Source organism: Pseudomonas sp. SIMBA_068 (assembly GCF_046534705.1).
GTDB classification, from domain to species: Bacteria; Pseudomonadota; Gammaproteobacteria; order Pseudomonadales; family Pseudomonadaceae; genus Aquipseudomonas; species Aquipseudomonas putida.
In genome coordinates this window covers 115,344-341,027 of record NZ_JAWRYI010000002.1, presented here as the reverse complement: position 1 = coordinate 341,027, position 225,684 = coordinate 115,344, and the positions used below count along the sequence as shown (strand labels likewise).

Genomic DNA, 225,684 nt, shown 5'->3' with positions numbered 1-225,684 from the left:
ACTGGGCCCGGTCGGTGTAGTTCCGGTAAAGGTAGGCATTGCCGGCGCTGTCCAGCTTCTCGGCCTCGGTCATGCCGCTAGGCTTGGGCAGGTTACACGGACTGCGCTTGATGGCGCCCTCGCCCTCCAAGGCGTCGTCCATCATCCGCCACTCTTCGATGTGAGCGTCATAGTCTGGGTTGGTGGATTGAACAGGCATTACGCCAAACCTCCGATGCGGCGAGTGCCGGCGGACTGAGTCTTGATCGGGAACCGCTTGGCGATGAAGTAGCCGGCGGCGTCGTTCATGTGGTCGTGCCCCTTCTTGGGGTCTTTGTCCGGTTCGCCCTTGTCCGTGTACGTCTGCCTTTCCAAGCACTGGGTGAGCTGCGGGCACTGGTCGATGTTGACCATCATGCGCCGCTCCCCGTAGGTGTTGAGAAACATGGCGTTGACCGCATTGATACGGTCCTTCACGCCGGGGTTCTGTGAGTCGACCACGACGGTGAAACCCGCCTTCTTGAGCAGCGACAGGTCCGACTCGCTGGCGTTCTTGCTGCTGGTGTTCTGTCCGCTGGCGTCCGGGTACACGGACACGCTGTGACCAGAGAATCGAACCTTGATCTTCTCGATCATCTCCGGCGTGTCGCGCACCGAGTGGAACTCGTCCAGCGCCAGAGGTAACCCTTCACGGACCACGTACACAACAGCGGCCATCTTCATGACGTTGAAGTCCATGCCGATGTGGATGGCCTCGCCTGGCTTGATGCGCTCGCTGGTGCGGCACTCGGCCCGGTCGAAGGTGTAGTAAACGACCCCGGCATAGTTCTCGAACCCGGCCTCGTATTCCTGCCGGAAGGTTCGCGGGTCCATCTTTCGGCGCGCGGCATCCAGCTCCTCGGCCGGAACGTTGCCGCCCTGCAGGGACGTGTATTGCCAGCTCTTGTGGTCTGGCTCCCCGCCCGGCTGCCCGTCGCGGTATGTGTCGTAGCAGTGATTGAAACCCTTCGGAGTGCCGATTCGCAGCGCATGCCCGCCTTTGCGCGACTCTCCGGTCTGGGGAATCGTGTACTGGCAGGTCGAGAGCATCGGCCTGAGCACTTCTTCCCAGGCCGCCCACGGGCAGTCTGCCCACTCGTCCACCAGGACGAAGAACAAACCTGAGCCACGCAGGTTGTCGTAGTTGTCCAGGCCGACAACACGCATGATGTGACCGGACTTGAGGGTGATTGAGCACTCGGTCTCGTTCGGCCGGGCTGCGCGCCATGCCTCAGGGATGGCCTGCTTCAGCCTGCGCCAGAATACCCGCTTGGCCTGTTTGAACGTCGGTGCGCCGTACCAGATCTCATCCTCGACGCTCACGCCCCACTCCGCAGCCAGCCTGGCCGCGCGGCGCATCTCAGCCTTGCCGAGGAAGGTCTTGCCGAATCGACGCCCGCACACCGCATCACGGAAGCGCGCCTGCGGCTGGAAGCCCCAAACGTAGATGTTCGCCTGCTTTGGCGTCAGTTTCACCGGCGGGTCATAGGTACGGGGTAGCGGGGACATTCTCGTCTGGCTCCAGCTTGTACTCAGCAATGGCGTGCTGCTGGTCCGCCTGGGAACCCAGGGGCTTGTCAGGTTCGAGCTTGCGGTTGACGTACATGTCGCCACATTCCTTGGCGGCCTGCTCGTAAAGCTGGGCAGTCAAAGCGAGGTTGCGCATGCCCTCGGCTTTCTCGGCCATCCTGCTCAGACCGCGCAACCTGTATGCCCGGTTGGCGATCGGGATGTCGCTGGTTTCCTCTCTGAACCGTGTCCTGCACTCGTGAAAGTAGTCTTTCCACTTCTGCGCCAGGTCGCGCCCGGAATACTTCGTCGGGTCGTACCGCTCACACAGCTGGCGAGATACCTCCACCCCGTATTGATCCTTGACGGCCTGCGACACCTGACTCGGTGTATCGAAGCAGGCCAAAGCCTGAACGATGAAGGCCTTCACCTCATTTTTCAGGGCTGCCATAGATTTGGGTTCCGTCAAGGGCTGTCAAGGATCACGCCGACTTGAGCAGACAGGTTCCGCAGGCCCTCGAAATGTTGATCCTGGCCACCTCAGGCGGCCGGCTTGCAGCGTCGATCAGCTGCTGTACGTTGTGGCTTGGCCCATACCGGCGAACTACTCCGACGAACTCTTCGACGTCGTGACCACGCAGGTAGAGCTTAGGCAGTCCCTCCTGGGTGAACTTGGGAGCGCCGTACTCATCGGTCGCCTGGGCGATGTGGTAGAGCTCGTGCTCAACCAGGGCGCAGAACTCAGCGTCGGTGCATTGAGCGCAGTAGTCGGCGGCCAGGGTTATGAGATACGTCGGCTCCTCGCCGAACCATTCCCGCATCTGCTGCTCCTGGCGAGCCCTCTGCCAGCCGCCAGCGCGAAACATCAGCTGCTCGGCCTGGCCGAGAATCATCCGCCCTTGCTTTGCGAACCCAGTAGATGCCCACAGTACGCCGATGTTGGCGTCGATGAGGTGGGCATGCTCGGGGTTATGAATGCTGCCAGTTGTAGCCAGGATCTCTTCGCCTATCCATGCCCATACCGCAGGTGCTGGGCACAATGTGAGCCACGGTGAGTCTTGCATGCTTGACGGAGGTGTTGGCCTTTGCATATTCGCTCCTTGAAAAAACGGCAAAGCGCCATCAAATAGCCACCCCACTCGATCCTAAACCGAAGAGCCCGCCCTGCACATGAGCGCCCAACCTGCCACCCCAAGCTCCTTCCTGGGAGCAATTAAGAAATGGACCGTTGCTGTTCCGTTGGCCCTAGCCGCTGGCGCAGCCTTATCAACAGTGGTGCAGATGAGCATGGATTACGGCCAATTGCGAAGCTCATTGGCTGATGGACAAAAGCGAATCACCACCCTAGAGGGGCAGCTTAATGACTTCCGTGATGCGAACAGAAAGTGGAGTGAGGGATACAACAAGCTATCCCTAGAGCTTTCAGAGGCCAATCAAAAGGTAGCCGACATGAGGAGCGACCAATGCGAAGCGATACGCATTGTAGGCAACAAGCTACAGAGCTCAATTGAGAATGCTGATTTGTATCAATTCAGCGAAAGAAAAAGAGACGACCTTCGGGACATGTTTAGGCAGCAACAGGTGACGCTACAGGCTTGCTTGTCCGCACGAAAGTAGCGTATTCGCAGCGGCACCAACCCTTTGGTAATCCTCCGGATCGCGGGCCCCACTCACCTTTTTACCGTCAGCAATGGTGCGGATGGAAAGCGCCCCGGCCCGGAAGGCTCGTTCGATCACCTCCCCGTTGGGTTGCTTCGTTGTCATTTTAGGTCACTGCTCCAGCTTTGCTCAGAGACCACGGGCGTGGGCCATGCGGTCGATAAAAATCCATCACTTATGATTGATATTAATCACAAGTGATGTATTATTGGGTCGCAGTGTCGCTGCTCTGTAGCCTTCTGGGTTAGCAGCTTGTCGAAGCCCGACCAAAACGGGCATGGGCCCAACATTTAAACGATAGGTGCAGCAATGTACGATTACCCCGTCATCATTCATGAAGAAGCAGGCAAATTTGTTTCCTCGTGCCCCGATATCCCTGAGGCCGTCAGCACGTTTGAAGAAAAAAACGAGGTCGAGGAGAAATCCTTGCAGGCCATTATCAAAGCTCTGAGCCTCTACGTAGAGCAGTACCGCCGCATCCCGGAAGCGTCTATCCCAGCTGAACGGCAAGTTGTCGTCAAAATGCCTATTCAGGTGGTCGCTAAAATTGCCTTGTGGAACGCAATACAGTCTGACGGCATTCGGGTAGCCGGCCTTGCGCGGATGTTGAATTTGTCTCATACAGTGGCATCACGACTGGTGGACTTCGAGCACAACTCCAAAATCGAGCAGTTGGAGGCAGTATTCAAAACGCTCAATACTGACATCAAAAACGTTACCCGCTCGCGCTCCTGGATCGTACTACCGCATGGTGGCCCTGAAGCAGGCTTCTACGTTGAGCGGCTGATAGACGAACTCCACCTTCGGCAGACCGATAATATGGTGATTGGCGCTGTGCCATTGGCGCTCTCGAAGGTTAAACCTCACTCTCTCGACTACTGGCTGCGCAGTCGTTATGCGCGTACCCCGAATACTAAGCAAGCCACTGCTGCGGTGATCAACCAGTTGATGGGCACTGGGTACTTTGACCGCTGCGAATCGGTTGATCCTGAAACCGGGCGTAACGTCGATTCGATCGTTTTGATCAAACCCGTGCAGTGATTTAATCACTCGAGGGGGCGACCCGATTGAGGGCCTCATCAGCCTTGTCAGCGGCTTGGTTAGCGGTGGTCGCCGCCTTCGACGCTTTGGTTGCGGCGCTTTCGGCCTTCCGAGTCAGCTCATCGAGGCGCTGATCCCGCTCGGCCATGGCCGCATCGTAGGCTTCGCGGATCTGGGAAACCTGGCTGGCCTGGGTACTGGCCATGGCCCAGTAGGCAGACTGCCAGCCCAGCACCGCCCCGCCAGCAACCAGCAGAGCAGCAATGATCCAGACCTCTGCCCGTCGCCACCAGCGGCGAGCAATGAACTCCAGTGCGCATCTGTCCATTACGATGTACCTCCGAGCTTGGTGCGCAGGCGGGCGATCTCATCGCTCTGCAGCGCCACACGCTCTGTCAGGCTGGCTACCTGGCTGGTCAGGGCCTCGATCTTCCCCTCCATGCGGCCAACAGTGGCCGCGAGGTCGTTCCGCTCCTTGGCGAACTGGTCGGCGCGGGCCTCGGCTTCTTTCCGGGCCTCGCGCTCAATGTCCAGCAGCTCATTCAGGCGGCGGACGACGCCGATGTCGGCGGTGTCCATTGCCCTGTCGGTCGCATCCCGTGACAGCCACTTGCGCAGCCAGAGAAAGCCACCCAGCAATACAGTACCCGTTCCGCCCAGCCAGGTGGCTGTGCCTGGGCCGAGGTCGGTCGGGTCCATGTTGACTCCATGCCAAGGCCGATTTAGGGCCTCAAAAAACGAAAAACCCGGCAGTAGCCGGGCTGTTAAACAGTCAATGCGTTAGGGAATTGACTCAACGTTGGTGGAGTTGAATACGTAGTAGCCAACTGGCGTAGGCTGCTCTCCGACCATAATCTTCACGTATTGCAATGGTGCGGCATCTGTAGGAGAGCCGCAGAACTCATCCCAGTACTCCCCGAACAGGCGCCAATCAGCAACGGTGACCTTCTGCTTGTCGAAAATTGCCAGCATCTCCCACCGGTCAATTCGGACTACGCCCTCAGACCACAGCTGATCCAGCTTGAGGTGTAGTAGGTGCTTGTGGCGCTGCTGCATTCGAAATACCCCGGTTTTGTGGATTGCCTTGTCGGGGTGCATTAGGCTCTCTAAAGATAAGAATTTCAAGACATTTTGAGATTGTTATCCAGATTAAAATTCTAACAGCGGAAAGTGATTATTTTTTGTACAAAAAAACCCAGCACAATGGCCGGGCTTTTGTGATCACTCCTCAACACGCGCAGGAATGACAGGATGAAAGAATTTTGTTGCGCCGTTGCAGACTTGTCAAGCGGCAGTTGCCATCAAAACGCCTTCGTCCTCCAGAATCTTGCTGGAGGCAGCCAGAGCTTCGATCACCATCTCATCGAGCACCTTCTCGATGCCCTTCTTCCAGCGCCAATACGTGGTCCGGTTCAGGCCCTGGCCATCCCAGGTGTTGATGTTGTAGAACTCGGCCGGCAGCACGATCATGTCGGTGGAGCGCTTCACGTACTGCTCGCGCCGCGCCTGGCCGGCGTCCTCGGGCATCTCGCCGCCCTCCAGGTGCTTGACCACGCCTGCATGCAGCGAGTCGAACTCTGCTCGCTCACGGGCCGCACGGCTGGCCACCTCATGCCCCGACTGCGTCTGCACGCCCTTGACGGGTGGGATGGCCCAGGCAGTGACCGCCTTGTACCTGAACAGGTTCGGCGCCTGGGTGGCGATTAGCGGCACCAACTTGCCAATGGCCTCGACCTTCTTGGCTTTGTGGGTCGAGAACCTGGCCGTCAGCGCATTCCAGTGGCGTGGGATCAGCTTACTGTGCAGGCGGGCGTGCACCCAGCAGTCCACCAGCATCGCCGCATCCTTCCCGGTGATCTCGCCCTTCAGCTTCGAAGCCTGGACCTTCGGCTCGAAGTCGCCACCGCTAACGCCGCTCATGGTCTCCGTCGCAAGGGCGCGAACCACTGCTGCCAACACGCTCTGGTACTTCATGGTTTACCCCCTGCCCGCTTGGCCTTTCTCAAAATGAATTCTTCGTAGTACCGCTTGCGGCGCACCGCGCCCGCCCAGGACAGCGACACACCACCCACCACCATGAGGGTGGCCAAAATCAGGAATCCCCATGCTGGTGTCATGCTGCAGCCCTCCTCAGGTCTTTGAGCTTCTGCCTGTAGAGCGCCTTGATGGCCTGCAGGCCTTCGATGGTCAGGCGCTGGGGCTTATGAGGCCCTTCGAGCCACTCAACCTGGTCAGCGCCGATGCGCTTCAACAGCCGGATGCGATACTCGACCGCGTTACCCGACAGGTTCCGGTTGCATTTCACGCACTGGCGGTGGACGTTGAGCGGCTCGAAGCGCAGCTCCGGGCAAGCGCCCACCGACCGGTAATGTCCGGCATCCCAGCGGCTGCCGGTGATGAGGTCGTGGTCGCTCGGGTTCGCGTCGCAGCTGATGCACGGCAGGCCGGCGTCGCGCTCGCGGATGTAGGCATTGAACGCGGTCTGCGCCTCGGCCATGTGCTCGCGGCGAGTCTTCAGCTTCTCCCTGCGCTCCTTTAGGTCTTCCCGGGCCTGCTTGGTGATGGCCTTGGCCGCAACCTTCTGCAGCTTCGGGTCTTTGGCCATGGCCTTGGCACAGGCGATGCTGCACACCTTCTGCGTGGACATGGATGGCTTGAAGCGCTGGCCGCAACCGGGCGCCTTGCACTTTTTCGGCTTGATCTCCTTGGCGAGCACGCTCATGCCGCAGCCTCCCCGAGCAGGTCAGCGAAGTGCACGCCCCGCGGCGTGAACTCCTCGACGATCCGGTCCGTGTACTGGCAGCCCTGGGCCCGGTCGAACAGCCGGGTGACCGGGAACCCATCCGGTCCGAACATGGCGCACGGACCCATCAGGCGCAGCTTCACTTCGTAATCCAGGTGGATGAACGACTCAGCCCAGCCGGTGCGGAACTCGGCGCAGCCCGCGCGCATGATCGGCACGCCCAGGTGCAGCTTGCAGTAACGACGCACGTCCTCGATGTCGCCCATCTCGGTGCTCTTGGCGATCCGCTCGTACATGGCGAACCACAGAGCGTTCTGGTCCAGGGTCCGGTCCTTGCCCGAGCGCATGCTGACCACGACGAACTTCTTGTCGCGGAACAGGCGGGTGAGCATGGTGATGGCCTCGGACAGCTTGGCCTGGCTGTTGACGCTCATCTTCTCGGTCATGGCCTGGCTCTCCCGATGGTGCAGTTGTAAGTGGTGTTGCCGATGTAGAAGCCGCCGATACGATCGCAGTCGTTCTTGATGCTCTCGTGGGCGCCAACCCATCCGCCGAGAGCGCACAGCGCGAAGACGAAAGCCAGCCACAGGGAATTCATCACACCCCCTCCCCGGCCGGCTGCCCGGCGCGCTTGATGTTCAACTTGGTCAGCAGGTGAGCACGGCACGCGGCGGCGCTTGATGGGATCTGCTGGAGGCCAAGCAGGCGGTCCTGGCGTTGACTGGCGTACTCGTCTGCCAGATCGCTCAGGCTCTTCTGGCTGTCGTGGCCGATGCCGGTGGCGATCTTGCCGTCCAGGGGCTGACCTTCCTTGGCGCGGCGCAGCACGATGTCGTAGGCCCGGTCGAATCGCGCCTGCAGGCCCTTGTCGTTCTGCTGTGCGGCGCGCAGGTCGAACAGGCCGGTGGCCACCGCGGCGATCTTCACGCCCTCGTGGCTGTACACACCCAGCAGGGCCTCGACCCAGGCAGCGGCCGGCGCCGGCATGCCGAAGTCCTCGGGCGTCGGCTGGCACATGGCGATGAACTCGCCCACGCTCGGCGCAAACGGCTTCTTGAGCTTGCGGCACTTCTCGATGCCGAACTCGATCTGCTCGAGCGTGCGGATGCCCTCGGAGGCGAATTCTTTGATCCACTCCTCCTTGGCGGCGGCCAGGGCCTCGGTGGACGGCCAAGCCTGACGCCAGGCCGGGAAGATCCCGCGCAGACGGCGGAACAGGTCGTTGACCACCTCAGCGGTTTCCAGCGACACGACCACGGGGCCGCCGTGCAGCTCGGGCGGACGGTTGGCCATAGCGGCCATCAGTTGGTTGGCTGATTTCATGGGCGCACCACCAGGTTCTCGGCCCATGCAGTGCTGTCGAAGTCAGGCTCGCTGTTCTGTCGTTTCACAGGGAACGGCCTAACGTTGCTTGCAGTTGCCACGTCGCGCTTCACCCACTTGACCAGCAGGCTCACCCAAGCGGCCTGCGTCTCGAAGCGGCCAGAGGCCGAGTAGTGGCAGACGAACGCTGCGGTGGCTTCATCGGTAAACAAGTCAACAGGGATCCCCATGCGTTTGGCGTAAGCCTTCAGCAGCTTGTCGTCAGGCTTCCACTCAAGGTCCATCTCGGTCGGCAGCTTTGGGTCAACGCCGAATTCCTCGCCCGCGCGTTGTGTGTTGTGTTCTTCCCTTCCATTCCCTTCCCTTCCGGGGTCAACGGGTCGACGACCAGTCGGCGACTCCTCGGCGAATTGTCGGCGACCGCTCTCGGACTCATCGTCGATTTCTGCCGGCGGAGCTGGGTACTTGAAGTTCTTTTTCTCGATCTTCTGGTGCTTCCAGCCACAGATGTGCAGATAGTTTTTGCCTGCTGCCCAGTAGCTGCGGATCAGCTCTGCGCCTTCCAGTTCGCACAGGAGAGCACTCACTTCCTCCGTGGTGATGTCGTCACCGGGGAAGACCAGGGCTTTGATCGTGCGGGCGGCCAGCGGGTGGTTGCCACCGTCATCACAGAAGTTCCACAGGCCGATGAACAGCAGACGTGCAAGTGGGCGGCAGGACATCACCTGCTCGCTCGACCAGAATTCCGGCTTGATAGTGCGGATGCGGGCCATCATTGGGCCTCCAGGTTGTACTGTGCCCACAGGCCAGCCACCCAAGTGACGCCCTTGGCGGTGAATTTGGCTTGATTGAAGGCATGGCCGCTGTCACTGGTTCCGGTCTTCACGGAGAACCGGCCAGCGTGGATGTGCTGTTGGTAGGCCTGCCACTCGCCGCCCATGCGATACATGATCTTCTTGTCGAGCAGGAACTCACGGAAGCGGGCCTCATTAGCCCTCAGCAGCTTTGCGGTTTGGCGGAAGCCCTTGAGGCCGGTCGACTGGACGTACTTGTCGACGAACTCGACTTTCGGCGCGGCGATGGCTAGGGCCTGCTGGGCGATCTGCTTCTGCTCCATCTCGTCAGCCCAAGCGCGTGCGGCGGCAACAGGGTTGGAGAAGTCAGGCAGAGTCGCGATGACGCGAGGCGCTTCGAGCGACTTGAGCTTATCGAGAACACTGCGGCGAACCGACTTTGATTCGCGCATCCCGACCAGCATGCACTGGTCCAGCGTTAGGTCGTAAGTGGCTACCTGGTTGCCGTACACGGGGGTGTAGTATTTTTGCACCCCCTCAAGCTCGTCTCCCAGCTCGTCCTCAACCCGAGAAAGGAACTGGTCATTGCGCACCTGGGGTTCGCCAGCAGACTTCCTAGAGGCGTTGATCAGATCTCGCAGCTCAAGGCTGCTCATCTTGCGCGCCACGAAATCGCGGTTCGCATTTTGTGGCGCGAGGGCCACGGTATTGCTTTGGATGGTCTGGTGCATATATGATGACCTCACACAAGCGTTACGAATGCAGTACAAGAAGCCACCCTGCCCGGTGGTTTTTTTGTGCCTGCCATTTGAGGGTCTCTTCAGTCTCTATGTGAGGGCCTCACCTATCCGGTAGAGGGCCTCTTCAGTCCCACCAGCTCCAGAACCGGTGCCTTTCGCCTTCCCAGGAATACCGTTGCGCCGGACGTGATTGCTTCGAGCAAGACCTCGTTAACGGCCTCCTCAAACGTCCAGCCCCTGGCTTCCATCAGGCGATGAATCTTGGCTCTGGTCTCTGGCGGCACGTTCTCTTCACAAAATTCCATCGTGCCCTCCTGAGGGCCTCTAGCCCGCGATATCCTTAAGGTCGTCAGGCATGAGGGCTTCGATGCCGCCATTCACAGCGGCCCACTCGAGCATCTCGAACAGGTAGGTCGCGTACTCGCGGCGAGCCTTGTGGGCAGCGCGCTGCAGTTGCCGATCAAGCAGTGGATAAAGCCGGACCTTCCTCGCCAGGTCTCGACGTTGTGTCAGGGGGTCTTTGAATCCCATAGGGGTACTGCTCCTTGCGGTTGAAATTGGTTAGGCGGCGGACTTTTTAAGGTGGTGCTGTTGGCACGGGAAAGGCCTGACCTCTTCCGCGGAATAGGTGCCGTCAGAGTTCTTAGTCACATAAACATCGCGACCCACCCGGATGGCTTTGCTCAGGGCGCCCTGCGTCATGCCCAGGAGCGATGCCGCTTCGGTCTGCCCGTGATCAGCAGCAAATTTGGTGATGTGAGTACGGCTCATGGCCTCTCCTCCAGTGATTCATGTCGTGATTATTGCCTAGGGAATTTTTTAAATCAATTCCCCCGGCATTTGTTTGTCATTACCTCCGGAAATACACTCGCCCGCCATGAGCAAAGACAAGCGACCACTCGAAGACTGGGAATTGGCTGAATGCGCAGCCCTGAAGGCCTTGATCAAAGAGGAGAACGCCTCTCGCCCTAAGGAAAAGCGGATTACCCAGGAGGCTGCTGGAGCGGCGCTCGGGATGAACCAGGGATCGTTCAGCAACTACCTGAACGGAAGGTTGAGGCTCAACAAGGATGTGGCTGTCGGGATCTTTAAGCTTTTTGGCATACCTGCTGAGAGGTACAGCAAGCGCCTTGCTGATGAGATCGCTGACGTTGCGCAGGCTTACGGTGATGGCGACTACCACCGAGATAGTCGCTATGCGCAGGTAAGCCCGACCCACAAAATGGCTGTAGACGAGATGGCGGACAGGATGCTCGGCATGACGGAAGAGCAAGCTATCAAGCTAAAGCAGGCAATGGATCTTTTGATGCCTCGGAATGAATCAGGAAAAGATTGATTACCCCCCGCTCCTTCCGGGCGGTCTGCATCCCCACACTCTTGAATCCTTGAGAGAACTGACCGTCGACGCCTTCCCGGAATCCACCAGGAGGAGGGCTCTGTTCTCGGCGCTTGGCGTATACTTGGATATGCTGGGTGCCACAGGCTTCAAAGGCACCGCCTGGATCGACGGATCCTTCATGTGCGCCAAGGACGAGCCAGACGACATCGATATCGTTCTGGTCTTCAAGTCTTCCGTCCTTGATGAGATCTCAGAGTCGGCACGACCTGTGCTCATGAACCTCTTTGATAGCACCATGGTCATGAACCGATTCAGGCTTCATGTGTTCCAAGTAGCAGAGGAAAATTCCCGCGGCGTCGCCTACTGGCAACAGCAATTTGGCACGCAGCGCGACGAGGTGACCCCCAAAGGTCTGGCATCCATCGGAGTTAACATATGACGGAGCAGGCAAATCGCATTGATTGGCTTGAGCGCCAGTTAGCTCAGGTGGCGAGCCTCATCACAGAAGACGAGAAACGCCTTGCTGCTGAGCCGAACAGGTTCTCGCTGCAAGTCTCGCTTCGCTCTTGGCAAGCTCATCAAGAAGATCTTCGCCAAGAGCTTCGCCAGGCAAAAGCTGCACTTCAAAACGAGGTTATCCAGCTGCGCCTTTCAGGCCGCCGTATGGACGGGAGCATCCCGCTTAAGCTCCTATCCAAGGTTTCCTATGGGATCAATCGCGCCCTCTCGTATGCTGCTTATCACTTAAGGCACGGTAGGGACCCAGGGAGAGGAATTCCCGAGACGCTAGCCCAAGAGCTCGATTTGAGACTGTCTGGCCTTGCCCTGGGATCGACTCGTTTGGTGTTTGCTGGAAATGTGGCTCCCGATATAGCTGGAGACTCGATTCTAGAGGGAGCCCTAGAGCAGATTTTCGAGGTCCTGAAAGAGCCATCCGAGGACAGGATTCGGGACCTTGTTGAGACTATAGGCATCTCTGCCACGAAGGCACTGAGCGATATGCTTGGCGAATTGGAGGCCCAGGAGTTGAGCGCAGAGCTCCTATGGCCTGCGCCAAATGCCAAGGTCTACCACTGGGGTGGAAGTCTCGAGGCGGTCAGGCTTGCCCATAAAAAGCTCTCTAAGCATGAGATACGAGAGCCTGAGCCGGTATCGCTCTTTGGGGAGGTTACCGATCTGAAGGAGAACGGAGCCCTTTACATTCGATCGGGCAATTCGAAGCTTAAAATTAGCTACAACCGACAGCAGTATCATCACATCCAGAAGTATACGCTTGGCATGCCTGTGTCCTTGAAGGTGCTCAAGCACGTTAGATTTGAACCCCTTTCTGACCGTGAAATTGTCACCTACAAGCTGGTGACAGAGGACTAATAAGGCCCTCCCATCGCATCTCGAGCCCGCCGCAATGGCGGGCTTTTTCATGCCCGAAGAATTTTTTAATTCCGGAGGCATTGACAGAGAATAATTCCCTAGGCAATATTTTATCCATCGAGGCGCTACACAGCCCCTCGGGAGGCCCTCAAGCCTCGCCGCTCTTTAACAGCCAGCGCAACAACCAACAGACCGCATTGCCTCTACCGGCGACCGGCGATCAGACAGCCCCGAAAGGCTGCCCACGACAGGGACAACCCTGTACGGCTGACGAAGGTGAAACGCCTAAACCGAGAGAACGACCCGGGCATGCAATGCGCCCCGCGAATCCCAGCGGTAGAAGGGAGAGAAAACTGAACAGAATTAGCGCCCCGAGCTTCGGCATTGAGGGGCGCCGGACCTCATGCACCCTGCCCCATTAAGCCGGGCAACAGAGCTGCAGCGTGCATGTTGTAAGGACCTGCGATCCATGGCGAACAGGCGCTGATTGCCGCCATGAGGAGGAAGCTCGAAGCCCACACCGACGACGAAGCCTGACCTGCAATCAGAGGCGGGGAAATGGCCATGACATCGCTGACGCAATACCCCGGCCTGTCGCCAGTAGCGAGGCCGGGATTTCACCAGGTGCCATTCCATGAGTGGCATCTGGGAAATCAACCGGGTGACGCAGACCTATCTACAATCTCGAAAAGGGTTTTCTCACCTGAACGGCAGGAACGTCACCATGCGAGCACCTCTCTTGATTTTGCTAGTTATGACGTCTAGCGCTTACGCTGAGCAATGTGATTGTCAGAAGATTGTTGGGCAGTGCACTGGGGCTATCGACTTCATCAAGAGCTATGGATCAAAACCGAGCTTTGGGGCTGAAATCGAGGTCCATAGCTCGGAAAAGGTATGCTCGAAAGTCGAGTACTACGTTGCCGGCACACCTCATCAAACAATACTGGTGAACAAGAGCAAAGAGGCCGAGAGCCTCTTCGGCACCAGCCCTATCACTCAACAATCCGTTACTTACCGCTCGTGTTCAATTTGTGCAAATGCTGACCAGGTCAAAGACTCAGGCAAGAATGAGGCGGGTCAGAATAGCTCAGACTCAGATGTTTTCGCGGGCACCTGGACGGGCTCCGGTCGAAATAGCCTTGGCTTCTCCCAGACCTACACGGTAGAAATTACCGCCATGGGAACAGGTAAGTATCGGATTGAACAGGTTCAAGAGGCTTTTATGTCTACCACCAACAGCTCTGGAACCGGGACCGCATCAGGAAAGACTTTGCCTTATCAGATACACGATGGTGCAGTTGATTGCACCATGACCTTGAGAAGCCCCACATCCGCTTCGCGGACTTGTAGCGGCTACGGTACATCCAACGAAGCAATCCTCACCAAACGCTAATTTGCGCTAACCAATCATAGCTGCTGCTTGCTTAGCGGCAGCTGTAACGACCGAATTCGACCCGAATACAGTTTTCCTGACAGATCTCCCCCCTCTCGTATCCCACTTCCTTTACATCGACCGCATTGGCAGGCGCCAGGCCACCTTTCACGGTGGGTTTGGTCACCCGCGCCTGGCTCCTGACCAATGCGGTCCAGAGGACAATCCATGTACCAGCCACCAGAACCATTTGGCGTAGGCCGGTGCCTGCGCTGCGCAAGCTGCATCGAAGAGTCGGAGCAAGTCGGCGGTATCTGCTACGACTGCCAGCCTGCAGCGCAAGGCGAGCAGCCCGCATTTCCCGTACAGGCAAGCGAATACGGTGGGCACGGCACCTGCATTGGACTGACAACCCGCGATTACTTCGCGGTCAAGGCCATGAGCGGCTACCTCGCCAATGCTTGGCAGGCGAAGGAGCTCGACGACACTGGCGACAGTTCGGGCGAGCAGATGCGCATCGTCGCTGAAATCTCCTATGCCATGGCGGATGCAATGCTCTCCGCCCGGGTGACGCCATGAGCGAATTCGGTTACTGCGAAGGCGAAACCTGCGCTCGCGACGGTTGCGAGGGCTCCATCGAGATCGAGCCAGTAAAGGATTGCAGCTGCCACATCGCTGCACCCTGCTGGAATCACGAGAACGCCGACATGCACTGCCCTGATTGCGGTTGGCGTGCGGCCGATGACCCTCTCTGCGTCCGTGAGATCGAATCCATCAGCTTGGGCGCCCCTCTTCCCTACATCCAGACAAAACCGCGCGTGCTTGATCCGACCAAGATCGACTGGGTGGCCGAGCTTCACACAGCCAGTTCGATGATCAAGGAAGGCGTCTTCCCTGTTGGCACCACCGCCAAGGAAGTCGAGGAAAAGGTGCGCGGCACCTTCGGCGGACGCTTCGAGCGATTCGACGCGGAAAAAGGCCTCTTCAAGTACATCGCATACACCGACTGAACCCACCACCTGGAGGCGACCATGGGCGCACTTCGAGCAGCACAGTTTGAGTACGACAACCGGATGCCGCCGGCGGTGAGCGAAGTAGCCGACGCGGAATCCACTTGGATCGACGATGGCATCGCTGAGCTGATGGCGCGCCGCGACGTAGTGTTTCAGCGCCGGATGCGCCCGAAGCAGGGTGTCACCTATGAGCGCTTCGCCCAGGCGGTGGATGAGTTCGTTATGGGCCAGCTGGGCCTGAACGGCATCAGCAACTCGGTGCTGGGCCGCCTGGTTCTGGCTGCGCGCTGCAAAGTGACCAGCGACGCAGCAGCGGCAGCTGACGAGATCATAAGCGTGGCCAACCCTGAGTCGGCGCTGGAAGAGATCGCCCGCCAGCTGCTCACCCCCTTCGCCAAAGAAGGAGTGCTGGCCCAGGCCGAGGAGGCGCAATGAGCCCTCACAGCTTGGCAGTCAGCGCCATCGAGGCCGCAATCGAAACGATGCTTCTGCCGGGCTCTGGCCCGGTGGAGGACGCCAAGGCCGAAACCCTGGTGGTCGCCTACTTCTCCCTCTCGGCCATCGAGTCCAACGAGTTCAAACACTACTGCGAGCGCATCCGGCGTATTGCCGAACGGCGCAAGGAGGCAGCATGACCACGCCATTAATCACCACGCTCATCGACGAGCAGATCGCGGAACTGCCCGAGACTCAGGCGATGCCAGCCGACCGGGTGCTGATGCTGTTCAAGGGCCCGACGTTCGCCGCAGCGGTGAATGAGGCGGCGCTGGCCAGCATCGAGAACCCAGAGGCTTGGAAGTGCCGGGCCTGCATCTGCGGCGAGTGGACGGTCGGGTATGAGGTGCGGGCGTGACCCCCTACCAACGGGCCCGCCGCATCGCGGCTTGGCGCGGCTCCTTCTCCATGCTCTTCGCCTGCACCTTCTTCATGCTCGCCAGCGCACTGGCCGGCAACATCACTTCCTGAATTCACACCCGGCGCACGGCGGGCCTTCGGGATAACCGTACCCCTTCGGGAGCGTAAGCGGCGAGAGCGCGCAACCATCCACCGCAGCCAGGGCCTGGAGCGTACCTCCGTGCCTGGGTGACCTGGCATTTCCCTATTTCAACTGACGGCGCCGGCCTGGCGCGAGGTTTTCTAATGTCCACTACCAACATGCGCATCTGGGAGAAGGTCCAGACGACCAACACCCAATTCACCAAAGAAGCCAAGGTCGGCGGCCAGCAGATCACCAGCCTGAACGGCACCGCGATGATCATGAAGGCCACCGAGGTATTCGGCCCGGCCGGCATCGGCTTTGGCTGGAACGTGGTTGAAGAGCGCTTCGACAGGGGCGCTGAGATGTTCAGTGGCGAAGGTGACAAACGCGTCAGCCTGGGCTTTGAGCTCAACCACACAATCAAGATCACCTTCTGGTTTGTGCTCGACGGCCAGCGCGGCGAGATCGAGCAGTACGGGTGCACCCAGTACCTCTACAAGTCGAAGTACGGCACTACCACCGACGGCGAGGCGCCGAAGAAGTCGCTGACCGACGCCATCAAGAAGGCCCTGTCGATGCTTGGCTTCAGCGCCGACGTGTTCCTGGGCATGTTCGACGACGTGAACTATGTCCAGCAGCTTCAGGCCGAGCAAGCGATCGAGCAAGCTGAAGACCGCCAGGCCGAGATCGAACGCCAACAGCAGGAGCGCCTGGACTTCATCAAGGACACGATCGAGACCATGCAGAAGGCGGTGACGCCGCATGAGCGCAAGAAAATCCACGACCACGCAGTTCGCAAGCTCATCGGCCGCAAGGATGAGAAAGGCGCAGCGCGGATCTCGCTTGAACTGAAGAACCTCGATACCGGCAAGCCACAGGAGGCTGCAGCATGACACAGCTCTACGCACTCACCGGCCAGATGGCCGAACTGGCCGCCATGTGTGACACCGACGACGAAGGCCTGAAGCAGGCCATTCAGGACACCATGGCCGGCATTCAGGGCGAGTTTGAGGTGAAGGCCGACAACATCGTCATGCTGCGTCGGAACATTGAGGGCGACATCGGCGCCATCGAAGCCGAGATTGAACGCCTCAGCGAGCTCAAACGCATCAAGGCCAACAGCGTGACCGCGATCACCGACTACCTGCGGCGCAACATGGACGCAGCCAACATTAAGTCGATCAAGCGCCCGCTGTTCACCATCAGCCTGGTCGCCGGTAAGGAAAAGGTGATCGTCGACAACGAGCAGGCGGTGCCGGACGACCTGACATCAGTGCAGACCAAGATCGCGCCGGACAAGAACGCCATCGCCGCAAAGCTCAAGGCCGATCGCGAGCACAACGAAGCCGTCCGCAAGCGCATGGCCGCCGGTGAAGACTGCGAACACGAACTGATACCTGAGCCAGCCTGGGCGCATCTGGAGCGCGGCGAGAGCTCAATCCGCATCAAGTGAGGTCAGCATGAACCCATCAATCGACCTGGAGGCCGCCAAAGCGGCCTTCTTCTCGTCTGGCGGCCGGATCATTGTGCTAAAGGGGTTCCAGTACGTGCCCTTCCGCCAGCGCCATCACCCTGAGCCGAAGCCGGAGCGGGTCAAGCCAGCCAAGCAGGAGCGCGGCGGCGAACGTAAAAGCCGCGCCAAGGCACGCACAGCTCAGGTAGAAGAGCTCGCTAAGACCATGACCTGTGGTGAGGTCGCAAAGCTCCTGGGCGAAACCAAGACCGCTCTCTGGGGCGTAGCGGCGCGGGGAGGATTCAGGTTCTTCAGCCCGCCGAAGCCGGCCAGACCGGAGAAGGTAAAGGCCGAACTGAGCCAGGAAGATAGTGACCTCGCCGACAAGATCATCGCCCTGCGTGATGCTGGCATGTCCCGGTGGGGCGTGACTTTGGAGCTGGGCATCGGTAACTGCAGGTTCGCGCGCATCCTTGCCGAGTTCGTCATTGACTTCCCGCTCCAGCGGAATCGGGGGTAGCCCATGATCGCAACCATGTCTCAGCCTGTGCCCGCCGTGAAGTACGCGGCGGCCATGGCCAGATCCACTGGTCAGCCTTGGGGCGTATACCGAGGAAACAAGCGTCTACTGGTGGTCATGCCGTCTGGCTCGACGAAGAAAACGCCCATTGAGGTGTGCCACCCATGAGACGCATCCAGAAGCTCACGCAGCAGCGTCGCCGCCAGCTGCACATACACATCCCGCCCAGCGGAATCATGGAGGTGCCGTATGGCGATGTCACCCAAGGAGCGCGACGAGAAATGCCGCGCCAAAGCCGCAAGGCTGCAGGAAGAAGACCTGCGCTTGAAGGTTCGACCAGGGACTAAACAGGCTCTGCTTGAGCTGATGGAGTGGGCCGGGATCGAGGAACAGGGCGAGGCGATGACGCTGATGATTCATCACATCGAAGCGCTCGGGCATCACGCACTGTTCAGGATTGCGCGCCACGAAATCGAAGCTCACCGTGATGTGGCGCGGACTGAGCCGCTGCGGTTGTCAGCCAGGAAGCGAACCGGCCAGCACTTGCGCGCCATTTGCGGCTGGGCAGACGCCACCTACAGCCAGATGATCGAAGCGCTGATCCACGGCATCCACGCCCTGGGCCGGCTGCACGCGGCGAAGTTTCTCGCCCCGCCACGACACGAGATCAGTATCTCGCCGCGCCTGGCCCTGGAATTCGACCGGAAGAGCATGCTGATGATTCAGCAGGATCAGGGGGATGAGGTCCTGCTGCCTGGCTAGAGGTCGAGGTACGCAAGCTCTTTATCTATTATCTGCTCAGCGCGCTTCAGCGCCATGTCGGCATATCGGAAGTTGATCTGCAAATCATCGTAGCAAAGCCCGCCATGCTTCTTGTCTTGAATTTCGCGACACCGAAGCAGCGCTACCTCAATGAGTCCGTGATCCATAACATTGTTTGCAACCTCTTCACCTTCGGCCTGGCTGATCTTGCGCCCAAGCTCGACGACCTCTTTCAACTTTTGGTCCGCTGCATTTCGGCCTTGAGTATCCAAGTCCTGGATTTTGTTCCAGAGATGATCTCGAATCGACTTCTTCATTTTCCTTCCTTGTGCCCGGCCCCATGCCGGTCACCCGTAATACCCCATCCCAAACCAAATTGCCACCATGCCGCCACCAGCACGGAGGGCGGCGCATGCATGGAGAAAGCCATGACCCAGTTCTACCTACAGGACAGCCGCAGCAATACCGGTGACGGCCTCATGTTCTGGGCCTTGGGCGGCGGCTACACCACCAACCTCGACAAGGCCGAGCTGTTCACACAAGAGCAGGCCTGTGGCCACCGGGAAACAGACATCCCATGGCCAAAAGATTACGTAGATGCCCGCGCACATCTCGGCGTCGACCACCAATACATCAGCCTGGACGAAGCCCGCGACCAGCTGAACCCGGGATGCACCGTTGTCCTGCAGATCCCTGGGCATTGGAACGGGAACGACATTGCATTCGCCAGATGGCCAATAGGCCACACCTTCCGATTCGAGAAGGCACACCACCTAACCCTTGAGGCTGCCGAAGCGATCGGCAACACCCCAGAGGAAGCGGTGATCTGGCCATTGTCTTACCTTGAGGCCAAGGCCAGGCACCTGGTGCACAAGCAGGACGTGAACATCAAAGAGGCCCTGCGCGGAACGGGTATCAAGCTGGTGAGACCACGGAAGCAGCGCAAGCCATGGGAGCGCCCTCTTAATTGCCACGGCTGCGGACGCTTCATCAGCTGGGACGGCCGATTCCTGAACGACTGCCAGAACTGCGGCGCGAACAACTGCCCATGAGACGTCGACACCGCAAGCCTCTTAGAGCCTATGCCTTAAAGGAGTCCTCTATTTCGGAATGGATTCCGTTCCCCATTACAACGTTTCCGGCGTGAAGGGAGCCACTACCGTCGTCGATTGCGAAAGCCACGGCGTATTTCAACAAGATTTCGCGAAGTTCGGCTAACTCAAAGGGATCTGAGGGTTGCTTGACTAAAATCGTGCCAGCTCCAGCAACTTCGACTGATTTCGGGCTGCTTCGAATGAGCACCTCATAGCCGCCTAATTTAGCCATGAGGCTCTCGTAACCACCAATGACAGCACCGTTTCGAGCCAGTCGCGCATGCACAGTCCATACGGCTGCGTAGTTAGCGATAACAGCATCAGGAGAGGATTTCTCCTGCCACTGATCCCCTGGGCGGCTTTCGATCCAAAATGGGCCTTCCCCAAAGAAATCAGAATGCTTATCTGCGATGTGCGCTACCTCATAAGCAGACTTTATCGTCGAGCCTATTTCAAACACAGGGGTTGCGATTGAGACCACGAACAGTGAAGCGGCGGCCAGCTTTCTCAAGTAATCCAACAGGTCCTTTTTCTCAACCCCCTCTCTCATCCCTACCTCCATTTTTGTCGAACTATATTCTCGAGTTATTTCAATGACTACAACAAATTAGCTATTCGCCGGCCCCTGCAAATGGAGGACTTTTACTTAGGCCAAGCCGAAAGAATCCCTATTGCGATGCCACCCAGGCCTGTCAGGGCGGTCAATCGAAACGTCCACGCGTCTCGACGATGCTTCTGCTCCTCTCTAATTGCTGTACGTACGGTCTGGATTCCCTTCTCAGTAAGATACTTCGGCTGCCTCGGATCATCGTCCCAATCAACCTGCGCGTACATAGCGCGGTCGTCGAGAGGCGGCATGGGAACGATCAAGTCATCCGCTACAGAACGCAGATAGCTTGTGAGGATGATCATGCGCCACTCATAAAGGCGGTCAGACTGCCTGTAAAACTCTTCCAGCTGACCGCTTTCATGAGCCGCTTCAGTGTTTGATGGTCGATTCAGCTCGTGCTTTAGCGCCGCTCTAGCCTGTCTGTGCAAATCGATTCGGTACTGAATGAAGTTCAGCATCAAGACTCCCTCCTTTGAATTCCGCGAACTATAGCCGCGAGGTATCTCCGACATGCACGCATCATTTCAGTCCTGCTATCTGCTTAGCAGCTGTTTTAACGAGGGCCTTCCATAAAATTGCCTCGCCCTGACTCAACCAGGTTGCGAGGTACTCTTTACGCTGCGCCTCTCTCATGCCCGCCTCGAGCGCCCGGAGCGCATCGCGAAGGTTGCACATCGGCTCGAGCATGTTTTCAGCTGGCAAATTCAAGAGATCGATTTTCTCCAATGTCGTGTATAAACCGGCGATCAAGTTCAAATGACCATTGAGCGTCATTGAACTAACCGAATCGTTCGAGACGGCTCTATCGGCCCTTGCGGCAACTGTTTTTATTAGATCAAGGACCAGCTTTGACTTGGCTCTATCAGCCCTGGCCTCGGCCCGCCGCTGAGAAGACGCAATCCAGATAGCTATTCCTATGGCTCCGATTGAGCCGATGGCCTGAACCCACGATGCGAGTCCTGGATGATGCTCAATCCAGTAAGAAAAGCATTCCCAATTCATTCCCCACTCCAAAGGCCGGCCCACTCATAGCCGCGCACTAATACCCGAAATCAAACACTCACGCCACCCCGGCGAGGACCGCCCATGTCTGCATTTCAGAAAAAGAACCCGCTCGACTTCAAAACCCAGTACGGCCTTGGCTTCGACCCGCAAGACGACGAGATCGTGGTGGACTTCTTCTGCGGTGGCGGCGGCGCCGGTACCGGCTTGGAGATAGGCCTGGGCCGGCCGGTGACCGTGGCCAAGAACCACAGCCCAGCGGCGATCAGCATGCACACTGCCAATCACCCTGCGGCGCGCCACTTCACCACCGATGTTTTCGAAGGCGACCCCGACGATGAATGCCGGGGCCGGCCGGTGGGCTGGTTCCACATGAGCCCCGACTGTACTCACCACAGTCAGGCCGCCGGCGGTCAGCCTCGCAAGCGCGAGATCCGCAACCTGTCGTGGATCGGCCTCAAGTGGGGCGGCAAGAAGAAGCCTCGAGTGATCAGCCTGGAGAATGTGAAGCAGATTTTGCAGTGGGGCCCGCTGATCGCCAAACGCGACAAGGCCACGGGCCGGGTGATTAAACTGGACGGTACTGTGGCCGCCGTCGGTGAGCGCGTACCAGTGCAACAGCAGTTCCTGGTGCCCGACCCGAAGCGACGCGGCATCACCTGGGGCCGGTTCGTGCATCTGCTCGAAGGCATGGGCTACCAAGTGGAATGGCAGATCATCAAGGCCTGCGACTTCGGCGCGCCAACCAGCCGCGAGCGGCTGTTCATGATCGCCCGCTGCGACGGCCAGCCCATCGTGTGGCCTGAGCCTACCCACGCCAAGCACCCAGCCAAGGGCCAGCAGAAGTGGCGCACCGCCGCCGACTGCATCGATTGGAGCGTGCCGAGCAAGAGCATTTTCGGCCGCAAGAAGGACTTGGCCGCAGCCACCCTGCGCCGGGTCGCCAAGGGCATGAAGAAGTTCGTGCTGGACAACCCGCAGCCCTTCATCGTGCCGATTGCGAACTGGTCGGGCGAATTGGCTCAGTCAGCACACGAACCGCTCCGCACCGTCACCTCCTGGCCGCGCGGGGGCAGTTTCGCCATGGCCAGCCCTACCCTGGTGCAAACCGGATACGGTGAGCGTGTGGGGCAGCAGCCGCGAGTTCCTGGCCTGGACCAGCCGCTGGGCACGGTCGTAGCCGGCGGCGTGAAGCACGCGCTGTCCAGCGCCGTGATCTTACCCGCCACCCATCTGGGCGCCGACCGGGTGAATGACCCTAGCGAGCCGCTGCCCACGGTCACAGCTGCCAACCGCGGCGAGCTGATGATGGCCCGCCCAGTGATGGTAGGGGCCGGCGGCCCGGTGTATGCCGGTAACCCGGTATCAGCTGACCAGCCAATGGGCACGCTGATGACCCGCAGCCATCGGGCGTTGGTGACAGCATTTATCGAGCAAGCCAACGGCGGATTCAACACAACCCCGGCCCGAAGCATGGAAGATCCCATTAGCACGGTCACCAACACAGGAAGCCAGCAGCGCCTGGTGACTGCCAGCCTGGCCACGTTACGCCGCAACTGCGTAGGCCGTGCCGTGAATGACCTGGTGCCGACAATGACCGCCGGTGCCGAGCACCACGCGCTGGTCGAATATAAGTTGTCCCCAGAGCACGAGGCCGGTGCGCTGCGCGTGGCTGCGTTCCTGATCAGCTACTACGGAACTGAAAACACCAGCGCGGCAGACGCGCCAGCGCCAACAGTCACCACCAAGGACCGCCTGGGCCTGGTCACCGTGTTCGTGAAAGGCACGCCTTACGTGATCGTCGACATCTGCCTACGCATGCTGCAGCCGCATGAGCTGTACCGCGCCCAAGGATTCCCGGCCAGCTACATCATCGACAAGGGTGCCGACGGCAAGCCGTTCACCAAGACCGAGCAGGTGCACATGTGCGGCAACAGCGTCAGCCCGCCGCCGATGGCCGCTCTAGCGCGGGCAAACGATCCGTGGAAAATAAAGAGCGCACAATCCCAAGCAGCATAATCAGCTTAATTGGCTATGCCGATGGTTAAACAAAAGCCTCCCTGTACTCATCATAGCGAAGCACAGTGATTCCTCTTCCCACCCTCGAACAATCTGCGCGGCTAGAAACAATCAGCATAGGCATCACGATCGGGTTACTTATCCCTTTATCTTTCAGATAAGACTCATAGATTCTGGCTACTTCACGCGCCCTCATTTCCCCTGACTTCACCAACTGAGGAGAAACTCCATATTTAATTTCGGCAACGTAATACATCGCCCCAGCCTGGACGATCAAATCAATTTGATAGTCTCTTTCAGGGGTTTTCAAAATAAAACCGCTGGACGCAACACCTTCAGATAACGGGCCTCCGGGGGCCACTAGTGCCTCCGCAACCTTAGCTTCAAAAGCAAGTATTCGGCCAGTCATTGCTCGTTTAAGCTGGTAATGAGTGGTGGCATTAACGAACTTCGGATTTTGGAGTATCACTGTATTGGTTGAGTCAGGCTGCATGTCTGGAGCTTTCTGCCCAACTGTGGATTCCCGACCGCTCGGCGTGCTCCCTCCGCTCTGTTCATTTGTGGGTGCTGTAGTCGTATCAAAAGCTTCTTGATCTTCAGACAAAATCGCAGCAGCTTCTTTAGCGGCTTTATCCTCAGCATCTGCGATCGTCTGTTTCTGAAGCTGATATTCCCAATACTTATCACGATTCCAAAACAGCGCAGCAAGCTTCTCTAGAAAATCGAGATCTGTAACTAGCGTAGCAACTATAAAAATAGCAAGCCCATATGTAAAAGCATTATTAGCAGCAAATGCCAAAGCGAGAACTAAGGCACTTCCAATCAATTTAACAACAGAAGCTCTATTCTGTTCTTGATGCGAAAACAAGAGCATCCATATCAGACCCGTTATACATAAAATCTGAGCCAGCGCGGCGGACGCAGCCTCCATATTTGTAAGCAATTTCAGCCCTCAGACTAGATAAAACCGAGAAAATTCGACATTAAAGCACAAGTATAATTTTTTATCACCAAACCAAACAGCATTAAGCAACACCAACTGAACAGAGTACATTTGTACTCAAACCCGCTGCCCCTCCTCTATTCACTGCCCCGATATGGCGGCCAAGGAATCATCGTGCCCGAAGAAAAGAACCTGGATCACGAACTGCTGAAGCTGGCCGCCAAGGGTGGTGGCTTGGATATCGAGCCCTGCACCTGCCGAGACCCGAAATGGCCATTCCGCCTGAAAGGCCAGTCCGGCGTGCGCGCTCACTGGAACCCACTCATCAATGACGGTGACGCGCTGAAACTGGCGGTTGAGCTACGCCTGAACATCGAAATCAACGCCGGTGGCGTCGATGTATACAGCGGTGACCTGGATGAGGGTCTGTATGTGCCTGTCTGCGGCGATCTTCGAGAATGCACGCGCCGAGCCATTGTTCACGCTGCTGCGAAAGTCGGTGACTTGCCATGACCCGCCTCGCCCTCTGCCTCCTGCTGCTGGCCACCGGCGCCAGCGCAACCGAGAACGTCATCGACGTGCAGCACGACAGCCAGCGCGGCGTCACCTGCTACATCCTCAACGGCGTCGGCATCAGCTGCATCCCCGACAGCCAGCTGCAGGCCGGCAACCAGCGCCAGCTCTCCCCGCACGAAACACAACCCGAACCTACACCCGCACTGGCGCCTGGGCGCTGGATTGATGAGAGGTATCAGCTGTGAGCGCAGTGACTGATCAAGACGTAGAGTTCGCGCGAGCGGTAGTCGCCCTCGCGCGCCAGCACGGCATGACTGGAATTTCGATGGAGTTCCGGCAGAACTTCGACCTGGCCCAAGTGACCGGCTGCTACTGCGGCAAGCGGATCACCTGGTCGGCAGGCCGCCATGGTGACTCGGCCGACATCAAGTTCCGCACCGAAGCCGAAGCGTCGTTCCCTGAGCGGCCCGAGGTGAAGCCATGACCGACCTGATCGAAGTGAAGACGGCCGACTTGGCCGGCGAGGCGTTGGGGTGGGCCGTCGGCAAGGCCGAAGGGCTGGACGTGTACTTGGAGCCGCCCGGATACAACGGCGTGCCATGGCGGGTGTTCTCCCGGTACCAGGGCAAGGCCATCGAGCACACCAAACGCTACAACCCGTGGGAAGAGTGGGCGCTGGGCGGGAAGCTGATCGAGAAGTACCAGGTCTCGCTGTCGCCGCCGGCCAGCGCCGTACACCGCAACTTCGGCTACATGGACAATCGAAACGGCTACTACGAGTCGGGCCTGTGGAGCAGCACGATCTTCGGCAAAGAGCGAAAGCACCGGCGTACCGCGTTCCACCACCCCCACAACCCACTGATTGTCGCCATGCAAGCGATCGCTCAGTTTGAGCTCGGCGATATCGTCCAGGTGCCGAAGGAGCTGATGCCATGCCCAGCATGATCAAAGTTCCAACCTGCGACCTGGCCGGCAAGGCGTTGCTCTGGGCCGTCGAAATGGTCGACGGTCCGATCCCGCAAGCCGCCGGCCAACTGCAACTGCCGCTCGGTGGTCAGGCCATCGACGACGCAACCGGCGAGCACCTGATCCAGAAGCATGGCATGTGGATCGAGCGCGGGTACAGCTGGCCTTGGCTGGCCTGCGTGTCGGGTCACCCTCTCGACCGCCAGCCCGGCGATACACGGGCAGAAGCTGCAGCCCGTGCAGTTGTTCACCACGCCCGTGGCGAAACGATCACAGTCCCGAAGGAGCTCTGCCCATGAACCTGATCGACTGCTACGTCACGAAGATCCTCGGCGAGCCGTACCGCAAGTTCGGCGCCTGGTGGGTCGACGTCGAATACAACAGCTGGGGCAGCACCAGCACAACACGGCTCATGTTCCGCACCGAGGAAGCCGCCCGGGCGGCGCAGGTCGGGCACCACTTCTTGGCCTGAGGAGGCCCATCATGGTCCGATACAAGACCGTGGAACAGTTCTCTCGCGAATCTGGGTACACACCAGACGCCATAAGGACCAAAATCCGCGACGGCAAATGGCCAAAACACATGGTTTGGCGCAAGGCGCCAGACGGAAGAATCCTAATTGACGTTGAGGGGTATTACTCATGGGTAGAGATGGGGGAGGCGTCAGGCCCGCGTCTTCAAGTAGTATCGAAATCACATTCCAATACCAGGGCGTCCGGTGCCGGGAGCGGGTCCAGCTCAAGCCCACCGCCGCTAACCTGAAAAAGGCGGAGCAGCACAAGTCGGCAATCGAGTACGCCATATCAAATGGAACATTCGATTACGCCGCCACATTCCCGCGATCAAAGCGCGCCGCCCAGTTTGCCAGAGCCAGCTCAAACCAGAATATCGGCGTCTACCTGGACGAATGGCTGGAGCGGAAAACGAAGACCTTCAAATCGAGCACCACGGCCCTATACCGGTCAATCATCAGATCGATACTCAAGCCAATGTTTGGGGATCTGTCGCTCGGAGAGCTCAACAAGAAGGTAATCAAGGATCAGTTGTCCGATTACCAGGTTTCGAACAGTAGGCTGACCACAGTTCAGACCTGCTTTCGGTCGGCGCTCAATGACGCAGTAGAGGACGAAATCATTGAGAGCAACCCGCTTTCGGGATGGGCATACAAGAATCGGGAGGAGATCAAGGAGGAGGATGACGTAGACCCGTTCACCCGGGAGGAGCAGGAGGCGCTGCTCAGGGCGGCGCGGGGGGAGACGTGGGCTCAGCTGCAGTTCGCGTTCTGGACGGGCCTTCGTCCTAGTGAGCTAATCGCGCTGGAGTGGGGGGATATTGATTGGATCGCTGGGGAAATCCGAATAGTTCGGGCCAAGACCAGGGCGGCCAAGGTTCCCGAGTCGACCAAAACCGCATCTAGCAGGAGAACGGTTAAGCTGCTTGGCCCTGCAAGAGAGGCACTGCTCAAGCAAAAGGAACTGACCTTTCTGGCCGGAAAGCATGTGTTCCTGAACACCATCACTGGCGAACCATGGCGACATGCCGGCTACATCTACCGAGTGATTTGGGTTCCCGCAATGAAAAAAGCGGGCGTACGGTGGCGGCGCCCTTACCAGAGCCGACACACATACGCCTCGATGATGCTCAGCGCTGGCGAAAATCCGATGTGGGTTGCTCAGCAAATGGGTCACAAAGACTGGACCATGATCGCCAAGGTTTATGGTCGCTGGATGCCCTCTGCCGACGTGGGAGCCGGAGGGCGCGCAGAGGCTCTTTTTGCAAGTAATGCCAGCGTTATGACAACATCACCTCTAGACCCCGCGTTGTAAGCCGAAAAGATCAAGCTGCAAAAGCTGGAATGGGTCAGGTCCGGCGACATCGGCAGCAGGCCTCAGGCAGGTGAAAAGGCAGGGTTATTGCGCCCGCAGGTAGCGCAGCAAGGTATCCAGGGCAACCGAGTTGGGCCGCGAGCGCAGGGTCAGCACGCCCAGGTTGGCCATGGTCAGCGGCAGCTCTACCGGCAGGATGGCAACCATGCCATAGCGGGCATAATGCTCGGCCACGTCATTGGGTACCACCGCAATCATTTCGGAGGCTTCGAGCATGGCGGTGGTGGCCAGGATCGAGGCGGTTTCAACGATGTCCAGTGACTGCACCATGCCCCCGGCCTGCAACGCACTTTCGACGCGGCGGCGCATCGGGCTGCCGATGGGGTGCAAGATCCAGGTCAGGGCCACCAGGTCACTCAATTGCAACCCGACAGCCGCCGCCAGAGGGTGCCCGGCGCGGGCAATCACGCGCATCTGCTCACCGCCTTCAAACAGCTCGATGTTCAGGTCCTGGCTGTCGCTCTGGTCTGGCAGGCGGCCCACGACCATGTCGAAATCGCCGCGCAGCAACGCGGGCAGCAAGGTATCGCTGGTACCCACTTCCAGCGAGATACGCACCTTGGGGTGGTCGCGCTTGTAGGCCAGTACCGCCTTGGTCAGCACGCCCGGTACGGGGCCCATGACGCTGCCCACCCGCACCAGGCCCAAGGCCCCGCGCGCCAGTTCGGCGATTTGCGCCTGGGCATGCTCGAACTCATGCAGCGCGCTTTGTGCATAGCGGATCATCACCTCACCGTAGAGCGTTGCTTGCATGCCGCGCGGCAAGCGCTCGAACAAACGCACGCCAAGGCGTTCCTCAAGCTGCTGCAGCAACAGGCTGGCCGCCGGTTGCGTGGTGTGCATCGCCGCAGCGGCGCGGCGCAGGTTGCCGAACTCGCCCAGCGCATTGAGCAGCGTGATCTGGCGGCTGGAGATTCTCAATGCACCAAGGCTGGCAGGCGCCTGGGTTGGGTCGATTGGCAAGCGAGACATATCGAATCCGGTATCGCTGATTAAGAATTGGCGATTATGCCTGTATCGCTCGACAACCTACAGTCAGGTCTCCCAGCGCTTGAGCAGAACAAGAGTCGACCATGAGCATACGTATTACCCACCTGAGCGTTCGCGACATTCGTTTTCCTACTTCGCTGTCGCTGGATGGCTCCGACGCCATGAACAGCGCCCCCGACTATTCGGCAGCCTACGTGGTGCTGCACACCGACGCCGAGGGCCTTGAAGGCCACGGCCTGACGTTCACCATTGGCCGCGGCAACGAGATCTGCGCGGCAGCGGTGCAGTCACTGGCCCCCCTGATCGTCGGCCTCAGCCTCGAGGAGATTACCGCCGACATGGGCGGTTTCTGGCACCGTTTTACCGTCAGCGACAGCCAACTGCGCTGGCTGGGCCCGGAGAAAGGCGTGATCCACCTGGCCACTGCGGCCATCATCAACGCGGTGTGGGACCTGTGGGCCAAGCGCGAAGGCAAGCCGGTGTGGAAACTGCTGGCCGACATGACGCCCGAGCAACTGGTGCGCTGCCTGGACTTCAGCTACGTCACAGACGTGCTCACCCCCGAGGAAGCCATTGCCCTGCTCCGCCGCCAGGCCCCAGGCAAGGCCCAGCGTGAGGCGCAGATGCTGCGCGAAGGCTACCCCGGCTATACCACCGCGCCAGGCTGGTTGGGTTACAGCGAAGAGAAGATGCGTAAACTGGCCCGCGAGGCCGTGGAAGATGGCTGGACCCACATCAAGCAGAAGATCGGCGCCGACCTGGAAGAAGACATCCGCCGCGCCAGCATCCTGCGCGACGAAATCGGCTGGGAACGTACCCTGATGATGGATGCCAACCAGGTGTGGGGCGTGGAGGAGTCGGTTGCCAACATGCGCCGCCTGGCCGCCTTCGAACCGCTGTGGATCGAAGAGCCGACCAGCCCGGACGACATCCTCGGCCACGCCACCATTCGCCAACGCATCGCGCCGATTGGTGTCGCCACCGGTGAACACTGCCACAACCGGGTCATGTTCAAGCAGATGTTCCAGGCCGGTGCGCTGGATTTCTGCCAGCTGGATGCCGCCCGCCTGGGTGGCCTGAACGAGGTGCTGATCGTGCTGCTGATGGCGGCCAAGTACGACGTGCCGGTGTGCCCGCACGGCGGCGGCGTCGGGCTGTGCGAATATGTGCAGAACATCGCCCTGTTCGACTACATCGCCGTGTCTGCCTCGCTGCACAACCGGGTACTGGAGTACGTCGACCACCTGCATGAGCACTTCATCGACCCGGTGGTGATCCGCCGTGGGCGTTACATGCCGCCGCAACGCCCAGGCTACAGCATCGAAATGCATGCCGAGACCCTGGAACGCTACCAGTACCCCAACGGCGCGGTGTGGCTCGATATCAACCGTTCCTGAACAACAGGCCTGGGTGTGCCCCCAACTGGTGGCACACCACCAGCACTTTTCACGGGGAAAAAAACAATGACAACCCTCACCAGCGCAGCGGCTTCGGCCCCTGCCGCCACCACCGAGCAGCGCCTGAACGGCCTGCTGCTGCGCAAATTGATGCCACTGCTCATCGTCGTCTACGTGATGAGCTTTCTTGACCGCACCAACATCGCCCTGGCGAAAGCCAGCATGGGCATCGACCTAGGCCTGTCGGCAGCGGCCTATGGCCTGGGGGCCGGCCTGTTCTTCCTGACCTATGCGCTGGCCGAAGTGCCCAGCAACCTGATCATGCACCGGGTGGGCGCGCGCTTCTGGATCACCCGCATCATGATCACCTGGGGCCTGCTCTCGGCGGGCATGGCCTTCGTCCAGGGCGAAACGTCGTTCTACATCATGCGCCTGCTGCTGGGGGTGGCCGAAGCGGGCCTGTTCCCCGGGGTGATGCTGTACCTCACCTACTGGTTCGACCGCGAACAGCGCGCCCGCGCCACGGGTTACTTCCTGCTGGGCGTGTGCCTGGCCAACATCCTCAGCGGCCCGCTGGGCGGTGCGCTGCTGGAAATGGACGGCGTACTGGGCTGGCATGGCTGGCAGTGGCTGTTCGTGCTCGAAGGCTTGCCTGCCGTGGCCTTGGCCTATGTGGTGTGGAAGAAGCTGCCCGATGGCCCGGCTTCGGCGCCCTGGCTGTCGGCCGCCGACGCCCAGGACATCGAACGCCGCCTGGCCGCCGAGCGGGCTGCCGCGCCACAGCAGAGCAAACTGGGGCAGATGTTCCGCGACCGGCAGATCTGGCTGGCAATCGCGGTGTACTTCGTGCACCAGATCACCATCTACACGGTGATTTTCTTCCTACCGGGTATCATCGGCACTTACGCTGCGCTATCACCCTTCCAGATAGGCCTGCTGACTGCCGTGCCGTGGATTGCGGCTGCCATCGGTGCTGCCACCTTCCCGCGCCTGGCCACCTCGCCACGCCGTTGCCGCACCCTGCTGTTCTGCGGTTTGCTGACCATGGCGACCGGGTTGCTGCTGGCGTCGCTGGCCAACACGTTCATCGGCCTGATCGGGTTCTCACTGACCGCCCTGATGCTGTTCGTGGTGCAGTCGATCCTGTTTGTCTTCCCGTCCAGCCGACTGAGTGGCAACGCCCTGGCGGCGGGCCTTGCATTTGTCACCACCTGCGGCCTGTTGGGTGGGTTCGTCGGGCCGTCGGTGATGGGCCTGATCGAGCAGGCCACCGGCAGTACGCGCAACGGCTTGTGGATCATTGCCGCATTGCTGGTGCTGGCAGCGGTGCTCAGCACCCGCTTGCGCCAGGGGCAAGAGCAGGCATAGTCAGCGTGAAACGCTGGCAGGTCGCCCGCAGCGCGGCTCCAGTGCCTGCGCCAGGCGCTCCACCGCCTGTTGCAGGTCATCTGGCTGGTCGCCCAGCCAGACCAGTGCCATGCACTGCTGGTAACGCCCCTGCAGGCTGAACTGCCTGCCCGGCAGTGCATGCAAGGCGGAACCTGCCAGCGCCGCAACGATGCAATCCCACCGCAACGGTTGGCGAAAACGCACCCACAGCATTCGCCCCCCCTGGGGCGTCTGCATCGCCACCTGCTGGCCGAACTGCAACGCCAGCGCGCGTACCAGATATTGCATGCGCCTTTCCAGCTCGGTACGCAGCTCTACCAGGTGTATCTCGATCTGCCTCTTACCCAGCATCAGGGCAAGCGCTTGCAGGCGCAGCGGCGCAAGCCGAAAGGCCCGTTCGGCAAATGCCTTGGCCAGTGCCGCGTCATGGCTTAGCACATAGGCGTAAGGTGCCTCGGCCCCCACTGCGGTCTCGAATGCCCCCATTACCAACAGCGAGCGAGGGTCGACCCAGTCGCGCAAGCGCGTGCGTGGCGGCCCGCTGTAACAGTGTTCACTGTCCAGGTCGTTTTCCAGCAACCATACAGGGTGCTGGCCCAGTAGCTGACCAAGCTGCTGCTGGTAGTGCGGCGACACCAGCCGCCCTTGCGGCATGCCCAGGCAAGACGGCATGACCAGCATGCACACCGGCTCGGCGCCAAGCAACCGGGCCAAGGCCCGCAGGTTCGGGTTGCCGCGGCTATCTGCAGGTACTTCCAGCACCCGCATGCCGGCACGTGCCAAAGCGTGCAGCACCTGCCAGCAACAGGGCGACTGCACCAGCACCGTTCCGCCCTGCAAGGCAAGCCCCACGAGCACTGTATCCAGCAACGCTTGCACATCAGGGGCCAGTTGAACATCCTCGGCACGCCAGTACAGGCTGGAGGAACGGGTATAAGACTCAGCCACGGCATTACGCAGACGGGTGTCGCCGAGTGTTTCCCTCGGTGCAACACCGCTGGCGCGCTGACGGGCCAAGCGCCGCTCGTGCCCTAGCAGCATACGCTCCAGCAATGGTTGCACTGGCAAAGGTGACAGCAGGTGCATGGGCGCTGCCGCTGCCTTGGCAGCGACCTGAGCGTAATAGCCGGACCTTGGCAGACACTGGACGCGGCCCTCTTCCTCTAGCAGGTTGTAGGCACTCTGCACGGTAGCCAATGAAACCCGCAGCCGCCGGGACATTGCACGCAGCGACGGCAACTTGCAGGGGCCACCGCCTGAGGCCTGCTCGATCAACGCTTCCAGGTAGCGATACACCTTGCGATAGGCGAACTCGCCAGGGACCGCTTGCCCCATCAAGGCGCCGCCACTGGGCCACGGCGGCGCCCCGACGACGGCCTTGGCAGCAGCTTGAGGTGCACGTCGCGGCGGGCCAGGTGGCTCTGCAAGCGCCAGGCCGTCAGCGGCGTGCGCCCTTCATAGATCGCCCGCAACTGCCCCAGCGGCAGGCCACTGGTATTCACCAGCCAGTCCCTCACCGCATCGGGGCAGGGTTTGCCTTGCAAGGCCCGGTGCAGGTACGGCAGCGCTACCAGCATGTCGGCATGCCGGCACTGCAGAAAACGCTCCAGCTTCTTCCCCTGCCGGGCGAACGGGCTGAACAGCAGGCACACCAGTTGGGTCTGGTTGATACCGTAGGCTTTACCCAGGGGTAGCGTTTGTACATCGCGAGGCTTGCTGTCGGCCGAATGGTCTGCCAGCCGCAACGCCGGGCGAGCAGCCGGCAGCTCAAGGCTGCGTGCACGCAGCTCGCGCAATTGTGCCGGCGCGTACGGGTCGACGAATGCCGACAATGCCCAGGCATCCTCGATCGTTTCGAGTCCACCACCCAGCATCGCGTCAAGTTGCTGCCCTTCAAGCAGCTGCGGCAGCAGGTCATCCATGGCAATCACCCGCAACGGATCCTCCTCCGTGACAGCGCCCTGTGTCGGCTTCGCCAGGCTGCCCGGAGAGACTTCGATAACACCCTGCAACCGGCTCAGCCCGTGGGCCAGCGTCGCCAGGCACTGATGCAACACATGCGGGCCGCGCTCCCCTGCCAGGCGCAGGCTACGCCGGGCCCAGGCCAGGTATCGGCGCCGCTGGCGCACGGGAATGGCGGTGATCAAGACGTCGGCCGATGTCGGTGCCTGCAGTGCACAACACACGGCATCCGCCAGCTCTAGATGCAGGCGGCTACCCAGCAGGGCTTCGGGCCTGGCATCGACCATGTGACCGAACATCAGCATGGCGTTCCTCGCCAGCAGCCCACGTTCGGGCGCAGCCGAAGGCCGACGGCTGAAGGGCACCACGTCGCGCCCTTCGACCATCTGCAACTGAACCCGCGGGTCATCCTGCATGAACAGGGCACTGAAACTGCGCTCGTGGCCTTCGAGCGTATCGCTGGCGGCCACCGGCAGGCTGACCACTAGCACCCGCAACTGAAAGGTTACCGGCGCACGCAGGGCGATGCTCAGTTGCGCCGCACGCAGCATGGCCAGCAGCCGGACACTGCGGCAATCGCCGCCCTGCAGCACCAGCACGCGGAACGTACCGATGCACTCGAGCCCACCTGCCGCCACCAGCAATCGCTGTATCAGCAATTGCAAGGATGCCCGCTGCGCCTGCGACATTTGGCTCAACAAGCGCTCGAGCACTTGCTGGTAGATATAGTGCATTGCCTGATCGTGAATAGCCGTCACGAAATCACCTCATCAACTTCATGCAGCCAACGCGTGCTGAATCTTGTGTTCAAGTTTCAATACGTCCTGTGCTTACCCCGAAGAAATTTCCTACGATCAAATTGAAGTAATGACGTAACGCATCACTGTCGCCAGACCATCGAAAAAACATCAATGCCGCCACGGCCCGTCGCTACCACACATAGCTGATCCTCAGGCATAGCCATGCTCATTCCACGCTCCTTGCGCAAACTATCATGGGGCTATTATCGGGGGATGCAGAGCGAATATAAGATACAGATCGAGGTAAAAAAACCATTCAGCAAGATTGCAGAGACACACTGAACCTCTAGCGGGAAGCGTTCAAGTCTGAATAGTTGGCGGAATATTTCCACACAATCACAGGCCATTGCCTTATATGTAGTCCACGTCTGACTTCGATGTAGGAATGGTCTTTTTATTAGGGCTGAAATGATTCTGCTCGCCCACAAAAAACCCGGGACTCTGCCCGGGTTTGTCGGCATTGCGAACCGCTGTCAGTGTTGCGCCATGTCCAGCACCACTCGCCCACCGCACGGGCATTGGTCCATGTAACGATGTGCCTCCACCACCTGCTCGAACGGGTACACCTTGATGATCTGCGGTGTCAGCAGCTGGTCAGCAGTGAACTGGTTGATGTCGCGCAAGGCACGCTGCAGCGCCACCTGGTCCTGGCTGATGCCAAGTTCCGGTTTGCCGGTGAAGTTACCGATGCAATGCACGTAGAACTGGATATTCTTCTGGAAGGCTGCACAGGCCGGGAAAGGCGTCTGGTTACCGCCCTGCAGGCCATACAGCACCAGGCTGCCACGCGGCGCCAGCACATCGCCCAGCAGCGACATCTGCGGCCCGCCCATGCCGTCGAGGACCATGTCAACGCCGCGGCCATCGGTGTACTTGCCTACCTGCAGTAACAGGTCCTGCTCCTCGGTGACAATCACCTTGTCGGCACCCAGGCCCAGCAGGTACTCACGCTGCTCAGCCTCTTTGGTAGCTGCGAACACTTTCAGCCCCAAGGCCTTGCCCAATTGCACGAAGGCGGGGCCGGCACAATGGCTGGCATCGGTCACCAGCGCGGTCTGCCCGGCCTTGGCACGGGCCAGGTCAACATAGGCAAAATAGGCGATCAGCAAGGGCGTGTAGTGCACACTGGCCTCGATCGGGGTAAGCACATCCGGGTAGCGGGTAATGGCGGTGCGCGGCAGCACGATGACATCACCGTACACCGGGTGGTCATTGGCACTGGTGGCCGGGAAGCTGGCGACCCGGTCGCCCACCGCAATGTCCTCGACCCCTTCACCGACCGCAGTCACCACCCCGGCCATTTCGTGGCCGATGCCCGCCGGCAGGCGTGCCTGGGACGGCGCCAGGTTCTGGCGCCAAAGCACGTCATACCAACTGACGCCAATCGCCTCGACGCGGATCTGTACCTCGTCGGCAGCGGGTGACGGTTCGGCCTGCTCCTCGCAACGGAGCACATCGGCAGCGCCGAACTTGTGGAAACGGATCATGCGGGACATCGCATACCTCGCCTTTGTGAACCTCTAATTACCACTGACTTTATCCGGGCTTTGACGGTTAGACCATCAGTGGTCATTAATAGTCGACATGCTTGTCATCGATTGGGCACCTGACTTTCCCTGCAATTGGTCCCCCTAAACCCGTGCAGGGTAACAGCCTTTGGCCGTAAGATTCACCCCTGCCCCACTTTAGGCGAAGCGCACCGATGAATCGAAACGACCTGCGTCGTGTAGACCTCAACCTGCTGATCGTGTTTGAAACGCTGATGCATGAGCGCAGTGTGACCCGCGCCGCGGAAAAACTGTTCCTCGGCCAGCCGGCCATCAGCGCGGCCCTGTCGCGCCTGCGCAACCTGTTCGACGACCCGCTGTTCGTTCGCACCGGCCGCAGCATGGAGCCGTCCGCACGGGCCCACGAGATCTTCGCCCTGCTGTCGCCAGCACTGGATTCGATTTCCACTGCGGTCAGCCGCGCCGCCGAGTTCGACCCCGCCACCAGCAATGCGGTGTTCCGCATCGGCCTGTCGGACGACGCCGAGTTCGCCCTGCTGCCCCAGTTGCTCAAGCGCATTCGCGCCGAAGCGCCGGGCATTGTGCTGGTGGTGCGGCGGGTCAACTACCTGCTGATGCCAACCCTGCTGGCCTCGGGGGAAATTTCGGTGGGGGTCAGCTACACCAGCGACCTGCCGGCCAACGCCAAGCGCAAGGTGCTGCGCCGCAGCATGCCGAAGCTACTGCGCGCCGACAGCGTGCCCGGCGGTATCACCCTGGACGACTTCTGCGCGCGGCCGCATGCGCTGGTGTCGTTTGCCGGCGACCTGTCCGGCTTCATCGACGAAGCCCTGGAAGAACTCGGCCGCAAGCGCCACGTGGTGCTGGCGGTGCCGCAGTTCAACGGGCTGGGGAGCTTGCTGGCGGGGACGGATATCGTGGCCACTGTGCCGGACTACACCGCCGATGTGCTGACTGCTGCGGGCGGGTTGCGGGCCGAAGACCTGCCGATACCCGTGCGCAGTTTCGAACTGCACATGGCCTGGCGCGGGGCGCAGGACAACGACCCGGCGGAGCGGTGGTTGCGGTCGCGGATACAGATGTTTTTTGGCGACCCTGACAGTCTCTAACCCACTTTCGACGGTCGCTCTTCGACGGTTTGCCGGGCGCCAGCCGAGCGCTGCTGGACTGTTTGTCTCTACCACTAACCGGCAAGGCTTGACTCTACCGTAAGGGGCAGACTTTACCCTTGGCACTTCATTACCTGGAGTTTGTCATGAAGCGCAAACGCATGCTCGTAATCCTCGGCCACCCTTCGAACGACAGCTTTTGCGGCGCTGTGTCCGAACGTTATGTCGAGGCCGCCACGCAAGCAGGCCATGAGGTGCGCCTTCTGCGCCTGGACACCCTGGATTTCGATCCGGTCTTGCACGATGGCTATAACCAGATCCAGTTGCTTGAGCCCGATTTGATCAACGCACAGAACGACATTACCTGGGCCGAACACCTGACATTGGTGTACCCGATCTGGTGGGGCGGCATTCCGGCGTTGCTCAAGGGGTTCTTCGACCGCGTGTTTCTGCCCGGCTTTGCCTTCAAGTACCGCAAGGGCTCGCCCTTCCCGGATAAGCTGCTCAAGGGCCGCACGGCTCACCTTTTGGTGACCATGGACACGCCGCCGTGGTACTACCGGTGGGTGTATCGCATGCCGGGCCTGCACCAAATGCGCAAGACCACCCTGGAGTTCTGCGGCATAAAACCCCTGAAAACCCTGACCTTCGGTCCGGTATTGGGCTCCAAGCCGGAACAGCGTGAAGCCTGGCTCAAGCAAGTCCAGGCAGTCGCCAGCCGTTGATCGGCCCCGGTCGGGCCGTGCCCCTGCGCTGCCCAGCCGGGCCTCCCTGCTGTGACACCTTGTCCAACTTGGCTTCCCACACCCTGACGCTTGTGCAAAGATGTCGCGCGCCTGTACGAGCACGCGACATCTTTTCGCTTCTGATGCGTCATAAAAAGGGATTTTCATGTACATCGGCAAAGCTGCCCAGCTGTCGGGCACCACCGTCAAAAGCATTCGACATTACGAAGAAATCGGCCTGTTGCCCCCCCCGCAACGCGAAGGCAAGTACCGCATCTACAGCCAGCAAAGCGTAGAGCTGCTGACCTTCATCAAATGCGCTCAGCAACTCGGTTTCAAGCTCAAGGAAATGCAGGCCATTCTGCAGGATCATCGCGGCCAGGAGTTGCCCTGGGATCTGGCCATGCAGGCCATCGATAACAAAAAGCAGGAATTGATGGGGCAAATCCAGGCCTTGCAGCAAGTGCATGACGGCTTGGTTGAGTTTGAGCTGAGCCTCAAAGATGCTCAGATGCAATGCCAGTTCGAACACCTGGAAAAAGCCCGCTGAATCCGCTCCTCCGCCCCTGAACGGCCATGGCGCCCCGTGCCGTTTTCAGCACGCAGGCGCCCCGGCGATTTAGCCTGGCACAGCCCCACCCCGCGGCTGCTCGCCCTCTTGCACTGCTGGCTGCGGCACAATCGAGGCAAAGAACCACGGCGAAATCAGCGTGACCAACAAAATGGTCATGAAGCCGCTGGATGACAGCGCCAGTATCACCAATACACCCAAGTCGATGACGGGTTTGTAGGCGGAGAACAGCAGCGCGACAAAGCCCATCGAGAAGATCACGACGTTGACCACCGTCGAGCGCCCGACGCCCTGCATGGCCACCAGGATGGCCTCGTCGATCTCGATGCCCTTCTGCACCAGCATCTTGATCCGTGACAGCAGGTGAACGGCGTAATCCACGACGCCCACCACCAGGAACGTCACCAGTGTGGTACCGATGTTCAACTCGATATCCAACAGGTACATGCTGCCGTACACCGTCACCGACGTGGTCAGCAACGTCAGCATGCCGAGGATGCCCAGGCGTACTGACTTGAGCCAGAACATCATCATCAAGGTCACGGCCAGCAACGCCAGCGAGAAGCTCAGCACCTGACCCTGGGTGATTTCCTGCAACACCCCGGTCCATATGTACGGCGTACCTGCATGGGTAACCTGCAGGTTGGCCGGTTTGTTGATGGCCAGCCAGGCGTCCAGTTTATCGAGCATCGCCTGGTAATCGCCCGCCACAGAGGAGGTCATGGTGAACAGCGTCACCGCCTTCGAGTAATCGGCATTGAGCACGTTCTGCAAATCAGTGCCGCCACCGTTCTCGAACATCATGATGTGTTGTTCGATGAGCGAGTTGCCATCGACATCGAAGGTCTCCGGTTTGCCGTCATCATCGACCACCGTCACCTGCTCCACCGCCTGCGGCACCCGCAGGAAAGCAGGGTTCATGTCGTTGAGCACAAGGTTCATGCGCTTGATGTAGGTCGCCACCGAATAGGTGTAACTCACGTTCGGCTGGGCCTTGATGAACTGGTCCAGACGTTCGAGGAACTGCACGGTTTCAGTGGTCAGCGCGCCACGCGGAGTCTTGGTGTCGAAAGCGATCCAGCCCGGCGATGTACCGGCGACTCCAGCCCGGTTGATGAACTCGTCGGATATCCGCACCGGGCTGTCCTTCTTGAAGTAGGCAATGCCCGAGTCTTCGATATCCACCTTGAACGTGAACACCGTCATCATCGCCAACAACGGTAGGGTCACCAGCAATACCGGCTTGCGCCAGCGAATCAGCCAGGCACAGAACACCACCAGATAGTGGGAGATCAGCGACGCTTTCAGTTGCACTTTGCGCGGGACGGCATCTTTGCCCCAGATCGAAATCCACGCCGGAATCAGTAGCAACGAGATGATCAGCGCCGCCGTCAGGCCGATCGACATGAACACGCCAAAGTTGCGGATGCTGACAATGTTGTTGGTGGTGGAAATCAGGAACGTGGCAATAGTCGTGACCGTTGTCAAAACTACCGGCGTGACCATCAGGCGCTGGGTTTCACGGTTGGCTTCGCGGAAAGACTTACCCGAATTGAGCTGTTCGTAATACTCGGCCATGACGTGGATCGCGTCGGCACAACAGATGGTGAACAGGAACACCGGCAAGACACTGGTGAGCAAGTCCATCGGCACACGCAGCAGCGCCATCAGGCCAAGGGTCCAGATGGTGCAGAACAGGATATTGAACAGCGGCAGCACCACGCCCAGTGGTTTGCGAAAGAAGAAAACCAGCAGAGAGGTCACCAACAGGAACACGATCGGGAACAGCATCGCCAGGTCGTGATCGATGATTTCCTGCTGGGCCGCAATGAAGATCGGCATGCCGGCGATGAACACCTCATCGGTGAACTCCGGGTGGGCGGCCTGGTACTTCGCGATGATCTCGCGGACCTGGTGATAGGCACGCAGCTGGGCCTGAGCGTCGTCCTGTTTGGTGCCCAGTTCGGCGACGACCATGGCGACTTTCTTGTCCGCCGAGACGACGCCACCGACCATCTGCTCGTTGCCCATGATCTGCGCTTCGACCTTGATCGGGTCCATATCCAGGGCGTGCAGGGTCTTGTGAATCCATAACTCGCCATCGGCACTCAAGCTGATGTTTTCCAGGTCAGCCATCGAGGCCATTTCCTGGATCGGGTTAAGCCGCTCGGCAAGAAAGCTCAGGAACTGCAGGTCATGGCTGTCCCAGTGCCGGGCAATCCCGAGGTCGCGCAGCGCTTTGGCGGCAGCGTAATCGTTCTGCGAAAAACCCTCGGCGAGGATCTGCACCAGCAAGGCCTGAGCATCAGGGTCGCCACTGTGCAGGCCGACGATGCGCTGCAGTTCGACACGGTCCTCATCGTTCGCCAGCATCAACTGGCGTATGGCCTGGGACAGTTCGAACTGGGCGTTCAGCGACGTGGTGTTGAAGACACTCTCGGGGTTGTTCAGCGCCACCATGACCGAGTCATACGTGCCGGTGAACTCGCGCTGCAAATCAATGATCGTCTTGCGCGCCGGGTGAGTGTCCTTGAGCAGATACGGATTGGTGTCCGACATCAGCGCGCCGAGGGTGTAGGTGAAGTAGGCGGTGATCGCCACCAGCACGAACACAATTGCCCGCGCATAGCGCTCGACGAAATTCAGGTATCTTTCCATGAATGAGGGTTCCAGATGAATCGGTAGCGGCGCTTAGCGGGCAGACACGGCGTATTCCGGCAAGTCGCCGGCTTTCAGCCCGCGCTTGATCGCGGTCTGCGTGAACAGGCGGTCGTCCAGCGCGACGTTGTACTGCAACTGGTTGAAGCGCAGCTGAGAGCGCGTACCGGCGATGAAGTCCTCGGTTTCGCTGAGGGTAATGCTGTCGATCTGGTCGATGGTTTCAGTCTTCAGGGTGCGCATCTGCTTGAACATCACACCTTTTACATCGAAGAAGTCCTGGCGCAGCACCAGTGAGTTCTTCTTGTCAACCCAGACCTTGAGCTTGTTGTAGCCGGTCTTGGCCAGCACGGCAGGCGTCGCCGGCTCACGCTCGATCACGTAGCAATCGCGGCCCTGCAACTGCTCTTCGCCAACCAGCGTTTGGCGATAGTCTTCGGCGCGAATCTTGTCGAGGTCGGCATAGGAGTAGTCGCTCCCCATGAACGCCCCGCGTTTGTCGGTGGTGGAAATCCTTCGGGTCTGTCGGCTGACCGGCAAATACATCCATTGGCTGTCTTCGAGGCCCAGGGCCTCGCGCGGGTTTTCGATGTGGAAGGCGACGTCACGCACATCACTCGGCGCGGAGAAATACATGGTGAATTTGTCGCTGTCCGGGTAATCCTTTTGCAGGTAGCTGAACTCGCGAATGCGGCTGTTACCTTGCTTGTCGATCAGGATCAGGGACACCTGGGACATGAAGCTCTTGCCGTCGTCGCGGTCCCGGGCCTGGCGAATGATGTCGTCGGCCGTGCGTGTTTCAGCTGCCATGGCGGCAGCGGCGCTCAGCAGCAGTGCGCTTACAGTCAGGGTCTTGAAGATGGGCAACATGGCGATTTCCTTTTCATTGTTTGAGTGGTTCGCACACCGCACCGGTGTGGTCAGAACAGATAACCGGCGGACAAGCGCACCTGGTCGCGGTTGTCGTACGCACCGAACTGGCGGTCGGGCTTGCCGAAGAACACATCGACTTCGAGCCCCAACTTGAGCCAGTCCACCGGTTTGTAGGTGAAGATCCCCTGAACGAAACTGTCGTCCTGCGCTGGCGGCGACATGCCGAAAACCAGACGGGTCTTGAGGCGATCCTGGAACTGCGAGCCTTCGGCAGACACGGTGAACAGGTCGTCGCGTTTGTCCTGGACCATGCCGGGCTGCCAGTCGAGCAGCCGCTGATGTTGCCACTGCGTCGAGATCAGCCAGTCCCGCAAGAGGTAATCGACGCCCAGCAGCGACTTGGTCATCGCCGTCTGGTCGCTGCCGTAAGCGCGGTAAGGATTGGTGACGCGCCAATTGTCGAAGTAGGCGACTTCACTGCGCACCACGATGCTGTGGCCGGCATCGATGGCCACACCGGCGCCGCCCATGGAATAGCGCGGGAATTGCCGTTCGAGGCGAATCAGGCCCTCTTCGGTCTGGCCTTCGACGGCGTAAACCGGGTCCTGTTGGCGGGCGTTGAGGGCAACGAAGCTGACATCCACCGTGCCGACCCGGCCGTTGGCACTGGCGCCGTAACCGAAGCCACTGTGACCGTCATACCCGGGCCGCGAATCGACCACAAACATCTGCGGATCGGGTGTGGCAAAGATCGGTGCATCGAACTCGCTGCCGACGGCCGGCGCCTGGTTTTTCACGAAATCAGTGATCACCAGCGCTTCCAGCTCCCACTCGGCGACCGGCTGCACCAGGCGAATCATCGGCACGGCGATGCGGCTGTCTTCCAACAGACCGATCACACCCTCGCGATAATCCAGCGGGTTGATCTGATCGAGTACCCGTAATTCATCTGCTCGCCCCCACACCACCTGCTGCCAGCCCACCGTCAGCTCGCCGTCACCGACGTAGAGCCCCCAGTAAAGGTGCCGCCAATCGGCAGTGGCCCGATAATCGTCCCGGGCTTGCGCGCTGTATGGGTTGTTGCCGTCATAACGAGAGTCGTAACGTGCTCGACCCTTGGCCTTGTAGTAGCCGCTGTCCCAGGCATCCTCCAGGCTGAACTTGAGGTACACGGCCTTTTGCGTGACCTGGTCGTCACCGTGCAGACGCACGGCCGTGGCAACGCCGATCTCCGCTTCATGATGCTCCGGCCACCACTCGGCGATCGCCGCTGGCGAGCCGAGGCTGACCAGCGCGGCCAAAAGGCCGCGGTTCAATCCCAGTCGAGCCATGGCTACATTCCCAACCCGGCACCGCCGTCGATCATCAGGCTTTGCGCCGTGACACCACTCGCCTGCGGGCTCGCCAGATAACGAACCATGGCCGCCACTTCGTCGCCCTGAATGAAGCGCCGCAGCGGCAACTTCTTCTTGGCATTGCGCAGGATTTGCTCGTGGGTGATCCCGGCGATGCGCGCTTGAGCCGCCAATTCGCCTTGCAGCATCGGTGTGTCGATCCAGGCGGGCAGGATGGCATTGACGGTGATTCGCCGTGGCGCCAGGTCCAGCGCCAAGGCTTTGGTCATGCCGATGATGCCGTGCTTGGAGGCGCAGTAAGCGGTGTTGCGGACCTTGCCCGCTCGGCCGAGGATCGACGACATGTTGACGATCCGCCCACCCTCCGCCATCAGTGGCAGGCACAACGAGGTGACGTAAAAGGTGCCGTTGAGGTTGATCGAAATGACCTTGTGCCAGTTGTCGAGGTCTTCGGGTTCGTTCTCGTCGCAGACCCCGGCGCTGTTGACCAGCACATCGACAAAGCCGACCCGGTTGGCCAGGCCCTTGAACAGAAGTTGCAGGCTGGCGAGATCGGCGATGTTCGCTTGATGGGTTTCGATGCGAGCGGCAAATTCGCCCTCGGTGACCCACCTCCGCAAGGTTGCCAGATCCCGATCGAGCAAGATCAAAAGGTGCTCGGCCTGGGCTGCAAAGTTTTCCGCGACGGCGCGGCCAATACCATTGGCCGCGCCAGTAATCACAATCGTGCGTGCCTGGCTCATAGCATTTTCAATCCGCCGTTGACGGACAAGACTTCGCCCGTGACGTACAGGCCGCGCTCGGCCAGATAAAGCACCGCGTCGGCAATTTCTTCAGGCCGGGCGAACCGTTTGATCAACAGCCGCGACTGGATTTCCTGCTCATGGGCGCCGACCAGGGCTTGGCTCATGTCGGTGCTGACGATGCCGGGCGCCACCGCGTTGACCCGGATGTTGCGCGGCGCCAACTCCACCGCCAGTGCGCGTGTCAATGCTTCTACACCGCCTTTGGCGGCGGCGTAGTTGCTCTGGCCCTTGCCGGGCTTTTGCGCGGCCACCGAACTGAGGTTGACGATGCAGCCGCTGCGTTGACGCATCATGCAGGGCAGCACCTGCTGACAGCACAACAGCGTGCCGACCAGGTTGGTCTGGATGACCTCGGTGATGTCACTCAACGATTGCGTGGCGAGCAAACCGTCACGGGTAACACCGGCGTTGTTGACCAACAAGTCGATACGCTCGAAACGTTGCTCGACCCGTTCAAAAAACGCCTGAATGCTCTGCGCATCCTTGACATCACACCGCACGGCGAGGCACTCCCGGCCGAGCCCTTCGACCTGGGCCTGCAAGGCAGCGGCTGACGCCTCGTCACGGACATAACTGAAGGCAACCTGATAGCCCGCGCCGGCCAGGGCCAGCACGATGGACTTGCCAATGCCGCGACTGCCGCCGGTCACGACAGCTATTTTCTGAGTCATGACCGCTCCTTAAAGTGAGTTATGAGTTTTGAATTGCGCGAGGGTGAAACCGTGGGTCGCGGCCAGTGCGCGGACCTGCTGAACTTGCTCACGGCTGATATCGCCGTAGGAGCCGTGCTGGCTCATGCCAGACAAGCCCATCAACACCGACTCGGCCATGCACGCATACAGCTGACCTTTTTTCAGATAGGCCCGCACGTTGGGCGCCAGGCCGTCGTCGAACGGCGTCTGGACGATGCCGCCGTGCATGTAGAGCACGTCTTCGCGTTGGCTCGGCAGGTCTTGATGGACGTTCAGCGGCACGGCGATATCGCAAATCACGCTGCGCTCGGCGAAATGTTCGGCACCGAGGAACGGCTGAGGCGCACTGGCAGCGCACAGGACAATCCGTGCGCCCTTGATGGCGTCGAGATCGTTGGTGACCGTGATGAAGGCGTTCGCGCCAAGGCGCTCATCCACCAGACGGGCGATGTGCAAACCGAGGTCGGCTTTTTGGCCATGTGAGTGCAACAAGTCACAAAAACCATCAAGGGTCAGCAGTCGCTGCGCCAACCGGTCGTGTTCGGCTGTGCCTTTGAGGATCGAACGGGCCGCGTCGGCGTAAATCTGTTGCGCGGTTTTCTCCAGGCGCCGAACCGAGCCGTCACGACCGCTGCCAATCAGAATCAGGTGATCGACGGTGGCGGACAGCACCGACGCATAGGTCGAAGCAACGTTACCGGCGGCACCGACAACGGCAGCGGTTTGCTCGCGCAGTGCCAGACCTTGCTGTACACAGCCTTGCTCGATGGCTTCGAGGCCCATGCCGATGGTTAGGGCATTGCCGGACGTCAGCGCCATGTCGGCAATCTTCAGCGCCTGACAATTGTTGGTGACGATCGAGGTGTACATCCCGAGGCCGGCGATGTTGCAGCCATCGGCGCGGGCATCGGTGACACGCCTGCCGACTTCTTCGCGGATGCTGTCCAGGTCACCGCTGAGGATGTACTCGGCCATGGCATCCGAGTCCATGCACAGCGGGTACAACGTGAACTCTACCGCCATGCCGAGGCGCGACCGAATGATCACCGGGCCGACTGGCACAGCGCGGCGTTCAGGCTTGGTGCGATTGATGAACGTGCGTTTTTGTTCCGGGCTCAGGGCTGCCAGCGAGGGATCGACGTCACCGAGGATATCGGCATCGATCAGGTGGTTGATGAACGCTACCCGAGCGACGATTTCGACCTTGGCATCGATGTTTTCAACGGGCTCGGCCACCCGAAAATCGTCCTGACGGGCTGGCACGGTGGGCATCGAGTCCGCGCAGATACCCGCCGCCAACGGCAACGCATCGCCACGGCGCAGCATGTCGCAGACCCGTTGCAGGGCAGCGATCAGCCCGTCGATTTCGCCCAGGGTGATACAGGCTGGCGGCTCCAGGCGAATCACGTTGGAGTTGCTGCCCGACGGTGCTACCCGCAACGCTTCGAATTGCAACAGGTAACCGGCGATCAAGTAACCCAAGGCATCGTTGTACTGGGCCGACGCCTGTACCAGCGAGCTGCTGACACTCAAGTCGTGCAATTCCAGACCCACCAGCAAGCCACGCCCGCGCACATCGGCGATCACATCCGGATAGGCCATCTTCAGTTCATTGAGCGAGGCTTTGAGGTAGGCGCCCTTGGTGCGTATGTCTTTGAGCATCCCGTCGTCATTGGCGAACAACCGGCGCAATGCCGACAGCGCGATATGGCAGGACGGGTCGTCCTCGGCGAAGGTCGAGCTGTGGATGTAGCTGAACTCGCCTTCGTAGTGGCTGCTGCGGATCACCGTCGCGGCGATTTTCATCAAGCCGCCGCCGAGGGCCTTGGACAGGCAGTAATAGTCGCCTTGCAGGTTGAACTGGCTGCTGGCAAGAAACGTCCCGGCGCGCCCAAAACCCGACTGTACTTCATCGACTACCAGCGGGCATTGTTGCTCGTTACACAGCTTGCGCAGCCCCAGATAGAACTCGGCCGCGAACTCGTTGATACCGCCTTCGCCCTGAATCGGCTCCATCAACACGGCGGTAATCGCACTGAACGGCAGTTGCAGTACGTTCAGGTGTTCGCCGTCCCATTGCAGGCTCAACCAGTGGTGCGTGTGCCGGGCCGGCAATTCCTGCAACTGATGGGGCTGCTGTGGGTCGATGAACTCGACGTTCAGACCAAAACGGGCAAACGGCGCGCGGTACTGACGGCCATAGGTCAGTTGCACGGTATTGACCAATTTGCCGTGGAAGCTGCCGCGCAGGGCGACGAATACCGGCTCGATGTGCAACTGCGCCAGGTTGTGTTGGCGAACGGCTTCAACCACCTGACGCAAGGTCACGCTGTTCAGGGTGGCTGGCAGGACACCTGCAGGCAGGTCGAGGTCGCCCACATCCAGCTCGCGGTAAGCGTGTTCGCTGGCGGTCAGGCTGGCCAGGGTGAAATCGATGTCGTCGAACTGCTTCTGCAGGCTCTTCTGGCGACGGAACTCCGCGTGCTTGACGGCAATTTCCACCGCCTCCGCGCCACTGTTGGAGAAAGTCGAAATATAACGTTCGGTGTTCTTCAGTTCGCGATTGAAGGCGTCACTGAGCGCTCGCCCCAATTGCCCGGCCGCACCGCGGATCGACATTTGTGCGTTGAACGGCACGTCGCTGCGCAGCAGCGCACATAGCTGATCGACAAACTGTGGGTCGTTGTGGCCGAACAGTGCCGCACCGTAACCGCCGAGAAAGTCGGTGACCGTGACCATATCGCCCTTGGGGTTGCGGTAGAACAACTGGCTACCGAGGGCGCGCTCAAATTGACACTCCAGGCCCAATGCCTGGAGCAGGCCGACGAATTTGGGCCGAACGAAATCGCGATAATCCATGACAGTCATATCCCTTGAAAGTAAAAAAGAGGCGGTAGTCAGCGGCAGTCCTGAGTGGCCTTTGCGCTGTAGAGCACTTGATAGGCGGCGCTGAATCCGTTGTCGTCGCGGTTCAGCACCAGGCAATGCGCAAGGCTCGCAGCGTGGGGCGCGCCCTGAATGAACGGCAGGTTCGCCACTGGCTGCCGCAAACCGGCAATCGGCGGTACGCTTTGGGCCTGCAATGCGCAACGCGCAAGCATCAGATCCACCAGGCTCGGTGCCGCGCTGAGAATGCCGTTGATCGCCAACCCGCTGGTGATGTGCGAGGCGCGCGCAAGGGCCAGCGTCTGGCACAACACGCGGTCTTTGTGCGCATCGCCGGTGCCGCTGCACACCAACACATCGGTTGGGCTGTCGGGCAGGCTCAAGCGACCGAGGGTGGCATGGGCCGTCATGTCGGCGAGGCACGCCTGAGGACCGGCCGGCAGGTCTTCGCGCCGGCGCAGCACCAACGCTGCCGCGCCCTCCCCGGCAATGCCGCCGGTGCCCCGAAGGTCAAACGGCAGCAGCGTGTTCGAGCCGTTGGCGCTGATGACACCCGCCTGGACCAACCCGGACAGCGCCAAGGCATCCAGCTCGCTGCCCGCACCGACAACGATTGCCGCGTCAATTCGGCCATCCTGCAAAGCGGCCGTAGCCTCACGCAAGGCTGCCAGGTTGCCGGCGACACCTTGCATATAGGCGTTGCACTCGCCCACCAGTTTCAGCGCCAGGCTGGTGACACCCAGCAAGCAGTTGCTCAAGCCTTTAAGCACCAGAAAAGGGTCCTGGGCACGGTCTTGCAGGATCCGTTTGGCGAACGCCGCCATGTCGGCGACGCCGTCCTGCCGACAGCCGAGCAACAACTCGGCATAGGATTCCAGAGACGGATGGGTGTAGCCGCCCTGACAGCAATACAAACCAAAACGGACATCCGGTTGCTCACCGGCCAGGCCGGCTTCTTCCAGCGCCTGACGTACCGCGCTGACACCCCAGATCACTGCCGGCGTGCAGTAACGCTGGAGGTTTTGCGCAAGGTCTTGTCGGCTGCGTTGGTGGTCCTGATCCTGAATTTGCCCGAACGCCACTACGCGTTCGCTGCTGAACCATCGGGCGTTCAGCGCCGTAATTGCACTGCGCCCTTCGGTTGCGGCCGCCCAGAAAGGCTCGACACCCCAACCGCTGGGCAACACGCAACCCGCACCGGCAATCGCGACCGCCTGTTTCATCGCGGCGCCTCCCGGTACTTGCCCAGCGCCAGTGAAGTGTTGAGGCCGCCGAAACCGAAGGAGTTGCTCAGGGCAACGTCGACCTTGCGCTTGACCGCTTGAAGGGCGCAGTAGTCGAGGTCGCATTGTTCGTCGGCATCCTGCAGGTTCAGGGTCGGCGTAACCCGATCATCCCGGCAGGCCAGGGCCGTGAGCATGAACTCCGGTGCTCCGGCGGCCGCAATCAGGTGGCCGAACTGGGATTTGTTGGCCGTCACCAGCAACCGCCGATAATGTTCGCGCTCGGCGAACAGGGTCTTGATCGCCAGGGTTTCGGCGGCATCGTTGAGGGGTGTCGAGGTACCGTGGGCATTGATCAGGTCGACCTGTTGCGGCGCCAGCCCGGCATCCGTCAGGGCCGCCTGCATCGCCAGCACCGCGCCCCGGCCCTGCGGGTCGGGTGCGGTGATTTTGTAGGCATCCAGGCTGCTGCCGAAACCCAGCACTTCGGCGTACGGCGTTGCCCCTCGGGCGAGCGCCCGTTCGAGGGTTTCGAGCACTACAAAACCACCACCTTCACCCGCAATCAAGCCACTGCGATGGCGGTCGAACGGCCGACATAGGTCGGTGCCCCAACGCTGTTCACTGCTGGCGGCGCCGAGCAGATACAGCGCGGTCATGGTGTCCAGGCTCAGCACCGAATCGGCGCCCCCGGCAATGGCCAGCTCGACCTCGCCGCGACGGATCATCTGGAATGCATTGCCGATGGCCTGGGACGCTCCCGCGCAGGCGCTGCTGATATTGATCACCGGGCCTTCACTGCCGATGCCATCGGCAATCACCCGCGCAAGGCGGTCGTTGCTCTGACACAGTGAACTGTCAGGATCGACCTGCGCCTGTCGCGCCATCAATTGAGCCCAGGACGGCGCCTGCGCCGGGTTATCCGCCAGGCTGAGCAGCATGTCCTGCAAACGATGAGCAGGTGCGCCGGACGCTGACAATACCGCCGCGCCACGCAACTGTTCGGGGCTCAGACCACTATCGGCAATGGCTTGGGTGGCCGCGACCCAACCAAAGCGGGTGCGTTTCTCCAGCGACAACCCCCAAGCCGGATGGTCTTTCAAGTGTGCCGGCATCAAGCCCATATCCACGGGCGCTGCGTAACGCACGGGGAACGCACCCGCCTCGACGCCTTCCGGTTGCCATGGCCGAATGCAATGCTCGCCGGCCAACATTCTTCGCCACATGGACTGCCACTCGAAACCGAAGCCGGTAACGGCGCCCATGCCCGTGATCACGATCCGTGTGGGGCTCATGGGTAACTCTCCATTGTCTCTGTGTCCGACGACGTTCTGGCCAGCAGCACCGCGCCCCAATGTCCGCCTCGGCTGTGTTCGAGCAACAGCGTGTAACGGCTGCAATCCAGTGCCCAGGTCACAGCGATTTCACTGAGCAAGGCGCTGGCGCCCAAGTCACCTAGCAACGCCTTGGAGTGTTCGAGGGTATGCCCCGATGGGGTAAACAACGCGGCAATCTGCGGATCCTGTGCATCGGCGACGACTTGCCCGACATCGCTGAGGCACAGTTTTTCGTTGCTCAAAGCGCGCTCGATGACGTCGCGACCAACCGCCAGTCCACGCTCGGGTTGCGCGCTGTAACCACGGGCAAACCCGGCAATACGCAACGCAGATCGAGCACCGCTGCCTGGGTTGGTCGTCAGCAACAGTGCCGCAGCACCTTCGCCGAAAACCCACGGGCCGGGGTTCACAGGTGGGTGAGTAGCGTCGCGCAGGTACAACGCCGGGGTGATGTTCGGACTGCTACTGACGACCACGGCAGCATCGGCACGGCCTTCGCTCAGATGGGCAGCGGCCTCCATCAAAGCATCCAGCCCCGCATTGCCCTGGGAGCAAAAACCGCCCATGGGCCCCTTGCAACGCAAGGCCTCAGCCGCGTGGGCCATGACGCTGCTATTGAGCATCATCAGCGCGTGCAGCGGCGGTGTGTGGGCAAAGAATTGCCCCAACAGATCTGCCGGTTGTGCGCCAATGGCCTGCACTGCATCCCAGCACGAGCTGGGGCCATCCACTTCCGGAATGGCAGCGGTCAATGCGATCCGCTCGTCGGGCAGTTCCAGCCCACGCAAGGTCTCGGCGAGACGGCCGGCGCAATACAGCAGGCGCGCGCCCTGAGGCTCAAGGCTACGGGACAGTCTGCGGTCGTACACACCCGCCGGCAAGGCGGGCGCTGCAACACAATGGGCCAGACGTGCCGGGTCGAAATCCAGCGGTTTCGCGGCCAGAGGTTGACTGTCACGAGGCGTACATTCAGTACCGGCGGCGTTGAGTACCGACGCCGCAGTGATATAAACAGCGGTTGAATTGGATCTGGTCATGTCATGCCCTGCCCAGCACCAACGAACTGTTCACGCCACCAAACCCGAAGGAATTGGAGAGCACGACATTGATCGGTTGCTGCAACGGTTCGCAAAGGAATTTCAACGCCGGAAATTCGGATTTTTCCGGCTGAAAGTTGAGGGTCGGCAAGGCCACGCCCAACTGAATGCTCATCAACGACAGCACCGCCTCAATGGCACCACTGCCGGCCAACGAATGCCCTACGGCAGATTTGTTGGCGGTGAACGTCATCTGCTCCAGGGTTTCGCCGAAGACCTGCGCCAGGCCCAGGGCCTCGCAACGGTCATTGGCCTGTGTCGACGTACCGTGAACATTCACATGGTCCACAGCCGCACTGGTCAGTTCGGCATCGGCCAGGGCCGCCGTCATGCAGGCAGCATACTTGCTGCCGTCGCGGCTGCTGGAGGTGATTTTCTCTGCCTCGCACAGATTCGCGTAACCCAGCACCCGGCCCAGCGGACAGGCCTGACGACGCTCGGCATGCGCGCGGGATTCCAGCACCAACAGCGCCGCCCCTTCACTCAGCACAAAACCGCAGCGGTCCGGCATGAACGGCCGGCTCTGTTCTTGTGGGGAAAAGTCCACGCGCTGGCAGAGTGCGCCCAGCCCATCAAAGCTGTAGTAGGACAATTCATGGGCCATCAACTCCACCGCGCCACACAATGCCAGGTCGATCTCGCCACGGGCGATCGCTCGATAGGCGCTGCCGATGGCCATGGTGCCGGCGGCACAGGCATCGGAATGCGTGGAGATATGGTCACGGACACCCAGCCATTCGGCGAGATGGCGGGTTTGCTGATCAACCCGCCGGGCAAACGCCCCACCGCTGAGGGTGTGGTTATCCAGGTACTGGTCGAGATCGACCCGCCCCTGATCGTCCATGTAACGGCTGGCGTCCCGCAAATCACCGCTCACGCAATGTTTGTTGGCCCCGACGAAAATACCGCTGGCGACTCGGGCAAATGCGCCGTCGGCCAACCCGGCATGGGCCAGCGCCTGACGGGCCACGTAATGCGCCAGCCATTCCTGGCGGGAGGTGGTCTGCAGGTCGCCCGGAAAGGCCGCCGCGATGACCTGCCATTGTTGCTCATCGATAAATCCGGCCGCCGGGTTCGCAAACCCCAGTTCGACAAACGCCGGGTGCTGGCCAATGCAGGAACGGTTTTCGCTGATCATCGTGAACAGCGAGGCCGCATCCAGTGTCGTGGGAGCCACCAGGCCATAGCCGGTGACCAGAACCTCTCGGGCCTGCATCAAGGCACCCTCTACGCCGAAGCCTTCAACTGGGCGGCCGCGTACTGCTCAACCAACAGACGCGAGATCGAGTCACCGTCCAGAGGGGTCAGGCGAGCACTGCAACCGCCACACACCACTTGTTGGCGCTCATTGAGTTGGGCATGAACCGCGCCACACTCAGGGCAAGTCTCGGGGAGGTAGTTGAAAACGTTATGGCATTGCTGCGCCCAGTTACGCACGGTGGTGGCCGAGAAGACATCGCCCGGCTGCATGCCCACGTGCAACTGGCCCGGCGCATAAGCGCTGAGGCTCTGCTCCAGCAAGGCCACGCCGTCCTGCGTGATTCGGCCTTTTTCGACAAACCGGGTGGCATCGCCGAACACCGCTACCGCGTGATCCAGCACGCTGGTTTTCGGCAAAGTGCAACCGTACTGACGGCCCAGCTGGAAGCTCAGGTCGACGATGTCCAGCGAGTCGGCGCTGAGGTCGTCAACGATACTGCTGTGCTCTGTCACGTCGCCCCTATCCAACACCAGCAACTGCGCAAGAATCTCCTGTGTACTGCTGATAACGCTGTCCAATTCCAACGGATTATTCATTGATTGTTTCCCTACAAAAGCCGCATTGAATGAATAAAGTCATCGGGCCCAAAAAGCTGTTTCAGGCCAGATCTATCGGGGGCCGGGAGTCTAAAGTCTCCCCCTAAGGGGAGAGTCAACGTGCCATCAGTGCTTTTTGTGGGAAATCCCGACGCACCCTGAAACCTTTGATTTATGCAGCTCAATGGGGCTTGGAGAGGGATCGTAAAATGACAAAATCGGTTGCTCGAAACAGCACGATAGTTCCAGAAACGGGATATCACCGTACCCGCAAGCGGCGCCCTGAGTGCTTCAAACCATGAAGGACAAGGCGCCCGTCAGCAGTGCCAGCGCAGTGATCACCAGAGAAGTGAGCACGGCCCACTTGAAGGTGGCTTTCTGGAAATCACCGATATCCCTGTCGACCATGCCCACCAGCAACAAGGTGGAAGCCACCAGCGGGCTCATCAGGTGCACAGGCTGCCCCAGCACCGAGGCGCGGGCGATTTCCACCGGGTCGATGCCGTACGCGGCCGCGGCATTGGCCAGAATCGGCACAACGCCAAAGTAGTACGCGTCGTTGGACAGCACGAAGGTCAGCGGCATGCTGGTCAGCGCCACCACCAGCGGGAACCAGTGGCTCCACGCTTCCGGAATCCAGTCCACCAGCGTCTGGGCCAATGCATCGACCATCTTGGTACCCGAGAAAATACCGGCAAAGATGCCTGCGGCGAACACCAGCAGCACCACCGTCATGGCGTTGCCCGAATGGGCGAGGATGCGCTCTTTCTGCAGGTCCAGCTGCGGGTAGTTGATCATCAGCGCGGCGACGAAACCGATCATGAACAGGATGGCCGCGTGCATCAGCCCCAGCACCAGCGCGGTCATCACGGCGATCACCAGCACCAGGTTCACATAGGCAAGGCGCGGGCGCTTGTGCGGGCTGTCGCCGAGGATTTCCTTGATGTAGCAGTTGCCGCCACCGGACTCCAGGGCAATATTGCCGATACGCCGGCGCTCGGCACGGCCCAGCAGGTAGGCGGTGAACACGACCCACGCCGCCCCACCGATGACGGTGGGCAACATCGGAATGAAGTACTCGGTCGCATCCAGGCCGAGCGCGGCAATGGCGCGGGTGGCGGGACCACCCCACGGGCTCATGCCGCTCATGATGCTCAATGACAGCATCGATACGGTCGCCAGGATCATCGGGTTCATGCCGATGCGCTTGTACAGCGGCAGCATGGCAGCGCAGGTAATCATGTAAGTCGTGGTGCCATCACCGTCCAGCGCCACCAGCAGCGACAGCAGGGCGGTGCCGATCGCGATCTTGATCGGGTCGCCATTCACCCGCTTGAGAATCTTGCGGATCAGCGGGTCGAACAGGCCGGCGTCGATCATCAGGCCGAAGAACAGGATGGCGAACAGCAGCAGCGCGGCAGACGGTGCGACCATTTTCAGCCCATCGAGCATCATCTTGCCCAGGTCTGGCGCGAATCCGCCAATAAGGGCGAAAACAATCGGCACGATGGTCAGCGCAACGATCGGGGACAGGCGTTTACTCATGATCAGGTAGGTGAAGGTCACCACCATGATCAGGCCCAGAAGTGCGAGCATGGTTTGTTCTCTTGTTTTTATTGTCTATGTGGCCGCCCGACGGGTAGACGGCCCCCTTCCCCACCCGGCATCGCTTGATGCCAGGTAGGCGTTTGTGTCATTCGGTCGGCCGTGGCGATGAGGTTCGGCGGACCCTTCAGGCGGCGCAGCAGGGTTTCGCGTTCTCAGGCACCCTGGGACAGCGAGATCAGCACGATGGCCACTGCGTTGCTCGCCAGGCTGAACACACGGTGTCGCATCGCATTCCGTGCAGGGTTCAGTCCCCGCCCAAGCTATGAGGGTCGGGCCGGCGCTTTTCGATCGCAAACTTCAGCAGCGCGGCACTGCGGAACAGGCCATGGGCGAACTTGCCATAGGGCAAGGTCACGAACAGTGCCATGACGGTGCCCAGGTGCACGGCCAGCAGGATCGCCATCACCTCGGTGTCACGCAGGGCCAGCAACGCCATACCGGTCGTGCTGACCAACAGCAGAAGCAGGATGAACGCACGGTCCATGGGGCGCTGCGCGGCATCGCCATGCTCTGGCGGGCGGCGCAGGTTCAACGCCAGCAGGCCCGCTGGCCCGACGATCAGGCCGATACCCCCGAGGGTGCCGAGGACCACCGGCAGGCTCAGCAGCGGGTATGGTGCATGCAGGCCCAGCAGGTAGTGATAACCGGTAGCGACCACGGTGGCGGCAAAGCACAGCATGAAGCCGTAGAAGGTCAAATGATGGTAGCGTCGACGCCACAGCGTGTAGCGATCGTCGGCGTTGTTGCAGCCTTGGCCATGGCCGCCATCCAGATACTTGAGCGTCAGCACTGCGCTCGCCGCCTCCGGCAGCGCACCGTTGGCCGGTTGCCGCGCTTGGGCGGGCGACACCGTGCGCCAGAAGCGCCTCAACGCCACGGCCAGCGCCACCCCGGCAGCGCTGAACACGCCACCGAACAAGAGCGCCAAGGTGTTGTGCGGGAACACAGCGTAGAAATCTCCGGCCAGCCGCCCAGGCAGCAAAGTGCCGTTGACCTGCAAGGCCAGCAGCAAGAACAGCGACAGCGCTAGCGCCAACGCCACGGCGACGAAGGTGCCATTACGCCGGTAGAGCTGCCCGAACCGGGCCGGCCAAGCGTACTCAGCGTAGGTCTGCCCGCGCACCTTGGCCATGGCCTGCGGCACGTTCACCGCAAACGCATGCGGTGCGGCGTACTGACAAGCGTGCAAGCAGGCGCCACAGTTGTGGCAGAGGTTGGCCAGGTAGTGGATGTCGGCCTTGCCGAAGTCGAGTCGACGGGTCATCGCCGGGAACACGGCACAGAACCCCTCGCAATAACGGCAGGCGTTGCAGATGCGCATCTGCCGGTCCACCTCCTGCTCGTCCAGGTTCAGCAGCGGGATCAGCTCGGCCTGTGGCGGGGCGGGGTCGAACACGCGGGGATCAGGCATTTGCACAGTCATGCTGGGCCTCCAGGGGGTAAATACAATGGCCGGCGGCGGCCGCCGCCTGAGTGCCGGCGATGCGGCCAAACGCGGTACCGATGGACATGCCGACACCGGCGGTGTAGCCCTTGCCCAGCACGTTGCCGGCCATCATCTCGCCGGCGACGAACAGGTTGGGACTGGGCCGCCCGCCGAAATGCACGGCGGCCGTGGCATCGGTGCGCAGGCCGAGGTAAGTGAACGTCACCCCCGGACGCAGCGGGTAACCGAAGAACGGCGGCTTATCGATCGGCAAGGCCCAATGGCTCTTGACCGGTTGCACGCCGTCGGTGCGGCAATCGTCCAGCCGGGTGTGGTCGAACGTGCCGGGGCGGCATGCCTGGTTGTAGGCGCGCAGGGTCTCGAGAAACGCAGGCACCGGCAGCTCAAGGGCTACGGCCAAGGCCTCGAGACTGTCGGCGCGGGTGCCAGGGAACACCGGCGGCATGAAACGGCCCAGGGCCTTCTGGTCGATGATCGAGAACCCCACCTGACCAGGCTGCTGGGCCACCAGGCGCCCCCAGATGGCATAGCGCTTGGGCCAGAAATCCTCGCCTTCGTCGTAGAAACGCTGGCCGTCGCGGTTCACCACCACGCCAAGCGACACGCAGTCGATGCGCGTGCAGATACCGCCGTCGTACAGCGGTGCGCGGGCATCGATGGCGACCATGTGGGCCTGGGTCGGGTCGCCGATGGTGTCGGCACCCAGGTCGATCATGCGCCGCAGCAGCGCGCCATCGTTGAAGCGCGTGCCCCGCACCAGGAAGTTGTCCGCCGGCCACTCGCCGCGATCATTCTGCCCCCAGGCCTCGCGCAGCCATTGTCGATTAGACTCGAAGCCGCCGGCCGCCAGCACGCAACTGCGCGCCTCGATGCGCTCGGCGGGCAGGCGCCGCCCGTTGACGTCGCGGGCCGCCAGGTGGGCAGCGATGAAACGTCCATCGCGCAACTCCAGATCGCACACCGGGCTGTCGTAGCGCACCTGCACACCTAGCCGCTCGGCGCTGCGGTAATAAGCATTGACCAGGGCTTTGCCCCCGCCCATGAAGAAAGCGTTGGTCCGCGCAGTGTGCAGCGCACCCGACAACGAGGGCTGGAAGTGCACGCCGTGGCGGCGCATCCAGCCGCGGCAGTCGGACGAGGCACGAATCACCAGACGCGCCAGGGCCTCGTTGGTCTGGCCATCAGTAACCTTCAGCAGATCCTGCCAGAACTCTTCTTCGGGGTAAGCCTCCACCAGCACGTCCTGCGGGGCATCGTGCATGCACCGAAGGTTACGGGTGTGTTGGGAGTTGCCGCCTCGCCAGGCGCGGGGCGCGGCTTCCACCAGCATCACGCTGGCGCCGGCCTCGCGCGCCATCAGCGCGGCGCAGAGGGCAGCATTGCCGCCGCCAATGACAAGTACATCGATCATGTCGCCTCCAGGGAGCGAGAAGCCAGGGTTGGGCAGCTCCTCGCGGACCCCGGACTCTAGGGGTTCGCATACCTTGGGCGAAACACGATTGCAGGGGGGAGGTCTTCAGTTTTTCTAAAGGGGCGGTCGTTCGCAGGCGCTCACAGCAAACGCGCCCCTGGCCAGCGATCCTGCTGCACCAATTCGCGGGACACTTCATGCAGCACGATTCGCGTGGCAAGTGCAGCAGGCGAGAGTTCATCATCGACCAGGCTCACCACCAAGTTGCGACGCTGAGCTTGCGGATCGTCGATCGAAAACACCCGCAAGCCTGCCTGCATGGCCCGCGCCACAGTGGCGCCGGGTTGAATCGTCGCGGCGTGACCTGCGCTGACGCAATCCATGAGAAGCGACAGGCCATCAACCTCCATGACGATATTCGCGTCCAATCCGACGCGCTCAAGGATGACGCGTAACGTGGCGCGAAGACCGTGCTGGGCACTGGGCATGACCAAGGGCAGCGAGGCGATCTGCTGCAACGTCAGCGACGTCCCCCAGTCAGCCTTGACCAAGGCTACCGGAACCAATGCGAACAGCCGCTCCTCCAGCAGCGGCCGCGCATCCAGCCGAATGCCAGCCTCCAGCTGAAACAACACCGCCAAATCCAGGTGCCGAGTATTGAGCTGGTTCACCAGGTAACCCGACAGCATTTCCACCAAATGAAGACGGATATCAGGGTAGCGCTCGCGCATCCTGGCGATCAGCGCCAGCCCCAACACCGAAGCCGTGGTGGGTGCCATACCGACGCTGGCGTACCCGCTCATACGCCCACTGCGTGCAGCCAACATGGCGTAATCGGCCTGGCGCAGCGTCAGGCGCGCATGGTATTCGAATGCCAAGCCTGCCGCAGTGGGCGTGACGCCAACGCTAGAGCGTGTCAGCAGGCGGGTACTCAACTCACTTTCGAGCTTCGTGAGTTGCTGGCTCAACGCAGATACCCCAACGCCCGTTTCGAGCGCGGCTCTGCCGAGGCTGCCACACTCCAGCACACTCAGAAAGTAACGAAGCTGGCGTAACTCCATCAAAGGCATCTCCTATTCAGCAATGTCGGCGGCTCATATACATTCAGTCATCCGCGTCTGATGGGAATGGTGTTGATGCAGGTATTTGCCACGCTGGCTTCTTGTCATCCTGACTGTCGAAAATACGCCGCGCCTTGCGGAAGTCCTCAACGTTCTCGACAACCCAAGTCCAGACAGGTGACATGCGGATCAACAGCCCCATACCCAGTGGCGTGAGCTCATACTCGACACGTGGCGGAATCTCTCCGAACTCCCGCCGAAGCACCAGGCCATCCCGCTCCATGGAGCGCAGCGTCTTGGTTAAAATTCGCTGAGTCACCCCAGTCATCTGCCTTTTTATTTCGGCATGGCGCATCGTGCCGTACACCCCAGAGCATGCAGAATACCTAACGACCAGCGACTGCCTGCGTGAGCGAGCACTTCTCGCCTGACGCCATCATCGTCTTCTCTAAGCGTTCGGCAAATTGTCTCTGCCTGGCTTAGCGCCTCCTGATCAGTCATTGCTTTCTCAAGTATCACAGGTGTGCCTTCTTACGAACGTTGCCTAATCGTGCAAGCATTTGTTCATCTTACAGGCAGCAGGTCTCAGGCGAAATCATGACCGAAGTGAGCCAGTTCCCCCCCAATCCATTCTCGTGCTAGGCGCCGGTGAGCTTGGGCTGCCGGTTCTACGCAATCTTGCGCGTTTAGCAAAACGCACGCCCGGTTCCACAATCAGCGTCCTGCTCAGAGATTCGACCATTAATACTCAAGTGCCCGAGAAAAAGGTCAAAATCGATGAGCTTCGGCGCTGCGGCATCCAGATGGTGGCCGCTGACCTCGTGACTGACTCAATCGATCAGCTGGCTGAAGTATTCGCACGTTTCGATACCGTAATAGGCTGTGCAGGCATGGTCGCAGGCCGGGAAACCCCGGAGCCGCTTATCTGCAAAGCCTGGGGGCGACAACCACCATCGATCGCGCCGAACTTTCAGGCCCCGGGCGTCCGTTGGCAAAAGAAAAATGGGCGGGAGTGATCGACTCGGTCGGCAGCCATACGCTGGCCAATGCGTGCGCAAGCACAATGTCTGAAGGCTTAGTAGCTGCATGTGGATTGGCCCAGGGAATGGATTTCCCGGCAACCGTTGCACCTTTCATCCTTCGAGGGGTAAGCCTGCTCGGCATCAACAGCGTCACTCAGCCCTTCGAGCGACGCGTCGAGGCTTGGCAAAGGCTCTGCGATCAGTTGAACCTCGACACACCATCGCTGATGGCCCGAGACGTTGGCCTGGAGGGCGCGCTTGCAGCCGCCTCCGAGATGATTGACGGGAAGATCAGTGGCCGGGTGATTGTGGACGTGTGGGATGCTTGAACCACGCCCACTACCCTCAGGCTCATCTGCAGGAACCAAGAACGCTCTTTCCGTGACGGCGTTAGGGTTTGATCGTGCAGCGGTCCAGCGTTTGATTGGGTGCCATTGGCCCAACTCAAACCAGCGACCGCCAGCCTCTTGCGCCAAAGCTAGCAAGAACGTTACCGGCGTGGGCGGAGATCCGCTCTTTTTGCTGCTCCAGATGCGGATAGTTATTCAATTAAAGGAAGCACTGGAAACCGCTAACGTTTCACCCCACCTTATTGTCTAGCCCGATGTTGGCCACCGTTTCATCTGCCACCACGACAGCGCGATCACTCATGAAATCAATCTAAAAGCCCTAAACACCACAATTCAATTTTTCGACCCTCGCGCCTTCAAGTCCAACCTGGCATGACCGAGTTTAAAGGCTGATAATACGGAGCTTGGTCTCTAACTTGAGGGCGCCGGACTTACCCCCTACTCCGCCGCAACAACGAATGCGGCGCCTCTCCAAAAGCCTTCCGAAACGCATGGCTGAAATGCGAGAAATCGGAGAACCCGAATTCCAGCGCGGCCTGGGAAACACTTCTTACCTGGCCGCGTTCGATCGCTGCGCGGCTGGCGTTGAGCCGTTCCTTCCAGATTTCGGCGACCGGGGATTTCTGATGCCGGGCAAACGCCCGGGTCACCGTGCGCTTCGATACGTGATGGGCCACGGCAATCGATTCGATCGACAGCTCCGGCTCGGCCAAGTGCCGCTGAATGTAGTTCATGATCCGCCCGTAAAGATCAAGTTCTTGGTGGGTAGTCTTCAGGTCCTGCAGCTCCAGGCTGAGCACCAGGAGGTCGATGATGGTGCTGGAGTAGCGCCGGGCGATGCCTTCGTTTTGCAGCAACGCAGCGGAACTTACTGCTTGGCCGATCATCTGCCGCAGCGGGATCAACCCGGGGCGGGATTCGTCCAGCACCAGCGCGGTGAGGTCGGTGATACGCGGCAGACGGTGCGCGAGCAGCGGTCGCGGGACGCGGATCAGGTGGTTTTCGGTACCACCCAGGCTGAAGCGGAACGGTTGGGTTGCGTCGTAAAGAAACACACTGCCGGTCGTCAGGCTGGCCTTGCGGGTGTGTTGTTCGATTTCGCCATAACCGTCGAGGGTGTAACCCAGCCAGATATCTTCGGCGGGGTCGCCGCGCAGGTGATGCTCGGAACGCATCCAGTGATGCAGTGGCGAAGACAGGGTGGTGATGTCCAAGGGGCCAATTCCGTTGACCTGTAGCGCACCCTCGAAATTGCTCTGCAACGAGGATTTGCTGTCTGCCGACAGGCAATGTCGGCAGACCACTTCCCGCCAGTAGTCGAAGCGACGGGCCGGCGAAACGGTAAGGGTGGAATAGTGATTGGTCTCAGCCATGATGGCGCTCACCTTGATGCAACTAATTGAGTAAACGAAACACTGTTACCGAGGTTCCGACAGGCAATATCCACGCCAGCGTGAAGCATTGGCGCGGACCTTGGCCAACACGGCCTGCGGCTTGAGTTCAGCGGCGGCGTCCGTCCAAAAGGCACCCATCACTCCTGCCCATTTCGGGGCAAAACCCCTCTTTGTCCCTATACAACGCACCACCGCGGTTCGTGTCCGGGCGGGTGTTTCAGCGCTGTCTTTACCAACCAAACGGTTGTCCTGACGAACAAAGCGACGCTGTTGTGGCGTGCCTAACTTTGACCTCACGGCATTTCCAGCGACCTGCGCCGATGAGGTAAGCCCATGCGAGTTCAACAACAGCGAATGGCCGACGAGTTCAGGTGGCTGCATATGCGCGATCTGGCGCCCGAAGAGTTTATGTCGTGGCTGATCGAGTGGGCAGCGTGCGCTTGGCGTGCCCGTGGTAAAGCCGAGCGTGTGTCCGAAGCCAAAATAACAAGGAGCCTGTGATGGAGTCCGCAATCGACAAACACCTCAAGTGCCCGCGCACCTTATCGCGCCGGGTGCCTGACGATTACCAGCCGCCGTTCCCGATGTGGGTCGGTCGCGCTGACGAGCAGTTGACCCAGGTGGTGATGGCCTACCTGGGTGTGCAGTACCACGGCGATGGCCAGCGCGAGCGGGCCTTGCAGGCGTTGCGCGAGATCGTCGCCAGCTTCAGCCTGGCCGACGGCCCGCTGACCCACGACCTGACGCATCATGTCGATAGTAGCGGCTACGACAACATGATGGTGGTGGGCTACTGGAAAGACGCCAGGGCGTATTGCCGCTGGATGCACTCGGCCGAGGTGGATGGCTGGTGGAGTTCGCCGCAACGCTTGAACGATGGCCTGGGTTACTACCGCGAGATCAGTGCGCCGCGGGCCGAGCAGTTCGAGACGTTGTATGCATTCCAGAGCGATCTGCCCGGGGTCGGGGCGGTCATGGACGGCATCAGCGGCGAGATCGAGGAGCACGGTTACTGGGGCTCGATGCGCGACCGCTTCCCGGTGTCGCAAACCGACTGGATGAACCCGGACGGCGAGCTGCGGGTGGTGTCCGGCGATCCGGCCAAGGGCGGGCGGGTGGTGGTGGTCGGCCACGACAATATCGCCTTGATTCGCTCGGGCCAGGACTGGGCCGCGGCTGAACAGGCCGAGCGCTCGCTGTACCTGGACGAGATCCTGCCGACCTTGCAGGACGGCATGGATTTCTTGCGCGATAACGGCCAGCCGCTGGGCTGCTACAGCAACCGCTTCGTGCGCAATATAGATGCCGACGGCAACCTGCTCGACAAGAGCTACAACATCGGCCACTGGCGTTCGGTGGAAAAGCTCGAACGCTGGGCGGAATCCCACCCGACCCATCTGCGTATCTTCGTCACTTTCTTCCGGGTGGCTGCGGGGCTGCAGAAGTTGCGGCTTTACCACGAAGTGTCGGTGTCGGATGCGAGCAGCCAGGTGTTCGAATACATCAACTGCCACCCGCACACCGGCATGTTGCGCGACGCCCAAGTAAGCGCCAACTAACCAACGAACTCCACGTTTAGCCCTGCACCTGTCGTTGTTACGGCAGCGGGGCTCTTTTTGCCCGCGTTTTGCCACCAAGAAGGACTTGGTCCATGAAACAACTCCGTTACCTGATGGTTGCAGCGGCCGCGCCGTGCCTGTCTGCGCAGGCAGTTGAAGTTTCGCCGGGGGATTATGAAGTGCTGCCGGCGGGCAAAACCATCGGTGTGGTCTATTACCAGCACTCCACTACCGACAGTGCCTACGCCCAGGGCCACAAGGTCAGCTCCGACTTCAACCTGACCTCCAATATCGGCATCCTGCGTTTGCTGCATGTCTATAAATTGACCGATCGGCTGACCGTCGAGCCGCAGTTTCTGCTGCCGTTCGGCCATGTTTCCAGCGGCGGTGACGCCTCGGCCCTGGGCAGCGCCAGCGGCATCGGCGACCTCATTCTCACCGCGCCGCTCAAGTACCGCCTCAACGAGGCCAACGACACGCTCGGCGCCACGGTCTACCTGGTGGCACCGACCGGCAACTACGACCGCAAGGACGCGCTGAACCTAGGCGAGAACCGCTGGAAGGTGGATCTTCAGGCCGCGTACATCAAGCACTTCGGCGAGAAGTGGGCTCTCGACCTGGTCGGCGATACGATCTGGTACGGCGACAACGACGACTTCGGCGCCAACTCGTTACGCCGCGAACAGGAGACGTCCTACGCCGCGCAACTGATGGGGCGCTACATCATCGACCCGGGTACGTCCCTGGCAGTCGGTTTTGGCCACACCTGGGGTGGGGAAAGCCGGGTAGACGGCACCTCCCAGGATGACCGCGGCAAAACCACCAACTTCCGCCTCACCGCCACCAAGTTCTTTACCGCCCAGGACCAGTTGCAGATGCAACTGGGGCGTGACCTCGCGGTAGAAAACGGGCCGAAGGAAAACTTCCGACTGAACCTCAGGTACGTCCGGGTCTTTTAACCGCCTGCACATTCCCAGCTGAAACGGAGCATTCGAACATGACTGAGCAAAACGCTTCCACCGAGCAACAACCTTCGCTGTATACCCGCCTGGGTGGCTACGACGCCATTTATCAGTTCGCCGGCGCGGTATTGCGCAAGACCATGGCCCACCCGGCAATCGGGCATATCTGGGCGCATATGTCCGAGTCGACCTTCCAGAAGGAACACATCAACTTCGTCGATTTCCTCGCGCAACACTGGGGTGGCAGCGCCAAGTACCGCGGCAGGGACATGGTCACGGCACACCGCGGCATGGGGCTGACCGAGGTGCACTGGCAAGCCACGCTGGATTGCCTGGAGGAGTGCTACGACGACTACAACCTGGCGCCGGAGCTGCGCAAGGAGGTCAACGAGTTCCTGGTCAAGTTCAAGCCCGCCGTGATCGGCAGCCCGTCCTACCGCGACGTGGTGCTGGCCAACCCGACGATGGACCCGGCCAAGGGCATGAAGAGCGTCGGCGTGGTCTGGCCCGCACGCGGCGATGCGGCCGGGCAGGCCGGGGTGCCCAAGCTGGAGCAGTAAGCCTGCGACCTGGCCCAACGCAGTCCTGCTCAACACAGCGACTGTCCTGCTCAACCAAGTAGGCTCCCCGCGCTGGCGCTAGGTTAGTACCAGGCCCAACCGCGGCGAGCCTCACGAACAGCTAATTGCCAGCCCCTTGGTCCGGCACCGGAAAGGAAAAAGGACACCCCATGGCCATCACCCGCCCAACGCTCGAACAACTGCAGGCGCTCGCCAGCCGCCTGCACATGCAACTGACGCCCGAGCAAGCCAGCGAGTACCTGGCGCTCATGCAGGGCAGCCTCGACGCCTACGACCTGGTCGACGAACTACCGGACTTCACGCCGCTGGTGCGCTACGAGCGCACGGCGGGTTATCGCCCCTCCAGCGCTGAGAACCCGCTGAACGCCTGGTACTACCGCACCGAGGTGATGGGCGCCAGCACCGGTAAACTGCTCGGCAGGACGGTCGCGCTCAAGGACAACATCTCGCTGGCAGGTGTGCCGATGATGAACGGCGCCTCGCCACTGGCCGGTTTCGTGCCGTCGTTCGATGCCACCGTGGTGACGCGTTTGCTCGACGCTGGAGTAACCATCCTTGGCAAGGCCACCTGCGAACACTATTGCCTGTCCGGCGCCAGCCACACCTCCGACCCGGCGCCCGTGCACAATCCGATGCGTCCTGGCTTCAGTACCGGCGGCTCGTCGTCGGGCAGCGCGGCGCTGGTCGCGGCGGGCGAAGTTGACCTGGCGGTGGGTGGCGACCAGGGCGGGTCGGTGCGTATTCCCGCGGCCTGGTGTGGCATCTACGGTATGAAGCCGACCTTCGGGCTGGTGCCCTATACCGGGGTGATGGCCATCGAGGCCACCTTCGACCATGTCGGCCCGATGACCTGCAGTGTGCGCGACAACGCGCTGATGCTCGAAGTCATGGCCGGTACCGACGGGCTTGACCCGCGCCAAGGTGCGCCGGAGGTCGATAGCTACAGCAACTACGTTGGGCGCGGTGTCAGCGGGCTGCGCATCGGCATCCTCCAGGAAGGTTTCCAGCTCGCCAACCTTGATCCGCGGGTTGCCGAAACGGTACGCAGCGCCATCGCCCGGCTCGAGGCGTTGGGCGCGGTGGTCGAGGAGGTGTCGGTGCCCGAACACACGCTGGCGGGCTCGTTGTGGAACCCGATCGGCTGCGAAGGGCTGACCATGCAGATGATGCACGGCAACGGCGCGGGCTTTAACTGGAAAGGCCTGTACGACGTCGGCCTGCTCGACAAGCAGGCCGGCTGGCGGACCCAGGCCGACGCCCTGTCTCCTTCGCTCAAGCTGTGCATGCTGGTTGGCCAGTTCGGCCTTGAGCACTACCACGGCCGTTACTACGCCAAGGCCCAGAACCTCGCGCGCTTTGCCCGTGCCGGCTACGACAAGGCACTGCAGCGCTACGACCTGCTGGTGATGCCGACCGTGCCCATTGTCGCCCAGCCGCTGCCGGCGCCGGATTGCTCGATCACCGAGAACGTCTCGCGCGCACTGGAGATGCTCGGCAACACCGCCGCACAGGACATCACTGGCCACCCGGCCATGTCCATCCCTTGTGGCCTGGTCGACGGCCTGCCGGTCGGGCTGATGCTGGTCGGCAAGCATTACGCCGAAGGCACGATTTACCAGGCCGCGGCAGCCTTCGAAAACGCAGTGGACTGGCGCACGCTGTAGGCGCTGCGCCTCTGCAAAAAACAACCAGAACAGCAATACCATCAACAACCGCGTCGAACGAGAGGAGTAATCCCATGACGGCAACCTCAACCCCTGGCGAGCGGGCGCGGGCACTGTTTGCAGTGCTCAAGAACAAGGACCTTATCCCCGAGGGCTACATCGAACAGCTCACCGAACTCATGGAACATGGCTGGAGCCCGGAAAACGGCGCGCGCATCGTCGCCAGGGCCTGGGTCGACCCGCAGTTCCGCGAACTGCTGCTCAAGGACGGTACCGCCGCCTGCGCCCAGTTCGGTTTCACCGGCCCGCAGGGCGAATACATCATCGCCCTGGAAGACACCCCGCAGGTGAAGAACGTGATCGTCTGCAGCCTGTGTTCCTGCACCAACTGGCCGGTGCTGGGCCTGCCGCCGGAGTGGTACAAGGGCTTCGAGTTCCGTGCGCGGCTGGTCCGGGAGGGGCGTACGGTACTGCGCGAGCTGGGCACCGAGTTGCCCGACGACGTGGTGGTGAAGGTTTGGGACACCAGCGCCGAAAGCCGTTACCTGGTGCTCCCGCAACGGCCCGCCGGCTCGGAGGACATGAGCGAAGAGCAGTTGCGGCAACTGGTCACCAAGGACGTGCTCATCGGTGTCGCCGTGCCCCGGGTCGGTTGAGTCGGTCCATCCACTTCATTCACCTTCCGGAGTATTCAATATGGATGGCTTCCACGATCTCGGCGGTTTCCAGGGCTTTGGCAAAGTGCCCCATCGCATCAACACCCTGAGCTACAAGCAGGTATTCAAGCAGGACTGGGAACACCTGGCCTACAGCCTGATGTTCATCGGCGCCGATCACTTGAAGAAGTTCAGCGTCGACGAAATACGTCACGCCGTCGAACGCATCGATGTGCGCCAGCATGTCGGCACCGAGTACTACGAGCGTTATGTGATCGCCACCGCCACGCTGCTGGTCGAAACCGGCGTCATCACCCAGGCCGAACTGGACGAAGCACTGGGTTCGCATTTCAAGCTGGCCAACCCCGCCCATGCGAAAGGGCGTGCGGCAATCACCGGGCGAGCGCCTTTCGAAGTGGGCGACCGGGTCATCGTGCGCGATGAATACGTGGCCGGGCATGTGCGCATGCCGGGTTATGTGCGCGGCAAGCAAGGCGTTGTGCTGCACCGGACCACCGAACAGTGGCCGTTCCCGGATGCGATCGGGCATGGCGACCAGAGCGCTGCGCACCAACCGACCTACCATGTCGAGTTTCGCGTGCGAGACCTGTGGGGCGATGCCGCAGACGATGGGCTGGTGGTGGTAGACCTGTTCGAAAGCTACCTGGACAAGATCGAAGGTTCGGGAGCGGCGCGCCCATGAGCAATAGCGCCCAGGCGGGCCGACTGCCGGTGACGGTCCTTTCGGGCTTCCTCGGCGCAGGCAAGACGACCTTGCTCAATCATATCCTGCGCAACCGCCAGGGTCTGAAGGTGGCGGTTATCGTCAATGACATGAGCGAGGTCAACATCGATGCCTCCGAGGTGCAGCGCGAGGTTGCGCTGCACCGTGGCGAGGATGAATTGATCGAGATGAGCAACGGCTGTATCTGCTGCACCCTGCGTGCCGACCTGCTCGAGCAGATCAGCGCGTTGGCGCGCCAGCAGCGCTTCGATTACCTGTTGATCGAGTCCACCGGGATTTCCGAGCCGATGCCGGTCGCCGAGACCTTTGCCTTTCTCGACACCAACGGCTTCAGCCTTAGCGAACTGGCGCGCCTGGATACCCTGGTGACGGTGGTCGATGCCAGCCAGTTCATGGCCTTGCTCGATTCACCCGAAACCGTCGCCCGTGCCGATGCCACCAGCGATACCCCAAGGCGTCCGCTGGCCGACCTGCTGATCGAGCAGGTCGAGTACGCCAACGTGATCCTGGTCAACAAGCGCGACCTGGTCGATGAGGCCGGCTACCAGGCGCTGCGGTCGATTCTGGCCGGACTTAATCCGGGGGCGCAGATCCTGCCGATGGTCGCCGGCAACGTAGCGCTGTCGAGCATCCTTGGCACCGGGCTGTTCGATCTGCCCAGCCTTGCCGCAGCGCCCGGCTGGATGAAGCGGATAGACGCGCACGACACACCGGCTGCCGAGTCGGACACCTATGGCGTGGTGTCGTGGGTGTATCGCGAGCGCGCCCCGTTCCATCCGCAACGCTTGCTCGAATTTCTTGCCCGTCCCTGGCGCAACGGTCGGTTGCTGCGCAGCAAAGGCTATTTCTGGCTTGCGAGTCGCCACCGCGAAACCGCGCTGCTGGTGCACAGCGGCAAGCAATTCCAGTGGGACTACGTAGGGTATTGGTGGCGCTTCATCGACCCCTCGCAATGGCCGCAAGACAAATATCGCCTGCAGGGCATCACGGCCAAGTGGGACAGCATCGTCGGCGATTGCCGCCAGGAACTGGTGTTCATCGGCCAGGACCTGGACACCCAGGCACTGCAACGCGAGCTCGACCACTGTCTGTTGAGCCCGCAGGAAATCGCCAGCGGCCCGTCGGCCTGGCCAGCGTTGCCGGGGGCGGCCGACTTCGACAGCCAGACCGTGTCAGTCCGGCAGGCGCAGTCATCGTCGGCTGATGCCGCCATGCAACCGGAGGTGTCGCATGCTGTTGTTTAATCGTACCAGCCGCTGGGTTTTGGCCCCGCTGGCCGACCGCCTGGAGCAGCCCGACCAGCCGAGCGCGCCATTGTCTTCGGCCAATCCGCTGTTGCGGCGCATCCTGGCAGGCGTGGAGCGCGTGCTGCAGGAGCGGCGCGAGTTCAACGAGCAGGCTCGTGTGCTTGCTTTGCAGGTCAGCCAGCTGGAGCAGCGCCTGGCTGAGCGCGAGGCACTCGCGCAGCAACTGGAGGCGCGCTGGACGCTGGTCACCCAGGGCGCGGATGAGCTGTTCTGGCAACTGCATCCAACGACCGCCGCCACCCCAGCGCCGGACTGTGCGATGCAGTGGACAGGCTCGGCCTCGCTACAGGCGCCGCGCCTGACCCGGTTGGGGCAGTGGAGCGAGCAACTGCACCCTGCCGACCGACAACCCCACATGCAGGCACTGGCCCGGCACTTGGCCGATCGCAGCGGGCGCACGCCGTTTGCGCTGGACGTGCGGATGAAACCAGCGGCCGGCGGTGACTATCGCTGGTGCCGGATCAGCGGCAGTTCGCAGCGCGACGCCCACGGTGTCTCGGTGGCCACGGCCGGCACCCTGCGCGACATCCACGAGCAGTACCTGCGTATCCAGGAATTGGAGCTGGCCGCCGAACGTTTCGATATTTCCCGCGAGATGCTTCACGACGGCCTGTGGGATATCGAAGTGGTGGCGGGCGATCCGGCTAACCCGGGCAACACCATCTGGTGGTCATCGCAGATGCGCAGGCTGCTGGGCTGCAGCACCGTCGAGGAGTTTCCCAACACCTTGGAAAGCTGGACCTCGCGCCTGCATCCCGACGACAGCGAGCGCGCCATCGCGGCATTCGTCGCTCATGTGGAGGACCACAGCGGCAATACCCCGTTTGATGTGGAGTACCGGCTCAGGCACCAGAGCGGCGCCTACCGCTGGTTCCGCGGCCGCGGGCAAACCCGCCGGGGTCAGGATGGGGCCCCGCTGCGGGTAGTCGGGGCTATCACCGATATCCATGCCCGCCATGAGGAAAGCACCATTCGCGAGGCCCAGGCGCAACAGCACCAGGTGATGCAGGAGACCCTCGGCAAGCTTACCCATATCGTCGCCACCATCCAGGGTATCGCCAGCCAGACCAACCTGCTGGCCTTGAATGCCGCCATCGAGGCAGCGCGGGCAGGTGAGGCCGGACGCGGGTTCGCCGTGGTCGCCGACGAGGTGCGCAAGCTGGCCACGCGCACCAGCCAGGCCACTCAGCAAGCGGCGCAGATGATCGACAACTGACCGAGCGCGATGGACCAGTAACGGTCCTTCGTGATCGGCTGTAGCCTGCCAATAGCAGACAACCCGAAAGCCCTTGTTTCTTCACCCGCCCGGAGTTTAGATGGAGCGGTTTGCATTGAGCAGTTGGCCGTCAGCACCTGCGTCTAACGACCAACCTCGAACTACACAGTGTCCTAGGCCACCTGCTTCGCTTCTGGCCGTTGATCTGTAGCCAGACGCCTGGCTCTACCAACACCCCAGGCCAGAGCTCGAGTCATGGATTCGCCTGGGCGAGAATCGAATGTTTCTTCATGCAATGCCATTCCACATCCAGCGTACACACCGATGAACATTTGCGTCTGACCGGTGCGCGAGAGCCTGACCTGGACATCAATCGTGGTGCCGTCATCAAGCTCTTCGTCATGGATACGATGATGAAGCACTGGATCCGCCCAATCCCAAAACACATCACCTCGAATACGCATGCCGCCCTCCTACGACTTTAGTCTTATATGGAACCCTCACCATAGCAATGCAATGAGGCAGTTCAATCACTTAGGCGGTAGAAACATGAGTATCAGACGACCGGCCCCAATTCCGATACAAGAAAATTTTCTTGTACAACTTTCTGGTCAAGTGGACAGAGCAGGCGTCCGCGTTGCCAAGAGGTGCATAAGCGGTTCGAAGCGGCTCCCCGTTAGCTGCCGACTCAACTGGCGACACGGCTTTGCTTTCACAGTCAGCTCCGGTACCTACTACACAATGGTTAGAACTGCAGCTTCCAAGCATTTCGGCTTCCGCGATACCTTCCTGGTCGTCACACTTCGTTCGCTCCTGCAGCGGAAAACAGTCTGCCCCCCTCAAGCATTACCACTGAATCTGTTGTTTTGAACTTTGCATGGCCTGCAAGCTTCCCCTGCATACCCCCACGATTTTGTGATGCAGGAGCGAGGAGTATGCGAGCACTGACTTACCACAGAGCAAACGATGTAAGGGTCGATAACGTTCCTGATCCCGTCATCGTTCAAGAAGACGGCATCATCCTCAAGGTGACTTCCACGGCCATTTGCGGCTCCGACTTGCACCTCTATCGAGGCAAAATTCCAGAAACCGAAGCAGGCGATATCTTTGGCCATGAGTTCATGGGCATCGTCGAAGACACCGGGCGTGCAGTCAACAATCTCCAGATCGGCGACCGCGTGGTGATTCCCTACCGCTTGGCCTACGCCCACTACGTGTAGAGGAGGCAAAGTCATGAACGGGGTCGCCAGCTACTTCTGGATTGCCGTAACGGCAATTCTTCTACTCATCGACCTGTGGGCCATCGTCAGCGTGTTCCGAAGCGACAAGACCGATACGGTCAAAGCGGCCTGGGCCCTGCTGATCGTCGCGCTACCGCTGGTTGGACTGGGTATCTGGGGCGTTGCTGGCCCGCGTGGTATCAAGCGAGGTACCGGGCCCACTTCCGACGAGCACAGCAAAGGCTGACATTTCCGAGCTCCACTTACAGGGGTTTCAACATGATCGATCAAGCAACAGGCATGAAATCAAGCGAACGCTATCGCGTGGAAAACGTGGAGCGCGCTCATCAGTTTCCAGGCTTCTTTCAAGACGGGAAGTATTATCTCGGCCCTGAACTTCTCACCGCCGTGGGCTGGCTTGAGGGTACACGCTTCATCTACGATAGCCTGGATGCCGCAGGTGAACCCGTTTTTCCAAACCGAGAGGCAGGCACGGTCGAAGGGCTGACGTTGACCCTGGTCGATGGCACCGCGCTTGAACTCTCGCGGATCGAGGCCAGCGAAACCGTTGCCCCCCTTGACCACAGTGCCTCGGGTACAGAACGAGAAGCGCCTAACAGTGGCGCTTCGGTCAAAGGGCCTCTGCGCGGTAAGGTCGTGGTGGTCACTGGCGCTTCCAGCGGTATTGGCCGAGCCGCGGCGCATGCGTTTGCGTGCAAAGGTGCTCGCTTGGTGCTCGCCGCACGCGACGAAGAGGCGTTGTTCGATGTCCTGGATGAATGCACCGATTGTGGAACCGATGCCATAGCGATCACGACCGATGTCACCCGCAACGACCAGGTTCAAGCGCTGGCGGCGCAGGCCGCAGAGTTTGGCCATGGGCGAATCGATGTCTGGGTCAACAACGCCGGGGTTGGTGCGGTCGGCCACTTCGAGGACACCCCATTGGAGGCACACGAACAGGTCATCCAGACCGACCTGCTCGGTTACCTGCGAGGTGCCTACGTCGCCCTTCCCTTCTTCAAGGCGCAGGGCAGCGGCATTCTGATCAACACGCTGTCGCTGGGCAGCTGGGTGGCCCAGCCCTATGCCGCCGCTTACTCGGCGAGCAAGTTCGGCTTGCGTGGACTGACCGAGGCATTGCGGGGCGAATTGACGGCGTTTCCCGACATCCATGTCTGCGATATCTATCCTGCAGTTATGGACACACCGGGCTTCCGGGATGGGGGCAACTACACCGGGCATGCGTTGACACCACCAGGCCCCATATACGATCCCGAAATGGTGGCAAACGCCATGGTGGCCTGCGCAATCTCGCCTCGGGCTCACACCACGGTTGGCGCTGCGGCGCGCCTCGCGCATCTGGCCAGCTACCTGATACCCGGGCTGCCTCGGTTGTCAGGGAGGCTGACGCGCTGGGGGATAAATCGCAGCCCCATAGCCGAAGCATCATCTGGCAACCTCTTTGAGCCTCCAAGTGGCAGGAGGGGTATCGACGGAGGCTGGAGGAAGCCAAAAGACAAAACGCCGCTGCTGATAGGCGCAGCGGCGCTGGGAATCCTTGTGGGTCTTACACTCACACATTCACGACGCAGGTAACCAAGAGCAGTCTGCGCACTGAGCAATGAGCGTGGTCTCATTGCGAGATCACGTGCGCTTTCCCAATCAGCGTAGCCGACGCTGATCACTGAAGATGAATGCGATGAGGGGAAGTGCGTGAAACTTTGCCGATGGGTGCCCAGACGCCTATCCTGCCCACACGCTCCAGGGAACAGCCGCCCTGCCAGCTAGCGTTGCTGGCGGCGCGAGCCCAACTGGATCCAGACCGGCGCATGATCACTGGCCTTGGCTTCGTTGCGCACCCAGGCATCCACGCCCGCCTGCTTCAGATAAGGGCTGAGACTGAGGTTGAGCAGCAGGTGATCAATACGGAGCCCGGCATTACGCGCCCAATGATTGCGAAAATAATCCCAGAACGTGTAGATGCGCTGCTCGGGATACAGGTGGCGAACAGCATCGACCCAGCCCTGCGCCAGTAACTGTTGGAAATACGCCCGCGATTCAGGTTGCAGCAGCGCGTCCTTGAGCCATGAGCGCGGGTTGTAGATGTCCAGATCGGTCGGCACAACATTGAAATCGCCGGCCAACACCGCAGGATGGCCGCTGCCATGCAGTGTTTGGGCATGCTTGATCAGGCACTCGAACCAACGGAGTTTGTAATCGAACTTCGGGCCGGGTTGCGGGTTGCCATTGGGCAAGTACAAACAGCCGACCAGCACGCCGTGCACCGCAGCTTCCAGATAGCGGCTTTGCTGATCGTCCTGCATGCCAGGCAGCCCGCGACGTACCTCCAGCGGCTCGCTATCACGCGCCAGGATAGCCACGCCGTTCCATGAGGGTTGCCCTTGGTAAAGGCAACCATAACCTGCCGCTTCGATGGCCTGGCGAGGAAACTGCTGGTCGGCCGCCTTTAGTTCCTGCAAGCAGGCAATGTCCGGCTGCTCCCGTTCCAGCCAGGCCAACAGCGTGGGCAGGCGGCTGCGGATGCCATTGATATTGAAGGTGGCGATCTTCAGCGCTTTCATGCGTGAGGGTCACTCACATGAGCCTGCACGGCATCTTCCAGTGCCCGGATATGTGCCTCATCGGCCAGTGCCTTCAGCGCCAACCAGTCATCCCAGTCAATCGCACCATCGTCCCGCAGCGCCTCGGCGGTGCGTACCAGTTCATGGTGATAGGCATCCGGCGATTCGCGCCGGTAGCTGATGTCGTCGTACTGCGCGTACCAGGCTTCAAGTTCAGGAATGCTGCGGTCGATACTCATGACGGCTGCCTCGTTCTATCCCTGCTAGTCAGAGCCCAAGAGCCGCGCAACGTTCAACCGCAACAGTCAGTTGGGCAAAACTGGGTGGCAAGCGCGTAGCCTTTCTGGTCACCGATGGCTTCGAACAAGTGGAGTTGACGGGACCTCGTGAAGCCTTGCAGAAAAACGGGGCAGTGGTCGACATTCTAAGTGATAACGAAGGCAGCAGGTGGCCACTGGGAAACGATTGCAGCACCGGTAACGTTCCTTTTTCCATGCCAGCCACTCGTCAATCCTGTTGAATCCTCTTGTCCTGCTGCCTGTCGCTACTGTTAAGTACAGGACCGCAGGGGACTATGGTGAGCGAGATCCGCATTGGAATTTCCGGTTGGCGCTATGGCCCATGGCGCAAGGACTTCTACCCCGAGGGACTGCGCCAGAACGACGAGCTGGCGTTTGCCTCGCGGGCAGTCAACAGTATCGAAATCAACGGTTCGTTCTACGCACTGCAAACCCCCGAACGCTATGGCAAGTGGCGTGACGAGACACCGCAGGGGTTCGTGTTCTCGGTCAAGGCGCCGCGCTACATCACCCACGTACGCAGGCTCCGCGAAATCGACGAGGCGCTTGCCAACTTCTTCGCATCGGGCCCCTTGCTGCTGGGTGACAAACTCGGCCCCTTCCTGTGGCAGTTTCCCCCAAACCTGAAATTCGACGCGCAGCGCTTCAGCGACTTCCTGGCCAAGCTGCCACGCGACCGCAAAGCCGCCCGCAGCCTTGCGCGCCACGCCGCTGAACGCCTGCAAGGCAACGGCGGCACTGCCGTGCCGGGTAATGCGCGCCTGCGCCACGCCGTGGAAATCCGCCACCCCAGCTTCCTCTGTGACACCTTCATCAACCTGCTACGCAAGCACAAGGTTGCCTTGGTGGTCGCCGACAGCGCCGGCAAATGGCCCTATGTCGAAGAGGTCACGGCCGATTTCGTGTACTTGCGCCTGCATGGTGATGTCGAGCTGTACAGTAGTGGCTACACGGCCAAGGCGTTGCGGCGCTGGCGCCTGCGCATACAAGCCTGGGCTGCAGGCAGCCAGCCTGAGGATGCTCAGCGTGTGATGCGCCGCGCCCCGGCAAAACGCACCTCCCGCGACGTGTACTGCTACTTCGACAACGACCAGAAAGTCCATGCCCCTTACGATGCCCGCCGCCTGCTGGACAAGCTAGGGCTTGACGGCGAGCTGGTGACCGAACCAGGCGTCGAGCCGCAGGAGCCGCTATGAACCTGAGAGCCTGCCACCGGACGAGCCGGTCATCGTCGCCGGCGACATCAACGACTGGCGCCTGAAAGCAAATGCGCGGTTATCGGGCTACTTGGTGGAAGCTGTCGGCAAGCCGACACGCAGCTTTTCCGCGCACCTGCCGATGCTGCGCCTGGACCGTATCTACCTGCGCAATGCCCACGACAAGATCGGTCAACCCTTGCGCCACGCCCTGATCGATGCTGCGGGGCGCGGGGTGCGGGTCGAGGTGACGCTAATCCTCCAGGGGCAACCGGACATGCGCTGGGTACGCGCGCTCTCGCGACGGCTCTACAACTACCTGTTGCGCGACCACGTGCGCATCCATGAGTACTGCCAACGGCCGCTCCATGGCAAGGTTGCGTTGGCGGATAACGACTGGTCCACCGTTGGTCTCACATCTGGCAGCAACTGGCATCATGGCGAAATCGGATCACTCGCCGGAAATGTTTCATCCAGTGCATTATCGACATTGGACTCTTTCGTGTGAGACAACTCACCACACTTGCAGTCGCTCATTCGACAGGGTTCGCCATTGCGATGGCCATTCGCACAGGCCTCGCAGCAATAGGCCTTGCCATCCTGGATCACAGCGTTGGCATCCACGGTGCAAGAACAATGGGTGCAGGAACAACGTTGTTCATTCATCACGGCTCTCTCCCTTCGTCATCGGGCACCACGTCATCGGTCCACGGCTCGCCGTCCAGCGGCGCGGAGCGGGCCAGTTCGGCCTCGTCCAGGCCGAAACCGCCACCGATCTCGTGGGCATCTACCTGGCGCAAGGCCTTGTCCGCCGGGCCGCCGCTGCCAGGCTCATCCGGATCGCGGGCACCGGTCTCATCGAGCAGCGTATCGGGGCTCAGGTCATCGAGGGTGACGTTGTCCTCGTGCAGGCTGTCGCTCAACGCCTCGCCGCCGGTCATGCCGCTTTCAGCAACACGCCGGGGCGGGTAATCCTCGGCGATCTCCCGCGCCGGACGCTCGTCGCCGACACGTCCCTGGCGCTCATCGCGGCGTTCGCTGAAATCCAGCTCGTGGACGCTGCCCATGCGGTCCTCGGTGTCGTCGATCTCAATGGGCGGTCTTGGGTCATGAGGTGTGGACATGAACGCTCTCCATCTGTGGGCTTCACCCGGTCGACCCTCCCCGGCGGCAAATGATTCAGAGTTTCTGCCAGCCCCCACCCCTCGCATTTTTGAACTCCTCACGCCACCGCGCCTTCCGTCGCTCAGCAGGCACCCTCCCGCGAGCGGCTGGCCAAACAGTAGGTGAACAACCCTGAAAGGAGTTTCACCATGACACCCACAAAACCCTCTGCGTTTGTGCTTACCCTGTGCCTGGGCTTCGCTGCACCACTTGCCCTGGCTGCCACAGACCTGAACGATCAGCGCGCCCCGGGCGTGCAACCGCACGACAATGGTCAAATGAACGGCCAAGGCGGTGCCACGGGCTCAGGAACACCAGGCGATGGCATGGGTACGGGTAATGGCGGTACTGATGACAATGGGACGGACAACACGGGCGGTGACGGTACCAACAGTGGTTCGGGCACCGGGGGTAATGGCTCTGGTGGCAGCGGTACAGGCTCGGGCAGTGGTGGCGGAGGCTCATCGGGTAGTGGATCCGGCGCAGGTTCCGGCAGTTAGGTGAAATGGCCGAAGGCAATGGACCACTCGGCCTGACTGCAGCGCACTCAGCGCCAATGCGTCATCAACGCACCCCGAATGCCGCCGACCGGGTCTTGCTGAGGTAGCGGTACTTTGGCGATGCGCGCAACGGCACGCTGGTGCGCTGCCCTGTCGGGACGCTGGATGTCGTAGTTTTCCTGCCCGTAGGGATAGGCGCCGACCACCAGAAACTTATCGCTGCACTCGATGCAGCGATGGCCCGTACCAGCTGGCAGCACCAGCACATCGCCCCGCTCCACGCTAACGCTCTGCCCTGATTCCCCGCCAAGCGTCAATCGCGCCTGCCCCCAGGCAATGCCCAGCGCCTCATGAGCGTTAGGGTGAAAGTGGTGATAATCGAAGATTCCGTCGCGCCACAGCGGGGTCCATTGGTGAGCCGTAAACAGCGCTTCGAATGCGCTGGCATTGTCCCCCGACGGATCGAGCTTCAACCGGTAGAACAGCACGGGAAAACGGCTGTTCGGCGTGGCGCCGTCGTCTTCGAAATACAAGGCCTGCACGCTGGCATCTTCTGTATTCATGAGCGTCATGATGCGCACCCTGGCGGTCATCGGTTCACCTTCGAACCCGTCGGCTGTTGCGAGGTTCCAGCCGGCAGACGGGTGAACATACCGTTGAAACTTTCCCGACACGTGCCAAGTCCAGACACCTATCGATGACAGAACGGGAGCAGGCAATGACCGGCACGGTAGGCGACTTTCTGGTGGAACGTTTGTATCAATGGGGAGTACGGCGCATCTTCGGTTACCCCGGCGACGGCATCAATGGGGTGTTCGGCGCGCTGAGCCGGGCCAAGGGCAAGATTGAATTCATCCAGGCCCGCCATGAGGAAATGGCCGCCTTCATGGCCAGCGCACATGCCAAGTTCACCGGCGAACTCGGTGTTTGCATGGCCACCTCCGGCCCAGGCGCCTCGCACCTGCTCACCGGCCTGTACGACGCACGCATGGACCACCAGCCGGTGCTGGCCATTGTCGGTCAACAGGCCCGTGCGGCACTGGGCGGGCACTACCAGCAGGAGCTGGACCTGCTGTCGATGTTCAAGGACGTGGCCGGTGCGTTCGTCCAGCAGGCATCGACACCGGAGCAGGTGCGCCACCTGCTCGACCGTGCGGTGCGCACGGCCGTCGGCGAGCGCCGCGTTACCGCCATCATCCTGCCCAATGATCTGCAGGACCTGCCCTACAACGAACCGCCGAGGGCTCACGGTACGGTGCATTCCGGCATCGGCTACAGCAAGCCCAGGGTGTTGCCGTTCGACGAAGACCTGCAGCGCGCCGCCGATGTACTCAACGCCGGGCACAAGGTGGCGATACTGGTAGGTGCCGGCGCACTGCAGGCAACAGAGCAGGTGATTGCAATTGCCGAAATACTCGGCGCCGGGGTGGCCAAAGCGCTGCTGGGCAAGGCTGTGTTGCCGGACGACCTCCCGTGGGTCACCGGGTCGATCGGCCTGCTTGGCACCGAACCCAGTTATCAGCTGATGACCGAGTGCGACACCTTGCTGATGATTGGCTCCGGCTTTCCCTATTCCGAGTTTCTGCCCAAGGAAGGCCAGGCGCGCGGCGTGCAGATAGACCTGCAACCCGACATGCTCAGCCTGCGCTACCCGATGGAGGTCAACCTGGTCGGCGACGCCAGCGAAACACTGCGCACATTGTTGCCGTTGCTTGAGCACAAGACCGACCGGCGCTGGCGCGACAAGGTGGAGACCTGGCGTGCGCAGTGGGACAAGACCGTGGCCAAGCGCGCGCTGGCCAAGGCTGACCCGATTAACCCGCAACGCGTGGTCCATGAGCTGTCCCCTCGCCTGCCCGACCACGCCATCATCACCAGCGATTCCGGCTCCTGTGCCAACTGGTTTGCCCGCGACCTGCAGATTCGCCAGGGTATGCAGTGTTCGCTGTCCGGCGGCCTGGCTTGCATGGGCGCAGCCGTGCCCTATGCCATTGCAGCCAAATTCGCCCACCCGCAACGGGCAGTGGTTGCTTTGGTGGGCGATGGCGCGATGCAGATGAACAACCTCGCCGAACTGATCACCGTGGCCAAGTACTGGCAGCAGTGGGACAACCCACAATGGATCTGTGCCGTGTTCAACAATGAAGACCTCAACCAGGTGACTTGGGAGCAACGGGTGATGGAGGGCGACCCCAAGTTCGAAGCTTCGCAGTCGATCCCTGACGTGCCCTACCATTTGTTCGCCATTTCCATTGGCCTGCAAGGTATCTACGTAGATCGCGAAGAGGACGTTGCCGCTGCGTGGGAGCGCGCGCTGGCTGCTGATCGGCCAGTACTGATCGAGTTCAAGACCGACCCGAACGTGCCGCCCCTGCCACCCCACATCAAGCTGGAGCAGGCGAAGAAGTTCGCCACTACCTTGCTCAAGGGCGACCCAGACCAGGCGGGCATCATCGTGCAGACAGCCAAGCAGGTGCTCAGCTCGGTGCTGCCTGGCAAGAAGTGATAGCCACCTCTGCTGTTCGCCTGCAACGGGCTCCTGCCCGATCTGCCCCTGGTCATTGAGCGAAGCGTGAAGGAGCTACGCGTTGCCTTCCCGCAGGCAAAAGTGATTCACAAGCAGGAAGGCGCAGGTATGGGGGGGCACAGCCATATCCGAATCTTCGGTAGGTAACCTCTTTGAGCCAATGACCAGAGTGAGCAAGCTGGACACTGACCTGAGAAGCTTAGGTCTTGACCTTTTCATTGTTCGGGAAATAGCCAGGGCCCATGACGGCGATGTGGCAGTGAGTTCCACGAACGAAACGGGTACATCATTCTGTGTGAGTTTCACCCGTACCGGTACCGTGAGGTGACAGCGCTGGCGGCGCCCGAGCTCAATTGCTGCCAGCGGCAACCCGGTCCTGCACCTGCTTGGCGGTGAGGGCCATCCTCCTAAGGGACGGCCCCCCATGGAGCTGCCTGTGAACATCCATCAGGCTCAAGGCGTGAAGCCAAGCCCGTCAGAAAGGTCAGTGCCTTCCGGTTTGCCCCCTGCTCGCGCCGATGCGTTGCCACCCGCCTGATCCATCGATTCTTCGACCGACGTCTTCAACTCGCTACCTTTGGCCTTGAGCGCGTCGGTCAACCGGTCACTACTGGCGCCCATCAGTTCATCTTCCTTGCGGGTACTGGGCAACGCCGCCCCCAATGCCGCGCCCAGCGCTATCCCCAAGGCGGCCAATACCATCGGTTGCTCGTGGAGCATCTGATCGAACTGCCCTTTCAGCGCCGTGGTCTGGTCTGCGACCTTGTGCGCTGAGTGACGCAGGTTATCTGCAGAAGCACCCATCGAGTCCCGCGCACTGCTGCCAAGTTCACCTGCCCGGTCACGCACGTCATGGGCTTTCATGCGCACCGCCTGGCTGGCATCGTGCACCGCCTCCCCTGCATGGGCAAAGGCATCCTTCACCGTGTCCACTGCGTCTGCGATCTTCTCACCCAACCCAGGCCCCTGATGCGCGGGCCCGGGGTTGAAGGGGCGGTTCTGGTTCAAGCCCAGCCAGGCCAGGCCCAGTACGGTGAGGGTAGCGGGTACGGGGTTGTTCTTGAGCGTGGTGCCAAGGTTCTGGAAGAACTCACCGCCATTGCCCTTTGCATAGGCCAATAGCCGATCGACCATCTGGCCAGGGCTCAGGCGCTGTTCGAGGGCATCCACCAGATCGCTGATGTGCTCGCGCCTGGCGTTGATTTCCTGCTCGAGCAGGTCCGGGTCTTTGTGCGCGTCATGTTCGAAGGAAGTGGTCATGGCAGTTTCCTCTTCAACGTATCCTTGTCCTGTTGCATGGCATGCAAGGTGCGATCAGGTGCCAGATGCGCGGGCTCGAACTGCTTCTTGCCCGACTGCAGCATGATGAAACCGATCACCACGGTAATTGCGCCGACGATCAACGCAGCCAACCAGGGCTCGACCACCATTGCCAGGGCATAGACTGCCGCCAGCAACAGGATGATGAAACCCGCCAGAATCACCACAGCCCCCGCTGCAACGGCCGCCGTCCCGGCTTTCAGGGTAGCCAGGTTGTGCTGAAGCTCGGCCTTTGCCAACGCCAGTTCCTTGGTGAACAGCTCCGGTACTTCCCGCATCAGCTGACGCAGCAGGCCACCGACACCGACCGCGTCTTCGTCCGCCGAGCGTAATCCCGGGGTGGTTTGCAAGGGGTCCTTGTTCATCATTCACCTCCTTTGAGTGGATCACGCTCGAACGGGCTACCACTGACCGGCGTACCGGCGCCTGGCCCGATCGGGTCGATGGGGGTGTAAGGTTTGCGGGTGGATACGTCGCTACCGCGATCCGGCGTCACAGGCTGCGCAGGCCGGGGGTGGCGCCATTCGTCCGATGACGCGGCGGTAGCCTGACCATGAGTGGCGCTGGCCCGCATGAACCGCGACACGGCAAAGCCAAGTGCGACGCTACCTGCCAAAAACAGCGCCGGGTTGCTCCGTGCCAACTGGGCACCGCGCTGCAGCAGGCTCTCGGCGTTTTCATGACGCAGCTGCGCGGCCAAGTCGCCCACGCACCCAGCTGCCTGGCTCAGGTACTGCGATAACCCGAAGGTGTCGTTTTCTTGCAGTGCTTGCGCGGCTGAGCGTGCGCCTTGCTCCAGCGAATCAAGCTGATCGGCTGCGGTATCGCGGTAGTGCTCGAATTGCTCGCTGCCTTTCTGCCTGGCTTCACCTAGCAGCGCACCGGCCTCTTCGGTGATGGCCTGCGCGTGATCCTGAGTGCTGCCAGGTGAAGACGTCGAGCCTTGATCGGTCTTGTCCATCGTTACGCCCTCGTAACTGAGTAATGAGCGAATGCCCTCATTACTGGGCATTCATTCGGAGGACGCAGGCGGGACGGCGGTAGTTCAGCGTGTGTGATCTATGACGCTTACCTGGCGATCAAAATGAAACGGCACGATCAACCCCAGCCACTGAACCCGGGGCCGAGGCTTGGGCCGCAATGGTAATCAGCGCGAGAGAGGGTGCTGCCCTGCAGCCTGGCAAGTCGGCTGAACGTTTTTCCGGCCCGGCCGGTCGCACGACAGAGACACAGCCAACTGTGCGAACCCTGACCGTGAGGACCTTCCATGAGCGCAACCGCCCCCGTGGGTGCCGAAGAGCACCGCATTGGCCTGACCATCAATGGTCAGCCCCGATCACTGCTGGTCCTTCCCTGGACAACATTGCTCGACCTGCTGCGTGAGCAGTTGGACCTGATAGGCACCAAGAAAGGCTGCGACCACGGCCAGTGTGGGGCCTGCACGGTATTGCGTGATGGCAAGCGCATCAATGCATGCCTCACCCTCGCCGTCATGTGCGAAGGCGCCCACCTGGTGACTATCGAAGGGCTGGCTAGCGGCGGCGAACTGCACCCCCTGCAACGCGCCTTCATCCGCCATGATGCCTTCCAGTGCGGCTACTGCACCCCGGGCCAGATCTGCTCCGCAGTGGGCCTGGCAAACGAAGGCCATGCCAACACCCCACAGGCCATTCGCGAACAGATGAGCGGCAACCTGTGCCGCTGCGGTGCCTACAGCAACATCGTCGCTGCAGTGGAGGAAGCCCTGCCGTCAATGAACGACCGGCCCCAAGCCACACAGGGAGGGACGAACCCATGACGCCTTTCAGCTACCACAAGCCTGCATCGGTCAGCGAGGCAATCAGCCTGGCAGACCCCAGCTCGCGCTTCATTGCCGGTGGTACCAACCTCGTCGACCTGATGAAGGAAAACGTGGTTCGGCCCGAACGGCTGATCGACATCTCAGGCATTGGGCTGAACGGTATCCACGCCACCGCCAACGCTGGCGTGCTGATCGGCGCATTGGTAAGCAACGCCGACCTGGCCTGGCATCCGATGATCCAGCAGCTCTATCCACTGCTGTCAGAAGCCATCCTGGCAGGGGCATCCCCGCAGTTGAGAAACATGGCAAGCACCGGTGGCAACCTGCTGCAACGTACCCGGTGCTACTACTTCTATGACACCGGCACCCCCTGCAACAAACGTGAACCCGGCAGCGGATGCCCCGCGCGTGATGGCCTGAACCGTATCCATGCCATTCTTGGCGCCAGCGCTGCCTGCGTCGCGACCCACCCCTCGGACATGTGCGTGGCATTGGCAGCGCTCGAAGCCGTGGTGCATGTACAAGGGCCGTCCGGTGAACGCCAGATACCCTTCGCAGATTTCCATCGCCTGTCCGAGGACACCCCCGAGCGCGACAATCAACTGGCAGTCGATGAACTGGTGACAGGCATCGAGCTGCCGCCCCCGCTATTTGAGCACCACTACCGATACCTGAAAATTCGGGACCGGGCATCCTATGCGTTCGCGCTGGTGTCGGTTGCCGCTGCCCTGCGTTTCGATGGCGAGGTGATACAGCAGGCTCGCCTGGCCCTGGGCGGTGTTGCCCACAAGCCCTGGCGAGTTCCGGATGTGGAGCGCATGCTGATCGGCCAGGTGCCTTGCGAAGCGCTTTTCACCCAGGCCGCGCAAATGCTGCTGCAAGGTGCACAGCCCCTGAGCCACAACGGTTTCAAGGTAACGCTCGCGCAGCGGGCTAGCGTGCGGGCATTGAACGAGGCGGCACAGGGCGCTGCAGGCAGGGGGGCACGACCATGAACAGAACCACACCGTTGGTCGGCACGCCCTTGGACCGCGTGGACGGCGTGGCCAAGGTCACCGGGCAGGCACGCTATGCGGGTGAGTACACCGAGGCCGGGCTGCTTCATGGCAGTGTCGTGTCCAGTACCATCGCCCGAGGCCGGGTACTCAAGATCGACAGTGCCCTGGCAACCCGCGTGCCCGGGGTGATCGCCGTGCTCGACCATCGCCACCGGCCGCACATTTCCGGTTACGACGACGACTACAGTGACGCCGACTCGGCCGAGGGGTCGCCGTTTCGGCCGCTGTTCAACGACCGCGTGCTTTACAGCGGGCAACCGTTGGCCCTGGTGGTGGCTGACACCTTGCAACTGGCGCGGTATGCAGGGTCGCTGATCAATATCGAGTATGAAGAAGAGGCCCACCAGACAGACCTGGGTGCCAGCCCGCAATCGCATGAAGCACCGGCCGAGACACCGGCACCGCGTGGCGACTTTGTCGCGCAATTCCCCGGTGCACCGCTGCAGGTAGATGCCACTTACCTGACCGCTAATGAGCATCACAACCCGATGGAGCCACATGCGTCGACCGTGCTCTACAAAATGGACGGCACCCTGGAAATCCACGACAAGACCCAGGGTACGCAAAACTGCCAGGACTATCTGCACAAGGTGTTCGGCCTGCCAAAGGCCGACATCAGGGTGCGTGCGGCATTTGTCGGTGGTGCCTTCGGCTCGGGCTTGCGCCCGCAGTACCAGCTGCCGTTGGCAGTGATGGCGGCATTGCACCTGCAACGCTCGGTGCGCGTCACGCTGACGCGCCAGCAGATGTTCACCTTCGGCTACCGGCCCCGCACCGAACAGCGGCTGCGCCTGGGCGCAGACGCGCACGGCCGGCTGCTGGCAATTGCCCACGATGCACTTGGCCAGACATCCCGCTTCGAGGACTTCACCGAGCATCTGGTGGAATGGAGCGGCATGCTCTACCAGTGTGACAACGTTGCGCTCAGCTATCGCTTGGCCCCACTGGATGTGTACACCCCGCTGGACATGCGCGCACCCGGCGCTGCCTCCGGGATGATAGCGCTGGAATGCGCCATGGATGAACTCGCCTGCGCAGCGCAGATCGACCCGCTCGACTTGCGCCGGCGCAACTTCGCCGCCAACAATGCCAACGAGGGCAAGCCCTATTCCAGCAAGGAGTTGCTGGCGTGTTACCAGCAAGGCGCCGACCGTTTCGGCTGGGTAAACCGCAACCCGCAGCCTCGCAGCATGCGCAATGGCCATCAGTTGGTGGGTTGGGGCATGGCTGGCGGCGTCTGGGAAGCGATGCAGATGAAAGCCAGCGCCAAGGCCCGCATCGATGCACAGGGCCAGCTGACTGTCAGCAGCGCCACCACCGACATTGGAACCGGCACCTACACCGTCATGACTCAGATCGCCGCCGACGCTGCCGGGGTCAGGGTGCAGGATATCACCTTCGTGCTGGGCGACTCCTCGCTGCCCACTGCGCCACTTCAGGGCGGATCGTTCACCGTGTCGTCAGTGGGTTCGGCCGTGCGTCAAGCCTGCCTTGTGCTACGCAGCAAAGTGCTGGAACACGCGCGCAACACATACCCAGAGCTCGCCAATACACCCACGGAGCAGATCGTTTTCGCTGATGGCTACCTGTACGCCGGCAGCCTTCGCCTGGCCTTGGGAGACATCGTCGCCAGCGCCGCGGATGCTGGTTTCGAAGTGCAGATCGATGCCGAGCCAGGCGCCAGGCGCCAACTGTTCTCCACCGCCACTCATTCGGCGGTGTTCGTGGAAGTCCACGTTGACGAGGACCTCGGCACCATCAAGGTGACCCGGGTGGTCAGCGCCGTGGCGGCAGGACGGGTGGTCAACCCAAAGACTGCAACCAGCCAGATCCTGGGAGGCGTGGTGTGGGGTGTGGGCATGGCCCTTCACGAAGAGGCGTTAACCGACCATCGGCTGGGCCGCATCGTCAACCACGACCTGGCGGAATACCACATCCCGGTCAACGCAGACATTGGGGATATCGAGGTGATCTTCGTTGAAGAGAACGATGACATCGTTAATGAACTGGGCTCCAAGGGCGTGGGTGAAATCGGCGTTGTCGGGGTGGCTGCCGCGGTGGCCAACGCTGTCTACCATGCTACGGGCAAGCGTGTAAGGGCGTTACCGATCACACTCGACAAAGTGCTGTGATCCGGCGGGGGCTCGGAACCAGGCGTCCTGGTGGCCAGTATCGAACTCAACCCCCTCAGCTTTCATACCGTCGGACTTGTTGGTGTGAACTTTGATGCCCCACATGGCTTCCCTTGCATACCCGCCCAGAAACCTTACGGCTGCAGGAGCTGACGTCCATGAGAGCGTTGACCTACCACGGAGCAAACGACGTCAGGGTCGATAACGTCCCTGATCCCATTATCAAGGAAGCAGACGACATCATCCTCAGGGTCACCGCCACGGCGATCTGCGGTTCTGACCTACATCTGTATCGAGGAAAGATTCCAGAAACCGAGGCCGGGGATATCTTCGGCCATGAGTTCATGGGAATCGTCGAGGACACCGGAAGTGCAGTTACAAATCTGCAGATTGGCGATCGGGTAGTAATTCCCTTTGTCATCGCCTGCGGCAGTTGTTTCTTCTGTCAGCACGATCTGTTTGCCGCCTGCGAAACCACCAACACCGGGCGCGGCTCAATCGTCAACAAGAAGGGCATTCCTCCGGGCGCGGCACTGTTTGGATACAGTCATTTATATGGCGGCATCCCTGGCGGTCAAGCTGACTACGTCCGGGTACCCAAAGGTAACGTCGGCCCTTTCAAGGTCCCCACCGACCTGGCCGATGACAAGGTCCTTTTCCTGTCCGATATTCTGCCGACCGCGTGGCAGGCGGTCATCAATGCCGAGATTGGCCAGGGTTCATCGGTTGCCATCTACGGCGCCGGGCCAGTGGGGTTGCTGAGTGCCGCCTGTGCACGAATGCTCGGTGCCCAGACCATCTTCATGGTCGATGACAACGATTACCGCCTGGCGTATGCCCAGAAAGCTTACGGTGTTGTCCCCATCAACTTTGAGCAGGACGACGATCCCGCTGACAGCATCATCCGTCACACGTCAGGCATGCGTGGCGTTGATGCGGTAATCGATGCGGTTGGCTTTGAAGCCAAAGGCAGCACTGCCGAAACAGTAATGACGGCACTGAAGATCGAAGGTAGCAGCGGCAAGGCGCTGCGCCAGAGCATTGCTGCAGTGCGTCGCGGCGGCGTTGTCAGCGTCCCAGGTGTTTACGCCGGCTTCATCCATGCCTTCATGTTCGGCGACGCCTTCGACAAAGGTCTGACTTTCAAGATGGGCCAGACCCATGTCCAGAAATACCTACCGGAGCTGCTGGAGCACATCCAGGCAGGACGCCTGCAACCGGAACTGATCGTCACCCACCGCCTGGCACTCGAAGAAGCGGCCATGGGCTACAAGATGTTCGATCAGAAGCAGGACGACTGCCGCAAGGTCATCCTCGTACCAGGCGCTGCGGCGGGCACCCTGGGCCCTGACCACATATGAAGGGGACATGGCCTCGAAGTTTTTTCATCACCCGCTCGCAACGCATGCACCGCTGATGTGAGCCGCTGAGCACCGCGCTGGAACTTTACCTCGCCGTGCCGGCCCCTATCTGAGGTCTATAGGTAAAAGGAGCTAAACGATGAGTGCACAACTGAACGGCAAACGCGTGGCGTTTCTGGTCACTGATGGCTTCGAGCAGGTGGAACTGACCGGCCCGCGCGAGGCACTGGAAAACAACGGTGCGGTGGTTGATATTCTGGGCGAAAAAGAAGGTACGGTCATGGGCTGGAACCATGACAAGCCCGCCGACGCCTTCACCGTAGATGCGACGTTCGAGGGCGCCGACCTCGACCTCTACGACGCCTTGGTGCTGCCTGGCGGCGTGCAGAACTCCGACACCATCCGCATCATTTCTGCCGCGCAGAATCTGGTAAAAAGCCATGACGCGGCTGGCAAGCCGCTGGCCGTCATCTGCCACGGTGCCTGGTTGCTGGTGTCCAGTGGCTTGGCCAAAGGCAAGCGCATGACCAGCTACAAGACACTGCAGGACGACATCCGCAACGCGGGTGGCACGTGGGTAGATGAACAGGTGGTGGTGGACGGCAACCTGATCACCAGCCGCCAGCCAGATGATATCCCCGCCTTCAATGAGCAATTGATCAAGGCACTGGCAAGCTGAGTGTGCTTCTTTCCAGCGCCCCCTGGTCGCATTTGACGCCGACCAGAAGGCGCTGGTCATGCCAGCTGGATATAAACCGAATAGCTGCCCAGCAAAATCCAGAAGCACAGGAAGATCCAGGGCGTGCGCAGGGAAAACAGCAGTGATTTGCGGTGCCCCGCCTGAGAGGTTTCTGCCTCGCAGAACAACGGCGACTCGTCATAGGCCAGGCCCATCATCGGCTCGCTGCGCAGCAAGTGGCTCTGTTTCATCTGCCAGTGCTCGATGATCCGGAAGGCGGCACGGATGCCTGGCCAGGCATTCAACGTACTTAGCACGCCAAGCAGTGCGAGAAAAGCCGGCACCATCAAGGTGAACATTTCGCCCCAGCTCTGGTTCAGGTTGCTCATCGATGATACGAACGCGATCACCAGGAACGACTGGGCAGCGAGATAAGCGTCAGTGCGGTTGGCCAGAATGGTGGTTTCATACTGGATTTCGCGCCGATAGAAATCCAGCCGCTCTTTCGGCGTACCGAACAGCTTCGCATTCCTTTGGTCGATTTCGTGTTCCGGCGTGGTGGGCGTGATGATTCGAGGCACGTGGATACTCCTGGATATCGTATGCCTCGCCCATTACAGCGCAAGACCCGTCAGGGATAGAGTACTCTGCTGACCGAAAATTCATTGGGAATGCGCTTGCCAACCGCTCGTCGCGTAGACCGATGACCCACCTAAACGCTGGCTTCGCGCACGCTTCGAACGGTAATGACCGTTCCCAACTGCAGGAGCATCTTCCATGATCGACTACCCTACCCCTCCATTCCCGTCCCAACCACAAAGCGTGCCGGGCTCACAACGCAAAATGGAACCGTATCCGGATTGTGGTGAGCAAACCTACACCGGCCACAACCGCCTGGAAGGCAAAATCGCCTTGATCACCGGCGCCGACAGCGGGATCGGGCGTGCAGTAGCGATTGCCTACGCTCGCGAAGGTGCTGACGTTGCCATTGCCTATCTGAATGAGCACGAAGATGCGCAGGAGACGGCGCGCTGGGTCGAAGCCGCTGGCCGCCAATGCCTGCTGCTGCCAGGCGACCTTGCGCAGAAACAGCACTGCTACGACATCGTCGACAAGACCGTGGCGCAGTTCGGTCGTATCGATATTCTGGTCAACAACGCCGCGTTCCAGATGGCTCATGAGGGCTTGGACGAGATTGACGATGATGATTGGGTGAAGACCTTCGATACCAACATCACCGCCATTTTCCGCATCTGCCAGCGGGCGTTGCCCTCGATGCCAAGAGGCGGTTCGATCATCAACACCAGCTCGGTCAACTCTGACGATCCGTCACCCAGCCTGCTGGCGTATGCCGCCACCAAAGGCGCCATTGCCAACTTCACCGCAGGCCTTGCCCAACTGTTGGGCAAGAAAGGCATTCGGGTCAACAGCGTAGCACCCGGCCCGATCTGGACGCCGCTGATTCCTGCCACCATGCCCGATGAAGCCGTCAGAAACTTCGGTTCGAGCTACCCGATGGGGCGGCCTGGGCAACCGGTGGAAGTAGCCCCGATCTACGTCTTGTTGGGCTCTGATGAAGCGAGTTACATCTCGGGCTCACGGTACGGAGTAACCGGCGGGAAACCCATCCTCTGATGACAATACCGAGGCCAGCTGTGGCTGGCCTCGAAACAGATCGGCCCTACGCCAATCATCATCCTTGTTGAACCCTGCCGCTGTCGGCCACTCAACTCCTGGGAAGCCAGTATTTATCCGCCCGTGACGAGGTACCTCCATGAATGCCATCGATCTGCTGATTCAAGATCATAAAGTGGTCAAGAAACTGCTGGAAGAACTCTCATCGACCACTGAACGTGCTGTAAAAAAACGCGCTGACTTGCTGCACCGCATTGAGCAGGAACTGCAAGTCCACACCGCGTTGGAAGAGGACATTCTCTATCCAGCGATCAAGCAAGCCGGTGGTAAAGAGGAGGCCAAGATGTATTACGAGGCCAAAGAAGAACACCGGACAGTTGACGCACTGGTACTCCCTGACCTGCTTCAAACCCAGACCGGCACGCTCGAATTCGCAGGTCGAGTGAAGGTGATGAAAGAGCTGCTTGAGCATCACATCGAGGAAGAGGAAGGCGAGCTCTTCCCCACCGCGAAGAAGCTGCTCGGTAAAGATCAATTAGAGGCGCTGGGGCGCGCCATGGAGACCCAGAAAAAAGTGCTCAAGAGCGAGCGGCCCGCCGCTTGAATCAAACACGCCTAGCCGGATCAGCGATCTGGCTAGGCGAGCGCGGGCAACCCTTCACCACCAGGCGATCAGTTATCCAGTTCATCCTTGATGATCTTGCCGTCGTGCGGATCAACCTGGAATTCGTACTGCTTGCCGTCAGCCTTCATGCCTTCACCTTCCCAGTGGCCGTCGTCGGCTTCGATCTTGGTAATTTGCGTGTAGCCGGCGCCTTTCAACGTGGCTTCAGCCTGATCCTTGCTGACCTTCCAGTCAGCACCGGGCGTATCAGCCCACGCGCAAGAAGCACCCATGGCACCTACCAATGCCAAGCCAGTGAACAGTCGAGTCATCGCTTTCATCGCCAACTTCCTTTTGCTGTGAATGTGAACATGCGACCCGGCCGACACGATGCAGGTTCAGTCGGAGCGCTATTCCCAGGCAGTTCTGTTCCAGCGCTAGTCGATAATTACGGGGCCACTGAACCTTACTGTCAGTACAACACTCTGTTCTTGTCAGGTACCGCTTGAATCCAGGGAGCGACTTTCATGACTGATCCGATCATGCAACTGGACGCAGAGCTCGAATGGCTCGGCGAGATCGCCGATGAGCTCGAACGCCAGGTGGCGCCCTGCCCCCTTACCCGGGTATTGCTGGTCGCCTGGTTGACGGAGTGGGTACCCACCGCTCAAGGGCGGACAGCGATGAAGCGGGAACTGCCTCACCTCCCACAAGCATTGAAGTCGGCATATGCAGTGTGGATTAACGCCGGTGGCGCTCGCTGATATTACTGCCAGCGCCGACCCGGCACTGTCCATGTCCTCATGACGCCCGCTTCTTCCATGCTTCGTATCGGGCAAGCAGCGGCTGAACGCTCAACCCGTGCAGCAGGATGCTCAACGCCACCACTGACAACACCAGGTTGGTGCTCAGTACCGCATAGCCTGGGAGCAGCCCATGGTTAAGGGCATGGAAAAGGTAGTAGAAACTGCCGATACCGCGGATGCCAAACCATCCAAGCAGCCCACGTTGCCGAATATCCACCAGCCCCCGAATGGGGAACAGGGCAATGCTGAAGGGACGAATCAGCAGGAACAACGCACCGGCGACCAGTAACGCTCGCCAGTCCCAATGCTCTATAAGCACCACCCCGAGCAAGGTCACGAGGAACACCTCCATTGCTCGCTCGATCAGGCTTCCGAAGGCCAGCATGTCCCCCAGCATGATCCCCGCTGCAACCTGAGAATCGTCCAGCCCTTTCACATCACCTGTCACGGCCAACTCCGGCGCTACATGCTGATGGCCTACCACCGGCTGCACAAGGTGTTCGGCGGCCGGCTGTTGTGGGCTGCTGGACGTGTGAACCTCCGCCTGGCGCAAGCCCAGCCCCGCAGCAAACACCGCGAGAAACCCATAGGCCTGAATCGATTCGGCGAGCACATAGGCCAGCGCGATCAATGCCAAGGCCAGGTAATCATTGGGCGATACGGTACTGTCGTCGTTGCGCAGCCGCAGGAACAGCGTAAGTTTGCCCAGCCCACGCCCCATCCAGTAGCCAAGAAGCAAACCAGCAGTTACTGCCCATAGCATGTCCTTCATCAACCAGTCAGCGAGCCAGGCCTGCCCGGTGTTCTGTTGCAGGAACAACCCAAGGATGACAAAGGGAAAGGCCACTCCATCGTTCAGGCCCGCCTCCCCGGACAAGCTGAAACGCACAGGATCTTCGTCCTGGGCATCGGCCACCTGCACCAGTGTCGCAAGCACTGGGTCTGTGGGTGCGAGGATCGCCCCGATCAGCACCGAAACACCCCATTCCAGGTGCAGGCCGTAGTGCAACACCAGCGTTACGCCACCGATGCACATCATCATCACAGGCCCTGCCAGGTAAAACGCGGCCAACCATCGGCGGTCATGCAAGGGCAGGCGCAGCTTCAAACCGCTGAAGAACAGCGAAAAAAGCACCGCGACCTCGGTCAGGTGCTCCATCCATTCACTGGACTTGCTGACATCCAGATGAAGAAAGCCCAGCCCGGACGATCCGAGCCCGACGCCCAGGGCAAGGCACACCACAGAGGATGTCACCGGCATCCAGCGTAGATAGGAGGATGAAAGCGCGAGTAGCAGCAAGACCATGCCCAGCATGGCGAACCAGACGATGAAGGTCATCTGCGCAGGTAGCCTGGTAGAGTTGTCGATCAGCTTTTGACTTTCCGTTACGACGCGTCGTTCCACTGCGATAACCCGACTCGGGCTGGCCGGTATTCGCGGCTTGAGCCCACACAGTCGAAGCAACGCCGAAACAATCAGCCATGCCCTTCATGTCGCCTGATCAAGTGCCCGGCGTACCTTGGCGAGCAGTTCGCTGATCTGGAACGGCTTGATCAGCATGTCCATTCCACTGCCCAGAAACGCCTGGCGGTCCAGGGCCGTCTCCGCATAGCCGGTCATGAACAGCACCGGTAACCTTGGGCGATAGGCCCGCGCCATATCGGCAAGCTCGCGCCCACTGATCCCAGGCAGGCCGACATCGGTGAGCAGCAACTGAATGCCGGCCTCTTCACGCAGATGGTCAAGTGCCTGCTCGATGGTTTCGGCCAAGGTGCACCGGTACCCGGCATCGGCCAGCACTTCTGCCACTGACAGGCGTACCGAGGCCATGTCCTCCACCACCAGCACATGTTCACCGGCCCCTTGCTGATCGGCTTGCGGTATGCGCTGCTCGCAGGATTCCTGCTGGTTGCTGGCGGGCAGCATGAGGATGACTTCAGTGCCCCGCCCCGGCACGCTGTGGATCGCCACGTGTCCGCCCGACTGGCGAGCAAAACCGTAGATGGTCGACAGCCCAAGCCCGGTACCCTGCCCTAACGGCTTGGTGGTGAAAAACGGGTCGAATACCTTTTCCAGCAGCTCTGGCGCGATGCCACAGCCATCATCGCGTACCGTCACCGCAACATAAGGGCCGTCCTGCAGGTTGGGGTCGCCGAGTGAGAAGCTCGCCGCCGTATTCACCCAGATATGCCCGCCCTTGGCCAAGGCATCGCGGGCATTGATCACCAGGTTGAGCACCGCGCTTTCCAGCTGGATCGGGTCTACCAGTGCGATCGTCGGCTCACGGGACAGCTCCAGTTTCAGCACGATTCTCTCACCGATGGTGCGGTTGATCAGTTCTTCCAGCGAGCGTACCCGCTCGTTGATATCCACCGGCCGCGTGTCCAGAGGCTGCTGCCGTGCGAAGGCGAGCAGCCGATGGGTCAGCGAGGCAGCGCTCATGGCAGAGCTCAGGGCCGCGTCGGCGTATGCAGGGACCTTTTCGATACGGCTCTCTGCCACCCGTTTGCGAATCAGCTCCAGGCTGGTGATGATGCCGGTCAACAGGTTGTTGAAGTCATGGGCGATGCCACCAGTAAGACTGCCCAGGGCATCCATCTTCTGCAGTTGCAGCAGCTGCGCCTCGGTCTGTTCGCGCTGGGCCGTTTCCCGGGCCAACTGGGTGTTGGCGTCCTCAAGGCGCGCCAGGTGCGAGCGCTCGCGGTGGCGATGCTCGGTGACGTCTTCGACGAACACCAGGCACAACCCAGGCGCCCGGTAGGGCGATAGCTGCCATTCGGTATCCCTGGGCATGCCGCCCACGTGCATGGCCAACGTGCCACGCCAGCGCTGCCCCGCAAGCAGGTGCTGACGCAACTCGGCGATGACGGTTTGCTGGTCTTCGGCAAAGCATTCCTGCAGCGCCTCGGGGTTGTGATTGTCCTGGGTCAGCTGCTCGAAGGCATGGTTGCATTCATGCACCTTCAGCCTGTCGTCAATTACGGCGATCGGGGCTGACACATTGGTGAAGATTTCCCGAAAACTGGCCTCGCTGTCCCGCAAGGCCCGCTCGGTGTCGCGCACCCGCAGCAAGGTACGCAGCGTGGCCACCAGCACATCGGCATCCACGGGGTGAACCAGGTAGGCATCGGCGCCTGCGTCTAGCCCGGTAATGATGTCACCCGTCTGGATCGACGCCGCCGACACGTGGATCACCGGCAGCAAGGCGGTCTCGGGCTTGGCACGCAGCAGGCGGACGATATCGAAGCCGCTCATGTCCGGCAGGTTGACGTCCAGGATCAGGGCATCGAAATGCTCGCTACCGATCAGCGCCAGCCCCGCGCCACCGGTGCCTGCCTCCGTCACGGTGTATCCATGCAATGCCAGCCGGCGACGCAGCGCATAGCGTGTGGCGACATTGTCGTCAACGATCAGCAGGCGGATGTCAGCGTTCATCAGCGCTCTCCTGGGCCAGCGCCATAGGCAGGATGACAAAGAACGATGATCCGCTGCCGGGCGTACTTTCAACTCCCACCTCGCCGCCCAGCAGCGCCGCAAAACGCTTGCACAGCGACAGCCCCAGCCCCGTGCCACGCAAGCGTTTCTGTAGCGGCGAGTCAATCTGGGCGAAATCTTCGAACAAACCACCGAGCAGCTCGGGGGCAATCCCGATACCCGTATCGCTCACGGCAAAACGCACCTGGTCGCTACCCACCAGCTGCGCCGACACACGCACCTCGCCACAGGTGGTGAATTTCAGGGCGTTGGAAATGAAGTTGCGCAGGATCTGCGCCAGCTTCTTGTCATCGGTATACATCTTCGGCAGGCCTTGCGGCTCTTCGAAGATCAGGTCCACCGCGCCGGTGTCGACGATCGGGCGGAACATGCCGCGCAAAGCCGCAAACAGGTCGAGCATATCGAACCAGGCAGGCGAAATGGTAATGCGGCCAGCTTCGATCTTGGCAAGGTCAAGCAGGTCGTCGACCATGTCGCCCAGCTCTCGCGTTGCCGTGCTGATGAACGCCACCTGCAACTGCTGCTCCTTGCTCAACGGCCCGTCCACCTCGTCGGCGAGCAGGCTGGTGATGCTCAGGATCGAACCCAGCGGCGTGCGGAACTCGTGGCTCATGTAGGAAAGGAAGCGGCTTTTCAGGTCCGAAGCCTGGCGCAGTTGCTCAGCCTGGGTGTCCAGCTCGGCATACAGCGCCAGCACTCCCTGGTTGGTGTCCTCCAGTTCGGCGCGCAGCGCCTGGTTTTCCGCCTGCAACCGGGCGATGAGGTCGGCCTGCTCGACACTGTTGCTGGATGATTCAGCCATGCACGGTCTCCAGGTCGATGACCAACACCGTCACATCGTCCCGCCCACGGCAGAAATCGCGATGCAACACGGCAGCGATGACCGCCGGGTGGCGGTGCACGAGGCCGGGGTAGGTTTGCAGGCTCCAACGCGACTGCAGGCCGTCACTGAACATGATCAACAGATTTCCTTTCACGTGAGCGTAGTCGAACACCTGGCCCTTGCGGTATTGCCCACCGACGATGCCGGGGTGCGAGGCCAGGCCGCGCGGCCGTTCGCGGCCGACCAAGGTTGCGCCGATATTGCCGATGCCGATGAACGACAGGTGGTCAACAGCACCATCGTACCGGGCGATGGCAACCGCACCGCCGCGGGTGCCGGCCATGGCATGGTGCAGTTCGCCAAGCAACTGCTCCGGCGCGCTGAAGGGCGCCAGGGTAAAGGCCTGCACACCCGCCTTGGCCGCACGCTCGGCCTCCTCGCCATGGCCAAGCCCATCGATCAGTACTGCGCTGATACGTTGTTCGGCCAGCGTCACATGCCAGCTATCACCGCAGGCCGGGTCATCGTGCAGCGAATGCTGGGTCACGCCAATGCGTATGTCCCTGCCCGTATGGCCCTGCCGGTAGAGGCGCGCCAGTACCACCGCGCCCTTCGCGTCCGCATGCACATCGAATACCTGCGCCAGGCGGCTGACCGCCCCCAGCCCGATGCCTTGGGTGCCGCCGGTGGAGTAGCCATCGGCCAGGCAGTTGGCCAGGTCGAACCCTTGTGCACGGTCCACCGCCACCAGTTCCATACCCGGGTGGGCGTGATGCGCAAGAACGCGAAGATGCAATTCACCACGCTCGGCGTGCTTGAGCACATTGCTGGCAAGCTCGGTGGCGACAATGGCCGCCCGGCCGGCGTCGGCGGCAGTGAAACCAAGCTGCTCGGCCAGCCTCTGGGCAACACGCCGGGCATGGCCGACCTGGCTGGGGTCATCAAGGCGCAGCACCTGGGTCAAACTCGCTGCCAGGTTCAGGCCCATCGTGTGATCGTTACCCGGGTACCTTGCCCGGGGGTGGTGTCCAGTTCGAATTCGTCTACCAGTCGGCGCGCGCCGGTCAACCCCAGGCCCAGCCCGCCGCCGGACGTCCAGCCATCGGTAAGCGCCAGTTTGACGTCGGCGATACCCGGCCCCTCGTCACGAAATACCAAGCGCAGGCCTACCCGCCCGGCTTCCTCGATGACTTCCCAGTCCATGTCACCGCCGCCACCGTATACCACGGTGTTACGTGCCAGCTCACTGACAGCCGTGACCAGTTTGGTGAGGTCGACCAACCGCATGCCGCAGTCGGTGGCAATCTTGCGGGTCAGCTGACGGGCCAGTACCACGTCCTGCTCCAGGCGTACCGGCTGGCTGCCGCTTTGGCGGATGCTCATGAGTGGCCTACCCGCTGGCGCAACAGGTGCATGCCGCGATCGACATTCAGTGCTGTGCTTACGCCGGGCAGGGTCAGGCCAAGCTCCACGAGGGTGATGGCCACCGCGGGTTGCATACCGACCAAAACCGTTTCGGCATCCATGATCCGGGAAAGGCCGGAGATACTGGCAATCATGCGGCCGATGAACGAATCGACCATATCCAGCGCGGAAATATCGATCAGCACGCCGCGGGCCGAGGTGTGGTCGATGCGGTCGGTAAGGTCGTCCTGCAGGCGCAGCGCCAGTTGGTCATGCATGTCGACCTGAATGGTTACCAGCAGGAATTCACCCATTTGCAGAATGGGAATACGCTCCATCGCCTCACACCTTCTCGCCAGTGCTGGTACCCAGACGCGAAAGCGCCAGCTTCAAGGCGTCCGCAAGGTTGGACTTGGTGGTCAACGTGCCCAGATCAAGGCCCAGGTGCACGATGGTCTGGGCAATCTGCGGGCGAACACCGCTGATGATGCAATCGGCGCCCATCAGGCGGATAGCTGTCACGGTCTTGAGCAGGTGCTGGGCGACCAGGGTATCGACAGTCGGCACACCGGTGATATCGATGATGGCAATTTCGGAGCCGGTATCGACGATGCGCTGCAGCAGCGATTCCATCACTGTCTGGCTGCGTTGCGAGTCGAGTGTGCCGATCAACGGCAGGGCCAGTACGCCCTCCCAGAGTTTGACCACCGGGGTGGACAGCTCAAGCAGTTCTTCCTGCTGGCGCTTGATGACGGCTTCGCGGTTTTTCTGATAAGTACGGATGGTGTGCAAGCCGAATGCATCGAGCAGTTGGGATATTTCCCACAGCTGTTCGGCCAACAGCGCGGGCTGGTCGCGGTAGTGGGCCTGCAGCAGTGTGAATAGCGGGCCTTTGAGGGCGAAGATGAAATTGGCTGTCTGGTGCGATTCCTGCCCAACCTGCGCACGGCTGGCAGACAGTTTTTCGAGGAAATGGCGCGTTTCTTCCCATTCTTCTACGCCAATCTGCGTACCTGCCTCCTTGCGCAGCGCGTCGATCACCAGTTGCAGGAAGTCTCGGGTTTCCTGGCGCAAGTCATGCTCACGGATATTGCGGGTCGCGCCGCTGGCTTCCAGGGCGCTGAGCCATTGCGCCAACAACTGCGGCTGATTACCGACGATTGCTTCGAACGAGCTGTTCTGCAGTGCTGCCATGTACGGTTTGCTCCTGAAAAAAGGCCTGGCCGGCTCATCGATTTTTTTGCCAGCTTCGACAATGACCCCTACCGATGAAAATAGTTGTGGCTCTTAGCGATAATTGATTGCGCCATCTTTTGTGTCGTTAACTCTAGGCCAAGTTCATGGGGTACGTGGGCTGCACACCCTCATCTACAGAGCTTTCGCGCTCCACTGTGGTCACACGCTATAGATCACTGGAGAAAAGTCATGAAATTCGCGCAATTCTGCCAATGGCTCGCCAAGCACGCCGGTAAACCGAGCACCTTCCTCATCGCTGTAGTGCTGATTGCCATGTGGGCTGCATCCGGCCCCTGGTTTCACTACAACGACACTTGGCAGCTCATCGTCAATACGTCGACGACCATTATCACTTTCCTGATGGTTTTTCTTATCCAGAACACCCAGAACCGGGACAACGACATGATCCACGTGAAGCTCGACGAACTCATCCGCGCTACAAAAACTGCGGAGCAGTCGGTGCTGGATCTCGAAGCGCTCGACAGCCGCCAGATCCATCAGCTTCGCAAGGCGTATGAGGCGATGGGCAGCCGCTGTGGAACGGCCGCACAGCCGCTTGTTGAGGAGGATGGAGACTCTGCCGCCCGGGATAACCTGCAGCGCTAGCGTGGTGTGGCCAGTCGAAGCGCTTTCATCACGCTTCCACTCGTCAACCTTGCTGAACCCTGTTGCCACTGCGCGGGTCGCTAATGATGAGTGCACGAACGAAAGGGAGCCCTCGTGAGCGAAATCTGCATTGGTATTTCCGGTTGGCGCCATGGCCCACCCCGCAACAAGCCCTACCGCAAGGGGCTGGGGGCGCAGCCATGAACGGGACCCTGCCCACCCCCAACTGCATTATCGACAAGGTCACCGCCGTGCACCGCCTGACGGTGCTCACACTCAACGTTCACAAAGGCTTCACGCCGCTCAACCGCCGCTTCATCCTGCCAGAGCTGCGTGAGGCGGTGCGTGCCACCGGCGCCGATCTGGTGTTCCTGCAAGAGGTGCATGGCAGCCACCAACACCATGCCGAGCGCCACTCGGCCTGGCCGCAAACCCCGCAATACGAATTTCTTGCCGACAGCATGTGGCCACAGTTCGCCTACGGGCGCAATGCGGCCTACCCCCATGGCGACCATGGCAATGCGCTGCTGTCCAAATTCCCGATCCGCACCTACGACAACCTGGACGTTTCGGTCCATGGCGACGAGGAGCGCGGCCTGCTGCACTGCCAGCTCGAAGTGCCGGGCCATGAACAGCTACATGCCATTTGCGTACACCTGGGCCTGCGCGAAAACCATCGCCAGCGTCAGGTCAGCCTGCTCATGGCATTGCTCGAGAGCCTTCCGCCAGAGGAGCCGGTCATCGTCGCCGGCGACTTCAACGACTGGCGCCTGAAAGCCGATGCGCGGCTTTCGGGGCACTTGATCGAAGCCTTCGGCAAACCGGCGCGCAGCTTTCCGGCCCGCCTGCCCCTGCTGCGCCTGGACCGTATTTACCTTCGCAATGCGCAAACCTGCAAGGCGCGGGTGTTGTCCAGCTACCCCTGGTCGCACCTCTCCGACCATGCCCCGCTGGTAGCCGAGGTGACGCTATGAAGCAGCCCTGGAGCAACGGCAATCACGTCGAACTGCTGATCAATGGCGAGCAGTACTATCCCCGCGTGTTCGAGGCCATGGCCGAGGCTCGCGAAGAAATCCTCCTGGAAACCTTCATCATCTTCGACGACAAGGTCGGCCAGGACTTGCGCCAGTCACTGATCGAAGCCGCCCAGCGTGGCGTGCGGGTCGAGGTGGCGGTTGACGGCTACGGCACTGCAGACCTTCCCGACGATTTCATTTCCTCCATGACAGCAGCCGGCGTGCGCTTTCACGCGTTCGATCCGCAACCACGACTGGCGGGCATGCGCACCAACCTGTTCCGCCGCCTGCACCGCAAGATCGTGGTGATCGACGGGCAGCGCGCGTTCATCGGCGGCATCAACTACAGCGCCGACCACCTTGGCGACTTCGGGCCCCAGGCCAAGCAGGACTATGCGGTGGAAGTCGTCGGCCCCGTGGTTGCCCAGGTGCACGCCTCCTGCTGCAGAATGCTTGCGCCGGTTCTGGAAAGCGTGGCCCGAGTGGAGCCGACCAACGCCGCTGCCGGCCCGTCCAGCGCCGTGCTGGTGGAGCGCGACAATGGTCGCCATCGCAACGATATCGAGGTCTGTTACCTGCAAGCCTTCCGCCAGGCCAAGCGACGCATCGTGGTCGCCAACGCCTACTTCTTTCCCGGCTATCGCCTGCTGCGCGAACTGCGCAACGCTGCCCGGCGCGGGGTCGAGGTGACCTTGATCCTCCAGGGGCAACCGGACATGCGCTGGGTCCGCGCGCTCTCGCGCCTGCTCTACAACTACCTGCTGCGCGACGACGTGCGCATCCACGAGTACTGCAAGCGCCCGCTGCACGGCAAGGTGGCGCTGGTGGACGACGACTGGTCCACCGTGGGCTCAAGCAACCTTGACCCGCTGAGCCTGTCGTTCAACCTCGAGGCCAACCTGGTAGTCCGTGACCGCGCTTTCAACCATGGCCTTTACACCCACTTGAGCGAGCTGAGCCAGGAGCATTGCAAGACCGTAACCCTGGAACGTGCGGTGCGTGGCTACTGGTGGCGTGCACCCTTGATCTTCCTGGGCTTCCACCTCACCCGATATTTTCCGCGCATCGCCGGCTGGTTCCCTGCACACAGGCAACACCTGCAGTCGCTGCAAGCAGACAGCGAAATCCCGGTCGACTACCACGAGGGCCAAACCTGATGGCCAATCCACATAGGAAGACCTGGGGCAAACGCCTTCTGACCGTGCTGTTCCTGATACTGATCCCGGTGCTGCTGTTCACCCTGGCGCGCAATCTGGACTGGAACGAAGTGCGCCAGTCGCTGCTGGCATACCGGCCCTCAACCCTGGCCCTCGGCCTGTTGCTGGCGCTGTGCAGCTACCTGGTGTTCGCCAGCTACGACCTGCTCGCCCGTGCCTACACCGGCCACCGCCTGCCGGCCCGTCAGGTGCTGCCAGTGGCATTTGTCTGCTACGCATTCAACCTCAGCTTCACCACCTGGGTCGGTGGCGTGGCCCTGCGTTACCGCCTGTACGGCAGGCTGGGGCTGGATACCGCGACCATCACCCGCATCCTCACCTTGGGCCTATTGACCAACTGGATGGGCTATTTGCTGCTGGCCGGCACGGTGTTCGCCTTGGGCCTGGTCAAGCTGCCCGAAAGCTGGGCGGTGGGTTCTGGCGGCCTGCGCCTGATTGGCATGTTGATGGTGGCGGTCGCGGTGGCTTACCTGCTCGCATGCGCCTTCGCCAAGCGGCGCACGTGGAGCCTGCGCGGCCATGATGTAACCCTGCCGAGCCTGCGCCTGGCGCTGTGCCAGGTGGCGCTGGGCGCAAGCAACTGGGCGCTGATGGCGGCACTGATCCACCTGCTGCTGCCGCCGGAGCTGATGTATCCCTCCGTGTTGGGGGTATTGCTGATCAGTTGCGTGGCTGGCGTAGTGGCGCATATTCCCGCCGGCCTTGGCGTGCTGGAGACCGTGTTCCTTGCCCTGCTCCACGGCCAGATCGGCCAGGGCACCCTGGTCGCGGCACTGCTAGGCTATCGGACCTTGTACTACCTGATCCCGCTGCTGTTGGCGGTGGTCACCTACCTGATCCTCGAAAAGCGTGCCAAGGCGTTGCGCCAGCAGGCCGGCCTGGCTGCCGAGAAACGCTGATGCACCGTGGGTGCCCGTGCCGGACAGCGGCACGAGCACCCACGGTGCAAGCAGAAACAGCGTTGCTCGTGTATCAGGGCTCTCTGCGGTCGTCTTCAGAGGCCACATCATCGGTCCAGGGTTCGCCATCCAATGGCGCGGAGCGAGCCAGTTCAGCCTCGTCCAGGCCGATGCCGCCACCGATCTCGTTGGCCCCTACCTCGCGCAAGGTCTTGTCCGCCGGGCCATCATCCGTTCCCGGCTCGTAGGGATCACGGGCGCCGCTCTCATCGAACAACGTATCCGGGCTCATGTCGTCGAGGGTGACATTGTCTTCGTGCAGGCTGTCGCTGAGGGCCTCGCCCCCGGTCATGCCACCTTCAGCGACACGCCGGGGCGGGAATTCCTCGTTTACCTCGCGGTCCGGACGCTCGTCGCCGATACGGCCCTGGCGTTCATCGCGGCGCTCGCTGAAATCCAGCTCGTGGACTGAGCCCATGCGGTCTTCGGTGTCGTCGATCTCGCCTTGGGGTCTTGGGTCATCGGGTTTTGACATGAACGTTCTCCGTCTGTGGGCTTCATTCGGTCGACTCCCGCCAGGGGAAAATGATTCAGAGTTTCTTGAACAAAGCCCACCGCGCACTTCATGAACGCCACGCACATGCCCCTCCGGCCGGGATTCATCGAATCTTGTAGGTGAAGGTATTTTTGACATTGGCCACCGCCACCGCCTGCCCGTTCACCATCCGGGGCTGGTAACGGAAGCGCTTTGCCGCTGCCAGCGACGGTTTGACGAACAACGGATGGCACTGGCCGACCACCTGCGGGTCACTGACCTGGCCTTGCGGCGTGACCGTGTAGGCGACCGTGCATTCCCCCTCGATATTGCGATCCAGCGCCCGTTGCGGGTAATCCGGGGCCTCCTTGGCGATGGGCAGGTACTGCCGGCTGGCCGCCTCGGCTGCCGCACGGGCCTGGGCAGCAGCCTCTCGCGCCTGCTGCTGACGTGCCTGCTCTTGCTGCGCCAGTTGCTGCTCGCGCCGCTCAGCCTCCTCGCGCTGCTTGCGGGCCTGCTCCTGTTCCTGGCGCTGTTGTTGATCGCGCTTGTGTTGTAGGTCGCGCTTATGCTGCTGCACACGCTTGAGGGCCAACGCTGCCTCATCCACGACCGGTGCCTGGGCTTTTGGTGGCGGCGACGAAGGTTTCTCGACAACAGGCTGGGTCACGGGCTCAGGCGCTGGCGGCTCAGGCACCACTACAGGTGCCGGCAAGCTCACCAGCTGGGTGTGGATCACGGACGCTGGTAAAGCCGCAAGCTCTGGCGTATGCGACAGGTTGAACAGCAGGTAGGCCAACCCCGCGTGCAAGGCGCACGCCACGCCAAACGCCATACCGTGGTCGCGCCAGCTGGCAGGGTCAAAAGTCAGGTTGCTCATGGTCACGGCGCCTCGGTGATCAGGCCCAGGCGGCTGACCCCACCGCGTTGCAACTCGGCGATACCGGCCACCACTGCGGCGTATTCGGTGTTGCGGTCGGCGCGCATGTACACCTGGGTCTGCGGGTCCTGGGCGACGATAGCTGCAATCTTGTCGCGCATCTGTGCGGTGTCGACGGCGCTGTCGGTCTGGCTACGGGTGTCGACCTCGCTGCCCAGGTTCCAGTAGTAGCTGCCATCGGCCTTCACCGAGAGCGTGACGATGCGCTGCTGGCCGGGTGCCGGCAGCGCCTCGGCGGCCACCTTGGGCAGCTCGATCTGCACGCCCTGCACCAGCATCGGTGCAGTGACCATGAAGATCACCAGCAGCACCAGCATCACATCGATGTACGGCACCACGTTCATTTCGGCCTTCAGGCCATGCTTGCGGACGGGTCTGGCGAGCATCGCGTGTTCCTCCTCAGGCCGCTGCCGCCAGGTTGCTGGCGTGGCCCTGCAAACGCCGTTGCAGGCGGCCTTGCAGTTCGTTGCCAAAGGCGTAGTAGCGGCTGATCAAGGTCTGGCTGCGCGCCGAGTAACGGTTGTAGGCCATCACTGCCGGAATCGCCGCAAACAGACCTATGGCGGTGGCGATCAGCGCTTCGGCAATACCGGGGGCCACGGTCGACAGGGTCGCCTGCTGCACCTGGGACAAACCCAGGAACGAATTCATGATGCCCCACACGGTTCCGAACAGGCCGATGTAGGGGCTGACCGAGCCGACCGTGGCCAGGAACGGCAAGCCCTGCTCCAGGCGCTCTTCCTGCTCGGCGATGGTCACCAGCAGGCTGCGTTCGACGCCTTCCAGCACGCTGTCGGGCTGCTGGCCTGGTTGCAGCTGCTGGAACGCCTGGTAGCCGGAAACGAAAAGCTGCTGCAGCCCGGCATCGACGTGAGGCTGTTGCGCCTTGATGCCCTGATACAGCTGGCCGACTTCGCTTTCGCGGAACTGCTTGAGAAATGCCCGGCTGTGCGCTTCGCTACGCCGCAGACGGCTGCCACGCTGGATGATCAGGTACCAGCTGAGCAGCGAGGCCAGGGCCAGGCACAGCATGACGGCCTGGACCACCAGGCTGGCTTCGCTGACCAGGCCCCAGACGGTGGTGTGTTCGAGCGGAGTTGGGGTTTGCATGGGGGTGTCCTTTCAATGTGAGTCTTAGTCAAAGGCAATCAGGTTGCGCTGGCATGACAGGCGGCCGTTACTCCAGGCCCAAGGCTTCGGCCACTGCCGCCCACGGCACGTACTTGTAGTTCTGGTTGCCTTCGGGCATGCGCTTGCGACCGTCCTGCACGACCAGCAGGCCCTTTGCCCAGGGCCCACCGAGGTTGGCCGAGGTCACGTCGAGGCCGTCGGTCTCCGAGGCGCCATCGATACCGCGCTGGGCGTCCAGGCTTACCTGGAAGCTGCCGCGCACCCGGTACGGTGGTTTGGCGTCGACCACCACATAGCTGTCGTTGCCCTGGCTGGAGATCACCAGGTAATCGCCCCCCTTGCCGTGGTACAGCGCCAGGCCTTCGATGTCGTCCTTGACCAGGCCGCCCACGCCGATCACGTTGTCCAGACGGGTCGGGCCATCGCCACGGGCGTCCAGTGCCCAGACCGCAAGGTCTTCTTCGCCGATGAACAGGCGCTGGTTGCGGTCGTCGGCCACGCAACCTTCCGACTGGGTCGCGGTGCTGAAACTGCGCACCAAGGTGCCACCTGCCTGGCCGCTACTGCCGTCGAGGCGGTATTGAACGAAGCGGCCATCCTTGTCATTGGCGATGGCGTAAATGGCCGCATCGGCATCCTTGAAAAGGCAAAGGCCGTAGATTTCCTTGAGCTCCGTCGGCACCTGGCCGATGTCGCTCAACTGGCCGCTGGCCGGGTCGATGGCAAACAGGTGCAGGCTGTTGCGGTCACGGTTGCTGGCCACAGCCAGGTCGACCTCACGTTCGCCAAGCTCGAACCCCTTGCGCACGTCCACATTGTTCAGGCGGCCCACACGCAGGTCCTGCAGCTGCTTGCCGTGCAGGTCGTAGGCCAGCAGCCCGCCTTTCTTGTCGGTACCCAGTACCCGACTCAGTTCGGGCTGGCGCGTGTTGACCCAGATCGCCGGGTCGTCCGCCGCATCGCCAAGGCTGGGCACGCCGTCGGTCTGCACCTGCGCCTTGATCTGTACCACTGCAGGCGCAATCGGCGCTGGCGTTGGCTTCCAGCGCAGCGTCGCCAGGTGCGTACCCTGGTCGTCGGCCAGCAACAGTTCCAGGCCCTTGTCGTTCACACGGGCGCTGATCTGCTCCGGCTCTTTCAGCCCTTGCAAGCTCAGGGCTCCATCACGCAGCCATTGCCCGGCGCGGCGCTGGTACAGGTGCAAGGCATTGGCGATCGGGTCCAGCAGCATCAGGCCCCCGGGCACCAGGGCCACGCCGGCGGCGGCCTTGGCCAGGCTTCCGAACGGTGCCACCAGGTCCACCGGCTCGCGCACCAGGGGTGCTTCGGCAGCAGCTTCGTAGCGCCACAGGCCGACGTTTTCTTCGTTTACGTACAGGCTATGGCTTGCATCATCCGCCTGGCAGAACGCGCTCTGCGGCGGCAGGCTCAGGGCGCGCACCTGGCGCGCCTCGGCCAGCGGCTGGCCATGTTCGGCGACCAGCCACTGCTCACCGATGCCCTCCTCGCCAACCAGGAACAGGAAGTCATTGGCGGCGCTGTCGCGGTACAGGCACAGGCACAGGCCCTCGATGGCATAGCGGGTCTTGGGCAGGTAGCGCGGGGCGCCCCAACCGCTTTGTGCATCGAAGCGGGCCAGCAACGCCTGTTGACGCTTCTTGTCGACGGTGGCGACCATCAGGCCGGTGCCATCGGTGCGGTGGTCAAGGGTTTCGAAGCGGCCCGGCAACTCGCCAAGTACGCGGCCCTGGCGGTCAACCAGCTGCAGCGCCCTGGCGGTCAGTTGCAGGCGTTCGGCCTGCTTGAGCGCCGGCGTTGGAGCCAGCCACTGGCTGGTTTCGCTGTCGATGACGTTGCGGTCGAGTGTGAAGCTCGGCGCCGCGTTGGCACCGGCGTGGGCCAAGGCGACGTATAGCCCCAGCATGGACAAAGTGAACATACGCATGAGCAGGCAATATCCCTGAAGGGTGCGGTCAGAAGTGGGTGAGCGTCAGGCCGACCTTGTAGGTCGGGCCGTATTCTTCGTACTGGGCGTTGTAGCGACGGTGGCCGCTGTACACGTAATAGGACTCGTCGGTGATGTTCTGCGCCTCGAAGGTCAACTGCAGCTCGGGGGTCAGGAAGTAGCCTGCCTTGAAGTCCACGTGCAGCTGGTCATCGGCATACTGGTCGTGGGCCTTGTCGTCGATGGCCCCCAGCTCCAGCAGGTAGCCCGACTTGTAGTTGGCGGCCAGGCGCATGTTGAAGCGGTCGTTTTCCCAGCCGACCATGAAGTTGCCCACTGTGTCGGACTGATTGGGCAGGTCGATGCTGCGCTTGCCGGTGGCCCCTTGCAGGGTTGCATCAGACTTGCTCAGGGTGAGGTTGGCGCCCAGCAGCAAACCGTTCCAGGGTGCCGGCAGCCAGTCGAACTTCTGCGAGTAGGCCAGCTCCAGGCCATACAGCTTGGCGCCCCCGCCGTTCTCGAAGGTGAGCGCTTCGTCGAAGTCCACCCAGGCGCCAGTGCCCGCCAGGTCGGTGCTGTAGATGAAATGGTCGATGTCTTTGTAGAACAGGAACGCCGAGGCGGTGCCGGCGCGGCCCATGTAGTGCTCGATGCCCAGGTCGAAGTTCATCGACTCCAGCGGTTTGAGTTCGGGGTTGCCGAACGACGCATCGTTCTCATCGATGACAAAACCCGGCGCCAGCTGGCCGAAGGTTGGCCGTACCACGGTGTTGGTCCAGGCGGCCCGAATGGCCGTGGCCGGCGACAACTGGTAGCGGGCGTGCAGGCCTGGCAACCAGTGGTCATAGCGATTGTTGCTGCTGACGTTCTCGTACACACCGTCGCGCAGGCCAGTACCTTTGGCCTCGAACCTGGTACCTTCGTAACGCACACCGGCAATCAGGCGCCAGTCGCCGATGTCCAGCGTGTTCATCAGGTACGCCGCGTTGATGTCCTCGCTCATGTCGAAATCACTGATCCGCGAGGCTTCCTCATCGTAGTAGGCTGCACGGTCGAGGTTACTGATCAGGCCCTTGATTGCGCTGGCGCTGATGCCGTTGCCGAAGTTGCCCAGGGCGTAGTCGACATTGCTGCCCTGATAATCGGCAAGGCTGATGTCATCGAACCCGTCATAGGCCCAGGTTTCGGTATCGCTGGTCTTGTCGCGGCGGCTGAGTTTGCCGCCAAACTTGACCTGCGAGGCGTCGGCGAATTCGTAGTCGCGGGCAAGGTCCAGGCGGATGTTCTTTTCCTGGTCCTTGCCGTCCACCTTCTCCCACTCCACTTCGTCGAGGGTGAACCGGGCCGGGTCGTAGAAGTCGTTGCCCACGCTTAGCCGTGGCTTGCGCGTGCCGTCGAAGCCGACCTCGTCGAAATCGCCGACGAACCTGGCGCCGGCAATGCCACCCGGATCGTGCTCGGTGGCCTGGCTGTAGCCGGCCTGGGCACTGATGGTCCACTGGTCGAGGATGCGCTCGCCGCCAAGTACGTAGGACTGGATTTCCTGGGTGTCCTCGCGCGATTTCAAGTCGCGCCAGCCTTCGGCCTCGCCACGCTGGCCGGGACCCTGCGGGTCGGCGAACTCCAGGCCTTGGGCGTTGCGCGTCTCGGTGTCCTTGAACTTGCTGTAGAGGGTGCGCAGGTAGTAGCTGGAGAAGTCATCCGGCTGGTAATCGAAGTTCAGGCCCAGGCCGGTGCGCTCACGGGTAATCTGGTAGTCGCGGGCCTCGACCTCTTCCAGCCGGGCGCCGTCCTCGAAATCCCAGTTACCGCCGGTTTCGACGTTGTCCGAGCCAAACTTGCGCTTCTGCCAGCTAAACGCCGCAGCCACGCCAAAGTTGTTGATGCCGTCTCCCAGGCTGAAGCGGTCGCTGACCGCGCCGGAAAACTTCGGGCTGTCGCGGCTGACGTTGGTGTCGTGGCTGGCTTCGCCGGTAAGGGTGTAGAACAGCCCGTCATGGTCGAACGCCGACAGGCTCTCGACTTCGATGGTGCCGCCGAGGGAGTTGGCGTCCATGTCCGGGGTCAGGGTCTTGACCACCGACAGCGACTGCACCAGCTCGGCGGGCAGCACATCCAGCGCCACGGCGCGGCGGTCGCCCTCGGGGGCCGGTACCAGGGTGCCGTTGATGGTCACACTGTTAAGGTCCGGGGCGATACCGCGGACGCTGACGAAGCGACCCTCGCCCTGGTCGCGCTCCACCGACAGCCCGGGGATGCGCTGCAGGGCTTCGGCGGCATTGTCGTCGGGCAGTTGGCCAACACCATCGGCATGCACCACGCTCTTGATGCTGTCGGCGCTTTTCTGCTCGCGCAGCGCCTTGTCGATGCTCGCCGCCTGGCCGATCACCTCGACCCGCTCGACCGCATCTTCCGCCCAGGCTGGGGCGGTGGTAATGGCAACGGCCAGCAGGCTGACCCGGAATCCGGCGTTGCGGATGTGACGAAACGGCATTGCCACCTTGAAACCCTCGCTTGCAGTGACCCGATGAACCCGGGAATGGCTGCGAAAGCTAGAAAGGGTGTGTGGCACTTGCGTGACAGCGCTGGGCGGGGCGGCTTGAAAACGCGGCTTTAACATCGTTTTCGGCGCAATTTGAGCTGATATGACCTGAGGCCCGCTGCGGCCCTGGCGATGCCCTGCAAACCTGTGGCGCAGCTGTGGGGCCGGTCTGGGGGCCCAGGGCCGTTACCGACCACTTGAAATCGCGTTTTTTCCTGAAGATCAGCTGAGCCAAATCGACCCCCCGCCCAGTAACAGAACCGTCATCCGCCTTTGTTTCCTTTGCGCCCATCACGCCTTCCGGGCTCATCGAGGAAACCCCATGCACCGCCCCCTGCTAATGGCCGCCCTGCTCTGCGCCGCACAGGCTCATGCCCAGGCCAATGACCCTCTTCCGATCCCGCGCTCCGCCGGCCTGCCCTACGCCGCCGGCAAGCTGGCCGACCGTATCGTGCTCACCCCCGGCCAGAACGCCGCCACGCAGATGGCCATCAGTTACCGCACCGACCTGGCCCAAGCCGACGCGGTGCTGGAGCTCGGCCCGGCCCTCGCCGGCCCTGCGCTGGCAGCCAAGGCCAGCCCATTGAGTGGCAGCACCCAGCGCCTGGACAGCGACAACGGCCCAGCCAACTACCACCAGGTGCGCCTGGAACACCTGCAACCAGACACCGCCTACGTCTACCGGCTCAAGGGCAGCGCGGGCTGGAGCGAATGGCACCAGTTCCGCACGGCCAAGGCCACGTTCGCGCCGTTCTCGTTCATCTACCTGGGCGACACCCAGAACGACATCCTCGCCATCGCCTCGCGCACCATTCGCCAGGCGCTGCGCAGCGTGGCGCACCCTGCCCTGGTGGTGCACGCTGGTGACTTGGTGGCATCGCGCGACGACCTCGCCCACGACGATGAATGGGGTGAATGGAACCAGGCCGGCGGCTGGTCGTACGCTGCCATCCCACAGCTCACCGCGTTCGGCAACCACGAGTACCTGGAAACCCTCAACCCCGATGGCAGCGAAAGCCGTAGCCTTAGCCCTCATGTGACGGCGCAGTTCGCCCTGCCGCGCAACGGTGCCCCGGGTGTGGCGGCAACCAGCTACTTCAGCGATTACCAGAATGTGCGCTTCGTGGTGCTGGACGGCACCTCGGCGCTCGACCTGGGCACCCTGCAAGCACAGACCGACTGGCTGGAGCAAACCCTGAAAAGCAGCAAGGCGCAGTGGAACATCGTGGTCATGCACCAGCCGGTCTATACCTGTGCGCGCCCCGACGATACCGAACCGCTCAAGGCCGCCTGGCAACCGCTGCTGGAGCGCTACAAGGTCGACCTGGTACTGCAAGGCCACGACCACTGCTACAGCCGCCTGACCCACGCCCAAGGGCGCCAGGCCACGCGTGCCGCACAGCAGGCCAGACAGGCAATCGGCCCGGTGTACATGGTCTCGGTGACCGGCTCGAAGATGTATGGCCTGAACGACCGCGCCCGCCACCAGCCGGACCGCACGGCCGAAGACACCCAGCTGTACCAGACCATCACGGTCGAGCAGAACCGCCTGCAGGTGCGCACCTATTCGGCTGACGACCAGCTATACGACGCGTTCGATATCACGCGTGATGCCAAAGGGCGCAAGTTCCTGCAGGAACCCAAGCTGGCGCTGGCCAACGAACGTTACTGCAAGGCCAGCGTAGGGCCGGACGGGCTGCCGTGCACGGCCCGCGGCAAGTGAGCGTCATCGAATTGAGATAAACGCCTTGCATGCTGCTCTGCCTGTGCCGGCGACGGTGCCAGCACAGGCAACAACACACTCACAGGACACCCCATGCGCCCCAGCCCCCTGTTCAAACAGCACGCCCTTACGCTGGTCGGCCTGGTACTGGCCGCCAACGCCGGCCTGCTCGTCTACCTCGCCGCCGGCACGCTTAAAGCCTGGGCCGAGATCAACTGGATGGACGTCGCCGGCGAGGGCGGCACTTGCCTGATCCTCTGCGGCTGGCTGGTGATGCTGCTACGCGGGCGCCCTGCTGGCCGGGTCACCCGCCTGCTTTCGCTGGGCCTGTGCTTCATCGCCTTTTCGATGTGGATGGACACCCTCGACGAATTCATCCGCCTGCCCGACGACGCGGTCTGGGACAACTGGCTGGAGACTGCGCCCATGCCGCTGGGCATGCTGCTGCTGACCCTGGGCATGTACCACCTGCAGCAGGAACAGCACGCCATCACCGCGCAGATGCGCAAGCGTGAGCAACTGTTCCGCGAGCACCGCCTGTTCGACAAGCTCACCCCGCTGTCCGGTGCCCGGTACCTGCGCCAGCACCTGCAGCAGGCCATTGCCCAAGCCGCCCGCGAACAGCAAGCCCTGTCGCTGATCGTCGTCGACCTGGACGATTTCAACCAGATCAACCAGCGCTATGGCCAGGAAGAAGGCGATCTGGTGTTGCAAGTGGTCGCCCAACTGCTGCTGCTCAACCTGCGCCAGCACGACATACTCTGCCGCCTGGCCGGCGACCGCTTCGTCGCGGCGCTGCCCAACACCGGCGAACGCCAGGCCCAGGCCATGGCCAACGCGCTGCGCCAGAGCATCGCACACCTCGCCCATCACACCGGCCGGCATGGCGAACGCCTGCACCTGACCGCCACGGTGGCCAGCGTGATGGCGCTGGACGAAAACGAAGACCACCTGCTGAAACGCCTCAACTACGCCCTGGCCCAGGCCAAGAGCCGCCAGACGCACCAGGTACAACGGGCATGAACGGCTATGACGGCGACAGCCGCTTCATCACCGCCCACCACCTGCCCGCTGCGCTGATCGACCTGGCGCGTTCGCGGCAGATCGACACCCATCACCTGCTACGCGGCTGCGGGCTGTTTTACGACGACGTGGTCAGCGGCAAAGCGCTGATCAGCCCACAGCAGTTCCTTCGCCTGATCGGCAATGCGCAGCGGTTGCTCGATGCCGACGACACCAGCTTTCTCTACGGCCAGCGCCTGTGGCCCGGGCACCACGGTGCCGCCAGCCTGTTGCTGGAGCAGGCCGACCACCTGCTGCAGGCCCTGGAGCGCATCGAGCAGTACCGCGCCCTGCTGTCCCCGTTGCTCAGCCCGGTGCTGCGCCTCGATGAGCGCTACCTGCACCTGTACTGGCGGGAAAGCTGCGCCATCGACGAGCAGCGCCGCTTCCTGCTGGAGTCCAGCATGACAGCGGTGGTGGCCCTCGCGCGGCGCCAGCAACAAGAGCACCTGCCCTGGCGCTTCCGGTTCCGCCATGCCGAACCGGCCTACGTCGAGCAGTACTGGGTGCACCTGGGCGACTCTCTGGCCTTCGACTGCCCATCCACGGTGATGAGCCTGCCCCGGGAATACCTGCTGCGTGCCTGGCCGGGTGCCGGGTCGACCGCCCAGCACGTGGCACGCCAGGCCTGCGATGCACAGCTGGCGGCCTGGGGCTGGCGGGCGAGTTTTCTCGACCTGGTCTACGAGCACCTGCTCGGGCTGATTCGCCAGCCGCTGAACCTGGAACGGGTAGCCGCCGCCTTCGCCACCAGCCCCGCTTCGTTCAAGCGCCGCCTGGCCCGTCATGGGTCCAACTTCCAGGAGCAACTGGACCAGGTGCGCTGCGATCAGGCGCTGTACCTCTACCAGGTCAAGGGCTACAGCAACGACGCGGTTGCGCAGTACCTGGGCTTCAGCGACAGCACCAACTTCCGCCGTTCGTTCAAGCGCTGGACCGGGCGTGTGCCAAGTGAACTGGAAGCCTTGTGGGGCTGATGCCCAGGATTGTCGTGCCGGGATTACCAACGTAATAGACCGCGCCATGGGGCGTGTTGAGCCTCTAGCAGTGGGCCGGTTCGTCGGTCCGCGACCCCACGCTTTTTTTGAACTCCATGCGCAGGCGCCCTCTCCCAATGAAGAGACCGCGAACTGTCCCGGAGCCCGCCATGGCCAAGCCCCTGCAGGAGTACCTGCGCAAGCGTGACTTCAACGCCACACCCGAGCCAGCCGGCAAGCGTGCCCACCCACGGCCTGCTCACGGGTTGCAGTACTGCATCCAGAAGCACGACGCCAGCCATCTGCACTATGACTTTCGCCTGGAGCTGGATGGCACCCTTAAAAGCTGGGCGATTCCCAAGGGCCCATCCCTCGACCCCAAGGTCCGCCGCTTGGCCGTGCATGTAGAAGACCATCCGCTGGACTACGCCAGTTTCGAAGGGCACATCCCTGAAGGCCACTACGGCGCCGGCGACGTGATCGTGTGGGACCGGGGGCTCTGGGAGCCCGAAGGCGACCCGCGCGAGGCCTATGCCAAGGGCAAGCTGCGCTTTCGCCTGCAAGGTGAAAAGCTGTCGGGTGTCTGGAACCTGTTTCGTACCCACCTGGCTGGCAAGAAAGAGCAGTGGATGCTGGTCAAGTCCCACGATGGCGAGGCCCGCAGCGAAGCGGACTACAGCATCGTCGAAGCCCTGCCTGACAGCGTATTGAGCGACCGTACACTGGTCCCCCGCCGCCCAGCCAAGGCGGCGACCTCCACGCGCAAGCGCAAGGCCAGCGCTGGCGCCCTGCCGGACATGCTCCAACCGCAGCTGGCAACCCTGGCCGATTCCCCCCCCGAGGGTGACTGGCGATACGAGGTCAAGTTCGATGGTTACCGCATGCTGGCCCGCATCGACGGGGACGATGTGCGCCTGTTTACCCGCAATGGCCACGACTGGAGCGCAAAGCTGCCCCATCAGGTGCAGGCGCTGAAAGCGCTGGGGCTCGACTCGGCATGGCTGGACGGTGAGATGGTGGTCACAGACGAGAACGGCGTGGCCGACTTCCAGGCCTTGCAGGCCGCCTTCGACAACGAGCACGACGATGACATTACCTACTACCTGTTCGACCTGCCCTACCTCGGCGGCAAGGACCTGCGTGAATTGCCTGTGCAAGACCGCCGGGCGACCTTGGCCAAACTGCTGAAGCACAACGCATCGGCCATCCTGAAGTTTTCCGAAGACTTCAACCAGCCGGTCGACGCGCTGCTCGACAGCGCCTGCCGGTTAGGGCTGGAAGGCCTGATCGGCAAGCGCGCCGAAAGCCCCTACGTTAGCCGGCGCAGCAGCGACTGGATCAAGCTCAAGTGCACGCAACGCCAGGAGTTCGTGATCGTCGGCTACACCGCGCCCAAGGGCAGCCGCCAAGGCTTCGGGGCCCTGCTGCTGGCGCTGCACGACACCGACAGCGGCCAGTTGCGCTACGCCGGCAAGGTGGGCACCGGCTTCAGTGCTGCCACGCTGACGAGCATCCTCAACCGCCTGAAGCCCCTGCACACCGACAAACCACCTTTGCCTGAGCTCCCCAGCGGTGCCGATGCACGGGGCGTGCACTGGCTCAAGCCAGAACTGCTGGCCGAGGTCGCCTACGCCCAGATGACCCGCACAGGGATCGTGCGCCACGCGGTTTTTCACGGGTTGCGCGACGACAAGCCCGCCACTGCCATTGCCTTGGAACGTGCCATGCCGGTAAAGAACGCAGCACATGCAGAGCCCAAGGGTTTGAGCAACCTGCACCTGACCCACCCCGACCGCGTCATCGACAAGACCAGTGGCACCAGCAAACGACAGGTGGCGGAGTACTACGCCCAAGTCGCCGACTGGCTGCTGCCACAGCTCGAACACCGCCCCGTGGCGCTGGTGCGCGCACCGGAGGGTCTGGACGGCGAGCTGTTCTTTCAGAAGCACGCGGGGCAGTTGCACCTGCCCAAGCTGACCAGCTACACCAAGGACCAGGCCGGCCAGGCGGCAATGGTGCTCAACAGCACCGAGAGCCTGTTGGGCGCAGTACAGATGAACATGCTTGAACTGCACACCTGGAACGCCACCGACAAAAACTTCGACAGGCCTGACCGCTTCATCCTCGACCTCGACCCCGACCCGGCATTGCCATGGAAGGCCATGCTCGAGGCCACCCAGCTGACCCTCACCCTGCTCGATGAGCTGGGCCTGAAGGTGTTTCTCAAGACCAGCGGTGGCAAAGGCATGCACCTGGTCGTGCCGCTCACCCGTCGGGCCGGCTGGGAGGAAGTGAAGGACTTCAGCCATGCCCTGGTCAAACACATGGCAGACTTGTTCCCGGACCGGCTCAGCGCAGTCTCCGGGCCCAAGAACCGGGTCGGGCGCATCTTCATCGACTACCTGCGCAACGGCAAGGGCGCTACCACCGTGGCCGCCTACTCGCTGCGCGCCCGCGAAGGCCTGCCAGTGTCGGTGCCGATCTGGCGCGAGGAGCTGCCCAAACTCAAGAGTGCCAACCAATGGAATATCGGCAACTTGCAGGCGCGGCTTGCGCAGGTGGACGACCCTTGGGCCGAGCTGGGCTCGACCCGGCAATCGATCACCCTGCGCATGCGCAAGCAACTGGGGATCGCATGATGGACTTCGCTCACCTCGACCGCCTGCTGGACCGCTTCGGTACCCGTTCGCGGGCCATCGACCTCGACCCCTTGCTGCCTGAACTGTTGCAGGTACTTCATGCTGAACAGCTTGACCTGCTGCCATTGCCCGGCCACGGGCGCACCCTCGAGCGCTGGCGGGCCTTGGCGCGGGTTGCCGGTTACGATCTCGGACTGGCCAAGCTGTATGAAGGCCACACCGATGCCCTGGCGATCCTCGCCGAGTGCGGCGCCGCCCACGATGCTCACGACGGTATCTGGGGCATGTGGGCCGCGGAGCCGCCGGATGCCAGGGCCCACATCGTCGCGCGCCATGGCGAACGGGTTCAACTGCAAGGCCGCAAGGCTTGGTGCTCGGGCGCGCTGCAGATCGATCGAGCGCTGCTGACCGCCTGGGAGAATGACCAGCCACAGCTGGTGGCCGTTGAACTGTCACACCCTAGCCAGCGCATCCAGGCCGAGCAATGGCAGGCCGTAGGCATGGCCAACACCGCCAGTGTCATCGTCGAGTTCGACAACTCGCCGGGGCTGGCCATCGGCACACCCGGCCAGTACCTGTCCCGCCCAGGCTTCTGGCAGGGCGGCGCAGGTATCGCTGCCTGCTGGTACGGCGCGGCCGAGGCATTGGCAGGCTACCTGCGCGAGCACTGCAACAAACCTCGGCCCGACCCCTATGCCAATGCCCACCTGGGGGCGGTCGATGCGGCCTTGTACGGTGCCCGCGCCGCCCTTCGCGAGTGCGCCGCGTGGATCGACCAGCACCCCCAGGACGACGCCAGTTTCGAGGTACGCCGCACCCGCGCCCAGATCGAGCAGGCGGTCGAACAGGTCATTCAGCATGTTGGCCGAGCCCTGGGGGCTACCCCCTTCTGCCGCAGCAGCCATTTCGCCCGGCTTAGCGCCGACCTGCCGGTGTACCTGCGCCAGAGCCACGCTGAACGCGACTTGGCCGAACTGGGTCAGCAAGTGACCAGCACACCGACAGGAGCATGGCAGCTATGAGCGAGAACCTTATTGATGCGGCCACGGGTACGCCGTGGAGTGACTGGCAGCATTCTGCGCACCTGGCACGCGCTACCTGGCTTGCGCCCGAGCAGCTGTGCCCACCCGGCCGACGCCTGGTGCTGCTGGCGCCGCACCCGGACGACGAGGTGCTCATGGCCGGCGGACTGCTTGCCAGTTTTCGCGGGCGCGAACAGGACCTGGTGCTGATTTCCGCCACCAACGGCGAGGGCAGCCATCCGCACTCACCACACTGGACCGAGCAGCGCTTGCGTCACCAGCGCCCCTTGGAGAGTCGGCATGCCTTGCAGCAGCTAGACCTGGACCTCACCCGCCTGGACTGGCGGCGGCTTAACCTCAAGGACGGCGCATTGCCCCGCGATGAGGCCTTTCTGGTCCGTCACCTGGAGCAGTTGCTGGAGCCTGACGACCTGCTGCTGACCACCTGGCGTGGCGACGGCCACTGCGACCACGAGGCCGCAGGCCGCGCCGCTGCCCAGGCAGCCCAGGCGCGCGGGGCACAGCTGGCCGAAGCGCCGGTGTGGGCCTGGCACTGGGCCGCACCCGACGACCCACGCCTGCCCTGGTCGCGGGCGCATCGCTTGCAGGTCGACGAAACGCGCCAGGCGCGCAAGCGCGAGGCCTTGGCTGCCCATACCAGCCAATTGCAGCCCGACGGTGATCGCCCGCCGGTGCTGCCGGCGCATTTGCAGGCGTGCCTGCTGCAACCCTTTGAACTGGTTTTCCTGTGATGGAGTCGCCATGAGCCTCGACGCGCAATACTTCGCCGACCTGTATGCCGACAGCGATGACCCCTGGGCGTTTCGCACCCGCTGGTACGAACGGCGCAAGCGCGACCTGCTGCTGGCCAGCCTGCCCCGTCAGCGCTATGAGCGCGTGTTCGAGCCGGCCTGTGCCAACGGCGAGCTGAGCGTGCTGCTGGCCGAGCGTTGCGTCAGCTTGCTGTGCCAGGACATCGACCCGACCGCCGTGGGGCTGGCGCGCCAGCGCCTGGGGGCCGCGAACCATGCCCGGGTGGATCAAGGGCATCTGCCGGGCGACTGGCCAGGCGGGCAGTTCGACCTGATCGTGCTCAGCGAAATCGGCTACTACCTCGACCCCACCGATTGGCTGCAGGTGATCGAGCAGTCGGTGGCCAGCCTCACGGCCGATGGCGCCCTGCTCGCCTGCCACTGGCGCCACCCCATTGCCGGTTGCCCGCAGGACGGCCGCGAGGTTCATGCCCTGCTGGCGAGGCACTTGCCGCTGTATCCGCTGTTGCGTCACCAGGAGGCGGACTTTTTACTCGAGTACTGGACGTGCCAGCCCAGCGTCGTCGACCTGAATGAGCCCTGCCCATGATCGCCGTCATCATACCCGCCCACAACGAGGCCCGGCGCCTGGGGCGCTGCCTCAAGGCGGTCAAGGCTGCAAGTGCGCGAGCCGAGGCGGCAGGCTTAGCGGTAGAGGTGCTGGTGGTGCTGGACCGTTGCAGCGACACCAGTGCGCTCGTGGCCCGACGCCACGGTGTGCATACCCTTGAAGTGGACGCTGGCAATGTCGGCGTCGCCCGGCGTGCAGGCGCAGCATGGATGATCGCCCGCGGCGCCCAATGGCTGGCATGCACCGACGCCGACAGCCGCGTCCCGCAGCACTGGTTGACATCGCAATTGCAATGGCGCGCCGAGGTGGTGTGCGGCACGGTGCACATCGAGCGCTGGCAACCCTGGCAAAGTATCGCCCTGCGCCGGTTGTACCGCAGCCTTTACCAGGCCCGTGAGGGGCACAGGCATATTCATGGCGCCAACCTCGGTGTGTGCGCCAAGGCCTACGAACGCGTTGGCGGGTTCCAGCCACTGCCGGCCCACGAGGATGTTCAACTGGTGCTGGCCCTGCAAGCCAGCGGGGCGCAGATCGTCTGGACCGCCGAGCACAGCGTGGCGACCAGCAGCCGGCGTGATAGCCGCGCAAAGCAGGGGTTCGGCGACTATCTCAGTGGCCTGGAAGGCCAGGTGTGACCACCTGGCGAGTCTCCACCATCAGGAGGCCTTGCGCGGTCGTTTGGTAGCCGGTTTTGCGCCCTTGGCCTTGCCACCGAGGCTGCGTTTGAGCAGTTCGGTAAGGTCGAGGATATCCGCGCCTTTCTCCACACTGGCGCCCTCCCCTTTGTCCACTGCCTCGATCTTGCCCTTGCTGGCTTTCTCTTCCACCAGGTCGAGTATGGTCTGGCGAAATGCGTCGTGGTACTCGTCCGGAGCCCAGGACCCACTCATGTCTTCGACCAGGCGTTTGGCCATGCCCAGTTCGCGCTTGTCGACCTTGGCATCGGTCACGCTCTTGTCCAGTTCCAGGGTTTCAACGCTGCGCACCTCCTCGGGCCAGCGCAGGGTGATCAGCACCAGGGCGTCTTCCAGTGGCCGCAGCAGCGCGAGGTGCTGACGGGTATGCAGCACCACGGTGGCCAGGGCTACCTTGCCGGTGCTCTCCAGCGTATCGCGCAACAGCGCATAGACTTTGCCGCCGCGCCGGTCAGGGCTCAGGTAGTAAGGTGTGTCAAAGTGCTGAAGCGGAATCTCTCCAGCTTTCACGAACGAGAAAATATCGATGGTCTGGGTCGCTTCAGGGCGAGCATCGCGAATTTCCTGCTCACTGATCACCACGTAGCGGCCCTTCTCGTACTCCACGCCCTTGACGATGTTGTCCTTGTCGATTTCCTTGCCGGTTACCTTGTTCACCCGCTTGTAGCCCACCGGCTCCATGCTGCGCTTGTCGAGCCAGTCAAAATCCACCCGCTCGGAGCTCACCGCAACGTTGAGCGAAACCGGGATGTGCACCAGCCCGAAACTGATCGCGCCTTTCCAGATAGCCCGCGCCATGTCTACCTCCTATGGGTTAGCAGCGAACGAAGCCCTTACTAAACCTGACTGACGACGGGTGCGAAGGTTTAGTTTGGTTGCACGACGCCAACGGGGGCCTGCAATGCCGGATAAACTGACCCGATTGCAAGCAGCCGAACCGTCAGAGGGAGACCAGCCGCCGAGCATCCCTTCGCACGGCTTGAGGGGGCACCCCAAAACCACGGATGAACACCTCCCGCATATGCCGGCGGTCCCTGAAGCCGGTCTCCCTGGCCACCACATCCAGGCTGTGCAGGCTCTGCTCGATCATCAGCCGGGCAGCCTCCAGCCGCAGGCTCTCGACAGCCTTGGCCGGTGACTGGCCGGTCTCGGCGGTGAACACGCGGGTGAATTGCCGTGGGCTCAGGTGCACCACTTCAGCAAGCTCTTCCACGCTCAATGGGCGGCTGAGGTGCTTGCGGGCGTAATCCAGCGCGCTCTGGATACGGTCCGACTTGGGCGAGAGCGTCAACAGTTCGGAGTGTTGCGACTGCCCGCCAGATCGGCGTTGGTGCATGACCATCTTGTGCGCCACCGACCTGGCCATTTCGCTGCCCAAGTCTTTTTCCACCATACCCAGCGCCATGTCCAGGGCGGCAGTCATGCCGGCAGACGTCCAGATCGGCCCATCGACGATGTAAATCCGGTCTTCCTCGACGTCGATCTTCGGGTGCAGCTCTCGCAACTTGTTCGCATAAGCCCAGTGAGTGGTCGCGCGCCGACCATCCAGTACGCCGGCTTGCGCCAGCACAAAACAGCCGGTGCAAAGGCCAGCTGTACGGCGCGCACCGTCGACAAAGCCCCGCACGCTGGCGAGCACCTCCTCGCTGGGGGGCGTCAGAGGCGTCAGCGTGCCGGTGACCATCCAGGTGTCGGCCAGCCCCGGCGCCCCCACGGGCAGCGTGTCGATATGCATCCCCAGTGACGAGCACACCGTGCCGCCATCGATGGAAAAGTTCTGGACCCTGTAAACCGCTTCGCCCGCCATGATGTTCGTAAGCTCGAACACGGTTTGCGTCGCCAGGGACATGATCTGGAAGCCTTCGGTGATGAGGTAGCCGACCCGGTGCATCGCTGATGCCCTCTGTGCAATGTCCTAAAACAGCACTATATGCGTCGTTTGAGACAAAGACCAGCTGCTGCATGATGGCCCCACACCCAACCTACGGAGCATCAGCATGACGCAGCAATTCAAGGGTACCGCGCTCATTACGGGCGCCTCATCCGGTATCGGTTCGATCTACGCGGAGCACCTGGCCCGTCGCGGCTATGACCTGGTGCTGGTGGCACGCGACCGGGAGCGCCTCAACGCATTGGCTGGCCGGCTTACCACCGAAACCCGGCAGAACGTCGAAGTATTCCCGGCAGACCTGGCCAACGCCGATGACCTGGCCAAGGTAGAACGCAAACTGCGCGAAGACGCCAGCATCAGCCTGCTGGTAAACAACGCCGGTATCGGTACCCATACCGGGCTGCTGGAAAGCGACGTTGACCGGATGGCGCACATGATCACCCTCAACGTCACCGCCCTCACCCGCCTTACCTATGCAGCTGTCCCCGGCTTTGTCGCTCGCAAGCAAGGCGCGGTCATCAATATCTCGTCCGTCGTCAGCCTGGCACCCGAACTGCTCAACGGCGTGTACGGTGGTAGCAAGGCCTACGTCACCGCGTTCACCCAGTCGCTGAACAAGGAACTGGCGGGTACAGGCATCCAGGTTCAGGCAGTACTGCCCGGGGCCACCGCGACCGATTTCTGGCAGACCGGCGGTTTGCCCGTCGAGAACCTGGACCCAGGCATCGTGATGTCTGCCCAGGACCTGGTAAACGGTGCCCTGCAGGACTTCGACAACGGCGTGCTGATCTCTCTGCCGTCGCTGCACGACCTGCAAGCCTTCGACCACTTTGAGGCCAGCCGGCAAGCCTTGTTCGGCCAGCTGTCCAGCAACCGGCTGGCGCAGCGCTACAGCGCCAGGTGATCAGCAGCGAAAGGAACGTAGTCGAGAATGTGTGGGGCGACCAGGCCAGATCACGCGCTTCACACCATTTTCACTGCAAGCGAGAAAGTCTTACTCCACCCAGGCTGTTTTTTGAGTGAATCGAAACGAATAGTCTGAACCCACTTTTCGCATCCCCATGAGGCAACGCCAATGAAGGCAGTCGTTTACACCCAGCCCGGTCTCCCGATCCACGACCCACAATCGCTGTATGACGCGCAGCTGCCCACGCCAAAACCGGGGGCCCGTGACCTGCTTGTGGAAGTCCGGGCAATTGCCGTCAACCCGGTTGATACCAAGATCCGTGCAAGCCGCGGTGGTGAACAACCACAAGTGCTCGGCTGGGACGCTGTCGGCGTCGTCCGCGAGGTGGGGCCACAGGTTACGTTGTTCCAACCGGGCGACGAGGTTTTCTACGCCGGTGCCATTGACCGCCCAGGCAGCTACAGCGAGCTTCACGTGGTGGATGAACGCATTGTCGGGCCTAAGCCCCGCAGCCTGGACAACGCCAGCGCCGCGGCCTTGCCGCTCACCTCCATTACGGCCTGGGAGCTGCTGTTCGACCGCCTGGGCGTTGAAGAAAACGGTGGCAAGCAGCAAAGCCTTCTGGTGGTCGGTGCTGCCGGCGGGGTTGGCTCGATCCTGGTTCAACTTGCCCGCAAGCTGACACAGCTCACAGTCATTGGCACCGCCTCACGGCCCGAGACCCAAGCCTGGGTGCAGCAAGCGGGAGCCCACCATGTGATCGACCACTCCGAATCGATTCCACATCAGTTGGAAGCGCTCAAGCTGGGGCCGGTCGACTACGTCATCAGCCTGACCCATACCGACACCTATCTTGCGCAACTGGTGGAAGTGCTGCGGCCACAAGGCAAGCTCGCGCTGATCGACGACCCCGCGCAACTGGATGTGATGCCGCTCAAGCGCAAGTCGCTTTCACTGCACTGGGAGCTGATGTTCACGCGCTCGCTGTACAAGACCGAAGACATGATCAAGCAGCACCAACTGCTTGAGCGCGTTTCGCGGCTGGTCGATGATGGCACGCTCAAGACGACCCTGGGCGAGCACTACGGCACGATCAACGCCGAGAACCTCAAGCGCGCCCATGCCATGATCGAGAGTGGCAAAGCACGCGGCAAGATCGTGCTGGAAGGGTTCTGAAGCCCGAGATCAGGCGCCCGACGGCCAAAAGTGACATGGTAAGTCCCGACGTTCGGGTGCCTTCAACTGGCCAATAGTTCTCTGCGGACGATTTCTGCACCCGCACTCAACGCTCTGAGCTTGCCGCTGGCGACCCTACGCGGTAAGGGCGCCATGCCACAGTTGGTGCAAGGATAGAGCTTGTCTGCCTCTACAAATTGCAGGGCCTTGCGCAGGGTATTGGCTACTTCCTCGGGGGTTTCAATGGTGTGGCTGGCCACGTCGATCGCGCCGACCATCACCTTCTTGCCTCGGATCAGCTCAAGCAGGTCCATGGGTACATGGGAGTTGTGGCATTCCAGCGAAATGATATCGATGCTGGACTTCTGCAGCTTGGGGAAGGCTTCTTCATATTGCCGCCACTCTGATCCCAAGGTCTTTTTCCAGTCCGTGTTGGCTTTGATGCCGTAGCCGTAGCAGATATGCACAGCGGTTTCACACTTGAGGCCTTCGATGGCCCTTTCCAAAGTGGCGACCCCCCAGTCATTCACCTCATCAAAGAAGACGTTGAAAGCGGGCTCATCGAACTGGATGATGTCAACACCGGCAGCCTCCAGCTCCCGGGCTTCCTGGTTGAGGATTTTGGCAAATTCCCAAGCCAGTTTTTCACGGCTTTTGTAATGGCTGTCATACAGCGTATCGATCATGGTCATGGGGCCTGGCAGCGCCCACTTGATGGGCTGACTGGTCTGCTGGCGCAGGAACCTGGCATCGTCGACAAAGACCGGGTTTTTCCGTGCAACGGCACCCACCACCGTCGGTACGCTGGCATCATAACGATCACGGATCCTGACGGTTTCACGGTTCTCGAAATCGACGCCGCTCAAGTGCTCAATGAAGGTCGTCACAAAATGTTGGCGCGTTTGCTCACCATCACTGACGATATCAATGCCGGCGTTTTGCTGCTCTTGCAATGACAAGCGCAGGGCATCCTGTTTGCCTTCGATCAACGCCTCATCCTGCAATTTCCAGGGTGACCAGAGCGTTTCGGGTTCTGCGAGCCAGGAGGGTTTAGGCAAACTGCCGGCAGTCGAAGTGGGTAACAGCTTTTTCACGAGGGAAGACCTTATATAAGTTAGTCAGCAGGCGTAATTGGCGGACCACTGCTCAAGCATCGCGTGGTGCGGTTTGATAAAGTGCTCCTCCACAAAATGCCCCTGCTCGATGGCCAACCGGCTACGCTCCTCCCGGTCATAAACAATACGGGTCAGCGAGTAATCCTGATGCTGCAAGCTGGGGTGATAGCACTTCCCTGCGGCAGAATTTGCATTGTAGATTTCGGGACGATAGATTTTCTGGAACGTGTCCATGGTGCTGATGGTGCTGATCAACTCAAAGTTGGTGTAGTCACTGAGCAAATCGCCCGAAAAATAGAAGGCCAACGGTGCAACACTGTTGGGCGGCATGAAATAACGCACCTTCAAGCCCATCTTCTCGAAATAAGTATCCGTCAAGGAGTACTCATCCTGCTGATATTCAAAGCCCAATACAGGATGCTGATTATCCGTTCGATGGTAGGTCTTGCTGCTGGAAACACTCAGGCAGATAACCGGAGGCTTGTCGAAGTGCTGCTTGTACGTGCTTGAGTTCACGAAGCGCTTGAACAGCTTGCCGTGCAGCTCTCCGAAATGGTCTGGCGTGCTGAACACAGGCTGGTTGGCATTGTGCCCCGGCAGCAGTACGCTGAAATCGTAATCGCGCACGTAGGAAGAAAAATTATTCCCTACCATGCCCGCGATGCGCTCGCCGGTTTGTCGGTCGATAATAGTCGTTTGCAATATTTCAATCAGCGGCAGCGCCTGATCGCCGCCCTCGGCATCGATACTCATCTCGACAGAAATGATGTCAAGTTCGACGGCGTAGCGGTCGCCTTTGGGGTTATCCCAATGCGCCAGGGCGTTGAAGCGGTTATCTATCATCCCCAAGGTGCTGCGCAAGTTCTCTTGCCGGCTCGCGCCCCTCGCCAGGTTGGCGAAGTTGGTAGTAATACGGGTGTTTCCGGACGGGTGATAGTGCTCGTCGAAGCGAGTGCTCTTGATGGAAAACTTGAAGTCTTTATTCGTCATGACCGGGAGCCTGCTCAAATATCCATATTCTCTGTAATTGGCCGGTATTTTAGGTTGGGGGCATGACCGAGGGAACTGAATTGATTTCACAGAACCTTTAGCCATGCTCATGACGCGCGCGGGCGATAATGCGAATGATTCGCCGGGTTAATGTGTGCCCTACCACCACTCGATGATCGCCGCGCGTCAAACGGCGCTCAGGCATCGTTGCCATCGCCGCCAGGCTCCCGCGCCGGCGCGGCAAGGGGCCAGACGGTCATGGCGAATCGCCTTGAGAGGGCTATCGTTGCTTGTCTGGGCAACGACTACCGAGCGAGGGGCGCAGCCATGAATACCAGTGATCTACTCGAACAGTTGCTGCGCGCCGGGCAAGGCTCGCAAGCGCGTCAAGGCAGCGGCGGCATGTCATGGCGAGACGGCTTGGGCGGGTTGGGCGGCTTGCTGGGTGGCCTGTTGGGTGGCCGTGCTGGCAGCGGCACGGGCGGCTTGCCCCAAGGGCGCTCTGCGGGCGGCACCAATTTCGCGGCCCTGGCGTCGTTGGGGATGATGGCGTTCCAGGCCTATCAAAGCTGGCAGCGCAGCCAGGCGACAGCCCCGCAACAGGCGGTGCGTACTGTCGATCAGTTGTCCGGCCCCGAGGCCGAGGACCACAGCCATGCCATCTTGCGCGCGCTGATTGCGGCAGCCAAGGCAGACGGCCGCATCGACCAGCAGGAAGAGCAACTGATTTACGCTGAAATCAAACGTCAAACCAGCGATCCACAGCTACAACAATGGCTGGATGAAGAAGTCAGCAAGCCGCTCGATGTTGCCGAGGTGGCCCAGTCGGCACGGGACCCGGCCATGGCAGCAGAAATGTACCTGGCCAGCGTGATGCTGGTGGATGACCAGCAGGACGCCGAGCGGGCCTACCCTGACGAACTGGCCAGCGCACTGCAAATCGACCCGGCATTGCAGGTGCATCTGGAACAGCAAGCCAAGGCAGGTGCCTGAACGGGCTGTCAATTTACCCAGTGCAAACCAGACGTCTGAGGGACTGCGAAAAAGCTGTCGGTCAGTCGTGGCCTCAGCCTGGAGCCTACGTACCTCAGAAGTTGTATTTGATGCCCGTCATGATGTTTCTTGGAGCACCGTACATACCGTGGTCGCCGGCATAGCTGAGGTATTCGCGGTCGAACACGTTGTTCAGGTTGACTGACGCACTCAGATGCTGGTTGAAGTCGTAGCGCGCCAAGAGGTTGGTGACGGCATAGCTGCCCTGAGTGAAGGTGTGCAGGTCGGCACCGGTTTTGCTCTGCCAGTTCACACCGCCGCCGAGGGTGACCTTGTTCAGAATTCCCGGCAGCCGGTAGCTGGTGAACGTCTTGAGACTGTGACGAGGCAGGGTGGTAACGATGCGCTGGTCGTCAGCGTCGGTGCTGACCGCATAGGCATAACCTGCGGATGCCTGCCAGCCTTCGGCCAGTTCACCGTCCAGGGTGAACTCAGCGCCCTTGGTGGTGGTGCCCTGTTCTGACTTGTACGTGTTGCCGCCTGGGGTATCGATCCAGATGGCCAGGTTGTCCTGCTCGATCTTGAACAGCGCGACGCTGGAGTTCAGCTTGCCGTCAAAGTGGCTGCCTTTGACCCCGACTTCATAACCCGTGCCTTCCATGGGATCCAGGGGTTTGTTGTTGATGTCGCGAACCCAGGACGACTGAGGGTTGAAGATTTTCGTGTAGCTGGCATACAGCGACCACGTGTCGTTGACGTCATACACCACGCCGGCATAGGGAATGTAGACGCCGGTTTCCGATTCCTTGGTCTTGGTTTTTTCTGCGTTGTAGGGCTTATCCTCGATGTCACGGTGCCAGTCGATCACGCGGCTACCCAGCAAGACACTGAGATCGTCGGTGACGTGCAGTCGCGTGGCGAGGTAGGCGGCGTATTGGGTTTCGTCGGCAGTGGATTTGCCCGTGACGTCGAACTCCGGTTTGACCGAGCCGCCGTTCCAGTTCAGCAAGTTGTCGATCGCGCCAGCCGGCGAGCCGGAATAGTCGTATTTCCAGCCGCCGTAGCTGGGCACGTTCTCGTAGTAGTTGGACAAGGTCACACCGGCGATCAACTCGTGTTCGCGGCCCAACAGCCCGAACGGGCCGGTCAGGTAGGCATCGATGTTGTTCTGGCGCGGGATCCCGGAGAAGCGCACCGGCAACTGCGTGGTGCCGCTTCCGTCCGGGCTAAGGCTACCGTTGACGTAGTTGAAGACCTCGTCAAACTTGTTTTCGGAGTGGGTCAGCTCGATCTTCCCGCTCCAGCCATTGGCGAACTGCTGCTCGATCGAGGTGAAAAAGCTGGTTTGTTCATGGTCGTTGTAAGACCACGTCTGAGCCGAATTGAGCGAGCGTTTGAGGTGGGTGCGAGACCCGTCGGTAAAGCGCGTCGGCAGGCCGGAGCGCATGGGCGAGTCAACGTCTGTACGTTGGTAACTGAAGCCCATCGTCAGCAAGGTGTCTTCAGTCAGCTCGAACTCGGTAATGCCGTAGATCAGCTGCGAGTCCTGCTTGTAGCGGTCGACCCATGATTGCTCGGTCTTGAAGTCGGCGACCAGGCGACCGCGTACGTTGCCGGTTTCAGTCAGCGGGCCAGATACATCAAAGCCGGTTCCGTAGCGGTCCCAGTTACCGGCTTCTGCGGTGACGCTGGCCTGAGCCTCGAAGGTCGGACGCTTGCGGATCAGGTTGATCGTCGCTGAAGGGCTGCCCAGGCCGCTGATCAGGCCGGTAGCACCGCGCACCACCTCCACCCGGTCATACATGGCCATGCTCTGGGTGTAATTGTCCATGCGCTTGACGGTGGGCACACCATCGATTTCAAAGTTCTGAATCTCGAAGCCGCGCGAGAAGTAACCATCGGATTCCGCACCCAGCCCGTCGCGTAACACAATGATGCCCGGTGTGGCATCGAGGGTATCGCTGAGATTGGTCAGGCGCTGGTCATCCAGGCGCTGGCGGGTCATGACGGTCAGCGACTGCGGGGTTTCCTTGGGGGTCAGGTTCAGGCGGGTCGAACTGCTGGATGAGTAGGCGGTGTAGAGCCCGGTACCTTCTGTCGTCGACCCGGGCGCCTTGCCCGAGATCGAAATGCTTTGGAGCTCCAGCGCGGTAGAGGCCGGCGCTCGCTGGAGGGTGTATCGCCCATCCGGCTGGCGCACCGCAATCAGTTGGCTGCCCGCAAGCAGCGCCTGTAACGCACCGTCGATCGTGTAATCACCATTCAAGCCGGGGCTGTTTTGCCCCGCAATCAAGTCATTGGGAAACGACAACAACAAATGGGCTTGCTGGCCCAGTTGATTGAGCGCAGTGCCCAGGGGCGCTGCGGGGATTTCGTAGTGTTGCACGGTGCTATCGGCGGCTGCCCACACTGGCGATGAAGTGGCAATCAGAACCGCTGCAGCGCGACCCAAGGTGCTGGCAAGCGGGGTTACGAAGCACGACGAAATACTGCGGTGATGCATGTGAAGTTCCCCGATGTTTTTTGATGTATGGCCTATGAGTCTCGCCAAAAATCAAAACGGCTCATCAAGGATGAAAAAACTTCAAACGTTAGCTGGCGAGGGGCGCAAGTTGACCCACAGGCGAGTGAAACGCTGTACATCCAGTTTCAGCGTCTGGGCGACGGCATCGATGATTCGATCACTGTCTGCCAACGGGTAGGTGCCCCATACTCGCAGATTGGCCAAGGCGGCGTCGCAGCCAAGATAGCCATGACGATACCGCCCAAGTTCGTCGAGAAACGCCTGAAGCGGTTGGCCGTTGGCGACGATCATGCCTTCGGCCCAGGCGGGAGCGGATGCTTGCATGACGCCCAGATCGAGCATCCCAAGCGGCCCGAAACGCGCCACCTGCCCGGCGTGCAGGGCAGTCCAGGTGCTGGCTTGAGTCGGGATCACCTGAAGCGCGCCGCGATAAACTGCCAACTGGGTTGAGCCATTGTCGAACTGACGTATCGTGAAACGCGCCGAGGACGCTTGCGTGCGAACCTGAGCGGTATCGATGAACAGCGCCGGGCTCAAGGCATTGTCAATCAAGGCCTCGCCGCTGATTAATCGAAGGTGCCAACCACGGTCAGTGCCGCGAGCATTTATTGCACTATGGGTATTGAGTTCCAACGACAGATCCGAGGCCAATGCAACTCGTCGCTGCTCGCCCACCCCCGTGGTGTAATCGGCACCAATGCGCGACACCAATTCGCTGTCTCGGCTCAACCATGCGCCGGTGCCCACAGCCAGCAGCAAGGCCAGCCCCTTTATTGTCTGACGCCTGCTCAGCCCTTCCTGGGAAGGCAGCAACAGGGCCTGTCGGGCAAGGCCTGGATCGCCTCGGGTGCGTAATGCGTCGAGTTGCGTCCCCAGCGCCAAGGCTTTTTCCCAGGCCAGCTCATGCAAGGGGTTTTCACGGCGCCATGCCATGAAAGCGGCCTGAGCAGATGAATCGAACTCGGCCTCCTGCATATCGAGCCACCACTCCATTGCCTCCTCACACATTTTCGGCGATAGCGTTAGTTCTCGGATAAAGGCGTTCCCGGTGCTAGTCATCGCAGCAATTCCGTCACCAGCATGCATTGCGCACCCGCCTTGATGATATGGCGTTTGACGGTAGCGATTGAAATCCCCAGCCGCTCGGCAATTTCTGCGTGGCTGAGCCCGTCCAGTTGTGACCAGAGAAACGCCTTTTTGACGGCGACGTCCAGTTTGCACAGTGCTTCGTCGAGGCGGACCAGCGTCTCGAAGATGATCAACTGGGTCGCCAAGTCCGGCAGGACGCTTTCGTCTTCCGCCTGGAGCGCATCCAGATAGGCTTTTTCCAGGCGTGCGCGGCGGTAGTGGTTGGACAGGACACTGCGTGCCACCTTGGCCAGGAAAGGCCGAGGCTGGCGGACTTCAATCACCTCGTCACTGGCCAACAGACGCATGAAGGTGTCCTGCATCAAATCAGCAGCGCGGTGTGAGCAGCTCAACTGCCGATACAGCCAGCTGCGCAACCAGCGGTGTTGCTGTTCGTACAGGGCAGTGAACTGAGCGGTATCGACGGATGCCATTGGCGGCCACAAGAACGATGCAAATGAGACTTAGTATCATATTTGACTAATCGGGTGCCGACAAGAACGCAAAAGGCCGCCGCGTAAGGCTGGTCGGATGAATGAGGGCTGAAACCGATGCGGCCAGTTTCTGCATTGCGGGGGTTACCATGAATATATGGAAATACGTATATTCGGCTTTCCATATGTATTGGTGCCGCGATGATCACTCCGCCCGATGTCTTCAAATGCCTGGCTGACGAAACCCGCGCTCGCGCCACCCTGCTCATCGCCAGCCTGGGAGAGCTTTGTGTGTGCGAACTGATGTGCGCGTTGGGCGACAGCCAGCCGAAGATCAGCCGCCATCTGGCGCAGCTGCGCAGCAATGGCATGTTGCTGGACCGGCGCCAGGGCCAGTGGGTGTATTACCGCCTTAATCCGGCGCTGCCCGCCTGGGTTCACGAGATGCTGCAGGTCACCTTGCAGGCCAATTCGCAGTGGTTGGCCGACAACACACTTCGGCTCAAGTGCATGGACGACCGCCCCGTTCGCGACGCCGCCTGTTGTTGATCACCCTTTCGGCCCTGGCACTGCGCCGGCGCCCCTGACGTCCGCCACGAAGCAAAGGAGCCCTCCATGCGAGTCCTGTTCATGTGCACGGCCAACAGCTGCCGCAGCATCCTTTCTGAAGCGCTGTTCAACCACCTTGCCCCGGCAGGTTTCGAAGCGATCAGTTCAGGCAGCTTCCCCAAGGGGCAAGTATTGCCCCGTAGCCTGAGCACGCTGGAGCAGGCCGGTATTTCGACTGCTGGCCTGAGTAGCAAGGGCAACGACGCATTCGAGGGCAACCCGCCAGACATCGTCATTACCGTCTGCGACAGGGCCGCCGGCGAAGCCTGCTCGGTGTATTTCGGACCCGCGCTGAAGTCGCACTGGGGGCTGGAAGACCCGTCGGATGTGGTGGGTGACGAGGCGCGAGTCGACGCGGCCTTCCAGGCCACGCTGGCCCACATCGAATCGCGCTGCCGAGCCTTCTTCGCCCTTCCATTCGCTATCCTCGACCGTGATCAGCTCAAGCACGCGCTGGATCGCATCGGCACGCAATAAGCAGGAGTAAAAAATGTCCGATCATCTCCCCAACCTCGACCTCGCGTTGTTCGATCTGCCCCCAACGGCAACCGTGGCCAGCGAGCACAAACCACGCATCCTGCTGCTGTATGGGTCTACCCGCGAACGCTCTTTCAGCCGCTTGCTGGTAGTAGAAGCTGCGCGCCTGCTGGAGCACTTCGGCGCCGAGACCAGAACCTTCGACCCTTCTGGCCTGCCGCTGCCTGACGATGCGCCAGTCGAACACCCCAAGGTGCAGGAATTGCGCGAGCTGGTGCAATGGTCGGAGGGCCAGGTCTGGTGCTCGCCGGAGCGCCATGGGGCGATGTCTGCAGTGTTCAAGGCGCAGATCGACTGGGTGCCCCTGGCGATGGGCGCCGTTCGCCCCACCCAGGGCAAGACCCTGGCGGTGATGCAGGTGTGTGGTGGCTCGCAGTCGTTCAACGTCGTCAACCAGCTGCGGGTGCTTGGCCGCTGGATGCGGATGTTCACTGTGCCGAACCAGTCTTCCGTACCCAAGGCCTACCTGGAATTCGATGAGGCTGGCCGCATGAAACCCTCGCCGTACTACGACCGCGTGGTGGATGTGATGGAGGAGTTGGTGAAGTTCACCGTGCTGCTACGCGACCGTCAGGATTACCTGGTGGACCGCTATTCGGAGCGCAAGGAAACCGCGGAGCAGCTAGCTGCCCGCGTCAATCAGCGATCGATCTTAAGCGGCTGCAGGGCCCGCTTGCACCAGGATGGCTAGCCCACCCTGGTGCGCTTTCTTTAGCGACGATCAGCGGTCTTGGTCACGCTGCGGGTTATCGCGTTGCGATTGCTGGCCGCCCATGCGGTCTTTATCCGCCTGGTTCTGCTGGTCGGTTACATTGTCTTCAGGCCGGCCGCCTTTGCTACCGGTATCACTGGAACGGTCCCAGTCCTTGTTCATCTTGTCTTCGGGCTTCTGCCCTGGCTGGTTATGACCCGGTTGTTGCCGGTTCGGCATGCCACCGCCCGAGCCTTGACCGCCTTGCTGCCCGGTACCCGCAGTGTTGCTGCCCGCACCGGTGTCAGCATCGCCCTGATTGCCGCCCTTGTCTTGATTATTAGCCATGATCGCTTACCTCAAGTCAGACACAGAAAGGCCTGTGTACTCGTACGACTGCGGCTTTGCTGGCGTGGCTGTATTTATTCGCCGCCTTTCGGATAAGCGATACCAAATGCAGCGACTTGATACTGAGCCGCGCTAAATACCGATGTGCTGCAGGACGAAGCTCTGGGCAAACAGACACGCCGTGTCCAGAAAAATTGGGGCAATTCATCTGTTTAAGCTGATCTGTAGCGCTGCATGGCTTATCCTTGTGCCTCGCAATCAACTTCGAAGCAGTGAATTGAACAATGGGTTTTGAACAACTAGCTGAGCTACGTGACCGCCTGCGGGCGGAGAAAGTGCAGGAAAAGGCCGAAAGCCCGAAGCCCCCCAAGCGCAAGTCTCCGCCCCAGGCGAAGCCTCGTGAGCAGGACCCGGCGGTAGCGGCGATCTGGCCATTGCAAAAGCATTTTCCACTGGCCTTCCCTGTCAATCCGGCCCCCAAGGTTCCGCTCAAAGAAGGCATCTTCAAAGATGCCGAGCAACACCTGGAGCTGCTTGGCATCACCAGTGAACAGCTCAAGCTGGGTATTTCCACCTGGTGCCGGGGCACCCGTTACTGGGCAAGCATGGTCGAGAACGCCCCGCGCCTGGACTTGAACGGCCAGGTCGCCGGCATTGTGACCGCCACGCAGGCGATCCATGCGAAGCAGCAAGCTGCTCGCCACCGCGGCCAGGACCGACGCAATCGTGCCAAGTCGAAAGCACGTGCTGCGGCCCCCGTTGCCGAGACCGCAGCCGAGCAGACTCCAGACTGAATTCAGACGAAACGGTCGAAGGGTTGGCGCTGCTTGTGCGCATCGCCAACCAGCACATCCTCGCGCTGAAGATCAGTCAGCCACCACTGGACTTGTCCAGGATGGAACTGGATGGGTCCGTGTGGCTGAAGGTCGCTCTCGGATGCAAGCTGCGCTTGAATCCAGCCGATGAATGCCCGCACGTGCGCTCGGCCCAGGTTGTCCTGGCGGGTAACCAGGTAATAGCCAAAGCGCGAAGGCCATGGCCGGTCTATCGCTACCATCAATCTGCCGCTTCGCAGGTCTTCTTCCGCGTGCTGCGCCTGCACAAGCGCGATGCCCTGGCCACTGGCAGCCGCGCGTAACAACAGCAGGTCTTCGTCAAAACTCGGCCCGCGGCGGCTCCGCTGATCGGGCTCCACACCATGCGCCTGCAACCACAACCTCCAGTCGGCACGGTCGGCATCCTGCAGCAGCGGGTAACGCAGGCAGTCCTGCGGCTCATCCAGCGCCGGCCCGCCGGCAAGCAGGCCAGGGCTGGCTACCGGCAGCAGCACAGGCGCCAGTAGCGGTATCGACTCCAGCCCAGGGTAATCGCCCAGGCCATGGCGCAGGGCAATATCGACAGGATCACGATGCAGGTCGACCAGCTCGGCCGTGGACTGCACACGCACGTCGATCTCCGGGTGCTGCGCATTAAAATCCGCCAAGCATGGCACAAGCCAACCGAACGCGAACGAGGGTTGAGTACTGATCGTCAGGGGTTTAGCGCGCGTCAGCACTTCAAGGTCCAGCAAGGCGCTTTCGATCTGGCCAAACCCGCGTGAAAGCCCTGGATAAAGGCTCGCGCCAGCCTCGGTGAGCTGCACCCCATAACGGCTCCGGGTCAGCAGGATAACGCCGAGGCGATCTTCCAGCAGACGAATCTGTTGACTGATTGCGCCTGGGGTAACCCCCATACGCTCGGCGGCTGCCTTCAGGCTACTATGTGTTGCGCACAGGCCGCAACGGGCTGATCGAGCTGCTGCATGAGTGGCGCGAGGCCGGGGTCAATCATGCTGCACTGGGCATGCAGATGGCCCAGCGCCCGGCGCAGGAGATCATCCAGGAGCTGGCAGAAGAAGTGCTGCCACTGTTTCCATCGCTGACGGGGCCAGAGCCCCATGGGCAGAACTGGTAGGCATTGCGGTGGCTGCTGGTTGTCAAAAAAGCCATCAGCCGAACCACCGGAGGAATGATCGAAGCGAGCTACTGATGCGCTTGTGTGACCGCCATGGCCCAGCTTAGGCTCTTACAGGATCGGCGGGAGATAGACAACCTGGTCTCGCCCTCCCTGTTTGGCTGCGTAAAGTGCGGTGTCGGCGCGCCGCAGTGCATCATCGATCTGCTCGCTATCGGCGACTAAAGTAGATCCTAGGCTGAGGCTCACCCTCAGCGGACCGCTGGAGAGTTGCATCGGTCTGCTGCCAACGAACAGGCGCACGCGTTCCGCGATCCGCACCAGCTCGTCAGCGTCCTTTACCCGTAGCAATGCGACGAATTCCTCACCGCCCTGGCGTACCAGCAAATCGTCCGGGCGAAGGGCAGCTCGCAAACGACGCGCACACTCGCAGAGCACCTGGTCACCGTCAGCATGACCGTACTTGTCGTTTACCGACTTGAAGTGGTCAAGGTCCGCATACAGAGCACCCAGCTTCAGACCTTTCTCCTTTGCCAAACGGCGTTCACGATCCTGGAAGGCCGCCACCGCGCCGCGGTTCCATAGCTGTGTAAGCGGATCAAGCAAAGCCTTGCGTTGCTCACGGTCCATTTCAAGCCGTAAGTCGTGGTTGGCCTGTATCAAGCTGCGCAGTTGTAGATAACCCTCTGCGAGCGTGGCCAAGTCTCTAAAGTTGGCCTGTTGGGCTTCACTTAGCAGGCGTGGGCGAGGGTCGAACATGCATAACGTTCCGATTGCTTTGCCGTTCCCGGCGCGCAAGGGGTGACCGGCGTAGAAGCGGATGAAGGGTGCGCCAATGACCAGCGGATTATCGGCAAATCGCGCATCGTACTCGGCGTCAGCCACCAGCAGGGTGTCGTCACCCAGAATGGCGTAGCCGCAGAAGGACACATTGCGCGGAGTCTCGTATACATCTAGACCAATCCTGGCCTTGAACCATTGCCGATCGTGATCAATCAGGCTGATCAGTACAGTATCCACGTGCGCCACTTCTTGAGTGAGGCGCACCAGGGTATCCAGGTAATGCTCAGCCGGTGTATCCAGCACATTCATCTCATCGAGGGTACGCTGGCGCAGCGTTTCGTCAGTCGGTATGGGGCAAGCCGGCATGTCTTTTCTCCAGTCCATGGGGGGTAGCGTCTGCAAAAGTCCTACGCTGATTGAAGTCTTCACCACACATACTGCAATCGCAAGGTCCAGGTGTTCACATCCGGTGAACCTGTGCGCTCGGAGACAGTGTCCGAATAGGCAATCAACCCGCCGAACTGCGGCGATAGCATGAAGCCCAAGCTGGCACCCAGCAACGTGTTCTCGCGCCAGGAACACGCCGACGAATGGCCCCCAGGCCAGCCAGAAGGCCCAGAAAAACAACGTCCAACCCCCCATCCAGCCGGCCCCGTCGGGCTCGTAGGGCCATTCCCAGCAGGGCAACATCGCCCACCCTGCGATGCCATAGTGAAACATGGTCCAGATGCGAAGCCGATGATCAGGGTCATCGTCATGATGACGACCACATTGATCGTGCGGGGCAGGATTGCCGGCCAGTGCGCGTTCCGTTCGATAGGCTGGTCACTCCAATCAAGAGAGGATCAGCTATGTCCAGCAAGCAGCAGCAATTGGCATCACAGCCTGTGAACCTGACTCAAAAAGCTTCTCTGATCGAGCAGCAATGGAGCCCAAGGGTTGTCGCCGAAATGAACGACTACCACGTGGTGTAGAGCACAGAACAGCGGCACAGACGGAAACAACACTTATGATGATTGAGCCGCAAGGCGTGTTGAACACCGGTCATGAAGGCGGGGAGCGAACAGCGCTGAATGACATCTGGATCTGAGTCGACATCGCCAGCAGTGGCTAGCCTCATCAGGGCGTGAAGCGGACACCTGTCGAGAGGCGGCCATTTCATGCCCCATGGTTTGTCAGTTCCGGACCTGGCCCGGCGTATATCTGCTGCAACCCAACATAACCTCCGTCAGCGCGCCACAGAAACTCTCCCCCGACGGGTGCCCCAGCACCACCAGCACACGCTTGCGCATCGTCCCTTCATCCTGAACAAGAAGCCTTCAGGGTAAAGCCTGCCCCTGGAGGGAGAGTCAATGGCCCCGGGGCCAAGGGGCCAAAGCTGCCGGCCTGCCATGCACGAACGTCAACGCAGGTAGTCCTGCACCCACTTCACCCAACAATCGGCGCCTATCTTCACCAACGCGTCGTTGAAGTCGTAGTGAGGGTTGTGCACCGAGCACCCATGGAACTCGCCTGTACCATTCCCCAGCATGAAGTAACAGCCAGGCCGCGCCTGCAACATGTAGGCAAAGTCCTCGGTGCCCATGACCTTCTTCGGCATCTTGTCCAGTAACGCGCCGTGGGCGAACAAGGGCCTCAGGCTTTCACGCAGCAACGCGCTTTCGTGATCGCTGTTGCATAACGCGGGCGCCAGTTGAGTGTATTGAACGTCGATCTCCACGCCAAAGCTCTCGGCATGCCCCTTGGCCAGGGCGTCAATGCGGCTGTTGATCTTGTGCTGGGTCTCGGCCGTGTCTGTGCGCACGCTGAGCAGCATGCTGGCCTCGTCAGGAATGATGTTGTAGACGGTACCGGCCTGGATCATGCCGATGCTGATAACCGCATATTCCTCGACGCTCAGGTTGCGCGACTTGATGGTCTGGATACCGCTGATCAGGCTGTTCAACGCCATCACCGGGTCCACCGACAGTTCCGGCATCGCCCCGTGCCCACCTTTGCCGGTGATACGAATGCTGACCCGCTCGGAGGACGCCATGGTTGGCCCGGCCTGCACCACGCAGGTACCTACCGGCATGCCGGGCATGTTGTGCAGCGCGTACACCGAGTCACACGGGAAGCGCTCGAACAGGCCGTCGTCGATCATCGCCTTGGCCCCGGCCAGGCCCTCTTCGTCCGGCTGAAAGATCACGTTCAACGTGCCGTTGAAGCTGCGCGTGGCCGCCAGTTGCGCAGCGGCTGCCAGCAGGATCGCGGTGTGCCCGTCATGGCCACAGGCATGCATGCGACCGGGGATCTTGCTGGCATGCGCGAAGGGGTTTTTCTCACTCATGGGCAATGCGTCCATGTCTGCACGCAGGCCGATGCTGCGCGGGCTGTCGCCTGCTTGCAACACCCCGACCACGCCATGCCCGCCGACGTTGCGATGCACTTCATAACCCCAGGCCTGCAACTTGTCGGCCACCAGGGCCGCCGTGTCAGGCGTGTCGCCGCCAAGCTCCGGCGCGGCATGAATCTGCCGGCGAATCACGACGAACTCATCCAGTTCAGCCGCCGGGGCCTGAGATTGGTTGCTCGGGAAAGTAGTCATGTTCAAAGTGCCCATGTCACTCGCATCCTTTGTTTTCGGGGAAGTATTTGAGGCAGGCCAGGCTGACAACACCCCCGGCCAGCAGGAAGTACGCCGGCGCCAACGGGGTGCCGAGCGCCGCAATCAGCCAGGTCGCCATCAGCGGCGAAAACCCGCCGAAGATTGTTACCCCCAGGCTGTAGCTGACCGAGGTGCCGAAGGAGCGCCTCGCTTTCGGGAAGCCCTCCATCATCAGCGCAAAGAACGCGCCGGCACCGATGCAGGTAGGCAGTATCAGCACCGCCACGCACATCATGGCCAGGCCCATGTGCTGCACCTGCCCAAGCAGGTAGAACACCGGCAGGGTCAGCACCACCGGCATGGCAACCGTCCACCCCAGCAGGCGCTTCCTGAGCTGGTACTTGTCAGCAAACTTGCCGGCCAACGGGCAGATGACCGCCATGCAGCCGCTGCTGATACAGGCAATTGCCATCGCGCTGCCTGGCGGGTAATGCAAGGCCGTGGTCAGGTAGGTGGGCATGTAGAACACGAACAGGTACATGCCGATGGTCGAGCTGGCCATCAGACCGATGCCTTGGGCGATACGTTTGAGCAGTTCAGCGTCCAGCGCCTGTTCGGCCTTGTGCGCCGGGGCGGCCTCATGGGTTTCTGGCAAGCGCGTGCGAATGTACCAACCGACCGGGCCGATCAGCAGGCCGAAGATGAAGGGTATCCGCCATCCCCAGCTTTCCAGGGCAGCAGGCTCGAGCAACTGACTGAGGGCAAAGCCAAAGCCGGCCCCCAGCAATGCAGCGTATCCCTGGCTAGCGGCCTGCCAACTGACGTTCTGGCAACGTTTGCCAACCGCACTGGACTCCATCAGGAACACCGACGCGGTACCCACCTCTCCGCCTGCCGACATGCCTTGGATGAGCCGGCCAGCCACCAGCAGCACCGTTGCAAAAATGCCGATCTGCGAATAGGTGGGCGCAAACGCGATCAGCGCAGTACCCAGGGTCATCAGCCCAATGGTCAGGCTCAATGCCGCCTTGCGCCCACGCCGGTCGGCATAGCGACCGATGACCATTGCCCCGACCGGGCGCATCAGGAAACCGACGCCGAAGGTGGCCAACGACATCAATAACGAAGCCATCGCCGACTCGGAGGGGAAGAAATGCTTGCCGATCAGCACAGCGAAGAAGCTGTAGATCGTGAAATCGTACATTTCCAGCGCATTGCCCAGTGAGCAGGCGATCAAGGTCTTGCGTGAGGACGATGCCTGCGCAGTTGAATGCGCGCCCGTCTGCATGAGGGTCGGTGCGGGTAGCGGTCTGGTCATTGTTATCTCCGTTGGCAATTCGCGGCATGCAGCGAATATCGGCCAATCGGGCAACCAACACACTTGCAGTTTCGGCATGCGGCTAACCAATGGTTAATTGACCGGCCCGGGCGTTGACCAATTTGCCCTAAGGTGGCGCACAGATTGCCTTGCCTGTGCGCGCTGCCCCGATAGTGCTCACGCAACCGGGCCAGAAGCGCGGCCTGGCAGCGTGTTCGAGGCCTGCCTACCCTAGACGTTCTCGCCATCCGTAACGCCCCGCGGGGCCTTGATTAACCAAACGGCATGACGTAGCCGAATAAGCAATCACGCTGCTACCTGCTGTTCACCGACGCTACAGCCACCACATCACTGTGCTGGCCTGGAGTCGTGAATGAACACTCGCACTACGTCGTTGCTGTTGATGATCCAAGGGGCATGCCTTGCCGTGCAGGCACAGGCCGAGGGCTTTCCGACGCTCAGCCGGATTGCGCCAGGTTTTGGTTATTACGGGGTGGATTACGGTTTTGATGACAAGCTCAAGGTCTACGGCACCGTGGATGCATTCGCCAGCTATCACGACTCGCAGCACCACTCGGGCTTTCGCCTGGCCGGCGGCGGTGCATGGACCAACAAGGTCGGGCTGTATGCCCGCAAGGGGCTGAACCCCGACACCGTGCTGGAACTCGACGTCGAGGAAGGCTTCAACGTGAATGGCAAAGCCCTGGAGGGGACCTGGGACACCATCGGTACCCTGCGCCTGGCAACGGTCGCCCTGCGCTCGCGAACCCTGGGCAAGCTTGAGTTTGGCAAGACCTACAGCATGGGCACGCCCACCTACGCCGACCCGTTTCTGGCCACCTACGGCTCGCCCTACACCTACCTGGCCCTGCCTGCTGCCGGCAAGGGCGCCTATTACCTGGACCTGCGCGCCAAGCACACCCTGGCCTACACCAGCCCCAACCTGAACGGCTTCAGCATCGGCACCGCGCTAAGCTTCGGCTTCGACGATGCCGCCAGCCAGGGGCGCACCGTGCGTGGTGGCGGTGCCAAGCTGCAATACCGCAACAACCGGGTAATGCTCCTGGCCTCCTACAACCTGTACTACAGCGACCCATGGGACGACGCCGGCGTCTCACGCCAGACCGCCAACTACTACAAGAGCCTGGCGGCGTTCTACGATTTCGGCCCGCTGGCCACCAGCCTGACCTGGCAACGCCAGGACGTTGACCAGGCCGGCACGCCCAGTACCACGCTGTACACCTTTGGGGTGATGGCGCCGGTCGGCGAGCTGGACGTGCTACGCCTGGCCGTGATGCAGCGCCAGGTCACCGCCCGAGACAAGGACGCAGCAGGGGTGATGATCGGCTATGACCATTTCATCACTCCGCGCTGGGCCATTTATGGACGGCTCGGCCTGATCGCCAACCAGCGTGCGTCGTCCGTCACCTACGCCGGCACCCCGGTGGACCAGGTTGGCGACAACCCCAGCAATGTCTCGCTAGGCATGTACTACCACTTCTGAGGCCACGGGGCGTGTTTGCCTGAGCACCTGCCCGCGCAAGCTGTGAAACAGCTCCTGGGCAGGCGCTGTGAGGCTGTGGCGGTCGATACAGACCAGGTTGATAGGGTAGTCCGGGATCAGCTCCTGCACCGCCATGGCCACGTACTCGCCATGCGCGCCCAAAGTGAACCCCTGGTCCACCGCCAGCTCACTGATAGTCATCAACGATTCGGTGTTTTTCAGCAGTTTGAGCGCCATCATCACCGAGGTGCATTCAACGGTGTTCTGCGGGACCTGGAGGCCATTGACCTCGAACAGCTGGTGAAACTGCGAAGCCTGGTCCGACAGCTCATCCAGGCTGATCCAGTGGCCATACTGCAAGGTGCGCAGTGACTTGGAAAACTTTTGTGCGTTGGACGCGTGGCAAATCACCCTGCCCTTGATACTGCCCAGCGCCTCCCAGTCCAGGCTCAGCCGGCTCAGCGGTTGCTGCGAGGTAATGGCAAAGTCCAGGCTGCCGTCGCGCAGGCGTTGCAGGATCTGGCTGGGGCGCAAGTCGGTGATGGTGATCTTCACCCGCGGGTACTTGCGCCGGAAGGCCAAGATGCTCTCATCGACACCATCGAGCATCGCCGTCAGCGATGTCACCCCGATCGACACCGCGCCCAGCGCGGCATCCTGAATGCTCGCGGCTTCGATCTGCAGGCGACGGATGCTCTCCACCACGAGGTTGGCGTGGCGGATGACGCGCTTGCCTTCCTCGGTAAGGGCCATGCCTTTGTGCGACCGCTGCAACAGGCTGAAGCCGACTTCCCGCTCCAGTTCCTTGATCGAACGGCTCAGCGCAGGCTGGGTAATGTGCATGAGCTTGGAAGCTTCAAGGATGCTGCCTGCGTTGTGGATGGCGACCAGCGCCTTGAGTTGATGCAGTTTCAACCGTCTTTTCCCTTGTTGTTATCGGGTCGGTTTGAAATAGGCTTTGGCGACCCTGACAGGCCCTGACTGAAGGGCCTGGCGGCTAAACGTGACGCAACGTGGCCAGCACGCTCGCCGCATCACTGACCTCGAACTTGCCAGGCGCTTCGACAGCAATGTGTTTGACAACCAGGTTGTCGACCACCATGGCGTAACGCAGCGAACGGCACCCCAATCCACGCGCCGACAGGTCCTGGATCAGGCCCAGTGCGTCGCTGAATTCGCCGTTACCATCGCCGATCATCCTCACCGCTTCGCCCACCTGCAGGCTGTTGCCCCAGGCATTCATGACAAAGGCATCGTTCACCGAAACGCAGAGAATTTCATCAACCCCAGCGGCAAACAACGCGGGTGCCTCAGCGACATACCCCGGGACGTGGCGTTCGGAGCAGGTAGGCGTGAACGCGCCAGGCAAACCGAAAATCACTACTGTTTTCTGCTCGCAGCGCGCGCGAATGGAAAAAGCATTCGGGCCGATTGCGCAGGCGCCTTCGTCGTTGTTGTACGCGTACAGTGTAACGTCGGGCAATTGATCGCCAGTCTTGATCATTGTTGTCTCCTGGATGCATGGATGGCTGGGCACGCCATGATGCCGCAGTCCACCAAGCCAGGTACACCATACCCGCCGCAGCGGCGCTTCAACTCGCCAATATCGCCTGGGTATGGTCGATGGAAGGAACAGGCACCAACGCACGCCGAGCCGTCAGCCATTCCCGCATGCGTGCAGTATCGAAAATCTGCCCCTCTTCCATCATCACCAGGATGAGTGCTTGTGACATTCGGTAACATCCACACTGGGAACAATGCCGCTCTTCCCATCCCTGGGTGCATTCGACGGATTGCGCCTGTCCCGCGCAAATCAGACAACTCATGTAAGCCCCCTTTTGTTTTTGTCCATGGAGGTGAGCGCAAGGTTACGAAGATCCTATGCCAGGCGCTGTACATGAGATTTCCATGCCAACTTTTAATTCCCTCCCTGTTCAGACCAAAAATCAAGGGACCATGCGCCAACGGCTCAGCCGGTTTGTGCCAACTGCACCTGCAAAAATGCCATCAACGCCCCCGCCGCGGGTGACAAGCTGCGCCCCTTGCGGGTGAGCATGCCGATATGCCGCTCTACCATGGGCTCTACAAGCGGTACGAACGCCAGCTTGTCGTTTTCCTGCGGAAAAGCGAGGTACGGCAGGGTGCTGATCCCCACCCCCTCCTCCAGCATGGCGATCAACGAAATCATGTTGGAGATGAAAAGCCGGCTGTGCGATAGCAAACCCTCGGCCTCGGTGCCTGCCAGCAGTTGCGAGGTACCATTGCGGATCATCGGCACGCCCTGCAACTGCGCCCAGTGCAGCGGATCACCCGCCTGCGCCAACGGGTGGTCGCTACGGCACACCACGCCCACCTGATCGTTCACGATCGGGGCGAATTCAACCTGCTCATCATCCGTCCACAGGCTGCTGATGCCGAAATCCACCTGCTCTTGGGCCAGCAACTGCTGCACACGTTCGGCGGTGCCATCCTGGATGCTGACCTGCACGTTCGGGTGTGCGGCCACGAACCGGGCCAGCGGCCCTGGCAGCATGCGGCTGGCCACCGAAGGTACCGTGGCGATGCTGACCTGGCCAATTTCATGCCGGGCAAGCAGCGTGGCTTCACGGGCGATACGGTCATGGTGCTCGATCAAACCGCGAAACAACGGCAGGCAATGCTCGCCGAAGGGCGTCAGCTCTACCCGTCCCCCGCTTTTCTCGACCAATGCCTGGCCCAGCTTCTGCTCCAGTTCACGCACGGCCAGGGATATCGCCGGCTGGGTGCGAAAGGCCTGGCGGGCGGCGGCATGGAAGCTCTTGAGTTCGGCGACCAGTACGAAGTAGCGCAATTGGGCGATCTTCAGCTCGGGCAACATGGTTAGCATTCCTTATCAAAGCATTTTTTTTATTAATTTTTATTTGCTGCATATTGCTCGCATGATGAATGTCATGCAAACAGAGGCGTTCATCCATGTCACACAAGACCTACAACAACTACATTGATGGCCAGTGGTGCGAAGGCCACACCACCCTGGGCAACTACAGCCCCTCGGACACCGGCGACCTGATCGGCCAGTACCATCAGGCCAGCGCCGAACAGGCCCGCCAGGCCATCCAGGCCGCCCGCGCCGCGCAACCGCAGTGGGCCGCCAGCGGCCTGGAAGCCCGTCAGCAAATTCTGATGGCCATTGGCGACGAACTGATTGCCCGCAAGGAAGAGCTCGGCGAACTGCTCTCGCGAGAAGAAGGCAAGCCCCTGGCCGAAGGCATCGGCGAGGTCAACCGCAGCGGCCAGTTCTTCCATTACTACGCCGCCGAAGTACTGCGCCAGATGGGCGAGACCGCCGCCTCGGTGCGCGCCGGGGTCGACATCGAAGTGCATCGCGAACCGGTGGGTGTGGTGGGCATCATCACCCCATGGAACTTCCCCATGGCCACCGCCGCCTGGAAAATCGCCCCGGCCCTGGCCTTCGGCAACGCCGTGGTGTTCAAGCCGGCCAACCTGGTGCCGGCCAGTGCCTGGGCACTCACCGAGATCATCAGCCGCCAGGGCTTACCCAACGGCACCTTCAACCTGGTGATGGGCAGCGGCGCCGACGTCGGCGAAGCCCTGGTGCAGTCCGCCGACATCGATGCCCTGACGTTCACCGGTTCGCTGCAGACTGGCCGGCGCGTGGCGGTCGCCACCGCAGGTAACCTGGTGCGCTGCCAGCTGGAAATGGGCAGCAAGAATGCCTTGGTGGTCATGGATGACGCCGACCTTGAACTGGCCGTGGAATGCGCGCTCAACGGTGCCTTCTTCGGCACCGGGCAGAAGTGCACGGCCTCGTCACGGCTGATTGTCTGCGACGCCATCCACGACCGCTTCGTCGAGGCCCTGCGCCTGCGCATGCGCCAGCTCAAGGTCGGCCATGCCCTGGAGGCCGGCGTGCAGATCGGCCCGGTGGCCGACGCGCGCCAGCTGGAACAGAACCTCGCCTACCTGCAGTTGGCCCAGGCCGAAGGCGCCACCCTTATCGAAGGTGGCGAACGCCTGCAACTGGAGAGCGACGGCTACTACATGCGCCCGGCGCTGTTCATCGACAGCCGCAACGACATGCGCATCAACCGGGAGGAAGTGTTCGGCCCCATCGCCTGCGTGATCCGCGTACGCGACTTCGAAGAGGCACTGGCCACGCTCAACGACACCGAATACGGCCTCACTGCCGGCATCATCACCCAGTCGCTGCGCCACGCCAGCCACTTCAAGCGCCGCGCCCAGACCGGCTGCGTAATGGTCAACCTGCCCACCGCCGGCACCGACTACCACGTGCCGTTCGGTGGCCGCAAAGCCTCAAGTTTCGGCCCACGGGAACAGGGCCAGTACGCCCGTGACTTCTACACCGTGGTCAAGACCACCTACCTGCGGCCCTGAAGGAGTACACGCCATGCACGACCTCTTGATGATCGACGGCCTGCAGTACTCCAACTGGAGCCCGGAAATATTCCAGCAGATGCAGGCCGGTGGCCTGAGCGCGGTGCACGCCACCATCGCCTACCACGAGAACGCCCGCGAAACCCTGTCGCGCCTGGGCGAATGGAACCGCCGCTTCGAGACCTGGCCCGAGCTGATCCGCCCGGTGCGCACGGCCAGCGACATCCGTCTGGCGCACGAGGAAGGCCGGGTGGGGATTTTCTTCGGCTTCCAGAACTGCTCGCCGATCGAGGACGACATCGCCCTGGTGGAAGTCTTCCGCCAGCTCGGGGTGTTCGTCATGCAGCTGACCTACAACAACCAAAGCCTGCTGGCCAGCGGCTGCTATGAGCGCGAAGACAACGGCATCAGCCGCTTTGGCCGCCAGGTGATCGCCGAAATGAACCGCGTCGGCATGCTCATCGACATGTCCCACAGCGCAGAACGCAGCACCCTGGAGGCCATCGAGCTGTCGAGCCGACCGGTGATCATCTCCCACGCCAACCCGGCCAGCTTCCACGCCGCCAAACGCAACAAGTCCGATGTGGTGCTGCGCGGGATCGCAGCATCAGGCGGGCTGCTGGGCTTCAGCACCTACCCTTTTCACCTCAAGGGTGCCTCGGGCTGCAGCCTGGAAAGCTTCTGCGACATGGTCGCGCGCACCGCCGACCTGATGGGCGTGGAGCATATCGGCATCGGCACCGACCTGTGCCAGGCGCAACCGCTGGCCGTGCTGGAATGGATGCGCAATGGCCGCTGGAGCAAGGACAAGGACTACGGCGAAGGCTCCAAGGACAACGCCAACTGGCCAGCGCCCTTGCAGTGGTTCCGCGACAGCCGGGACTTCGGCAACATCGCCCAGGGCCTGCGCGCCCGTGGCTTTGCCGAACAGGATGTGGCCAACATCATGGGCCTGAACTGGTTGCGCCTGCTGGAGACTGCCACCACGGCACAGGCCTGAGCCCCTTGCACGGACAGCATCCACAATAACAACAATCGCAGGTTCCGGAGGCTTCATGAAAAACCCAACCACCCTGCAGGCTGAAGGCCAGGCCATGGGCCTGCCAATGGCACGCGACATCGACTGGCCGCTGTTCGTGATTAGCGGTGGGTTCCTCGGCGCCTTCCTCCTGGCGGCACTGATCGACATCGACAGCGTGTCGGCGCTGGTCAATACCCTGTTCGCCTGGTCGACCAGGTTCTTTGGCCTCTACTGGCAAGTGCTGATGCTGGCAACCTTCGCCGTCAGCCTGTTCATCGGCTTTTCCAGATGCGGGCGCGTCCGCCTGGGCGGCGTCACCCAGCGCCCGGACATCAGCACCTTCAACTGGATCGCGGTGATCATGTGCGCCCTGCTGGCAGGTGGCGGCGCCTTCTGGGCCGCTGCCGAACCGATGATGCACTTTGCCAGCCCGCCGCCCCTATTCGCCGGCCTGCAGCCGCACAGCGAAGCGGCGGCCACCGCGGCACTGGCGCAATCGTTCGTGCACTGGGGCTTTCTCGCCTGGGCTGTGCTGGGCAGCCTGCTGGCCATCGTGTTGATGCACCTGCACTACGACAAAGGCCTGCCGCTGGCGCCGCGTACCCTGCTTTACCCGCTGTTCGGCGAGCGGGCGCTCAAAGGCCCGATCGGCACCCTGGCCGACGCCACCTCGATCATCGCCGTGGTCGCCGGCACCATCGGCCCGATCGGCTTCCTCGGCCTGCAGATCAGCAGCGCCATGCATGCGGTGTGGGGCTTGCCCAACGATATCGTCACCCAGTCGCTGACCATCGTCCTGGTCACGGCCATGTACACCGTCTCGTGCCTGGTGGGCCTCAAAGGCATCCGTTTTGTCAGCGAGATCAACGTCTGGCTGATGATCGGCCTGGCGCTGTTCATGGTGGTGTTCGGGCCGACGCTGTTCATCCTCGGCGGCTTCCCGGCGGCCTTTGCCCTGCATGTGGAGCACTTCATTCCGATGGCGATGTTCCGCGCCGACCCCAAGTGGCTGGACTGGTGGACGGTGTTCTACTGGGGCTGGTTTATTGGCTACGCGCCGATGGTGGCACTGTACGTCGCGCGGATCTCGCGGGGCCGAACCATTCGCGAGATCATCATGACACTGTCGATCATCGCGCCGCTGGTGACCATGTTCTGGTTCACCGTGGTGGGTGGCACCGGTATCGGCCTGGAGCTGCAAACGCCAGGCATCGTCACCGCCCACGGCACCCAGCCCGAGGACCTGCTGCTGGGGGTGACGCAGAACCTGCCACTGGGTGGCCTGATCAGCGCGCTGTTCCTTTTCCTGAGCTTCATCTCGGTGGCCACCAATGGCGATGCCATGGCCTTCACCGTGGCGCTGGCGATGTCCAGCAACGATAAACCGAAAAAATGGCTGTGCGGTTTCTGGGCCATCGGCATGGGCCTGGCAGCGGTGGTGCTGATCACCATCGGCGCTGGCGGCGTGACGGCCCTGCAGTCCTTTATTGTCATTACCGCGGTACCGGTGTCGCTGGTGATCCTGCCAGCCTTGTGGGATGCAGTGCGCATCGCCCGGCACATGGCCCGCGAACAAGGCGTCTGAACATGATCCATCCAGGTACAACAACAATGCCCAACACCGTGCCTGCAATACCCGCGATGCGCCCTGCCAGCCAGGTCATGGACCTGGCCCGGCTGGGCAGCCACTTCCAGAGCCCGCTGAGCTTCGTGCGCAGCAGCATGCGGCGGATGATGCAGCAGCACTGGCACATCCAGCGCAGCTGCTTCGACCTGGACGGCCAAGGCTTCGGCACCGCGATCTACCGCATCGACACGCCGAATGGCCATTACCACTGCGTGATCTTCTCGGCCTACCTGCCGCCGGAAAAGCGCAGCGACCGGGTCATCGCCGACCAGTGGGACGTCACCTTCGTGCTGGTGACGGGTGATGTCGATGCCGAGCAACTGGCCGATCTGCAGCGTAACGTGCCGCTGCAGGAGGCTGGCCGCTTCGATGCCCGCGTGCTGGTACTATCACGGGCCAACCGTAGCTTGCGCAATTTCGACCGGTTCCTGGCGGCGCTGGCTGAGGGCCAACAGCCCGACCCAGGCCAGTTGGCCGAGGTCGGCTACCTGTATCGCACCACGGCAGTGTACGGCAATGGCAAGTTCGGCATCGCCGACTTTGGCTGCCTGCAGGACAACCCGGACTTCAACCAGCCGTTCAGCGCGCAGATGTTCACGGTCTACCTGCTGCGCCACTTCAGCATCGAGCAGATCAACCACATGGCCCAGGCGCTCGACCCGCAGCGGGCAGTGCAACTGGCCCCGCCCCTGCAACGTTACCTGGGGGTCGGCAACGCGACCGGGTTGGGCATGGCCCCGTTCCTGATCAACCACCCGCAGCTGGTGGAACGCTGGATCAGCACCCGGGAAACCGCCCTGGCCCTGGTGTTGGCGCAGCCGGCCGACCCTGACCGGTTGGTGCGCCTGCAGGCACTGCTGGCACGCGCCCGCCTGCATTTGGAACAGTCCCGGACCGAAGACCAGCGCCAGCATGAGCAGAACCTGCAAACCTTGGCCGAGCTTGCTTTACTGACCACCTGGCTTGGCGCACAAGCCATCGGCGCGGGCCTTTGGTCGCGCCTGCTGGCCTGGGCTGAGGCACAGGTGGGGGTGGGCTGCCAAGAACTGCTGGCAAGCCTGCTGCTGGAGCTGTACCCCGAGCAGGTCACGCCACTGGCCGAGCACATGGGCGTCAACGAAAGCTGGCAGCTGGACGCGCAGATGCCCCTTGGGCAACTGCGCCAGCTCATCGAGCAGCAGTACGGCTGGGCGCTGGAGTACGACTTCAGTGCCGTGGATGCCGAGCACTTCTTCTGGTACCGCTCGGCCGAGAAAGAGGAGCCGCGCCTGGGCATGCGCGCCGAGGAACCGGGGGCCGAAAAAGAAATGCAGCTGGGCATTGCCCGTAATATCCAGCAGTGCCACGCCGCATTGCTGAAGCACCTGCAGCTGGAGCCCCAAGCGCTGACCGCGCACTTCCTGATCGCCCAACCGGCGTTCAAGGGCACGGTGCGCCGCCTGCAAGGCATGGCTCAGACGACCTACGGCGAAATCCGCGCCAACCTGCTGGCACGGGACATGCTGCCGATTCACCTGCTGCGCTGCAAACTGGCGTTTTTCGGCGCGGGCAAGTTCGACCCCAAGTCGAGCCGCTGGGTGCGTATCACGCTGTTCCAGGGCGCACCACTGGTCAGCGACATCGGCCAACCGTTCGCAGACGACTGGAATTTCGCGGTCATGCCGCAAGGGGAACTTTGACCATGCGCGTATCGCTTAACGAAATACAGGTGATGTGCCGCAAGGCCTTCGAAGGCATGGGCTTCGCCCCCGGCGACTGCGAGGATGCCGCCGAGCTGGTGGGCTGGCTGCAATTGCAAGGGCTGGATGGCGTGGGTGCGCTGGAAAAGGCCCTGCTCTACCTGCAAGCCGAAGCCGCCCAGCCATACGCCCTGAGCCACGAGGATGACACCCTGCTGGTGATCGACGCCAAGGGCCAGAGCGTGTTGCGCTGCGCCGCAACGGTGGTGGAACTGGCAGCCGCCAAGGCCATGCGCCGTGGTCAGGCCGAGCTGCGCATCCACCACTGCCACAACCGCTTGCTGCTGCTGGGTTACCTGAGCCGGGCAGCTGTGCTGGGGCTGCACGTGCAAGCTCGCTGGGAGGACGCCCGTCAGTGCCACCTGGCCGACTTTACTGCCGGCATTCAGCGCCCGGCACTGCGCAGTGAAGCCCGGCCCGGCACCATTGACGCGGCCGAGCAAAGCGTCACGGTGCTGTTCAGCCGGCCTGGCCAGACCGCAACGGCGCCAGCCAACACGCAGAGCCCCTTGCATCAGGGCTTTACAGTCAACGAACACACCTGGCAACGGCTCAAGCAGCTGGCCGAACACATCCTCGTCGAAAGCACCGATGCCTCGCGCCGCCACGGCGCAGGCGGCGGCAGCGATGCTGACTGAAGCCGCTCATCACTCAGGAAACCAACGTATGAAACATGCAATCAAGACAGAGCTGTTCGCCTCCAGGGCCCCCCTGGAATGGGCGGTAGTCGGCAACGGTACGCTCTACACCGCCCAGATCCCCATCGACGCACAGGGCCAAGTGGTTGCTGGCGGCATCGAGGCGCAGGCCCGCCAGACACTGGACAACCTGCGTCACACGCTGGAAGCCGCCGGCAGCTCGCTGGATGCCGTGACCCAGGTGCTGATCTACGTGACCGACCGCCAATACCTGGCCACCGTCAACAGCCTGTATGCCGACTACTTCCAGGCCCCCTACCCTAACCGCGCGGCAATCGTAGTGGCGGGGTTGGCACGCGAAGAAATGCTGGTGGAGCTGGTGGTGTACGCCTGCCTTTGAGGGCATTGAGGGCCTTGAGGCGCTCGTCTGGAGGTTTTCAGCGCCTGTGCGATCGAGCGCCGCCCGCGCGGCGCTCGATATACGCCCCACATAACCCCCAAGACATGCACCCGGAACACTTCCCTTTTCCCCGCCAGGCACCGGCCTGGGCCCCATCTCGGTTCAAAACCCTCTCCCTGATTAAAACCGCACTTATTTGATGCATCGGCCAAAGCCGCCCGACAGCGCCGGCCGGCCATGCCCCTCGCATTTCCCGCATTCCCGGCACTGCCAAGCGTGTTCGGCACTTTCATTGCAAAGGCTGTTTGTGCCCTACGCACAGCCAATCAATCGCAACCGAGGCTTACGCCAGACACAGCATCCCCTTACCCGAGCAAGGCAGCACCCTGAAAAACGCAGATGAATCGCAATAAAGCTGCCGGCGACGGCGGCAAGGAGTGGGTATGTCCCGGGCTTTTTTCAATGAAATGTACGAAGCGAACGGCAGTTGCCGCCCGCATTACCAGGAGTTCGCCCGCTGGCTGGCCAACACCCCGCTGGAGCTGCTGGAACAGCGCCGGCGCGAGGCCGACCTGCTGTTTCACCGTGCAGGCATCACCTTCACTTTGTACGGCGATAGCCAGGACACCGAGCGCCTGATCCCCTTCGATATCATCCCGCGCAGCATCCGCGCCAGCGAGTGGCGCACGGTCGAGCGTGGCTGTATCCAGCGGGTGCAGGCCCTTAACCTGTTCCTGGAGGACATCTACCACGACCAGCGCATCCTCAAGGCCGGCATCATCCCGCCTGAGCAGGTACTGGCCAACGAGGGCTACCAGATCGCCATGCAGGGCCTGGACCTGCACCGTGGGCTGTATGCCCATATCGCCGGTGTCGACCTGGTGCGTGACGGCGATGGCAGCTACTTCGTGCTGGAAGACAACCTGCGTACACCCAGCGGCGTCAGCTACATGCTCGAAGACCGCAAAATGATGATGCGCCTGTTCCCCGAACTGTTTGCCGCCCAGCGTATCGCGCCCATCGACCACTACCCCAACCTGCTGCTGGACACGCTCAAGAGCGCCAGCCCGCTGGATAACCCCACTGCCGTACTACTCACCCCGGGCCGTTTCAACAGCGCCTACTTCGAGCATGCCTTCCTGGCCCGGGAGATGGGCATCGAGCTGGTCGAAGGCGCAGACCTGTTCGTGCGTGACGAGCATGTCTACATGCGCACCACGGCCGGCCCCCAGCAGGTGGACGTGATCTACCGCCGGCTGGACGACGACTACCTCGACCCGCTGTCCTTCAACCCTGACTCGACGCTGGGCGTACCGGGGCTTATCTCGGTTTACCGCGCCGGCAATGTGGTGCTGGCCAACGCCGTCGGCACGGGCGTGGCCGACGACAAGTCGATCTACCCGTATGTGGACGACATGATCCGTTTCTACCTGAGCGAAGAGCCGATCCTCAACAACGTGCCAACCTGGCAGTGCCGCAAACCCGCAGACCTGTCCCATGTCCTGGCTCACCTGCCCGAGCTGGTGGTCAAGGAAACCCAGGGCTCCGGCGGCTATGGGATGTTGGTGGGGCCGGCATCGACCAGCGCCCAGATCGAGGATTTCCGCGCGCGTATCAAAGCCCGCCCGCACGCCTATATCGCGCAACCCACCTTGTGCCTGTCGACCTGCCCCACCTTCGTCGACAGCGGCATCGCGCCGCGCCACATCGACTTGCGCCCGTTCGTGCTATCGGGCAGTGAAACGCGCCTGGTGCCTGGCGGCCTGACCCGCGTGGCCTTGCAGGAAGGCTCGCTGGTGGTCAACTCGTCGCAGGGCGGCGGTACCAAGGACACCTGGGTGGTAGAGGACTGAACCATGCTTTCGCGAACCGCTTCCGACTTGTACTGGATGTCCCGCTACCTGGAACGTGCAGAAAACCTCGCACGCATGCTCGAGGTCAGCTATTCGCTGTCGCTGATGCCCCAGGCCGGGCGCAGCGACGGCCATGCCGAACTGGCGATGTCGCTGCTGGCCTCGGGCACGCTGGACGACTACATCCGCCGGCACACCGAGCTCGACACCGAGCGCATGCTGCACTTTTTTGCCCTGGACGCGACCAACCCCAGCAGCATCTATTGCTGCCTGCAGGCCGCCAGGACCAATGCCCATGCAGTGCGCGGCCGGATCACCGCCGACATGTGGGAGAACATCAACGCCACCTGGATCGAAATGCGCAACATCGCCAGCAATGGCCTTGGCCGCTATGGCATCAGCCAGTTCTGCGACTGGGTCAAGGAACGCTCGCACCTGTTCCGCGGCGCCACCTCCGGCACCATCATGCGCAACGATGCCTACAGTTTCATCCGCCTGGGCACCTTCCTGGAGCGGGCAGACAACACCCTGCGCCTGCTCGATGCGCGCTACGAAATGTTCGGCGAGGCCTCCGAAGAGGTCAGCGACAGCTCCGCCCGCGGCTATTACCAGTGGAGCGCCCTGCTGCGCGCGCTTACCTCGTATGAAGCCTTCAACGAAATCTATCGCGGCGCACCCAGCGCCCGGCCGGTGTCCGAGCTGCTGCTGTTGCGGGTGGACGTGCCGCGCTCGCTGCATGCCTGCATCGAGGAACTGGACCTGATCCTGGCCGGCCTGCCGGGCAACAGCGGCCGCGCCGCCCAGCGCATGGCCGCCGAACTGAACGCGCGCCTGCGCTACACCGCCATCGACGAAATACTCGACGCCGGGTTGCACCCGTGGCTGAGCGACTTCATTGGCCGCGTCAACCAATTGGGCCAGGCCGTCCACCACTCCTACCTGGAGGTCGTATGAAACTGTCCATCCGCCACGACACCACCTACAGCTACGCCAGCGACGTGAGCAACAGCATCCAGTTCCTGCGCCTGACGCCCCGCAGCAGCGAACGCCAGCGCATCAATGACTGGCAACTGGACCTGCCCTGCAAGGTCAAGGGCCAGATCGACCCCTATGGCAACATCCTGCATGTGCTGACCCTGGACAAACCCCATGGCCACCTGGCACTGACCGCCCGCGGCCAGGTCGAGATCGACCCGGACTGCGAACACGAAGCCGAGGGCCAGTCACCCCTGCCGTTCCTGCGCGGCAGCCACCTGACCCTGGCCGACGACGCCCTGGTTGCTTTCGCCGCCCGGCAATGTGGCAGCCACCGCGACCGCGCAGCGCTGATCGGGCTGATGCAAGGCCTGGCCGAGCACATGCCCTACAGCCCCGGCGCCACCTCGGTGGGCACCACGGCCATCGAAGCGTTCAGGGGTGGCGCCGGCGTGTGCCAGGACCACACCCACGCCTTCCTGGCCTGCGCCCGCAGCCTGGGGGTGCCGGCACGCTATGTGTCCGGTTACCTGTGCACCGAGGACGAACAGCACCTGGCCAGCCATGCCTGGGCCGAGGCCTGGGTCGACGACGCCTGGTACAGCTTCGACATCACCAACCGCCTGACCCGGCCAGAACGTCACCTGAAGCTGGCGGTCGGCCTGGACTACCTGGACGCCTGCCCGGTCAGGGGCGTACGCCGCGGTGGTGGCGCCGAAGCCATGCAGGCCAGCGTCCACGTACATCGCCAGTGACGGGTTTGCTGCAGGCCGGTCTTGCCGCACGGCGCGGCAAGACCACTCCACTCGCAACACAAGGGAAACCGCATGACTTACTGCGTCGCCATGCACCTGGAGGACGGGCTTGTCTTCATCAGCGACTCACGCACCAACGCCGGCATCGACCAGATCTCCACCTTTGCCAAGTTGTTCGTCTTCCGCGTGCCGGGCGAGCGGCTGATCGTGCTGCAGACCGCCGGCAACCTGGCGACCTCGCAGTCGGTGGTGAACTTGCTGCGCCAGCGTACCCAGGGCAGCGGCCCCCACCTGCTGAACGTTGCCACGCTCTACGACGCAACGGTGCTGGTTGCCGACACCCTGCGCGAAGTGGTAAGCCGAGACCGCAGCAAGCTTACGGCCGACATCGACCTGAGCAGTTCATTCATTGTTGGCGGCCAGATAGCCGGCGGCCCCATGGCCATCTACAACGTCTACGCGCAAGGCAATTTCTTCCAGGCCACGCCGGACACCCCGTTCCTGCAACTGGGTGAAAGTAAGTACGGCAGGCCAATCCTCGACCGCAACCTGGATTACCGCACACCGCTCGATGAGGCGCTGCGCTGCGGCCTGATTTCGTTCGACTCCACCATCCGCAGCAACCTGTCGGTGGGTATGCCACTGGACTTGCTGGTGTACCGCAACAACACCCTGCAAAGCATGACGCGCCAGCGCATCACCAGCGACGATGCCTATTACCAGCAGATTCGCAGGCAGTGGAGTGACGGTCTGAAAACCCTGCTGGCCGAACTGCCAGCGCCGCCTTATGGCTGAATGAGCAAACTGTTCAGATCCTCTGGTGCCTGTACCGGCCTCTTCGCGGGTAAACCCGCTCCCACAGTGGAAGGAGCTGGCTTGCACCATCACTCAGGCTACCGCATCACCAGGTAGGAGCAGCCTTGCGCTGCGAAGAGGCCGGTAGGGCTGAAGATCATCTTTGGCTGCAATGGCCTCTTCGCAGCACAAGGCTGCTCCTACAGGTCCGGTACTTGCCTTGGAATCGAGCCAATCAGTTGGACCACGTCAGTGACGTCAATTGCAATGTTCGAGACGCCGTGGGTTATCCTGCCCCCTCACCCCTGTCACGAGGCTGTCATGTCGTCCGCTGCCACACCGGTGCAAACCCACCGCGCCGACCAAGACTCCCGCAATGCCGCCCAGGTGCTCAGCCTGTGCCTGCCCAGTGACGTACTGCTCTACCTGCTACTGCCGATGTACGCAGCCGATTTTGGCGTGACCCTGGCCGAGGCTGGCATTCTGCTGGCGGCCAACCGCCTGGTGCGCATCATCGGCTACGGCTGGGTAGTGCGTTTCTATGCCCGCCACGGTGACCGCGCGGCCTGCAGCCTCGCCGCCTTCGCCGCCGCCGTGTGTGCACTGGGCAACGCGGTGCTGACCGGTTTCGCCGCGCTGCTGGTGCTGCGCCTGGTCTGGGGCCTGTGCTTCGCCACCTTCAACCTCAGCACCCAGACCCTCGCCACCGCTGAAGCACAAGGCGCGGCGCGGCGTGCCGGGCGTTCGCGGGCGAGCATCTCCATCGGGCCAATGCTGGCCCTGCCGCTGGGTGCGCTGATGGCCCAGGCCTACGGCCCGCGCAGTGTGTTCTTCGTGCTCTGCATCAGTGCCCTGTTCGGGCTGTGGCGTGCACGTGCCCTGCCCAGCACCGGCCACCCGGTCGCCAGCCGGGGTGGCCGGCGCCTGCGCCTGCCAGACAGCATTGCCACCTGGTCCTTCATCGAAGGGGTGGCCCTGGACGGCCTGTTCATCTTTGGCCTTTCGCTTTACGCACAAACCCACCTGGGTGAGTCCGGAGTGCTGGCAGCAGGTGTGCTGATGGCGGTGCGCTACCTGAGCGAAATGCTCTTCAGCCCCTTCGGTGGGCGCCTGGCCGACCGCTTCGGGCCGCTGCGCATGCTGGTGGTGCTGTCACTGGCCACGTCGATGGCGCTGCTGCTGTTTGGCAGCCACTGGCTGTTCATCGGCGCCTTCTTCGTGCTGGTGCTGCGTGCCCTGCAACTGCCGCTGGTGATGACACTGGTCGCCCTGCGCAACCCGCAACAACGCATCCAGGCCCTGGCCGGCAATGCCATATGGCGCGACATCGGCGCTGGGCTCGGGCCGATGCTTGCGGGGGTATTGCTGCCGCAGGTACCGGCGATCTGGGCCTATGCCGGGGCGGCACTGGCGGTTGCGGTGGCAGCGTTGAATTGTGCCTGGTCGGCGCGGCATTGAGCGCTGGCGCCATGCATGACATGGGCTCACCTATGGGGTGAGGAGTGATCGTTTGAGTCGATCAAATCGCTGAAATCTAATGGGTGCAAACCAACAAGAAGCTCGCACGGAAGCGATCAGCGATAGAGAAAACCACACGATGACTCCAACGTTCTCATTACTCGTCCTGGGCACCGCGATACTCCTGATCGTCGTCATGATCAGCAAACTCAAAGTACACCCGTTTCTGGCCTTGATGGCCGCAAGCCTGGTGGTCGGTGTCGGCACCGGCATGGCGCCTACGGCAATCGTGGCGGCATTCGAGAAAGGCATGGGCAGCACGCTGGGCTTTCTTGCCGGCATCATCGGCCTGGGCAGTATCCTCGGCAAACTGCTGGAGGAATCCGGAGGCGCCAGGCGCATCGCCACCACGCTGCTGAACAGGCTGGGGGAACGCAATGCCTCGTGGGCAATGATGCTCGTCGGCTTCATCGCCGGCATCCCGGTATTCTTCGAGGTCGGCTTCGTCCTGCTGATTCCGTTGATCTACGTGGTGGCACGGCAAACCCGCATCAGCATGCTGTCCCTCGGCGTGCCGCTGGCCACTTCGCTGATGGTGGTGCACTGCATTCTCCCGCCACATCCGGCCGCCACAGCCATCACCGGCATGCTCAATGCGGATATCGGTACTGTCATCCTGTACGGCCTGATCGTTGGCCTTCCGACCGCTATCATCGCGGGCCCCGTGTGGGTTCGCTTCACCTGTAGCCGTGAAGCTGGCGAATCCCAGCAGGCCTTCCTGTCTGCGCGCACGGTGGCTCAAGCAGAAGAGCAGGCAATGCCCGCGTTCGGCATCACACTCACCACCGTACTGCTGCCACTGGTGTTGATGGTCGGCAAAACGTTGGCCGTCACGGTCCTGGACAAGGGCTCTGCGCTGTACGAGTGGGTGGCCTTCCTGGGCAGCCCATTGATTGCCCTGACGCTGTCGGTGGTGTTCGCCTACTGGGCGCTGGGCTTGCGTCGCGGCCTGGATATGGCGCACCTGCTGAGCCTGACCCAGCGCTGTTTCCCTCCCCTGGCCGGCATTCTGCTGATCATCGGTGCCGGCGGTGCCTTCAACGACATGCTCGTGGGCAGCGGCATCGGCAAGGCACTGGCCGATGTGCTGAACCAGACGCAGCTCAACCCGATCATCCTCGCCTGGTTGATCGCCGGGATCATGCACTTTGCCGTCGGCTCGGCCACCGTCGCGATGATCAGCGCGGCCGGCATGGTAATGCCGATCCTTGGCCAGCACCCTGAATACAACCGGGAAATCCTGGTGATCGCCATCGGTGCGGGCGCCATCGGCTGGACCCACATCACCGACTCGGCGTTCTGGGTGGTGAAGGAATACCTGGGCCTTTCCCTGAGTGATGCACTGAAGAAGTTCACTGCCGCTACAGTGCTGGCCTCGGTAGTCGCCTTGTGCCTGACCCTGCTCCTTTCGAAGATTGTCTGATCTACTCTGCACATACCGCACTACAGGTGAAATCATGATTCACGGAAAAACCCTGGAAGCCTGGCAACAAAGCCACCCGATCATCGCCGAGCTGGTGGCCCTGAAGCCAACCAGCTGGTTCAACCCTGGCATCGCCAAGGCTGCAGAAGCCCTGCGCGACGTGGGCCTGACGGCGGCTGACGTGCAAGCCACCAGCGCGCGGCTGCAGCGGTTCGCGCCCTACCTGGCCACCGTGTTCCCCGAGACGGCAGCGGCCGGCGGGGTCATCGAGTCGCACATTACCCCGCTGCCACAGCTGCGCCAGCTGCTTGTCCAGGAGGGATCGCTGCAGAACGTGGGCAGCCTGTGGCTCAAGGCGGACAGCGACTTGCCTATCTCCGGCTCGATCAAAGCCCGGGGCGGCATCCATGAAGTGCTCAAGCACGCCGAGGACCTGGCCCTGGCGGCCGGCTTGATCACCCCCACGGATGACTACACCAAACTGGCGAGCGACCAGGCCCGCGCATTCTTCAGCCAGTACAAGATCGCAGTGGGCTCGACCGGCAACCTGGGGCTGTCGATTGGCATCATGAGCGCCAAGCTGGGCTTCCAGGTGAGCGTGCACATGTCGTCTGACGCCAGGCAATGGAAGAAGGACAAGCTGCGGGCCAACGGCGTCACGGTGGTCGAACACGCCTCCGACTACAGCGTGGCGGTCGAGCAAGGCCGCCAGCAGGCGGCATCAGACCCCAGCTGTTACTTTGTCGACGACGAAAACTCCCCACAGCTGTTTCTCGGCTATGCCGTGGCCGCCGAACGGTTGGCGCGGCAATTCGACCAGGCGGGCATCCAGGTAAACGCAGATCATCCATTGTTCGTGTACCTGCCGTGCGGCGTAGGGGGCGGCCCAGGCGGTGTTGCGTTCGGGCTGAAGCTGGTATTCGGCGATGCGGTGCACTGCATCTTCGCCGAGCCCACCCATTCCCCCTGCATGCTGCTGGGTGTCTATACCGGCCTGCACGATGAAACCAGCGTGCAGGACTTCGGCATCGACAACATCACCGCTGCCGACGGCCTGGCGGTCGGGCGCCCATCAGGGTTTGTCGGCAAAGCCATGCAGCGCCTGATCGATGGTTACTACACCGTGACCGACGAAGAACTGTACCGCTTGATGGTCATCGCCCATGAGCAGGACAAGGTCAAACTGGAACCCTCTGCCCTGGCCGGCGTACCCGGTATGCTGCGGGTGCTGCAAGCAGGCGAGTACCTGGCTCGCCAGGGCTTCACCCCAACCCAGCTGCAGCAGGCTACCCACCTCGTCTGGGGGACGGGTGGCAGCATGGTGCCGGACGATGAATTCAACGCCTATCTGGCGAAAGGGCGCAGCCTGCAGGCAAACGTGTAACCGCAATCTGCTAACGGCGCAGGAAGGATTGATCAATGAAAAAGCCCGGCGGCGGCGCCGTGAAACTCAATGGCTCGCACCTGGGCAGCCTGCATGTCTTTCTGGTGGCGGCACGCCACTTGAGCTTCTCGCGCGCCGCCGATGAGCTGTGCCTGACCGCCAGTGCCGTGAGCCATCGCATCAATCGCCTGGAAGATGAGCTGGCGCTCAAGCTGTTCCACCGCATGCCGCGCAAGGTCAGCCTCACCGAAGACGGCGAGCGCCTGTTCGCGGTCATGCAACGGACCATGGATGAGTTAAGCGAAGCCGTGCAGGAACGTGCTCACGCCGAAATCGCCGGCCAGTTGACGTTGTATGTGCGCCCGTCCGTCGCACAATGCTGGCTGGTGCCGCGGCTGGCGCAGTTCACTGCCCGCTACCCTGATATCCAGCTGGATATCAGGGTGGGCAACGAGAGCATCGATTACCGCACCCGCAAGATCGACCTGGTCCTGTGTTATTCGGATGGCCATCATCCGGGGTTGCAGAGCATCCACTTGATGGACGAGCGGATTGCCCCGGTGTGCTCCCCCCGTTATGCAGAAACCCATGCACTGACCGGTGACCTGCACCCGCTGGATCACTGCACCGCCTTGCATGACGTAGCGGCCTGGGACAACGCTGCATTCGATGCAGAATGGCAGCTCTGGGCCAACACCACAGGTACGGGTATCAGCCTCCCGCGCCGATTCCTCACATTCGATCGCTCCGACCTGTGCACGCTCGCCGCGCTGAATCACGTAGGCATCGCCATTGGCCGCGAACAGCTGGTCAAGGATGGCATTACACGAGGTGAGCTGGTTTTGCCGTTCGGTGGTTTCGTCGACACCCCCAACTATGGCTATTACCTGGTCTACCCGCATCATGACCCGATGCCCAAACGCCTGCAGGTGTTGATCGACTGGCTCGTGAAAGAAGCCTGCACTGACCTGTAGGAGCGGCCAGTGCAGGCCCAAGGACTGGGTCAGGCGCGGATACACTGGGCAAACGGCCGGGGAGATATCCGAGCCGGTAGGGTTGTGGCACACCGGCTGGATGAGGAACAAACGGGGCCAGTTCAGCCGGTGTCATGTCCAAAGCCTCAACAACGCCGCGAACGTTACAGGTTCGCAGCGTTCTGCGTTCACAGACGTGGCTCAAGCGATCAGCAAGGAATGCCCGCCAGCGGCCAGACAGGTGCTTGCGTCGCTTTGGCCATAGTGCGTTTTCGCGCCCACTGGGTCAGTGCGGCCATCAGGGCAAAGCCGAGCAGGATCATGACGGGATAGGCCAGCAACAACTCGGTCAGCGAATACTTCCAGGCCAGCGGCCGACCGACACCCAACATTGCCGCATATAACCAGGACACACCGGACAATGCGCCGGAGAACAGTGCAAACATGCGCACGCCGATATTCAGGTCAAGCAAAGAGCCCGCCTTGAGTAATGCCGGCAAGACATAGCGGTGCAACAACATGCCATTGAATGTCAGCAACAGGACAATAATAACTTTGGCGTGAAGTTTCGGATTGGCAAAGTAACTCACGCCTTTTTCAAGGTAGTCGACACCGATGACGGCAGCCCCGGTGAGCCACAAGAACATCAAGGCGTTCGTTACAGACTTCTGCAAACGTGCCATATGCCTACCGTCATGCCCGGCCGGTTGATGCCCCTTCAACAAGTCCCTGACCATCTCGGCATCGCTGGCAAATACCAGCCCGATGGCAACGCAGCAGGCCAGCAAATGAACATAAATAACTGACAACCGCACCAGCTCCATGGATTCTTTCTGCCCGAACAGGCTAATAATTGTATTAAACTCCACGTCGAATTCTCCACGTAATGCATTAGCGCTAGCGGGCCTTGCTACAGGCGTGCGAACGGCGTGGTCGCAGCGGCAAGCCCCCATTCATATCGTTAATTGAAACAGCGGATTGAAACTTGAATACACAGCGGCTCAACCGTTGAGCCTCGGTTTGGCATAGGCGTTACTCCATGATCAGAGACAATAAAAATCCCCATGTGCATCCCTGCGGCGCACATGCGTTTTAAGGTTGATAACTTCCTGGAAGGTGCCAAGTGCAACTCATGCGAATACACCTGCTGGCAAATATGAGCCATCAACAGTGAAATCGTTCATTTCTTGGGCAAAAGCACCGACCAGCGGTATTTAAAGCCGCATTAGTTAGTTTGCTAGCTTCTTGCAAGCTGACCGAACGGTAAAGTTTTTGATCACTGGATCCAAACTTTGCAACGGGCCTTCACGGCTCTACTTCGTTGTTCGCAGGGCAACTCCAAATCAGGGGGGTGTACAGCGCCACCCCATTTCATTTTTTTGCGGGCAAGCCCGCTCCCACAGGTACAGCGCAGGCTTCGGGCAAAGGCAGTAATCGCGCCCCCAATGAGCCCTGCGCAATCAATGCTCCTGTAGCAACTGGCTCAATACCGCGCGCAATTTCCCAGGCTTGACCGGTTTGTTCAAAAGCGGCGCCCCCAGTTTCTGCAAGCCCCGCCGGCATTGATCGCTGCGGTCGGCGGTGATGATCACCGCCGGTATGGCAACCGCAAAATGCTCACGCAAATACCTGACCACCTCGCAACCCACCACGCCATGGTCCAGGTGGTAGTCGGCCAGGATCAATTCCGGGGCCTGCCCCTGCAAGGCCAGCAAAGCACCTGCCTGGTCGGTCGCGGTCACCACTTCGCAGCCCCACTGCCCAAGCAGCGCGCCCATGCTCTCAAGGATGCTCACTTCGTTGTCCAGTACCAACAGCCGGCGGCCCGGTAGCGGGTTGCCGACGCTTGGCAGCGGCACAGCCTGGTGAGCGGCCAGCGGCACCTCTTTACCCAGCGGGACCTCGATGCTGAACACCGAGCCACGCCCCGGCCACGAACGTACCTCAATCCGGTAGCCGAGAATCTTGGCAATCCGCTCGACGATGGCCAACCCCAGCCCCACGCCCTTGCGATCCGCTGCGCGGCCGACGTCCAGTTGGTTGAACTCAAGGAAGATCGCCTGCAGCCGGTCTTCGGCGATACCCCGCCCGGTATCCCACACTTCCAGCCGCAAATGACCACCCCGGCGCCTTGCCCCCAGCAAGATCCGGCCTTCGTCGGTGTAGCGGCAGGCGTTGCTGAGGAAGTTGCGCAGGATACGTGTCATCAGCCGCAGGTCAGTGCTGATGGCACAATCCGGGATGCGCGCATGCAGCTTGAGGCCTTCCGCATCGGCCACCGAGCGGAACTCCGAAACCAGTGGTGCGAACAACTCGTCGAGGCGGTACACGGCCACGTCCGGCTTCACCGCTGCCTGGTCGAGCCGGGAAATGTCCAGCAGGTCGGTCAGCAAGTCTTCGGCGCCCTCAAGGGCCTGGTGGGTACGCTCCACCAGCACGTGCTCGGCCTCTGGCAATGGCCGCTCGCGCAAGGTGGAGATCAACAGGCGGGCGGCGTTCAGCGGTTGCAGCAGGTCATGGCTGGCGGCGGCCAGGTATTTGTCCTTGCTGCGGTTGGCAGCTTCTGCAGCATCGCGGGCCTCCAGCAATTCATCGGTACGCGCAGCAACCCGTTGCTCCAGCTCGTCATTGAGCTGTTGCAGGCGTTGCTGGGCCAGCTTGCGTTCGGTGATGTCGGCGACAAAACCCTCCACCAGCCCTTCCTGCCCGGGCTTGAGCAGCAGGTTCATCAGCACATCGAGGTGGCTGCCGTCCTTGCGCCGCAAGCGGGTTTCATAGCCGTGCAGGCTGCGCTCACGGGCGAGGATCGCGGTAATCGCCTGCAACTCCTCGGCACCGCCGTCGAACAGGTTGGCGGCCAGGTCCGTCAGGGAAAACAGCACCGCTTGCGGGTCGTCGTAGCCCAGCATGCGCGCCAGCGCCGGATTGGCGGCACGCATGCCGTCCTGCAGGCTAGCCTGGAAAATCCCGTGCACGGCATTTTCGAACAGCCACTTGTAGCGGTTGCGCTCGGCCTCCAGCTCGTCCAGGCGGGCGGAAAGCTCCGGGTAATGGCTTTTACGTGCGGAGTGGTCGCCCAGCCCCAACAGCCCGGCCAGTGCCCGCTGCTGCTCGTCAGAGGGCCTCGCCATAAACGACCTCGACATCACGCTGGCTCGACGCGCGGGGGTTGGTGAGGATGCACGGGTCATCCATCGCGTGTTGCGACAGGAACGGAATGTCCGCGGTGCGCACCCCGTGCAGGCCCAGGGTTTCATGGAAGCCGATGGCGTGCTTCAGGGCAATCAGGTGCTCCACCAGGCGCCCGCAGATCTGCCGCTGGTTGAGGCCGCGGCAATCAATACCGAACACCTCGGCAATCACCTTGAAGCGCTCTGGCGCCGAGCTGTAGTTGAACGCCACCACGTGCTCCACCAGCACGGCGTTGCACAAGCCATGGGGCAAGTCGAGGAAGCCGCCCAGGCTGTGGGACATGGCATGAACCGCGCCCAGAATCGCGTTGGAGAACGCCAGCCCCGCCTGCATGCTGCCCAGCATGATCTTCTCGCGCAGGCCGATATCGGCCGGGTTGGCGATCATCTCCACCAAGTTGCCGTTGATCAGGCGCATGGCTTCCAGCGCGTGGGGGTCGGTCAGCGGGCCGTGGCCGGTGGAAACAAAGGCTTCGATGGCATGCACCAGCGCATCGATACCGGTGCAGGCCGACAGGAACGGGTCCATGCTCAGGGTGGTTTGCGGGTCGATCAGCGACACGTCCGGCACCACCGCCTTGCTGACGATGGAGAACTTCATGCGTTCCTGCTGATTGGAGATGATCACGAACTGCGAAACGTCCGCCGAGGTGCCGGCCGTGGTCGGGATCAGGATCAGCGGCGGGCTGGGCACGCGGATCATGTCCACGCCTTCGAATTCGAGGATGCTGCGCCCGTGGGCCACCACGATACCGATGGCCTTGCCGCAATCCATCGGGCTGCCGCCGCCGACGGCGACGATCACATCGCAGTGGTTCTGCCGGTAGATCTCGGCGCCGAGCATCACCTCTTCGACCCGCGGGTTGGGCGACACGGCCGTATACAGGCAGTAATCGATGCCCTGGGCCTGCAAGCTGGCCTCTACGTCCGCCACCCAGCCGGCGGCGATCACGCCCGGGTCGCTGACCACCAGCACCTTGCGGGCACCGAAGGTTTTCGCGTAATTGGCGACGTTATGCCGGCATCCGGCACCAAAGATGATTTCAGGCGATACGAACTTGCGAAGCGGGCTGAAACTCTGGCTCATTGGCAAGCCTGTTCTTATTGTTCTGAAAGGTAACCGCCAGCGTAAAGCATCCCGCAGCGAAAGCAACCAGACCAATGAGCAGCACTGGCTCAGCCACGGGCAGTCAGAGGAACCGGCCACCGTAGTGATGGCCGGGTGGCACATCAACGGTTGGCGAAATACATCGTCACTTCAAAGCCGATGCGCAGGTCGGTAAAGGCAGGTTTATTCCACATGGGCAGTCCTCTTCTTGTGCCGGGGGAGTCCGGTAGATGCATTAATGCACGGGGGGAGCCAGGGCCGAATGCTACTTTGGAAGGAGCTTGCAGGGTGCGTTGGTAGGGGATTTTGTTTCCTGTGCCGGCCTCTTCGCGGGCATGCCCGCGAAAAGGCCGCGACGCGGTCTAGAAGAAGCCCAGCGGGTTGATGTCGTAGCTTACCAACAGGTTCTTGGTCTGCTGGTAGTGGTCGAGCATCATCTTGTGGGTCTCACGGCCCACGCCAGACTTCTTGTAGCCGCCAAACGCTGCATGGGCCGGGTACAGGTGGTAGCAGTTGGTCCACACGCGGCCGGCCTTGATGCCGCGGCCCATCCGGTAGGCGCGGTTGATGTCGCGGGTCCACAGGCCGGCGCCCAGGCCAAACTCCGTGTCGTTGGCAATCGCCAGCGCTTCGGCTTCGTCCTTGAAGGTGGTCACGCCCACCACCGGGCCGAAGATTTCTTCCTGGAACACACGCATCTTGTTGTTGCCTTTGAGCAGGGTCGGCTGGATGTAGTAACCGCTGCCCAGGTCGCCCTGCAGCCGCTCGGCAGCGCCGCCGGTGAGCAGCTGCGCGCCCTCCTCCTTGGCAATCTGCAGATAGGACAGAATCTTGTCGTATTGCTGCTCTGAAGCCTGGGCACCAACCATGGTCTCGGTGTCCAGCGGGTTGCCCCGCGTTATCTTGGCGATCTTCTTCATCACCTCGGCCATGAATGGCTCGTAGATCGATTCCTGGATCAGTGCCCGTGACGGGCAGGTGCACACCTCGCCCTGGTTGAAGAACGCCAGCACCAGGCCCTCGGCGGCCTTCTCGATGAACGCGGGCTCGGCCTGCATGATGTCTTCGAAGAAGATGTTCGGCGACTTGCCGCCCAGTTCGACGGTGGACGGGATGATGTTCTCGGCCGCGCATTTCATGATGTGCGAACCCACCGGGGTGGAGCCGGTGAAGGCGATCTTGGCGATGCGCTTGCTGGTGGCCAAGGCCTCGCCGGCCTCACGGCCGAAGCCCTGGACGATGTTCAACACGCCCGCCGGCAGCAGGTCGGCCACCAGCTCGGCAAAAATGGTGATCGACAGTGGCGTCTGCTCGGCCGGCTTGAGCACCACACAGTTGCCGGCGGCCAGGGCCGGGGCAAGCTTCCAGGCGGCCATCAGCAGCGGGAAGTTCCACGGGATGATCTGCCCGACCACGCCCAGCGGCTCATGGATGTGATAAGCCACGGTGCCTTCGTTGATTTCGGCCGCGCCGCCCTCCTGGGCACGGATGCAACCGGCAAAATAGCGGAAGTGGTCCGCTGCCAGCGGCACATCGGCATTGAGCGTTTCGCGCACCGCCTTGCCGTTGTCCCAGCTTTCGGTGACGGCCAGCACTTCCAGGTTCTGTTCGATACGGTCGGCAATCTTCAGCAGCACTAGGGCGCGGTCTTGCACCGAGGTCTTGCCCCAGGCTTCGGCGGCTGCGTGTGCGGCGTCCAGGGCGCGGTCGACGTCCTGGGCAGTGGAACGCGGGAATTCGGCAATCGGCTGGCCATTGACCGGCGAGCTGTTGGTGAAGTACTGGCCAGCCAACGGTTGCACGAACTCGCCATTGATGAAGTTGCCATAACGTGGCTTGAAGGACACGACGGCGCCTGGGGTTCCGGGTTGTGCGTAGATCATGCTGAGCCTCTGCGGGTCGATGCCTGTCCCACGACAGGCGATGGACCGATGGTAAAAAGCCCCGCGTGCCAGGCGAATGCATCGTTGGCAGCGGGGCTCTCGTCATTTGGTAGTAGGGCTGCTTGCCTCAGGCCACTGCTTTACGGCTTGGCGCTGGCCGTTTGCTGCAGCTGCTTGGGCAGCTTGAAAGTCCAGAGCATGCCGCCCTGGTTGAAGTCCTTGACCCGCTTGGCCACTTCGCCACCCCACAGCGGTACCGCGCCGCCCCAGCCGGAGACCACCGACACGTATTGCTCGCCGTCCATTTCCCAGGTCACGGGCGAACCAAGCACGCCGGAGCCGGTCTGGAATTCCCAGACCTTGTCGCCGGTCTTGGCGTTGAAGGCCTGCAGGAAGCCTTCCGGCGTGCCGGTGAACACCAGGTTGCCCTTGGTGGTCAGCACCCCGCCCCACAGCGGCGCGTAGTTCTTGTGCCGCCACACCTCCTTGCCACTGATCGGGTCGATGGCACGCAGCACGCCGATGTAGTCTTCGTTGAGCGGCTTGATGGTGAAGCCGGCGCCGAGGAACGCCGCGCCTTTCTTGTAGGCGATGCCTTCGTTCCAGATGTCCATGCCCCACTCGTTGGAGGGCACGTAGAACAGCCCGGTGTCCTTGTTGTAGGCCATCGGCATCCAGTTCTTGGCGCCGAGGAACGCCGGGGCGACGAACACCGAGCTGCCCTTGGCTTCGCTGCCGGGTGCGCCTGGGCGGCTGGCCTCGTTGTAGATCGGCCGGCCGTCCTTGTCCAGGCCGGTGGCCCAGGTGATCTTGTCGACGAAGGGGAAGCCGCGAATGAACTTGCCGTTGGTGCGGTCCAGCACGTAGAAGAAGCCGTTGCGGTCGGCGGTGGCGGCGGCCTTGACCTCCTTGCCGCCATCCTTGTAGTTGAACGAGATCAGTTCGTTGACGCCGTCGAAGTCCCAGCCGTCATGCGGCGTGCTCTGGAAGTGCCACTTGATGGTGCCGTCGTCCGGGTTCAGCGCCAGGCGCGACGAGGAATACAGGTTGTCACCGGGGCGCAGGTGCGAGTTCCACGGTGCCGGGTTGCCGGTGCCGAACAGGATCAGGTTGGTTTCCGGGTCGTAGTAACCGCCCAGCCAGGGCGCAGCGCCGCCGGTCTTCCACAGGTCCCCGGGCCAGGTCTTGCCCGCCTCGCCGCCGGAAATACCGTTCTCGATCGCCTTGCCGTCCTTGTACACGTAGCCCATGTGCCCTTCCACGGTGGGGCGCATCCACAGCAGCTCGCCGTTTTCCGGGTTGTAGGCCTGGATCTTGCCCACCACGCCGAACTCGCCACCGGCGACGCCGGTGATCAGCTTGCCGTTGACGATCATGGGCGCGGCGCTGATGGAGTAGCCTTCCTTGTGGTCGGCCACCTTCTTGCTCCAGACCACCTTGCCGGTGTCCTTGTTCAGGGCCACCAGTTTGGCGTCCAGGGTGCCGAAGAACACCAGGTCGCCGTACAGCGCCACGCCGCGGTTGATCACGTCGCAGCAGGGGCGGATGTCATCCGGCAGGCGTGCATCGTATTGCCACAGTTTCTTGCCGGTGCGCGCATCCACGGCGAACACCCGCGAGTAGGAACCGGTCAGGTACATCACCCCGTCCTTGATCAGCGGCTGGGCCTGCTGGCCGCGTTGCTTTTCACCACCGAAGGAGAACGCCCAGACCGGCCGCAGTTCCTTGACGTTGTTGGCATTGAGCAGGTCCAGCGGGCTGTAGCGCTGGCCCTGCACACCCAGGCCATTGGTCACGATCTGCTGCGGGTTCTTCGGGTCCTGGAGGATTTCTTCAGTGCTGACAGCGGCGTGGGCTGCACCGGCAAGCAGCATGGCGCTGAGCACCAGGCTCACGGCGAACATGGGGCGACGCGGGGATCGGGTCATGACGGCTACCTTTGGTTTTTTTGTTGTGCCCGGGAAAATTTCCCGGTGTGCCGGGAATTCTTGGTTGCCGCCAGTTCGCCAACAATTGCCCGCTGTGCGGAGTTTTCTAGTTCCTTGGTACAGGGCTGCGTCCCCAAGACAAGCGCGATCCCTTGGGGATCGCATCAGGGGTTGGCGTCGACCCGCTGGAGTTGTTGGCGTTCGTAGCGGGGATACAGATGGCTGACACTGCGAATCAACTCATGACGGGTCAGGGTGATCCCGGCAAAGCGTTCAGGGATGGGGCTGCGGATCATCTCGGCCATGTCGTCGCCTCGCGCCGCGCCGTCGCGCATCAGGCCATCCAGCCAGCCCAGGTAATCACGCATCTGTGCAAACGGCCGGGCATCGCTGGCCACCGGCCCGTGCCCGGGCACAAGCAGCTTCCAGGGCAAGGCTTGCAGGGTGTCCAGGTCCTTTTGCCACACCCCCAGCCCCGGGCTGTTGGGGGTGGTCAAGGCACGCTCGTAAAACACCAGGTCGCCAGCGAACAGCACGCCGGTCTTCTCATCCAGAATCGCCAGGTCGGCGCCGGTATGCCCGCCTAGCTCCAGCAACCGCAGGCGGTGCCCGCCCACCTCGTGGATACCCGGCTGCAGCACCTGGGTAGGCAGCACCACTTCGGTGCCGCGCATCCAGTCGCCGACCAGGCGGTACATGTTCTCGGCCATGGCCTCGCCCTGCTGGCGCAGCAAGTCGCCGGTACCGGCCAAGGCGCCAATAGGCACATCGGCAAAGGCCTGGTTGCCCAGTACATGGTCAGGGTGATGATGGGTCAGCAGCACTTCCAGCACCGGCTTTTCGGTGGTGGCGGCAATCGCCTGGCGCAACGCGTCGCCGTAACGCTTCGACGGCCCGCTGTCGATCACCACCACACCGCTGTCGGTGACAATGAACGCGGTATTGACGATATTGCCGCCATTGGCCTTGGCGAAGTTGTCGGTGCTGCCCTCCAGTAGCCAGGTACCCTCCGCAATCTGCCGGGGCACAAGCCGATAGTCCAGGTCTGCCTGGGCCGGCAGCCCCAGGCACAGCAGCAACAGCATCATCCAACGCATGAAGAGCGCCTCTGGTCAGGGGTGAAATCGGGCAATGGGCTCAGGGCACTGCCGCTTCGAACTGGTTGCCGCTGTTGTCCTGCAACAGCAGCCGGGTCGGCCCGGCGCCCTGGATATCGAAGCCCAGGCTGGGGTTTTCGCTGACCGCCGGGTACAGCTCAAGGCTGGCCAGGCGCTGGCCTTTCGCGTCCTGCAACTCGGCATGGTTGAGGAAGAACTCGGGAATACCGCTGACCAGGCCGTTGTCCATCGGGTGGGCCACCTGCAGGCGCAAGCGGCTGCTGTCGCCACGCGGGTAGCGCCCGCCCAGCACTTCACCGAGGTGCTCTTCCCAGCCAGGCTGCGTGCGCACCACGCTGGGCGCGGTACAGCCGCCGCCGGCGGCATCGATCAGGGTCGAGCCGACGTGCCACAGGCCGTCGCGCGTCAGCACGGCGGCGCGCAGCGGCGTGGCCTGTTCGATGCGGATGCGGATCGACAACCACGGCAACACGTGCTCGCCGGGCTGAAAGTCGACAATGCGCGGCAATGGGTTGAGCTCGGCCCAGGCGATTATCCGCACCACCTCGCCAGCGAATGCCCGGGCGTCGATTTCCAGCGGCACCTGCCGTGCGTCCTCGGCAAAGGGCGGCGCCAGCAGCTTGACCCGGTCATCGAAGACGAACGCGGCCTGGCCCAGCAGCTGCTTGTGGTAGAAGTCCCACATCACCGAGGGCACCGGGTCCGTCTGGGGGGCTGGGATGGCAGCCTGGGCTGACCAGGGTATCCAGCAGGCCAGCAGGAAAGTCGCTCGCCAGTTCATGGCCTGCTCCTGATTGAACAACACATAAGCCACTGATTCAGCGAGGCCCTGTGGGAGCGGGCATGCCCGCTCCCACAGGGAAGGTGTGTGCCCCGCTATTGATACATCTCCGGAACCTCGTAGCGCAGGCCGTAAGCTGCATACATCGCCTTGAGCCGGCCATCGCGGATCATCGCCTCAAGGGCTTCTTCCACGGCATAGGCCAGCTGACGGTTGCTTTCATGGACAGCCATGCCGATTTCCCAGGCCTGCTTGCCCAGGTTGGGGTAGGCGTTTTCCGCCAGGGCCAGTTGCGGGTCGGCGGCCTGGTGCAGCTGCCAGTCAACTTCGCCACGCATCGCCATCACCGCGTCCACCTGGCCGGCCTTCATTGCTTCAAACGCCTGCTGTACACCGGGGTAATGACGGGTTTTGGCACTGAGCATGCCGTTGAACACCGAAGTGAGGTAGAACGAAGGCACGCTGTCCACCTCGACCCCGATCGGATGCTGCTGGAACACCGCCACACTGGCCACCGACTTCAGACGACGCTGGTCGTAGGCCACTTGCCAGCGCTCTTGCTGATAAGGGCCGAACATCACCACCTGCGCGTTTTCCAGCTCGCCCAGTTCGTTGCGTTTTTGCGCGTAGGCGTGGTCGTAGGGCACCCTCATCATCAGGTCGGCCAACTGCTGGTGGCGCAGCGGGCTGCCGCGCCAGATGTAATCGCGCAGGTCATCGTCAAGCTTTTCCCCGGCCGGCGCCCAGATCAGTTGCAAGCGCACCCCCAAGGCGGTCGCCAACGCCTGCGCCAGCTCCACATCGACACCCCGGGGCTTGCCGTGGTCCTCGAAACTGTAGGGCGCGAAATCCTTGTACACCGCCACCTTCAGTTCGCCAGCGGCGATGATCGCGTCGTAGTTGCGCACCTGCGCCTGGGCCGTCGCGCACCACAGCAGCAGGCTACAAAGCCACACGGCAAACAGACGCATGGCCGTCACTCCTCGACGTGCACGCTGTCCAGGTAGGTGCGCACCGCCCACAGGGCTTCCTGGCTGAGGTAGTCGGCCATCTTCGGCATGTACACACGGCCATCGCGGACCGCGCCATGGCGTACCCGTTCGACAAACCATTCATCCCCGGCGTCACCGGCATCGAGCATGCGCAGGTCGGGGGCAATACCGCCGGACTTGGCCTCCAGGCCATGGCAGGCAGCGCAATTCTGGTTGTAGGCCGAGGCGCCGATTTCCACGGCCTTGTCGTGCTCCGGCGAGCTGCGGTAAGGGTTTACTGCCGCCCAGCCGTCGCCGTCCAGGCTTACACCGGCGTCCTTGATCGGGGTCAGGCCCTTGGTCTCCACCGCCTGGGGCACTACGTTGCCATGGGCCCAGGCCGTACCGGTCAGCACCGCTGCAGCCAGCAGCCCTGCAGCAAGCAACACATTGTGTTTTGTTGTCATTGTTATGCCCTCACCATTGCACGCAAAGCCTCAACCACAGAGGCCGTGCCGCCATCTTAGAAACAGCCTGCGGGCGCTCGAATGCTGCTTTGGTGGCCGGGCCTTACTCCCTTGGTAGTAGGGCTTGTGGCGAAGGGCCAATTGAGGTGCCGTTCGGGAACTATTCCCGGCAAGGGCGGGACTTTTTCCGTATCCCGCGACAGCTCCCCCGCCCCACCCTGTGCAGGCCAAAACCTCCACTGGGAACTGCAACCATGACAATAAGATCGCTACCCGCCCTTTCCCCTCTGGCCCTGAGCGTGCGCGTCCTGCTACTGGCCGGTGGCCTGGCCCTGGGCAATGTGGCAACAGCGGCCACTGCACCTTCTGCACCTGCCGGCAAGAGCGTCACCTGGGAAGACATCGCCAACGACCACCTGACCACCAAGGACGTGCTGCAGTACGGCATGGGCACCAATGCCCAGCGCTGGAGCCCGCTGGCCCAGGTCAATGACCAGAACGTTTTCAAGCTGACTCCGGCCTGGTCGTACTCCTTCGGCGACGAGAAGCAGCGCGGCCAGGAATCCCAGGCCATCGTCAGCGACGGCGTGGTCTACGTCACCGGCTCGTACTCGCGGGTGTTTGCCCTCGATGCCAAGACCGGCAAACGCCTGTGGACCTACAACCACCGCCTGCCCGACAACATTCGCCCGTGCTGCGACGTGGTCAACCGCGGGGCGGCCATCTTCGGCGACAAGATCTACTTCGGCACCCTGGACGCGCGGCTCATCGCCCTCGACAAGCACACTGGCAAAGTCGTGTGGAACAAGAAGTTCGGCGACCACAGCGCCGGCTACACCATGACCGGCGCCCCGGTGCTGATCAAGGACAAGACCAGCGGCAAGGTGCTGCTGATCCATGGCAGCTCGGGCGATGAATTCGGCGTTGTCGGCCAGCTGTTCGCCCGTGACCCGGACACTGGCGAAGAGGTATGGATGCGGCCCTTCGTCGAAGGCCACATGGGCCGCCTGAACGGCAAGGACAGCACCCCCACCGGCGACGTCAAGGCGCCATCCTGGCCAGACGACCCAACCACCGAAACCGGCAAGGTGGAAGCCTGGAGCCACGGCGGCGGCGCCCCTTGGCAGAGCGCCAGCTTCGATGCCGAGACCAACACCATCATCGTCGGCGCTGGCAACCCTGGCCCCTGGAACACCTGGGCGCGCACCTCCAAAGATGGCAACCCCCACGACTACGACAGCCTCTACACCTCGGGCCAGGTCGGTGTCGACCCCAGCACCGGCGAGGTCAAGTGGTTCTACCAGCACACCCCCAACGATGCTTGGGACTTCTCCGGCAACAACGAGCTGGTACTGTTCGACTACAAGGACAAGGACGGCAAGGTGGTCAAGGCCACCGGGCACGCCGACCGCAACGGCTTCTTCTACGTGGTGGACCGCAACAACGGCAAGCTGCAGAACGCCTTCCCCTTCGTCGACAACATCACCTGGGCCAGCCATATCGACCTGAAGACCGGGCGCCCGGTTGAAAACCCCGGCCAACGCCCGGCCAAGCCGCTGCCGGGTGAAACCAAGGGCAAGCCGGTGGAAGTCTCGCCGCCGTTCCTGGGTGGCAAGAACTGGAACCCGATGGCCTACAGCCAGGACACCGGTCTGTTCTACATCCCGGGCAACCAGTGGAAAGAGGAATACTGGACCGAGGAAGTGAACTACAAGAAGGGTTCGGCGTACCTGGGCATGGGCTTCCGGATCAAGCGCATGTACGACGACCATGTCGGCACCTTGCGCGCCATGGACCCGACCACCGGCAAGCTGGTGTGGGAGCACAAGGAGCACCTGCCGCTTTGGGCAGGCGTACTGGCAACCAAGGGCAACCTGGTGTTCACCGGCACTGGCGACGGCTTCTTCAAGGCCTTCGACGCCAAGACGGGCAAGGAGCTTTGGAAGTTCCAGACCGGCAGCGGCATCGTCTCGCCGCCTATCACCTGGGAGCAGGACGGCGAGCAGTACATCGGCGTGACCGTGGGCTACGGCGGCGCCGTGCCGCTGTGGGGCGGCGACATGGCCGAGCTGACCAAGCCGGTGGCTCAGGGCGGCTCGTTCTGGGTGTTCAAGATCCCGAGCTGGGACAACAAGACTGCGCAGCGTTGACTGCCTGAGGTAAAGCGTTACTGGGGCTGCTTTGCAGCCCATCGCCGGCAAGCCAGCTCCCACACTACGGTGCAGATCTCAAGGGCTGTGCAGTCCCTGTAGGAGCTGGCTTGCCGGCGATGGGCCGCGCGACCCCGCAAATGCCCTGTTCCAACTGAGAGCCTTTCACCATGAACTACCTGCCATTTGCCTTGCTGTTGGTACTGTCCCCTGCCTTGGCCGTGAGTGCCGACGACGATGGCAACGATGCCCCCTTGACCATCAACGGCTGCGTCATTGCCGAAGCCAGCCAGTGCCAGGGGGCCAACCTGCGCGGTGCCAAGCTGGCCAACCAGGACCTGCGCAAGATGAACCTGGCCGGCGCCGACCTGCGTGATGCCGACCTGCGCCATGCCCGGCTGGACCTGGCCAACCTGGAAAAAGCCCGCCTGCAGGGCGCCAACCTGACCCGTGCCAGCCTGCAACAGAGCAACCTGCGTGTGGCTGACCTGAGCAACAGCAAGCTGGTGGCCATTCAGGGCTGGGGCTTGTTCGCCCAAGGGGCACAGTTTGCAAAGGCCGACCTCAGTGCAGCCTACTTGCAGTTCGCCAGGCTGTCCGGGGCGAAGCTGCAGCAGGCCAACTTGCAGGCGGCGGACCTGGAGATGGCGTGGCTGAGCAAGGCTGATTTGCAAGGGGCCAACCTGAGCGATGCCAACCTGCAAGAGGCCAAGTTTAGCCAGAGCAACCTTGCGCGTGCCGATTTGCGCGGGGCGCGGCAGCATTACGGGAATTTCCAGGAGGCCAACATGGAGGGGTGCAAGGGGTGCCCGGATACATGGGACAAATGAGTTCAGTTAGCAGGGGCCGCTGACAAACCTCGCCCCGCCACCTTCACCACCCCCAGGTTGATGCCCAGGTGCACCAGCTCGGCATGCGAACTGACCTGCAACTTGCTCTTGAGCAAGGTCAGATGATTGGACACAGTCTTGGCGCTGATGCACAGCTGCTCGGCAATCACCCGCATCGGCGTACCTTTGGCCAGCATGGTGAAAATCTCCAGTTCACGCTGGGTCATGCGCTGCAAGCGCGGGTCACTGGTGCTTTGCTGTGACGTGCACGCCAACTGGGTAGCCAAGGGTTGTTCGATGTAGGCGTGCCCGGCCAACACGCGCTGCACGGCCTCGATCAACACCTCGGGCGCCGAGTTCTTGGTCAGGTAGCCCGAGGCCCCCGCCTCCAGCGCCTGGCGCACCAGCGGCAGCTCGTCGTGCATGCTGAAAAACAGCACCCGTAGCTGAGGCAGGCGCTGGCGCAGGCGGCGGGTGGTTTCCAGGCCGCTGATACCCGGCAGGCCAAAGTCCATGATCACCAGGTTCGGTACTTGCTCCTGTACCCGGGCCAAGGCCTCTTCACCACTGGCGGCCTCACGCACCTGCATCGCCGGCAATACCGTGCGCAGCAGGCTGGCATAGCCCTGGCGGACCACAGCATGGTCATCGACCAATACGATATTCATCACACCTCCTTGGGAATGTTCAGGGCCAGCGCCCAGCCGCCACCCGGGCGGCTCAAGATGCGCAACTCCCCCCCAAGGCTGCGCGCACGCTCGGCCATCGAGTGCAGGCCTACCCCTGGGCGATGGGGCGGGTGCGCACCGCGGCCATTGTCGCGAATGAACAGGCGCAAACCCTTGGCACTGCGCTGCAGGCGCACCCGCACCTGGCTTGCGCCGGCATGCCGGGCGACGTTGGTCAGTGCCTCTTGCAGCAAACGGTACAGGTGCGTTCTGCTCGCCCCGGGCAGCGCCGGCAAGTGCTCGCCAACCCGCAGCCGGCATTCGATGCCCTGGCTGGCCTGCCACTGGCTCACCAGCAGGCCGAACGCCTCGGCCAGCGGCATGTAGTGCAGCGCCACCGGATACAGGTTGTGCACCAAGGCGCGAAAACCGTGCTGGAGGCGCTCGCAATTGAGTTCGAGGTCGTGCGCCGTCTGTGTCACCACCGCAGGTTGCTCGGCCACCATACGCAACAGACAGAGCTGGGCACGAATACCTGCCAGGTATTGCCCCAGGTCGTCGTGCAGCGCCTGCGCCAGCTGGGTACGCTCATGCTCCTGTGCCGCCAGCAGTGCCTGGGTCAGCTGCGCATTGTCGCCCCTGGCCTGCTCCAGCGTCGCGGTCATATGGTTGAAGTAAGCCGCCAGCTGGCGCGCCTCCGGCAGGCCCGCCTCGCGCAAGCGCGCAGTCAACTGCCCGCCCGAAACCTGGCGCAAGGCGCACAGCAGCTCATCCAGCAAGCCCATGGCCCGCCGTACCGCCCAGCGAATGGTCAGCAAGCTCAACAGCAAGGCCAGGCCACACAGGCCAAGCAGTTGCTGCAGAGAGTCCCAGACTTCGTCGATCTCATCCCGCGGATCGACCGCAATCAACACCCGGCGCCCGTCATTCAGCTCCAGCAGCCGACTGCTGCTGGGGCGCTCGCCAAACAGCTGGTGGCCCAGCCAGGCATCCAGCCCGGTCTGCGGCGGTAACCGCGGCGCTTCACCCGGCGCCAGCCAGTGCACCCGCACATGGCGCAGGCTCTGGGTCAGCCGGGGTTGCAGGCTTGCCGGGTCGCGTTCGGCAGTGTCACCGAGATACGCCACCACCGCTTCGGCAGACTGCAACTCACGCTCTACATCAGCTATCGCCTGGTGCAACAACACGCCGGCACAGGCTAGCGCCACCAAAGCGAAACAGAACGTGACCCACAGGTTGATCCGCCACAGGGCCGACAGGTTGACAAGGCGCACAGGCGATTCTCCTCGGGGCGTCGTGGCCCATCGTGCTCCCCATCCTAAAGCCGCAGCACCCGCGCCGAATTACTACCTTGGTACCGGGCTAGCGCTACTTTCTGCATATTTCCTCCTCTCGGCGGGCTTCCTATGCTGGCGCCATCTGCCGTGGAGTGTGTTATGCGCCAGCCTGCCCACCTTGCCCTGACCTGCCTGTTGGCCCTGGCCGCGACGCTGTCTGCGCCCCTGGCGCCCGCCGCTCAGGGCCAACCCGCAGCACCACTGCAAGTGCGCATCGGCTACCTGGGCTATCGGCCCGACCCCGGCCCGCTGCTGTCCAATGTCATTTCAGAGCCTGCCGACGCCGGGCGGCAAGGTGCCGAGCTGGCGATTGTCGACAGTAACAGCACCGGGCGCTTCTTGAAGCAGCAGTTCCAGCTGAGCAACGCCACGGTCGACAGCCCCGAGGCGCTGCTGCAGGCGGCAAAGGCACAGCACGAGCAAGGCCTGCGGCTGTTTGTGGTGAATGCCCCGGCCGCCAGCCTGCGCGCTTTGTCTGCCGCCCTGCCCGACAGCCTGCTGTTCAACGCCGGCAGCCCCGACGACAGCCTGCGCAGCAGCCAGTGCCTGGGCAATGTGCTGCACAGCCTGCCGGGGCGGGCCATGCTGGCCGATGCGCTGGTGCAATTCCTGGTGCTGCGCAAGTGGCAGCGGGCGCTGCTGGTGGTTGGCCAGACCGAAGACGACCAGGCCTACGCCGCCGCCCTGCGCCGTTCGGTGAAGCGCTTTGGCGTGCAATTGGTAGCGGAGAAGACCTGGACCTTCGACAACGACCAGCGCCGCAGCGCCCAGGCCGACATGCCGCTGTTCACCCAAACCGCCGAATACGACGTGGTGCTGGTGGCCGACGAGCGCGGCGACTTTGGCGAGTACCTGCCCTACCAGACCTGGTACCCCCGCCCCGTGGCCGGCACCCAGGGCCTGACCCCCACCGGCTGGCACAAGACCGTGGAAACCTTTGGCGCAGCGCAGCTGCAAAAACGCTTCGAGGCCCAGGCCGGGCGCTGGATGAATGACCGCGACTTTGCCGCCTGGATGGCCGTGCGCAGCATTGCCAGCGCAGCCAGCAAGCTGCGCCAGGCCGAACCCCGCGCGCTACAACAACTGCTGCTCAGCGAACAGCTGCCACTGGATGGTTTCAAGGGCCGCAAGCTCAGCTACCGCCCGTGGAATGGCGAACTGCGCCAGCCAATCCCGCTGGTGCAGCCGCGCGCCCTGGTCAGCACTTCGCCGCAGGAGGGCTTCCTGCACCCTTTCAACGAAATGGACAGCCTGGGCTACGACAAGCCCGAAGTGACCTGCAGCTACCCCTGATCCGATAACCACAACAATAAGGAATTCGCCATGCGCCGCCCCCTCTTCCACCGGGCCCTGCTTTACCCCAGCCTGCTGTCGGGCGCCCTGGCGCTGGCCTGCGGGCACGCCATGGCCGCCACTGCCTGGGTCTCCAACGAAAAGGACAACAGCCTCAGCCTGATCGACATGCAAACGCTGGAAGTCACCGAAACCTTGCCGGTGGGCCAGCGCCCGCGCGGCTTGCTGCTGTCACACGACAACAAGCTGCTGTACATCTGCGCCAGCGATTCGGACCGGGTGCAGGTGATGGACGTGGCCACCCGCAAGATCATCAAGGAGCTGCCCTCTGGCAAGGACCCCGAGCAGTTCGCCCTGCACCCCAACGACCGCTGGCTGTACGTGTCCAACGAGGACGATGCGCTGGTGACGGTGATCGACACCGTCACCGACAAGGTGCTCGGGCAGATCGACGTCGGTATCGAGCCCGAAGGCATGGCGGTGAGCCCCGACGGCAAGTGGGCCGTCAACACCAGTGAAACCACCAACATGCTGCACTGGATCGACACCAGCACCCAGACCCTGGCCGACAGCACCCTGGTCGACCAGCGGCCGCGTTTCGTCGAGTTCGACAAGGACGGTTCACGGCTGTGGGCCTCGGCGGAAATCGGTGGCACGGTGACCATCCTCGACGTGACCACGCGCCAGGTATTGAAAACCCTGAATTTCCAGATCAAGGGCGTGCACCCGGACAAAGTCCAGCCGGTGGGCATCAAGCTCAGCGCCGACGGCAAGTACGCTTTCGTCGCGCTGGGCCCGGCCAACCATGTGGCGGTTATCGATGCCAAGACCTTGGATGTGCTCGACTACCTGCTGGTCGGGCGGCGGGTCTGGCAGCTGGCGTTCACCCCGGACCAGAGCCAGTTGCTGGCCACCAACGGGGTCAGCGGCGACGTTTCGGTGATCGACGCGAAGTCCCTCAAAGTGCTCAAGTCGGTGAAGGTGGGGCGCTACCCCTGGGGCGTGGTGGTAACACCATGAATGCCCTCGACGTCAGTGATGTGAGCTTCGCCTACGGCCAGCGCGAAGCCCTCAAGCAGGTGGGTTTCAGCCTGGCGCCCGGGCGCTTCGCCGCACTGCTGGGTCCCAATGGCGCCGGCAAGTCGACCTTGATCGCCCTGCTTACCCGCCTTTACGACCTGCAGCACGGCGACATCCGCGTAAGCGGCTGCTCTCTGCGCAACGCTGCACGCCCGGCGTTGCGCCAGTTGGGCGTGGTGTTTCAGCAAAGCACCCTGGACCTGGACCTGAGCGTTGAACAGAACCTGCGCTACCACGCCGCGCTGCATGGCCTGTCGCGGCGCCAGAGCGACCTGCGGGTGGAAGCCGAACTGGCCCGCCAGGGCCTTGGCGAACGCAGGCGCGATCGTGTACGCGAGCTGAACATCGGCCATCGGCGCCGGGTGGAAATTGCCCGCGCGCTGCTGCATGAACCGCGCCTGCTGCTGCTCGACGAAGCCAGCGTCGGCCTTGACCCCGCCAGCCGACTGGCGCTCAACCAGCACCTGCGCGGGCTGTGCCGCGAGCAGCAGCTCAGTGTGCTGTGGACCACCCACCTGCTGGACGAAGTGCAGCCCAGCGATGACTTGCTGATTCTGCATCAGGGTCGCCTGGTGGCCAGTGGCACCGCCGATGCGCTGAGCCTGGAGCACGGCGGCGACCTCGACAACGCCTTTGCCAGGCTGACCAACGCCCACTCAGGAGCCGACGCCCGATGAACGCTTACTGGCAATGTTTCAACGGCATCATGCTGCGCGAATGGCTGCGCTTCGTGTTGCAGCGCACGCGCCTGCTCAGTGCCCTGGTGCGCCCGTTGCTGTGGTTGCTGGTGTTCGCCGCAGGGTTTCGCGCGGCGCTGGGCATTGCCATCATCGAGCCCTACGACACCTATATCCCTTACGAGGTGTATATCATTCCGGGGCTGGCCTGCATGATTCTGCTGTTCAACGGCATGCAGGGCTCGCTGTCGATGGTCTATGACCGCGAGATGGGCAGCATGCGCGTGCTCTTGACCAGCCCATTGCCGCGGCCTTTCCTGCTGGGCAGCAAACTGTTGGCGACGTCGTTGATTTCCCTGCTGCAAGTCTATGCCTTCCTCGCCATCGCCTGGCTCTACGGCGTGCAGCCACCGGCTGCGGGCTTGCTGCTGGCGCTGCCGGCAATGCTGCTGGTGGCGTTCATGCTCAGCGCCCTGGGTCTGTTGCTGTCGAACGCGATCCGCCAACTGGAGAATTTTGCCGGGGTGATGAATTTCGTGATTTTTCCGCTGTTTTTCCTGTCTTCGGCGTTGTACCCGCTGTGGAAGATGCGCGAGGCCAGCCAGTGGTTGTACTGGCTGTGTGCTGTGAACCCGTTCACCCATGCCGTGGAACTGGTGCGGTTTGCGCTGTATGAGCGGTTGAACCTGTTGGCGCTGGCGGTGTGCCTGGGGTTGACCGCGTTGTTTACCCTGCTGGCGATACTCACCTTCAACCCCCAGCATGCGGCGCTGCGCAAGCCCCGCTGATTAACCAGGCCTGTGAGTGCGCTGTTCTTGTGGGAGCGGCCTTGTGTCGCGATTGGGCTAGCTACATTCCTTTCAGCGCCCGGGCTTCTACTACTTTAGTACTGCCTTTGCTGTCTAATCGTCGCATTCACAACGCACCGCCACTGGCATGTAATGGGCCTATAACAAAAAGGATAAAACCATGCCACGTGCCCTGCGCCCTTTGTTGGCTGCCCTTTCGCTGAGCCTCTCGCTGGGCGTCGCCTGCGCCGACACCACGCCGCTGTTCTCCGCCGAAGGCTATCGCACCACCCTCTATCGCAGCCCGACCCCGCAACAGGTCGAAGGTGGCCAGGTCATCGACACCGCCACGCTGCAACGCCTGCTGGGGCAGACTCCCAGGCCGGTGCTGGTTGACGTCTATCGCCGGCAATGGCTGCAAGGCCGCTTCATCGAAGACGAACCGCACAGCAACCTTCCCGGCAGCCTGTGGCTGGCCAACACCGGCGACGGCGAACTGAGCCCGGCCTGGCAGGACTACTTCATACGTAACCTGCAAAAAGCCACCGCCGGGCAGTCAGAGCAACCGCTGGTCTTCTACTGCCGCTCCGATTGCTGGTTAAGCTGGAACGCGGTAAAACGCGCCAAGGCCCTGGGCTATAACAACCTGTACTGGTACCGCGATGGCCTGGACGCCTGGCAGCAAGCCAACCTGCCGCTGCAGCCGGCGCAACCCGTGCCCTTCCCCTGAAACACTTGCCTGCGAACGCGTGCCCATCCAATAAAAACAAGGTGAAAAGGCCATGTACAAAATTCTGATTGCCGACGATCACCCCCTGTTTCGCGAAGCCATCCACAACGTCATCAGCGATGGCTTTCAAGGCAGCGAGGTCATGGAGACTGCCGACCTGGACAGCGCCCTGGCATTGACCCAGGCGCACGACGACCTCGACCTGATCCTGCTCGACCTGAACATGCCCGGCATGCACGGCCTCAATGGCCTGATCACCCTGCGCAACGAGGCGCCGACCACGCCGGTAGTGATCGTTTCGGCCGAGCAGGAAAAGCAGATCGTGTTGCAGGCCATCACCTACGGTGCCGTGGGCTTCATCACCAAGTCCTCGCCACGCTCACAGATGATCGAAGCGATCGAGCAGATCCTCAATGGCAATGTCTACCTGCCACCCGACATCATCCGTGCGCAAAAAAGCAGCACCAGCCGGCGCCACAACGATACCCCAAGCTTCCCGCCGGAAATGCTCCAGGCGCTGACCCGCAAGCAGCTGCTGGTGCTTGAGCGCATGACCAAGGGCGAATCGAACAAGCAGATCGCCTATACGCTGGATATCGCCGAAACCACAGTGAAGGCGCACGTGTCGGCGATCTTGCGTAAGTTGAACGTGCATAATCGGGTGCAGGCGATCCTGAGTGCCGGCGATATCGATTTTGCTGATTACTTGCGGCGCTGACCTGTTCGGGCCTATTCGCGGGTGAACCCGCTCCCACAGAGCCCGCGAAGAGGCCAGCGGCTATGTCATGCTGCTGGCCAACAAGTGGCTCATCGCAGTCTTGAGCTTCATCGGCCGCACCGGTTTGTGCATCAGGGTATGGCCCAGCTCGCGGATCTGCTGCTTGAGGTCGTTGCTGTAGTTGGCGGTGATCATCAGCGCTGGCAGCGGCTGGGCGCGGCGGGCATTGATCCGCGCCACGGCGTCGACACCATTGCAGTCGTTGTCCAGGTGATAGTCGGCAATCAGCAGGTCGGCCTCGGCGTGGTAATTGTCCACCTGGCGCGCCAGGTCTTCCTCCGACAGCGCCGTGACCACCTGGCAGCCCCAGCCCTCCAGCAGGGTGCGCATGCCGGCGCAGATCGCCGCATCGTTATCCAGCACCCACACCCGCGCCCCACGCAAGCGTTCGAGCATCGGCTCGCAGCTCACCGGGCTTGGCTGGGCCTTGGGCGCGGTGGCGCTCAGCGGCACTTCGACGGCGAACACCGAACCTTTGCCGAGCCATGAACGCACCCGGATCCGGTGGCCGAGGATGCCGGCGATCTTTTCCACGATCGCCAGGCCCAAACCCAACCCGCGGTCCTGGTCCGGGCGCTGGACATCACCGCGCTTGAATTCCTGGAACATGTCTTCCAGGTGCTCTTCGGCAATGCCGATACCGCTGTCCCACACTTCGATCCGCAGGCCGCCACGCTGGCGCCGACAACCCAACACAACGCGCCCGCTGTGGGTGTAGCGGATGGCATTGCTGAGCAGGTTGCGCAGGATCCGCGCCAGCAGCTGGATGTCACTGCGCACCACCGCCGAACAGCCCACAAAATGCAGTTCAAGCCCTTCGCTGCGCGCCACTTCGGCGTATTCGGCAGCCAGGTTGTCCATCAGTTCGCTGAGGGCGAACGGGGCGACATCGGCCTTGATCACCCCGGCATCGAGCTTGGATATATCCACCAGGGTGCCTAGCAGGTTCTCTACATCCTCCAGCGAGTTGCTGACATTTCGAATGAGGTGGGCATTGTCTTTCGGCTCGCGGCGCTCGAGCAGCGCGCTGGTGAACAGCCGCGCCGCGTTCAGCGGTTGCAGCAGGTCGTGGCTGACCGCAGCGAGGAATTTGGTTTTCGACAGGTTGGCCTGTTCGGCCTCGCGCTTGGCCTCGCGCAGGCGCGACTCGGCCTGGCTGCGCTCCTCTATCTCACGCAGCAACTGGTCGTTGAGGCTGGTCAGTTCAGCGGTGCGTTCGCGCACCCGTTGCTCCAGGTGTTGATAGGCCTGGTGCAGCGCCTGGGCGGTATTGCGGCGCTCGGTGATGTCGCGGATCAATACGAAGATACCCACCACGTCGCCATTGGCCAGGCGGTTCGGTACGTAGGAGCGCAGCATGTAGCGCTCCTGGCCATTGATGTTGGTTTCGGCAAATTCGAAGGTGACACTCTCCCCTGCCAACGCCCGCGCCACATAGGCTTCCAGGCGCTGGTAATGCTGCTCGCTGTGGGCCTCGCGCAGGCTCTGGCCCAGCATCACGCCGTGCGGCCAGCAATACCATTCTTCATAAACCTTGTTGGTGAATTCGTAGACCAGATCGGCATTCAGGTAAGCGATCAGCGCCGGGACATTGTCGGTAATCAGGCGAATCTGGTGTTGGTGGGCGGTCTCGGCCCGCTGTCGGGCTTCGCTTAGCAGCCGGTTGACGGCCTTGAGCTCAGCCATGGCCTGGTTCAGGGCATCGGTGCGTTCACGCACCTGCTCGGCCAGCACCACCGAATGCTGGAACGCCGCATAGGGGTCGTTGCCCCGCGTTACCCCCGACTCGATGCGTTCAATCAACGCGCCGTTGATCCGCTGCAACTTGTGGTTTTCGTGCTGCAGCCGGCTGAGCTCGGCCTGCAGTTCAGCGCCCGACAGGAGGCCGGTTGCGGGCAATGGCGACCCCGGTGAAGGTCTGGTTGATATGCATGCCATTGAACTGTTCTCCGTAGGTGTTGAAGCCGATCACCCGCTGCTCGCGCAAGAACGCACCCACCGGCTCCAGGCCGTGATGGGCTTCCAGCTCCAGACGCCGCAGAAAGCAATCACAACCGATGGTCAGCAGCGGCGGGCCAAGGCGCTGGTGCAAACCGTCGAACAGCTGGTGCAGGTTCGGCAACAGCGGGCCCGGGGCCATGGCGGTGAGCACGATGCCATTTTCCACTGCGCAATAGAAACTCAGGCTCAGGTCCGGATGCACTTGCTGGATCGCCCGCACGTAGTACTGGTCATGAATGCGCACGGCCAGCGGATGGGCGGCGAATACCCGGTAATCGAGCGCAGCCACCGGCACGCCGATGTGCCGGGCGTACTCCTCGGCAGCAGGCTCGGCATTCAGCTCGAAGACCCGACGCTGGGCGCTGTCGGCGCCGGTTACCACCAGTTTTTCCTGGCGTGGCAGGATGTGGTGCGTGGTGAACACTTCGAAATCGAGCCAGGTGTTGACCAGCACCACCACTGCGGCACCGTTGTGGAACGCGCCACCGAAATACACATGGGTACGGGTCAGGTAATTGTCGTCACCGGCCGAACCGCCAAAATGCGGGATGTCACCCAGTGCCGCGCTGAGCGCGGCGAGCACCATCTCCTCGCGGCTGGACAGGCCGTCGAGCAGGGTCAGGGCAAAGCTGTGGCCCTTGATCGGCGCCAGGGTGTTACTGCGGCAGGTGCCGACCAGGCGCTCGACCATCTGCTGCGCGTCGATCAGGCTGAAGTGCTCCATCTCATCGATGAGCTCGGTAGCGATGGAAAAATGCCGGTGATCAAAGCCCACCGCCGTGACGCAATTGCGGCCGTAGCCCAGCGGGGTGATTTCGCCAGCGCTGGTGCAACCGACCAGGCGGATACCGCCAAAGCCCTGCTCCAACGCTTCGCCCAAGGCTTGCAAGTCGTATTCGGCGGAACAGAAGAACAGTACGAAACCCAGGTGCGGGTGCAGCAGCTGCCGCGCCAGGTCCTGGGCGGCCAGCCGTGCATCAGGGGCCTGTGACATGGCGCTGACCACACCGTCGTTTTGAGCCTGCTGCATCGTGGTCTCCGGCGCGGGTGGCTGAGGGGTCAGTGTACGAAGGTGAGCAAGGGGGACGAATGCTACTTGGGTAGTGGGTGGGCGGTTCCATGGGCGTAATAGCCCGCATCATTTGGGGCCGCCTTGCGGCCCCAGGGATTCACCAGGTCAACACCGCACCCACCGCAAAGGTATCGGTGTCTTCGTTCTGCGCGCTGGTGTCATGCCCGTCGATGGAAAACTGGTTGTACTCGGCCACCAGCTTGAGGTTATCGTTTACATCATGGAACAGCGCCACGCCGCGGGTCTCGTAGTCCGCCCCGCTGCCCACCGCGCCATTGCCATCGTCATTGGTCTTGCCATAGGACAGCGCCACGCGGTTCTTGCCGATCTTGTACGAGCCCTGCAGCAGGTAGCCGTCACTGTCGACATTGCGCAAAACCGGTTCGCCCGCGTTGTTGGTGAAGAACGGGTTGATGCCCTTGGCCTGGAACCCCGAGCCAGTCAGCGACAACCCGCCCATCTTGGCCTGAACGCCATAGCCGACACCTTTGGAGGTAATGGACTCCACCGTCGAATCGGTATTGTCGGAGGTCTGGTAGCTGCCGTTGACCCAGCTGTAGATCTGCGCCCCGCCCAGGTCGAACTGGTAGGTGATCTCGCTTTCGGTGCGCGGGTTTTCCTGGTACGCCTTGCCGGTCGGGCTGCTGTCGTTGGTGTCTACCGGGTCCATGATGCCCACCGCCACCCGCAGGCCGTCCACCACCGGCGTGCGGTAAGTGATCTGCGAGGTGGGGAACGGGTACGGGTAACCACTGCCGATGTTGCCGAACGACACCCCGCCGCCGTCCACCAGCCCCAGCTTGTCGCTGACCTGGCCATAACCGGCCAGCAGCTCGTCCAGCAGGATGTTGGAGCGGGCGAACAACCCGAAGTCCTTGCCAATCAGCACCTCGCCCCACGTGGGGTTGGCCACGGTGCCGTAGAACTGGCGCACGTCGATGGCGGTGTCGGTGCCGTTGGTTTCACTGTCGTTGATGGTTACCCAGAACGAGGCACGCGCGCCGAGCTTCAGGTCATCCACCTGCTTGCCCATGTTGAAGCCGAGGTAGTTGGGCAAGAAGCCCATTTTCACCCGCGACTGACGGCGGTCGAACTGTTCGCCCTCACGGTCGACCTTGCTGTTGACGTAGAAAGCGTTGATGTAACCGTCGGTGGAAAACGTTGTCTGGTCCTTGTCGTACAGCATGATCTCGGCCTCGGCGACGCCGCTCAGGCCCAGGGCAGAAAAGCTGGCGATGGCGGCTGCGAGGAAACGAGGCGGCAGGTGCTTATTGTTGTTGTGCATGGCGCGCTCCAAACGGGGACTGGATGTCGGAGGCGATTATCGGAAGTGGCCAAATGGCCAGATACGCTGCTTTGGGGCAGGCGGGCAGGTGCTTTGGGCTAGCGAATGCGGCGTGAGGACTTGGTCGCGGTACCAGGTCGGGCCAGGAGGCAAGACTTAGGGTGTACGCATGAATAGCAGGCAGGTATCAGTACAACTGTACGAACTGGGGCCGCCCTGCGGCCCCATTGATACCGATTGCGCTGACCACTGCCCTCAGGAAGCAAGCGCCTGCGAGCGCTGGCGCTCGGGCATCTCATAGCGGTGCGGTTGCTGCCAGGCCAGCCGTGCCTGCACGTCGACCGCCGCGTCCATCACCTTCTGTGCCCAGTTTTCGTCTTTCGGGCACACCACCACAACGCGAAAACCGTGGTCGACGCCTTCCAGCCGCACACCTTCGGAATCATCGACATGCAGGTCGATATCGAACGCCGAGGGCAACTTCGAGGGCGAATGCTCAAGGCCGTTCTGGGCCAGGATATGCTGGTGCCGTTCGCTGTTGACCACACCATCGACATGGATGCCATAAAGCATCAGCCAGCGCCGGATGTAGGCCGGGGTGCGCCCCGACGAGGTATAGATCCAGATGCTGCAGCCCTGGCGGCGCAGGTCGCGGATCAGCGACCGCGTGCCACTGCGCAGGGGCTCGCCCAACCAGCGATGGACGAATTTCGGCAGCTTGCTGTCTTCGGCAGCAGCGTGCTCGGGCAGGCAGGCGAGCGTGTCGTCGATATCGAACGAAATGCGTACCTGGCCACGCTTGAGCTTGCGTTCAAGGGCTTGGCGCCCGCGTGCGAACATGGAGTAACGTTGCATCAGCGGCGCCCCTCACAGGCAGGCACGGGCGTGCCGTTCAGGAAGAACTTGCCGGGCTCAGGCGCCTTCTCTTCAAGGAAAGCAGCGTACTTTTTCTTGATCTTGGGTAGTTCGTACAAAGCCTTTACACCGTGTTTAGCGGAGTTGCGTATGACCGAGGACGGGTTGAAGTAACCCTCGGCGTTTTCCAGCGACAGCACGAAAGGCGGCAGCCCGGCACGCATCAGCAGGTAGCTGACGAGGAGCGAACCTGTGCGGTTGTTGCCTTCGATGAACAACTGCGGCTTGCTGAGGATTCGTACATAAACACCGGCTGCCCGCTTCCAGACCGAATCGCTGCGGTACGAGCAGTACCAGTTGTACAAGTCCTTGATGCCACCTTCGACGTTGTTGAAAAAGTGCGCCTCGGTTGCGGCGAGGTGCGGGGCATATTCCAGGCGACGGGCCGGGTCGCTGCCGCACAGCACGGTGGCATTGATTTCCAGCATCAGGTTCAGCTGTTGCAGGTCGAAGAGGTCGATACCGCGAGCGACATAGTCGTCAATCAGGGCGTAGCCTTCAAGCACGTTCAGCAGCACCTCGTCGGTAAACGGATCCCGCGGTTCGGTGAAATGCCGGCTGAGTTCGGCAAAGCGGCCCTGCACCTCGCGCAGTGCGCGCTCTACCGCTGAAAGATCAAGACGACGCGTTGCTCGCATTGGAAATCCCGGGTAACACTTTAACGGAAGGTAACGCGGCCGGGTGCTGCAACCTCCCTGGCTGCAACACCCGGCCACCTTGGGCGTGCCTGACTCAGCTGAACTTGCCGCTGATGTAGTCGCTGGTCAGTTGCTCGCGTGGGTTCTGGAAAATCTGCGCCGTAGGGCCCATCTCGACCAGGTAACCGGTGCGGCTGCCCTGGGAAATATCGACCGAGAAGAACGCCGTGGTGTCAGCCACACGAATCGCCTGTTGCATGTTGTGGGTCACCAGGGCGATGGTGTAGTCCTTCTTCAGCTCGACCATCAACTCTTCCACGCGACGGGTGGCAATAGGGTCGAGTGCCGAGCATGGCTCGTCCAGCAGCAGCACTTCGGGCTCGGTGGCGATGGCGCGGGCAATGCACAGACGCTGCTGCTGGCCGCCGGACAGCGACAGGCCGCTGACCTTGAGCTTGTCCTTCACTTCGTCCCACAGCGCGGCGCCTTGCAAGGCGTGCTTCACGCGGTCACCCAGGTCGCCCTTGTAGCGGTTCAGGCGCAGGCCAAAGGCGACGTTGTCGAAGATGCTCATCGAGAACGGGTTGGGCTGCTGGAACACCATGCCGATGTAGCGGCGCACGACCACCGGGTCAACACCCTTGCCGTAGACATCCTGGCCCAGGAAGTGCACATGGCCTTCAAACCGGAAGCCCTTCACCAGGTCGTTCATGCGGTTGAGGCTACGCAGCACGGTACTCTTGCCGCAGCCCGACGGCCCGATGAAGCCGGTGATCTCGTTCTTCCTGATCGGCACATGGCTGTCACGCACGGCCATGAAGTTGCCGTAGAAAATCTTGTCCAGCTTGCAGTCCATGACGATCGGGGTGGCTTCACTGACCATGGGAGCGGCTCTTTGCGCAGTGGATACGTTCAAGTGGGATGCTCCCTTTCTCAATACTTGGGCTTGCCGAAGACTCGGCTCAGAATGTTGATTACCAGCACGATCATTACCAGGACCAGCGAGGCCGCCCACGCGAGCTCGAGCTGGTTGTCGAATGGCATGCCGGAGAAGTTGTAAATCAGTACGGCGAGCGAGGCCGTAGGGTTCATGACCGCCAGGCTGCCGTCATGGTAGATCCAGTAGTTGCTGAACAATGCGGTGAACAGCAGTGGCGCGGTTTCGCCAGCGGCGCGGGCCACGGCCAGCATGACGCCGGTGAGGATGGCCGGCAGGCCGGTGGGCAGGACGATCTTCCAGATCACCTGGGCCCGGGTGCAGCCCATGCCGTAAGCGGCGTCTTTCATGATCTTGGGCACCATCTTCATCGACTCTTCAGCGGTCAGCACCACGATCGGCAGCATCAGTACTGCCAGGGCCACACCGCCAGCCGGCGCCGAGTAAGTACCGGTGGTCATCACCACCAGGGCGTAGGCAAAAACCCCGGCCAGGATCGACGGCAGGCCGGTGAGCATCTTGGCGGCAAAGCGCGCGGCGTTGGCCAGCTTGCTGTCGGGGCCGAGTTCGGCCAGGAACACTGCTGCCAGGATACCGACCGGTACCGCGATGGCGGCGGCGATGCCGACCATGACGAAGGTACCGGCCATGGCGTTACCAAAACCGCCACCCATCTCGAAGCCGGTCGGCGGCAGCTCGGTGAACACTTCCAGACTCAGGCGTGCACCGCCGCGGGTGATCAGCATGTACAGCACGGAAATCAGCGGCACGCTGGCCACCAGCGCCGCGAGCCATGCCAGGGTGGTCAAAAGCACGCTGCGCAGGGCACGGCCTTCCAGCTTGCGTTGCAGGCTGGGCAATGCGGCTACAGGGGTCGTCAAGTCAGTCATTGTTTGTTACCACGCTGGGCGTAGAGCATGATCATCGAGCCGAGCACGTTCACCAGCAGAGTGATGAACATCAGGACCAGTGCCGCGTACATCAGCACTTCGACCTCGTTCGGGCCGGCTTCCGGGAAGTTCAGCGCCAGCAGCGCCGCCAGGGTGTTGGCCGGGGCGAACAAGGAAAGGGAAATGGTGTTGGCGTTGCCGACCAGCATGGCCAGTGCCATGGTTTCACCGAGCGCGCGGCCCAGGCCCAGCACCAGCGAACCAAAGATGCCGGTAGCAGCCGATGGAACCATCACCTTGAGGATGGCTTCCCAGTGGGTAGTACCCATGCCGTAGGCAGCCTGCTTGGTTTTCATCGGTACGCTGGTCAGCGCATCCTGGGAAACGGCAGCGATGGTCGGCAGGATCATGATCGCCAGTACCAGCGCAGCAGGCAGCAGGCCGGGCCCGCTCAGGGAGGTGCCGAAAAACGGGATCCAGCCCAGCTCGCTGTTCAACCAGGCGGTCAGCGGGCGAATCGCCGGGATGACCACGTAGATGCCCCACAGGCCGTAGACCACGCTGGGGATGGCGGCGAGCAGTTCGACGATGGTGCGAAACACCGCGGCGAGCTTGGCCGGAAGGAAATCCTGGGTGAGGAAAATGGCCATGCTCACGCCGAAGAAACCGGCGATCAACAGGGCGATGAAGGCACTGTAAAGCGTGCCCCAGATCGCTGGCAGAATACCGTACTTGCCCTGGTTGACGTCCCAGACGCTGCCGAACAGCACGTCAAAGCCGTGCTTTTCGATGCCGGGCAGTGCCTTGCGGCCCACTTCGTAGACCAGCGCGAAGACCAGCGCCAGTACCAGCACCACACCAATGCGTGCAAGCGCACGGAAGGTGCGATCGACCAGGAAGTCTTTCGCAGACGGTGGCTGGCACGCGGAATCGGGGTTATCCGGTATGGCAAAGGGTGTGTTCATGGGCAAGTTCCGGGACTAGGGACAAACACCCCCGGCATGGCTTCATGCCGATACCGGGAGCGCCTGGGTATTACTGGATGTTGGCAGACGCTTTGCGCACCTGGTCGACAACCGACGCAGGCAGCGGGATGTAACCCATCGAGTCGGCGATGGTCTGGCCTTTGGTCAGGCTGTACTCGACCATTTCACGCATGGCCTTGGCTTTTGCCGGGTTGCCGTTGTCCTTGCGGAAGATCATCCAGGTGTAGGAAGTGATCGGGTAGGACTTGGCACCGTCCGGGTCAGGCAGCCAGGCCACCAGGTTTTCCGGCATGTTCACCGCAGCCAGTGCTTCGGCACCGCTCTCTGCGTTTGGCACGACGTATTGGCCAGCCTTGTTCTGCAGCACGGCGAAGTCGACCTTGGCCAGCTTGGCGAAGCCGTATTCGATGTAGCCGATGGCGCCCGGGGTCTGGCGGACGGTGGCGGTTACGCCATCGTTCTTCGGCGACTTGATGAACTTGTCGGTGGCCGGCCAGTTGACGGTGTTGCCCTCACCCAGCCCTTGCTTGAAGTCAGCGTTGATGGCCGACAGGTGCTTGGTGAAGACCGCAGTGGTACCGCTGGAGTCGGCACGCACGACCACGGTGATCGGGGTAGCTGGCAGTTTCAACTCAGGGTTGGCCGCGGCGATTTGCGGGTCGTTCCACTGGGTGATCTTGCCCAGGAAGATGTTGGAGTACACGTCGCGCGGCAGCTTCAGCCCTTTAGGGTTGCCCGGCAGGTTGTAGGCCAGGACGATTTCACCGGCGGTCATTGGCAGCAACTGCACGCCTTCGCCAACCTTGGCAATGTCTGCTTCGCTCATGGCCGAGTCGCTGGCGGCGAAGTCGACGGTCTTGTTCAGGAAGTCCTGAACGCCCGCCCCGCTGCCCTTGGACTGGTAGTCAACGGTGACGCCAGCAGTGTTCTTGCTGAAGTCCTTGAACCAGGTCAGGTAGATTGGTGCAGGGAAGCTGGCGCCGGAACCTGTCAGGCGAACGTTTTCTGCAGCAAAGGCTGCCGAAGTGGCGCAAAGGGAGACCGCAACGGCGAGTGCAGCAGACTTCATCAGGCGTTTCATCAAAAAGTGCTCCTTGTGATGGCCGGCACACTTTGCATCAGCTGTGTTACAGCTTTGTGACTGTTGAGTGGCAGGCCGCACGGTAGAGCTTTTTGCCTGTGCCATCAGGCACCGTTTGTCCATTGTCCGGCACTCTCGGTGGACGGCTGGCCTCAACCGTGCTGGCAAATCCAGCAGGAGTGAAAACCATGCCACGCGGTGACAAGGACAAATACACAGACAAACAGAAGCGCAAGGCCGAGCACATAGAGGAGAGTTACGAAGACAGGGGTTTGTCGAAAGAAGAGGCCGAAGCCCGTGCCTGGGCCACCGTCAACAAACAGTCCGGAGGTGGCGACAAGAAGGGCGGCTCGGGGAGCCACACGGCTGCCAGCGAAAAGAAGACAGCCCGCTCCGACTCAGCCAAACGCGCGGCCAAGTCACGCCAGGGTCATTCGCGCAGTTCGGGTGCTTCGCTGGAAAGCCAGAGCAAGCAAAGCCTGATGAAGGAAGCGCGCAGCAAAGACATCAAGGGCCGCTCCACCATGACCAAGGCAGAGTTGGTAGAAGCGCTGCGCAAACAAGGTTGAGGGCGCGATGGAAGGCACCGGCGTAGCCGGTGCCATCAACAACGGTATCCCGTCCTTTACCTGGGCTCCACCGAATCAGCCCATACCGACAATACCCGCTTCATCGCCTTCATGGCCGAGGTTGCGGCATGCGCACTCGAACTCGGCCTGGGCCCGTGTGGAAAAGTTGAGGCTCAAGCGCATCTTTTCTTGTGTGTCGTAAAGGTCATAACCCTCCCCCAGTGCGGCCGGAAAGCCAAGGCGCCGAGGGTAAACCTCTCTGTTTATTGGCACTGCAGGAACCACAACGAAGCGCGTCTGCATGATCATCCCTCTTCGGCAGTGCTTAAGTATTAGTACCGCTATGCCAAAGCATCAAGATGACTCATGCAATATTTTGGTACGGCTATTGGTATTTGCGAGCACCTGATCCCCGTTGCCCCACCAACCCAGCAAGAGATGCAGGCGCCCTATCAACAGTGATCGACGGTTACAGCGTGAACGACAGCGCCTGGCCAAGGAACCTGGCGCTAACCTGATGGCCTGTTTCATTCACGTCGAACGGCTGGCACATGGCCCCCGTGGTCACCACATCACCTGCCTTCAATGTCTGGCCGCGTTCGGCAGCATGGGCATACAGGTGGGCCAGCGACACCAGCGGGTCGGTCGCAGCATCGCCAGACAAGCCGCGGGCGCGTAACTCGCCATCTACGTACACCTCGGTGGTCTCGGCCAGGTCTGCAAGCAAGGGGACGTTGATGCCTGCCCCGAGGCTGTTGCCCACGACCAACGCTTCAAAGCCCACGTTGTCCGCCACGAAGCTTGGCCAGCCGACGCTTTTGCGGTCGACGAAGCGTGAGCGCACCACCTCGAAAGTGACGCAGGTTGCGCGGATATCCTCGCTGGCCGGCACCCGTCCCGCTTGCGGGGGGATATCGCGGTCAAGCACGAAGGCGATCTCGCATTCGATGGTCACAGGTGTCACCGCCGGCAGCTCGATGCGCACACCATCAGCGTGGCAGCGCTTTGCTTCCAGTTGGCCAATCAGCGGCCGGGACAGGTTGGCCGCACGCATGCCTGCGGGGCTGCCGACACCCAGCTTCCACCCGGCACGCTGGCCAGCGGCGGCGGCGAAGAACTGATCCTGGCTGTCATAGCCTTGTTTCAAGGTTTCGGGCCTGAGGCTGGCAGGCAGTTCCGTGAGCAAGTCACCGCTGCGCCAGTGCTGCAGCAACAGGGCCGCAGTACGTTGGGGTACGAAAAGCGAACTGTTCATCAAGACCTCATGGAAATGGGCGATGCGGGGCAACCGATGCTAGGGTCTGAAATTGATAATGATAAATATATTGTCATGATGCCTGGCATCACAAACCGTTATGAAACGACTTCTGGAAGCTGATGCGATCCATGTGTCGCGATTGGGCCGCAACGCGGCCCCACCGGTCTCGACGGTCCTGCAAGGATCCTGGGGCCGCTCTGCGGCCCAATCGCGACACAAGGCCGCTCCCACAGGGATTGCACAGGCCTGACGATCACTGGTCAGCAGAAACCGGCTGCTTCAGCAGCAATACATAAGCCATCGCTGCCACCGCCGCCACCGCAGCACTGATCAGGAACGCCGAGGCAAACGACCCGGTCTGCTGGATGCTGAACCCGGTCACGATCGGCGCCACCGAGCCTGCCAGGTAGCCACCGAAGTTCTGGATCGAGCCAAACGAGGCCACGCGCTGGCTATCGACCACAGTGTTGGCAATCATCCAGGCAGTCGAGCTGGCCATATTCACGCTGAACAGCGCGCAGCACAGCAGCGCCACGCTGAGCATGAAGCCGCTGCCGAACGACAGCGGAACGGTAAATGCCGCCGCCGCGAACAATGCCGTCACCACTACCCGCTTGCGGCTACCCAACACGCTGGCGCCGTTCTTCACCAGGCGGTCGCAGATGCGGCCCGCGACAATGGTGCCCAACGCGCCGAATACATAGGCCAGCGATACCACCCAGGCCGTCTGGTACAGGCTCAAGCCATGCTCACGTTCGAAGTAGCCCGGCAGCCAGGTAAGGTGCAGCCACAGCATGTAGATCACCCCCATGAAGCCCAGTACGGCGCCCCAGGTGCTCTTGTGGCGAAACAGCTCGGTCCAGGCCGCCAGTTGTGCCCGCAGGCTCGGCCTGGCGCTTGCCACCGGCTGTTTATGGGCCTGTGTCGCCAGCAGCCGCTCACGCTCCTCTGCAGGCAGCTCGGCCAGGTAACGCGCCTTGCTTTTGTAGAAGGCGAACCAGCAGGCGGCGACCAGGATGCCGAATACCCCAGTGACAATGAACATGCCGCGCCAGCCCCAGGTGACCATCAGCAGAGTCAGCAACGGTGGGGCCAGGCACGGCCCGATGCAGGTCGATGACAGCACTATGCCCGTCGGTGTGCCGCGCTTTTCGGCCTCGAACCACTCCGCCAGGGCTTTTGCCGCCGACGGGAACATCGGTGCTTCGCCAATCCCCAACACCACCCTCAGGCCGATGAATGCGGAAAAACTGTTGATCAGGCCGGAGGCCGTCTGCGCCACTGACCAGCCCAGCAGTGCCGCCCCCAGCGAGATCTTGCTGCCCAGGCGGTCGATGATCATGCCCAGCGGCAGCTGCGAGAAGGCATACGCCAGGGAAAACGCTGACAGCAAAATGCCCATCTGCGACGGGGTGATGCCCATGTCGCGCTGGATAGACGTATTGGCGATCGACAGCGCACTGCGGTCGACGTAGTTGATGATGCCGATTACCAGCAACAGGCTGACGGTGATGACCTGGTACTTTTTGAACGGGTTCGGGCTGGCGACCGCTTCCCCTGTGGGGACAAGCTCGGCTTGCGCATACTTGGTATTCATGGGCGTTCACTTTTGTTGTTATTGATTGAACAGCGGATTGGCGCCTTACATCGACGCTTCAAGCAACCACTGGTAGTCCTCGGCAGACGCCTCACGCGGGTTGGTCCGATGGCTGTGATCGGCCAACGCGCCCTGGATTATGCGTGGGTACTGCTCTTCGCTGACACCCAGTTCGCGCAGGCCGGTCGGCAGGCCCAACGCGCGGGTCATGTCGCGAATGGCCTGTTCGATCTGGCTTTCGTTTGCCAGCCCCATCGCTTGGGCGATACGCGCCATCTTGTGCTCGTTCAGCACGGTTGCGGCCTTGCGGTTGAACGTGATGACAGCAGGCAGGAAAATTGCGTTGAGGGTGCCATGGTGCAGGCGCGGGTTGATCCCGCCCAACGCATGGCTAAGGCTGTGCACGCAGCCGAGCCCCTTCTGGAAGGCCAGTGCACCTTGCAGTGAAGCGCTCATCATGTTGATACGCCCATCGAGGTTCTGCGGGTCTCGGGTAGCGCTTTCGATAAAGCGCCATGCACGCCACAGGCCGTCCAGGGCGATGCCATCGGCAGGTGGGTTGAACGCGGGCGCCATGAAGGTTTCCAGGCAGTGGGCAATCGCATCCATGCCGGTGGCCGCGGTAAGTTGCGCGGGCAGGCCAAGGGTGAGCGCCGGGTCGCAAATGGCCGCCTTGGGCACCACATGGGGCGAGATCACGCCCACCTTGCGCCCGTCATCGAGAATCAGGATGGCGCCCCGCCCTACCTCGCTGCCGGTCCCGGCCGTGGTGGGTACGGCAATCACCGGCGCGGTTGCCGGCGTGATTCGTGCCAGGCCGCCTTCGATCACCGCAAAGCTTTTCAATGGCCCTTCGTGCCGGGCACACACCGCCACACCCTTGGCCAGGTCGATCGCCGAGCCGCCGCCAATCGCAATGATGCCGTCACAGCCGCACTCCTTGAACATGGCCACGGCTTCACGCACCGCGGTCTCGTGGGGGTTGGGTGGCGTACCGTCATAGATCGGCAGTTGGGCAGCGCTGTCGGCAAAGGTGTTCAACGCAGTATCGACGATACCGGCAGCGCGCACGCCACGGTCGGTCACGATCAAAGGCCTGGTTATACCAATGCGCTCGCACTCGGCAGGCAAGAGGGCAATGGCGCCGATATCGAACTGGATCTGGGTAATGTAGTTGATCAGGGACATAAGGCTCAGCAGGCTCCTGGCATTGTTGTTATGGGCGGTTCAGCCGCACTGGATGCGACACCGTGCAGCGCCAGTATAGGAATGCGCGCCTGGCCATGGTATTGAGAACAATCCATAGCGGTATAACCAGGACACATACCCGATGACCCCATCACTTAACTCGATCATGTCCAGGCTGCATGCCCGCCACCTGCGCCTGCTCATCGAGCTGGACGAGCACCGCTCGCTGCTGGGTGCAGCAGGCAGCGTCGGGCTTACCCAGCCCGGCGCCAGCAAAGCGCTGCAGGAAATCGAAACCACCTTCGGTACGGTGTTGTTCAACCGCACCAACCGCGGACTGGAACCCACTGCCGCCGGGCACTGCGCCATCCGCTACGCGCGTGTGGTGCAAACCGATATTTCCAACCTGCGCCATGACCTGGATGCAATCCTGCGCGGTGTGGGCGGCCGGCTGGCGGTGGGCGCCATCATGGGCGCGGTGCCATTGCTGATGCGGGCCGTATCACAGCTGGCCAGTATCCAGCCGCAGATGTCGTTCGAGATCATCGAAGACACCAGCCAGTCGCTGCTGGCACAGATCGAAAGCGGCCGGCTGGACATTGCCCTGTGCCGCACCAGCGTCAGCAATACGCCGCAGCTGTTTGCCAGCACCTTTGTCCAGGATGAGACGCTGGCGGTCATCGCCAATGTCGACCACCCGCTCAAACACGCCCAAACCGTCAGCCTTGCCGAGTTGGCCGAAAGCCGCTGGATCGTATACCGGGCCAACATGCCGATGCGCGTGCAACTGGAGCGTGAATTCCACGACGCCGGGCTGCGCTTCCCGCTGCACCTGGTTGAAACCACCTCGATCCTGGCGACATTGTCGCTGCTGCAGGACCGCCCCGACTTTGTGGCGTTGGTGTCGATTGACGTGGCCCGGCAATGCGCGATGAACCAGCAAGTGCGCATACTGCCCCTGGCCATGGGCTCGGTCAGCGACCCCTACGAGCTGGTCACCCGCAAAGGCAGCCAGACGACGCCGGCCATGGACACACTCACCGAACTGCTGTTGCAAGGCGGACAGCACAACAACAGTTAGTTGTGTTTTCAGGCAGGAGCAGCCCATCGCAGGCATCTAGGTGATCGTCATCGTCTCCGCTGCCGACCCTTCGCGTGGGCAGATTCCGCAAACCACTACTGCCTGCTTGAAGACATCCGCCTGCAAGGCACCCCAGAACAGCACCGCTTCGTCTACTAGCTGGTACTGCAAGGCCAGGCTGCTGGCAGACCGCGCCGAGTGGGCCTGAGTGAAACGCGCGGCTAAACCGGCAGCTCTGTGGTCAGCTTGATCTTTTCCATCGGCACTTCGGTCTTCACGTTCTGCACCACGCTCAGGCTGGTCAGGTGCTTGATCTGGAAGCGTCGATAGGCTTCCAGGTCTGCCGCCACCACCCGCAACAGCAAGTCGCAATCGCCCGCCATCACATGGCACTCCACCACTTCAGGCAACTGCCGCACGGCCTCGACAAACTCGTCGGTGGTGTCCTGGTCCTGGCGCTTGAGCCACACCCGCACGAACAGGGTCAGGCCCAGCGCTACCTTGGCCGGGTCCAGCAACGCCACATAGCGCTCGATCACCCCGGCCTCTTCCAGCAGGCGCACCCGTCGCAGGCACGGCGAAGCAGACAACCCCACCTGCTTGGCCAGCTCCTGGTTCTGCAACCTGCCGTCGCGCTGCAGCGCGCGCAGGATGCGCCGGTCGATGGCGTCGAGCTTGATTGGCATTGACAGACCTCATTATCGATATTGTCGGTAGCAGATTCTAAATGCCAGTCGTATCAGCGCAACTACGCAAGCCAATTTCAGCGGTTCATTGGAATAATTTGCCTCCACTGGAGGTGACCATGAATACCCTTGAACCTGTACTGAACGATCCCCCTACCACCACGCCACAAAGCGAACGGCGCCGGGGTGCCGTTGCCGCCCTGCCGGTGCAGCTGGGGTTCATCCCTTTTGCCCTTGTCCTCGGCGCGCAGGTCGGGCCGCTGCTCGGCGACCTACGCAGCTGTGGCTTCGACATGGCGTTCGCCGCGGTCTTCCTGGCGCTGCTCAAGGGTATGTGGAGGGGCGTACACGCCGCCCTGGCCTGGCTGTTCAGCCTGATCACTGCCGCACTGTTCTACCTGCTGATTCCCGGTGGCTGGTACGTGCTCGCGGGTACCGTGGCCGGTCTGGTGACCGCTTACCTGTGGGCCAAGCCATACATGGCCGTGGCCACCTACCTGACCCGGGCGCTGGGCTTTGTACTGCTGCGCAACCGTACCCTGGGGCCGCAGCTGACCCAGGTGCTGAACGCCGCACCCGGCTGCGTGCTGATTGCCGTGATCGCACCCAAGTTTGTCTCCGGGCACCCGGCGGACCTTATTGCGCTGGGGCTTACCGTCTACGCAGCTTCGAGGTTCTCTCTCTTGCCGGTGGTGGTGTTTGCCATCGTGATGACGGGGGTGCTACGCATGGTGATGCCGGCATGATCCGCTGCGGCACCTACACTCCATTGACACAAATCAAGCCCTCGCGCCGGGTTCGCGCGACGATGGCTGCAAGCAAGGAATGACTCAAGCACCGCCAGGCGCACAGTGCACAACCCTCGAACACTGTGCGCGGCCTTGGACAAGGAGCCCCACATGAACCCGCTGAAACACATACTGGTAGCCACCGACCTGTCCCCCCATGCCCGCAACGCAGCGGAGCGCGCTGCCTACCTGAGCAACGCGCAGCAGGCCTCACTGGACCTGCTCTACGTTGCCAACCCGGCGCCCTTCGAACGCCTCAAGCAGTTGGTGGCGCCTGATGACGACCTGCTGAAGCGCATGCTGGCTAGCGCCGCCGAGAAAACCCGCGCACTGGCAGCCCTGCTGTTCCAGCGCTACAACATTTCCGCGGGTGTGCAGGTCGCCAGCGGGTCGGTGATCACGGAAATCACCCGGGTGGTGCAAGACAAACACAGCGACCTGCTGGTATGCGGCGCCAAGGGCCAGAGCATGGCGCGGCGCCTGCTGCTGGGTTCAACCGTGCAGAAAATGCTCAACCACATGCCCTGCCCTTTACTGGTGGTCAAGCCGGCCCCTCGTGATACCTATCGCACGGTGCTGGTGCCGGTCGATTTCTCTCCCGCTTCGCTGCGCGCCATCAAACTGGCCAGGGCCATTGCCCCACAGGCCGAAATCATTCTGCTGCATGTGTACGAAGCCCCGTTCGAAGGCAGCGTGCGTTTCGCCCATATCGACCACGACACCCTCACCCATTACCGCAATGTCATCCGCAAGGACGCACAGGCACAACTCGCTGCATTGAGTGAGGCCGCGGGCATTGCCGATGCACGGCAGATTCTGGAGCACGGTGACCCTGGCTGGCGCATTGCCGAGCAGGAGCAGGAGCTGGAGTGCGACCTGATCGTAGTCGGCAAGCAGGGTGCAAGCGCGCTGGAGGAGCTATTGGTTGGCAGCGTCACCAAGCATGTACTGAGCGAATCGCAGTGTGACGTGCTGGTGGCCCCATAGGCTGCAGGAGGGCCGACCAACGCTACTCCAGGTAGTGGTGCAGCGCCCGCGTCAGCCCGTCGAATACCTGCACAACCCGCCTTACCCGGCGCAAATCATGGTGCATGGCAACCCAGATATCGACGCGGAAAGCCACTTCACCCGGCAGCACCTGCACCAGCCCGTGCTGCCTCGCCAACTGGTTGGCACATACGCCAATACCGAGCCCCGCCCTGAGCGCTGCAAACTGGGCCAGATGGCAGTCGGTGCGGACAACGCTGCTCGCCAGGCTGCAGGCAAGGCCCTGCTGCCCTAGGAACGCAAGCTCTGTCAGGTTGCGGTCTGGGCCAATCAGCGGGTAACGGCCCAGGTCATCGAGACTGCGCGGGGTGCCTTTGTCCGCAAGCAACGCTTCGGTTGCGTACAGCCCCACCCGCAGGTCCCCCACATGCCGCGTAACGACCGTCGCCTCGGTGGGCCGACGAATGCGCACTGCTACATCGGCCTCCTGCAACGCCAGGTCTTCCATGCGATTTGAAACGCTAAGCTCCAACGCCAACCCGGGGCTCGCATCGCGCAGCGCTCGCAGCATTGGCGGCAGCACCTCGACACCCAGCAGTTGGCTGGCAGTGACCCGTACGGTGCCGCCGGCCTCACTGGCCTGGGCGGAAGCCGCGCGGGCGAAGGCTTCGGCGGCCAGCGCCATGGACTCGGCATGCGCGACCAGATCCCTGGCGGTGTCGGTCGGCATCAACCCTGCTGGCGAGCGGACAAACAGGCTGGTACCGACGCTGTGCTCCAGCGCGTCGATCCGGCGCCGCGCCGTAGCCTGAGCAATCCCCAGCGCACGGGCGGCGGCAGAAAGGCTGCCAGTTCGAAGGACGGCGAGGAAAACCCGCTGGGTTTCCCACTGTAGTTGCGGGGCGTTCATACATTTCCTATGAGCAGGTAGGCAGCTTTGATCAGTTTCAATCAAGCAGAATCTGCCGCATCCTTTACCAGACCCGCTTCATCAATCAAGCGCCCCAGGCGTGAACAAGGAAGAAAACGACCATGCAACTTGCCGGTGAGTGCCGCTGCGGCGCTGTTACCTACCACTCCACAACCACGCTGCAGGCGGCGGTGTATGCCTGCCATTGCCAGCATTGCCAGGCATGGAGCGGCAGCAGCTTTGCGCTGCACGCCCTGCTACCAGAAGACGCGTTCACGCTGAACGGCCCCATGGTCGAATATCAGTACGAGCAGATGGGGCAGCAATCGCGGCACTACCTGTGCGCGACATGCCACACCCGCATCTACAACACCACCTCGGCCGCACCTGGGCTGTGGGTACTCAGGGCTGGCACACTGCATGAACGCGCTGCGCTGCAGCCTGTTGCGCATATCTGGGTCAGGCACAAGCAACCTTGGCTGGCTTTGCCTGCCGGTACACCGGCCTGGGAAGAAAGCCCTACTGCTGAAGCATTCGCGGCTGCCTTAGGCGGGCATCGCACGTAAAATCGCTATATAGTTTTATACACAGCAAACCTTGAAAGACCAGGCGTTTCATCGATTGCGCTGATGATGACTATCAAGCGGCCTGCCTGTCGGCCTGGCAGGCCATCCCTATAATCGCCTGCAAATCCCTCCGCTCCTGCGCCTGCTACAGGCGACATCCCTCATGGAACCGACCCCCATGCCAAGCAACCGCCAGGCCCGTCGCGGCCTTCCCGAACATAATCAACAGAGTGTCACGCAGCAATGGCTGGCAATCCTCTCGGTCGCCGTGGGTGCCTTCGCCCTGGTCACCAGCGAGTTCCTCCCGGTGGGGGTGCTCAACGATGTGGCCAGTGACCTTGGCATCAGTGCAGGCCTTGCCGGCCTGATGGTGACCCTGCCCGGCATCATGGCCGCGCTGGCCGCGCCGTTGATTTCCGTGGGTGTCGGTGCGCTGGACCGGCGCTACCTGCTGATTGGGCTGACGCTGATCATGATCATCGCCAACACCATCGTGGCCTACGCCGTCGACTTCAACCTGCTGTTGGTCGGCCGCGTGCTGCTGGGTGTCAGTATCGGTGGCTTCTGGGCGACCGCCATCGCCCTCAGCGGCCGCCTGGCTCCCGACGGCATGGGCGTGGCCAAGGCCAACTCTATCATCATGGCCGGCGTAACCCTGGCGACCGTGGTGGGCGTGCCAGTGGGCACCTGGCTCAGCGGCCTGATGGGCTGGCGCATGACTTTCCTGGTCACCGCACTGGTGGGCATACCCGTGCTGCTGGCGCAGGTATTCCTGCTGCCGCGGCTGCTGCCGGAAAAGGCTATTCGCATCAGCGACCTGCCAGCCTTGTTCATCAACCCGCAAGCACGGGTAGGCTTGATCGCCGTGCTGCTGATCGGCCTGGCGCACTTTGCCGCGTACACCTATGTTGCCCCGTTCTTCAAACAGAATGCCGGCTTTGACGGGCCTACGATTGGCTCGCTGTTGCTGCTGTATGGCGTAGCCGGGTTCATGGGCAACATTTTCGCGGGCTACGCTGCCAACCGCAGCGTGCGGCATACCCTGATGCTGGTCGCGCTCATGATTGCTGTCAGCACCGCCCTGTTCCCGCACTTCGCCACCGGCATGACCGGCGCCGCCATGCTGATCGCGCTGTGGGGCTTCGCCTTCGGTGCGTTCCCGGCCTGCGCCAACATCTGGATGTTCGTGGTGGCACCCAAGGATGTTGAACGTGGCATGCCGCTGTTCGTGGCCATGTTCCAGGTGATCATTGCGCTGGGCTCGTTCTTCGGCGGGCAGGTGGTCGACCATATGGGCACCGCAGTGCTGTTGAGCCTGGCCACCGCGTTGGTGGGCTGTGGTTTCGTCACCGTGCTGGTGCTGGGGCGCAACGTCAGCAATAGCCTGGCGGCGCAGCCAGGCTGAGTAGCAGCCTGGAGCGACTGCGGAAAGCTTGAGCTATTGAAGACCGAGGCGCTTGCTTCGCGGGCACGCCCGCTCCCACAGGTGCCGTGCCGGCTTCAGGCTTACGCATTCCCTGTAGGAGCGGCTTTAGCCGCGAACACCGGCGAAGCCGGTGCCATCCACCGCGCTGGATTCTTCGCGGGTGAACCCGCTCCCACAGGGCTAGTGGCAGACAGGCTTATCCCACGCCAGGTTCATGCCGCTCGGGCCGCCGTGGTTGCCTGCCGCAGATCACCGGAACCTCCGCGCCGCGAGCCCTGGCCAGCAGTTCCTCTGTGTCATCGCCCCCGGGCAGCGCGAGCAACAGATCAGGGCGGCTGTCATTGAGCATGAACAGGTTGCGCAGACGTTCAGCTTGCTTGCCGTGCAATTGCCAGTTTGGCGGATAACGTACCAGATCGGCACCGTGCTCACGTGCCCAGCTTTCGATCTCGCCGCCCAGGAACTGGCTGCCACCGTGGATCAACACCCGGATCGGCCGCTGGCGCTGAACGTCATCCAGGGCCTGGCGGCAGCGCCGGGTGTCGGCATAGTTGCGTCCCGCACAGATCAGTACTCGCATGGTCTGCTCTCCTCGCCTGGCTCAGAACCATTGCCCGAAGCGGCGGATGTAGAGGGTCTTCATCCCTTGCGCGACCACGCAATAGCCCAGCAGGGTAGCAACCAGCCAAGGGAAGTATTCCCACGGCAGCGGCACCAGGCCGACCATCGCGCCCACCGGCGAGAACGGGATGTAGATCCCCAATGCCATCACCAGCCCCGTTGCCAGCACCACCGGCAACGCAGCGGTGCTTTGGAAGAACGGCACCTTGCGGGTGCGCAGCATGTGTACCACCAAGGTCTGTGACAGCAACCCTTCGATGAACCAGCCAGACTGGAACAGCGCCTGCATCTCGACGCTGTTGGCGGCGAACACATACCACATCAAGGCAAAGGTGGTGATGTCGAAGATCGACGAGGTCGGGCCGATCCACAGCATGAAGCGGCCGATGTTGCGGGCATCCCATTTGCGTGGCTTGCTGAGAAACTCCTTGTCCATGCGGTCCCACGGCAACGACAGCTGGGAGAAGTCGTACATCAGGTTCTGCAGCAACAGGTGAATTGCCAGCATCGGCAGGAAGGGAATGAACGCACTGGCCACCAAAACCGAGAAAACGTTGCCAAAGTTGGAGCTGGCAGTCATGCACAGGTACTTCATGATATTGCCGAAGGTTTCGCGGCCTTTGAGCACCCCCTCCTCCAGCACCATCAGGCTCTTTTCCAGCAGGATGATATCGGCCGACTCCTTGGCGATGTCGGTGCCGCTGTCTACCGAGATACCCACGTCGGCATCGCGCAGGGCTGCGGCGTCGTTGATGCCGTCGCCGAGGAAGCCCACCGTGTGACCATTGGCTTGCAAGGCCTTGAGCACACGTGATTTCTGCAGCGGGGTGAGTTTGGCAAAGACCGTGCGCTCCTCGACCTGAAGCTTCAGGGTGGTGTCGTCCATGCGCTCGATGTCCTGGCCGAGCAGTGGCAGGCCTGGCTCCAGGCCCACCTCACGGCAGACCTTGCAGGTAACCACCGGGTTGTCGCCGGTCAGCACCTTCACCCGCACGCCCATGTCGCGCAGGGCGGCGATGGCCGGGCCGGCAGTTTCCTTGGGTGGGTCGAGGAAGGTCAGGAAGCCCTGGATCACCAGGTCGCGCTCATCGTCGGTGTGGTACTGCGCCTTGCCTTGGGCAGCCGGGATCTCGCGGGTGGCGACCATCAGCACACGGAAGCCATCCTGGTTGTAGGCCTCGGCGCTGGCCAGAAGCTGCTGGCGACGGAGCGGGTCCAGGGCAACGACGCTGTCGCCTTCCTGCACATGGGTGGCGATAGCGAGCATTTCCTCGACCGCACCCTTGCTGACCAGCAGGTGATCACCCAAGGCGTTTTTCACCACCACCGACAGGCGACGGCGGATGAAATCGAACGGCAGTTCGTCGACCTTTGTGTAGGCATAAGGCACCTTGAACTCACAGTCCTGGCCAGCGAAATGCAGCACGGCCTGGTCCATCAGGTTGCGGATGCCGCTCTGGTGATGGCTGTTGAGCCAGGCCAGTTCAAGAATATGCCGGTCGCGCTGGCCGTCGAAGCCCACGTGGTGTTCGAGGATGATCCGGTCCTGGGTGAGCGTGCCGGTCTTGTCGGTGCACAGTACGTCCATGGAGCCCAGGTTCTGGATGGCGTTCAGGCGCTTGACCACCACCTTGCGCCGGGCCATGGCCACGGCGCCCTTGGCCAGGTTGGCGCTGACGATCATCGGCAGCATTTCCGGGGTCAGGCCCACTGCCACGGCAAGCGCGAAGAGGAAGGCATCACCCCAGTCGCCCTTGACCACACCGTTGATCATGAACACCACCGGCACCATCACCAGCATGAAGCGGATCAGCAGGCTGCTGACGCTGTTCACGCCGCGGTCGAAGGCGGTCTGGCTACGGGAACCGGCAATGGCTTTGGCCAGCGAGCCGAAGTAGGTACGTCGACCGGTGGCGACCACCACGGCGCGGGCGCGGCCGCTGACCACGTTGGTGCCCATGAAGCAGATGTTCGGCAGCTCGAGCAGGTTGCCCTGGTCAGCACCATGCCCGGTGGCGGACTTCTGCGCGACATTGCCCAAGGTGTCGTACTTCTCGACCGGCAGCGCTTCGCCGGTGAGCACCGCCTGGCTGATGAACAGGTCGCGCGATTCGAGCAGACGAATGTCGGCAGGGATCATGTCGCCTGCAGAAAGCTGCACGATGTCGCCGGCCACCAGTTCGTCCATGGGCACTTCGCGCAGTCGCGGGGCCTGCCCGACCTGCTCGCGGCGCAGCACGGTGGCGGTGGTACGCACCATGGCCTTGAGCGCGTCGGCGGCCTTGTTCGAGCGGTATTCCTGCCAGAAGCGCAGCAGGCTGCTGAGGCTGACCATGGTCATGATGATGATGACCTTGGTCAGGTCGGCGTCGTCTGTTTCGCCGGCGCTGACCGGCAACCAGTAGTCGGTGACGAAGCTGATCCCGGCCAGGGTCAGCAGTACATAGATGAACGGGTTGTGCAGGGCCTTGAGCAATTGCACCAGGGCGTGGGGTTGCGGGTCGTGGGCGACCTGGTTGGCCCCATCGCGCTCCAGGCGCTTGCCGGCTTCGTGCTCGGTCAGGCCCTGCTCGCTGGCATCCAGGTTGGCGAGGGTGACCGCCAGGCCATTGCGCGCTTCACAGGCGGCGCGGGTAGACAGGCGGGTTTCGCGTTCGGCCTTGGCCGATGAGGTGTTGCGGTGTTTGACAGTCATGTTGCTGTGCTCCTGCCGCTGCAGCGGCACGACACACAGACGTATCACTCAGGCGGTGAACGAAGGCATGTCGGGTCGCAGAAAAATACTGGGCTTTTCCGACAGTTGTCTGTCCGCTGCCGAGGGTCGGAAGTTGTTTCGGCAGCGAACTTTCTACTCGCGCAGTCCATGGTTTGATTCCTTTTGATAAATACCGGGCAATAGCTGCCCGCGAACTTTTAATTTAAAAAGTTCGAGAGCAAAGATACCGTTTAATATCTTTTATTCAGCGAGAAGTCTGGGGGCTCAAGCGGGCATGAAGACACACCAGCCGCCCGCATCTACTGGGGGGCTCCTGGCTGTCGTCAGGGTACCCGTGCAGGCGGGACGGCCGGGCACGGGCCTGCTGCGGCGCAAGGCCGGCGAACAGGCAATGTGAAACGAATGAAGTGAGGTTCATGAGCTTGCCTCCAACCGGCAGACACCAGTGGCGGCAAGTCACGACGGAGCATCAGGCTCTGGCGCGGCTTGCCCGACCAGGGTGTCGGGACCGGTGTTCCGGTTCAAGTGCCTGACCCGGCCATATGGCAGGGGTCAGGCAGCGACTAGATACTGTGTCCATTGAATTCTTCAGTGAATGGAAAAAAGGCCCTTTCTCGGGGCGATCGAACTTTATTCAAGCGTAGTATCGAAGTCAACCCGCAAGGGGAACTTTAAATAAGTTTCACCCACTTTTAATGTAACAACGATCAGGTTCGAGTTTGACGCCCGTCGCCCGGCGAACCTTACACCCTGAACCGCCCCACCAATGCCGTCATCTCCCCCACCAGCCCCGACAGCGCCTTGCTCGCCTCGCTGGTCTGCTGCGCTCCCGTCGCCGAGTTGATCGACAGCTCGCGAATGTTCAGCAGGTTACGGTCCACTTCCCGTGCGACCTGAGCCTGCTCTTCGGCCGCACTGGCAATGACCAGGTTGCGCTCGTTGATTTCGCCAATCGCACTGTAGATGCCTTCCAGCACCTGCCCCGAGGCCAGGGTCACGTCCAGTGTGGACTGGGCACGGTTGGTGCTGGCCTGCATCGACGCCACTGCCGCTTCGGTGCCCGCCTGCACGCGGCCGATCATCTGTTCGATTTCCTGGGTCGATTGTTGCGTGCGGTAGGCCAGCGTGCGCACCTCATCCGCCACCACCGCAAAGCCGCGCCCGGCCTCACCGGCGCGGGCCGCCTCGATGGCGGCATTGAGCGCCAGCAGGTTGGTTTGCTCGGACACCGAGCGGATCACTTCCAGTACCTTGCCGATATCCCGCACCTGCCCGACCAGTTGCTCCAGGTGTGCACTGCTGGCCTGGATCTCGCGGGTCATGGCCTCGGTGCCGTCGATGTTTTCGCTGACTTGCTGGCGGCTCTGCGCGGCCAGCTGGTTGGACTCGCTGGTGGTTTGCGAGGTGGTGATGGCGTTGCGCGCAACCTCCTCCACGGCCGTGGTCATTTCGGTCACGGCGGTGGCTGCCTGCTCCAGCTCCTGCCCCTGCTGGCGCAGGTTGTTGGCGCTTTCCTCGGTAACCGCGTTCAACGCCGTGGCAGCGGCGTCCAGCTGCCGGGCACAGTGGTTGATCTGCCCCAGGGTGTCGCGCTGGCTCTGCTGCATGCGCTGCAGTTCGTGGAACAGCTGGCCGATCTCGTTGTTGCCCTGCCCCTGCACCGGCACGCTCAGGTCGCCACCGGCAATACGCTGGAAATGCCTACCGGCTTCGCGCAGCGGGTGCAAAACCCGCTGGGCAATGAAGGCCCAGCACAGCGCCGCCAGCACCAAGGTCACCGCCAACAGCCCCAGGCTTAGCAGTTGGGCGCGGGCCAGGCGCCGGTCTGACTCAAGCATGATCTGCTGGCCACGTTCGTTCAGTGCGCCAACCAGCTGCTGGCGTAGCGCTTGCAGCCGGCCCATGGCATTGCCGGCATCGCTGTTGACCTTGAAGTACTGCTCGAGCGAGCGCTGGCGGGTCGCCTCACGCTGCCCGGCCACCGCCTTGGCGTAATCGGCAAAGGTAGCCTGCAGCTGGGTTGCCAACGTGCGCAGGGCTGGATCGCGGGTGTTCTCGACAAATTCGTCGACCAGCGTCTGGCTCTTGTCGTTCAGCTCGACCGACAGCGCCATGCGCTTGGCCGCACTCTCGTCATGGCCACCCAGCTGCTCGATGAAGCCCGAGGACACATTGGCGCTGGCGCGAATCGCCATCAACAATGCGTTGTTCAACCGGTCGGACTGGTGTGCGGTCTGGTCCAGCTCGGTGATCTGCTGGTCGCTGCCCACTGCTGCCCACCAGGCACTGACGGTGGAAAACAGCAGGGTCAGGCTGAACAACGACAGCACCCAGAACATTCCGGTACGTATTTTCAGGTTGGCAAGCATGCGGGCAGTACTCCTTGTTGGCACCACTTCTGGTCGAGATTCGACGGTGGGTGTGCTGCTATCGGAGGTGCCGGCGTAGGCTTGAGCCGCAGGGAGGCGGTTATGGGCGGTAACCGAACAGATGTTGCCGGGCGCAGGCTGCGCCACGGCCAACCTCAGCGGTCGAGGAAGTCGACTACCGCCTGCGCGAAGGCCTGCGGTTGGTCCAGCATGACGAAGTGGAAGCTGCCATCGATACGTTTGAAGCTGATGTTTCGCGTCCCGGCGTAGGCACTTGCGAAGGTTGCATCGACGCTGGCAGCGGGTATGCCATACAAGGGGTCATAGGCATAGACGACCTGCACCGGCGACTGGATGCCGCCAAGCTCCGGGCGCAGGTCGGTGGTCATCAGTTCATAGGTGGCATCGGCTACCGTCTTGCGGTCCGAGTGCAGCGCGGCTTCGACCAGTGCCGGCCGGGCCGCAGCGGTCTTGGCCAGCCGGTCGATGGCTGTGCGCTGCATGGCTTCGGCCTGTGCTGCCGGGGCCAGCAGCATCCCATCACGGAATGCGGCAGCCTGCGGTGCAGCCGTTTCGGCAGTTGCCGTGGGGTCGATCAATAACGTGTAGAACGGCAGCGCATCGACAACCATCAGCCGCCCTACCTGCTCGGGGTGGCGTGCGCCAAGCATCAGCGCCACCTCACCGCCCAGCGAATGGCCAATGATGGCCGGCGCCTCAAGGCGCTGGCTGCGGATATAGCCTGCAACCGCCTCGGCCACCGGCGCGGCCACGCGCGCGTCCACAGTGGGCACGGCAGGCGAACCGGCAAAGCCCGCAACCTGCACCAGGTGCAGGCGATGCTGTTGGCGCAGTGCGCTGGCAAGCCCCGACCAAACCTCACGGGAAGAGGCCAGCCCGGGGATCAGGATGACGTCCGGCCCGGTGCCCTCGACTTTTACCGAGATACGTTCGCCCGCTACAGGCACTGGCTGGCTTGGCGCAGCCAATGCCGAGCCCAGCGACAAGCTGGTGCCGATTACTGCAAGCAGGGTTCGTATGCGCATGGTCGCCATTCCTTTGACTTAGACGGAGAAAAGCCCGCCACTATAAGGGGCATGGCAGCCATGGGAAAACTATCGTTTGCCACCCGCTGCGCTGCGCCGTTAAAGTCGGGGCCTGGGCGCCGGCTGCGCCTGCGGTCCGCGCGAAGGGGTTGCCCGAGCCACGCGTCACTACATTCCCATACCAGCTCCCGGCTTGTCGGCGGACCGAGCCCCAAAGGAGTTGGCATGCCCGCCATCAATGCTTCCCGCCACCACGGCTTGCTCGACCTGCCCGCCTTGCGCAAACGCGCCAAGCGCTTGCTGACTGAACTGAAAAACCACCAAGCCGACGACGCCCGCGAGCAATTGCGCACGCTTGGCCTGCCCGGCCCCGACTACCGGCTTGCCGACACTCAATGGCTGGTGGCCCGCGAGGCCGGCTTTGCCAGCTGGCCAAGGCTCAAGGCCCATGCCGACGCCGTGGCTTTCGCAGCACGCCACCCCGGTTTTTCCGCCGATGACGAGGCCAGCGTGCAGCATTGGCGCTGCGGCAACGACATCGCCCACAGCTTGCGTACCGCCGGGTTTGCCGGCGCCTTCCAGATGTTCGACGACCCGATGGTCATGGGGCCTGTACCGGCGCTGCCCGACGAGCAGTACTGGCAGGTGCGCAGCGCCTACGTGCAACAGGCGTTCAAGCTGAGCCCCCAGGACCTGGAACAGCGCCAGGCGGCGCAGCGTAGCGCACTGGCCGGGCTGAACCGCGACAGCGAAATTGTGCTGTGGTGCGAGGCCGACGCTTACGACCAGCTGTTCCTGATTCGCGTGCTCGCCAGCCTGCCCGGCCTGCCGCATCGGCTTGAGCTGATCGAAATTGACCAGGTACCCGGCATCGAGCGTTTCATCGGCATCGGGCAACTGGCCCCCGACCTGTTGGCCTGGCTGTGGCCGCAACGTCGCGCACTGGGTGAGGATGCACTAACTCTGGCCCGCGAGGCATGGGCAGCCTACACCGCAGCGGATCCACAGGCCTGGGCAGGCCTCGCTGGCCGCCAGCACTCGGCCTTGCCGTTGCTGGGCCGGGCACTGGCGCGCCAGCTGCAGGAGCTGCCGGGGGCGCAGGATGGATTGAGCCTTACCGAACGCCTGCTGCTGCGCGTGCTCGCTTCACGCGGCGAGCTACCGGCCGGCCTCGTATTTGGCCAGCTGATGATGCAGGATGAGCCGCTGCCTTACCTCGGTGACATGATGTTCCACGTGCTGTTGCAGCCGTTGATCCACGCGCCACAGCCGCTGCTGCTGGAAGGCCCGGGAGAAGCCTGGGCGCAGCGACCGCTGCGGCTGACGCCGCTTGCCGAGCAGGTGCTTGCAGGCAAGGCGCACTGGCTTGATCACAACCCTGCGCAGCGCTGGGTTGGCGGGGTACTGGTGGATGCGGCTGACAGGCCTTGGGTAGTGACCGAACAAGGCGAGGTGTGGCGACGTTGATGATTCCTCAGGGTTAGCAAGCCCCTGTGGGAGCGGGTATACCCGCGAAGCAGGCAACCCGGTGTATGGCACCGGCTATGCCGGTGTTCGCGGGTAAACCCGCTCCCACAGAGCCCTCATCCGGGCTTGCATCTTGATTTTATCCCGCGGCAATAGCGCTCCACGCCTGTGCCAAACGCTGGGTGGCCTGCCGGATCTCATCCACATCCAGCGAAGCAAACCCCAGGCGCAAGGCATTCTCAGTATGACCAAACGGCGAGAACTGGCGACCGCTGCGCACCACCAGGTCCAGCGCCAGCGCCTTGTCGACCAACTGATCCACATTGATCGCGTCGGCAAACCGCACCCACAGCGCCAACCCACCTTCCGGCTCCTGCACGGTAATCTGCTCGCCAAACGCATCGTGCAGGCAAGCCAACAGGGTCTGCCGACGCCGACGGTACTCGCGGTTGACCCGACGCAAATGCTTCTTCAGCTCGCCATCGTTGATCAAGTCCGCCAGCATCCGCTGCATCACCGCATCGCCCTGCCCCAGGGTCAGCGTCGCCCTGCGCTCCAGCACTGCGGTTACCTCAACCGGCGCGACGATATAGCTGCAACGGAACGTGCTGCCCAAGGGCTTGGACAGTGTGCCGATATAAATCACATGCCGCTGCTGACGGTCGCTGGCCAAAGGCAGATAAGGCCGCCCGGAAAAATGGTATTCGTAGTCGTAGTCTTCCTCGACCACGCAGAAGTCGTGCTGCCGCGCCAGTTCCAGCAACTGCTGCCGGCGCCCGGCTGGCAAGCTGACCGTGGTCGGAAACTGGTGATGGGGCGTTATGTACATCATCCGCACCTTGTGCTGCCGGCACAGGGCATCGATCTGATCGACCCGGCAACCCTCATGGTCCAGGTCCACGGTCACCAGCCGGGCACCGAACTGACGGAAAATCTCCCACGCCGGCGGATAACTCAGGCGCTCGACCAGCACGGCATCCCCCGGCTTGAGCAGCACGCTGGCCAACAGGGACAGCGACATCTGCACGCCTTGGGTCAGGCAGATATGCTCGGCGCCAACGTTCAGGCTGCGATTGTGCCTCAGCATGTCGGCCAGGGCGGTGCGCAGGTAAAGGCTGCTGCAATCGCTGCCATGGCGCACGCTGTTGCTGGTAAAGCTGCTGCGCAAGGCATTGCGGTAGTAGCGATGCAGAACTGCCTGGGGCAACAGCCGATGGTCACAGGCGCCGTTGTCAAAGAACAAGGCCCCTGGCCGCCCCTGCTGCGCTGCAGCCCGTTCGTTCGCCTCGAAGTAGGCAATGGCAGGTTCCTCTGGCAACGCCAGGGCGAAAGGCCCCGTGGTAGCGGGTTCGGTGACTGTGCCGGTCGCCAGCTGTTGGCTGACGAAAGTGCCCCGGCGCTGCACGCTCTGCAGCCAGCCTTTGGTCTCGGCTTCCTCGTAAGCAAGGATCACCGTCTTGCGGTTGACGTTCAACAGTTGCGCCATTTCCCGCGTGCCCGGCAGCGGCGTGCCAGGGCGCAGGCGGCCCTCGCTGATCGCGGTCACCAGGCCTTCGACGATCTGCCGGTATGAAGCCTGCGCCCCATCGAGCCTGAGCAGTGGCTGCCATTTGCGAAGCTGGACCATGTGAATTATCCAAAACTGGAGGTTTTGCTGGTCCTGGACTATAGCAACAATCGAACCTTCAATTGCCCTGAGGTGTTCATGCAAAGCCGCCACGTCATCGAATTGTCGCCCTCGGGCAAAACCTTCGAAGCCAGCCACGAGCTGCTGCTCGACGCCATGCTCGCCAGCGGCCTGCCGGTACTGTTCTCCTGCCGCCGCGGCGCCTGCGGGTCCTGCAAGGTCAAGGTAGTGTCGGGGCAGTATCAGGACAAGCAGCGAGATGCGGACACCCCCGCGCCCTGCTACCCCCTGGCCGCCGACGAGATACTGCTGTGCCAGAGCCACGCCTGCAGCGACATGCGCCTGGCGATCCCTGGCTGGTCCCTGGACGCCCCGGCACTCGCGTTCCAGGCGCAGGTTCTCAGCCAGCGCGAGCTGAGTGCAGATATCGTCGAACTGGTGCTGCAACCTGCTCAACCGCTGGAGGTGCGGGCTGGCCAATACGTAAGGTTCCAGCTCGACAACGGTGACAGCCGCTGCTTCTCCATCGCCAACCTGCCCGTTCAGGACCAGGGGCAACTGGTGTTTCATATCCGCAAGGTCAGCGGCGGCGTGTTCACCGAAGGCCTGCTGCCCACCCTGCAAGCAGGTGCCGTACTGAACCTTGAGGGGCCGGTGGGCGCCTGCACCTGGCAGCATGAAGACCAACGCCCACTGGTGCTGTTTGCCACCGGCACAGGTTACGCCGGCATCAAGCCCTTGTTGCTGACAGCCCTGGCCCGCGGTGCCAAGGTCACGCTGTACTGGGGTGGGTCATCGACGGCGGACTTCTATGACCGTGCGTTTCTCGAGCAGGCCAGCCATGAACACCCACACTTTCGCTGGCACCCGGTGCTCTCGGCTGAGGCACGCGTGCAGCAGGTGGCGTTGGGCCAGGCGCATCAATGGACCGACACCCAGGTCTATGCCTGCGGCAATGCCGCCATGATCAGCCAGGCCCGCGAACTGTGCCTTGCCGCGGGCGTACAACCCCACCGATTTGTCGCGGAGGCCTTTGTCGCCAGCGGCGCACTGGCACCCCAGGCTGCAACCGCCAACACCCTGCACCCAGAGCTGGAAAAGGTCGGCCCACGCTACTCGCTGGATGGCATGCTCGCTGCCCGCGAGCAGTCAGTGCGGTCCGTGGCCGCAATCGCCAGCCAACTGCGCATCGGCATGACCACCGCCCAGGCACTGGAGATGGCTGCGCAAACCTTGCAGGCAATGGGCGCGTCCCACACCTGGCACCCCACCTACATCCGCTTCGGCGACGACACCGTGCGTACACCGCGGCAAGGCATAGACCTGCAGCGTGTATTACGTACTACAGACATTGTCGTCGTCGACGTCGGCCCGGTATGGGATGGCTACGAAGGCGACTATGGCGACACCTTCGTGTTTGGCCAGCACGACCTGCACCACGCCTGCGTCAAGGCACTGCACGAGGTGTTCGACGAAACGCGCGAGGCCTGGGGCCATGGTTTGACCGGACGCGAGCTGTATGACTTCGCCGAACGCAGTGCCCAGGCCAAGGGCTGGCAGCTGGAACGCAACCTGGCCGGGCATCGCGTCGCCGACTTCCCGCATGTGCTGTATGGCCAGGACAAGCTGGCCGAGGTGGAAATCGTCCCGAGCGAGGTGGTGTGGGTACTGGAAATACAGTTGTGCCACCCCACCGAACCGATCGGGGCGTTTTTCGAAGACATTTTGATTGCTGAAGGCAAGCAGACCATGGCAAGGGTCGCTTGACCGACCCTGCAAAACCGGGCGCGGGTCGATCAATCCAGGCTTACAGGCCGGGGCCGGTGTTCTTGCAAAACCGTCTGTTCCACCTGCTGCTCGAACCACTTCAGCACGGCTTGGCACGCGGGGTGGGCAACGCCGCTGTCCCTTAGCCACAGGGCATACACCCCGCCAGTCTTCAGCGCCTCGCCGAAGGGCACCACCAGGTCGCCGCGCACCAAGGCATCGTGGGCCAGCATTCGGTCAGTCATGGCGATGCCCATGCCGCGGGCTGCCGCGTCCAGCGCCAGGTCGTCCAGATTGAACAACAGCTCTTGGTACTTGTGCTCGGCCGGGGCCTGCTGGGCCTTGAGCCACAGGTTCCATTCGTAGCGCGAAGTGGAGCCGTGGATCAGCGCATGGTCGACAAGCTTCGCCGCGCACTTGGGCGGGGCGCGGCCGTCGCCCAGCACGGGCGCACAGACTGGGATCAGGTACTCGTCGAACAGCGGCGTCAACGGGCGTTCGTCCAGGCCGCCCGGTAGGTAAAGCACATACGCGTCGCAGTCGCCGCCGGTGTCTACCAGGTCGCCGCCGACCGTTTCAATCGACAACGTCAGGCCTGGGTTGAGCGCATAGAACGAGGTCAGCCGCGGCAGCAGCCAGCGTACCGCCAGCGATACGAACATGCGCACGCGAAATGGGCGGCCCAGCGGCGTCGGCGCCAGCTTTTCCTCCAGCGTGCGCAGGGTTTGCAGCATGCCCTTTGCCACCCCGTACACCTCGTGCCCATGGGCGGTCAGCGCGACCTTGCGGCTGGTGCGGTCGAACAACGTGGTCTGGAAATGCTCCTCCAGTTGCTGGATCTGCCGGCTGATGGCGCTCTGGGTCAGGTGCAACTGGCGTGCAGCCTCGGTGAAGTTGCTGGTGTCGGCTACCCGCACCAGGGCCTGCAACGCCTGGAACGATGGCACACGAAGGTTTTTATCCATGCAAATTCCGAATGGATGAATGAATTATTAGCGTTAGAAATTGCGCTTTGGTCCTCGTAAATTGGAGCCAAGACGCGCTTTCGCGGGCAATAGCCAATAACGCCTGTGCATCGATACTGAAGGAGTGACACGCAATGAACAACCACTGTGGCTGGATTGCGCTGGCCGGTGAGTCACCGCAGCGGCCGCGCCTGCAAGGCACTCATAAGGCCGATTGGCTGATCATCGGCGGCGGCATAACCGGCCTGTCCGCAGCCCATGCCCTGGCGCGCCGTTTTCCGTCGCAGCGGATCGTACTGCTGGAGCGCCAGCGGGTCGCCCAGGGCGCTTCGGCACGCAACTCTGGTTTCGTGGTCAGCCACGAGCTGCCAGGTGCTGGCGAACTGATCGGTACAGCAGGTTTTTCCGGCTATCAGGTCGCCTCGCGCATCGGTGTCGCGGCGGGTAATGAAGTGCGCCAGCAAATCCGGGCGCTGGCTATCGACTGCGAGCTTAGCGACCATGGCTACCACTTCGCGGTACACGAGCCTGCCCATTTGCAGCAGGCCGAGCAGGCACTGGAAACCCTGCGTGCCGTGGGTGCCCAGGCAAGCTACCACGAGGGAGAAGCGCTGCAACGGCGCCTCGGTACGGCGTTCTATTCACGCGCGATCCATTGTGCGGGCGGCAACGGCCTGATGCAGCCGGCGCGCTACGTCAAAGGGCTGGCCGAGGGCCTGCCAGAACAGGTGGAAATGTTCGAGCAAAGCGCTGTGACCGACTTGCGCCGTCGCCCTGGCAAGGGCTGGACTGCCCGCACCGAGGCTGGCGAGGTCGAGGCCCGGCAGGTACTGGCCTGTGTCGGTGCGTTTCTGCCCAGGGTCGGGCTCAAGCGCAGCGGCACTTTCCCTCTGGAGCTGAGCGCAAGCATCACCCGCCCGTTGACCGGGGCGCACTGGCAACAGCTGTTCGACGAACAGGGCTGGGGCGTGCTGTCTACCTTGCCGGGCGGCTGCACCCTGCGCCTGCTGCCGGGGCGCCGCCTGCTGATTCGCAACACCGTGGAATACCGTCAGCACGACATCGACAACCGTGGCCTGGCCGTACGCCAGGGTGCACACCTGCAGGGTTTGCAAAAGCGCTTCCCCGGCATCACCGCGCAGGATCTGCAATACACCTGGACCGGCCACCTCAGCGGCACCCGCACAGGCGAGCCGTATTTTGCCCGGGTCGCCGACGGCCTGCATGCCGTGGCCGGCTGCAATGGGTCCGGCGTTGCCCGCGGCACCTTGTGGGGCCGCTTGCTGGTCGAAATGGCACTCGGCATCGACTCGCCGTTGCTCGGCGACGTGCTGGCTCAGGCCAGCCCTGGCTACCTGCCACCCAGACCGTTCTTCGACCTGGGCGCCAAGGTGCGCATGGCCTGGGAAGTACGCCGCGCGCGGCTGGAACGCTGACATTCAAACTACCTCGCAAACAAGAACAAGAGAGCTATCCCATGATCAAGCACACTTGCGTGGCCCTGTTGTCCTCAGCATTGCTGGCCGCGGCAGTGCAGGCCGAAGAGCGGGTCAACATTGCCAACTGGAGCGGCTACATTGCCGACGACACCCTGGCCGAGTTCACCCGGCGCACGGGTGTCCAGACCACCTACGACCTGATCGATAGCAATGAAACCACCGAAGCCAAGCTGATGACCGGCAACAGTGGCTACGACCTGGTGAGCCCGTCCAACCACTTCCTGCCGCGGCTGATCAAGGCGGGTGCCATCGAGGAGCTGGACCGTAGCAAGCTGCCTGGCTGGCACAACCTCGACCCGAAGCTGATGAAGATCCTGGAGACAAGCGACCCGGGCAACCGCTATGCGATCCCGTATATGTGGGTTACCACCGGCATCGGCTACAACGCCGACAAGATCAAGGCCATCTTCGGCAGCACCGAGGTGACGCAATCCTGGAGCCTGCTGTTCAAGCCGGAGAACATCCAGAAGCTGAGCCAGTGCGGCGTGGCGTTCCTCGACAACCCGACGCAAATCATCTCGATCACGCTCAGGACCCTGGGCCTGGACCCGCACAGCGAAAAGCCAGAGGACCTGAAAAAGGCCGAAGCGGCACTGCTGGCGGTGCGGCCCTACATCAGCTATTTCCATCAGTCCAAGTACGTCAGCGACCTGGCCAATGGCAACATCTGCGTAGCGATCGGCTTCAGCGGCGATGTGCTGCAGGCCATGGGCAGCGCGCAGCAGGCGGGCAACGGGGTGAACCTGGGCTACAGCATTCCGCACGAGGGCTCGACCGTGGCGGTGGACATGGTGGTAATGCCCAAGGGCGCACCGCATCGGGAGAATGGGTATGCGTACCTGAACTACCTGCTAGAGCCGAAGGTGATCGCCAGTATCAGTAATACGGTGAAGTACCCCAACGGCAATGCGGCGGCGCTGGAATACATCACGCCTGAGCTGCGCAACAACCCGGCGGTCTACCCGCCCGAATCGGTCCTCGATACGCTGTTCCCGATCAAGACCTTGTCGCCGGCAGGGATGCGCTCGAGTACCCGGCTGTGGACACGAGTGACTAGCGGGAAGTGATGTAACGACCAAAATTCGTCCAGCCCCTCCATGGTGTGCCACAGCGGCGCGTTGGACATCGGCGATACAGCCCGTGCGCAGGCCAAGGCGGGTCTGTTCGCTAACGTACAGACGCTGCCCGGGCAATCGCCGCAGACTGAATGCTGAAAGGCCAGATCGGTAACCCGGCATACCATGGACAATCCTTGGCTTCTCGCACGCAGCTACCTCCGACGCCTGTACGCCCATGCGGGGCGCTGGCGCTCGCCCCGGCACACCTTCACCTACGAAAGCCTGCTGCGCTCGGAGCTGTACAACGCCGACCAGATGGCCGAGCACGGTCTGCGGCTGGCCCATCAGCACCGTTTGAGCCAGCGGCCGGCCAACGACGCCCTGCTTGACCGCCTGGCCGACAACGAACGCATGCTCTCTGCAAGCTGCACCGCCCTCGCCGCCGCCCTGCCCGGCTCCCGCCCGGCGCTACCCGCCGCGCAGTGGCTGCTCGACAACTTTTACCTGGTCGAAACCCATATCCGCATTGCCAAGCACGACCTGCCGGCCAATTACAGCCTGCAGCTGCCGCAGCTGGACAACGGCGCCTCCACCGGCCTGCCGCGTGTCTACGACATTGCCCTGGAGACCATTTCCCACGGTGACGGGCGGATCGACGCTGAGAGCTTCAGCCGTTTCGTCGAGGCTTATCAGCAGGCCTGCACCCTGACCCTGGGCGAGCTCTGGGCCATCCCGATCATGCTGCGCCTGGCCCTGATAGAAAACCTGCGCCGTGTAGCGGCGCGGGTCATGGCCAACTGGGCTGACCGCGACCTGGCCAATGTCTGGGCCGACCGGCTTGGCGAAACCGCCGAGCGCGACGCCAAGAGCGTGGTGCTGGTGGTCGCCGACATGGCCCGGTCGCAACCGCCGATGACCGCCGCCTTCGTTGCCGAGCTGGCCAGGCGGCTGCAGGGCCACAGCGCTTCACTGACCCAGCCGCTGCTGTGGGTGGAACAGATGCTCAGCGAGTCGGCGCGCAGCATCGAGGGCCATGTCCAGCTCGATGCCCAGCAGCAGGCCATCGACCAGGTGTCCATCAGCAACAGCATCGGCAGCCTGCGCCTGCTGTCGACCATCGACTGGAAGGCGTTCGTCGAACACCTGAGCCATGTCGAACAGGCGCTGCACCGCGACCCGGCGGCCATTTACCCCGCCATGGACTTCACCAGCCGTGACCATTACCGGCACAGCGTCGAGCGCCTTGCACGCCACAGTAAATTCAGCGAGCCCGCCGTGGCGCGCACGGCCATCGAGCTGGCCCAGACAGCAGGCGCCGCGCCGGGTGAACCGGCTGGGCACGTGGGCTTCTACCTGGCGGGGGATGGCCTGCCGTTGCTGGAGCAGCACCTGGCCGCGCGGGTGCCGCTGGGCGAGCGCTGGCAACGCCTGCTGCACCGGGCGCCGCTGGCGTTCTACCTGGTGCCAGTGGCACTGCTGTCGTGCCTGCCGGCCTGGGGCTTCATACGCGCCATTGGCCTGGAGGGCTGGCCTTTGGCGGTGCTGGCCGCCATGGCCCTGCCGGTTCTGCTGAGCACCAGCCGCCTGGCCATCGGCCTGGTGAACTGGCTGGTGACCTTGACCGTCAAGCCCTCCTTCCTGCCGCGGCTGGACTACACGGACGGTATTCCCGAGGACGCCCACACGCTGGTGGTAGTGCCCACGCTGCTGGCCAATACCGGCGATGTCGAAGAACTGGTCGAAGGGCTGGAAGTACGCTTCCTGGCCAACCGTGACGAACACCTGCACTTTGCCCTGCTCAGCGACTTCATGGATGCCCGTGAACAAAACCAGCCCGAAGACCAGGCACTGCTCGACCTGGCCAGCGAAGGTATCCGTGCCCTCAACCACAAGTATCCAAGCACGGGCGGTGCGCGCTTTTTCCTGTTTCACCGGCCACGCATATGGAACCCCGCCGAGCGCTGCTGGATGGGCCGCGAGCGCAAGCGCGGCAAGCTCGCCGAATTGAACGCGGTGTTGCGCGGCCACGGCCACGCGTGCTTCATGCGGATCGTCGGCGACCTGCAAGCGCTTGGCCACGTGCGCTATGTGATCACCCTGGACACCGACACCCAATTGCCTCGCGGTGCCGCTCGGCAATTCATCGGCGCCATGCAGCACCCGCTCAACCGCCCTCGCTTCGACGCACACACTGGTCGCCTCGACGCAGGCTACGCGATTCTGCAACCGCGGGTGGGCATCAGCCTGCCCAGCGTGTCGCGCTCGCGCTATGCGCGCCTGTTTGGCAGTGACGCCGGTGTCGACCCCTACACGCAGGCCGTTTCGGACGTTTACCAGGACCTGTTTCTCAGCGGCTCCTTCATCGGCAAAGGCATCTACGCAGTGGACGCCTTCGAACAGGCACTGGAGGGCCGTTTCGCCGACAACCGGGTACTCAGCCATGACCTGATCGAAGGCTGCTACGCACACTCGGGCCTGCTCAGCGATGTGCAATTGTTCGAAACCTACCCGGCCCGCTACAGCGCCGACAGCAAACGCCGGCACCGCTGGATACGCGGCGACTGGCAACTGCTGCCGTGGCTGGTGCCCTGGCTGCACACCGGCACCCATGGCTTGGCGCTAAGCCCGCTCAGCGCCTTGTCGCGCTGGAAGATTTTCGACAACCTGCGCCGCAGCCTGGAGCCGGCGGCGCTGCTGACGCTCCTGCTGTGGGGTTGGCTGGCCAGTGCCACGCCGCTCGCCTGGACACTGGCCCTGCTGGCCTTGCTGCTGGCGCGCCCAGTGCTGGACTCGCTGCTCGAACTGCCGGGCAAGGCCGCTGATGTCCCTGTGTCAGAACACTTGCTGGCAGCGTTGCACACCTCGGGCACCTATTTCTTGCGTGCCGGCCTTTCACTGGCCTGGTTACCCTTCGAAGCCTGCTACAGCCTGGATGCCATCCTTCGCACCTTGTGGCGGCTGGCCGTCAGCAAACAACGCCTGCTGCAATGGAACCCCTCACGCGAGGACGAACGCTGCAGCGCAGATACCCTGGGGGCGGTGTATCGCCAGCAATGGGGGCAACCGGCCTTGGTGTTTGTGCTGACCGGTGCCTTGGCGATGCAGCCGACGGTACTGCTGATTGCCTCGCCGGTGCTTGTCCTGTGGCTGCTCGGCCCGGCGCTGGCCTGGTGGCTCAGCCGCCCGAGTGACCTGACCGCCCTCATGCCCGGCAGCGAAGACCTGGTCTTCCTGCATCGACTCGCCCGCGCCAACTGGGCCTTTTTCGACAGCTACGTCGGCCCTGCCGACAACTGGCTGCCACCCGACAACATCCAGGCGCCGCCCTTCGCCAACATCGCTCACCGCACCTCACCGACCAACATGGGCATGGCCCTGCTCTCGCACTTGGCGGCCCATGACTTCGGCTACCTCAGTGCGGGCCGCCTGTTCGAACGCCTGGCCTGCATGCTCGACAGCATGGCTCGCCTGGAGCGCTTCAAAGGGCACTTCTACAACTGGTACGACACCCAGGCCCTCAAGCCGCTGTTACCGCTGTATGTCTCGAGCGTGGACAGCGGCAACCTCGCCGCCCTGCTGTTGACACTCAAGCCCGGCCTGCTGGAAATGGCCGACACGCCCCTGCTCGACCGGCGACTGAGCCAGGGATTGCTCGACACCTTTGACACGCTGCTGGACGCCTATGCCCGCACAGGCGCGGACATCCAGCCGATCTCGGCCCTGCGCGAGCAGGTGCGGCTCGCCCATGGCCAGGTGGGCGACGTATACGCCACGCTGCTGCCGATGCTGGTCGAACAATTGCAGCCGCTGATCACACAACCGGTTGCCTTGGCCCCCGGCACAGAAGTTGCTGACGATTGTACTTTCTGGCTGAATGCCCTGAATGAGCAATGCCTGGACCTGAGCCGCGAACTGCAGCAGCTGCAATTGCCCCCCGGTAACGATCAGGCGCCCCACGCTCCGCTGACCTGGCGCCAGCTGGCACAGCTTGACGCAGACCAGTGGCCGCCCCCCGAGCGCCTGGCGGTGGCCAACGTCAGGGCAGTTGCCCGCCAGCGCATCGCCCAGGCACACGCCCTGGCCAGCCGCATTGAAGCGTTGGCCAGCATGGACTTCACCTTCCTGTACGACAACCAGCGCGACCTGTTCGCCATCGGCTACAACGCCGACGAACATCGCCTGGACGCCGCGTTCTATGACCTGCTCGCGTCCGAGATGCGCCTGACCAACTTCGTCGTCATCGCCCAAGGCCAGGTGCCCCAGGACAGCTGGTTCGCCCTGGGCCGGCTGCTCACCAGCAACGCCGGCGTGCCTGTGTTGCTGTCCTGGTCCGGCTCGATGTTCGAGTACTTGATGCCGCTGCTGGTGATGCCGAACTATGAAGGCACGCTACTCGACCAGACCTGCCACGCCGCCGTCAAACGGCAAATCGAACACGGCAAGCTGTCGGGCCTACCCTGGGGTGTGTCGGAATCGGCCTATAACGCGCTGGACGCACATTTCAACTACCAGTACCGGGCGTTCGGCGTACCGGGGCTTGGCCTCCAACGTGGCCTGGGTGAAGAGCGCGTGGTGGCGCCCTATGCCAGCGCACTGGCCTTGATGGTGGCGCCCGCTGCCGCCTGCCGCAACCTGCAACGGCTGGCCACCCTTGGCCTGGCTGGGCGCTTCGGGCTCTACGAGGCCGTGGACTACAGCGAGGCACGCCTGCCCCCCGGGCAAGACGCCGTCGTGGTCCGCTCGTTCATGGCCCACCATCAGGGCATGAGTTTCCTGGCCCTGACCGCTTTGCTGCTGAACAAGCCCATGCAACGGCGCTTCGCCTCCGACCCGCAGTTCCAGGCCAGCATGCTGCTGTTGCAGGAGCGCGTGCCGAAAACCGCTGCGCCCTACCTGCATACCCTCCAGGCGCCGGCCGAGGACACCGCCGAGCGCGACCCCGAGGCACGGCTGCGGGTGTTCAAAGAGCCAAACCGGGCGCAACCGGCCGTACAACTGCTGTCCAACGGCCGCTATCACGTCATGGTCAACCACGTGGGCAGTGGCTACAGCCAGCGCAATACGCTGGCGGTGACCCGCTGGCGCGAAGACGCCAGCCGCGACGACCTGGGCAGCTTCTGCTACCTGCGCGATGTCGCCAGCGGCGCCTACTGGTCCACCTCCTACCAGCCGACACGGCACCGAACAAAGCTTCAGGAGGCGATTTTCAGCGACGGCCGCGCGGAGTTTCGCGTGCGCGAACGCGACTTCGACTGCCATACCGAAATTGCCGTATCGCCCGAAGACGACATCGAGCTGCGACGCCTGCACCTGACCAACCATGGCGACCTGCCCCGCACCCTGGAGCTGACCAGCTACGCCGAAGTGGTGTTGGCACCGGCCTTGAGCGATGCCCTGCATCCGGCTTTCAGCAAGCTGTTCATCCAGACCGAACTGATCCGCCCGCTGCAAGCCATTCTCTGCACGCGACGGCCGCGCTCGCAGCAAGACGCCGTGCCATGGATGTGCCATGTGCTCGCGGTGCACGGCGCCGACATCGAGGCGCTGTCCTACGAAACCGATCGGGCGCGCTTCATCGGCCGAGGGCGCACCCTGGCGCGGCCGGCAGCCATGGACCGGGACAACGAGGCGTTGTCCGATAGCGAGGGGGCGGTGCTGGACCCGATCGTGGCCATCCGCTGCCGCATCACCCTGATGCCCGGCCAGGCGACCACGGTCGACCTGGTCACAGGCGTCGCCGACAGCCGCGACGCCTGCCTGCAGCAAGTCGCCAAGTACCGCGACCGGCACTTGGCCGATCGGGTGTTCGACCTCGCCTGGCCGCACAGCCAGGTATTGTTGCACCAGCTCAACGGTTCGCTGGCCGACGCCCGGCTGTTCGAGCAGATGGCCGCCTCGGTGCTGTACCCCAACGCCAGCCTGCGGCCCAACGCAGCGCTGCTGGCCAGCAACCGACGCAACCAGACTGGCCTGTGGGGCCAAGGGGTGTCGGGCGACCTGCCAATCGTGCTGGTACAGATCGGCGACCCGGCCAACATTCATCTGGTCAAGCAAATGGTGCTGGCCCATGCCTACTGGCGCCAGAAGGGGCTCGCGCTCGACCTGTTGATCTGGAACGAAGACCAGGCCGGTTATCGCCAGCAACTGCAGGACCTGATCATGGGGATCGTCACCTCCGGCAGCGAAGCGGCCCTGCTCGACCGCCCCGGCGGCATTTACGTAAGGCCTGCGCAGCAACTGTCTGCCGAAGACCGGCTGCTGACCTTGTCGGTAGCCCGGCTGGTGCTCAACGACAATCTCGGCACGCTGGAAGAGCAACTGCACCTGCGCCGCCAGCCAAAGGTCCCGCAGGCTGTTCAGGCCAACCCTGCCAGCCGCCGGCCGGCACCTGCCAGCCACTCTCCGGCCGAGCAACCCACAGTGATGCTGGGCAACCGTTATGGCGGGTTCAGCACCGACGGCCGCGAGTACGTCATTGCGCTGCCACCCGGCTCATCGCCACCGGCGCCATGGGTAAACATCCTGGCCAACCCGCACTTCGGCAGCGTGGTCTCCGAGGCCGGCAGCGCTTACACCTGGTACGAGAACGCCCACGAGTACCGGTTGACGCCCTGGCACAACGACCCGGTTACCGACGCCAGTGGCGAAACCTTCTACCTGCGCGACGAGGACACCGGCGAATACTGGTCACCGACGCCGCAGCCCTGCCCAGGCAGTGGCCGTTACTGCACCCGCCACGGCTTTGGCTACAGCGTATTCGAATATACCGAGCAAGACCTGCGCTGCGAGCTGTGGGTGCATGTGGCACTGGATGGCCCGGTCAAGTTCAGCCGGCTCAAACTGCACAACACTTCGGCACGGGTACGTCGGTTGTCGGTGACCTGCTTCGTCGAGTGGGTGCTGGGCGACCTGCCCGGCAAAACCGCCATGCACGTGGTCAGTGAGACCGACGCTTTCAGCGGCGCGCTGTTTGCCCGCAACAGCTACTCAGTGGAATTTTCCACGCACGTGGCGTTTCTCGATTGCGACCTGCCAATACAGGGCATGACCTGTGATCGCGGCGAATTCCTGGGGCGCAACGGCGATTGCCAGGCGCCTTTGGGTATGCGCCAGTCACGGCTGTCGGGGCGTACCGGCGGTGGTCTGGACCCGTGCGCGGCATTGCAGGTGGCGCTGCAGCTGGAGCCTGGCGAAAGCCGGGAGGTGGTATTCCGCCTGGGCGCCGCCCGGGACGCCCGCGCCGCTACCCGCTGCGTGCAGCAGTACCGGGGGTTGCAGGCCGCCATGGACGAGTTCGACAAGGTCAGCGCCTACTGGCGGCGCACACTGGACACCGTGCAGATCGAGACGCCGGAACCTGCACTGGATGTGCTGGCCAACGGCTGGTTGATGTACCAGGTGATCGCCTGCCGGTTCTGGGCGCGCAGCGGCTTTTACCAGTCTGGCGGTGCCATCGGTTTCCGCGACCAGCTGCAGGACAGCATGGCCATGGTCCATGCCGCGCCGGCGGCGGCGCGTCAACACCTGCTGGCCTGCGCTGCGCACCAGTATGCCGAAGGCGACGTGCAGCACTGGTGGCACCCACCGCTGCAGCGCGGGGTGCGCACCCGCTGCTCCGATGACCTGCTGTGGCTACCGCTGGCCGCCAGCCGCTACGTAGAGGCCACCGGGGACTACGCTGTGCTTGACGAGCCGGTCGGCTATCTGGAAGGCCGCGCGCTAAACGCCGGGGAAGAGTCCTACTACGACCTGCCTGGCCACTCGGCCCTGGTCGAGAGCCTGTACCAGCATTGTCAGCGCGCCCTCGCCCACGCCCTGCAGTGCGGGGCCCACGGCCTGCCGTTGATGGGCAGCGGCGACTGGAACGACGGCATGAACAGGGTGGGCGAACAAGGGCAAGGCGAAAGCGTGTGGCTGGGCTTCTTTGGCCACGAGGTGCTGCGGGCATTCGGCTGCGTCGCCTTGCGCCAGGGCGACAGCGCCTTTGCGTTGCGCTGCACCACCCAGGCCGCCGCACTCGCCGAAAAACTGGAAGCGCACGCCTGGGACGGCGGCTGGTATCGCCGCGCCTGGTTCGACGATGGCCAGGTACTGGGGTCGGCGAGCAATCAGGAATGCCGCATCGATTCGCTGTCGCAGAGCTGGGCAGTGCTGTCGGGTGTCGCTTCGCCCGAACGCGCCCGCCAGGCCATGGCGGCGCTGGACAGCCACCTGGTACGCCGTGATATCGGCATCGTCAAACTGCTCGACCCACCCTTCGACCAGGGCCAGCTGGACCCTGGCTACATCAAGGGTTACCTGCCAGGGGTGCGTGAAAACGGCGGGCAGTACACCCATGCGGCCATCTGGGCGAGCATGGCCTATGCGCAGCTGGGCGACGCCGACAGGGCCTGGGAACTGCTGCGCCTGATCAACCCGGTGCGCCAGGGCTGCGACGCGTTGATCGATACCTACAAGGTCGAACCCTATGTGATGGCCGCCGACGTCTATGCGGTTGCGCCCCACGCCGGGCGGGGTGGCTGGAGCTGGTACACCGGCTCTGCCGGCTGGATGTACCGCTTGATAGTCGAAAGCCTGCTGGGCCTGCAACGCAGTGGCGACACCCTGCGCCTGCAGCCGCTGTTGCCGGCAGGCTGGCCGGGTTATGTCCTGCATTACCGCTTTGGCAGCACCCATTACCGGATCGAGGTACGCAACGGCAACGGCAGCGAACTGAGCCTGAGCCTGGACGGCGAGCGGCTTGCCGACGCCAAGCTTCGGCTGAAGGATGACGGGGGCGAGCACCACGTCATTGCCCAGTGCCGGGCCTGCTCCTTGCCTGCCATCTGAACCGTTGGGCGCGTCACGGCAGCGCTGGCGCAAGCCTTGGCCCCGCTAGGCTAAGCTTGTTCCGACAGCAGCTGCCATCGATGGTCCC

At 62.2% G+C, this 225,684-nt stretch carries 218 protein-coding genes and 11 pseudogenes (1 of these 229 cut by a window edge); 112 read left to right on the top strand and 117 right to left on the bottom strand.

The window, feature by feature from the left end:
* The 4 genes in view from SB756_RS07745 to SB756_RS07730 are tightly spaced (at most 31 nt apart) and all read right to left on the bottom strand, a layout consistent with a single transcriptional unit that may run on beyond the window.
* Positions 1–199, bottom strand: the 5' portion of a protein-coding gene (locus tag SB756_RS07745) for a DUF4055 domain-containing protein (protein WP_410910579.1). 1,253 nt of this gene lie to the left of the window's left edge; only the first 199 of its 1,452 coding nucleotides appear in the window; it begins with the start codon at positions 197–199; the stop codon falls past the left edge of the window.
* On the bottom strand, positions 199–1,494 hold the full coding sequence (locus SB756_RS07740; protein WP_410910578.1) for a terminase: 1,296 nt from the start codon (positions 1,492–1,494) through the stop codon (positions 199–201). Before SB756_RS07740 ends, SB756_RS07745 begins: the two co-directional genes overlap by 1 nt.
* Positions 1,495–1,501: 7 nt before the next feature.
* A complete protein-coding gene (locus SB756_RS07735) occupies positions 1,502–1,978 on the bottom strand; it encodes a DUF2280 domain-containing protein (protein WP_410910577.1) in 477 nt (158 codons plus the stop codon).
* Between the two features lie 31 nt (positions 1,979–2,009).
* Positions 2,010–2,618, bottom strand: a complete 609-nt coding sequence (locus tag SB756_RS07730; RefSeq protein WP_410910576.1) for a putative metallopeptidase — start codon at positions 2,616–2,618, stop codon at positions 2,010–2,012.
* A gap of 79 nt (positions 2,619–2,697) precedes the next feature.
* Here SB756_RS07730 and SB756_RS07725 point away from each other — a divergent pair, with 79 nt between their 5' ends.
* A complete protein-coding gene (locus tag SB756_RS07725; RefSeq protein ID WP_410910575.1) occupies positions 2,698–3,144 on the top strand; it encodes a hypothetical protein in 447 nt (148 codons plus the stop codon).
* A 351-nt stretch (positions 3,145–3,495) separates the two neighbouring features.
* Positions 3,496–4,227 carry a type II toxin-antitoxin system HicB family antitoxin gene (locus SB756_RS07720; RefSeq protein WP_410910574.1) on the top strand — a complete coding sequence of 244 codons (732 nt, stop codon included), beginning with the start codon at positions 3,496–3,498 and terminating at the stop codon, positions 4,225–4,227.
* Position 4,228: 1 nt separating this feature from the next.
* Here the strand turns inward: SB756_RS07720 and SB756_RS07715 are convergent, their stop codons facing one another.
* The 13 genes from SB756_RS07715 to SB756_RS07655 form a co-directional block, all read right to left on the bottom strand.
* Complete coding sequence (locus SB756_RS07715) at positions 4,229–4,555, bottom strand: hypothetical protein (protein WP_410910573.1); 327 nt, start codon at positions 4,553–4,555, stop codon at positions 4,229–4,231.
* Entirely contained in the window at positions 4,555–4,926 is a 372-nt protein-coding gene (locus tag SB756_RS07710) for a chemotaxis protein (protein WP_167055742.1), read from the bottom strand. Before SB756_RS07710 ends, SB756_RS07715 begins: the two co-directional genes overlap by 1 nt.
* 81 nt (positions 4,927–5,007) lie before the next feature.
* Positions 5,008–5,325: a hypothetical protein gene (locus tag SB756_RS07705; RefSeq protein WP_410910572.1), complete on the bottom strand. Its 318-nt coding sequence runs from the start codon at positions 5,323–5,325 to the stop codon at positions 5,008–5,010.
* A 186-nt stretch (positions 5,326–5,511) separates the two neighbouring features.
* Positions 5,512–6,201 carry a hypothetical protein gene (locus SB756_RS07700; protein WP_410910571.1) on the bottom strand — a complete coding sequence of 230 codons (690 nt, stop codon included), beginning with the start codon at positions 6,199–6,201 and terminating at the stop codon, positions 5,512–5,514.
* Entirely contained in the window at positions 6,198–6,344 is a 147-nt protein-coding gene (locus tag SB756_RS07695; protein ID WP_410910570.1) for a hypothetical protein, read from the bottom strand. The genes SB756_RS07700 and SB756_RS07695 overlap by 4 nt, the downstream gene beginning before the upstream one ends.
* Positions 6,341–6,943, bottom strand: coding sequence for a recombination protein NinG (locus tag SB756_RS07690; RefSeq protein WP_410910707.1), 603 nt, complete (start codon positions 6,941–6,943; stop codon positions 6,341–6,343). The genes SB756_RS07695 and SB756_RS07690 overlap by 4 nt, the downstream gene beginning before the upstream one ends.
* Positions 6,944–6,945: 2 nt before the next feature.
* Positions 6,946–7,416, bottom strand: coding sequence for a hypothetical protein (locus SB756_RS07685; protein ID WP_410910569.1), 471 nt, complete (start codon positions 7,414–7,416; stop codon positions 6,946–6,948).
* On the bottom strand, positions 7,413–7,568 hold the full coding sequence (locus SB756_RS07680; protein WP_014859807.1) for a hypothetical protein: 156 nt from the start codon (positions 7,566–7,568) through the stop codon (positions 7,413–7,415). The genes SB756_RS07685 and SB756_RS07680 overlap by 4 nt, the downstream gene beginning before the upstream one ends.
* Entirely contained in the window at positions 7,568–8,293 is a 726-nt protein-coding gene (locus SB756_RS07675; protein WP_410910568.1) for a replication protein P, read from the bottom strand. Before SB756_RS07675 ends, SB756_RS07680 begins: the two co-directional genes overlap by 1 nt.
* Positions 8,290–9,069, bottom strand: a complete 780-nt coding sequence (locus SB756_RS07670) for a DnaT-like ssDNA-binding domain-containing protein (protein ID WP_410910567.1) — start codon at positions 9,067–9,069, stop codon at positions 8,290–8,292. Before SB756_RS07670 ends, SB756_RS07675 begins: the two co-directional genes overlap by 4 nt.
* Complete coding sequence (locus SB756_RS07665; protein WP_410910566.1) at positions 9,066–9,818, bottom strand: phage antirepressor KilAC domain-containing protein; 753 nt, start codon at positions 9,816–9,818, stop codon at positions 9,066–9,068. The genes SB756_RS07670 and SB756_RS07665 overlap by 4 nt, the downstream gene beginning before the upstream one ends.
* A 333-nt stretch (positions 9,819–10,151) precedes the next feature.
* Positions 10,152–10,358: a hypothetical protein gene (locus tag SB756_RS07660; RefSeq protein ID WP_019751332.1), complete on the bottom strand. Its 207-nt coding sequence runs from the start codon at positions 10,356–10,358 to the stop codon at positions 10,152–10,154.
* Positions 10,359–10,388: 30 nt separating this feature from the next.
* A complete protein-coding gene (locus SB756_RS07655) occupies positions 10,389–10,598 on the bottom strand; it encodes a Cro/CI family transcriptional regulator (protein WP_054573852.1) in 210 nt (69 codons plus the stop codon).
* Between the two features lie 106 nt (positions 10,599–10,704).
* On the opposite strand from SB756_RS07655, the gene SB756_RS07650 reads away from it, so the two are divergent.
* From SB756_RS07650 to SB756_RS07590, 13 genes are all read left to right on the top strand, one after another.
* Positions 10,705–11,163 (top strand): helix-turn-helix domain-containing protein, encoded by a 459-nt coding sequence (locus SB756_RS07650; protein WP_410910565.1) that lies wholly within the window; start codon positions 10,705–10,707, stop codon positions 11,161–11,163.
* Complete coding sequence (locus tag SB756_RS07645) at positions 11,144–11,605, top strand: DUF6932 family protein (RefSeq protein WP_054573850.1); 462 nt, start codon at positions 11,144–11,146, stop codon at positions 11,603–11,605. Before SB756_RS07650 ends, SB756_RS07645 begins: the two co-directional genes overlap by 20 nt.
* Positions 11,602–12,537 carry a hypothetical protein gene (locus SB756_RS07640; RefSeq protein ID WP_410910564.1) on the top strand — a complete coding sequence of 312 codons (936 nt, stop codon included), beginning with the start codon at positions 11,602–11,604 and terminating at the stop codon, positions 12,535–12,537. Before SB756_RS07645 ends, SB756_RS07640 begins: the two co-directional genes overlap by 4 nt.
* Positions 12,538–13,171: 634 nt before the next feature.
* Entirely contained in the window at positions 13,172–13,930 is a 759-nt protein-coding gene (locus SB756_RS07635) for a hypothetical protein (RefSeq protein ID WP_410910563.1), read from the top strand.
* A 207-nt stretch (positions 13,931–14,137) separates the two neighbouring features.
* The gene (locus tag SB756_RS07630; RefSeq protein ID WP_410910562.1) at positions 14,138–14,488 is read left to right on the top strand and encodes a hypothetical protein; all 351 of its coding nucleotides are present in this window, start codon (positions 14,138–14,140) and stop codon (positions 14,486–14,488) included.
* Positions 14,485–14,919 carry a hypothetical protein gene (locus SB756_RS07625; RefSeq protein WP_410910561.1) on the top strand — a complete coding sequence of 145 codons (435 nt, stop codon included), beginning with the start codon at positions 14,485–14,487 and terminating at the stop codon, positions 14,917–14,919. The genes SB756_RS07630 and SB756_RS07625 overlap by 4 nt, the downstream gene beginning before the upstream one ends.
* 21 nt (positions 14,920–14,940) lie before the next feature.
* Positions 14,941–15,357, top strand: coding sequence for a hypothetical protein (locus tag SB756_RS07620; protein ID WP_410910560.1), 417 nt, complete (start codon positions 14,941–14,943; stop codon positions 15,355–15,357).
* Complete coding sequence (locus SB756_RS07615; protein WP_410910559.1) at positions 15,354–15,557, top strand: hypothetical protein; 204 nt, start codon at positions 15,354–15,356, stop codon at positions 15,555–15,557. Before SB756_RS07620 ends, SB756_RS07615 begins: the two co-directional genes overlap by 4 nt.
* Entirely contained in the window at positions 15,554–15,775 is a 222-nt protein-coding gene (locus SB756_RS07610; RefSeq protein WP_410910558.1) for a hypothetical protein, read from the top strand. Before SB756_RS07615 ends, SB756_RS07610 begins: the two co-directional genes overlap by 4 nt.
* Positions 15,776–16,062: 287 nt before the next feature.
* A complete protein-coding gene (locus SB756_RS07605; RefSeq protein WP_410910557.1) occupies positions 16,063–16,794 on the top strand; it encodes a hypothetical protein in 732 nt (243 codons plus the stop codon).
* Entirely contained in the window at positions 16,791–17,354 is a 564-nt protein-coding gene (locus SB756_RS07600) for a siphovirus Gp157 family protein (protein WP_410910556.1), read from the top strand. Before SB756_RS07605 ends, SB756_RS07600 begins: the two co-directional genes overlap by 4 nt.
* A gap of 7 nt (positions 17,355–17,361) precedes the next feature.
* On the top strand, positions 17,362–17,874 hold the full coding sequence (locus tag SB756_RS07595; protein ID WP_410910555.1) for a hypothetical protein: 513 nt from the start codon (positions 17,362–17,364) through the stop codon (positions 17,872–17,874).
* Between the two features lie 249 nt (positions 17,875–18,123).
* A complete protein-coding gene (locus SB756_RS07590; protein ID WP_410910554.1) occupies positions 18,124–18,636 on the top strand; it encodes a hypothetical protein in 513 nt (170 codons plus the stop codon).
* Here SB756_RS07590 and SB756_RS07585 read toward each other — a convergent pair.
* Positions 18,633–18,953 (bottom strand): hypothetical protein, encoded by a 321-nt coding sequence (locus tag SB756_RS07585; RefSeq protein WP_410910553.1) that lies wholly within the window; start codon positions 18,951–18,953, stop codon positions 18,633–18,635. The two genes, SB756_RS07590 and SB756_RS07585, sit on opposite strands and share 4 nt — an antisense overlap.
* A gap of 111 nt (positions 18,954–19,064) precedes the next feature.
* Here SB756_RS07585 and SB756_RS07580 point away from each other — a divergent pair, with 111 nt between their 5' ends.
* A complete protein-coding gene (locus SB756_RS07580; protein ID WP_410910552.1) occupies positions 19,065–19,688 on the top strand; it encodes a hypothetical protein in 624 nt (207 codons plus the stop codon).
* A gap of 28 nt (positions 19,689–19,716) precedes the next feature.
* On the opposite strand, the gene SB756_RS07575 is transcribed toward SB756_RS07580, so the two are convergent.
* The 3 genes from SB756_RS07575 to SB756_RS07565 all read right to left on the bottom strand — a co-directional run bounded on the left by SB756_RS07575 (position 19,717) and on the right by SB756_RS07565 (position 21,342).
* Complete coding sequence (locus SB756_RS07575; RefSeq protein ID WP_410910551.1) at positions 19,717–20,280, bottom strand: hypothetical protein; 564 nt, start codon at positions 20,278–20,280, stop codon at positions 19,717–19,719.
* Positions 20,281–20,372: 92 nt separating this feature from the next.
* Positions 20,373–20,798, bottom strand: coding sequence for a hypothetical protein (locus SB756_RS07570; RefSeq protein WP_410910550.1), 426 nt, complete (start codon positions 20,796–20,798; stop codon positions 20,373–20,375).
* A 61-nt stretch (positions 20,799–20,859) separates the two neighbouring features.
* Positions 20,860–21,342: a hypothetical protein gene (locus tag SB756_RS07565; RefSeq protein WP_410910549.1), complete on the bottom strand. Its 483-nt coding sequence runs from the start codon at positions 21,340–21,342 to the stop codon at positions 20,860–20,862.
* An 84-nt stretch (positions 21,343–21,426) separates the two neighbouring features.
* Here SB756_RS07565 and SB756_RS07560 point away from each other — a divergent pair, with 84 nt between their 5' ends.
* Positions 21,427–23,361 carry a DNA cytosine methyltransferase gene (locus tag SB756_RS07560; RefSeq protein ID WP_410910548.1) on the top strand — a complete coding sequence of 645 codons (1,935 nt, stop codon included), beginning with the start codon at positions 21,427–21,429 and terminating at the stop codon, positions 23,359–23,361.
* Between the two features lie 25 nt (positions 23,362–23,386).
* Here SB756_RS07560 and SB756_RS07555 read toward each other — a convergent pair whose 3' ends face one another.
* Positions 23,387–24,235 (bottom strand): hypothetical protein, encoded by an 849-nt coding sequence (locus tag SB756_RS07555; protein WP_410910547.1) that lies wholly within the window; start codon positions 24,233–24,235, stop codon positions 23,387–23,389.
* Positions 24,236–24,478: 243 nt separating this feature from the next.
* On the opposite strand from SB756_RS07555, the gene SB756_RS07550 reads away from it, so the two are divergent.
* The 7 genes from SB756_RS07550 to SB756_RS07520 all read left to right on the top strand — a co-directional run bounded on the left by SB756_RS07550 (position 24,479) and on the right by SB756_RS07520 (position 27,612).
* Entirely contained in the window at positions 24,479–24,817 is a 339-nt protein-coding gene (locus SB756_RS07550; RefSeq protein ID WP_410910546.1) for a hypothetical protein, read from the top strand.
* On the top strand, positions 24,814–25,065 hold the full coding sequence (locus tag SB756_RS07545; protein ID WP_064490677.1) for a hypothetical protein: 252 nt from the start codon (positions 24,814–24,816) through the stop codon (positions 25,063–25,065). Before SB756_RS07550 ends, SB756_RS07545 begins: the two co-directional genes overlap by 4 nt.
* Positions 25,062–25,304, top strand: coding sequence for a hypothetical protein (locus SB756_RS07540; protein ID WP_410910545.1), 243 nt, complete (start codon positions 25,062–25,064; stop codon positions 25,302–25,304). Before SB756_RS07545 ends, SB756_RS07540 begins: the two co-directional genes overlap by 4 nt.
* Complete coding sequence (locus SB756_RS07535; protein ID WP_410910544.1) at positions 25,301–25,765, top strand: phage protein NinX family protein; 465 nt, start codon at positions 25,301–25,303, stop codon at positions 25,763–25,765. Before SB756_RS07540 ends, SB756_RS07535 begins: the two co-directional genes overlap by 4 nt.
* On the top strand, positions 25,753–26,085 hold the full coding sequence (locus tag SB756_RS07530) for a hypothetical protein (RefSeq protein ID WP_410910543.1): 333 nt from the start codon (positions 25,753–25,755) through the stop codon (positions 26,083–26,085). Before SB756_RS07535 ends, SB756_RS07530 begins: the two co-directional genes overlap by 13 nt.
* Complete coding sequence (locus SB756_RS07525; protein WP_410910542.1) at positions 26,082–26,258, top strand: hypothetical protein; 177 nt, start codon at positions 26,082–26,084, stop codon at positions 26,256–26,258. Before SB756_RS07530 ends, SB756_RS07525 begins: the two co-directional genes overlap by 4 nt.
* A gap of 169 nt (positions 26,259–26,427) precedes the next feature.
* Positions 26,428–27,612: an Arm DNA-binding domain-containing protein gene (locus SB756_RS07520; protein ID WP_410910541.1), complete on the top strand. Its 1,185-nt coding sequence runs from the start codon at positions 26,428–26,430 to the stop codon at positions 27,610–27,612.
* An 84-nt stretch (positions 27,613–27,696) separates the two neighbouring features.
* Here SB756_RS07520 and SB756_RS07515 read toward each other — a convergent pair whose 3' ends face one another.
* A complete protein-coding gene (locus SB756_RS07515) occupies positions 27,697–28,644 on the bottom strand; it encodes a LysR family transcriptional regulator (RefSeq protein WP_341795790.1) in 948 nt (315 codons plus the stop codon).
* A 101-nt stretch (positions 28,645–28,745) separates the two neighbouring features.
* On the opposite strand from SB756_RS07515, the gene SB756_RS07510 reads away from it, so the two are divergent.
* Together SB756_RS07510 and SB756_RS07505 are read left to right on the top strand one after the other, a co-directional pair.
* Positions 28,746–30,059 carry an L-fuconate dehydratase gene (locus SB756_RS07510; protein WP_016500049.1) on the top strand — a complete coding sequence of 438 codons (1,314 nt, stop codon included), beginning with the start codon at positions 28,746–28,748 and terminating at the stop codon, positions 30,057–30,059.
* A 66-nt stretch (positions 30,060–30,125) separates the two neighbouring features.
* Positions 30,126–31,427, top strand: a complete 1,302-nt coding sequence (locus SB756_RS07505) for an MFS transporter (RefSeq protein ID WP_258656987.1) — start codon at positions 30,126–30,128, stop codon at positions 31,425–31,427.
* Here the strand turns inward: SB756_RS07505 and SB756_RS07500 are convergent, their stop codons facing one another.
* From SB756_RS07500 to SB756_RS07490, 3 genes are all read right to left on the bottom strand, one after another.
* Positions 31,428–32,783, bottom strand: coding sequence for an aminotransferase class I/II-fold pyridoxal phosphate-dependent enzyme (locus tag SB756_RS07500; RefSeq protein ID WP_410910540.1), 1,356 nt, complete (start codon positions 32,781–32,783; stop codon positions 31,428–31,430).
* The gene (locus SB756_RS07495; protein WP_410910539.1) at positions 32,783–34,168 is read right to left on the bottom strand and encodes a hypothetical protein; all 1,386 of its coding nucleotides are present in this window, start codon (positions 34,166–34,168) and stop codon (positions 32,783–32,785) included. The genes SB756_RS07500 and SB756_RS07495 overlap by 1 nt, the downstream gene beginning before the upstream one ends.
* Before the next feature lie 515 nt (positions 34,169–34,683).
* Positions 34,684–35,706 carry a zinc-dependent alcohol dehydrogenase family protein gene (locus tag SB756_RS07490; protein WP_016500053.1) on the bottom strand — a complete coding sequence of 341 codons (1,023 nt, stop codon included), beginning with the start codon at positions 35,704–35,706 and terminating at the stop codon, positions 34,684–34,686.
* A gap of 206 nt (positions 35,707–35,912) precedes the next feature.
* Here SB756_RS07490 and SB756_RS07485 point away from each other — a divergent pair, with 206 nt between their 5' ends.
* From SB756_RS07485 to SB756_RS07475, 3 genes are all read left to right on the top strand, one after another.
* A complete protein-coding gene (locus SB756_RS07485; protein ID WP_016500054.1) occupies positions 35,913–36,827 on the top strand; it encodes a LysR family transcriptional regulator in 915 nt (304 codons plus the stop codon).
* A 146-nt stretch (positions 36,828–36,973) separates the two neighbouring features.
* Positions 36,974–37,552: an NAD(P)H-dependent oxidoreductase gene (locus tag SB756_RS07480; RefSeq protein WP_003253953.1), complete on the top strand. Its 579-nt coding sequence runs from the start codon at positions 36,974–36,976 to the stop codon at positions 37,550–37,552.
* Between the two features lie 166 nt (positions 37,553–37,718).
* Positions 37,719–38,102 (top strand): MerR family transcriptional regulator, encoded by a 384-nt coding sequence (locus tag SB756_RS07475; RefSeq protein ID WP_003253954.1) that lies wholly within the window; start codon positions 37,719–37,721, stop codon positions 38,100–38,102.
* Positions 38,103–38,171: 69 nt separating this feature from the next.
* Here the strand turns inward: SB756_RS07475 and SB756_RS07470 are convergent, their stop codons facing one another.
* From SB756_RS07470 to SB756_RS07395, 16 genes and pseudogenes are all read right to left on the bottom strand, one after another.
* The gene (locus SB756_RS07470; RefSeq protein ID WP_410910538.1) at positions 38,172–40,781 is read right to left on the bottom strand and encodes an efflux RND transporter permease subunit; all 2,610 of its coding nucleotides are present in this window, start codon (positions 40,779–40,781) and stop codon (positions 38,172–38,174) included.
* 33 nt (positions 40,782–40,814) lie between these two features.
* Positions 40,815–41,651, bottom strand: coding sequence for an outer membrane lipoprotein-sorting protein (locus SB756_RS07465; protein ID WP_020192855.1), 837 nt, complete (start codon positions 41,649–41,651; stop codon positions 40,815–40,817).
* Between the two features lie 50 nt (positions 41,652–41,701).
* A complete protein-coding gene (locus SB756_RS07460; RefSeq protein WP_341795797.1) occupies positions 41,702–42,985 on the bottom strand; it encodes a hypothetical protein in 1,284 nt (427 codons plus the stop codon).
* Between the two features lie 2 nt (positions 42,986–42,987).
* On the bottom strand, positions 42,988–43,752 hold the full coding sequence (locus SB756_RS07455) for an SDR family NAD(P)-dependent oxidoreductase (RefSeq protein WP_341795798.1): 765 nt from the start codon (positions 43,750–43,752) through the stop codon (positions 42,988–42,990).
* Positions 43,749–44,486: an SDR family NAD(P)-dependent oxidoreductase gene (locus SB756_RS07450; RefSeq protein ID WP_284360101.1), complete on the bottom strand. Its 738-nt coding sequence runs from the start codon at positions 44,484–44,486 to the stop codon at positions 43,749–43,751. The genes SB756_RS07455 and SB756_RS07450 overlap by 4 nt, the downstream gene beginning before the upstream one ends.
* A gap of 9 nt (positions 44,487–44,495) precedes the next feature.
* Positions 44,496–47,366: an aminotransferase class III-fold pyridoxal phosphate-dependent enzyme gene (locus SB756_RS07445; RefSeq protein WP_410910537.1), complete on the bottom strand. Its 2,871-nt coding sequence runs from the start codon at positions 47,364–47,366 to the stop codon at positions 44,496–44,498.
* Positions 47,367–47,404: 38 nt separating this feature from the next.
* Complete coding sequence (locus SB756_RS07440; protein WP_341795801.1) at positions 47,405–48,616, bottom strand: beta-ketoacyl synthase N-terminal-like domain-containing protein; 1,212 nt, start codon at positions 48,614–48,616, stop codon at positions 47,405–47,407.
* Positions 48,613–49,911, bottom strand: a complete 1,299-nt coding sequence (locus SB756_RS07435; RefSeq protein WP_341795802.1) for a beta-ketoacyl-[acyl-carrier-protein] synthase family protein — start codon at positions 49,909–49,911, stop codon at positions 48,613–48,615. Before SB756_RS07435 ends, SB756_RS07440 begins: the two co-directional genes overlap by 4 nt.
* A complete protein-coding gene (locus SB756_RS07430) occupies positions 49,908–50,822 on the bottom strand; it encodes a beta-ketoacyl synthase (RefSeq protein ID WP_341798893.1) in 915 nt (304 codons plus the stop codon). The genes SB756_RS07435 and SB756_RS07430 overlap by 4 nt, the downstream gene beginning before the upstream one ends.
* A 169-nt stretch (positions 50,823–50,991) precedes the next feature.
* A complete protein-coding gene (locus SB756_RS07425) occupies positions 50,992–52,266 on the bottom strand; it encodes a beta-ketoacyl-[acyl-carrier-protein] synthase family protein (RefSeq protein ID WP_341795803.1) in 1,275 nt (424 codons plus the stop codon).
* Positions 52,267–52,277: 11 nt separating this feature from the next.
* Entirely contained in the window at positions 52,278–52,847 is a 570-nt protein-coding gene (locus SB756_RS07420; protein WP_410910536.1) for an acyl carrier protein, read from the bottom strand.
* Between the two features lie 291 nt (positions 52,848–53,138).
* On the bottom strand, positions 53,139–54,443 hold the full coding sequence (locus tag SB756_RS07415; protein ID WP_135199487.1) for a CitMHS family transporter: 1,305 nt from the start codon (positions 54,441–54,443) through the stop codon (positions 53,139–53,141).
* Between the two features lie 256 nt (positions 54,444–54,699).
* Complete coding sequence (tcuB, locus tag SB756_RS07410; protein ID WP_014591319.1) at positions 54,700–55,878, bottom strand: tricarballylate utilization 4Fe-4S protein TcuB; 1,179 nt, start codon at positions 55,876–55,878, stop codon at positions 54,700–54,702.
* Entirely contained in the window at positions 55,859–57,313 is a 1,455-nt protein-coding gene (tcuA, locus tag SB756_RS07405) for an FAD-dependent tricarballylate dehydrogenase TcuA (RefSeq protein ID WP_410910535.1), read from the bottom strand. The genes tcuB and tcuA overlap by 20 nt, the downstream gene beginning before the upstream one ends.
* Positions 57,314–57,453: 140 nt before the next feature.
* Positions 57,454–58,374 (bottom strand): LysR substrate-binding domain-containing protein, encoded by a 921-nt coding sequence (locus SB756_RS07400; RefSeq protein WP_019751229.1) that lies wholly within the window; start codon positions 58,372–58,374, stop codon positions 57,454–57,456.
* 43 nt (positions 58,375–58,417) lie between these two features.
* Positions 58,418–58,875: pseudogene (locus SB756_RS07395) on the bottom strand (winged helix-turn-helix transcriptional regulator).
* A 96-nt stretch (positions 58,876–58,971) separates the two neighbouring features.
* Here SB756_RS07395 and SB756_RS07390 point away from each other — a divergent pair.
* Positions 58,972–59,309, top strand: a pseudogene (locus SB756_RS07390) (aromatic alcohol reductase); the annotation flags it as partial.
* Positions 59,297–59,725, top strand: a pseudogene (locus SB756_RS07385) (oxidoreductase); the annotation flags it as partial. The pseudogenes SB756_RS07390 and SB756_RS07385, both read left to right, overlap by 13 nt.
* Positions 59,726–60,177: 452 nt before the next feature.
* On the opposite strand, the gene SB756_RS07380 reads toward SB756_RS07385, so the two are convergent.
* A complete protein-coding gene (locus tag SB756_RS07380) occupies positions 60,178–61,119 on the bottom strand; it encodes an AraC family transcriptional regulator (protein ID WP_341795809.1) in 942 nt (313 codons plus the stop codon).
* A gap of 521 nt (positions 61,120–61,640) precedes the next feature.
* On the opposite strand from SB756_RS07380, the gene SB756_RS07375 reads away from it, so the two are divergent.
* The 9 genes and pseudogenes from SB756_RS07375 to SB756_RS07335 all read left to right on the top strand — a co-directional run.
* Positions 61,641–62,699, top strand: a complete 1,059-nt coding sequence (locus tag SB756_RS07375) for a phenylacetaldoxime dehydratase family protein (protein ID WP_410910534.1) — start codon at positions 61,641–61,643, stop codon at positions 62,697–62,699.
* 92 nt (positions 62,700–62,791) lie between these two features.
* Positions 62,792–63,658: a transporter gene (locus tag SB756_RS07370; RefSeq protein ID WP_341795811.1), complete on the top strand. Its 867-nt coding sequence runs from the start codon at positions 62,792–62,794 to the stop codon at positions 63,656–63,658.
* A gap of 38 nt (positions 63,659–63,696) precedes the next feature.
* Positions 63,697–64,221 carry a group I truncated hemoglobin gene (locus SB756_RS07365; RefSeq protein ID WP_341795812.1) on the top strand — a complete coding sequence of 175 codons (525 nt, stop codon included), beginning with the start codon at positions 63,697–63,699 and terminating at the stop codon, positions 64,219–64,221.
* A 170-nt stretch (positions 64,222–64,391) separates the two neighbouring features.
* Complete coding sequence (locus SB756_RS07360) at positions 64,392–65,906, top strand: amidase (RefSeq protein ID WP_341795813.1); 1,515 nt, start codon at positions 64,392–64,394, stop codon at positions 65,904–65,906.
* 74 nt (positions 65,907–65,980) lie between these two features.
* The gene (nthA, locus tag SB756_RS07355; RefSeq protein ID WP_341795814.1) at positions 65,981–66,562 is read left to right on the top strand and encodes a nitrile hydratase subunit alpha; all 582 of its coding nucleotides are present in this window, start codon (positions 65,981–65,983) and stop codon (positions 66,560–66,562) included.
* 40 nt (positions 66,563–66,602) lie between these two features.
* Positions 66,603–67,265, top strand: coding sequence for a nitrile hydratase subunit beta (gene nthB, locus SB756_RS07350; RefSeq protein WP_341795815.1), 663 nt, complete (start codon positions 66,603–66,605; stop codon positions 67,263–67,265).
* Positions 67,262–68,551, top strand: coding sequence for a GTP-binding protein (locus SB756_RS07345; protein WP_410910533.1), 1,290 nt, complete (start codon positions 67,262–67,264; stop codon positions 68,549–68,551). The genes nthB and SB756_RS07345 overlap by 4 nt, the downstream gene beginning before the upstream one ends.
* Positions 68,511–69,536, top strand: a pseudogene (locus SB756_RS07340) (PAS domain-containing protein); the annotation flags it as partial. The gene SB756_RS07345 and the pseudogene SB756_RS07340, both read left to right, overlap by 41 nt.
* A pseudogene (locus tag SB756_RS07335) lies at positions 69,531–69,821 on the top strand (methyl-accepting chemotaxis protein); the annotation flags it as partial. The pseudogenes SB756_RS07340 and SB756_RS07335, both read left to right, overlap by 6 nt.
* Positions 69,822–70,003: 182 nt before the next feature.
* Here SB756_RS07335 and SB756_RS07330 read toward each other — a convergent pair.
* The gene (locus tag SB756_RS07330; protein WP_410910532.1) at positions 70,004–70,294 is read right to left on the bottom strand and encodes a hypothetical protein; all 291 of its coding nucleotides are present in this window, start codon (positions 70,292–70,294) and stop codon (positions 70,004–70,006) included.
* Positions 70,295–70,765: 471 nt separating this feature from the next.
* Between SB756_RS07330 and SB756_RS07325 the strand changes: the two are divergent.
* From SB756_RS07325 to SB756_RS07315, 3 genes and pseudogenes are all read left to right on the top strand, one after another.
* Positions 70,766–71,032 (top strand): annotated as a pseudogene (locus SB756_RS07325) (alcohol dehydrogenase catalytic domain-containing protein); the annotation flags it as partial.
* A gap of 31 nt (positions 71,033–71,063) precedes the next feature.
* The gene (locus SB756_RS07320) at positions 71,064–71,297 is read left to right on the top strand and encodes a PLD nuclease N-terminal domain-containing protein (protein ID WP_341795819.1); all 234 of its coding nucleotides are present in this window, start codon (positions 71,064–71,066) and stop codon (positions 71,295–71,297) included.
* Positions 71,298–71,329: 32 nt separating this feature from the next.
* Positions 71,330–72,649 carry an SDR family oxidoreductase gene (locus tag SB756_RS07315; RefSeq protein WP_410910531.1) on the top strand — a complete coding sequence of 440 codons (1,320 nt, stop codon included), beginning with the start codon at positions 71,330–71,332 and terminating at the stop codon, positions 72,647–72,649.
* A gap of 188 nt (positions 72,650–72,837) precedes the next feature.
* Here the strand turns inward: SB756_RS07315 and xth are convergent, their stop codons facing one another.
* Both xth and SB756_RS07305 read right to left on the bottom strand, forming a co-directional pair.
* A complete protein-coding gene (gene xth, locus SB756_RS07310) occupies positions 72,838–73,635 on the bottom strand; it encodes an exodeoxyribonuclease III (protein ID WP_341795821.1) in 798 nt (265 codons plus the stop codon).
* Positions 73,632–73,874 (bottom strand): hypothetical protein, encoded by a 243-nt coding sequence (locus tag SB756_RS07305; protein ID WP_410910530.1) that lies wholly within the window; start codon positions 73,872–73,874, stop codon positions 73,632–73,634. Before SB756_RS07305 ends, xth begins: the two co-directional genes overlap by 4 nt.
* Positions 73,875–73,954: 80 nt before the next feature.
* Here SB756_RS07305 and SB756_RS07300 point away from each other — a divergent pair.
* The 3 genes and pseudogenes from SB756_RS07300 to SB756_RS07290 form a co-directional block, all read left to right on the top strand.
* Positions 73,955–74,080, top strand: a pseudogene (locus SB756_RS07300) (protease); the annotation flags it as partial.
* A gap of 129 nt (positions 74,081–74,209) precedes the next feature.
* Positions 74,210–75,130 (top strand): DUF72 domain-containing protein, encoded by a 921-nt coding sequence (locus tag SB756_RS07295; RefSeq protein ID WP_258656974.1) that lies wholly within the window; start codon positions 74,210–74,212, stop codon positions 75,128–75,130.
* Positions 75,131–75,287: 157 nt separating this feature from the next.
* Positions 75,288–75,638: pseudogene (locus SB756_RS07290) on the top strand (phospholipase D-like domain-containing protein); the annotation flags it as partial.
* Here the strand turns inward: SB756_RS07290 and SB756_RS07285 are convergent.
* Positions 75,566–75,796: a metallothionein gene (locus SB756_RS07285; protein ID WP_341795824.1), complete on the bottom strand. Its 231-nt coding sequence runs from the start codon at positions 75,794–75,796 to the stop codon at positions 75,566–75,568. The pseudogene SB756_RS07290 and the gene SB756_RS07285 overlap by 73 nt on opposite strands.
* Positions 75,796–76,254 (bottom strand): phosphotransferase system, HPr-related protein, encoded by a 459-nt coding sequence (locus SB756_RS07280; protein WP_341795825.1) that lies wholly within the window; start codon positions 76,252–76,254, stop codon positions 75,796–75,798. The genes SB756_RS07285 and SB756_RS07280 overlap by 1 nt, the downstream gene beginning before the upstream one ends.
* Before the next feature lie 189 nt (positions 76,255–76,443).
* Here SB756_RS07280 and SB756_RS07275 point away from each other — a divergent pair, with 189 nt between their 5' ends.
* Positions 76,444–76,794 carry a hypothetical protein gene (locus SB756_RS07275; RefSeq protein ID WP_410910529.1) on the top strand — a complete coding sequence of 117 codons (351 nt, stop codon included), beginning with the start codon at positions 76,444–76,446 and terminating at the stop codon, positions 76,792–76,794.
* 47 nt (positions 76,795–76,841) lie between these two features.
* Here the strand turns inward: SB756_RS07275 and SB756_RS07270 are convergent, their stop codons facing one another.
* On the bottom strand, positions 76,842–77,366 hold the full coding sequence (locus SB756_RS07270) for a cupin domain-containing protein (RefSeq protein WP_410910706.1): 525 nt from the start codon (positions 77,364–77,366) through the stop codon (positions 76,842–76,844).
* 146 nt (positions 77,367–77,512) lie between these two features.
* Between SB756_RS07270 and SB756_RS07265 the strand changes: the two genes are divergently transcribed.
* A complete protein-coding gene (locus SB756_RS07265) occupies positions 77,513–79,300 on the top strand; it encodes a thiamine pyrophosphate-requiring protein (RefSeq protein WP_341795826.1) in 1,788 nt (595 codons plus the stop codon).
* A 181-nt stretch (positions 79,301–79,481) separates the two neighbouring features.
* Complete coding sequence (locus SB756_RS07260; protein ID WP_410910528.1) at positions 79,482–79,649, top strand: hypothetical protein; 168 nt, start codon at positions 79,482–79,484, stop codon at positions 79,647–79,649.
* 125 nt (positions 79,650–79,774) lie between these two features.
* Here SB756_RS07260 and SB756_RS07255 read toward each other — a convergent pair whose 3' ends face one another.
* From SB756_RS07255 to SB756_RS07245, 3 genes are read right to left on the bottom strand one after another with little or no spacing between them, the layout of a single operon-like run.
* The gene (locus tag SB756_RS07255; RefSeq protein WP_341795827.1) at positions 79,775–80,581 is read right to left on the bottom strand and encodes a DUF3618 domain-containing protein; all 807 of its coding nucleotides are present in this window, start codon (positions 80,579–80,581) and stop codon (positions 79,775–79,777) included.
* The gene (locus SB756_RS07250; protein ID WP_197897593.1) at positions 80,578–81,006 is read right to left on the bottom strand and encodes a phage holin family protein; all 429 of its coding nucleotides are present in this window, start codon (positions 81,004–81,006) and stop codon (positions 80,578–80,580) included. Before SB756_RS07250 ends, SB756_RS07255 begins: the two co-directional genes overlap by 4 nt.
* The gene (locus SB756_RS07245) at positions 81,006–81,602 is read right to left on the bottom strand and encodes a hypothetical protein (RefSeq protein ID WP_410910527.1); all 597 of its coding nucleotides are present in this window, start codon (positions 81,600–81,602) and stop codon (positions 81,006–81,008) included. The genes SB756_RS07250 and SB756_RS07245 overlap by 1 nt, the downstream gene beginning before the upstream one ends.
* A gap of 306 nt (positions 81,603–81,908) precedes the next feature.
* Between SB756_RS07245 and SB756_RS07240 the strand changes: the two genes are divergently transcribed.
* From SB756_RS07240 to SB756_RS07220, 5 genes are all read left to right on the top strand, one after another.
* Entirely contained in the window at positions 81,909–82,439 is a 531-nt protein-coding gene (locus SB756_RS07240) for a (2Fe-2S)-binding protein (protein WP_049273873.1), read from the top strand.
* On the top strand, positions 82,436–83,437 hold the full coding sequence (locus SB756_RS07235) for an FAD binding domain-containing protein (protein ID WP_410910526.1): 1,002 nt from the start codon (positions 82,436–82,438) through the stop codon (positions 83,435–83,437). Before SB756_RS07240 ends, SB756_RS07235 begins: the two co-directional genes overlap by 4 nt.
* The gene (locus tag SB756_RS07230; RefSeq protein ID WP_410910525.1) at positions 83,434–85,632 is read left to right on the top strand and encodes a xanthine dehydrogenase family protein molybdopterin-binding subunit; all 2,199 of its coding nucleotides are present in this window, start codon (positions 83,434–83,436) and stop codon (positions 85,630–85,632) included. Before SB756_RS07235 ends, SB756_RS07230 begins: the two co-directional genes overlap by 4 nt.
* Before the next feature lie 158 nt (positions 85,633–85,790).
* Positions 85,791–86,993 (top strand): zinc-dependent alcohol dehydrogenase, encoded by a 1,203-nt coding sequence (locus SB756_RS07225; protein WP_341795832.1) that lies wholly within the window; start codon positions 85,791–85,793, stop codon positions 86,991–86,993.
* Between the two features lie 139 nt (positions 86,994–87,132).
* Positions 87,133–87,672: a type 1 glutamine amidotransferase domain-containing protein gene (locus tag SB756_RS07220; RefSeq protein WP_341795833.1), complete on the top strand. Its 540-nt coding sequence runs from the start codon at positions 87,133–87,135 to the stop codon at positions 87,670–87,672.
* A 56-nt stretch (positions 87,673–87,728) separates the two neighbouring features.
* Here the strand turns inward: SB756_RS07220 and SB756_RS07215 are convergent, their stop codons facing one another.
* Entirely contained in the window at positions 87,729–88,253 is a 525-nt protein-coding gene (locus tag SB756_RS07215; protein WP_341795834.1) for a hypothetical protein, read from the bottom strand.
* A 196-nt stretch (positions 88,254–88,449) separates the two neighbouring features.
* Here SB756_RS07215 and SB756_RS07210 point away from each other — a divergent pair, with 196 nt between their 5' ends.
* Positions 88,450–89,307 carry an SDR family oxidoreductase gene (locus SB756_RS07210; protein ID WP_410910524.1) on the top strand — a complete coding sequence of 286 codons (858 nt, stop codon included), beginning with the start codon at positions 88,450–88,452 and terminating at the stop codon, positions 89,305–89,307.
* 139 nt (positions 89,308–89,446) lie between these two features.
* Entirely contained in the window at positions 89,447–89,911 is a 465-nt protein-coding gene (locus SB756_RS07205) for a hemerythrin domain-containing protein (RefSeq protein ID WP_341795836.1), read from the top strand.
* A 68-nt stretch (positions 89,912–89,979) separates the two neighbouring features.
* Here SB756_RS07205 and SB756_RS07200 read toward each other — a convergent pair whose 3' ends face one another.
* Positions 89,980–90,252, bottom strand: coding sequence for a PepSY domain-containing protein (locus SB756_RS07200; RefSeq protein ID WP_016500096.1), 273 nt, complete (start codon positions 90,250–90,252; stop codon positions 89,980–89,982).
* A 186-nt stretch (positions 90,253–90,438) separates the two neighbouring features.
* Here SB756_RS07200 and SB756_RS07195 point away from each other — a divergent pair, with 186 nt between their 5' ends.
* The gene (locus tag SB756_RS07195; RefSeq protein ID WP_341795838.1) at positions 90,439–90,675 is read left to right on the top strand and encodes a hypothetical protein; all 237 of its coding nucleotides are present in this window, start codon (positions 90,439–90,441) and stop codon (positions 90,673–90,675) included.
* Between the two features lie 37 nt (positions 90,676–90,712).
* Here SB756_RS07195 and SB756_RS07190 read toward each other — a convergent pair whose 3' ends face one another.
* The 7 genes from SB756_RS07190 to SB756_RS07160 form a co-directional block, all read right to left on the bottom strand.
* Positions 90,713–92,056, bottom strand: a complete 1,344-nt coding sequence (locus tag SB756_RS07190) for a cation:proton antiporter (protein ID WP_341795839.1) — start codon at positions 92,054–92,056, stop codon at positions 90,713–90,715.
* 150 nt (positions 92,057–92,206) lie between these two features.
* Positions 92,207–94,153, bottom strand: coding sequence for a response regulator (locus SB756_RS07185; RefSeq protein ID WP_410910523.1), 1,947 nt, complete (start codon positions 94,151–94,153; stop codon positions 92,207–92,209).
* The gene (locus SB756_RS07180) at positions 94,143–95,015 is read right to left on the bottom strand and encodes a sensor histidine kinase (RefSeq protein ID WP_341795841.1); all 873 of its coding nucleotides are present in this window, start codon (positions 95,013–95,015) and stop codon (positions 94,143–94,145) included. The genes SB756_RS07185 and SB756_RS07180 overlap by 11 nt, the downstream gene beginning before the upstream one ends.
* Positions 95,008–96,024: an ATP-binding protein gene (locus SB756_RS07175; protein ID WP_410910522.1), complete on the bottom strand. Its 1,017-nt coding sequence runs from the start codon at positions 96,022–96,024 to the stop codon at positions 95,008–95,010. Before SB756_RS07175 ends, SB756_RS07180 begins: the two co-directional genes overlap by 8 nt.
* Entirely contained in the window at positions 96,015–96,419 is a 405-nt protein-coding gene (locus tag SB756_RS07170) for an anti-sigma regulatory factor (RefSeq protein ID WP_197897583.1), read from the bottom strand. The genes SB756_RS07175 and SB756_RS07170 overlap by 10 nt, the downstream gene beginning before the upstream one ends.
* Positions 96,416–96,778 carry an STAS domain-containing protein gene (locus SB756_RS07165; RefSeq protein ID WP_043196515.1) on the bottom strand — a complete coding sequence of 121 codons (363 nt, stop codon included), beginning with the start codon at positions 96,776–96,778 and terminating at the stop codon, positions 96,416–96,418. Before SB756_RS07165 ends, SB756_RS07170 begins: the two co-directional genes overlap by 4 nt.
* A gap of 4 nt (positions 96,779–96,782) precedes the next feature.
* Positions 96,783–97,634: an STAS domain-containing protein gene (locus SB756_RS07160; protein ID WP_410910521.1), complete on the bottom strand. Its 852-nt coding sequence runs from the start codon at positions 97,632–97,634 to the stop codon at positions 96,783–96,785.
* 231 nt (positions 97,635–97,865) lie between these two features.
* On the opposite strand from SB756_RS07160, the gene SB756_RS07155 reads away from it, so the two are divergent.
* The 4 genes from SB756_RS07155 to SB756_RS07140 all read left to right on the top strand — a co-directional run bounded on the left by SB756_RS07155 (position 97,866) and on the right by SB756_RS07140 (position 101,414).
* A complete protein-coding gene (locus tag SB756_RS07155; RefSeq protein WP_341795844.1) occupies positions 97,866–98,282 on the top strand; it encodes a low affinity iron permease family protein in 417 nt (138 codons plus the stop codon).
* A gap of 200 nt (positions 98,283–98,482) precedes the next feature.
* On the top strand, positions 98,483–99,256 hold the full coding sequence (locus SB756_RS07150; protein WP_341795845.1) for an endonuclease/exonuclease/phosphatase family protein: 774 nt from the start codon (positions 98,483–98,485) through the stop codon (positions 99,254–99,256).
* On the top strand, positions 99,253–100,455 hold the full coding sequence (clsB, locus tag SB756_RS07145; protein ID WP_410910520.1) for a cardiolipin synthase ClsB: 1,203 nt from the start codon (positions 99,253–99,255) through the stop codon (positions 100,453–100,455). The genes SB756_RS07150 and clsB overlap by 4 nt, the downstream gene beginning before the upstream one ends.
* Positions 100,455–101,414 (top strand): lysylphosphatidylglycerol synthase domain-containing protein, encoded by a 960-nt coding sequence (locus SB756_RS07140; RefSeq protein ID WP_410910519.1) that lies wholly within the window; start codon positions 100,455–100,457, stop codon positions 101,412–101,414. Before clsB ends, SB756_RS07140 begins: the two co-directional genes overlap by 1 nt.
* A gap of 73 nt (positions 101,415–101,487) precedes the next feature.
* On the opposite strand, the gene SB756_RS07135 is transcribed toward SB756_RS07140, so the two are convergent.
* The 6 genes from SB756_RS07135 to SB756_RS07110 form a co-directional block, all read right to left on the bottom strand.
* On the bottom strand, positions 101,488–101,949 hold the full coding sequence (locus SB756_RS07135) for a phosphotransferase system, HPr-related protein (protein WP_410910518.1): 462 nt from the start codon (positions 101,947–101,949) through the stop codon (positions 101,488–101,490).
* A 124-nt stretch (positions 101,950–102,073) separates the two neighbouring features.
* Complete coding sequence (locus tag SB756_RS07130; protein ID WP_410910517.1) at positions 102,074–102,829, bottom strand: energy transducer TonB; 756 nt, start codon at positions 102,827–102,829, stop codon at positions 102,074–102,076.
* Between the two features lie 2 nt (positions 102,830–102,831).
* A complete protein-coding gene (gene tolR, locus SB756_RS07125) occupies positions 102,832–103,275 on the bottom strand; it encodes a protein TolR (RefSeq protein WP_410910516.1) in 444 nt (147 codons plus the stop codon).
* 13 nt (positions 103,276–103,288) lie between these two features.
* Positions 103,289–103,999: a protein TolQ gene (gene tolQ, locus SB756_RS07120; RefSeq protein WP_063425936.1), complete on the bottom strand. Its 711-nt coding sequence runs from the start codon at positions 103,997–103,999 to the stop codon at positions 103,289–103,291.
* A 67-nt stretch (positions 104,000–104,066) separates the two neighbouring features.
* A complete protein-coding gene (locus SB756_RS07115; protein WP_410910515.1) occupies positions 104,067–105,965 on the bottom strand; it encodes a phytase in 1,899 nt (632 codons plus the stop codon).
* Between the two features lie 28 nt (positions 105,966–105,993).
* Positions 105,994–108,459, bottom strand: a complete 2,466-nt coding sequence (locus tag SB756_RS07110) for a TonB-dependent receptor (RefSeq protein ID WP_410910514.1) — start codon at positions 108,457–108,459, stop codon at positions 105,994–105,996.
* 370 nt (positions 108,460–108,829) lie between these two features.
* Between SB756_RS07110 and SB756_RS07105 the strand changes: the two genes are divergently transcribed.
* From SB756_RS07105 to SB756_RS07070, 8 genes are all read left to right on the top strand, one after another.
* Positions 108,830–110,230 carry a metallophosphoesterase gene (locus SB756_RS07105; RefSeq protein WP_410910513.1) on the top strand — a complete coding sequence of 467 codons (1,401 nt, stop codon included), beginning with the start codon at positions 108,830–108,832 and terminating at the stop codon, positions 110,228–110,230.
* A 93-nt stretch (positions 110,231–110,323) separates the two neighbouring features.
* Positions 110,324–111,253 (top strand): GGDEF domain-containing protein, encoded by a 930-nt coding sequence (locus SB756_RS07100; RefSeq protein WP_341795852.1) that lies wholly within the window; start codon positions 110,324–110,326, stop codon positions 111,251–111,253.
* Positions 111,250–112,269, top strand: a complete 1,020-nt coding sequence (locus SB756_RS07095; RefSeq protein ID WP_410910512.1) for an AraC family transcriptional regulator ligand-binding domain-containing protein — start codon at positions 111,250–111,252, stop codon at positions 112,267–112,269. Before SB756_RS07100 ends, SB756_RS07095 begins: the two co-directional genes overlap by 4 nt.
* Positions 112,270–112,439: 170 nt before the next feature.
* A complete protein-coding gene (gene ligD, locus SB756_RS07090; RefSeq protein WP_410910511.1) occupies positions 112,440–114,908 on the top strand; it encodes a DNA ligase D in 2,469 nt (822 codons plus the stop codon).
* Positions 114,908–115,930 carry an acyl-CoA dehydrogenase gene (locus SB756_RS07085; RefSeq protein WP_410910705.1) on the top strand — a complete coding sequence of 341 codons (1,023 nt, stop codon included), beginning with the start codon at positions 114,908–114,910 and terminating at the stop codon, positions 115,928–115,930. The genes ligD and SB756_RS07085 overlap by 1 nt, the downstream gene beginning before the upstream one ends.
* Positions 115,927–116,682: a PIG-L deacetylase family protein gene (locus SB756_RS07080; RefSeq protein WP_410910510.1), complete on the top strand. Its 756-nt coding sequence runs from the start codon at positions 115,927–115,929 to the stop codon at positions 116,680–116,682. The genes SB756_RS07085 and SB756_RS07080 overlap by 4 nt, the downstream gene beginning before the upstream one ends.
* Positions 116,683–116,692: 10 nt before the next feature.
* Positions 116,693–117,292 carry a class I SAM-dependent methyltransferase gene (locus SB756_RS07075; RefSeq protein WP_410910509.1) on the top strand — a complete coding sequence of 200 codons (600 nt, stop codon included), beginning with the start codon at positions 116,693–116,695 and terminating at the stop codon, positions 117,290–117,292.
* A complete protein-coding gene (locus tag SB756_RS07070) occupies positions 117,289–117,948 on the top strand; it encodes a glycosyltransferase (RefSeq protein ID WP_410910508.1) in 660 nt (219 codons plus the stop codon). Before SB756_RS07075 ends, SB756_RS07070 begins: the two co-directional genes overlap by 4 nt.
* A gap of 21 nt (positions 117,949–117,969) precedes the next feature.
* Here SB756_RS07070 and SB756_RS07065 read toward each other — a convergent pair whose 3' ends face one another.
* Both SB756_RS07065 and SB756_RS07060 read right to left on the bottom strand, forming a co-directional pair.
* Positions 117,970–118,806 carry a Ku protein gene (locus SB756_RS07065; protein ID WP_410910507.1) on the bottom strand — a complete coding sequence of 279 codons (837 nt, stop codon included), beginning with the start codon at positions 118,804–118,806 and terminating at the stop codon, positions 117,970–117,972.
* A gap of 142 nt (positions 118,807–118,948) precedes the next feature.
* Positions 118,949–119,899 carry a GlxA family transcriptional regulator gene (locus tag SB756_RS07060; protein ID WP_341795860.1) on the bottom strand — a complete coding sequence of 317 codons (951 nt, stop codon included), beginning with the start codon at positions 119,897–119,899 and terminating at the stop codon, positions 118,949–118,951.
* Between the two features lie 106 nt (positions 119,900–120,005).
* Between SB756_RS07060 and SB756_RS07055 the strand changes: the two genes are divergently transcribed.
* Together SB756_RS07055 and SB756_RS07050 are read left to right on the top strand one after the other, a co-directional pair.
* Positions 120,006–120,803, top strand: coding sequence for an SDR family NAD(P)-dependent oxidoreductase (locus SB756_RS07055; protein ID WP_410910506.1), 798 nt, complete (start codon positions 120,006–120,008; stop codon positions 120,801–120,803).
* Positions 120,804–120,974: 171 nt separating this feature from the next.
* A complete protein-coding gene (locus SB756_RS07050; RefSeq protein WP_410910505.1) occupies positions 120,975–121,982 on the top strand; it encodes a zinc-binding alcohol dehydrogenase family protein in 1,008 nt (335 codons plus the stop codon).
* A 62-nt stretch (positions 121,983–122,044) separates the two neighbouring features.
* Here the strand turns inward: SB756_RS07050 and SB756_RS07045 are convergent, their stop codons facing one another.
* A complete protein-coding gene (locus tag SB756_RS07045) occupies positions 122,045–123,076 on the bottom strand; it encodes a methionine synthase (protein ID WP_410910504.1) in 1,032 nt (343 codons plus the stop codon).
* 24 nt (positions 123,077–123,100) lie between these two features.
* Complete coding sequence (locus SB756_RS07040) at positions 123,101–124,087, bottom strand: DUF1852 domain-containing protein (RefSeq protein WP_410910503.1); 987 nt, start codon at positions 124,085–124,087, stop codon at positions 123,101–123,103.
* Between the two features lie 327 nt (positions 124,088–124,414).
* On the opposite strand from SB756_RS07040, the gene SB756_RS07035 reads away from it, so the two are divergent.
* A complete protein-coding gene (locus SB756_RS07035; RefSeq protein ID WP_410910502.1) occupies positions 124,415–125,080 on the top strand; it encodes a tellurite resistance TerB family protein in 666 nt (221 codons plus the stop codon).
* A 94-nt stretch (positions 125,081–125,174) separates the two neighbouring features.
* Here SB756_RS07035 and SB756_RS07030 read toward each other — a convergent pair whose 3' ends face one another.
* From SB756_RS07030 to SB756_RS07020, 3 genes are all read right to left on the bottom strand, one after another.
* On the bottom strand, positions 125,175–127,583 hold the full coding sequence (locus SB756_RS07030; protein WP_410910501.1) for a TonB-dependent siderophore receptor: 2,409 nt from the start codon (positions 127,581–127,583) through the stop codon (positions 125,175–125,177).
* A gap of 81 nt (positions 127,584–127,664) precedes the next feature.
* Positions 127,665–128,690, bottom strand: a complete 1,026-nt coding sequence (locus tag SB756_RS07025; protein WP_341795867.1) for a FecR domain-containing protein — start codon at positions 128,688–128,690, stop codon at positions 127,665–127,667.
* Positions 128,660–129,166: a sigma-70 family RNA polymerase sigma factor gene (locus SB756_RS07020; RefSeq protein ID WP_049277058.1), complete on the bottom strand. Its 507-nt coding sequence runs from the start codon at positions 129,164–129,166 to the stop codon at positions 128,660–128,662. Before SB756_RS07020 ends, SB756_RS07025 begins: the two co-directional genes overlap by 31 nt.
* A gap of 201 nt (positions 129,167–129,367) precedes the next feature.
* On the opposite strand from SB756_RS07020, the gene SB756_RS07015 reads away from it, so the two are divergent.
* The 3 genes from SB756_RS07015 to arsH all read left to right on the top strand — a co-directional run bounded on the left by SB756_RS07015 (position 129,368) and on the right by arsH (position 131,003).
* Positions 129,368–129,715 carry a metalloregulator ArsR/SmtB family transcription factor gene (locus SB756_RS07015; protein ID WP_049277060.1) on the top strand — a complete coding sequence of 116 codons (348 nt, stop codon included), beginning with the start codon at positions 129,368–129,370 and terminating at the stop codon, positions 129,713–129,715.
* Between the two features lie 66 nt (positions 129,716–129,781).
* A complete protein-coding gene (locus tag SB756_RS07010) occupies positions 129,782–130,252 on the top strand; it encodes an arsenate reductase ArsC (RefSeq protein ID WP_341795868.1) in 471 nt (156 codons plus the stop codon).
* Positions 130,253–130,265: 13 nt separating this feature from the next.
* Positions 130,266–131,003 (top strand): arsenical resistance protein ArsH, encoded by a 738-nt coding sequence (gene arsH, locus SB756_RS07005; RefSeq protein WP_410910500.1) that lies wholly within the window; start codon positions 130,266–130,268, stop codon positions 131,001–131,003.
* A gap of 30 nt (positions 131,004–131,033) precedes the next feature.
* Here the strand turns inward: arsH and SB756_RS07000 are convergent, their stop codons facing one another.
* Positions 131,034–131,351, bottom strand: coding sequence for a hypothetical protein (locus tag SB756_RS07000; RefSeq protein WP_341795870.1), 318 nt, complete (start codon positions 131,349–131,351; stop codon positions 131,034–131,036).
* Positions 131,352–131,635: 284 nt separating this feature from the next.
* Between SB756_RS07000 and SB756_RS06995 the strand changes: the two genes are divergently transcribed.
* Positions 131,636–132,145, top strand: coding sequence for a ProQ/FinO family protein (locus SB756_RS06995; protein ID WP_049277064.1), 510 nt, complete (start codon positions 131,636–131,638; stop codon positions 132,143–132,145).
* Positions 132,146–132,147: 2 nt separating this feature from the next.
* Here SB756_RS06995 and SB756_RS06990 read toward each other — a convergent pair whose 3' ends face one another.
* Positions 132,148–133,083 carry a LysR substrate-binding domain-containing protein gene (locus tag SB756_RS06990; protein WP_410910499.1) on the bottom strand — a complete coding sequence of 312 codons (936 nt, stop codon included), beginning with the start codon at positions 133,081–133,083 and terminating at the stop codon, positions 132,148–132,150.
* Here SB756_RS06990 and SB756_RS06985 point away from each other — a divergent pair.
* Positions 133,077–133,304, top strand: a pseudogene (locus tag SB756_RS06985) (LLM class flavin-dependent oxidoreductase); the annotation flags it as partial. The gene SB756_RS06990 and the pseudogene SB756_RS06985 sit on opposite strands and share 7 nt — an antisense overlap.
* A gap of 111 nt (positions 133,305–133,415) precedes the next feature.
* Here the strand turns inward: SB756_RS06985 and SB756_RS06980 are convergent.
* A complete protein-coding gene (locus SB756_RS06980; RefSeq protein WP_341795873.1) occupies positions 133,416–134,453 on the bottom strand; it encodes a GGDEF domain-containing protein in 1,038 nt (345 codons plus the stop codon).
* Between the two features lie 59 nt (positions 134,454–134,512).
* Positions 134,513–134,659, bottom strand: a pseudogene (locus SB756_RS06975) (transporter); the annotation flags it as partial.
* A 279-nt stretch (positions 134,660–134,938) separates the two neighbouring features.
* Between SB756_RS06975 and SB756_RS06970 the strand changes: the two are divergent.
* A pseudogene (locus SB756_RS06970) lies at positions 134,939–135,177 on the top strand (hypothetical protein).
* Between the two features lie 312 nt (positions 135,178–135,489).
* Here SB756_RS06970 and SB756_RS06965 read toward each other — a convergent pair.
* The gene (locus SB756_RS06965) at positions 135,490–136,674 is read right to left on the bottom strand and encodes a M20 aminoacylase family protein (RefSeq protein ID WP_410910704.1); all 1,185 of its coding nucleotides are present in this window, start codon (positions 136,672–136,674) and stop codon (positions 135,490–135,492) included.
* A 16-nt stretch (positions 136,675–136,690) separates the two neighbouring features.
* Positions 136,691–137,992, bottom strand: coding sequence for an MFS transporter (locus tag SB756_RS06960; RefSeq protein WP_410910498.1), 1,302 nt, complete (start codon positions 137,990–137,992; stop codon positions 136,691–136,693).
* 373 nt (positions 137,993–138,365) lie between these two features.
* Here SB756_RS06960 and SB756_RS06955 point away from each other — a divergent pair, with 373 nt between their 5' ends.
* Positions 138,366–139,496: a porin gene (locus SB756_RS06955; protein WP_410910497.1), complete on the top strand. Its 1,131-nt coding sequence runs from the start codon at positions 138,366–138,368 to the stop codon at positions 139,494–139,496.
* On the opposite strand, the gene SB756_RS06950 is transcribed toward SB756_RS06955, so the two are convergent.
* From SB756_RS06950 to SB756_RS06935, 4 genes are all read right to left on the bottom strand, one after another.
* The gene (locus tag SB756_RS06950; RefSeq protein WP_410910496.1) at positions 139,473–140,411 is read right to left on the bottom strand and encodes a LysR family transcriptional regulator; all 939 of its coding nucleotides are present in this window, start codon (positions 140,409–140,411) and stop codon (positions 139,473–139,475) included. The genes SB756_RS06955 and SB756_RS06950 overlap by 24 nt on opposite strands.
* A gap of 82 nt (positions 140,412–140,493) precedes the next feature.
* Positions 140,494–141,000: a peroxiredoxin gene (locus SB756_RS06945; RefSeq protein ID WP_341795878.1), complete on the bottom strand. Its 507-nt coding sequence runs from the start codon at positions 140,998–141,000 to the stop codon at positions 140,494–140,496.
* An 88-nt stretch (positions 141,001–141,088) separates the two neighbouring features.
* The gene (locus SB756_RS06940) at positions 141,089–141,229 is read right to left on the bottom strand and encodes a hypothetical protein (RefSeq protein WP_174369350.1); all 141 of its coding nucleotides are present in this window, start codon (positions 141,227–141,229) and stop codon (positions 141,089–141,091) included.
* Positions 141,230–141,465: 236 nt separating this feature from the next.
* Positions 141,466–142,353, bottom strand: coding sequence for a LysR substrate-binding domain-containing protein (locus SB756_RS06935; RefSeq protein WP_410910495.1), 888 nt, complete (start codon positions 142,351–142,353; stop codon positions 141,466–141,468).
* A gap of 95 nt (positions 142,354–142,448) precedes the next feature.
* Between SB756_RS06935 and SB756_RS06930 the strand changes: the two genes are divergently transcribed.
* From SB756_RS06930 to dsdC, 14 genes are all read left to right on the top strand, one after another.
* Positions 142,449–143,891 (top strand): aldehyde dehydrogenase family protein, encoded by a 1,443-nt coding sequence (locus SB756_RS06930; RefSeq protein WP_410910494.1) that lies wholly within the window; start codon positions 142,449–142,451, stop codon positions 143,889–143,891.
* Between the two features lie 13 nt (positions 143,892–143,904).
* Entirely contained in the window at positions 143,905–144,891 is a 987-nt protein-coding gene (locus SB756_RS06925) for a dipeptidase (protein WP_341795881.1), read from the top strand.
* Between the two features lie 55 nt (positions 144,892–144,946).
* On the top strand, positions 144,947–146,497 hold the full coding sequence (locus SB756_RS06920; protein ID WP_016500203.1) for a BCCT family transporter: 1,551 nt from the start codon (positions 144,947–144,949) through the stop codon (positions 146,495–146,497).
* A gap of 26 nt (positions 146,498–146,523) precedes the next feature.
* Positions 146,524–148,218, top strand: coding sequence for a hypothetical protein (locus tag SB756_RS06915; protein ID WP_410910493.1), 1,695 nt, complete (start codon positions 146,524–146,526; stop codon positions 148,216–148,218).
* Positions 148,219–148,220: 2 nt separating this feature from the next.
* On the top strand, positions 148,221–148,916 hold the full coding sequence (locus tag SB756_RS06910) for a DUF3726 domain-containing protein (RefSeq protein ID WP_410910492.1): 696 nt from the start codon (positions 148,221–148,223) through the stop codon (positions 148,914–148,916).
* A gap of 28 nt (positions 148,917–148,944) precedes the next feature.
* Positions 148,945–149,316 (top strand): RidA family protein, encoded by a 372-nt coding sequence (locus SB756_RS06905; protein ID WP_028613671.1) that lies wholly within the window; start codon positions 148,945–148,947, stop codon positions 149,314–149,316.
* Positions 149,317–149,759: 443 nt separating this feature from the next.
* A complete protein-coding gene (locus SB756_RS06900) occupies positions 149,760–151,169 on the top strand; it encodes a circularly permuted type 2 ATP-grasp protein (RefSeq protein ID WP_341795884.1) in 1,410 nt (469 codons plus the stop codon).
* Between the two features lie 3 nt (positions 151,170–151,172).
* Positions 151,173–152,123, top strand: a complete 951-nt coding sequence (locus SB756_RS06895) for an alpha-E domain-containing protein (protein WP_016500207.1) — start codon at positions 151,173–151,175, stop codon at positions 152,121–152,123.
* Positions 152,120–152,899, top strand: coding sequence for a transglutaminase N-terminal domain-containing protein (locus SB756_RS06890; RefSeq protein WP_016500208.1), 780 nt, complete (start codon positions 152,120–152,122; stop codon positions 152,897–152,899). The genes SB756_RS06895 and SB756_RS06890 overlap by 4 nt, the downstream gene beginning before the upstream one ends.
* A gap of 72 nt (positions 152,900–152,971) precedes the next feature.
* Complete coding sequence (locus SB756_RS06885; RefSeq protein ID WP_410910491.1) at positions 152,972–153,694, top strand: peptidase; 723 nt, start codon at positions 152,972–152,974, stop codon at positions 153,692–153,694.
* 321 nt (positions 153,695–154,015) lie between these two features.
* Positions 154,016–155,152: an MFS transporter gene (locus tag SB756_RS06880; protein ID WP_049274391.1), complete on the top strand. Its 1,137-nt coding sequence runs from the start codon at positions 154,016–154,018 to the stop codon at positions 155,150–155,152.
* Positions 155,153–155,291: 139 nt separating this feature from the next.
* The gene (locus SB756_RS06875) at positions 155,292–156,635 is read left to right on the top strand and encodes a gluconate:H+ symporter (protein ID WP_341795886.1); all 1,344 of its coding nucleotides are present in this window, start codon (positions 155,292–155,294) and stop codon (positions 156,633–156,635) included.
* 34 nt (positions 156,636–156,669) lie between these two features.
* Positions 156,670–158,019 (top strand): D-serine ammonia-lyase, encoded by a 1,350-nt coding sequence (locus tag SB756_RS06870; RefSeq protein WP_341795887.1) that lies wholly within the window; start codon positions 156,670–156,672, stop codon positions 158,017–158,019.
* 35 nt (positions 158,020–158,054) lie between these two features.
* A complete protein-coding gene (gene dsdC / locus SB756_RS06865) occupies positions 158,055–158,993 on the top strand; it encodes a DNA-binding transcriptional regulator DsdC (protein WP_410910490.1) in 939 nt (312 codons plus the stop codon).
* A gap of 209 nt (positions 158,994–159,202) precedes the next feature.
* On the opposite strand, the gene SB756_RS06860 is transcribed toward dsdC, so the two are convergent.
* From SB756_RS06860 to pedF, 10 genes are all read right to left on the bottom strand, one after another.
* Positions 159,203–159,817 (bottom strand): hypothetical protein, encoded by a 615-nt coding sequence (locus tag SB756_RS06860; protein WP_341798895.1) that lies wholly within the window; start codon positions 159,815–159,817, stop codon positions 159,203–159,205.
* Between the two features lie 636 nt (positions 159,818–160,453).
* Entirely contained in the window at positions 160,454–162,124 is a 1,671-nt protein-coding gene (locus SB756_RS06855) for a NahK/ErcS family hybrid sensor histidine kinase/response regulator (RefSeq protein ID WP_016500215.1), read from the bottom strand.
* On the bottom strand, positions 162,108–163,271 hold the full coding sequence (ercA, locus tag SB756_RS06850; protein WP_341795889.1) for an alcohol dehydrogenase-like regulatory protein ErcA: 1,164 nt from the start codon (positions 163,269–163,271) through the stop codon (positions 162,108–162,110). Before ercA ends, SB756_RS06855 begins: the two co-directional genes overlap by 17 nt.
* Before the next feature lie 143 nt (positions 163,272–163,414).
* Positions 163,415–163,486, bottom strand: coding sequence for a pyrroloquinoline quinone precursor peptide PqqA (gene pqqA, locus SB756_RS06845; RefSeq protein WP_010455123.1), 72 nt, complete (start codon positions 163,484–163,486; stop codon positions 163,415–163,417).
* A 168-nt stretch (positions 163,487–163,654) separates the two neighbouring features.
* A complete protein-coding gene (locus tag SB756_RS06840; RefSeq protein WP_341795890.1) occupies positions 163,655–165,175 on the bottom strand; it encodes an aldehyde dehydrogenase family protein in 1,521 nt (506 codons plus the stop codon).
* A gap of 140 nt (positions 165,176–165,315) precedes the next feature.
* Positions 165,316–167,103 (bottom strand): PQQ-dependent alcohol dehydrogenase PedH, encoded by a 1,788-nt coding sequence (gene pedH / locus SB756_RS06835; protein WP_341795891.1) that lies wholly within the window; start codon positions 167,101–167,103, stop codon positions 165,316–165,318.
* Between the two features lie 164 nt (positions 167,104–167,267).
* Positions 167,268–168,200, bottom strand: a complete 933-nt coding sequence (locus tag SB756_RS06830; RefSeq protein WP_410910489.1) for a quinoprotein relay system zinc metallohydrolase 1 — start codon at positions 168,198–168,200, stop codon at positions 167,268–167,270.
* Positions 168,201–168,240: 40 nt separating this feature from the next.
* Positions 168,241–169,002, bottom strand: coding sequence for a quinoprotein dehydrogenase-associated SoxYZ-like carrier (locus tag SB756_RS06825; RefSeq protein WP_341795893.1), 762 nt, complete (start codon positions 169,000–169,002; stop codon positions 168,241–168,243).
* Positions 169,003–169,097: 95 nt separating this feature from the next.
* Positions 169,098–169,973, bottom strand: coding sequence for a substrate-binding periplasmic protein (locus SB756_RS06820; protein WP_341795894.1), 876 nt, complete (start codon positions 169,971–169,973; stop codon positions 169,098–169,100).
* A gap of 5 nt (positions 169,974–169,978) precedes the next feature.
* Complete coding sequence (gene pedF, locus SB756_RS06815) at positions 169,979–170,440, bottom strand: cytochrome c-550 PedF (RefSeq protein WP_410910488.1); 462 nt, start codon at positions 170,438–170,440, stop codon at positions 169,979–169,981.
* Positions 170,441–170,694: 254 nt separating this feature from the next.
* Here pedF and exaA point away from each other — a divergent pair, with 254 nt between their 5' ends.
* Together exaA and SB756_RS06805 are read left to right on the top strand one after the other, a co-directional pair.
* Positions 170,695–172,590 (top strand): quinoprotein ethanol dehydrogenase, encoded by a 1,896-nt coding sequence (gene exaA, locus SB756_RS06810; RefSeq protein ID WP_410910487.1) that lies wholly within the window; start codon positions 170,695–170,697, stop codon positions 172,588–172,590.
* A 170-nt stretch (positions 172,591–172,760) separates the two neighbouring features.
* Positions 172,761–173,420, top strand: coding sequence for a pentapeptide repeat-containing protein (locus tag SB756_RS06805; protein ID WP_410910486.1), 660 nt, complete (start codon positions 172,761–172,763; stop codon positions 173,418–173,420).
* 2 nt (positions 173,421–173,422) lie between these two features.
* Here SB756_RS06805 and SB756_RS06800 read toward each other — a convergent pair whose 3' ends face one another.
* Both SB756_RS06800 and SB756_RS06795 read right to left on the bottom strand, forming a co-directional pair.
* Positions 173,423–174,088: a response regulator transcription factor gene (locus SB756_RS06800; RefSeq protein WP_341795897.1), complete on the bottom strand. Its 666-nt coding sequence runs from the start codon at positions 174,086–174,088 to the stop codon at positions 173,423–173,425.
* Entirely contained in the window at positions 174,088–175,362 is a 1,275-nt protein-coding gene (locus tag SB756_RS06795) for a HAMP domain-containing sensor histidine kinase (protein WP_341795898.1), read from the bottom strand. The genes SB756_RS06800 and SB756_RS06795 overlap by 1 nt, the downstream gene beginning before the upstream one ends.
* Positions 175,363–175,524: 162 nt before the next feature.
* On the opposite strand from SB756_RS06795, the gene SB756_RS06790 reads away from it, so the two are divergent.
* From SB756_RS06790 to SB756_RS06765, 6 genes are all read left to right on the top strand, one after another.
* A complete protein-coding gene (locus SB756_RS06790) occupies positions 175,525–176,718 on the top strand; it encodes an ABC transporter substrate-binding protein (protein WP_410910485.1) in 1,194 nt (397 codons plus the stop codon).
* Between the two features lie 30 nt (positions 176,719–176,748).
* Positions 176,749–177,738 (top strand): YVTN family beta-propeller repeat protein, encoded by a 990-nt coding sequence (locus SB756_RS06785; RefSeq protein ID WP_341795900.1) that lies wholly within the window; start codon positions 176,749–176,751, stop codon positions 177,736–177,738.
* Complete coding sequence (locus tag SB756_RS06780; RefSeq protein ID WP_063425821.1) at positions 177,735–178,475, top strand: ABC transporter ATP-binding protein; 741 nt, start codon at positions 177,735–177,737, stop codon at positions 178,473–178,475. The genes SB756_RS06785 and SB756_RS06780 overlap by 4 nt, the downstream gene beginning before the upstream one ends.
* Positions 178,472–179,263: an ABC transporter permease gene (locus SB756_RS06775; RefSeq protein WP_016500230.1), complete on the top strand. Its 792-nt coding sequence runs from the start codon at positions 178,472–178,474 to the stop codon at positions 179,261–179,263. The genes SB756_RS06780 and SB756_RS06775 overlap by 4 nt, the downstream gene beginning before the upstream one ends.
* Positions 179,264–179,444: 181 nt before the next feature.
* Entirely contained in the window at positions 179,445–179,993 is a 549-nt protein-coding gene (locus SB756_RS06770) for a PQQ-dependent catabolism-associated CXXCW motif protein (RefSeq protein WP_410910484.1), read from the top strand.
* A 52-nt stretch (positions 179,994–180,045) separates the two neighbouring features.
* Positions 180,046–180,711: a response regulator transcription factor gene (locus SB756_RS06765; RefSeq protein ID WP_016500232.1), complete on the top strand. Its 666-nt coding sequence runs from the start codon at positions 180,046–180,048 to the stop codon at positions 180,709–180,711.
* A 60-nt stretch (positions 180,712–180,771) separates the two neighbouring features.
* On the opposite strand, the gene SB756_RS06760 is transcribed toward SB756_RS06765, so the two are convergent.
* The 9 genes from SB756_RS06760 to pstS form a co-directional block, all read right to left on the bottom strand.
* Positions 180,772–182,709: a NahK/ErcS family hybrid sensor histidine kinase/response regulator gene (locus SB756_RS06760; protein ID WP_410910483.1), complete on the bottom strand. Its 1,938-nt coding sequence runs from the start codon at positions 182,707–182,709 to the stop codon at positions 180,772–180,774.
* Positions 182,639–183,802, bottom strand: a complete 1,164-nt coding sequence (gene nosP, locus SB756_RS06755) for a nitric oxide-sensing protein NosP (protein WP_063425815.1) — start codon at positions 183,800–183,802, stop codon at positions 182,639–182,641. Before nosP ends, SB756_RS06760 begins: the two co-directional genes overlap by 71 nt.
* A 139-nt stretch (positions 183,803–183,941) precedes the next feature.
* The gene (locus SB756_RS06750) at positions 183,942–185,129 is read right to left on the bottom strand and encodes a porin (protein WP_410910482.1); all 1,188 of its coding nucleotides are present in this window, start codon (positions 185,127–185,129) and stop codon (positions 183,942–183,944) included.
* 255 nt (positions 185,130–185,384) lie between these two features.
* Positions 185,385–185,984 carry a hypothetical protein gene (locus SB756_RS06745; protein ID WP_410910481.1) on the bottom strand — a complete coding sequence of 200 codons (600 nt, stop codon included), beginning with the start codon at positions 185,982–185,984 and terminating at the stop codon, positions 185,385–185,387.
* Positions 185,984–186,682, bottom strand: coding sequence for a hypothetical protein (locus SB756_RS06740; RefSeq protein WP_341795906.1), 699 nt, complete (start codon positions 186,680–186,682; stop codon positions 185,984–185,986). The genes SB756_RS06745 and SB756_RS06740 overlap by 1 nt, the downstream gene beginning before the upstream one ends.
* A gap of 94 nt (positions 186,683–186,776) precedes the next feature.
* Positions 186,777–187,565, bottom strand: a complete 789-nt coding sequence (gene pstB / locus SB756_RS06735) for a phosphate ABC transporter ATP-binding protein PstB (RefSeq protein WP_016500238.1) — start codon at positions 187,563–187,565, stop codon at positions 186,777–186,779.
* 50 nt (positions 187,566–187,615) lie between these two features.
* Positions 187,616–188,509, bottom strand: a complete 894-nt coding sequence (gene pstA, locus SB756_RS06730) for a phosphate ABC transporter permease PstA (protein WP_016486166.1) — start codon at positions 188,507–188,509, stop codon at positions 187,616–187,618.
* Complete coding sequence (gene pstC / locus SB756_RS06725) at positions 188,506–189,474, bottom strand: phosphate ABC transporter permease subunit PstC (RefSeq protein WP_016486165.1); 969 nt, start codon at positions 189,472–189,474, stop codon at positions 188,506–188,508. The genes pstA and pstC overlap by 4 nt, the downstream gene beginning before the upstream one ends.
* 70 nt (positions 189,475–189,544) lie before the next feature.
* Complete coding sequence (gene pstS / locus SB756_RS06720; RefSeq protein ID WP_341795907.1) at positions 189,545–190,576, bottom strand: phosphate ABC transporter substrate-binding protein PstS; 1,032 nt, start codon at positions 190,574–190,576, stop codon at positions 189,545–189,547.
* A 188-nt stretch (positions 190,577–190,764) separates the two neighbouring features.
* On the opposite strand from pstS, the gene SB756_RS06715 reads away from it, so the two are divergent.
* Positions 190,765–191,145 (top strand): termination factor Rho, encoded by a 381-nt coding sequence (locus SB756_RS06715; protein WP_341798896.1) that lies wholly within the window; start codon positions 190,765–190,767, stop codon positions 191,143–191,145.
* A gap of 75 nt (positions 191,146–191,220) precedes the next feature.
* Here SB756_RS06715 and SB756_RS06710 read toward each other — a convergent pair whose 3' ends face one another.
* The 4 genes from SB756_RS06710 to SB756_RS06695 form a co-directional block, all read right to left on the bottom strand.
* A complete protein-coding gene (locus SB756_RS06710; protein ID WP_410910480.1) occupies positions 191,221–191,454 on the bottom strand; it encodes a hypothetical protein in 234 nt (77 codons plus the stop codon).
* A 160-nt stretch (positions 191,455–191,614) separates the two neighbouring features.
* On the bottom strand, positions 191,615–192,400 hold the full coding sequence (locus SB756_RS06705) for a 2-keto-4-pentenoate hydratase (protein ID WP_341795909.1): 786 nt from the start codon (positions 192,398–192,400) through the stop codon (positions 191,615–191,617).
* 256 nt (positions 192,401–192,656) lie between these two features.
* Positions 192,657–194,000 (bottom strand): MFS transporter, encoded by a 1,344-nt coding sequence (locus SB756_RS06700; protein WP_341795910.1) that lies wholly within the window; start codon positions 193,998–194,000, stop codon positions 192,657–192,659.
* A 45-nt stretch (positions 194,001–194,045) separates the two neighbouring features.
* Positions 194,046–195,188, bottom strand: coding sequence for an iron-containing alcohol dehydrogenase (locus SB756_RS06695; protein WP_410910479.1), 1,143 nt, complete (start codon positions 195,186–195,188; stop codon positions 194,046–194,048).
* Between the two features lie 142 nt (positions 195,189–195,330).
* Here SB756_RS06695 and SB756_RS06690 point away from each other — a divergent pair, with 142 nt between their 5' ends.
* Positions 195,331–196,269, top strand: a complete 939-nt coding sequence (locus SB756_RS06690; protein ID WP_341795912.1) for a LysR family transcriptional regulator — start codon at positions 195,331–195,333, stop codon at positions 196,267–196,269.
* Positions 196,270–196,490: 221 nt separating this feature from the next.
* Here SB756_RS06690 and SB756_RS06685 read toward each other — a convergent pair whose 3' ends face one another.
* Positions 196,491–196,955 (bottom strand): Lrp/AsnC family transcriptional regulator, encoded by a 465-nt coding sequence (locus SB756_RS06685; RefSeq protein WP_012272789.1) that lies wholly within the window; start codon positions 196,953–196,955, stop codon positions 196,491–196,493.
* 479 nt (positions 196,956–197,434) lie between these two features.
* On the opposite strand from SB756_RS06685, the gene SB756_RS06680 reads away from it, so the two are divergent.
* Both SB756_RS06680 and SB756_RS06675 read left to right on the top strand, forming a co-directional pair.
* Positions 197,435–197,701: an AzlD family protein gene (locus SB756_RS06680; protein WP_341798897.1), complete on the top strand. Its 267-nt coding sequence runs from the start codon at positions 197,435–197,437 to the stop codon at positions 197,699–197,701.
* Between the two features lie 153 nt (positions 197,702–197,854).
* Positions 197,855–198,730 (top strand): universal stress protein, encoded by an 876-nt coding sequence (locus SB756_RS06675; protein WP_410910478.1) that lies wholly within the window; start codon positions 197,855–197,857, stop codon positions 198,728–198,730.
* Positions 198,731–198,752: 22 nt separating this feature from the next.
* Here the strand turns inward: SB756_RS06675 and SB756_RS06670 are convergent, their stop codons facing one another.
* Entirely contained in the window at positions 198,753–199,640 is an 888-nt protein-coding gene (locus SB756_RS06670) for a LysR family transcriptional regulator (protein ID WP_341795914.1), read from the bottom strand.
* A 122-nt stretch (positions 199,641–199,762) separates the two neighbouring features.
* Between SB756_RS06670 and SB756_RS06665 the strand changes: the two genes are divergently transcribed.
* Entirely contained in the window at positions 199,763–200,206 is a 444-nt protein-coding gene (locus SB756_RS06665) for a GFA family protein (RefSeq protein ID WP_341795915.1), read from the top strand.
* Positions 200,207–200,384: 178 nt separating this feature from the next.
* On the top strand, positions 200,385–201,611 hold the full coding sequence (locus SB756_RS06660) for an MFS transporter (protein ID WP_041167770.1): 1,227 nt from the start codon (positions 200,385–200,387) through the stop codon (positions 201,609–201,611).
* A 217-nt stretch (positions 201,612–201,828) separates the two neighbouring features.
* Here SB756_RS06660 and SB756_RS06655 read toward each other — a convergent pair whose 3' ends face one another.
* The 4 genes from SB756_RS06655 to SB756_RS06640 all read right to left on the bottom strand — a co-directional run bounded on the left by SB756_RS06655 (position 201,829) and on the right by SB756_RS06640 (position 208,384).
* Positions 201,829–202,212 carry a DUF2493 domain-containing protein gene (locus tag SB756_RS06655; RefSeq protein WP_341795916.1) on the bottom strand — a complete coding sequence of 128 codons (384 nt, stop codon included), beginning with the start codon at positions 202,210–202,212 and terminating at the stop codon, positions 201,829–201,831.
* A 21-nt stretch (positions 202,213–202,233) separates the two neighbouring features.
* A complete protein-coding gene (gene mgtA / locus SB756_RS06650; RefSeq protein WP_410910477.1) occupies positions 202,234–204,948 on the bottom strand; it encodes a magnesium-translocating P-type ATPase in 2,715 nt (904 codons plus the stop codon).
* 764 nt (positions 204,949–205,712) lie between these two features.
* Positions 205,713–207,338: a methyl-accepting chemotaxis protein gene (locus SB756_RS06645; RefSeq protein ID WP_410910476.1), complete on the bottom strand. Its 1,626-nt coding sequence runs from the start codon at positions 207,336–207,338 to the stop codon at positions 205,713–205,715.
* Between the two features lie 155 nt (positions 207,339–207,493).
* A complete protein-coding gene (locus tag SB756_RS06640; RefSeq protein ID WP_410910475.1) occupies positions 207,494–208,384 on the bottom strand; it encodes an alpha/beta fold hydrolase in 891 nt (296 codons plus the stop codon).
* A gap of 225 nt (positions 208,385–208,609) precedes the next feature.
* On the opposite strand from SB756_RS06640, the gene SB756_RS06635 reads away from it, so the two are divergent.
* Positions 208,610–209,851, top strand: a complete 1,242-nt coding sequence (locus SB756_RS06635) for a DUF1835 domain-containing protein (RefSeq protein WP_410910474.1) — start codon at positions 208,610–208,612, stop codon at positions 209,849–209,851.
* 139 nt (positions 209,852–209,990) lie between these two features.
* Here SB756_RS06635 and SB756_RS06630 read toward each other — a convergent pair whose 3' ends face one another.
* A complete protein-coding gene (locus SB756_RS06630) occupies positions 209,991–211,478 on the bottom strand; it encodes a PLP-dependent aminotransferase family protein (RefSeq protein ID WP_410910473.1) in 1,488 nt (495 codons plus the stop codon).
* Between SB756_RS06630 and SB756_RS06625 the strand changes: the two genes are divergently transcribed.
* Positions 211,479–213,245 (top strand): M24 family metallopeptidase, encoded by a 1,767-nt coding sequence (locus tag SB756_RS06625; protein WP_410910472.1) that lies wholly within the window; start codon positions 211,479–211,481, stop codon positions 213,243–213,245. It begins immediately after the preceding gene.
* Between the two features lie 29 nt (positions 213,246–213,274).
* On the opposite strand, the gene SB756_RS06620 is transcribed toward SB756_RS06625, so the two are convergent.
* The gene (locus tag SB756_RS06620; RefSeq protein ID WP_341795923.1) at positions 213,275–214,210 is read right to left on the bottom strand and encodes a LysR family transcriptional regulator; all 936 of its coding nucleotides are present in this window, start codon (positions 214,208–214,210) and stop codon (positions 213,275–213,277) included.
* A 134-nt stretch (positions 214,211–214,344) separates the two neighbouring features.
* Between SB756_RS06620 and SB756_RS06615 the strand changes: the two genes are divergently transcribed.
* From SB756_RS06615 to SB756_RS06605, 3 genes are all read left to right on the top strand, one after another.
* On the top strand, positions 214,345–215,646 hold the full coding sequence (locus SB756_RS06615; RefSeq protein ID WP_341795924.1) for an NAD(P)/FAD-dependent oxidoreductase: 1,302 nt from the start codon (positions 214,345–214,347) through the stop codon (positions 215,644–215,646).
* Positions 215,647–215,687: 41 nt separating this feature from the next.
* On the top strand, positions 215,688–216,776 hold the full coding sequence (locus tag SB756_RS06610) for a polyamine ABC transporter substrate-binding protein (RefSeq protein WP_063425775.1): 1,089 nt from the start codon (positions 215,688–215,690) through the stop codon (positions 216,774–216,776).
* A gap of 174 nt (positions 216,777–216,950) precedes the next feature.
* The gene (locus tag SB756_RS06605; protein WP_410910471.1) at positions 216,951–225,596 is read left to right on the top strand and encodes a GH36-type glycosyl hydrolase domain-containing protein; all 8,646 of its coding nucleotides are present in this window, start codon (positions 216,951–216,953) and stop codon (positions 225,594–225,596) included.
* Positions 225,597–225,684 lie beyond the last annotated feature (88 nt).

Excerpts from the sequence above, each read along its gene's own strand:
- SB756_RS07735 (WP_410910577.1), bottom strand. The coding sequence starts at position 1,978 with ATGGCAGCCCTGAAAAATGAGGTGAAGGCCTTCATCGTTCAGGCTTTG.
- SB756_RS07730 (WP_410910576.1), bottom strand. The coding sequence starts at position 2,618 with ATGCAAAGGCCAACACCTCCGTCAAGCATGCAAGACTCACCGTGGCTC.
- SB756_RS07725 (WP_410910575.1), top strand. The coding sequence starts at position 2,698 with ATGAGCGCCCAACCTGCCACCCCAAGCTCCTTCCTGGGAGCAATTAAG.
- SB756_RS07720 (WP_410910574.1), top strand. The coding sequence starts at position 3,496 with ATGTACGATTACCCCGTCATCATTCATGAAGAAGCAGGCAAATTTGTT.
- SB756_RS07715 (WP_410910573.1), bottom strand. The coding sequence starts at position 4,555 with ATGGACAGATGCGCACTGGAGTTCATTGCTCGCCGCTGGTGGCGACGG.
- SB756_RS07710 (WP_167055742.1), bottom strand. The coding sequence starts at position 4,926 with ATGGACCCGACCGACCTCGGCCCAGGCACAGCCACCTGGCTGGGCGGA.
- SB756_RS07705 (WP_410910572.1), bottom strand. The coding sequence starts at position 5,325 with ATGCACCCCGACAAGGCAATCCACAAAACCGGGGTATTTCGAATGCAG.
- SB756_RS07700 (WP_410910571.1), bottom strand. The coding sequence starts at position 6,201 with ATGAAGTACCAGAGCGTGTTGGCAGCAGTGGTTCGCGCCCTTGCGACG.
- SB756_RS07695 (WP_410910570.1), bottom strand. The coding sequence starts at position 6,344 with ATGACACCAGCATGGGGATTCCTGATTTTGGCCACCCTCATGGTGGTG.
- SB756_RS07685 (WP_410910569.1), bottom strand. The coding sequence starts at position 7,416 with ATGACCGAGAAGATGAGCGTCAACAGCCAGGCCAAGCTGTCCGAGGCC.
- SB756_RS07680 (WP_014859807.1), bottom strand. The coding sequence starts at position 7,568 with ATGAATTCCCTGTGGCTGGCTTTCGTCTTCGCGCTGTGCGCTCTCGGC.
- SB756_RS07675 (WP_410910568.1), bottom strand. The coding sequence starts at position 8,293 with ATGAAATCAGCCAACCAACTGATGGCCGCTATGGCCAACCGTCCGCCC.
- SB756_RS07670 (WP_410910567.1), bottom strand. The coding sequence starts at position 9,069 with ATGATGGCCCGCATCCGCACTATCAAGCCGGAATTCTGGTCGAGCGAG.
- SB756_RS07665 (WP_410910566.1), bottom strand. The coding sequence starts at position 9,818 with ATGCACCAGACCATCCAAAGCAATACCGTGGCCCTCGCGCCACAAAAT.
- SB756_RS07660 (WP_019751332.1), bottom strand. The coding sequence starts at position 10,358 with ATGGGATTCAAAGACCCCCTGACACAACGTCGAGACCTGGCGAGGAAG.
- SB756_RS07655 (WP_054573852.1), bottom strand. The coding sequence starts at position 10,598 with ATGAGCCGTACTCACATCACCAAATTTGCTGCTGATCACGGGCAGACC.
- SB756_RS07650 (WP_410910565.1), top strand. The coding sequence starts at position 10,705 with ATGAGCAAAGACAAGCGACCACTCGAAGACTGGGAATTGGCTGAATGC.
- SB756_RS07645 (WP_054573850.1), top strand. The coding sequence starts at position 11,144 with ATGAATCAGGAAAAGATTGATTACCCCCCGCTCCTTCCGGGCGGTCTG.
- SB756_RS07640 (WP_410910564.1), top strand. The coding sequence starts at position 11,602 with ATGACGGAGCAGGCAAATCGCATTGATTGGCTTGAGCGCCAGTTAGCT.
- SB756_RS07635 (WP_410910563.1), top strand. The coding sequence starts at position 13,172 with ATGAGTGGCATCTGGGAAATCAACCGGGTGACGCAGACCTATCTACAA.
- SB756_RS07630 (WP_410910562.1), top strand. The coding sequence starts at position 14,138 with ATGTACCAGCCACCAGAACCATTTGGCGTAGGCCGGTGCCTGCGCTGC.
- SB756_RS07625 (WP_410910561.1), top strand. The coding sequence starts at position 14,485 with ATGAGCGAATTCGGTTACTGCGAAGGCGAAACCTGCGCTCGCGACGGT.
- SB756_RS07620 (WP_410910560.1), top strand. The coding sequence starts at position 14,941 with ATGGGCGCACTTCGAGCAGCACAGTTTGAGTACGACAACCGGATGCCG.
- SB756_RS07615 (WP_410910559.1), top strand. The coding sequence starts at position 15,354 with ATGAGCCCTCACAGCTTGGCAGTCAGCGCCATCGAGGCCGCAATCGAA.
- SB756_RS07610 (WP_410910558.1), top strand. The coding sequence starts at position 15,554 with ATGACCACGCCATTAATCACCACGCTCATCGACGAGCAGATCGCGGAA.
- SB756_RS07605 (WP_410910557.1), top strand. The coding sequence starts at position 16,063 with ATGTCCACTACCAACATGCGCATCTGGGAGAAGGTCCAGACGACCAAC.
- SB756_RS07600 (WP_410910556.1), top strand. The coding sequence starts at position 16,791 with ATGACACAGCTCTACGCACTCACCGGCCAGATGGCCGAACTGGCCGCC.
- SB756_RS07595 (WP_410910555.1), top strand. The coding sequence starts at position 17,362 with ATGAACCCATCAATCGACCTGGAGGCCGCCAAAGCGGCCTTCTTCTCG.
- SB756_RS07590 (WP_410910554.1), top strand. The coding sequence starts at position 18,124 with ATGGCGATGTCACCCAAGGAGCGCGACGAGAAATGCCGCGCCAAAGCC.
- SB756_RS07585 (WP_410910553.1), bottom strand. The coding sequence starts at position 18,953 with ATGAAGAAGTCGATTCGAGATCATCTCTGGAACAAAATCCAGGACTTG.
- SB756_RS07580 (WP_410910552.1), top strand. The coding sequence starts at position 19,065 with ATGACCCAGTTCTACCTACAGGACAGCCGCAGCAATACCGGTGACGGC.
- SB756_RS07575 (WP_410910551.1), bottom strand. The coding sequence starts at position 20,280 with ATGAGAGAGGGGGTTGAGAAAAAGGACCTGTTGGATTACTTGAGAAAG.
- SB756_RS07570 (WP_410910550.1), bottom strand. The coding sequence starts at position 20,798 with ATGCTGAACTTCATTCAGTACCGAATCGATTTGCACAGACAGGCTAGA.
- SB756_RS07565 (WP_410910549.1), bottom strand. The coding sequence starts at position 21,342 with ATGAATTGGGAATGCTTTTCTTACTGGATTGAGCATCATCCAGGACTC.
- SB756_RS07560 (WP_410910548.1), top strand. The coding sequence starts at position 21,427 with ATGTCTGCATTTCAGAAAAAGAACCCGCTCGACTTCAAAACCCAGTAC.
- SB756_RS07555 (WP_410910547.1), bottom strand. The coding sequence starts at position 24,235 with ATGCTCTTGTTTTCGCATCAAGAACAGAATAGAGCTTCTGTTGTTAAA.
- SB756_RS07545 (WP_064490677.1), top strand. The coding sequence starts at position 24,814 with ATGACCCGCCTCGCCCTCTGCCTCCTGCTGCTGGCCACCGGCGCCAGC.
- SB756_RS07535 (WP_410910544.1), top strand. The coding sequence starts at position 25,301 with ATGACCGACCTGATCGAAGTGAAGACGGCCGACTTGGCCGGCGAGGCG.
- SB756_RS07530 (WP_410910543.1), top strand. The coding sequence starts at position 25,753 with ATGCCCAGCATGATCAAAGTTCCAACCTGCGACCTGGCCGGCAAGGCG.
- SB756_RS07525 (WP_410910542.1), top strand. The coding sequence starts at position 26,082 with ATGAACCTGATCGACTGCTACGTCACGAAGATCCTCGGCGAGCCGTAC.
- SB756_RS07520 (WP_410910541.1), top strand. The coding sequence starts at position 26,428 with ATGGGTAGAGATGGGGGAGGCGTCAGGCCCGCGTCTTCAAGTAGTATC.
- SB756_RS07515 (WP_341795790.1), bottom strand. The coding sequence starts at position 28,644 with ATGTCTCGCTTGCCAATCGACCCAACCCAGGCGCCTGCCAGCCTTGGT.
- SB756_RS07510 (WP_016500049.1), top strand. The coding sequence starts at position 28,746 with ATGAGCATACGTATTACCCACCTGAGCGTTCGCGACATTCGTTTTCCT.
- SB756_RS07505 (WP_258656987.1), top strand. The coding sequence starts at position 30,126 with ATGACAACCCTCACCAGCGCAGCGGCTTCGGCCCCTGCCGCCACCACC.
- SB756_RS07500 (WP_410910540.1), bottom strand. The coding sequence starts at position 32,783 with ATGGGGCAAGCGGTCCCTGGCGAGTTCGCCTATCGCAAGGTGTATCGC.
- SB756_RS07490 (WP_016500053.1), bottom strand. The coding sequence starts at position 35,706 with ATGTCCCGCATGATCCGTTTCCACAAGTTCGGCGCTGCCGATGTGCTC.
- SB756_RS07485 (WP_016500054.1), top strand. The coding sequence starts at position 35,913 with ATGAATCGAAACGACCTGCGTCGTGTAGACCTCAACCTGCTGATCGTG.
- SB756_RS07480 (WP_003253953.1), top strand. The coding sequence starts at position 36,974 with ATGAAGCGCAAACGCATGCTCGTAATCCTCGGCCACCCTTCGAACGAC.
- SB756_RS07475 (WP_003253954.1), top strand. The coding sequence starts at position 37,719 with ATGTACATCGGCAAAGCTGCCCAGCTGTCGGGCACCACCGTCAAAAGC.
- SB756_RS07470 (WP_410910538.1), bottom strand. The coding sequence starts at position 40,781 with ATGGAAAGATACCTGAATTTCGTCGAGCGCTATGCGCGGGCAATTGTG.
- SB756_RS07465 (WP_020192855.1), bottom strand. The coding sequence starts at position 41,651 with ATGTTGCCCATCTTCAAGACCCTGACTGTAAGCGCACTGCTGCTGAGC.
- SB756_RS07460 (WP_341795797.1), bottom strand. The coding sequence starts at position 42,985 with ATGGCTCGACTGGGATTGAACCGCGGCCTTTTGGCCGCGCTGGTCAGC.
- SB756_RS07455 (WP_341795798.1), bottom strand. The coding sequence starts at position 43,752 with ATGAGCCAGGCACGCACGATTGTGATTACTGGCGCGGCCAATGGTATT.
- SB756_RS07450 (WP_284360101.1), bottom strand. The coding sequence starts at position 44,486 with ATGACTCAGAAAATAGCTGTCGTGACCGGCGGCAGTCGCGGCATTGGC.
- SB756_RS07445 (WP_410910537.1), bottom strand. The coding sequence starts at position 47,366 with ATGGATTATCGCGATTTCGTTCGGCCCAAATTCGTCGGCCTGCTCCAG.
- SB756_RS07440 (WP_341795801.1), bottom strand. The coding sequence starts at position 48,616 with ATGAAACAGGCGGTCGCGATTGCCGGTGCGGGTTGCGTGTTGCCCAGC.
- SB756_RS07435 (WP_341795802.1), bottom strand. The coding sequence starts at position 49,911 with ATGAGCCCCACACGGATCGTGATCACGGGCATGGGCGCCGTTACCGGC.
- SB756_RS07425 (WP_341795803.1), bottom strand. The coding sequence starts at position 52,266 with ATGCAGGCCCGAGAGGTTCTGGTCACCGGCTATGGCCTGGTGGCTCCC.
- SB756_RS07420 (WP_410910536.1), bottom strand. The coding sequence starts at position 52,847 with ATGAATAATCCGTTGGAATTGGACAGCGTTATCAGCAGTACACAGGAG.
- SB756_RS07415 (WP_135199487.1), bottom strand. The coding sequence starts at position 54,443 with ATGCTCGCACTTCTGGGCCTGATCATGGTGGTGACCTTCACCTACCTG.
- tcuB (WP_014591319.1), bottom strand. The coding sequence starts at position 55,878 with ATGACTGTGCAAATGCCTGATCCCCGCGTGTTCGACCCCGCCCCGCCA.
- tcuA (WP_410910535.1), bottom strand. The coding sequence starts at position 57,313 with ATGATCGATGTACTTGTCATTGGCGGCGGCAATGCTGCCCTCTGCGCC.
- SB756_RS07400 (WP_019751229.1), bottom strand. The coding sequence starts at position 58,374 with ATGGAGTTACGCCAGCTTCGTTACTTTCTGAGTGTGCTGGAGTGTGGC.
- SB756_RS07380 (WP_341795809.1), bottom strand. The coding sequence starts at position 61,119 with ATGGCTGAGACCAATCACTATTCCACCCTTACCGTTTCGCCGGCCCGT.
- SB756_RS07375 (WP_410910534.1), top strand. The coding sequence starts at position 61,641 with ATGGAGTCCGCAATCGACAAACACCTCAAGTGCCCGCGCACCTTATCG.
- SB756_RS07370 (WP_341795811.1), top strand. The coding sequence starts at position 62,792 with ATGAAACAACTCCGTTACCTGATGGTTGCAGCGGCCGCGCCGTGCCTG.
- SB756_RS07365 (WP_341795812.1), top strand. The coding sequence starts at position 63,697 with ATGACTGAGCAAAACGCTTCCACCGAGCAACAACCTTCGCTGTATACC.
- SB756_RS07360 (WP_341795813.1), top strand. The coding sequence starts at position 64,392 with ATGGCCATCACCCGCCCAACGCTCGAACAACTGCAGGCGCTCGCCAGC.
- nthA (WP_341795814.1), top strand. The coding sequence starts at position 65,981 with ATGACGGCAACCTCAACCCCTGGCGAGCGGGCGCGGGCACTGTTTGCA.
- nthB (WP_341795815.1), top strand. The coding sequence starts at position 66,603 with ATGGATGGCTTCCACGATCTCGGCGGTTTCCAGGGCTTTGGCAAAGTG.
- SB756_RS07345 (WP_410910533.1), top strand. The coding sequence starts at position 67,262 with ATGAGCAATAGCGCCCAGGCGGGCCGACTGCCGGTGACGGTCCTTTCG.
- SB756_RS07330 (WP_410910532.1), bottom strand. The coding sequence starts at position 70,294 with ATGCGTATTCGAGGTGATGTGTTTTGGGATTGGGCGGATCCAGTGCTT.
- SB756_RS07320 (WP_341795819.1), top strand. The coding sequence starts at position 71,064 with ATGAACGGGGTCGCCAGCTACTTCTGGATTGCCGTAACGGCAATTCTT.
- SB756_RS07315 (WP_410910531.1), top strand. The coding sequence starts at position 71,330 with ATGATCGATCAAGCAACAGGCATGAAATCAAGCGAACGCTATCGCGTG.
- xth (WP_341795821.1), bottom strand. The coding sequence starts at position 73,635 with ATGAAAGCGCTGAAGATCGCCACCTTCAATATCAATGGCATCCGCAGC.
- SB756_RS07305 (WP_410910530.1), bottom strand. The coding sequence starts at position 73,874 with ATGAGTATCGACCGCAGCATTCCTGAACTTGAAGCCTGGTACGCGCAG.
- SB756_RS07295 (WP_258656974.1), top strand. The coding sequence starts at position 74,210 with ATGGTGAGCGAGATCCGCATTGGAATTTCCGGTTGGCGCTATGGCCCA.
- SB756_RS07285 (WP_341795824.1), bottom strand. The coding sequence starts at position 75,796 with ATGAATGAACAACGTTGTTCCTGCACCCATTGTTCTTGCACCGTGGAT.
- SB756_RS07280 (WP_341795825.1), bottom strand. The coding sequence starts at position 76,254 with ATGTCCACACCTCATGACCCAAGACCGCCCATTGAGATCGACGACACC.
- SB756_RS07275 (WP_410910529.1), top strand. The coding sequence starts at position 76,444 with ATGACACCCACAAAACCCTCTGCGTTTGTGCTTACCCTGTGCCTGGGC.
- SB756_RS07270 (WP_410910706.1), bottom strand. The coding sequence starts at position 77,366 with ATGACGCTCATGAATACAGAAGATGCCAGCGTGCAGGCCTTGTATTTC.
- SB756_RS07265 (WP_341795826.1), top strand. The coding sequence starts at position 77,513 with ATGACCGGCACGGTAGGCGACTTTCTGGTGGAACGTTTGTATCAATGG.
- SB756_RS07260 (WP_410910528.1), top strand. The coding sequence starts at position 79,482 with ATGACCAGAGTGAGCAAGCTGGACACTGACCTGAGAAGCTTAGGTCTT.
- SB756_RS07255 (WP_341795827.1), bottom strand. The coding sequence starts at position 80,581 with ATGACCACTTCCTTCGAACATGACGCGCACAAAGACCCGGACCTGCTC.
- SB756_RS07250 (WP_197897593.1), bottom strand. The coding sequence starts at position 81,006 with ATGAACAAGGACCCCTTGCAAACCACCCCGGGATTACGCTCGGCGGAC.
- SB756_RS07245 (WP_410910527.1), bottom strand. The coding sequence starts at position 81,602 with ATGGACAAGACCGATCAAGGCTCGACGTCTTCACCTGGCAGCACTCAG.
- SB756_RS07240 (WP_049273873.1), top strand. The coding sequence starts at position 81,909 with ATGAGCGCAACCGCCCCCGTGGGTGCCGAAGAGCACCGCATTGGCCTG.
- SB756_RS07235 (WP_410910526.1), top strand. The coding sequence starts at position 82,436 with ATGACGCCTTTCAGCTACCACAAGCCTGCATCGGTCAGCGAGGCAATC.
- SB756_RS07230 (WP_410910525.1), top strand. The coding sequence starts at position 83,434 with ATGAACAGAACCACACCGTTGGTCGGCACGCCCTTGGACCGCGTGGAC.
- SB756_RS07225 (WP_341795832.1), top strand. The coding sequence starts at position 85,791 with ATGAGAGCGTTGACCTACCACGGAGCAAACGACGTCAGGGTCGATAAC.
- SB756_RS07220 (WP_341795833.1), top strand. The coding sequence starts at position 87,133 with ATGAGTGCACAACTGAACGGCAAACGCGTGGCGTTTCTGGTCACTGAT.
- SB756_RS07210 (WP_410910524.1), top strand. The coding sequence starts at position 88,450 with ATGATCGACTACCCTACCCCTCCATTCCCGTCCCAACCACAAAGCGTG.
- SB756_RS07205 (WP_341795836.1), top strand. The coding sequence starts at position 89,447 with ATGAATGCCATCGATCTGCTGATTCAAGATCATAAAGTGGTCAAGAAA.
- SB756_RS07200 (WP_016500096.1), bottom strand. The coding sequence starts at position 90,252 with ATGAAAGCGATGACTCGACTGTTCACTGGCTTGGCATTGGTAGGTGCC.
- SB756_RS07195 (WP_341795838.1), top strand. The coding sequence starts at position 90,439 with ATGACTGATCCGATCATGCAACTGGACGCAGAGCTCGAATGGCTCGGC.
- SB756_RS07190 (WP_341795839.1), bottom strand. The coding sequence starts at position 92,056 with ATGACCTTCATCGTCTGGTTCGCCATGCTGGGCATGGTCTTGCTGCTA.
- SB756_RS07185 (WP_410910523.1), bottom strand. The coding sequence starts at position 94,153 with ATGAACGCTGACATCCGCCTGCTGATCGTTGACGACAATGTCGCCACA.
- SB756_RS07180 (WP_341795841.1), bottom strand. The coding sequence starts at position 95,015 with ATGGCTGAATCATCCAGCAACAGTGTCGAGCAGGCCGACCTCATCGCC.
- SB756_RS07175 (WP_410910522.1), bottom strand. The coding sequence starts at position 96,024 with ATGGGCCTGAACCTGGCAGCGAGTTTGACCCAGGTGCTGCGCCTTGAT.
- SB756_RS07170 (WP_197897583.1), bottom strand. The coding sequence starts at position 96,419 with ATGAGCATCCGCCAAAGCGGCAGCCAGCCGGTACGCCTGGAGCAGGAC.
- SB756_RS07165 (WP_043196515.1), bottom strand. The coding sequence starts at position 96,778 with ATGGAGCGTATTCCCATTCTGCAAATGGGTGAATTCCTGCTGGTAACC.
- SB756_RS07160 (WP_410910521.1), bottom strand. The coding sequence starts at position 97,634 with ATGGCAGCACTGCAGAACAGCTCGTTCGAAGCAATCGTCGGTAATCAG.
- SB756_RS07155 (WP_341795844.1), top strand. The coding sequence starts at position 97,866 with ATGAAATTCGCGCAATTCTGCCAATGGCTCGCCAAGCACGCCGGTAAA.
- SB756_RS07150 (WP_341795845.1), top strand. The coding sequence starts at position 98,483 with ATGAACGGGACCCTGCCCACCCCCAACTGCATTATCGACAAGGTCACC.
- clsB (WP_410910520.1), top strand. The coding sequence starts at position 99,253 with ATGAAGCAGCCCTGGAGCAACGGCAATCACGTCGAACTGCTGATCAAT.
- SB756_RS07140 (WP_410910519.1), top strand. The coding sequence starts at position 100,455 with ATGGCCAATCCACATAGGAAGACCTGGGGCAAACGCCTTCTGACCGTG.
- SB756_RS07135 (WP_410910518.1), bottom strand. The coding sequence starts at position 101,949 with ATGTCAAAACCCGATGACCCAAGACCCCAAGGCGAGATCGACGACACC.
- SB756_RS07130 (WP_410910517.1), bottom strand. The coding sequence starts at position 102,829 with ATGAGCAACCTGACTTTTGACCCTGCCAGCTGGCGCGACCACGGTATG.
- tolR (WP_410910516.1), bottom strand. The coding sequence starts at position 103,275 with ATGCTCGCCAGACCCGTCCGCAAGCATGGCCTGAAGGCCGAAATGAAC.
- tolQ (WP_063425936.1), bottom strand. The coding sequence starts at position 103,999 with ATGCAAACCCCAACTCCGCTCGAACACACCACCGTCTGGGGCCTGGTC.
- SB756_RS07115 (WP_410910515.1), bottom strand. The coding sequence starts at position 105,965 with ATGCGTATGTTCACTTTGTCCATGCTGGGGCTATACGTCGCCTTGGCC.
- SB756_RS07110 (WP_410910514.1), bottom strand. The coding sequence starts at position 108,459 with ATGCCGTTTCGTCACATCCGCAACGCCGGATTCCGGGTCAGCCTGCTG.
- SB756_RS07105 (WP_410910513.1), top strand. The coding sequence starts at position 108,830 with ATGCACCGCCCCCTGCTAATGGCCGCCCTGCTCTGCGCCGCACAGGCT.
- SB756_RS07100 (WP_341795852.1), top strand. The coding sequence starts at position 110,324 with ATGCGCCCCAGCCCCCTGTTCAAACAGCACGCCCTTACGCTGGTCGGC.
- SB756_RS07095 (WP_410910512.1), top strand. The coding sequence starts at position 111,250 with ATGAACGGCTATGACGGCGACAGCCGCTTCATCACCGCCCACCACCTG.
- ligD (WP_410910511.1), top strand. The coding sequence starts at position 112,440 with ATGGCCAAGCCCCTGCAGGAGTACCTGCGCAAGCGTGACTTCAACGCC.
- SB756_RS07085 (WP_410910705.1), top strand. The coding sequence starts at position 114,908 with ATGGACTTCGCTCACCTCGACCGCCTGCTGGACCGCTTCGGTACCCGT.
- SB756_RS07080 (WP_410910510.1), top strand. The coding sequence starts at position 115,927 with ATGAGCGAGAACCTTATTGATGCGGCCACGGGTACGCCGTGGAGTGAC.
- SB756_RS07075 (WP_410910509.1), top strand. The coding sequence starts at position 116,693 with ATGAGCCTCGACGCGCAATACTTCGCCGACCTGTATGCCGACAGCGAT.
- SB756_RS07070 (WP_410910508.1), top strand. The coding sequence starts at position 117,289 with ATGATCGCCGTCATCATACCCGCCCACAACGAGGCCCGGCGCCTGGGG.
- SB756_RS07065 (WP_410910507.1), bottom strand. The coding sequence starts at position 118,806 with ATGGCGCGGGCTATCTGGAAAGGCGCGATCAGTTTCGGGCTGGTGCAC.
- SB756_RS07060 (WP_341795860.1), bottom strand. The coding sequence starts at position 119,899 with ATGCACCGGGTCGGCTACCTCATCACCGAAGGCTTCCAGATCATGTCC.
- SB756_RS07055 (WP_410910506.1), top strand. The coding sequence starts at position 120,006 with ATGACGCAGCAATTCAAGGGTACCGCGCTCATTACGGGCGCCTCATCC.
- SB756_RS07050 (WP_410910505.1), top strand. The coding sequence starts at position 120,975 with ATGAAGGCAGTCGTTTACACCCAGCCCGGTCTCCCGATCCACGACCCA.
- SB756_RS07040 (WP_410910503.1), bottom strand. The coding sequence starts at position 124,087 with ATGACGAATAAAGACTTCAAGTTTTCCATCAAGAGCACTCGCTTCGAC.
- SB756_RS07035 (WP_410910502.1), top strand. The coding sequence starts at position 124,415 with ATGAATACCAGTGATCTACTCGAACAGTTGCTGCGCGCCGGGCAAGGC.
- SB756_RS07030 (WP_410910501.1), bottom strand. The coding sequence starts at position 127,583 with ATGCATCACCGCAGTATTTCGTCGTGCTTCGTAACCCCGCTTGCCAGC.
- SB756_RS07025 (WP_341795867.1), bottom strand. The coding sequence starts at position 128,690 with ATGCATGCTGGTGACGGAATTGCTGCGATGACTAGCACCGGGAACGCC.
- SB756_RS07020 (WP_049277058.1), bottom strand. The coding sequence starts at position 129,166 with ATGGCATCCGTCGATACCGCTCAGTTCACTGCCCTGTACGAACAGCAA.
- SB756_RS07015 (WP_049277060.1), top strand. The coding sequence starts at position 129,368 with ATGATCACTCCGCCCGATGTCTTCAAATGCCTGGCTGACGAAACCCGC.
- SB756_RS07010 (WP_341795868.1), top strand. The coding sequence starts at position 129,782 with ATGCGAGTCCTGTTCATGTGCACGGCCAACAGCTGCCGCAGCATCCTT.
- arsH (WP_410910500.1), top strand. The coding sequence starts at position 130,266 with ATGTCCGATCATCTCCCCAACCTCGACCTCGCGTTGTTCGATCTGCCC.
- SB756_RS07000 (WP_341795870.1), bottom strand. The coding sequence starts at position 131,351 with ATGGCTAATAATCAAGACAAGGGCGGCAATCAGGGCGATGCTGACACC.
- SB756_RS06995 (WP_049277064.1), top strand. The coding sequence starts at position 131,636 with ATGGGTTTTGAACAACTAGCTGAGCTACGTGACCGCCTGCGGGCGGAG.
- SB756_RS06990 (WP_410910499.1), bottom strand. The coding sequence starts at position 133,083 with ATGGGGGTTACCCCAGGCGCAATCAGTCAACAGATTCGTCTGCTGGAA.
- SB756_RS06980 (WP_341795873.1), bottom strand. The coding sequence starts at position 134,453 with ATGCCGGCTTGCCCCATACCGACTGACGAAACGCTGCGCCAGCGTACC.
- SB756_RS06965 (WP_410910704.1), bottom strand. The coding sequence starts at position 136,674 with ATGACTACTTTCCCGAGCAACCAATCTCAGGCCCCGGCGGCTGAACTG.
- SB756_RS06960 (WP_410910498.1), bottom strand. The coding sequence starts at position 137,992 with ATGACCAGACCGCTACCCGCACCGACCCTCATGCAGACGGGCGCGCAT.
- SB756_RS06955 (WP_410910497.1), top strand. The coding sequence starts at position 138,366 with ATGAACACTCGCACTACGTCGTTGCTGTTGATGATCCAAGGGGCATGC.
- SB756_RS06945 (WP_341795878.1), bottom strand. The coding sequence starts at position 141,000 with ATGATCAAGACTGGCGATCAATTGCCCGACGTTACACTGTACGCGTAC.
- SB756_RS06940 (WP_174369350.1), bottom strand. The coding sequence starts at position 141,229 with ATGTCACAAGCACTCATCCTGGTGATGATGGAAGAGGGGCAGATTTTC.
- SB756_RS06935 (WP_410910495.1), bottom strand. The coding sequence starts at position 142,353 with ATGTTGCCCGAGCTGAAGATCGCCCAATTGCGCTACTTCGTACTGGTC.
- SB756_RS06930 (WP_410910494.1), top strand. The coding sequence starts at position 142,449 with ATGTCACACAAGACCTACAACAACTACATTGATGGCCAGTGGTGCGAA.
- SB756_RS06925 (WP_341795881.1), top strand. The coding sequence starts at position 143,905 with ATGCACGACCTCTTGATGATCGACGGCCTGCAGTACTCCAACTGGAGC.
- SB756_RS06920 (WP_016500203.1), top strand. The coding sequence starts at position 144,947 with ATGAAAAACCCAACCACCCTGCAGGCTGAAGGCCAGGCCATGGGCCTG.
- SB756_RS06915 (WP_410910493.1), top strand. The coding sequence starts at position 146,524 with ATGCCCAACACCGTGCCTGCAATACCCGCGATGCGCCCTGCCAGCCAG.
- SB756_RS06910 (WP_410910492.1), top strand. The coding sequence starts at position 148,221 with ATGCGCGTATCGCTTAACGAAATACAGGTGATGTGCCGCAAGGCCTTC.
- SB756_RS06905 (WP_028613671.1), top strand. The coding sequence starts at position 148,945 with ATGAAACATGCAATCAAGACAGAGCTGTTCGCCTCCAGGGCCCCCCTG.
- SB756_RS06900 (WP_341795884.1), top strand. The coding sequence starts at position 149,760 with ATGTCCCGGGCTTTTTTCAATGAAATGTACGAAGCGAACGGCAGTTGC.
- SB756_RS06895 (WP_016500207.1), top strand. The coding sequence starts at position 151,173 with ATGCTTTCGCGAACCGCTTCCGACTTGTACTGGATGTCCCGCTACCTG.
- SB756_RS06890 (WP_016500208.1), top strand. The coding sequence starts at position 152,120 with ATGAAACTGTCCATCCGCCACGACACCACCTACAGCTACGCCAGCGAC.
- SB756_RS06885 (WP_410910491.1), top strand. The coding sequence starts at position 152,972 with ATGACTTACTGCGTCGCCATGCACCTGGAGGACGGGCTTGTCTTCATC.
- SB756_RS06880 (WP_049274391.1), top strand. The coding sequence starts at position 154,016 with ATGTCGTCCGCTGCCACACCGGTGCAAACCCACCGCGCCGACCAAGAC.
- SB756_RS06875 (WP_341795886.1), top strand. The coding sequence starts at position 155,292 with ATGACTCCAACGTTCTCATTACTCGTCCTGGGCACCGCGATACTCCTG.
- SB756_RS06870 (WP_341795887.1), top strand. The coding sequence starts at position 156,670 with ATGATTCACGGAAAAACCCTGGAAGCCTGGCAACAAAGCCACCCGATC.
- dsdC (WP_410910490.1), top strand. The coding sequence starts at position 158,055 with ATGAAAAAGCCCGGCGGCGGCGCCGTGAAACTCAATGGCTCGCACCTG.
- SB756_RS06860 (WP_341798895.1), bottom strand. The coding sequence starts at position 159,817 with ATGGAGCTGGTGCGGTTGTCAGTTATTTATGTTCATTTGCTGGCCTGC.
- SB756_RS06855 (WP_016500215.1), bottom strand. The coding sequence starts at position 162,124 with ATGGCGAGGCCCTCTGACGAGCAGCAGCGGGCACTGGCCGGGCTGTTG.
- ercA (WP_341795889.1), bottom strand. The coding sequence starts at position 163,271 with ATGAGCCAGAGTTTCAGCCCGCTTCGCAAGTTCGTATCGCCTGAAATC.
- SB756_RS06840 (WP_341795890.1), bottom strand. The coding sequence starts at position 165,175 with ATGATCTACGCACAACCCGGAACCCCAGGCGCCGTCGTGTCCTTCAAG.
- pedH (WP_341795891.1), bottom strand. The coding sequence starts at position 167,103 with ATGACCCGATCCCCGCGTCGCCCCATGTTCGCCGTGAGCCTGGTGCTC.
- SB756_RS06830 (WP_410910489.1), bottom strand. The coding sequence starts at position 168,200 with ATGCGTTGGATGATGCTGTTGCTGCTGTGCCTGGGGCTGCCGGCCCAG.
- SB756_RS06825 (WP_341795893.1), bottom strand. The coding sequence starts at position 169,002 with ATGAACTGGCGAGCGACTTTCCTGCTGGCCTGCTGGATACCCTGGTCA.
- SB756_RS06820 (WP_341795894.1), bottom strand. The coding sequence starts at position 169,973 with ATGCGTCTGTTTGCCGTGTGGCTTTGTAGCCTGCTGCTGTGGTGCGCG.
- pedF (WP_410910488.1), bottom strand. The coding sequence starts at position 170,440 with ATGACAACAAAACACAATGTGTTGCTTGCTGCAGGGCTGCTGGCTGCA.
- exaA (WP_410910487.1), top strand. The coding sequence starts at position 170,695 with ATGACAATAAGATCGCTACCCGCCCTTTCCCCTCTGGCCCTGAGCGTG.
- SB756_RS06805 (WP_410910486.1), top strand. The coding sequence starts at position 172,761 with ATGAACTACCTGCCATTTGCCTTGCTGTTGGTACTGTCCCCTGCCTTG.
- SB756_RS06800 (WP_341795897.1), bottom strand. The coding sequence starts at position 174,088 with ATGAATATCGTATTGGTCGATGACCATGCTGTGGTCCGCCAGGGCTAT.
- SB756_RS06790 (WP_410910485.1), top strand. The coding sequence starts at position 175,525 with ATGCGCCAGCCTGCCCACCTTGCCCTGACCTGCCTGTTGGCCCTGGCC.
- SB756_RS06785 (WP_341795900.1), top strand. The coding sequence starts at position 176,749 with ATGCGCCGCCCCCTCTTCCACCGGGCCCTGCTTTACCCCAGCCTGCTG.
- SB756_RS06780 (WP_063425821.1), top strand. The coding sequence starts at position 177,735 with ATGAATGCCCTCGACGTCAGTGATGTGAGCTTCGCCTACGGCCAGCGC.
- SB756_RS06775 (WP_016500230.1), top strand. The coding sequence starts at position 178,472 with ATGAACGCTTACTGGCAATGTTTCAACGGCATCATGCTGCGCGAATGG.
- SB756_RS06770 (WP_410910484.1), top strand. The coding sequence starts at position 179,445 with ATGCCACGTGCCCTGCGCCCTTTGTTGGCTGCCCTTTCGCTGAGCCTC.
- SB756_RS06765 (WP_016500232.1), top strand. The coding sequence starts at position 180,046 with ATGTACAAAATTCTGATTGCCGACGATCACCCCCTGTTTCGCGAAGCC.
- SB756_RS06760 (WP_410910483.1), bottom strand. The coding sequence starts at position 182,709 with ATGGCATGCATATCAACCAGACCTTCACCGGGGTCGCCATTGCCCGCA.
- nosP (WP_063425815.1), bottom strand. The coding sequence starts at position 183,802 with ATGCAGCAGGCTCAAAACGACGGTGTGGTCAGCGCCATGTCACAGGCC.
- SB756_RS06750 (WP_410910482.1), bottom strand. The coding sequence starts at position 185,129 with ATGCACAACAACAATAAGCACCTGCCGCCTCGTTTCCTCGCAGCCGCC.
- SB756_RS06745 (WP_410910481.1), bottom strand. The coding sequence starts at position 185,984 with ATGCAACGTTACTCCATGTTCGCACGCGGGCGCCAAGCCCTTGAACGC.
- SB756_RS06740 (WP_341795906.1), bottom strand. The coding sequence starts at position 186,682 with ATGCGAGCAACGCGTCGTCTTGATCTTTCAGCGGTAGAGCGCGCACTG.
- pstB (WP_016500238.1), bottom strand. The coding sequence starts at position 187,565 with ATGGTCAGTGAAGCCACCCCGATCGTCATGGACTGCAAGCTGGACAAG.
- pstA (WP_016486166.1), bottom strand. The coding sequence starts at position 188,509 with ATGACTGACTTGACGACCCCTGTAGCCGCATTGCCCAGCCTGCAACGC.
- pstC (WP_016486165.1), bottom strand. The coding sequence starts at position 189,474 with ATGAACACACCCTTTGCCATACCGGATAACCCCGATTCCGCGTGCCAG.
- pstS (WP_341795907.1), bottom strand. The coding sequence starts at position 190,576 with ATGAAACGCCTGATGAAGTCTGCTGCACTCGCCGTTGCGGTCTCCCTT.
- SB756_RS06715 (WP_341798896.1), top strand. The coding sequence starts at position 190,765 with ATGCCACGCGGTGACAAGGACAAATACACAGACAAACAGAAGCGCAAG.
- SB756_RS06710 (WP_410910480.1), bottom strand. The coding sequence starts at position 191,454 with ATGATCATGCAGACGCGCTTCGTTGTGGTTCCTGCAGTGCCAATAAAC.
- SB756_RS06705 (WP_341795909.1), bottom strand. The coding sequence starts at position 192,400 with ATGAACAGTTCGCTTTTCGTACCCCAACGTACTGCGGCCCTGTTGCTG.
- SB756_RS06700 (WP_341795910.1), bottom strand. The coding sequence starts at position 194,000 with ATGAATACCAAGTATGCGCAAGCCGAGCTTGTCCCCACAGGGGAAGCG.
- SB756_RS06695 (WP_410910479.1), bottom strand. The coding sequence starts at position 195,188 with ATGTCCCTGATCAACTACATTACCCAGATCCAGTTCGATATCGGCGCC.
- SB756_RS06690 (WP_341795912.1), top strand. The coding sequence starts at position 195,331 with ATGACCCCATCACTTAACTCGATCATGTCCAGGCTGCATGCCCGCCAC.
- SB756_RS06685 (WP_012272789.1), bottom strand. The coding sequence starts at position 196,955 with ATGCCAATCAAGCTCGACGCCATCGACCGGCGCATCCTGCGCGCGCTG.
- SB756_RS06680 (WP_341798897.1), top strand. The coding sequence starts at position 197,435 with ATGGCCGTGGCCACCTACCTGACCCGGGCGCTGGGCTTTGTACTGCTG.
- SB756_RS06675 (WP_410910478.1), top strand. The coding sequence starts at position 197,855 with ATGAACCCGCTGAAACACATACTGGTAGCCACCGACCTGTCCCCCCAT.
- SB756_RS06670 (WP_341795914.1), bottom strand. The coding sequence starts at position 199,640 with ATGAACGCCCCGCAACTACAGTGGGAAACCCAGCGGGTTTTCCTCGCC.
- SB756_RS06665 (WP_341795915.1), top strand. The coding sequence starts at position 199,763 with ATGCAACTTGCCGGTGAGTGCCGCTGCGGCGCTGTTACCTACCACTCC.
- SB756_RS06660 (WP_041167770.1), top strand. The coding sequence starts at position 200,385 with ATGCCAAGCAACCGCCAGGCCCGTCGCGGCCTTCCCGAACATAATCAA.
- SB756_RS06655 (WP_341795916.1), bottom strand. The coding sequence starts at position 202,212 with ATGCGAGTACTGATCTGTGCGGGACGCAACTATGCCGACACCCGGCGC.
- mgtA (WP_410910477.1), bottom strand. The coding sequence starts at position 204,948 with ATGACTGTCAAACACCGCAACACCTCATCGGCCAAGGCCGAACGCGAA.
- SB756_RS06645 (WP_410910476.1), bottom strand. The coding sequence starts at position 207,338 with ATGCTTGCCAACCTGAAAATACGTACCGGAATGTTCTGGGTGCTGTCG.
- SB756_RS06640 (WP_410910475.1), bottom strand. The coding sequence starts at position 208,384 with ATGCGCATACGAACCCTGCTTGCAGTAATCGGCACCAGCTTGTCGCTG.
- SB756_RS06635 (WP_410910474.1), top strand. The coding sequence starts at position 208,610 with ATGCCCGCCATCAATGCTTCCCGCCACCACGGCTTGCTCGACCTGCCC.
- SB756_RS06630 (WP_410910473.1), bottom strand. The coding sequence starts at position 211,478 with ATGGTCCAGCTTCGCAAATGGCAGCCACTGCTCAGGCTCGATGGGGCG.
- SB756_RS06620 (WP_341795923.1), bottom strand. The coding sequence starts at position 214,210 with ATGGATAAAAACCTTCGTGTGCCATCGTTCCAGGCGTTGCAGGCCCTG.
- SB756_RS06615 (WP_341795924.1), top strand. The coding sequence starts at position 214,345 with ATGAACAACCACTGTGGCTGGATTGCGCTGGCCGGTGAGTCACCGCAG.
- SB756_RS06610 (WP_063425775.1), top strand. The coding sequence starts at position 215,688 with ATGATCAAGCACACTTGCGTGGCCCTGTTGTCCTCAGCATTGCTGGCC.
- SB756_RS06605 (WP_410910471.1), top strand. The coding sequence starts at position 216,951 with ATGGACAATCCTTGGCTTCTCGCACGCAGCTACCTCCGACGCCTGTAC.